This is a genomic window from Methylocystis heyeri, from assembly GCF_004802635.2.
In the GTDB taxonomy this organism is placed as follows: Bacteria; Pseudomonadota; Alphaproteobacteria; order Rhizobiales; family Beijerinckiaceae; genus Methylocystis; species Methylocystis heyeri.
The window spans coordinates 4215001-4440139 of sequence record NZ_CP046052.1 but is presented as its reverse complement, the minus strand read 5'-3'; the positions used below and the strand labels follow the sequence as shown (position 1 = coordinate 4440139).

At 63.3% G+C, this 225139-nt stretch carries 209 protein-coding genes, 2 tRNA genes, 2 rRNA genes, 1 other RNA gene and 5 pseudogenes (2 of these 219 running past the window's edge); 111 read left to right on the top strand and 108 right to left on the bottom strand.

Annotated elements, in window-relative coordinates; genetic code table 11:
- Window positions 1–167, top strand: the 3' end of a protein-coding gene (locus H2LOC_RS20040) for a class I SAM-dependent methyltransferase (protein ID WP_136494434.1). 694 nt of this gene lie to the left of the window's left edge; the window shows 167 of its 861 coding nt (coding positions 695–861); its start codon lies off the left edge, out of view; its stop codon occupies window positions 165–167.
- Here H2LOC_RS20040 and H2LOC_RS20035 read toward each other — a convergent pair.
- Genes H2LOC_RS20035 through H2LOC_RS20025 form a run of 3 tightly spaced genes read right to left on the bottom strand, consistent with a single transcriptional unit; the run spans window position 162 to window position 4643 of the window.
- Window positions 162–1211, bottom strand: coding sequence for an NAD-dependent epimerase/dehydratase family protein (locus H2LOC_RS20035; protein WP_136494433.1), 1050 nt, complete (start codon window positions 1209–1211; stop codon window positions 162–164). The two genes, H2LOC_RS20040 and H2LOC_RS20035, sit on opposite strands and share 6 nt — an antisense overlap.
- On the bottom strand, window positions 1208–3085 hold the full coding sequence (locus H2LOC_RS20030; RefSeq protein ID WP_136494432.1) for a thiamine pyrophosphate-binding protein: 1878 nt from the start codon (window positions 3083–3085) through the stop codon (window positions 1208–1210). Before H2LOC_RS20030 ends, H2LOC_RS20035 begins: the two co-directional genes overlap by 4 nt.
- Before the next feature lie 28 nt (window positions 3086–3113).
- Window positions 3114–4643, bottom strand: a complete 1530-nt coding sequence (locus tag H2LOC_RS20025) for an N-acetylneuraminate synthase family protein (protein WP_136494431.1) — start codon at window positions 4641–4643, stop codon at window positions 3114–3116.
- A gap of 417 nt (window positions 4644–5060) precedes the next feature.
- Here H2LOC_RS20025 and H2LOC_RS20020 point away from each other — a divergent pair, with 417 nt between their 5' ends.
- On the top strand, window positions 5061–5651 hold the full coding sequence (locus H2LOC_RS20020) for a hypothetical protein (RefSeq protein ID WP_136494430.1): 591 nt from the start codon (window positions 5061–5063) through the stop codon (window positions 5649–5651).
- Window positions 5652–5794: 143 nt separating this feature from the next.
- On the opposite strand, the gene H2LOC_RS20015 is transcribed toward H2LOC_RS20020, so the two are convergent.
- The 3 genes from H2LOC_RS20015 to H2LOC_RS20005 form a co-directional block, all read right to left on the bottom strand.
- Entirely contained in the window at window positions 5795–6592 is a 798-nt protein-coding gene (locus tag H2LOC_RS20015) for a 4Fe4S-binding leucine-rich repeat protein (RefSeq protein WP_136494429.1), read from the bottom strand.
- A 15-nt stretch (window positions 6593–6607) separates the two neighbouring features.
- The gene (gene nifA / locus H2LOC_RS20010; protein ID WP_136494428.1) at window positions 6608–8335 is read right to left on the bottom strand and encodes a nif-specific transcriptional activator NifA; all 1728 of its coding nucleotides are present in this window, start codon (window positions 8333–8335) and stop codon (window positions 6608–6610) included.
- Window positions 8336–8451: 116 nt separating this feature from the next.
- The gene (locus H2LOC_RS20005; RefSeq protein ID WP_136494427.1) at window positions 8452–8937 is read right to left on the bottom strand and encodes a hypothetical protein; all 486 of its coding nucleotides are present in this window, start codon (window positions 8935–8937) and stop codon (window positions 8452–8454) included.
- Window positions 8938–9238: 301 nt separating this feature from the next.
- On the opposite strand from H2LOC_RS20005, the gene nifB reads away from it, so the two are divergent.
- The 15 genes from nifB to H2LOC_RS19930 all read left to right on the top strand — a co-directional run bounded on the left by nifB (window position 9239) and on the right by H2LOC_RS19930 (window position 17472).
- Window positions 9239–10795, top strand: a complete 1557-nt coding sequence (gene nifB, locus H2LOC_RS20000; protein WP_136494426.1) for a nitrogenase cofactor biosynthesis protein NifB — start codon at window positions 9239–9241, stop codon at window positions 10793–10795.
- A gap of 39 nt (window positions 10796–10834) precedes the next feature.
- The gene (locus H2LOC_RS19995) at window positions 10835–11068 is read left to right on the top strand and encodes a 4Fe-4S dicluster domain-containing protein (RefSeq protein WP_136494425.1); all 234 of its coding nucleotides are present in this window, start codon (window positions 10835–10837) and stop codon (window positions 11066–11068) included.
- The gene (locus tag H2LOC_RS19990; protein ID WP_136494424.1) at window positions 11065–11412 is read left to right on the top strand and encodes a HesB/IscA family protein; all 348 of its coding nucleotides are present in this window, start codon (window positions 11065–11067) and stop codon (window positions 11410–11412) included. The genes H2LOC_RS19995 and H2LOC_RS19990 overlap by 4 nt, the downstream gene beginning before the upstream one ends.
- Window positions 11413–11456: 44 nt before the next feature.
- Window positions 11457–11978, top strand: a complete 522-nt coding sequence (locus H2LOC_RS19985) for a tetratricopeptide repeat protein (protein WP_136494423.1) — start codon at window positions 11457–11459, stop codon at window positions 11976–11978.
- Complete coding sequence (locus H2LOC_RS19980) at window positions 11968–12756, top strand: 4Fe4S-binding leucine-rich repeat protein (RefSeq protein ID WP_136494422.1); 789 nt, start codon at window positions 11968–11970, stop codon at window positions 12754–12756. Before H2LOC_RS19985 ends, H2LOC_RS19980 begins: the two co-directional genes overlap by 11 nt.
- Window positions 12757–12759: 3 nt before the next feature.
- Window positions 12760–13050, top strand: coding sequence for a nitrogen fixation protein NifZ (locus H2LOC_RS19975; protein WP_136494421.1), 291 nt, complete (start codon window positions 12760–12762; stop codon window positions 13048–13050).
- 2 nt (window positions 13051–13052) lie between these two features.
- Window positions 13053–13292, top strand: coding sequence for a nitrogen fixation protein NifZ (locus H2LOC_RS19970; RefSeq protein ID WP_136494420.1), 240 nt, complete (start codon window positions 13053–13055; stop codon window positions 13290–13292).
- A 47-nt stretch (window positions 13293–13339) separates the two neighbouring features.
- Complete coding sequence (gene nifT, locus H2LOC_RS19965; RefSeq protein WP_136494419.1) at window positions 13340–13555, top strand: putative nitrogen fixation protein NifT; 216 nt, start codon at window positions 13340–13342, stop codon at window positions 13553–13555.
- A gap of 2 nt (window positions 13556–13557) precedes the next feature.
- Complete coding sequence (locus tag H2LOC_RS19960) at window positions 13558–13830, top strand: hypothetical protein (RefSeq protein ID WP_136494418.1); 273 nt, start codon at window positions 13558–13560, stop codon at window positions 13828–13830.
- Window positions 13827–14978, top strand: a complete 1152-nt coding sequence (locus tag H2LOC_RS19955) for a DegT/DnrJ/EryC1/StrS family aminotransferase (RefSeq protein ID WP_136494417.1) — start codon at window positions 13827–13829, stop codon at window positions 14976–14978. Before H2LOC_RS19960 ends, H2LOC_RS19955 begins: the two co-directional genes overlap by 4 nt.
- Window positions 14979–15126: 148 nt before the next feature.
- The gene (locus H2LOC_RS19950; protein WP_136494416.1) at window positions 15127–15435 is read left to right on the top strand and encodes a hypothetical protein; all 309 of its coding nucleotides are present in this window, start codon (window positions 15127–15129) and stop codon (window positions 15433–15435) included.
- A gap of 193 nt (window positions 15436–15628) precedes the next feature.
- Window positions 15629–15934 carry a 2Fe-2S iron-sulfur cluster-binding protein gene (locus H2LOC_RS19945; protein ID WP_136494415.1) on the top strand — a complete coding sequence of 102 codons (306 nt, stop codon included), beginning with the start codon at window positions 15629–15631 and terminating at the stop codon, window positions 15932–15934.
- Window positions 15935–15975: 41 nt separating this feature from the next.
- Window positions 15976–16191, top strand: a complete 216-nt coding sequence (locus H2LOC_RS19940) for a hypothetical protein (RefSeq protein WP_136494414.1) — start codon at window positions 15976–15978, stop codon at window positions 16189–16191.
- A gap of 29 nt (window positions 16192–16220) precedes the next feature.
- A complete protein-coding gene (locus tag H2LOC_RS19935) occupies window positions 16221–17102 on the top strand; it encodes an SIR2 family protein (protein WP_136494413.1) in 882 nt (293 codons plus the stop codon).
- Between the two features lie 37 nt (window positions 17103–17139).
- A complete protein-coding gene (locus H2LOC_RS19930) occupies window positions 17140–17472 on the top strand; it encodes a (2Fe-2S) ferredoxin domain-containing protein (RefSeq protein ID WP_136494412.1) in 333 nt (110 codons plus the stop codon).
- A 69-nt stretch (window positions 17473–17541) separates the two neighbouring features.
- Here the strand turns inward: H2LOC_RS19930 and H2LOC_RS19925 are convergent, their stop codons facing one another.
- The gene (locus tag H2LOC_RS19925; RefSeq protein ID WP_343040044.1) at window positions 17542–17979 is read right to left on the bottom strand and encodes a response regulator; all 438 of its coding nucleotides are present in this window, start codon (window positions 17977–17979) and stop codon (window positions 17542–17544) included.
- 300 nt (window positions 17980–18279) lie between these two features.
- Here H2LOC_RS19925 and nifH point away from each other — a divergent pair, with 300 nt between their 5' ends.
- The 10 genes from nifH to H2LOC_RS19875 all read left to right on the top strand — a co-directional run bounded on the left by nifH (window position 18280) and on the right by H2LOC_RS19875 (window position 27632).
- Window positions 18280–19173, top strand: coding sequence for a nitrogenase iron protein (gene nifH, locus H2LOC_RS19920; protein ID WP_136494411.1), 894 nt, complete (start codon window positions 18280–18282; stop codon window positions 19171–19173).
- A gap of 69 nt (window positions 19174–19242) precedes the next feature.
- A complete protein-coding gene (nifD, locus tag H2LOC_RS19915; protein WP_136494410.1) occupies window positions 19243–20709 on the top strand; it encodes a nitrogenase molybdenum-iron protein alpha chain in 1467 nt (488 codons plus the stop codon).
- Between the two features lie 72 nt (window positions 20710–20781).
- On the top strand, window positions 20782–22341 hold the full coding sequence (nifK, locus tag H2LOC_RS19910) for a nitrogenase molybdenum-iron protein subunit beta (protein ID WP_136494409.1): 1560 nt from the start codon (window positions 20782–20784) through the stop codon (window positions 22339–22341).
- Window positions 22342–22485: 144 nt separating this feature from the next.
- Window positions 22486–24156, top strand: coding sequence for a nitrogenase iron-molybdenum cofactor biosynthesis protein NifE (gene nifE, locus H2LOC_RS19905; protein ID WP_136494408.1), 1671 nt, complete (start codon window positions 22486–22488; stop codon window positions 24154–24156).
- Window positions 24157–24163: 7 nt separating this feature from the next.
- Window positions 24164–25564 carry a nitrogenase iron-molybdenum cofactor biosynthesis protein NifN gene (gene nifN / locus H2LOC_RS19900; protein WP_136494407.1) on the top strand — a complete coding sequence of 467 codons (1401 nt, stop codon included), beginning with the start codon at window positions 24164–24166 and terminating at the stop codon, window positions 25562–25564.
- Between the two features lie 16 nt (window positions 25565–25580).
- Complete coding sequence (gene nifX / locus H2LOC_RS19895; RefSeq protein ID WP_136494406.1) at window positions 25581–25991, top strand: nitrogen fixation protein NifX; 411 nt, start codon at window positions 25581–25583, stop codon at window positions 25989–25991.
- Window positions 25984–26451 (top strand): NifX-associated nitrogen fixation protein, encoded by a 468-nt coding sequence (locus H2LOC_RS19890; RefSeq protein ID WP_136494405.1) that lies wholly within the window; start codon window positions 25984–25986, stop codon window positions 26449–26451. The genes nifX and H2LOC_RS19890 overlap by 8 nt, the downstream gene beginning before the upstream one ends.
- A 15-nt stretch (window positions 26452–26466) precedes the next feature.
- The gene (locus H2LOC_RS19885; protein WP_136494404.1) at window positions 26467–26667 is read left to right on the top strand and encodes a CCE_0567 family metalloprotein; all 201 of its coding nucleotides are present in this window, start codon (window positions 26467–26469) and stop codon (window positions 26665–26667) included.
- Window positions 26667–26984 (top strand): ferredoxin III, nif-specific, encoded by a 318-nt coding sequence (fdxB, locus tag H2LOC_RS19880; protein WP_136494403.1) that lies wholly within the window; start codon window positions 26667–26669, stop codon window positions 26982–26984. Before H2LOC_RS19885 ends, fdxB begins: the two co-directional genes overlap by 1 nt.
- Before the next feature lie 3 nt (window positions 26985–26987).
- Window positions 26988–27632, top strand: coding sequence for a nitrogen fixation protein NifQ (locus H2LOC_RS19875; protein ID WP_136494402.1), 645 nt, complete (start codon window positions 26988–26990; stop codon window positions 27630–27632).
- A 398-nt stretch (window positions 27633–28030) separates the two neighbouring features.
- On the opposite strand, the gene H2LOC_RS19870 is transcribed toward H2LOC_RS19875, so the two are convergent.
- The 11 genes from H2LOC_RS19870 to H2LOC_RS19820 form a co-directional block, all read right to left on the bottom strand.
- Window positions 28031–28396: a 2Fe-2S iron-sulfur cluster-binding protein gene (locus tag H2LOC_RS19870; RefSeq protein ID WP_136494401.1), complete on the bottom strand. Its 366-nt coding sequence runs from the start codon at window positions 28394–28396 to the stop codon at window positions 28031–28033.
- 76 nt (window positions 28397–28472) lie between these two features.
- Complete coding sequence (locus H2LOC_RS19865) at window positions 28473–28760, bottom strand: ferredoxin family protein (protein WP_136494400.1); 288 nt, start codon at window positions 28758–28760, stop codon at window positions 28473–28475.
- 42 nt (window positions 28761–28802) lie between these two features.
- Window positions 28803–30110 carry an FAD-dependent oxidoreductase gene (locus H2LOC_RS19860; protein ID WP_136494399.1) on the bottom strand — a complete coding sequence of 436 codons (1308 nt, stop codon included), beginning with the start codon at window positions 30108–30110 and terminating at the stop codon, window positions 28803–28805.
- Window positions 30111–30179: 69 nt separating this feature from the next.
- A complete protein-coding gene (locus H2LOC_RS19855; protein ID WP_136494398.1) occupies window positions 30180–31280 on the bottom strand; it encodes an electron transfer flavoprotein subunit alpha/FixB family protein in 1101 nt (366 codons plus the stop codon).
- A gap of 10 nt (window positions 31281–31290) precedes the next feature.
- Window positions 31291–32142, bottom strand: coding sequence for an electron transfer flavoprotein subunit beta/FixA family protein (locus H2LOC_RS19850; RefSeq protein ID WP_136494397.1), 852 nt, complete (start codon window positions 32140–32142; stop codon window positions 31291–31293).
- A gap of 163 nt (window positions 32143–32305) precedes the next feature.
- Window positions 32306–32644 (bottom strand): nitrogenase stabilizing/protective protein NifW, encoded by a 339-nt coding sequence (gene nifW / locus H2LOC_RS19845; protein WP_136494396.1) that lies wholly within the window; start codon window positions 32642–32644, stop codon window positions 32306–32308.
- On the bottom strand, window positions 32631–33401 hold the full coding sequence (cysE, locus tag H2LOC_RS19840; protein WP_136494395.1) for a serine O-acetyltransferase: 771 nt from the start codon (window positions 33399–33401) through the stop codon (window positions 32631–32633). The genes nifW and cysE overlap by 14 nt, the downstream gene beginning before the upstream one ends.
- Entirely contained in the window at window positions 33398–34573 is a 1176-nt protein-coding gene (nifV, locus tag H2LOC_RS19835) for a homocitrate synthase (RefSeq protein WP_136494394.1), read from the bottom strand. The genes cysE and nifV overlap by 4 nt, the downstream gene beginning before the upstream one ends.
- Before the next feature lie 9 nt (window positions 34574–34582).
- Window positions 34583–35785, bottom strand: coding sequence for a cysteine desulfurase NifS (gene nifS / locus H2LOC_RS19830; RefSeq protein WP_136494393.1), 1203 nt, complete (start codon window positions 35783–35785; stop codon window positions 34583–34585).
- Window positions 35786–35796: 11 nt separating this feature from the next.
- Window positions 35797–36801 (bottom strand): Fe-S cluster assembly protein NifU, encoded by a 1005-nt coding sequence (nifU, locus tag H2LOC_RS19825; RefSeq protein WP_136494392.1) that lies wholly within the window; start codon window positions 36799–36801, stop codon window positions 35797–35799.
- A 23-nt stretch (window positions 36802–36824) separates the two neighbouring features.
- A complete protein-coding gene (locus H2LOC_RS19820) occupies window positions 36825–37145 on the bottom strand; it encodes a HesB/IscA family protein (protein WP_136494391.1) in 321 nt (106 codons plus the stop codon).
- 241 nt (window positions 37146–37386) lie between these two features.
- On the opposite strand from H2LOC_RS19820, the gene H2LOC_RS19815 reads away from it, so the two are divergent.
- Entirely contained in the window at window positions 37387–37776 is a 390-nt protein-coding gene (locus tag H2LOC_RS19815; RefSeq protein ID WP_136494390.1) for a hypothetical protein, read from the top strand.
- A gap of 158 nt (window positions 37777–37934) precedes the next feature.
- Here H2LOC_RS19815 and H2LOC_RS19810 read toward each other — a convergent pair whose 3' ends face one another.
- Window positions 37935–38843, bottom strand: a complete 909-nt coding sequence (locus H2LOC_RS19810; RefSeq protein ID WP_136494389.1) for an outer membrane protein — start codon at window positions 38841–38843, stop codon at window positions 37935–37937.
- 518 nt (window positions 38844–39361) lie between these two features.
- Between H2LOC_RS19810 and H2LOC_RS19805 the strand changes: the two genes are divergently transcribed.
- Entirely contained in the window at window positions 39362–41722 is a 2361-nt protein-coding gene (locus tag H2LOC_RS19805) for a TonB-dependent receptor (protein WP_162009806.1), read from the top strand.
- 42 nt (window positions 41723–41764) lie between these two features.
- On the opposite strand, the gene uvrC is transcribed toward H2LOC_RS19805, so the two are convergent.
- Window positions 41765–43747, bottom strand: coding sequence for an excinuclease ABC subunit UvrC (gene uvrC, locus H2LOC_RS19800; protein WP_154331736.1), 1983 nt, complete (start codon window positions 43745–43747; stop codon window positions 41765–41767).
- Window positions 43748–43979: 232 nt separating this feature from the next.
- Here uvrC and H2LOC_RS19795 point away from each other — a divergent pair, with 232 nt between their 5' ends.
- From H2LOC_RS19795 to recR, 11 genes are all read left to right on the top strand, one after another.
- Window positions 43980–44624 carry a glutathione S-transferase family protein gene (locus tag H2LOC_RS19795; RefSeq protein ID WP_136494388.1) on the top strand — a complete coding sequence of 215 codons (645 nt, stop codon included), beginning with the start codon at window positions 43980–43982 and terminating at the stop codon, window positions 44622–44624.
- Between the two features lie 267 nt (window positions 44625–44891).
- Window positions 44892–47483: a DNA translocase FtsK gene (locus H2LOC_RS19790; protein ID WP_425487348.1), complete on the top strand. Its 2592-nt coding sequence runs from the start codon at window positions 44892–44894 to the stop codon at window positions 47481–47483.
- Between the two features lie 118 nt (window positions 47484–47601).
- A complete protein-coding gene (locus tag H2LOC_RS19785; protein ID WP_246206911.1) occupies window positions 47602–48438 on the top strand; it encodes an outer-membrane lipoprotein carrier protein LolA in 837 nt (278 codons plus the stop codon).
- A 72-nt stretch (window positions 48439–48510) separates the two neighbouring features.
- Window positions 48511–50289 (top strand): SulP family inorganic anion transporter, encoded by a 1779-nt coding sequence (locus tag H2LOC_RS19780; protein WP_136494386.1) that lies wholly within the window; start codon window positions 48511–48513, stop codon window positions 50287–50289.
- 49 nt (window positions 50290–50338) lie between these two features.
- Window positions 50339–51304 (top strand): DnaJ C-terminal domain-containing protein, encoded by a 966-nt coding sequence (locus H2LOC_RS19775; RefSeq protein WP_136494385.1) that lies wholly within the window; start codon window positions 50339–50341, stop codon window positions 51302–51304.
- A gap of 249 nt (window positions 51305–51553) precedes the next feature.
- Window positions 51554–52369, top strand: coding sequence for a phosphatidylserine decarboxylase (locus tag H2LOC_RS19770; RefSeq protein ID WP_425487347.1), 816 nt, complete (start codon window positions 51554–51556; stop codon window positions 52367–52369).
- A gap of 62 nt (window positions 52370–52431) precedes the next feature.
- Window positions 52432–53289 (top strand): CDP-diacylglycerol--serine O-phosphatidyltransferase, encoded by an 858-nt coding sequence (gene pssA / locus H2LOC_RS19765; RefSeq protein ID WP_136494383.1) that lies wholly within the window; start codon window positions 52432–52434, stop codon window positions 53287–53289.
- Between the two features lie 58 nt (window positions 53290–53347).
- Window positions 53348–53444, top strand: an RNA gene (ffs, locus tag H2LOC_RS19760) — signal recognition particle sRNA small type.
- A gap of 134 nt (window positions 53445–53578) precedes the next feature.
- Entirely contained in the window at window positions 53579–55402 is a 1824-nt protein-coding gene (locus H2LOC_RS19755) for a DNA polymerase III subunit gamma/tau (protein ID WP_136494382.1), read from the top strand.
- A 12-nt stretch (window positions 55403–55414) separates the two neighbouring features.
- Window positions 55415–55735 carry a YbaB/EbfC family nucleoid-associated protein gene (locus tag H2LOC_RS19750; protein WP_136494381.1) on the top strand — a complete coding sequence of 107 codons (321 nt, stop codon included), beginning with the start codon at window positions 55415–55417 and terminating at the stop codon, window positions 55733–55735.
- Between the two features lies 1 nt (window position 55736).
- A complete protein-coding gene (gene recR, locus H2LOC_RS19745) occupies window positions 55737–56342 on the top strand; it encodes a recombination mediator RecR (protein WP_136494380.1) in 606 nt (201 codons plus the stop codon).
- A 135-nt stretch (window positions 56343–56477) separates the two neighbouring features.
- On the opposite strand, the gene H2LOC_RS19740 is transcribed toward recR, so the two are convergent.
- The 6 genes from H2LOC_RS19740 to H2LOC_RS19715 all read right to left on the bottom strand — a co-directional run bounded on the left by H2LOC_RS19740 (window position 56478) and on the right by H2LOC_RS19715 (window position 62135).
- A complete protein-coding gene (locus H2LOC_RS19740) occupies window positions 56478–57161 on the bottom strand; it encodes a DsbA family protein (protein ID WP_136494379.1) in 684 nt (227 codons plus the stop codon).
- A gap of 114 nt (window positions 57162–57275) precedes the next feature.
- Window positions 57276–57893, bottom strand: coding sequence for a 30S ribosomal protein S4 (gene rpsD, locus H2LOC_RS19735; protein WP_136494378.1), 618 nt, complete (start codon window positions 57891–57893; stop codon window positions 57276–57278).
- Between the two features lie 392 nt (window positions 57894–58285).
- On the bottom strand, window positions 58286–58633 hold the full coding sequence (locus H2LOC_RS19730; RefSeq protein ID WP_136494377.1) for a hypothetical protein: 348 nt from the start codon (window positions 58631–58633) through the stop codon (window positions 58286–58288).
- Window positions 58634–58738: 105 nt separating this feature from the next.
- Complete coding sequence (locus tag H2LOC_RS19725; RefSeq protein ID WP_136494376.1) at window positions 58739–59629, bottom strand: hypothetical protein; 891 nt, start codon at window positions 59627–59629, stop codon at window positions 58739–58741.
- A gap of 197 nt (window positions 59630–59826) precedes the next feature.
- Entirely contained in the window at window positions 59827–61581 is a 1755-nt protein-coding gene (gene rpsA, locus H2LOC_RS19720) for a 30S ribosomal protein S1 (protein ID WP_136494375.1), read from the bottom strand.
- A gap of 287 nt (window positions 61582–61868) precedes the next feature.
- On the bottom strand, window positions 61869–62135 hold the full coding sequence (locus H2LOC_RS19715; RefSeq protein WP_136494374.1) for a hypothetical protein: 267 nt from the start codon (window positions 62133–62135) through the stop codon (window positions 61869–61871).
- A 349-nt stretch (window positions 62136–62484) separates the two neighbouring features.
- Between H2LOC_RS19715 and H2LOC_RS19710 the strand changes: the two genes are divergently transcribed.
- The 4 genes from H2LOC_RS19710 (at window position 62485) to H2LOC_RS19695 (ending at window position 64748) form a co-directional block, all read left to right on the top strand.
- Window positions 62485–62706, top strand: coding sequence for a hypothetical protein (locus H2LOC_RS19710; protein WP_136494373.1), 222 nt, complete (start codon window positions 62485–62487; stop codon window positions 62704–62706).
- 49 nt (window positions 62707–62755) lie between these two features.
- Window positions 62756–63010 carry a BufA2 family periplasmic bufferin-type metallophore gene (gene bufA2 / locus H2LOC_RS19705; protein WP_136494372.1) on the top strand — a complete coding sequence of 85 codons (255 nt, stop codon included), beginning with the start codon at window positions 62756–62758 and terminating at the stop codon, window positions 63008–63010.
- Between the two features lie 101 nt (window positions 63011–63111).
- Window positions 63112–63957, top strand: a complete 846-nt coding sequence (gene bufB / locus H2LOC_RS19700; RefSeq protein ID WP_136494371.1) for an MNIO family bufferin maturase — start codon at window positions 63112–63114, stop codon at window positions 63955–63957.
- Entirely contained in the window at window positions 63954–64748 is a 795-nt protein-coding gene (locus tag H2LOC_RS19695) for an HvfC/BufC N-terminal domain-containing protein (protein WP_136494370.1), read from the top strand. The genes bufB and H2LOC_RS19695 overlap by 4 nt, the downstream gene beginning before the upstream one ends.
- Window positions 64749–64811: 63 nt before the next feature.
- On the opposite strand, the gene H2LOC_RS19690 is transcribed toward H2LOC_RS19695, so the two are convergent.
- From H2LOC_RS19690 to thrC, 3 genes are all read right to left on the bottom strand, one after another.
- Window positions 64812–65351, bottom strand: a complete 540-nt coding sequence (locus H2LOC_RS19690; protein WP_136494369.1) for a formaldehyde-activating enzyme — start codon at window positions 65349–65351, stop codon at window positions 64812–64814.
- A 97-nt stretch (window positions 65352–65448) separates the two neighbouring features.
- Entirely contained in the window at window positions 65449–66054 is a 606-nt protein-coding gene (locus tag H2LOC_RS19685) for a GNAT family N-acetyltransferase (RefSeq protein WP_136496910.1), read from the bottom strand.
- Window positions 66055–66056: 2 nt separating this feature from the next.
- Window positions 66057–67475 carry a threonine synthase gene (gene thrC / locus H2LOC_RS19680; RefSeq protein WP_136496909.1) on the bottom strand — a complete coding sequence of 473 codons (1419 nt, stop codon included), beginning with the start codon at window positions 67473–67475 and terminating at the stop codon, window positions 66057–66059.
- 219 nt (window positions 67476–67694) lie between these two features.
- On the opposite strand from thrC, the gene H2LOC_RS19675 reads away from it, so the two are divergent.
- A protein-coding gene (locus H2LOC_RS19675) for an IS5 family transposase (protein WP_202620455.1) occupies window positions 67695–68446 on the top strand; the annotation gives its coding sequence in 2 pieces (ribosomal slippage) (window positions 67695–68025 and window positions 68025–68446; 753 coding nt in all).
- Window positions 68447–68694: 248 nt separating this feature from the next.
- On the opposite strand, the gene H2LOC_RS19670 is transcribed toward H2LOC_RS19675, so the two are convergent.
- The 8 genes from H2LOC_RS19670 to coxB all read right to left on the bottom strand — a co-directional run bounded on the left by H2LOC_RS19670 (window position 68695) and on the right by coxB (window position 75419).
- The gene (locus H2LOC_RS19670) at window positions 68695–69450 is read right to left on the bottom strand and encodes an SURF1 family protein (protein WP_136494368.1); all 756 of its coding nucleotides are present in this window, start codon (window positions 69448–69450) and stop codon (window positions 68695–68697) included.
- Window positions 69447–69824 (bottom strand): DUF983 domain-containing protein, encoded by a 378-nt coding sequence (locus tag H2LOC_RS19665; RefSeq protein ID WP_136494367.1) that lies wholly within the window; start codon window positions 69822–69824, stop codon window positions 69447–69449. Before H2LOC_RS19665 ends, H2LOC_RS19670 begins: the two co-directional genes overlap by 4 nt.
- Before the next feature lie 97 nt (window positions 69825–69921).
- Window positions 69922–70803 carry a cytochrome c oxidase subunit 3 gene (locus tag H2LOC_RS19660; protein ID WP_136494366.1) on the bottom strand — a complete coding sequence of 294 codons (882 nt, stop codon included), beginning with the start codon at window positions 70801–70803 and terminating at the stop codon, window positions 69922–69924.
- An 87-nt stretch (window positions 70804–70890) separates the two neighbouring features.
- Window positions 70891–71484 (bottom strand): cytochrome c oxidase assembly protein, encoded by a 594-nt coding sequence (locus H2LOC_RS19655; protein ID WP_136494365.1) that lies wholly within the window; start codon window positions 71482–71484, stop codon window positions 70891–70893.
- Window positions 71485–71494: 10 nt separating this feature from the next.
- On the bottom strand, window positions 71495–71680 hold the full coding sequence (locus H2LOC_RS19650) for a hypothetical protein (RefSeq protein ID WP_136494364.1): 186 nt from the start codon (window positions 71678–71680) through the stop codon (window positions 71495–71497).
- A 37-nt stretch (window positions 71681–71717) separates the two neighbouring features.
- Window positions 71718–72656 (bottom strand): heme o synthase, encoded by a 939-nt coding sequence (locus H2LOC_RS19645; protein WP_136494363.1) that lies wholly within the window; start codon window positions 72654–72656, stop codon window positions 71718–71720.
- Window positions 72657–72851: 195 nt separating this feature from the next.
- The gene (gene ctaD / locus H2LOC_RS19640) at window positions 72852–74516 is read right to left on the bottom strand and encodes a cytochrome c oxidase subunit I (protein ID WP_136494362.1); all 1665 of its coding nucleotides are present in this window, start codon (window positions 74514–74516) and stop codon (window positions 72852–72854) included.
- A gap of 39 nt (window positions 74517–74555) precedes the next feature.
- Window positions 74556–75419: a cytochrome c oxidase subunit II gene (gene coxB / locus H2LOC_RS19635; RefSeq protein WP_136494361.1), complete on the bottom strand. Its 864-nt coding sequence runs from the start codon at window positions 75417–75419 to the stop codon at window positions 74556–74558.
- A 383-nt stretch (window positions 75420–75802) separates the two neighbouring features.
- Between coxB and H2LOC_RS19630 the strand changes: the two genes are divergently transcribed.
- Complete coding sequence (locus H2LOC_RS19630; protein ID WP_136496908.1) at window positions 75803–76294, top strand: invasion associated locus B family protein; 492 nt, start codon at window positions 75803–75805, stop codon at window positions 76292–76294.
- Window positions 76291–76977: a hypothetical protein gene (locus H2LOC_RS19625; protein WP_136494360.1), complete on the top strand. Its 687-nt coding sequence runs from the start codon at window positions 76291–76293 to the stop codon at window positions 76975–76977. Before H2LOC_RS19630 ends, H2LOC_RS19625 begins: the two co-directional genes overlap by 4 nt.
- 433 nt (window positions 76978–77410) lie before the next feature.
- Here H2LOC_RS19625 and H2LOC_RS19620 read toward each other — a convergent pair whose 3' ends face one another.
- The 5 genes from H2LOC_RS19620 to H2LOC_RS19600 all read right to left on the bottom strand — a co-directional run bounded on the left by H2LOC_RS19620 (window position 77411) and on the right by H2LOC_RS19600 (window position 80054).
- The gene (locus H2LOC_RS19620) at window positions 77411–77893 is read right to left on the bottom strand and encodes a F0F1 ATP synthase subunit B family protein (protein ID WP_136494359.1); all 483 of its coding nucleotides are present in this window, start codon (window positions 77891–77893) and stop codon (window positions 77411–77413) included.
- Between the two features lie 10 nt (window positions 77894–77903).
- On the bottom strand, window positions 77904–78521 hold the full coding sequence (locus tag H2LOC_RS19615) for a F0F1 ATP synthase subunit B family protein (RefSeq protein WP_136494358.1): 618 nt from the start codon (window positions 78519–78521) through the stop codon (window positions 77904–77906).
- A gap of 101 nt (window positions 78522–78622) precedes the next feature.
- A complete protein-coding gene (locus H2LOC_RS19610; RefSeq protein WP_136494357.1) occupies window positions 78623–78844 on the bottom strand; it encodes a F0F1 ATP synthase subunit C in 222 nt (73 codons plus the stop codon).
- Between the two features lie 49 nt (window positions 78845–78893).
- Entirely contained in the window at window positions 78894–79658 is a 765-nt protein-coding gene (locus H2LOC_RS19605; RefSeq protein ID WP_136494356.1) for a F0F1 ATP synthase subunit A, read from the bottom strand.
- Between the two features lie 51 nt (window positions 79659–79709).
- Window positions 79710–80054 (bottom strand): AtpZ/AtpI family protein, encoded by a 345-nt coding sequence (locus tag H2LOC_RS19600; RefSeq protein WP_136494355.1) that lies wholly within the window; start codon window positions 80052–80054, stop codon window positions 79710–79712.
- A gap of 381 nt (window positions 80055–80435) precedes the next feature.
- Between H2LOC_RS19600 and H2LOC_RS19595 the strand changes: the two genes are divergently transcribed.
- Both H2LOC_RS19595 and H2LOC_RS19590 read left to right on the top strand, forming a co-directional pair.
- Window positions 80436–81677 (top strand): argininosuccinate synthase, encoded by a 1242-nt coding sequence (locus H2LOC_RS19595; RefSeq protein WP_136494354.1) that lies wholly within the window; start codon window positions 80436–80438, stop codon window positions 81675–81677.
- Between the two features lie 78 nt (window positions 81678–81755).
- A complete protein-coding gene (locus H2LOC_RS19590; RefSeq protein ID WP_136494353.1) occupies window positions 81756–83096 on the top strand; it encodes a TAXI family TRAP transporter solute-binding subunit in 1341 nt (446 codons plus the stop codon).
- A 39-nt stretch (window positions 83097–83135) separates the two neighbouring features.
- Here the strand turns inward: H2LOC_RS19590 and H2LOC_RS19585 are convergent, their stop codons facing one another.
- The 6 genes from H2LOC_RS19585 to H2LOC_RS19560 all read right to left on the bottom strand — a co-directional run bounded on the left by H2LOC_RS19585 (window position 83136) and on the right by H2LOC_RS19560 (window position 93392).
- Complete coding sequence (locus tag H2LOC_RS19585; RefSeq protein WP_136494352.1) at window positions 83136–84422, bottom strand: M16 family metallopeptidase; 1287 nt, start codon at window positions 84420–84422, stop codon at window positions 83136–83138.
- 138 nt (window positions 84423–84560) lie between these two features.
- A complete protein-coding gene (locus H2LOC_RS19580) occupies window positions 84561–85898 on the bottom strand; it encodes a M16 family metallopeptidase (protein WP_136494351.1) in 1338 nt (445 codons plus the stop codon).
- A gap of 385 nt (window positions 85899–86283) precedes the next feature.
- On the bottom strand, window positions 86284–86895 hold the full coding sequence (locus H2LOC_RS19575; protein ID WP_136494350.1) for a phosphatase PAP2 family protein: 612 nt from the start codon (window positions 86893–86895) through the stop codon (window positions 86284–86286).
- Window positions 86896–87948: 1053 nt separating this feature from the next.
- Entirely contained in the window at window positions 87949–90156 is a 2208-nt protein-coding gene (locus tag H2LOC_RS19570) for a 3-hydroxyacyl-CoA dehydrogenase NAD-binding domain-containing protein (protein WP_136494349.1), read from the bottom strand.
- Between the two features lie 157 nt (window positions 90157–90313).
- Complete coding sequence (locus H2LOC_RS19565; RefSeq protein WP_136494348.1) at window positions 90314–91522, bottom strand: acetyl-CoA C-acetyltransferase; 1209 nt, start codon at window positions 91520–91522, stop codon at window positions 90314–90316.
- Between the two features lie 76 nt (window positions 91523–91598).
- Window positions 91599–93392: an acyl-CoA dehydrogenase C-terminal domain-containing protein gene (locus H2LOC_RS19560; RefSeq protein ID WP_136494347.1), complete on the bottom strand. Its 1794-nt coding sequence runs from the start codon at window positions 93390–93392 to the stop codon at window positions 91599–91601.
- Window positions 93393–94073: 681 nt separating this feature from the next.
- Here H2LOC_RS19560 and H2LOC_RS19555 point away from each other — a divergent pair.
- Entirely contained in the window at window positions 94074–99134 is a 5061-nt protein-coding gene (locus H2LOC_RS19555; RefSeq protein ID WP_136494346.1) for an SEL1-like repeat protein, read from the top strand.
- A 140-nt stretch (window positions 99135–99274) separates the two neighbouring features.
- Here H2LOC_RS19555 and trpB read toward each other — a convergent pair whose 3' ends face one another.
- The 6 genes from trpB to H2LOC_RS19525 all read right to left on the bottom strand — a co-directional run bounded on the left by trpB (window position 99275) and on the right by H2LOC_RS19525 (window position 107804).
- Window positions 99275–100537 (bottom strand): tryptophan synthase subunit beta, encoded by a 1263-nt coding sequence (trpB, locus tag H2LOC_RS19550; RefSeq protein WP_136494345.1) that lies wholly within the window; start codon window positions 100535–100537, stop codon window positions 99275–99277.
- A gap of 60 nt (window positions 100538–100597) precedes the next feature.
- The gene (locus H2LOC_RS19545) at window positions 100598–101239 is read right to left on the bottom strand and encodes a phosphoribosylanthranilate isomerase (RefSeq protein WP_136494344.1); all 642 of its coding nucleotides are present in this window, start codon (window positions 101237–101239) and stop codon (window positions 100598–100600) included.
- Window positions 101240–101404: 165 nt separating this feature from the next.
- On the bottom strand, window positions 101405–102409 hold the full coding sequence (locus H2LOC_RS19540) for a hypothetical protein (protein ID WP_136494343.1): 1005 nt from the start codon (window positions 102407–102409) through the stop codon (window positions 101405–101407).
- Between the two features lie 218 nt (window positions 102410–102627).
- Window positions 102628–102954, bottom strand: a complete 327-nt coding sequence (locus H2LOC_RS19535) for an antibiotic biosynthesis monooxygenase family protein (RefSeq protein ID WP_136494342.1) — start codon at window positions 102952–102954, stop codon at window positions 102628–102630.
- Between the two features lie 36 nt (window positions 102955–102990).
- Window positions 102991–104403, bottom strand: coding sequence for a mannose-1-phosphate guanylyltransferase/mannose-6-phosphate isomerase (locus H2LOC_RS19530; RefSeq protein WP_136494341.1), 1413 nt, complete (start codon window positions 104401–104403; stop codon window positions 102991–102993).
- A 155-nt stretch (window positions 104404–104558) separates the two neighbouring features.
- Window positions 104559–107804 carry a helicase-related protein gene (locus H2LOC_RS19525; protein WP_154331735.1) on the bottom strand — a complete coding sequence of 1082 codons (3246 nt, stop codon included), beginning with the start codon at window positions 107802–107804 and terminating at the stop codon, window positions 104559–104561.
- A 996-nt stretch (window positions 107805–108800) separates the two neighbouring features.
- Here H2LOC_RS19525 and H2LOC_RS19520 point away from each other — a divergent pair.
- From H2LOC_RS19520 to rfbG, 3 genes are all read left to right on the top strand, one after another.
- Window positions 108801–109118: a YnfA family protein gene (locus H2LOC_RS19520; protein WP_136494340.1), complete on the top strand. Its 318-nt coding sequence runs from the start codon at window positions 108801–108803 to the stop codon at window positions 109116–109118.
- Window positions 109119–109299: 181 nt separating this feature from the next.
- Window positions 109300–110070: a glucose-1-phosphate cytidylyltransferase gene (rfbF, locus tag H2LOC_RS19515; protein WP_136494339.1), complete on the top strand. Its 771-nt coding sequence runs from the start codon at window positions 109300–109302 to the stop codon at window positions 110068–110070.
- Complete coding sequence (gene rfbG / locus H2LOC_RS19510) at window positions 110034–111191, top strand: CDP-glucose 4,6-dehydratase (RefSeq protein ID WP_246206909.1); 1158 nt, start codon at window positions 110034–110036, stop codon at window positions 111189–111191. The genes rfbF and rfbG overlap by 37 nt, the downstream gene beginning before the upstream one ends.
- A 37-nt stretch (window positions 111192–111228) precedes the next feature.
- Here rfbG and H2LOC_RS19505 read toward each other — a convergent pair whose 3' ends face one another.
- Window positions 111229–111579, bottom strand: a complete 351-nt coding sequence (locus H2LOC_RS19505; RefSeq protein ID WP_136494337.1) for a hypothetical protein — start codon at window positions 111577–111579, stop codon at window positions 111229–111231.
- A 167-nt stretch (window positions 111580–111746) separates the two neighbouring features.
- Here H2LOC_RS19505 and H2LOC_RS21435 point away from each other — a divergent pair.
- Together H2LOC_RS21435 and H2LOC_RS19495 are read left to right on the top strand one after the other, a co-directional pair.
- Window positions 111747–111871, top strand: a pseudogene (locus H2LOC_RS21435) (transposase); the annotation flags it as partial.
- Window positions 111872–112029: 158 nt separating this feature from the next.
- Complete coding sequence (locus H2LOC_RS19495) at window positions 112030–114357, top strand: Tex family protein (protein ID WP_136494336.1); 2328 nt, start codon at window positions 112030–112032, stop codon at window positions 114355–114357.
- A 243-nt stretch (window positions 114358–114600) separates the two neighbouring features.
- Here H2LOC_RS19495 and H2LOC_RS21845 read toward each other — a convergent pair whose 3' ends face one another.
- Together H2LOC_RS21845 and H2LOC_RS19485 are read right to left on the bottom strand one after the other, a co-directional pair.
- Entirely contained in the window at window positions 114601–114714 is a 114-nt protein-coding gene (locus H2LOC_RS21845) for an SEC-C metal-binding domain-containing protein (RefSeq protein ID WP_246206908.1), read from the bottom strand.
- Window positions 114715–114821: 107 nt separating this feature from the next.
- Window positions 114822–114895, bottom strand: a tRNA-Gly gene (locus H2LOC_RS19485).
- Between the two features lie 197 nt (window positions 114896–115092).
- On the opposite strand from H2LOC_RS19485, the gene H2LOC_RS19480 reads away from it, so the two are divergent.
- The 3 genes from H2LOC_RS19480 to H2LOC_RS19470 all read left to right on the top strand — a co-directional run bounded on the left by H2LOC_RS19480 (window position 115093) and on the right by H2LOC_RS19470 (window position 117517).
- Window positions 115093–115458: a TIGR02300 family protein gene (locus H2LOC_RS19480; protein WP_136494334.1), complete on the top strand. Its 366-nt coding sequence runs from the start codon at window positions 115093–115095 to the stop codon at window positions 115456–115458.
- An 834-nt stretch (window positions 115459–116292) separates the two neighbouring features.
- On the top strand, window positions 116293–116709 hold the full coding sequence (locus H2LOC_RS19475; RefSeq protein ID WP_136496907.1) for a Ros/MucR family transcriptional regulator: 417 nt from the start codon (window positions 116293–116295) through the stop codon (window positions 116707–116709).
- Window positions 116710–116926: 217 nt separating this feature from the next.
- Entirely contained in the window at window positions 116927–117517 is a 591-nt protein-coding gene (locus tag H2LOC_RS19470; RefSeq protein ID WP_136494333.1) for a L,D-transpeptidase, read from the top strand.
- Window positions 117518–117840: 323 nt separating this feature from the next.
- Here the strand turns inward: H2LOC_RS19470 and H2LOC_RS19465 are convergent, their stop codons facing one another.
- Together H2LOC_RS19465 and H2LOC_RS19460 are read right to left on the bottom strand one after the other, a co-directional pair.
- A complete protein-coding gene (locus H2LOC_RS19465) occupies window positions 117841–118095 on the bottom strand; it encodes a hypothetical protein (RefSeq protein WP_136494332.1) in 255 nt (84 codons plus the stop codon).
- 158 nt (window positions 118096–118253) lie between these two features.
- The gene (locus H2LOC_RS19460; RefSeq protein WP_136494331.1) at window positions 118254–118634 is read right to left on the bottom strand and encodes a gamma-butyrobetaine hydroxylase family protein; all 381 of its coding nucleotides are present in this window, start codon (window positions 118632–118634) and stop codon (window positions 118254–118256) included.
- A gap of 108 nt (window positions 118635–118742) precedes the next feature.
- Between H2LOC_RS19460 and moaA the strand changes: the two genes are divergently transcribed.
- Both moaA and H2LOC_RS19450 read left to right on the top strand, forming a co-directional pair.
- On the top strand, window positions 118743–119780 hold the full coding sequence (gene moaA, locus H2LOC_RS19455) for a GTP 3',8-cyclase MoaA (RefSeq protein ID WP_136494330.1): 1038 nt from the start codon (window positions 118743–118745) through the stop codon (window positions 119778–119780).
- 68 nt (window positions 119781–119848) lie between these two features.
- Window positions 119849–120742 (top strand): NAD(P)-dependent oxidoreductase, encoded by an 894-nt coding sequence (locus tag H2LOC_RS19450; protein ID WP_136494329.1) that lies wholly within the window; start codon window positions 119849–119851, stop codon window positions 120740–120742.
- Here the strand turns inward: H2LOC_RS19450 and H2LOC_RS19445 are convergent.
- A pseudogene (locus H2LOC_RS19445) lies at window positions 120652–120981 on the bottom strand (type II toxin-antitoxin system MqsR family toxin). The gene H2LOC_RS19450 and the pseudogene H2LOC_RS19445 overlap by 91 nt on opposite strands.
- Window positions 120982–121198: 217 nt before the next feature.
- Here H2LOC_RS19445 and H2LOC_RS19440 point away from each other — a divergent pair.
- The 5 genes from H2LOC_RS19440 (at window position 121199) to H2LOC_RS19420 (ending at window position 126195) form a co-directional block, all read left to right on the top strand.
- Window positions 121199–121522, top strand: a complete 324-nt coding sequence (locus tag H2LOC_RS19440) for a hypothetical protein (RefSeq protein WP_136494328.1) — start codon at window positions 121199–121201, stop codon at window positions 121520–121522.
- A gap of 111 nt (window positions 121523–121633) precedes the next feature.
- The gene (locus H2LOC_RS19435; RefSeq protein ID WP_154331734.1) at window positions 121634–123337 is read left to right on the top strand and encodes a lysine--tRNA ligase; all 1704 of its coding nucleotides are present in this window, start codon (window positions 121634–121636) and stop codon (window positions 123335–123337) included.
- Between the two features lie 4 nt (window positions 123338–123341).
- Window positions 123342–123890 carry an RBBP9/YdeN family alpha/beta hydrolase gene (locus H2LOC_RS19430; protein WP_154331733.1) on the top strand — a complete coding sequence of 183 codons (549 nt, stop codon included), beginning with the start codon at window positions 123342–123344 and terminating at the stop codon, window positions 123888–123890.
- On the top strand, window positions 123887–125011 hold the full coding sequence (locus tag H2LOC_RS19425) for an alpha/beta hydrolase domain-containing protein (RefSeq protein WP_136494326.1): 1125 nt from the start codon (window positions 123887–123889) through the stop codon (window positions 125009–125011). Before H2LOC_RS19430 ends, H2LOC_RS19425 begins: the two co-directional genes overlap by 4 nt.
- A 182-nt stretch (window positions 125012–125193) precedes the next feature.
- Window positions 125194–126195, top strand: a complete 1002-nt coding sequence (locus tag H2LOC_RS19420) for a putative FMN-dependent luciferase-like monooxygenase (protein ID WP_136494325.1) — start codon at window positions 125194–125196, stop codon at window positions 126193–126195.
- Here the strand turns inward: H2LOC_RS19420 and H2LOC_RS19415 are convergent.
- From H2LOC_RS19415 to H2LOC_RS19400, 4 genes are all read right to left on the bottom strand, one after another.
- Window positions 126192–127436, bottom strand: a complete 1245-nt coding sequence (locus H2LOC_RS19415) for an alpha/beta hydrolase (protein ID WP_136494324.1) — start codon at window positions 127434–127436, stop codon at window positions 126192–126194. The genes H2LOC_RS19420 and H2LOC_RS19415 overlap by 4 nt on opposite strands.
- A 61-nt stretch (window positions 127437–127497) precedes the next feature.
- Window positions 127498–128802, bottom strand: a complete 1305-nt coding sequence (locus H2LOC_RS19410; RefSeq protein WP_136494323.1) for a UDP-glucose dehydrogenase family protein — start codon at window positions 128800–128802, stop codon at window positions 127498–127500.
- Window positions 128803–128858: 56 nt separating this feature from the next.
- A complete protein-coding gene (locus tag H2LOC_RS19405) occupies window positions 128859–131141 on the bottom strand; it encodes an NADP-dependent malic enzyme (RefSeq protein ID WP_136494322.1) in 2283 nt (760 codons plus the stop codon).
- A gap of 184 nt (window positions 131142–131325) precedes the next feature.
- The gene (locus H2LOC_RS19400) at window positions 131326–132294 is read right to left on the bottom strand and encodes an outer membrane protein (RefSeq protein ID WP_136494321.1); all 969 of its coding nucleotides are present in this window, start codon (window positions 132292–132294) and stop codon (window positions 131326–131328) included.
- An 84-nt stretch (window positions 132295–132378) separates the two neighbouring features.
- On the opposite strand from H2LOC_RS19400, the gene H2LOC_RS19395 reads away from it, so the two are divergent.
- From H2LOC_RS19395 to H2LOC_RS19385, 3 genes are all read left to right on the top strand, one after another.
- Window positions 132379–133254, top strand: a complete 876-nt coding sequence (locus H2LOC_RS19395; RefSeq protein ID WP_246206906.1) for a thermonuclease family protein — start codon at window positions 132379–132381, stop codon at window positions 133252–133254.
- Window positions 133235–134722 carry a M48 family metalloprotease gene (locus H2LOC_RS19390; protein ID WP_136494320.1) on the top strand — a complete coding sequence of 496 codons (1488 nt, stop codon included), beginning with the start codon at window positions 133235–133237 and terminating at the stop codon, window positions 134720–134722. The genes H2LOC_RS19395 and H2LOC_RS19390 overlap by 20 nt, the downstream gene beginning before the upstream one ends.
- A 121-nt stretch (window positions 134723–134843) precedes the next feature.
- Entirely contained in the window at window positions 134844–135725 is an 882-nt protein-coding gene (locus tag H2LOC_RS19385; RefSeq protein ID WP_136494319.1) for an RNA polymerase factor sigma-32, read from the top strand.
- A gap of 187 nt (window positions 135726–135912) precedes the next feature.
- Here the strand turns inward: H2LOC_RS19385 and H2LOC_RS19380 are convergent, their stop codons facing one another.
- The 3 genes from H2LOC_RS19380 to fdxA all read right to left on the bottom strand — a co-directional run bounded on the left by H2LOC_RS19380 (window position 135913) and on the right by fdxA (window position 138609).
- A complete protein-coding gene (locus tag H2LOC_RS19380; RefSeq protein WP_136494318.1) occupies window positions 135913–136455 on the bottom strand; it encodes a hypothetical protein in 543 nt (180 codons plus the stop codon).
- 249 nt (window positions 136456–136704) lie between these two features.
- Window positions 136705–137826, bottom strand: a complete 1122-nt coding sequence (locus H2LOC_RS19375) for a CarD family transcriptional regulator (protein ID WP_246206905.1) — start codon at window positions 137824–137826, stop codon at window positions 136705–136707.
- Between the two features lie 444 nt (window positions 137827–138270).
- Window positions 138271–138609 carry a ferredoxin FdxA gene (gene fdxA / locus H2LOC_RS19370; protein WP_136494317.1) on the bottom strand — a complete coding sequence of 113 codons (339 nt, stop codon included), beginning with the start codon at window positions 138607–138609 and terminating at the stop codon, window positions 138271–138273.
- A 190-nt stretch (window positions 138610–138799) separates the two neighbouring features.
- Here fdxA and H2LOC_RS19365 point away from each other — a divergent pair, with 190 nt between their 5' ends.
- From H2LOC_RS19365 to H2LOC_RS19355, 3 genes are all read left to right on the top strand, one after another.
- Entirely contained in the window at window positions 138800–139588 is a 789-nt protein-coding gene (locus H2LOC_RS19365; protein WP_246206904.1) for an RMD1 family protein, read from the top strand.
- A complete protein-coding gene (locus H2LOC_RS19360) occupies window positions 139510–139959 on the top strand; it encodes an RHS repeat-associated core domain-containing protein (RefSeq protein WP_136494315.1) in 450 nt (149 codons plus the stop codon). The genes H2LOC_RS19365 and H2LOC_RS19360 overlap by 79 nt, the downstream gene beginning before the upstream one ends.
- A gap of 58 nt (window positions 139960–140017) precedes the next feature.
- Window positions 140018–141171, top strand: a protein-coding gene (locus H2LOC_RS19355) for an IS3 family transposase (RefSeq protein WP_136495120.1) whose coding sequence is annotated in 2 segments (ribosomal slippage) — window positions 140018–140267 and window positions 140267–141171 — 1155 coding nt in all. Because the reading frame shifts where the segments join, the coding sequence is not laid out codon by codon here.
- 27 nt (window positions 141172–141198) lie between these two features.
- On the opposite strand, the pseudogene H2LOC_RS19350 reads toward H2LOC_RS19355, so the two are convergent.
- A pseudogene (locus tag H2LOC_RS19350) lies at window positions 141199–141297 on the bottom strand (tRNA (adenosine(37)-N6)-dimethylallyltransferase MiaA); the annotation flags it as partial.
- On the opposite strand from H2LOC_RS19350, the gene H2LOC_RS21975 reads away from it, so the two are divergent.
- A complete protein-coding gene (locus H2LOC_RS21975) occupies window positions 141298–141882 on the top strand; it encodes an RHS repeat-associated core domain-containing protein (protein ID WP_202620597.1) in 585 nt (194 codons plus the stop codon).
- Here the strand turns inward: H2LOC_RS21975 and H2LOC_RS19340 are convergent.
- Window positions 141828–142579, bottom strand: a pseudogene (locus H2LOC_RS19340) (IS5 family transposase). The gene H2LOC_RS21975 and the pseudogene H2LOC_RS19340 overlap by 55 nt on opposite strands.
- 87 nt (window positions 142580–142666) lie before the next feature.
- On the opposite strand from H2LOC_RS19340, the gene H2LOC_RS21430 reads away from it, so the two are divergent.
- Both H2LOC_RS21430 and H2LOC_RS19335 read left to right on the top strand, forming a co-directional pair.
- Window positions 142667–143035 carry a hypothetical protein gene (locus H2LOC_RS21430; protein WP_162009805.1) on the top strand — a complete coding sequence of 123 codons (369 nt, stop codon included), beginning with the start codon at window positions 142667–142669 and terminating at the stop codon, window positions 143033–143035.
- On the top strand, window positions 143004–143513 hold the full coding sequence (locus tag H2LOC_RS19335; protein ID WP_154331732.1) for a DUF7919 family protein: 510 nt from the start codon (window positions 143004–143006) through the stop codon (window positions 143511–143513). Before H2LOC_RS21430 ends, H2LOC_RS19335 begins: the two co-directional genes overlap by 32 nt.
- Before the next feature lie 89 nt (window positions 143514–143602).
- Here the strand turns inward: H2LOC_RS19335 and miaA are convergent, their stop codons facing one another.
- Window positions 143603–144547 carry a tRNA (adenosine(37)-N6)-dimethylallyltransferase MiaA gene (gene miaA, locus H2LOC_RS19330; RefSeq protein ID WP_281350569.1) on the bottom strand — a complete coding sequence of 315 codons (945 nt, stop codon included), beginning with the start codon at window positions 144545–144547 and terminating at the stop codon, window positions 143603–143605.
- 148 nt (window positions 144548–144695) lie between these two features.
- On the opposite strand from miaA, the gene serB reads away from it, so the two are divergent.
- The gene (gene serB / locus H2LOC_RS19325; RefSeq protein WP_136494309.1) at window positions 144696–145607 is read left to right on the top strand and encodes a phosphoserine phosphatase SerB; all 912 of its coding nucleotides are present in this window, start codon (window positions 144696–144698) and stop codon (window positions 145605–145607) included.
- Window positions 145608–145965: 358 nt separating this feature from the next.
- Here the strand turns inward: serB and H2LOC_RS19320 are convergent, their stop codons facing one another.
- From H2LOC_RS19320 to H2LOC_RS19300, 5 genes are all read right to left on the bottom strand, one after another.
- Window positions 145966–147447 (bottom strand): Do family serine endopeptidase, encoded by a 1482-nt coding sequence (locus H2LOC_RS19320; RefSeq protein ID WP_154331731.1) that lies wholly within the window; start codon window positions 147445–147447, stop codon window positions 145966–145968.
- Between the two features lie 82 nt (window positions 147448–147529).
- Window positions 147530–148459, bottom strand: coding sequence for a protease modulator HflC (gene hflC, locus H2LOC_RS19315; protein WP_154331730.1), 930 nt, complete (start codon window positions 148457–148459; stop codon window positions 147530–147532).
- Window positions 148456–149583 (bottom strand): FtsH protease activity modulator HflK, encoded by a 1128-nt coding sequence (gene hflK / locus H2LOC_RS19310; RefSeq protein ID WP_136494307.1) that lies wholly within the window; start codon window positions 149581–149583, stop codon window positions 148456–148458. Before hflK ends, hflC begins: the two co-directional genes overlap by 4 nt.
- 356 nt (window positions 149584–149939) lie before the next feature.
- A complete protein-coding gene (locus H2LOC_RS19305) occupies window positions 149940–150311 on the bottom strand; it encodes a GtrA family protein (RefSeq protein WP_162009804.1) in 372 nt (123 codons plus the stop codon).
- 505 nt (window positions 150312–150816) lie between these two features.
- Window positions 150817–151839 carry a radical SAM protein gene (locus tag H2LOC_RS19300; RefSeq protein ID WP_136494305.1) on the bottom strand — a complete coding sequence of 341 codons (1023 nt, stop codon included), beginning with the start codon at window positions 151837–151839 and terminating at the stop codon, window positions 150817–150819.
- 536 nt (window positions 151840–152375) lie between these two features.
- Between H2LOC_RS19300 and H2LOC_RS19295 the strand changes: the two are divergent.
- Window positions 152376–152727 (top strand): annotated as a pseudogene (locus H2LOC_RS19295) (ISAs1 family transposase); the annotation flags it as partial.
- Here the strand turns inward: H2LOC_RS19295 and H2LOC_RS19290 are convergent.
- Window positions 152704–153506, bottom strand: a protein-coding gene (locus H2LOC_RS19290) for an IS5 family transposase (protein ID WP_425487309.1) whose coding sequence is annotated in 2 segments (ribosomal slippage) — window positions 152704–153177 and window positions 153180–153506 — 801 coding nt in all. Because the reading frame shifts where the segments join, the coding sequence is not laid out codon by codon here. The pseudogene H2LOC_RS19295 and the gene H2LOC_RS19290 overlap by 24 nt on opposite strands.
- Window positions 153507–153848: 342 nt before the next feature.
- Between H2LOC_RS19290 and H2LOC_RS19285 the strand changes: the two genes are divergently transcribed.
- The 4 genes from H2LOC_RS19285 (at window position 153849) to H2LOC_RS19270 (ending at window position 157195) form a co-directional block, all read left to right on the top strand.
- Window positions 153849–155210, top strand: a complete 1362-nt coding sequence (locus tag H2LOC_RS19285) for a VWA domain-containing protein (RefSeq protein ID WP_154331729.1) — start codon at window positions 153849–153851, stop codon at window positions 155208–155210.
- Window positions 155211–155374: 164 nt separating this feature from the next.
- Entirely contained in the window at window positions 155375–155947 is a 573-nt protein-coding gene (locus H2LOC_RS19280) for a phospholipase D family protein (RefSeq protein ID WP_136497123.1), read from the top strand.
- A 26-nt stretch (window positions 155948–155973) separates the two neighbouring features.
- Window positions 155974–156731 (top strand): IS5 family transposase gene (locus H2LOC_RS19275; protein ID WP_425487302.1). Its coding sequence is split into 2 segments (ribosomal slippage): window positions 155974–156319 and window positions 156319–156731, totalling 759 coding nucleotides; the frame shifts between segments, so codons are not numbered across the junction.
- A complete protein-coding gene (locus H2LOC_RS19270) occupies window positions 156728–157195 on the top strand; it encodes a hypothetical protein (RefSeq protein WP_136497124.1) in 468 nt (155 codons plus the stop codon). The genes H2LOC_RS19275 and H2LOC_RS19270 overlap by 4 nt, the downstream gene beginning before the upstream one ends.
- Before the next feature lie 323 nt (window positions 157196–157518).
- On the opposite strand, the gene H2LOC_RS19265 is transcribed toward H2LOC_RS19270, so the two are convergent.
- A tRNA-Ser gene (locus H2LOC_RS19265) sits at window positions 157519–157608 on the bottom strand.
- A 632-nt stretch (window positions 157609–158240) separates the two neighbouring features.
- On the opposite strand from H2LOC_RS19265, the gene H2LOC_RS19260 reads away from it, so the two are divergent.
- The gene (locus H2LOC_RS19260; RefSeq protein ID WP_136497125.1) at window positions 158241–160217 is read left to right on the top strand and encodes a protein meaA; all 1977 of its coding nucleotides are present in this window, start codon (window positions 158241–158243) and stop codon (window positions 160215–160217) included.
- Between the two features lie 137 nt (window positions 160218–160354).
- Window positions 160355–161161: a hypothetical protein gene (locus H2LOC_RS19255; RefSeq protein WP_246206902.1), complete on the top strand. Its 807-nt coding sequence runs from the start codon at window positions 160355–160357 to the stop codon at window positions 161159–161161.
- Here the strand turns inward: H2LOC_RS19255 and H2LOC_RS19250 are convergent.
- Complete coding sequence (locus H2LOC_RS19250; protein WP_136497126.1) at window positions 161155–161538, bottom strand: hypothetical protein; 384 nt, start codon at window positions 161536–161538, stop codon at window positions 161155–161157. The two genes, H2LOC_RS19255 and H2LOC_RS19250, sit on opposite strands and share 7 nt — an antisense overlap.
- 236 nt (window positions 161539–161774) lie before the next feature.
- Between H2LOC_RS19250 and uppP the strand changes: the two genes are divergently transcribed.
- From uppP to ppa, 3 genes are all read left to right on the top strand, one after another.
- Entirely contained in the window at window positions 161775–162647 is an 873-nt protein-coding gene (gene uppP / locus H2LOC_RS19245) for an undecaprenyl-diphosphatase UppP (protein ID WP_136497127.1), read from the top strand.
- A gap of 108 nt (window positions 162648–162755) precedes the next feature.
- Window positions 162756–163277, top strand: a complete 522-nt coding sequence (locus H2LOC_RS19240) for a GNAT family N-acetyltransferase (protein ID WP_136497128.1) — start codon at window positions 162756–162758, stop codon at window positions 163275–163277.
- A 27-nt stretch (window positions 163278–163304) separates the two neighbouring features.
- A complete protein-coding gene (ppa, locus tag H2LOC_RS19235; protein ID WP_136497129.1) occupies window positions 163305–163838 on the top strand; it encodes an inorganic diphosphatase in 534 nt (177 codons plus the stop codon).
- Between the two features lie 228 nt (window positions 163839–164066).
- Here the strand turns inward: ppa and H2LOC_RS19230 are convergent, their stop codons facing one another.
- The 11 genes from H2LOC_RS19230 to H2LOC_RS19180 form a co-directional block, all read right to left on the bottom strand.
- Window positions 164067–164444 (bottom strand): DUF1636 family protein, encoded by a 378-nt coding sequence (locus H2LOC_RS19230; RefSeq protein WP_136497130.1) that lies wholly within the window; start codon window positions 164442–164444, stop codon window positions 164067–164069.
- 54 nt (window positions 164445–164498) lie between these two features.
- Window positions 164499–165233, bottom strand: a complete 735-nt coding sequence (locus H2LOC_RS19225; protein ID WP_136497131.1) for a Crp/Fnr family transcriptional regulator — start codon at window positions 165231–165233, stop codon at window positions 164499–164501.
- Window positions 165234–165471: 238 nt separating this feature from the next.
- Window positions 165472–166122: a methionine biosynthesis protein MetW gene (gene metW / locus H2LOC_RS19220; RefSeq protein ID WP_136497132.1), complete on the bottom strand. Its 651-nt coding sequence runs from the start codon at window positions 166120–166122 to the stop codon at window positions 165472–165474.
- Window positions 166119–167291 carry a homoserine O-acetyltransferase MetX gene (gene metX, locus H2LOC_RS19215; RefSeq protein ID WP_281350568.1) on the bottom strand — a complete coding sequence of 391 codons (1173 nt, stop codon included), beginning with the start codon at window positions 167289–167291 and terminating at the stop codon, window positions 166119–166121. The genes metW and metX overlap by 4 nt, the downstream gene beginning before the upstream one ends.
- A 107-nt stretch (window positions 167292–167398) precedes the next feature.
- On the bottom strand, window positions 167399–168559 hold the full coding sequence (gene bcsN, locus H2LOC_RS19210; protein ID WP_136497134.1) for a cellulose biosynthesis protein BcsN: 1161 nt from the start codon (window positions 168557–168559) through the stop codon (window positions 167399–167401).
- A gap of 16 nt (window positions 168560–168575) precedes the next feature.
- Window positions 168576–170729, bottom strand: a complete 2154-nt coding sequence (locus H2LOC_RS19205) for a hypothetical protein (RefSeq protein ID WP_136497135.1) — start codon at window positions 170727–170729, stop codon at window positions 168576–168578.
- Window positions 170714–171931, bottom strand: a complete 1218-nt coding sequence (locus H2LOC_RS19200) for a family 8 glycosyl hydrolase (RefSeq protein WP_246206901.1) — start codon at window positions 171929–171931, stop codon at window positions 170714–170716. Before H2LOC_RS19200 ends, H2LOC_RS19205 begins: the two co-directional genes overlap by 16 nt.
- Window positions 171928–174723, bottom strand: a complete 2796-nt coding sequence (locus H2LOC_RS19195; protein WP_136497136.1) for a cellulose biosynthesis cyclic di-GMP-binding regulatory protein BcsB — start codon at window positions 174721–174723, stop codon at window positions 171928–171930. The genes H2LOC_RS19200 and H2LOC_RS19195 overlap by 4 nt, the downstream gene beginning before the upstream one ends.
- Window positions 174720–177017 carry a UDP-forming cellulose synthase catalytic subunit gene (bcsA, locus tag H2LOC_RS19190; RefSeq protein WP_136497137.1) on the bottom strand — a complete coding sequence of 766 codons (2298 nt, stop codon included), beginning with the start codon at window positions 177015–177017 and terminating at the stop codon, window positions 174720–174722. Before bcsA ends, H2LOC_RS19195 begins: the two co-directional genes overlap by 4 nt.
- A gap of 117 nt (window positions 177018–177134) precedes the next feature.
- The gene (bcsS, locus tag H2LOC_RS19185) at window positions 177135–177881 is read right to left on the bottom strand and encodes a cellulose biosynthesis protein BcsS (protein WP_136497138.1); all 747 of its coding nucleotides are present in this window, start codon (window positions 177879–177881) and stop codon (window positions 177135–177137) included.
- Between the two features lie 178 nt (window positions 177882–178059).
- The gene (locus H2LOC_RS19180) at window positions 178060–178866 is read right to left on the bottom strand and encodes an alpha/beta hydrolase (protein WP_136497139.1); all 807 of its coding nucleotides are present in this window, start codon (window positions 178864–178866) and stop codon (window positions 178060–178062) included.
- Window positions 178867–179157: 291 nt separating this feature from the next.
- Here H2LOC_RS19180 and H2LOC_RS19175 point away from each other — a divergent pair, with 291 nt between their 5' ends.
- From H2LOC_RS19175 to H2LOC_RS19155, 5 genes are all read left to right on the top strand, one after another.
- On the top strand, window positions 179158–180369 hold the full coding sequence (locus tag H2LOC_RS19175; protein WP_136497140.1) for a glycosyltransferase family 4 protein: 1212 nt from the start codon (window positions 179158–179160) through the stop codon (window positions 180367–180369).
- Between the two features lie 134 nt (window positions 180370–180503).
- Complete coding sequence (locus H2LOC_RS19170; protein ID WP_136497141.1) at window positions 180504–180956, top strand: DUF2147 domain-containing protein; 453 nt, start codon at window positions 180504–180506, stop codon at window positions 180954–180956.
- Between the two features lie 157 nt (window positions 180957–181113).
- Window positions 181114–182961, top strand: coding sequence for a cation:proton antiporter domain-containing protein (locus H2LOC_RS19165; protein ID WP_136497142.1), 1848 nt, complete (start codon window positions 181114–181116; stop codon window positions 182959–182961).
- A 220-nt stretch (window positions 182962–183181) separates the two neighbouring features.
- Entirely contained in the window at window positions 183182–184030 is an 849-nt protein-coding gene (locus H2LOC_RS19160; protein ID WP_136497143.1) for a cell envelope integrity EipB family protein, read from the top strand.
- Between the two features lie 128 nt (window positions 184031–184158).
- Window positions 184159–185010 carry an extensin-like domain-containing protein gene (locus tag H2LOC_RS19155; RefSeq protein WP_136497144.1) on the top strand — a complete coding sequence of 284 codons (852 nt, stop codon included), beginning with the start codon at window positions 184159–184161 and terminating at the stop codon, window positions 185008–185010.
- A 126-nt stretch (window positions 185011–185136) separates the two neighbouring features.
- Here H2LOC_RS19155 and H2LOC_RS19150 read toward each other — a convergent pair whose 3' ends face one another.
- Window positions 185137–185364, bottom strand: a complete 228-nt coding sequence (locus H2LOC_RS19150; protein ID WP_136497145.1) for a GDCCVxC domain-containing (seleno)protein — start codon at window positions 185362–185364, stop codon at window positions 185137–185139.
- 126 nt (window positions 185365–185490) lie between these two features.
- Between H2LOC_RS19150 and H2LOC_RS19145 the strand changes: the two genes are divergently transcribed.
- Window positions 185491–185838 carry a hypothetical protein gene (locus H2LOC_RS19145; protein ID WP_136497146.1) on the top strand — a complete coding sequence of 116 codons (348 nt, stop codon included), beginning with the start codon at window positions 185491–185493 and terminating at the stop codon, window positions 185836–185838.
- A complete protein-coding gene (locus H2LOC_RS19140) occupies window positions 185838–186158 on the top strand; it encodes a hypothetical protein (RefSeq protein ID WP_136497147.1) in 321 nt (106 codons plus the stop codon). Before H2LOC_RS19145 ends, H2LOC_RS19140 begins: the two co-directional genes overlap by 1 nt.
- A gap of 194 nt (window positions 186159–186352) precedes the next feature.
- On the opposite strand, the gene dxs is transcribed toward H2LOC_RS19140, so the two are convergent.
- Window positions 186353–188281, bottom strand: coding sequence for a 1-deoxy-D-xylulose-5-phosphate synthase (gene dxs, locus H2LOC_RS19135; RefSeq protein ID WP_136497148.1), 1929 nt, complete (start codon window positions 188279–188281; stop codon window positions 186353–186355).
- Between the two features lie 257 nt (window positions 188282–188538).
- The gene (locus H2LOC_RS19130; RefSeq protein WP_136497149.1) at window positions 188539–189123 is read right to left on the bottom strand and encodes a L,D-transpeptidase; all 585 of its coding nucleotides are present in this window, start codon (window positions 189121–189123) and stop codon (window positions 188539–188541) included.
- A gap of 192 nt (window positions 189124–189315) precedes the next feature.
- Here H2LOC_RS19130 and H2LOC_RS19125 point away from each other — a divergent pair, with 192 nt between their 5' ends.
- The 5 genes from H2LOC_RS19125 to H2LOC_RS19105 all read left to right on the top strand — a co-directional run bounded on the left by H2LOC_RS19125 (window position 189316) and on the right by H2LOC_RS19105 (window position 194207).
- Complete coding sequence (locus H2LOC_RS19125) at window positions 189316–190608, top strand: GNAT family N-acetyltransferase (RefSeq protein WP_136497150.1); 1293 nt, start codon at window positions 189316–189318, stop codon at window positions 190606–190608.
- A 52-nt stretch (window positions 190609–190660) separates the two neighbouring features.
- Window positions 190661–191290, top strand: coding sequence for a thiamine phosphate synthase (locus H2LOC_RS19120; protein ID WP_136497151.1), 630 nt, complete (start codon window positions 190661–190663; stop codon window positions 191288–191290).
- Complete coding sequence (locus H2LOC_RS19115; RefSeq protein ID WP_154331728.1) at window positions 191287–192222, top strand: tetratricopeptide repeat protein; 936 nt, start codon at window positions 191287–191289, stop codon at window positions 192220–192222. Before H2LOC_RS19120 ends, H2LOC_RS19115 begins: the two co-directional genes overlap by 4 nt.
- Window positions 192219–193115, top strand: coding sequence for an alpha/beta hydrolase (locus H2LOC_RS19110; RefSeq protein ID WP_154331727.1), 897 nt, complete (start codon window positions 192219–192221; stop codon window positions 193113–193115). Before H2LOC_RS19115 ends, H2LOC_RS19110 begins: the two co-directional genes overlap by 4 nt.
- 621 nt (window positions 193116–193736) lie before the next feature.
- A complete protein-coding gene (locus H2LOC_RS19105) occupies window positions 193737–194207 on the top strand; it encodes a TspO/MBR family protein (RefSeq protein WP_246206900.1) in 471 nt (156 codons plus the stop codon).
- Window positions 194208–194267: 60 nt separating this feature from the next.
- On the opposite strand, the gene H2LOC_RS19100 is transcribed toward H2LOC_RS19105, so the two are convergent.
- Both H2LOC_RS19100 and H2LOC_RS19095 read right to left on the bottom strand, forming a co-directional pair.
- Window positions 194268–195362, bottom strand: a complete 1095-nt coding sequence (locus tag H2LOC_RS19100) for a M48 family metallopeptidase (RefSeq protein ID WP_154331726.1) — start codon at window positions 195360–195362, stop codon at window positions 194268–194270.
- A gap of 20 nt (window positions 195363–195382) precedes the next feature.
- Complete coding sequence (locus H2LOC_RS19095) at window positions 195383–195940, bottom strand: LemA family protein (protein ID WP_136497153.1); 558 nt, start codon at window positions 195938–195940, stop codon at window positions 195383–195385.
- A gap of 249 nt (window positions 195941–196189) precedes the next feature.
- On the opposite strand from H2LOC_RS19095, the gene def reads away from it, so the two are divergent.
- The 4 genes from def (at window position 196190) to H2LOC_RS19075 (ending at window position 199405) form a co-directional block, all read left to right on the top strand.
- Window positions 196190–196750: a peptide deformylase gene (gene def, locus H2LOC_RS19090; protein WP_136497154.1), complete on the top strand. Its 561-nt coding sequence runs from the start codon at window positions 196190–196192 to the stop codon at window positions 196748–196750.
- Complete coding sequence (gene fmt, locus H2LOC_RS19085) at window positions 196750–197679, top strand: methionyl-tRNA formyltransferase (protein WP_136497155.1); 930 nt, start codon at window positions 196750–196752, stop codon at window positions 197677–197679. Before def ends, fmt begins: the two co-directional genes overlap by 1 nt.
- A gap of 13 nt (window positions 197680–197692) precedes the next feature.
- Complete coding sequence (truA, locus tag H2LOC_RS19080; RefSeq protein ID WP_136497156.1) at window positions 197693–198430, top strand: tRNA pseudouridine(38-40) synthase TruA; 738 nt, start codon at window positions 197693–197695, stop codon at window positions 198428–198430.
- Window positions 198431–198595: 165 nt separating this feature from the next.
- Window positions 198596–199405 (top strand): alpha/beta hydrolase, encoded by an 810-nt coding sequence (locus H2LOC_RS19075; RefSeq protein ID WP_136497157.1) that lies wholly within the window; start codon window positions 198596–198598, stop codon window positions 199403–199405.
- A gap of 26 nt (window positions 199406–199431) precedes the next feature.
- Here the strand turns inward: H2LOC_RS19075 and H2LOC_RS19070 are convergent, their stop codons facing one another.
- Entirely contained in the window at window positions 199432–200349 is a 918-nt protein-coding gene (locus H2LOC_RS19070; protein WP_136497158.1) for a LysR family transcriptional regulator, read from the bottom strand.
- 275 nt (window positions 200350–200624) lie between these two features.
- On the opposite strand from H2LOC_RS19070, the gene H2LOC_RS19065 reads away from it, so the two are divergent.
- The gene (locus tag H2LOC_RS19065) at window positions 200625–201617 is read left to right on the top strand and encodes a quinone oxidoreductase family protein (protein ID WP_162009803.1); all 993 of its coding nucleotides are present in this window, start codon (window positions 200625–200627) and stop codon (window positions 201615–201617) included.
- Window positions 201618–201905: 288 nt separating this feature from the next.
- Here H2LOC_RS19065 and lysA read toward each other — a convergent pair whose 3' ends face one another.
- From lysA to fabD, 9 genes are all read right to left on the bottom strand, one after another.
- Entirely contained in the window at window positions 201906–203183 is a 1278-nt protein-coding gene (gene lysA, locus H2LOC_RS19060) for a diaminopimelate decarboxylase (protein ID WP_136497160.1), read from the bottom strand.
- A 3-nt stretch (window positions 203184–203186) separates the two neighbouring features.
- Window positions 203187–203477 (bottom strand): LPS translocon maturation chaperone LptM, encoded by a 291-nt coding sequence (gene lptM / locus H2LOC_RS19055; RefSeq protein ID WP_136497161.1) that lies wholly within the window; start codon window positions 203475–203477, stop codon window positions 203187–203189.
- Between the two features lie 87 nt (window positions 203478–203564).
- Window positions 203565–204209 (bottom strand): guanylate kinase, encoded by a 645-nt coding sequence (gmk, locus tag H2LOC_RS19050; RefSeq protein ID WP_136497522.1) that lies wholly within the window; start codon window positions 204207–204209, stop codon window positions 203565–203567.
- A gap of 79 nt (window positions 204210–204288) precedes the next feature.
- Window positions 204289–205176 (bottom strand): YicC/YloC family endoribonuclease, encoded by an 888-nt coding sequence (locus tag H2LOC_RS19045; protein WP_136497162.1) that lies wholly within the window; start codon window positions 205174–205176, stop codon window positions 204289–204291.
- Window positions 205177–205228: 52 nt separating this feature from the next.
- Window positions 205229–207157 (bottom strand): endolytic transglycosylase MltG, encoded by a 1929-nt coding sequence (mltG, locus tag H2LOC_RS19040; RefSeq protein WP_136497163.1) that lies wholly within the window; start codon window positions 207155–207157, stop codon window positions 205229–205231.
- Window positions 207158–207603: 446 nt separating this feature from the next.
- Window positions 207604–208866, bottom strand: a complete 1263-nt coding sequence (gene fabF / locus H2LOC_RS19035; RefSeq protein WP_136497164.1) for a beta-ketoacyl-ACP synthase II — start codon at window positions 208864–208866, stop codon at window positions 207604–207606.
- Window positions 208867–208963: 97 nt separating this feature from the next.
- Window positions 208964–209203 carry an acyl carrier protein gene (locus H2LOC_RS19030; protein WP_136497165.1) on the bottom strand — a complete coding sequence of 80 codons (240 nt, stop codon included), beginning with the start codon at window positions 209201–209203 and terminating at the stop codon, window positions 208964–208966.
- Window positions 209204–209515: 312 nt separating this feature from the next.
- Window positions 209516–210253, bottom strand: coding sequence for a 3-oxoacyl-[acyl-carrier-protein] reductase (gene fabG / locus H2LOC_RS19025; protein WP_136497166.1), 738 nt, complete (start codon window positions 210251–210253; stop codon window positions 209516–209518).
- 82 nt (window positions 210254–210335) lie between these two features.
- Window positions 210336–211283 carry an ACP S-malonyltransferase gene (gene fabD, locus H2LOC_RS19020; RefSeq protein WP_136497167.1) on the bottom strand — a complete coding sequence of 316 codons (948 nt, stop codon included), beginning with the start codon at window positions 211281–211283 and terminating at the stop codon, window positions 210336–210338.
- A 212-nt stretch (window positions 211284–211495) separates the two neighbouring features.
- On the opposite strand from fabD, the gene leuD reads away from it, so the two are divergent.
- The 5 genes from leuD (at window position 211496) to ptsN (ending at window position 216680) form a co-directional block, all read left to right on the top strand.
- Window positions 211496–212101 (top strand): 3-isopropylmalate dehydratase small subunit, encoded by a 606-nt coding sequence (gene leuD, locus H2LOC_RS19015; protein ID WP_154331725.1) that lies wholly within the window; start codon window positions 211496–211498, stop codon window positions 212099–212101.
- A 130-nt stretch (window positions 212102–212231) separates the two neighbouring features.
- Window positions 212232–213203, top strand: a complete 972-nt coding sequence (gene lptB / locus H2LOC_RS19010) for an LPS export ABC transporter ATP-binding protein (protein WP_246206899.1) — start codon at window positions 212232–212234, stop codon at window positions 213201–213203.
- Between the two features lie 203 nt (window positions 213204–213406).
- On the top strand, window positions 213407–214972 hold the full coding sequence (gene rpoN / locus H2LOC_RS19005; RefSeq protein WP_136497168.1) for an RNA polymerase factor sigma-54: 1566 nt from the start codon (window positions 213407–213409) through the stop codon (window positions 214970–214972).
- Between the two features lie 326 nt (window positions 214973–215298).
- Window positions 215299–215865 (top strand): ribosome hibernation-promoting factor, HPF/YfiA family, encoded by a 567-nt coding sequence (gene hpf / locus H2LOC_RS19000; protein WP_136497169.1) that lies wholly within the window; start codon window positions 215299–215301, stop codon window positions 215863–215865.
- Between the two features lie 350 nt (window positions 215866–216215).
- Complete coding sequence (gene ptsN / locus H2LOC_RS18995; RefSeq protein ID WP_136497170.1) at window positions 216216–216680, top strand: PTS IIA-like nitrogen regulatory protein PtsN; 465 nt, start codon at window positions 216216–216218, stop codon at window positions 216678–216680.
- A gap of 103 nt (window positions 216681–216783) precedes the next feature.
- Here ptsN and H2LOC_RS18990 read toward each other — a convergent pair whose 3' ends face one another.
- Entirely contained in the window at window positions 216784–217068 is a 285-nt protein-coding gene (locus H2LOC_RS18990; RefSeq protein ID WP_136497171.1) for a con-10 family general stress protein, read from the bottom strand.
- 356 nt (window positions 217069–217424) lie between these two features.
- Window positions 217425–218243 carry a response regulator gene (locus H2LOC_RS18985; RefSeq protein ID WP_136497172.1) on the bottom strand — a complete coding sequence of 273 codons (819 nt, stop codon included), beginning with the start codon at window positions 218241–218243 and terminating at the stop codon, window positions 217425–217427.
- Window positions 218244–218536: 293 nt separating this feature from the next.
- Between H2LOC_RS18985 and H2LOC_RS18980 the strand changes: the two genes are divergently transcribed.
- The 4 genes from H2LOC_RS18980 to H2LOC_RS18965 all read left to right on the top strand — a co-directional run bounded on the left by H2LOC_RS18980 (window position 218537) and on the right by H2LOC_RS18965 (window position 221894).
- Complete coding sequence (locus H2LOC_RS18980; RefSeq protein WP_136497173.1) at window positions 218537–218884, top strand: NepR family anti-sigma factor; 348 nt, start codon at window positions 218537–218539, stop codon at window positions 218882–218884.
- An 18-nt stretch (window positions 218885–218902) separates the two neighbouring features.
- Complete coding sequence (locus H2LOC_RS18975; RefSeq protein WP_136497174.1) at window positions 218903–219478, top strand: sigma-70 family RNA polymerase sigma factor; 576 nt, start codon at window positions 218903–218905, stop codon at window positions 219476–219478.
- Window positions 219479–219567: 89 nt separating this feature from the next.
- Window positions 219568–220965 carry a class II fumarate hydratase gene (fumC, locus tag H2LOC_RS18970; protein ID WP_136497175.1) on the top strand — a complete coding sequence of 466 codons (1398 nt, stop codon included), beginning with the start codon at window positions 219568–219570 and terminating at the stop codon, window positions 220963–220965.
- Between the two features lie 281 nt (window positions 220966–221246).
- On the top strand, window positions 221247–221894 hold the full coding sequence (locus H2LOC_RS18965; RefSeq protein ID WP_136497176.1) for a HEAT repeat domain-containing protein: 648 nt from the start codon (window positions 221247–221249) through the stop codon (window positions 221892–221894).
- Between the two features lie 180 nt (window positions 221895–222074).
- Here H2LOC_RS18965 and rrf read toward each other — a convergent pair.
- Window positions 222075–222190: ribosomal RNA gene (gene rrf / locus H2LOC_RS18960) — 5S ribosomal RNA — on the bottom strand.
- Between the two features lie 59 nt (window positions 222191–222249).
- Window positions 222250–225139 (bottom strand): 23S ribosomal RNA (locus H2LOC_RS18955) (it continues 80 nt past the right edge of the window).

Here is a 225139-nt window from a genome sequence, read left to right as displayed (position 1 = left end):
AGCACAAGCGCCATTGGCACGAACATATCAACTTTTTCTCGTCAAAGGCGCTGGATGCTCTTTTTAGCGACGTCGGTCTGCGCACCCTGCAGCGCAAATCGCATCTGATTACGGCTGGCGGCAAGGACAGCCATGTATTCTCGATCGCAGCAAAGCGAGAGTCATAACAACGGCTGACGGCCGTCTTGTGCGTGCCGCATGGTTCGCCTGATGGCTTCGTCCAGCGGCGTCCACACATCGAGCCCGAGGCCGCGGGCCTTTTCGATCGAGGGAATATAGCGCGACCGCGGTCCGCTAGCGCCCTGCCCCTTTATGACGACCCCATTTTTGCGGGGAGACAATCGCGCCACGACATGCGCGAGCTCAGCGATCGAAACCGCTCTGTCCGACCCTACATTATAGGCCGCCCCGGCTTCGCCTTCGAGGAGCAGGACGAACAGCCATGCGGCGAGATCGCCCGCATAGAGATAGGAGCGCGTCGGCGAACCGTCTCCCGAAACCGTGATATTCCGCCCCGCCGCAGCGTCCCTGATGAAATTCCCGATTGCAAAATGCCCATCGAGCGGCAACCCCGGTCCGACAAAGGCAAAGGCGCGCGCGACGATCGGCGCCGGCCCGCCTGCGGCGTAGGAGCAGACGCATAATTGCTCGGCCATGCGCTTGGCTTCGCCATAGGCGGAACGAGGGTCGAGAGGGTCGCAAGCGCCACTGTAGCTTTCGGGCAGCCGAGCCGTATCTGCGGGCTGCGGCCCGTATATCGCGCCCGAGCTCACATAAAGAAGACGTTCCGCCCGCGATGCAGCCGCAAATTCGAGCACGCGCCTCGTGCCCGTCACGATCGTGTCGATCAAGGTCGCCTTATCGGCGTCCGCCTGCGCGCTGGTGTCGGTGGCGGCGTGGATAATGTGGGAGAAGCGCCCTGCGGGATATTCGAAGGAGCGGATGTCGCCCTGAACCAGCTCTATGAAAGCCTGCCCCGCGAGATCGGGCCGCTTGCGCCTGAAGCCGTCCGGATCACGCGTGAGCATCGTAACTCGTATGTCGAATTCGGCGCGGGCGCGGGCGATCACGGCCAGAAGCCAGCTCCCGAAGAACCCGGTGCCGCCGGTGAGGAACAGACGCCCGCCATGCAATTTTGCGAGCGCCCGCCTGCAATGGGCCGCGGATTCATCGAGATCTGAGGTCTCGATCCCGCCGATCGTCTCGCTCATGCCGTTTCGCGAATTTTCTCGCGGCGGATCACGAGATGTTCCGGAACCGATTCCGAAGCCGGATCGAGCGGCACGATCATATTGGCGCGGAACTCGTCGCGTGGCAGCAGCGGCGACATGTCCTCGAGAGGCATGGAACGCATCGAGCCGTCGGCCTGCGGCAACGCCGCCGATTTGGGGAACAAAGCCTCGTCGTTCATGACCCGCACGTCGACGAGGAGAGGTCCGTCATGCGTGAGAGCGCGCTGAATGCCGTCGCGCAGATCGGCGGCGTCCTCGATGCGGAAGGCGCTCCAGCCGAACACCTTGGCGAGCTCGACGAAATCAGGGATTTCGAGTTTCGAGGTCGGTCCGCTGCCGACATAGCGGCCTTCGAAATAGTTTCTCTGCGTGTTGCGGATGGAGGCGTAGCCGTTGTTGTTGACGACGAACAGGCGCAAGGGCAGGCGCAGGCTGGCGATGGTCTGCATCTCCTGCAGGTTCATCATCAGCGAGCCGTCGCTCTCGATGCCGACGAAGGGCCGGCGGTCGGAAGCCATATAGGCGCCGATCATGGCCGGCAGTCCGTAACCCATCGCTCCGAGGCCTGAGGTGAGAAAGACGCGCTGTCCCTCCTTGTTCTGGAAGCCGGTGTAGAAGAACTCGACCGCAAGCCCGGAGCTGCCGGTTACGAGCAGGGAGTTCGGCGGCAGTTCATCCGAGAGCGTTTGGGTGAGATGAAAATGGCCGATCGGACCTTTCTGCGGGAAAGGCTCGCCGTCATTAATCGGATAGCGCCGTTTCCAATCCGCGCAACGGGCCAGCCACGCCCTTCTGTCGCGCGGCGGCAGCGCCTGAGCGAGAGGAAGCGCCGCCCGGATGAATTCCCTGGCGTCGGCTTCGACCAGCATCGAAAATCCGTCGACGCACTCGAATTTCTTGAGCTCGGCCGGATCGACGTCGATCATGATCTTTTGCGCATGGCGCCCGAATTTTGCGGGGTTATGCGCGGTGACGACATTATCCAGACGCGCCCCGATCGCGATGACGAGATCCGCGTTCTGCACGGCGAAATTGGGCGCGCGCAGAGCGACGACTCCGGGTTTGCCGACGCTCAGGGGATGGTCGGCGGGAATGAGATCTGTCGCATTCCAGGTCGTCGCCACGGGAACGCCGAGCGCTTCGTAAAGCTGCTTGAACTCCTGCGCCGCCTCCGCCAGCCTCACGCCGTGGCCCGCGACGATGATAGGCCGCTCCGCGCCGGCGATCATCTCGACGGCCCGGGCGCAATCGGCGGCGAGTTGCGTCGCGCGGCTCGCCGGTCTCGCAGGCGCCTCGAAACCTCGCAGCGCCTGCGGATCGATCATGCTGTTCTGCACGTCGAGCGGAATGTCGACCCAGCACGGTCCGCGCCGGCCGGTGGTCGCCTCGTGAACCGCGCGCTCCAGATGCAGCCTGATGTCGGCGGGATCGAGCACCGTCGCGGCATATTTGGTGATGGGCTCGACGATGGAGACGATGTCGACTTCCTGCGGGCCCATCTGGCGCACGCCGCTCGTTCCCATGAGGTCGGCGCGCTTGACCTGACCGGAGATGATCAGGAGCGGAACCGACTCGATCCACGCTCCCGCGCATCCGGTGACGGCGTTGGTGCCGCCCGGACCCGTCGTCACCAGAGCGACGCCGAGCCTTCCGTTGATGCGGGAATAGGCTTCCGCGGCGATCGAGGACGCCTGCTCGTGATGATTGGCGACATAGGTCAGATCAGGCCGGGAGCCGAAGGCGTCGACGAGATACATTGAGCCGCCGCCGGGAACCAGGAACACGCATTTCACGCCCTGGCCCGCAACGAAGCTCGCGACGTAATCGGCAAGACGAACGAGATTTGACGACATCGAGGGCGTATTCCTTTTGTAGGAGGCTTCAAGCCAGCCAGTAACGCAACAGCGTCTTGCGATCGGGATTCTTGTTGATGGCTTCGTCGGTGTAGAACGAGTCGTTGGCGAAATGCGTCGAGGAGATCTCCTCGAACACGGCGCCCGTCCGGGTCTCGAAGGCGTGACGCACACCGGGCGCGATCGTCACGACGGAGCCGGGGCCGCAGATGCGCTCCTTGCCGTCGAGATGCAAAATCAATTCGCCATGCAGCACATGGAAGGTTTCTTCCTTGAGCTTGTGGAATTGTTCGGGATGCCTTTGCCCCGGCAGCACGACGATCAGCTTCTTGCAGTAGCCCCGGTTGACCACGGTCACCATCGTGATGCCGTATTCCTCGAAGCGCTCCAATCCGAAATGATGCGATATTTCGAGTTCCGCTTCGCCGGGTACGACGCCCTTGCTCTCCGCGAGGAGCTTCTTCACGCTCGAGACGATCGAGAACACCTTCGCACGCACATGCTCGCGGTTCGTCGCCGCTTCGTTCACCGGCGCTCCGGCGGGAATGTCCTCGGCCGCCGTGAATAAAGTGTATTTCGACCAGTCGTTGGCTGTGATCTGGCCCGGCTGGGTCGGAATGGCGAAGAAAACGTCCTCGGTGCGGATGCGCTCTCCCCTGCCGATCGGCCGCCTGGCGAAGGCGCCCCGCCGCAAATCGCGCAACGCGGCGAGTTCCGCAGCGGAAGGCTCGATGCGCCGCCCCGCGACGCCGCATATCTCATAGGCTCTTCTGGCGGCGTCCAGCCAGGCTCGCGCCTGAGCCGGACTGGCCGAATAGGCGTTGAGCGGATAGGCGTCGGTGGGCACGCCGATATGCTTTTCGAAGAGGACCGCGCCCTTGGCGATCGCCATCGCGACAGGCACGGTCTCGCCGGGGTCCTCATGGGTCGAATAGCCTATCCGAAGATTGGGATAGCGCTCCTTCAGCACGTCGATCTGGTTGAGCTGAAGCGCCTCATGGGGCGTCGGATATCGGGCGACGCAGGCCATCAGCGCAAAGTCCTTGTCGCGATGGCGCATGAAAGCGACCACATTATCCATGTCGGCGCATTCGATGCCCGCCGTGGATCCGATGATGGGCAGATCGACCGAAGCGATTTTTTCCAGCAACGGCCAATCGGTGAAAGAGCAGCTCGCGATCTTGAGGATATCGAAGCCGTCCTCCACGATCCTGTCGACGGAGGCTTCGTCGAAAGGCGTGCACATGGCGAGGAAGCCCTCGGATTTGATCGCCGCGGTCAATCTCCGCGTTGCGTCCCGATCCAGCCGGGTCTCCGAAAACCGCTTGATATATTTGATATCCGTCCGGTTTTGGAAATCGGGATGGATGAAGCTGTCGAGCTCGCGAAACTGCAGCTTGAAGGCGAAGGAAAAATCATAACCGCGCGCAAGCGCCCCGAATTCCGATATGACGCGAAGCCCGTGCTCGACGTCGCCCATATGATTATTGGCGAGCTCGAATATGAACAGCGGCTCGGGAAGAGTCTTTCGAGGCTCGAGCGAAGATTTGTCCAGCATGTCGATGTTCCGCGTTCCGGCTTTGTCCGTCTCGAAATCTCCGGCGCATCAGGCCCGATGCGCTGTTGATATTTCGTTCGCGCGAGGCGAGCAGCGGAGCATTGGGCCGGGATCATCGGCTCACATGGTTAATTTTCCTTTGCGAATTGATCCGGCAGCCAGGATCGGGCGCCCATCGGAAAGGGCTTCGCAGGTTTTGATGCAATTTTGCACAATGGCACAGGCGTTGCTTGGCTATTTTTGTGGCAATGACGCCACCTGCGTAATTTTCGCCCGTTTTTCGGCGCGGGAAAATCGACGCATGCGATATCGCCCACCGCGGCGTTCGGCCGGGCGATCGAGGCTAGCTCCTACGCCACAACGCCGGGCAATCAGACGCTTCGGCTGCCTAGTTTTGTAAGGATCCGGACAAACGACATGACAGACATCAAAGATACGGCCTTCGCGACTCTGGACCAACAAGGTCGCCTGCTCAACGCGGTGCTGAAAAGTCCGACCGAACGCCCGGGTCGTTATGGCTTCCGTGGCGAACTCGCGTTGAAATTCGCGCAGCAGTTCGCGGATGAGAAAAGACCGCCGGAAATGACGGCCGATCAGGTTATCGCGATGGCCAATGCCGGCGAGCCGGCGATCGCCTTTATCGCCTGCTATCTTCACTCTTTCGAGTATCTGAAGACGCTGAGGGAAGTTCTCGACGGCCTGCTGAGCCCGACCGGAAAATACTTTCTCTTCTGCAACAACATCGACCTTCTCAGCAAATACACGGTCGAACTCGACGGGATCACGTTCCAAATTTTGCCGATCGACGAGTCTACGGTCTACAACGAGCTGCTCGAACTCCTTTATCTCGAAAAAAGCGAGCTGAAGAAGGCTTCGACCGCCGGCAAAACGGACAAGGTCGCCGATGCGGCGCTGAAGTTCGACGGCAAATTCGACCCGATCACCTATGAGCAAGGCCTCGAGCGCATGGGCCCGGTCCGCAACCGCAACGAAAACCGTCCGGTCTAAGACGTTTCCAGCCGAAGCGGATGCGGGTTCGGCGTGGGAAACGCGTTAAATCAAGAGCTCAGAGTCTCTTCATGTTTCCAAGAAACATGGACAGACTCTGAGAAAATGCCGAGCGAATCCGCAGGATGCGCTCGCCCTCCCGCTCAACGAGACCCGTCTTCTTTTCCGTCTTTGTTTTCTTCGCCCGCCGCTTCGATGCGTTCCGCAGCCGTAGCGCGGATGATTTCCTCTTTGTCCTTCAGCAGATAGCGCAGAAGTTCTTCCGGGGCCCGTTCGGCGACCGCGAAGCGCACCCTGATGTCCGGATCGTCCGCGAGCGCCGACAGGCGCTTTTCGGGAAGACGCTCCGCGACGACCACCCGCACCAGCGGCTCCGGATCGAACAGCAGCAGATCGAGACGCTCCACCGGCAGGCGCCTCGCGACCCAGCGCCTGACTTCCGAATCCGCGTCCTTTACCGCGAGCGGCAGCAGATCAGGGGAAAGCCGGCGCACGACATTGACGCGGACGAGATAGTCCTCGTCGTCGAGCATGCTCATGAGCGCCCGGCCTTCGAGCCGATTGGCGACGGCGATCCTGACGCGCGGCTCGGGATCGCAGCGAAGGCCCTCGATACGGGCGACAGGCAGCCGCATGATCGCCGCCGCCCTGACCTCGGACTCCGGGTCGGATAGAAGGGCGGGCAAGCGCAGCAGGCTCGCGTAGCGCGCCGCGATCGTTCTCACCTCGAAATATTCATGCCTGAGGTAGTCGTTCGCCAGCTCGACGTTTTCCTTGAAAAAACGATCGATGCGACGGGCGCGGCGGTCGCGTACGCAGGTCGCGCCTTTTCGGCAAAGACCTTCGCGGTTCAAGGCCGAATGGGCGCATTCCCTGCAACGTACGGGTTTGCCCAGCCAATCGAGAGGATTTGCGTCCTGCTGCTGTTGTTCGCTGACCATCTAACTGCGCCGCCATCAGAACTTCTTGATAGGGATGGCGTGCTTTTGCAAAGCGTAGCCGATCTGGCGCGGCGTCAAATTCAGCAGGCGAGCCGCTTTGGCTTTGACCCATCCCGCCTGCTCCATGGCGTGGATCAGTCTTTCCCGCTCCGAACGCTGCTCGCCAGCAGAGGAGTCCGCTCTCGAAGAGAAGGCGGCCTCGTCTTCTTCCTCTGCGCCCGAGGATGGGTGGGCGGACGCCGCTCCGGGGGAACGCTGCGCCGGAACGATAGGCAATTGCTGCTTGAACAGCGGCGAGGGCGCCGACTCCGGCGAGCCGCTCCACAACACTGCGGAAAGACAGCCATCGTTGCGGCAGGAAAAATCCCGGTCGACGATGGCGTCGCCTCTCGCCAATGTCGCAGTACGGTAGATGCAGTTCTCCAGCTCGCGAATGTTGCCGGGGAAGCCGCATTCGGAAAGCACGTCGAGCGCAGAGGGCGACATCGTGAGACGGGTCCCCTGCTCCGCGTTGAAGCGGCGCAGAAACTCGCCGGCGAGCGGCTCGAGGTCCCCCTTGCGCTCGCGCAGAGGGGGCAGGAAGATCGGCACCACGCTGATCCTGTAGTAGAGGTCGGCGCGGAACTCGTTCTTCTGCACCGCTTCTTCCAGGTTTTTGTTGGTGGCGCAGACGAAGCGCACATCCACCTTGATGGTGCGGGCCCCGCCTACGCGCTCGAATTCGCCCTCCTGCAGGACGCGGAGCAGCTTTGCCTGAAAAGCAGGCGTGATCTCGCCGATCTCGTCCAGAAACAGGGTGCCCCCGTCGGCGAGCTCGAAACGGCCCTTGCGCATGTTGGCGGCGCCGGTGAATGCGCCGCGCTCATGTCCGAACAGCTCGGATTCGAGCACGCTCTCAGGCAGCGCGGCGCAGTTCAGCTTGACGAAAGGCTTGGCGTGCCGGGGGGAAAGATTGTGGATCGCGGCCGCGAACAATTCCTTGCCGGTGCCGGACTCGCCTCTCAGCAGAACCGTCGACCGGGATTTGGCGACGATACGGATCTTGTCGACCACCGCCCGCACCGCGGGGCTCGAGCCGACGATGCCCTTTATGCCGTCGAATCTCGGCTCCGATATCGCCGGACGCTCGATCTTGCCCAGACGCGCGTTTTCCTGCATCAGCCTTTCGCGGTCCCGCGCGATCAGCTTTTGCAGCCGCAGGGTCTGGCCCACCAGATTCGCGATCATGGTGAGGAAGCGCACGTCATGGTCGAAGCGGACCGACGAGCGGTCGCTGAAAACGCGGTCTATGGTGAGCGTGCCCACCACATTGTCGCCTTCCTTGATCGGAACGCCCACCAGCGAAAAAGGCTCGCCGTCGGTAGGCCCCCACTCCGAAAGGTCGGAGCCCTCGAAAAGAGGGGAAGTGTGCACGTTTTCGACCACCAGCGGCATTTTGGTGGCCACGATCTGACCGATCGCCCGCTGCGGCAGGCGATCGAAATATTTCTTCGCATTGCCTTCGGACCAGCCGGAGCCGACGACGACCTCCGGTTCGCCGCTCTTGTCGAGCAATGCGAAAAGGCCGTGCCGCATATCGAGGAAGCTCGAGAGGAGCGCCAGAACGCCGGCCAGCGTCCGCTCGAGGCGGTTGGGCGAAGCGAGGAGCTTGGAAACTTCGTATATGCCGACCAGAGCCGATTCGCTCAGGTCCATAGGACGGACTGCAGAACTGCTCATGCTGGTTCCGGGATGATAGCCCATGGCCTTCTCCTGGCGCGGCCGTGAGAGTGGCTGATTTGCGCCATTAGACGCAAGGACCATGCCGATTTTCAGACATTGTCCGCGACAGCGCTCTCATTGAGGATCGAGCCTCGTTTTCATCCCCGCTCAATCCCTTGGGCAAGTTCGGAAATTACCGTCCAGCCGACGCTGCCTTTGGGGTCCAGGCGCTTGAGCGTTGCTAGATGGTCGAGAGCGGCCTGCCGGTTATCGCGTTTGAGTTCGATAAAGCTGAGCGCCTTCAAAGTAAAGAGCGCGAAGCGCGCGGGCCCGCCCTCCGCCTCTTTGCCGGGCGGCCAGTCGGTCGGCTCGAGGCTCCAGCCGGCCTGCCGCGCCGCCTCTTTCATCCCGTCCCGCGCCACGACGGCGGCGTAGTCGAGATTGCCCATGTACGTATGAATCTTATAGAGGCAGTAATATGCCGCCAGCTCCTGGGGCGCAGATGCCAGCGCCTCCTTGAACAAGGCGTCCGCCGTGACCCGGTCGGTGCGATAGGCAGCGACGCCGCGCTGCAGCAGATTATCGATCGCCTCCGGCAACTCGCCGAAGTCGACGAGAGGCGCCTCCAACACTGTTTCTTTCATGCCCGCGCATAAGCAAATCAGGCGCCGCAGCAGCGCAAAGAGGCCGCCTCGTCCTGGTAAAGCCAAAATGTCGAATTGACGACAAAATCAAAGCCGAGCTTGTCCTTCTTGTCGCCATGCAAACAAGCGCTGCATAGTGTCGCAAGTTTATGATTCAACGTTGATTAAGCCCAAAGTCGAGATGGCACGCTAGTTGCGAACCATTCCACAGTTCGGGAAGCGCCGCCAAACCAAAGACCTCAAATGATGCGGCGCGGACCGCGAGGTGTCTTGCGAAACTTGAACTCGTTAGGAGCCACCAATGGACGATTCCTCCTCTTTCGACGTCGTAGCGGCCGAGCCGCTCGACGACATCATGCAGAAAATAGCTGAACATAAAGGGTGCGGCACAAGCTCGGATGGCGGCAAAGCCAGCTGCGGCTCCAGCGACGGCCCGGACGACATGGCGCCCGAAATCTGGGAAAAGGTCAAAAACCACCCCTGCTACAGCGAGGAAGCGCATCACCATTATGCGCGCATGCACGTCGCCGTCGCCCCCGCCTGCAATATTCAGTGCAACTATTGCAACCGCAAATATGATTGCGCCAACGAGTCGCGCCCGGGCGTCGTCAGCGAAAAGCTGACTCCCGAGCAGGCGTCGAAAAAAGTGCTCGCCGTCGCCTCGACCATTCCGCAGATGACCGTTCTCGGCATCGCGGGTCCGGGCGACCCGCTCGCGAACCCGGCCAAGACCTTCAAGACCTTCGAGCTGATTTCCCAGACTGCGCCGGACATCAAGCTCTGCCTGTCGACCAATGGCCTCGCTCTTCCCGACCACGTCGACACCATCGCGAAATACAACGTCGATCACGTGACGATCACGATCAACATGGTCGATCCCGAGGTCGGCGCACAGATCTATCCCTGGATCTTCTGGAACCACAAGCGCGTCGAAGGCATCGAGGCGGCCCGCATCCTCACCGAGCGGCAGATGAAGGGCCTCGAGATGCTGACCGAGCGCGGCATCCTCTGCAAGGTCAACTCGGTCATGATCCCCGGGATCAACGACAAGCACCTCGTGGAAGTGAACAAGGCGGTCAAATCCCGCGGCGCGTTCCTGCACAACATCATGCCGCTGATCTCGGCGCCCGAGCACGGGACGGTGTTCGGCCTCAACGGCCAGCGCGGTCCTTCGGCTCAGGAGCTGAAGGCGCTTCAGGACGCCTGCGAAGGCGAAATGAACATGATGCGCCACTGCCGCCAGTGCCGCGCCGACGCGGTGGGCCTGCTGGGCGAAGACCGCAGCGCGGAATTCACCACCGACAAGATCATGGAGATGGAAGTCTCTTACGATCTCGAGTCGCGCCAGGCCTACCAGAACGCGGTCGAGCAGGAGCGCCTCGCCAAGGTCGCGGCCAAGAAGGCCGAGATGGAGACGCTCGCCCAGGAAGACGCCAGCGACCTCAAGATCCTCGTCGCCGTCGCGACCAAGGGCAGCGGACGCATCAACGAGCACTTCGGTCACGCCAACGAGTTCCAGGTCTATGAACTCAGCTCTTCCGAAGGAGCGAAATTCGTCGGCCACCGCCGCGTCGACCTCTACTGCCAGGGCGGTTACGGCGAAGAAGACGCACTCGAGACCGTGATCCGGGCGATCAACGACTGCACCGCCGTGTTCGTCGCCAAGATCGGACACTGCCCGAAGGACACGCTGTCGGCCGCCGGCATCGAGCCGATCGACCAATATGCCTACGAGTTCATCGAACAGTCGGCCATCGCCTACTTCAAAGATTATCTTGCCCGCGTGAAAAGCGGCGAGATCGTCCACGTCGCGCGCGGCGACGCAGACATCCGGCAGGGCGCGTTCATCGAAGCGTGAACGCGGCCTCTCAACCCTCCCTATCGAGGAGCTCTACTGATGGCGTATAAGATTATCGCATCGCAATGCACGTCGTGCTCGGCGTGCGAAGCCGAATGCCCGAATGTCGCGATCTCTGAAAAGAACGGGACCTTCGTCATCAACCCCAAGAAGTGCACCGAGTGCATCGGCCACTTCGACATCCCGCAGTGCGTCGCGGTTTGCCCGGTCGACAACACCTGCGTGATCGACAACTCCTTCCCCCGTTACCAGGCCCCGGGAGGAGCGGCATGAAGCTCGAATTCACGCCGGCAGCCGAGAAATTCATCCGCAGGCTGCTCAGATTCGATGGCGGACCGGGCTACGGCCTGAGCCTGCTGGTGTCGCCTGGCGGTTGCTCCGGAATGTCGGCTGAATTCAGCGTCAAGCCCGCTCCCGCCGAAGGCGAACAGGTATTCAAGCACGGCGACCTTACGCTGTTTCTGCCAGCGCAGAGCCGCCTGCTGCTCGAAGGAGTGACGATCGATTTCGCTGAGACGCCGACTTCGAGCGGCTTCAAGTTCATCGATCCGAACAAGAAAGCCTGCGCCTGCTCATCATCTGCGGAGGCTTCGCTTCCCGATTTCGCCGGGGCCTGAACAGGCTCCGACGAACGACACGAGGCGCCGCTTCGGAGGCTTCCATGACGCTTGCAGCCGTCGAGGAGATTACTGACATCCTGTCCGCCCCTGTATTCGGGGGCGGACTTCCCCCGGATGCGGAGCGCCAATTATTCGAAGCGGCGCACAGCTACGACCAATCGGATGTGGCTCTCGCCCATCTGCGAGAGGCGAGAAGACTGGCGCCGAACCACGTCGCCGTTCTCATCGGCCTCTATCGCTTTTTCTTCTACAAGGGCCGCTTGAGAGAGGCGCTGGAGATCGCGCAGACCTGTCTGCTGCGTGCTTCGATCGAAAACTCCCTCCCCCTGGACTGGCGCCAGGTTCAAAGAGACCACGCCGCTTTCGCCTCTTTCGATGATCCGCTGGCCCGCTTCTTCATGTTCGTATTGAAGGGCTACGCCTATCTCAATATGCGGCTCGGCGACATAGAAGAGGGCCGCGTCGCCGTCATCAAGCTTCTCGAACTCGATCCCAGCGACAAGGTTGGCGCTCAGGTGCTGCTCACTGTGCTCGATCAAAGAGAGCTGGACGATGTCGACTGACATAGACGAATCCATCGACTGGCTCGGCGCTCCGCTTGATTGCGGAACCTGCATCCATGCCGATCTTCTCGCAAACGACAAATGCCAACCGCTGCGCGCCTGCGTCTTCGACCGCTATGCGCGCAGAATCGATCGATTTTTCGATTGGAATCCAGAGCTGGCGTCGGGATATCTGAACCATCCCTATTTCGAAGTGCGCGCCTGCGCGGCCAAGGCGGCGGATATCTTCCTGCTGCCGGCGCTTCTGAACGATCCCGAGGAGGCGGTGCGGTGGAACGCCGCGCGGCGCCTGCCCAACCGCTACCTCCTCAAATTGCGGAACGATCCCCACCGCGAAGTTCGCATCCGCGTCGCGCAGCGGCTGGATCCTCCCGATCTTCGTCCCATGATTTCGGACAGCGATTACGCCGTGAGACAAATCGTGGCGCGACGCATCGCGCCGGACCTATTGTTGCTCATGGTGAACGATCCCGACATAGAAGTAAGACGCGTCGTCGCCCGGCGCATCCCGATAGCGAGTCTTCGCATGATTATTCACGACCCCGAAGGCGGCGTTCGCGTAGAGGCTGCGCAGCGCCTGGAACCCCAGGGTCTCGTGGAATTGGTCAAGGACGAGGACTGGCGCATCCGCTATGAGGTCGCAAGCCGCGCCCCGCTGGAAATCATCGCACGCCTTTTGCAGGACGAAGATCCGATCGTAAGAGAGACAGCTGAAAAGCGCCTGTCTCCGAACAAAGGAGATGGCGCTGCAACCGGCGCCACTACGCGGGAGCGCTAGAAAATGGGAACGAACATCAGTCGCGACAGCGACGTCTTGGAACTCAACGATCCCCCCATGTACGCCTATGGGGAACGGGTCCGGGCCAAAAGGATGATTCGGAACGACGGGACCTATCCCGGTAAGGAAATTGGCGAAGTCCTCGTCAAAAAAGGGCAGGAAGGCTTTGTCGTCAGCATCGGCACCTTCCTTCAGCAATACTACATCTACGGAGTCGAATTCATCGAGACCGGCTACAAGGTCGGAATGAAACGGAAGGAACTCGAACCCGTGGACGATATGAATGGAGACTGACAATGAGCGATGACGCCCGCCCTAAGTTCGACTGGGGCCGCCGCGTGAAGGCGGCTGTCGACCTCTTCAACGACGGGAGCTATCCTGAATTGGAGCCCGACGCTCTTCTCGTCAAGGCGGGCGACGCCGGTGAAGTCGTCAACATAGGCGCTCACGTCGAAAGCGAAACGACCATATATCTGGTCGAATTCAATGAAAAAATCGTCGTCGGCTGTCTCGAGGACGAAATCGAACCGGTGTAAAGTCGTGTCCCACGCTGGAAACAGCGCCAAGCCAAAAGAGGCGTGTTTTGAAAGTAATGATCCGCAGAAGCGCCGAAGGCGTTCTTTCCGCCTATGTGCCGAAGAAAGACCTCGAAGAACCTATCGTCGAGCAGGAGAAAGAAGATTTGTGGGGCGGCACGGTGACTTTGGCCAATGGGTGGAAGCTTCAGCTTCCGGAGATGGCGGCCGGAACCAGTTTGCCCATTACCGTGGAAGCCCGCCGATTGAGTGGTGAGGACTAGCCATGCCGTTCACGCCCGAGCAGATCCAGTCGATCGACGCGCTCCTCGAAGGAGCGCAAGCGGACTACGACACCGTAGTCGCAATGCGCAAGCTGATCGCAGGAGCTACAGCCACGCGCTGCGATGCTAGAGACATGGCCGAGGAAACTCCCTTCCGGAGCTATTCTCGTTGCAATCTCTATCTGCTCGACGGGCGCGACCATTGTGTGCGGGTCACGAACGACCCCTCCGCCGCTACGGGGTTCATAATCGCCGCAAAAGGAGAAAGCGCATGAAAACCACATTCCTGCCGCTCAGCGATCCCGACCTTTTGCAGACCGACCTCGACGCCGTAGCGGAAACGCTTTCGTCTCAATGTCTATCGGCAGGCCCGGTCGTCGAGCAGTTCGAGGTGGAGTTCGCCGCCTATCTCTCGCGCAAGCATGCGATAGCGGTCGCGAGCGGAACCATTGGCCTGCTGCTCGCGTTGCGCGCGCATGGGATCGGTCCCGGCGCGGAAGTCATCGTCTCCTCCTATTCCTTCCGTGAAATCGCCCATGCCGTCGCATTGTGCGGCGCCCGTCCGGTTTTCGCGGATATCGATTACTGGGCGGGCACGCTGGAGCCGGAAAAGGCGAGAACGAAGATAACCGACAAGACCAAGGCGATCATCGCCGCCAACACGAACGGCCACCCCGCCGCATGGGATCCGTTGCGCCAACTCGCGCAGGAGGCGGGAGTCGCGCTCATCGAGGACTCCACGGAAGCGATCGGCTCGATTTATAAGGGCAAGCTCGTCGGAACTTTCGGCGATTGCTCCATTTTCGATTTTTCCCAACCCGGCGCCCTGGTCTGCGGCGAAGGCGGCATGGTCGTGACCGACGACGACGAACTCGCCAGCCAGCTTCGACGCTTTCGGAGCCACAAGACGGAAGAACGCTCGTCGGTGGTATTGGGCGCATATCCGCCCCTGCAGGCTTCGATCAGCGATATTTCCGCAGCGCTGGCGCTGGGGCAATTGAGGCGGATGGAACTTCTTCTCGCCCGGCGCAAACGCGTCGAAAAATGGTATTATGAATATGTGAAATCCTTCGAGGGCATCAAGGACCCCTACATCGCTCCCGAAGTGGATCAGGTCAACTGGTTCGTCTACGTCGTCCATCTCGGAACCAGATTCTCGCGCTCCCTCCGGGACGCGATCATCGACGATTTGCATACGGAAAAGATCGGCGCCTGCGCCTATTCCCATCCTCTTCATCTGCAGCGCTATTACTTCGATCTCGGATACAGGAAGGGAGATCTCTTCGTGACCGAGAAAGTCGCCGAACGCGCCGTAGCCCTGCCCCTGCACGCGCATCTCGCCGAGGCTCAGGTGGCGTTCATTGTCGGGACGATGAAGGACGCATCGGTCAACTCCGGCGCCGGCGCCGCGATCTATTTATAACAGTCGCCGCACGAACAATTTTTTGTTCAACCAATAGCGGTTACCATGATCATTGCGCGAAAGCCGACAGGCTTTCGCGAACAAGCGGCGGCGAGAGAAACAATCCTGCATCTGCCCGCAGACAGCGACGCCTTATAGAACGTTGTGCTTGCGTGCGATCAGCTGGACCAGACTCGCTCGCGTCGAATATAATTTGCAGCAATTCATTCTCACCGCAGAACGACAGACAATTTGCGCCGAAGGCGCTCTATTCTCCAGCGGCGCCGTTCTGCGCGATGAACAATCAGACGAACCGCAAGCGTCTCAACATATTCACGTCGATTCCATTCTATCGACGATTCACGACATCCGCTTGATCAAAATGTTTCGTTTCTGCGTTTTGCATTGCGACTTCTTCCTGCAGTTTCCGTCGCCCCGCGACCCCGTTCGTAATGTCTCTGCTCGCTTTGTCGCTTGATTTGCGTCCTGGAGCGCGCATCGTTCTGCATTGTGCTGCACGCGACAACGAGACCTTACGGCCGAACAATAGTCCGCTCCATCAGCGCGACGTTTAATCCATATCGAACCGAATTAGCTGCTGCACTGAAAAGTTGGATCAAAAATTGCTGACGACTCGCCGCGGCGGTCACAGACAATCAAGGAACGACATAATGCCTACACTCACCATTCTACCCTCCGGAAAGACGATCGAGGCCGAACAGGGTAGCCGCCTGCTCGACGCCATTATCGCAGCGGGAGAGAAAATCGTCAGCAAATGCGGCGGCGAGGCGAAATGTGGGGCATGCCACATCTTCGTTCAGGAAGGCCGTAAGAGCGTGTCGAAAATGCAACGCGAGGAAAACGAGAAGCTCGACACGATCGTCGGGGTCGGATCGAAATCCCGGCTTGCATGTCAGACTCTGTTCGGCGCGGACAACGTCACCGTAGAACTGCTCGGCTTCGATTCAGGGTTCTAGCAAGGCGTAATTCTCACAATAACAAAGAAGGAGAGCGAACCATGTCGTCTAATGCAGTAGTCATTCATGTGCGCTTTGCGCCCGACGGCACAGTCACTGAGATCGGCGAACGTCCCACAAGCTTTTCCGCTCAGCAGTGGTACGACAAGCTCTGCAACGCTTTCGCTGCCTCATTCATGGCCCTGTCGGGCGGGCGCGGCGTCTTCCGCCTCACGGCGGAAGAGGTTTCTGCTTTGAAGACGACGGCTCTGCAATAACGCAAGCGCGAAGAACGAAGGAGGGGCTCATGCTCAGTGAAATAGGCGCCGCATTCAAAAACGGCGTCGCCATTCCCTATCTTGGCCCCGGCGTTCTGGAACTGCCGCCGAGGCCGGAAATTCCGGTCTCGCCGGAAGAACTGGTCGTGCGACTCACGGCCAAGGCCACGGTGCCTCACAAGATCCGCAACAATCTGACGGCGGCGGCGCAATACATCGAGAACTTCAAGCACCGCAAGAGTCTTGTCGCCGGGATGAACGAAGCGTTCTCAGGCAAAGCTACGCCGAACGATCTGCACGAATGGCTTGCGTCCCTACCCGATCTCAAGCTGCTCGTAAACGCCTGGTACGACGATCTGCCGCAACAGGCGTTCAAGAACCGCGAGTCCTGGGGCCTGGTTCAAGGCGTAAGCCAATCAGAACATTTCGGCGAATGGGTGCACTACTTCCGACCCGACGGACTGCACGTTCCGGGAAGGCAGAGAATCCTCGACGGGTCCGGCGCCAAGGCTCCCGCGGAAGCTCCGCCTGAAACCCTGGCCTGGAAGACACTGGTCTATCAGCCCCTCGGCTCGATTGCGCCCAAGGCGAACTACATCGTGTCGGATTCCGATTACGTCGAGGTATTGACGGAAATCGACATCCAGACCCCGATCCCGGAAGCAGTCCAGATCATCCGTAAAGGACGCAACTTCCTCTTCCTCGGTTGCCGCTTCGCCACGCAGATCGAGCGCAGCTTCGCCCGTCAGATCATGAAGCGGTCGTCGGATCGGCACTGGGCCGTCATCGAGGGAGCCCTGACCAAGAACGAGATCAAGTTCATGCAGGAGCAGAACATCGCGAGGATCGACGCGCCGCTCGCGGAATTTGTCGCGCAGCTTACGGCATCCACCGCGGCGGAACTGGTCTGATCGCGGCTCGGAACAATCTCCAATAGATGGACAAGATATGCTCGAAGATCTGCCGGTAGTGTTCAAATACCATGTGTTCGCTTGCTTTCAGCAGCGTCCGCCGGGACATCCGCGCGGCAGTTGCATGGGATCGGGCGGGAAGCCGTTGTGGGACCGCCTCCAGGCCTTGCTCGGAGCCAAGCCCATGCCCGACGTCTCCTTCACCGCGACGGGATGCCTCGGCTTCTGCAGGGCGGGCCCGCTCATGGTGGTTTACCCTCAGGGTATATGGTACACGCCGCGCAGCGAGGCCGATATCGACGAAATCGTGCAATCCCACTTTGTCGAAGGCAAGCCGGTTGAAAGACTGATCATCGTGCCAAGTCTTTAGCCAACAAAGCGAGAATACGAAAAAAACTCCAGCCGCATCGCGGCTGGAGTTTTTGTTTGGGCCGGTCTTTCAGCGACGCCCGAGCAGGACGTCGACCTTCCGCCGCATGAATTCGATCGTCAGCGGCTTGATGAGCACCCCATCGGCGCCGTCCTCGAGACACTGCTTGGCGAAGCCGTCGGCCGAAGATTCGGCGATCACGAGAATTTTGCATCCCGAAAGGCGATCGCGCAGCTCTCCGAACAATTCCTTGCCCCTTACGCGGACCAGGGCTTCCGATACGATCGCGAGATCCGGCGGCCAATCTTTCGCCTTGGCGTAAGCCCAATCGAGGCTCGGAGCCTCGTGGGTTTCGTTTTCGTCATGCAGCATGAACTGCATCGCCGCACGCATGATCTCGTCTTCGTCGATGACGAAGATCCTTTTATTCTCGACCGCTTTCGCTGTCTCGACTCCAATCTGCATCTCACCCTCGCGCTCGAACTTCACCACTCGGCGGCGAAGCAAGCGCCGTGCCTTGGAAGCCGCGCGTGCATCCGATCGCTTCGTTAGATTCCACGCATCGATGTCGGCTTTTAAACAGCTTCCGACAATAGACTAATACACTTATATATCAATATCTTATAGCGCATTTTAAGCGTGGCACGGCGCTTGCGACAAGGACGGCGCAAGGCGGACGGCCACGGATAGTTTCCTCTCGCGAGAGAGGTGAGGCCCCGACGCCGGGCTTGGTCGTAAAGGGCTATCGACTTCGGCCTGCTGTCGCGGCGCCGAACGCTTGAAATGGTATCTCAAGGAGACAAGAAAATGGCAGCACTTCGTCAGATCGCATTTTACGGGAAGGGTGGTATCGGCAAATCCACCACTTCTCAGAACACCCTCGCGGCGCTCGCCGAGATGGGCCAGAAAATTCTCATCGTCGGATGCGACCCCAAGGCCGACTCGACCCGCCTAATCCTTCACGCCAAGGCCCAGGACACCATTCTGAGCCTCGCGGCGGAAGCCGGCAGCGTCGAGGACCTCGAACTCGAAGACGTGATGAAGGTCGGCTACAACGACATCCGTTGCGTCGAGTCCGGCGGTCCGGAGCCGGGAGTTGGCTGCGCGGGCCGCGGCGTCATCACCTCGATCAACTTCCTCGAGGAAAACGGCGCGTATGACGGCGTCGATTACGTCTCCTACGACGTGCTCGGCGACGTGGTTTGCGGCGGCTTCGCTATGCCGATCCGTGAGAACAAGGCGCAGGAAATCTACATCGTCATGTCGGGCGAGATGATGGCGATGTATGCCGCCAACAACATCTCCAAGGGCATTCTGAAATACGCCAATTCCGGCGGCGTGCGCCTGGGCGGGCTGGTCTGCAACGAGCGTCAGACCGACAAGGAATACGAGCTGGCGGAGAGCCTCGCCCACAAGCTCGGCACCAAGCTGATCTACTTCGTGCCGCGCGACAATATCGTGCAGCATGCCGAGCTGCGCCGCATGACCTGCATCGAGTTCGCACCGGAATCCGCTCAGGCCGGCCATTACCGCAACCTGGCGACCAAGGTGCACGAGAATGTCGGCAACGGCACGATCCCGACGCCGATCACCATGGACGAGCTCGAAGACCTGCTCATGGAGCACGGCATCATGAAGGCCGTCGACGAATCCGAAGTCGGCAAGAGCGCTTCCGAACTCGGCCTCGCCGCCAGCGCCTGATTACACGCATAACACGCGCCCGGCCGTCTCGGCGGCCGGGCGTCCCGCAACCACAAGAGGGGTTTCGCCATGAGCGTGGCAACTGCAGAAACCGTCGAAGAGCTGAAAGCTCGAAATAAGGCGCTTATCAAGGAAGTTCTCGAAGTCTATCCCGAGAAGACCGCGAAACGCCGCGCCAAGCATCTCGGCACGTTCGAAGACGGCAAGCCGGACTGCGGCGTCAAGTCCAACATCAAGTCGATCCCGGGCGTGATGACCATTCGCGGCTGCGCCTACGCCGGCTCCAAGGGCGTGGTCTGGGGCCCGATCAAGGACATGATCCACATCAGCCACGGCCCGGTCGGCTGCGGCCAGTATTCCTGGGCCTCCCGCCGCAACTACTACATCGGCACGACCGGCATCGACACCTTCGGCACGATGCAGTTCACCTCCGACTTCCAGGAGAAGGACATCGTGTTCGGCGGCGACAAGAAGCTCGCCAAGATCATCGACGAAATCCAGGAACTGTTCCCCCTCAACAAGGGAATTTCGGTTCAGTCCGAATGCCCCATCGGTCTGATCGGCGACGACATCGAGGCCGTCTCCAAGGCGAAATCGAAGGAATACGAAGGCAAGACCATCGTTCCGGTTCGCTGCGAAGGCTTCCGCGGCGTTTCGCAGTCGCTCGGCCACCATATCGCCAACGACGCGATTCGTGACTGGGTGTTCGACAAGCAGGAAGGCAAGCCTGCGCGTTTTGAGCCGGGCCCCTACGACGTTGCGATCATCGGCGACTACAACATCGGCGGCGACGCCTGGTCCTCCCGCATCCTCCTCGAGGAGATGGGCCTGCGCGTGATTTCGCAGTGGTCCGGCGACGGCACCATCGCTGAACTGGAGGCGACGCCGAAGGCGAAGCTCAACGTTCTGCACTGCTACCGCTCGATGAACTACATCTCCCGCCACATGGAAGAAAAGTACGGCGTTCCGTGGGTGGAGTACAACTTCTTTGGACCGTCCAAGATCGCCGAATCGCTGCGCAAGATCGCCAGCCACTTCGACGACAAGATCAAGGAAGGCGCGGAACAGGTTATCGCCAAATATCAGCTGATGATCGACGCCGTGATCGCGAAGTACCGCCCGCGTCTCGAGGGCAAGAAGGTCATGCTTTATGTCGGCGGCCTGCGTCCGCGCCACGTCATCGGCGCCTACGAAGACCTCGGCATGGAGATCGTCGGCACCGGCTATGAATTCGGCCACAACGACGACTATCAGCGCACCACTCACTACGTGAAAGACGGCACGCTGATCTATGACGACGTGACCGGCTACGAGTTCGAGAAGTTCGTCGAGAAGATCCAGCCCGACCTGGTCGGCTCCGGCATCAAGGAAAAATACGTCTTCCAGAAGATGGGCGTGCCTTTCCGCCAGATGCACAGCTGGGACTACTCCGGCCCGTACCACGGCTATGACGGCTTCGCGATCTTCGCTCGCGACATGGACATGGCGATCAACGCGCCGGTCTGGAAGATGGCCAAGGCGCCCTGGGCCGCCTGATCACGCTGAAGCTAGGCCTCCCGCTCTCCGCAAGAGAGCGGGTCGGCTCGCGGATCGACAAGGGGAATCAAAATGCCACAGAATGCAGATAACGTACTCGACCATTTCAACCTGTTCCGCCAGCCGGAATACAAGGAGATGTTCGAGAACAAGAAGAAGAATTTCGAGAATCCCGTCCCGGACGCGGAACTCGAGCGGGTTCGTGAATGGACCAAGACCGAAGAATATCGTGAGAAGAACTTCGCTCGCGAAGCTCTGACCGTCAATCCCGCGAAGGCCTGCCAGCCGCTCGGCGCCGTCTTCGCAGCCGTCGGCTTCGAAAGCACGGTCCCGTTCGTGCACGGTTCCCAGGGCTGCGTGGCCTATTACCGTTCGCATTTCTCGCGTCACTTCAAGGAGCCGACCTCCTGCGTCTCCTCCTCGATGACCGAAGACGCGGCGGTGTTCGGCGGCCTCAACAACATGATCGACGGCCTGGCGAATACATACAACATGTATAAGCCGAAGATGATCGCCGTCTCGACCACCTGCATGGCCGAAGTCATCGGCGACGATCTGAACGCCTTCATCAAGACCTCGAAGGAAAAGGGTTCGGTTCCGCAGGAATACGACGTACCCTTCGCCCACACCCCGGCCTTCGTCGGCAGCCACATCACCGGCTACGACAATGTGATGAAGGGCATTGTGGAGCATTTCTGGGACGGCAAGGCCGGCACGGCGCCGAAGCTGGAACGCGTTCCCAACGAGAAGATCAACTTCTTCGGCGGCTTCGACGGCTATACGGTCGGCAATCTGCGCGAGGTCAAGCGCATCTTCAACCAGATGGGCGTCGAATACACCATCATGGGCGACAACAGCGACGTGTGGGACACTCCGACCGACGGCGAGTTCCGCATGTATGACGGCGGCACCACCCTGGAAGAAGCGGCCAACGCCATTCACGCCAAGGCGACCATCTCGATGCAGGAATTCTGCACGGAGAAGACGCTGCCGGTGATCAAGGCCCACGGACAGGAAGTCGTCGCCTTCAACCATCCGATCGGCGTCAAGGGAACCGACGAGTTCCTCATGGCCATCTCCCGCATCACCGGCAAGCCCATCCCGCCGGAGCTGACCAAGGAGCGCGGCCGCCTCGTCGACGCGATCGCCGACTCCTCCGCGCATATCCACGGCAAGAAGTTCGCGATCTACGGCGATCCGGATCTGTGCCTCGGTCTGACCGCCTTCCTGCTGGAGCTCGGAGCCGAACCGGTTCACGTTCTCTCGACCAACGGCGGCAAGGCGTGGCTCGAGAAGATCGAGGCGCTGCTCGCCAGCTCGCCTTTCGGCAAGGGCTGCCACGCCTATGCCGGCAAGGACCTCTGGCACATGCGGTCGCTGCTGTTCACCGAGCCGGTCGACTTCCTGATCGGCAACACCTACGGCAAGTATCTCGACCGTGACACCGGCACGCCGCTGATCCGCATCGGCTTCCCGATCTTCGACCGCCACCACTACCACCGCTATCCGGTGTGGGGCTACCAGGGCTCGATGAACGTTCTGGTCTGGATCCTCGACAAGATCTTCGACGAGATCGACCGCAACACCAATGTTGTGGCGAAGTCCGACTACAGCTTCGACATCATCCGTTAATCGGAGCGTCGCCGCCGGACGTAGCCCACGCCCGGCGGCTGCCCAAACGCCGACCCGAAAAGAGTCGTCTCGTCCCGGTCGACCGCTGCGCAAGGCCCTCAACGAGGCCGCTGTGGGAAGCGGTGGCTACATCGGAGGTCGCAAATGACCACTTTGGCGAATAAAATTCAGGACGTTTTCAACGAGCCGGGCTGCGGCAAAAATCAGGGCAAATCCGAAAAGGAAAGAAAGAAGGGCTGCACCAAGCAGCTCGCGCCGGGCGCGGCCGCCGGCGGCTGCGCCTTCGACGGGGCCAAGATCGCCCTTCAACCGATCACGGACGTCGCGCATCTGGTTCATGGGCCTATCGCCTGCGAAGGCAACAGCTGGGACAATCGCGGCGCAAAGACCTCCGGCTCCAGCCTGTACCGCACGGGATTTACGACGGACATCGCCGAAAACGACGTCGTCTTCGGAGGCGAGAAACGCCTTTACAGGTCGATCAAGGAAATCATCGATAAATACGATCCGCCGGCGGTCTTCGTTTATCAGACCTGCGTGCCGGCGATGACGGGCGACGACATCGCGGCCGTTTGCAAGGCCGCCGCCGCGAAATTCGAAAAGCCTGTGATTCCGGTCATTTCCCCCGGCTTTGTCGGTCCGAAGAACCTCGGCAACAAGCTCGCCGGAGAAGCGATACTCGACCACGTCATCGGCACGATGGAGCCGGAATACACCACGCCATACGATATCAACATCATCGGCGAGTATAATCTCGCCGGCGAATTATGGCAGGTCAAGCCGCTGCTCGACGAGCTCGGCATCCGCATCCTCGCCTGCATTTCGGGCGACGCCAAATATCACGAGGTCGCCTCCTCCCATCGCGCCCGCGCCTCGATGATGGTCTGCTCCAAGGCCATGATCAACGTCGCCCGGAAGATGGAGGAGCGCTATGAGATTCCTTTCTTTGAAGGATCTTTCTACGGCATCGGGGACATGTCGGACAGCCTGCGCGAGATCGCCCGGCTGTTGATCGAGCGCGGCGCTCCCGCGGAGCTGATGGAGCGCACCGAAGCGGTCATCGCCCGCGAGGAAACCCGCGCCTGGGAGCGCATCGCCCCCTACAAGGAACGCCTCACAGGAAAGAGGGTCCTCCTCATCACCGGCGGCGTGAAGTCCTGGTCGGTGGTCGCCGCCCTTCAGGAAGCAGGGATGGAGCTGGTCGGCACCAGCGTCAAGAAATCCACCAAGGAAGACAAGGAACGCATCAAGGAGCTCATGGGGCAGGACGCCCATATGATCGACGACATGACGCCGCGCGAAATGTACAAAATGCTCAGAGAGGCGCGCGCCGACATCATGCTCTCCGGAGGACGGTCGCAATTCATAGCGCTGAAGGCCAAGATGCCCTGGCTCGACATCAACCAGGAAAGGCACCACGCCTACGCTGGTTACGAAGGCATGGTCGAGCTTGTGCATGAGATCGACAAGGCGCTGCACAATCCGGTCTGGGCGCAGGTGAGATTGCCGGCTCCTTGGGAGGAGACGACCTGGGAAGAAAGGGCCGACAAGGCGATCGCGGCCGAAGCGGCTGCGCTTGCGGCGGATCCGGCGAAAGCGGAAGAAGCGCGACGCGGCAAAAACATTTGCCAATGCCGCAGCGTTAGCGTCGGCGCCATTGAAGACGCCATATCTGCGCACGCACTCGGCAGCGTGGAGGCCGTCACCGGTGAAACCGGCGCCGGCGGGGGCTGCGGAGGCTGCCAGGAGAAAATCGCCGCCATCCTGGCGGAGAGAGCAGAAGCTGGCGCCCTTCCTGCTTCTAAAGCGGCGTGAGGTTGTCATGGCGCTCGTAAAACATTCCAAGAAGGCCTGTACGGTCAATCCGCTCAAGATGAGCCAGCCGATCGGCGGCTCTCTCGCCTTCATGGGCGTCTCAGGATGCATGCCCGTTTTGCATGGTTCTCAAGGCTGCACGTCCTTCGGGCTCGTGCTGTTCGTGCGTCACTTCCGGGAAGCCATTCCGCTACAGACCACGGCCATGAACGAGGTCGCTACGATTCTAGGCGGATTGGACAATATAGAGCAGTCGATCCTCAATATCGTGAAGCGCGCCAAGCCCGACGTCATCGGGATATGCTCCACGGGAGTGACGGAAACCAAGGGCGACGACGTCGACGGCTATTTGAAATCCTTTCGCCAGCGTCATCCTGAACTGGACGATCTCGGCATCGTCTATGTCTCGACGCCGGATTTCAAAGACGCCTTCCAGGACGGTTTCGCCAAGACGGTGAAGAAACTCGTCGAGGAATTCGTTCCCCAATATGACAGCCCGCCGCAAAGAGCCCCGCAAAAGATCAATGTCCTTGCCGGCTGCCATCTGACCCCCGGCGACATCGACGAACTGCGCGACATCATCGAAAGCTTTGGGCTCGAACCCACCTTCCTGCCGGACCTCTCGGGTTCGCTCGATGGGCATATTCCCGACGACTTCACCCCGACGACGCTCGGCGGCGTAACGAAAGCCGATATCTCGGAAATGGGCAAGGCCGGCTGGACCATCGCGATCGGCGAGCAAATGCGCGAGGCGGCGCTCGCTCTCGAAGCAAGGGCGAGCGTTCCCTTCCAGCTGTTCGATCGTCTTACCGGCCTTGGAGCCAACGACGCGTTCATCGCCTTTCTTTCCCGGATCAGTGGCCGTCCCGCGCCGATCAAATTCAGACGTCAGAGAGGGCAACTCGTAGACGCGATGCTCGACGGGCACTTCCATTTCGGCGGCAAACGCATAGCGATCGGCGCCGAGCCGGACCTGCTCTGGAGCGTCGGCTCCTTCCTCACGGAAATGGGCGCCGAAATCGTCGGCGCCGTAACGACGACATCCTCTCCCTTGCTGGAGAAATTTCCTGCCGAAGAAGTGCTGATCGGAGATCTGGAGGATCTGGAGCAACGCGCTCATGGCGTGGACCTTTTGATGACGCATTCGCACGGCCGTCAGTCCGCCGAGCGCCTCGCCGTGCCGCTTTATCGGCTCGGCCTGCCGATGTTCGATCGCCTCGGCGCGGCTCATGAGGTGACGGTCGGCTATCGCGGAACGCGGAATCTCATCTTCTCGATCGGCAATATTTTCATCGCGCAGACGCACGAACCCGATCCCGACACGTGGAGACAGGACTTTGGCGACGCCGACCAGCACGGCCCCATCGTAACGGAATCCCCGCTCGTTCAGATCGAACCAGTCGCGTGAAGACGCAGGAGGCAGCATGAAAATCGCATTCGCCACCCAGGATCTCGAACGCGTTGACGCGCACTTCGGCTGGGCGAAGAGTATAGCCATCTATGAGCTCACTCCCGAAGAGTACCACCTCATCGAATCGATCCAGTTCTCCGGCGATCTTCAGGAGGACGGCAACGAAGATAAGCTTCTGCCTAAAATAGAGGCCATCAAGGATTGCGCCATTCTATATGTCGCCGCAATCGGCGGCTCTGGAGCGGCGCGTGTCGTGGCGCAGAACATATTCCCGATCAAGGTGCAGCAACCCGAGCGGATCATCGACCTCCTGGAAAAGCTGAAAGCCGTGCTCAATGGCGTTCCCCCGCCGTGGCTGCGCAAGATCCTTTCCAAAGGTCAGGAGCGCTCATTCGATTTCGAAGAGGAGACAGCCAATGGCTGAGGCGGACGTTATCATTGAAGGCGAGGTCACTGACAACCTCTTCATCAAGGAACTGATCAAGCAGTGGCGGGCTCAGGACACTCACGGGACCTGGGACAAGAAAAGCGACCTCGACCTGCTGGCGCCTTATATCGTCGATAAGGAAGCGCGCCGGAACATTCCGATCATAGGCGATCCGGACCCGGAAATCCTTTGGCGCGTGGAGCTGTTCTTCAACGCGGTCGGTCTCTCGATCGAACGCTCCACAGGCAACATGGTACAGCCGATGATGAAAATGAGTCATGAAGGCTTCGGCCGGATGATTCTGATCGCCGGCCGCTTGATCGTCGTCAACAAGCAGTTGCGCGACGTACATCGCTTCGGTTTCGAAAATCTCGAAAAGCTCGCTGCGGAAGGCACCAAATATGTGAGCGCGGGCGTCGAAATGATCCAGAAATTTCCGGAAGTCGCCAACTTCTAGTCGAGGAACAGGGGAATGAGTTCGATTGAGGAGACTAAGGCGGAAATCAAGAAGCTGTCCGCCAAGGCTATGAACATGAAAATGAATCTTCATGACCTCTCGGAAGAGCTTCCGGTCAACTGGAACAGTATTCTGACCGTGGCGCAGGAAACCCACGACGCCTATGCCGCACTGGAAGCAGCGCGCAAGAAGCTCAAGGAATTGGAGGCGGTCTAATGAGTTCCTTCAAGACGCGGGACGGCACCGATTACACGCCGCTTTACTTGACCGACATCAATGGCGCAACCTGCATCGGATGCGGGCGATGCTTCAAAGTCTGTCCGCAAAGCGTGATGACTCTTTACGGGGTCGACGAGGCGGGAGAGGTTCTCGGGATCGTAACCGAAGACGACGACGATGATTTCGACGGCGAACTGAACCGCAAAATCATGAAGGTCGAGCATCCCGGGGCCTGCATCGGCTGCAACGCCTGCGCGCGCGTGTGCCCGAAGAATTGCCAGACCCATGTCCCTGCCGGCGAACTGGCGGCCTAGATCATGAACCTTACCGGCGCTCGAATTACCTCGCTCGAAGCGCCTCAAGCTACGGCCGGCGTCGGCGCTTCTTCTGAAGATCCGGCGCCTGCGTTTGCGGAGGATGATTTCACCAGACATATATTTTCCTGCCTGCTTCAGATCGCCCTCAGCGACGCCAGCGTCAAAGGCGGAACCATCGAGGACGCTGTCGGTCTCGGCGCCGATGATCTCGAGGCGCTCGCGATAACTTTTAAGCCCGACATCCTTCCTCTGCTGAATTCGCGCCGGCGGCAGCCGGAGGTGGCGTTCGACGAAGAGGAAGAACAGCTGCTGGACTTGTTTATGCGCTTCCGCAGCGATACGAGCCGTCAATCGAACTGGCTTGCCGCCATTCTGACCCGCCGCTGCATGTCTCCCAACCATCTGTGGCAGGATCTCGGGCTCAATTCCCGTGTCGAACTCGGCAGATTGATGCGGGAGTTCTTTCCGACGCTCGCCGCGCGCAACGTATTGAACATGAAATGGAAAAAGTTTTTCTACCGTTGTCTTTGCGAGATGGAGGGTTTTTCCCTTTGCGCCTCGCCGACCTGCCAGCAATGCAATGACTACAACGATTGTTTTGGCGAAGAAACCGGCTTGAGTCGATTGCCTCAGAAGAACAACTGACCAGTTTTAGAATCCTTGTCCGCCGCTCGGCGCCGCAGCCGAACGAGATTCGCGGCGGTCCCTCTCCTTCTCACCGCATTGTGGACCGTAGCGGCCGCGCGAGGTCCGCGCTGGGTTCGCCTGGATGAAAGTTCCGGCGGGCCTCCCGCGAGATCGCTTCGCGATCTGCACCGCGAACGCAAGGAACGCGAAATCTGCTCCAATCGAGCGGATTTCGAATAAATTGATTCCGGTTGATCCGCTCGCGATTGAGCCTGACCGCGCGCGTGGCGGCTGGCGCCTTCCCGCGATGCAACGTTTTAGGCCAAACACCCAATTATTGCGGCCATAAAAAAAGCGGCCCACTTCCGTGCGCCGCTTTTACCTCTCAACCCATCCCAAACCGGTGACGATATCGTTCAGGCGCCGCCCGGTTCGCCGCTGAATTTAACCAGTATGTCCTGGTCTCGGACCACATATTGGCAGGCAAGGCGATATTTCGGCGCAAGGTCTTCAACCTCGGCCTTGGCGATCTCGTCGGCCGTGATCTTGCCGAGCGATTTCAACAGGGTCTTTTCCTTCTCCGTGAGCAGGGATCCCATCGTTTTGCCCGACAAGGTGACGACCTCGATCAGGCACGATCCGCATTCTCCGTCTTTGCAGTCATGCGGGATCTTGATCTTGTTCGCTTCGGCCACCGAAAGAACGGTGGAGGTGTCGCCGGCGACGGCGTACACCGTCACGTTCTTATGGAGAAGCGGAGAAGAGAAAGTTACATTAGGCATGCAAACCTCGAACGAGTGGACCGCGAGTGTGAGCTCCGGCATTCACCAGACAGGAACACCGTGCGGTTGGCCGCGGTCAGCCGAATTTGAACAGAACCCCGTAACCCCCGCGCGGATAATTCCATACTATATCGCCTGAGGATTCACAGAGAATGCGACATGTTCCGCATTCGAGGCAGCCGTCCGCGGTAATTTCGACCTGGCCGGCGCTGTTTTCGGCGTAGCAGCCGGCGGGACACAGCTTCGTCATCGCCAGAAGATTATCCGACGGCTTGGTGTGGGCGTTGATCTTGATGTGAGGCCTGCCAGCATCGACGAGGTAGCGATTCTGGTAGAGCTTTTCCTCTACGCGAGTTGCAGCCATGACTGTCCCCTTCTCTCTCAAAGAGTTCGATCTGTCCTGTCGTCATCGCCAGGCGCGGGCCAGACGCACCGCGTCGCCAAACAGGCCGGTCCATTTTCTTTCTTTCACGAAGGCGCGCACCGACGCCTTTTCCTTTTCGATTTTCGGCGTGCCGTCGACGCGCAGATAGTTCTCCATCGCATTTGAGAGGAGCGCTGGATAGGCGAGAAAGTAGTTCTTCGCCTGGGTATGCAGAAGTTCCGGCATGTCTTTGTATTTTTTCAGATCCTTCATGACGAAGCTCTCTTCGAGGTACTTTTTGTACAAAGAGAGATTTTGCTTCGTCATAGGCTCGCGGCGCGATTTAACCTGGAAGATCGCTTCAGCCGCCAGCCGCCCCGAGGTCATGGCGAGATTAGAGCCTTCGCGATGAATGGCGTTGTTCAACTGCGCGGCGTCGCCCACGACCACCCAGCCATCGCCCACCAGTTCGGGAATCGCCTTGTAGCCGCCTTCTGGAATAAGATGAGCGGCATATTCCTTGACTTCCGACCCCTCCAGAAGGGGCTTGATCGAAGGGTGGGACTTGAAGGCCTCGAGCAGCCCGTAGGGCGTCTCGGAAGCGCCGGCGAAATCCGAAACCAGACAGCCGAGACCGACCGAGACGCTCTCCTTGTTGGTGTAGACGAAGCCCATGCCCGTCATACCCTTGGAAATCGTTCCGGCTGCCTCGATCACCACGCCTTCGTCGCCGACGAGGTTGAAGCGCGATTCGATGGTCTCGCGCGGAAGGAAATGCATTTCCTTCACGGCCAGCGCGACATGTTCGGCCTTCGGAGCCTCCCGCAGGCCGGCTCGGGTCCCGAGCAGGCCGTTGACGCCCTCTGCGATGACGACGACATCCGCGAAGATGGTGCCGCCACGCCGATCCGTCAGCACGCCGATGACCTTGCCGTAAGCGTCGCTGACGAGTTCGGTCACCGTCGTCTCGCTGATCACTATCGCGCCCTTCGACTGCGCCTCTCTCGAGAACCAGCGGTCGAACTGGGAACGGATGATGGTGTAGCGATTGGGCTTTTCCTCGTTGAAGTCGTCGGACCGGTACTGAAGCGCGGTATGAGACCGATCGGTCATCATCCAGAAGCGCTGCTCGACCAGATGGCGTTCGAGCGGCGCTTCCTCCCGAAAGTTGGGGATGATCTTCTCCAGCATGTCGGCATAGAGAATGCCGCCCTGCACGTTCTTGGAACCGGGATATTCGCCCCGCTCCAGCTGCAGCACCTTGAGGCCCCGCGACGCCATGGTGTAGGCGGCGGCATTGCCCGCCATGCCGGCCCCAATGACGATGGCGTCGAATTTCTCGTCGATCATGGAACCCTCCTGTTGCTCGCTCTCACTGCTCGCCCCCGCGGGACGGAAAACACTCGGCGTTTCGACAAATCAGCTTGCAAGACGATCTCTCTGGTGGGGAGACAGTCTCCTGCGGAACGCCTCGGTCAGGGCGGGCAGCAGACGGATGGCGTCGGTGACGATGCCGAGATGGGCGAAATCGAAGATGGGCGCGTTTTTGTCGGTATTGATCGCCACGATCATATCGGCGCCCTCGACGCCCACACGATGCTGAATCGCGCCCGAGATCCCGGCAGCGATATAGAGCTTCGGCCGGATCGTCTTTCCGGTTTGTCCGATCTGTCGATCCGCCCCGATCCAGCCCTTCTGGACCAGAGGCCGCGATCCGCCGAACTCGGCGCCCAGCGTCGTGGCGAGATTGCGCACGAGCTGAAAATTTTCGGCGCTCTGCAATCCAAGTCCGCCGGCCACGACCACATCCGCGAAGGCGAGGTTGGTCTTCGAAGATTCGCGGTCGGGAATGAACTTCAGGATCTTGGTGATGATCGACTCTTCGTCGAGATCCGCCTTGAACTCGACGATGCGACCCTCTTTCGCTTCGTCGCGCGCCGGCATCGGCATCTGGCGCGGACGAACCGTCGCCATCTGCGGCCGATAATTGAGAGTGTAGATCGTGCACAGCAGCGACCCGCCGAAAGTCGGCCGCGTCGCCGCCAGGGAACCGTCAGCGTCGACCGCGAGTTCCGTGCAATCGGCGGTGAGGCCGGTCAGCAGCGTGGTGGCGACCGATCCGGCGAGATCTCTCCCCAGCGTCGTCGCGCCGAGCAGGAGAATTTCCGGCTTATGCGTATTGACGAGCTGCGTCAGGGCCTTGGAATAGGGCTCGTTGCGGTAGTCGGTGAGAATCGGGTCTTCGACCAGATAGGCGACGTCGGCGCCGTAATGGAAAGCTTCCTTCACCGCCTTGCGGGTTCCCTCGCCGGGCGCGCCGAGAACGACGCCGGCGAGATCGACTCCGAGCTTGTCGGCGAGCTTTCTGCCTGCGCCGAGCAGTTCCCAGGAAACCGGATGGACCTCGCCGCGTTCCTGCTCGATAAACACCCAGACGTGCTTATAGTCGCGGAAATGTTCCGGGAGTTCCTTTTTCTGGTTGGCCCGGCTTTGTGCGGGCGCAGCCGTAGCTTCGGACATCTTGCTCTCCTTAGGAACCGCTCGCCAATTTGGCCATATCGCTTTCGAGCGACGCTTTCTTAGCGAAAATCGCGCCAATCAACGCCTCGGCCGATTCTGCGGCCGTTTTAGCCGGTTCGATCAAGGCTGCGCGATCAGAGCGCGGGGTCGGCGCAAACACTTTCTTGACGATCGTGGGCGAGCCTTTCAGGCCGCATTTCGTGAGGTCCGCGATGCCGGCGTCCTTCGCGCTCCAGGTCACGATCTCGGCCCGGGCGGCGCGCAGGGAATCGTCGATCGTTCCGCGGCGGATTTCATTGGTGCCTTCGAGCATCGTGATCAGGCAGGGGAGCTTGGTCTGCAGGATCTGCACGCCGCCTTCCGCACGCCTCTCTACGATGATCTCGCGCTTTTCCGGCTCGCAGTTCTCGATTTTCGAGACATAGGTGAGCTGCAGCAGTTCGAGGCGCTTGGCGACGCCGGGACCGACCTGCGCGGTATCGCCGTCGATTGTCTGCTTTCCTGCAAAGACGATGTCCTGCTCGCCGAACACCTCCTGGATCTTGCGGATCGCCTGGGCCAGAGCATAGGTCGTCGCGAGAGTGTCGGAGCCGGCGAAGAAACGGTCCGTGAGCAACACGGCGCGATCGGCTCCAATAGCCAGGGCCTTGCGTAGCGAATCCGCCGCCATCGGAGGGCCCATTGTCAGGACTGTCACTTCTCCGCCAAATTTGTCCCGCAGGCGCAACGCCTCCTCAAGCGAGAACAGATCATAGGGATTGATGATCGTCGGCACGCCCTGGCGCATGATCGTATTGGTGACGGGATGCACGCGTATCTGAGCGCTGTCCGGCACCTGCTTGATGCACACCAGTATCTTCACGGCGCATCTCCTTGTTTCGGTTGTTTGTCTGGTTCTACAGCGGGGCGATCCCCGCATATTTGGCTTCGCCGGGACCTGCGCCGCAAAAAGCCGGACGCGGCAATTTCGCGAAGCAGGTTCGCCCCGCGCGCCGCCTCTTTGTTTCGGCCGAGCAAGCGCGATCCTAAGCGGCCGATCCGCCGCCGCCGAGGTTCAAGGCGACGAACTGCTTTTTGGGCGGCTCGGTCGGCTTCACCGCATCCTTGTGCACCTTGAACACCCGTTCCTGGATCGGAGAGGAGGCGACGAAATCGGCGTAGGCTTTCGCGAGGAAATCCTGGCAGGCCGCACGCGCCTCGGCGTCGCTGGTTTCGTCGACGCCGCCCTTGTGCAGATATTCGCCCATGCGACGCAGAATATGCAGCCGCGCCACGCGCACGACGGCGGGGTCATATTCCACGCCGAGGGCCTCGAAGAACTCTTCGGCCGTGGAGAGTTTGCGCAGCTCGTCAAGGATGCTCATGACCTTGTGTCCCTTCCTTCGCTACATCCGCCTGAACCGCGGGCGATGCTTCGTTCATCTTGAGTTGCACATGCGCCAGTCGCGCCTCGAGAAAGGCGATCCGGTCGATCAGCGTCGAGATAGCGTCGCCCACCGGGTCCGGGATCAGGTGATGCGCGAGATCGATGCGACCGTTTATGTTGCGTCGACGAGGCTCGTCCCTGACGATGCGACCCGGTATGCCGACCACCGTCATCTCCGGCGGCACGTCCTCGATCACCACCGAGTTGGCGCCGATCCGGGCGCCCGCGCCGACGACCACAGGCCCCAGGATCTTCGCCCCGGCTCCGATCAGCACGCCGTTTTCCAGGGTCGGATGGCGCTTGCCGCCCGACCATGAGGTGCCGCCCAGCGTCACCCCATGGTAGATCGTCACATCGTCGCCGATCACCGCGGTCTCGCCGATGACGACCCCTGCGCCGTGATCGATGAAGAGGCGCGAGCCGATGGCGGCTCCGGGATGTATGTCGATATTGGTGACCAGTCTCGAAAACCACGAGACGAAACGGGCCGGGAATTTATAGTCGGCCCGCCACAGCCGGTTGGCCAGCCTGTGCCACAGAACGGCGTGCACGCCGGGATAGAGCAGAAGCGTCTCGAGCTTTCCGCGCGCCGCCGGGTCCCTTTGCGAGACGCATCCGATGTCTTCGCGCAGCGTTTGCACGAAATCCGGAGGCGCCAGCTTCACCGCGGGAAAAAGCGCTGCGATCGCGTTCATGACAGGCCTCTGGTTCCGGCGTGCGTCGCCTGATGCGCACTCTCATGACGGGCGCGTTCGATCACGCGGCTGAATTCAGCCCTGCTGAACGGAGGCTTCTTGGCCCGGGCGCGTCTTTTCACCTGATCGAGCACGCGAGCGGCGGCGGCAGGATCCAGCACGACGCCGAGCTCCTCGCATCGGCTGGCGATCGCCGCGAGGCCCGAATGCTTCGCGATCAGGATCTTGTTGCGCCGGCCCAGCGCCGCCGGGTCGAGTCCCTGATAGGTGCGTGCGTCCTTGAGCAGCGCCGCGACATGAATACCCGATTCATGGGTGAAGATGTCGGAACCGACGATCGCCTTGGCGCGTCCGATCTTTCTTTGCGAGGCTGCGGCGACGATCCTGGCGAGACCCTGAAGCTTCTTGAGGTCTATATTGGTGCGTCCCTCGCAGACATGGCCGAGAGCCGCGGCGACTTCTTCGAGAGCCGCGTTTCCGGCCCGCTCTCCGAGACCGAGCACGGTGACCGAGGCGTTGCTGGCGCCGCCCCGGATCGCCGCCAGTGTGTTGGCAGTGGCGAGGCCTACGTCGTCGTGACCGTGAAACTCGATCGGGAGATCGGTTTCCTGAGTCACATGCCTGATCGATTCATAGGCCGCGAAGGGATCGAGCAGGCCGAGCGTATCGGCGAAGCGGAAGCGCGTCGCGCCTTCCTGCGCCGCAGCGCGGAGAATCTCGCCGATGTCGCGAGGATCGGCGCGAGAGGAATCTTCGCCGCCGAGAGCGACCGACAGGCCTCTGGAAACGGCGTAAGCCACCACCTGCCGCGCGCGCTCGGCGGCGCCCCTGACGTCGGTGTTGAGCTTGACGCCGATCTGCAGCCTCGACATCGGGGTCGAAATGTTGACATGGCTCACGCCGGCGCTCAACGCGGCGTCGACATCCGATTTGACCGCCCGGCACCAGGCGCTCACCCGGCAGGGCAGACCCTCCGACGCTATGGCGCCGATGGCTTCGATCTCGTCGGCGCCCATGGCGGGGGTGCCGGCCTCGATCTCGTCGACGCCGGCGTCCGCCAGGGCCCGCGCGATCGCGAGCTTTTCATCGGCGGTGAAGGCGACGCCGGGAGCCTGTTCGCCGTCCCTCAGCGTCGTATCGTTGATGTAGATTCGGGTCCGATCCTTGTTCACGGGCGCGCCTCAGGCGTAAACCGGCTTGAATTCTTTTCCGCCCTTGTCGTCCCCGGTCCAGAAGGGCGACAGCGCACGCAGCTTCTCCAGAATGCCCGGCATGGTCTCCAGCACGCGATCGACGTCCTCGTCGACATTGTCGCGCGACAGCGAGAAGCGAATGGATCCATGCGCCGCGGTGAAGGGGATGTTCATGGCGCGCAGGACATGCGACGGCTCCAGCGAACCCGAAGTGCATGCGGAGCCCGATGACGCCGCAATTCCGGCTCGTGTCAGATGCAGCAATATGCCCTCGCCCTCCACATATTCGAAAGCGATGTTGCAGGTGTTGGGCAGGCGGTCGTGGAGGTCGCCGTTGACGAAGCAATTGGGGATGCGCTGGAGCAGCCCGCCCTCGAGACGGTCGCGCAGCGCCTTCACCCTGGTTTGTTCCTCGGACATATGCGCGAGCGCGAGTTCCGCGGCCTTGCCGAGTCCGATGATGGCCGGAGTGTTCTCGGTGCCGGCGCGGCGTCCGCGCTCCTGATGCCCGCCCCGCAGAAGCGGTTTGAAGCGCGCGCCGCGCTTGACGTAGAGGGCGCCTATGCCCTTGGGCGCATGCAGCTTGTGGCCGGAAAGAGATAGCATGTCGATCGAGCTGTCCTTCAGCGAGATCGGCACTTTGCCGACCGCCTGCACGGCGTCGGTGTGGAATAGGGCGCCATGCTCCTTGGCGAGATCGGCCAAGCCTTCGATCGGGAAGATCGTGCCGGTCTCGTTGTTGGCCCACATGAGCGTCACCAGCGCCACCTTGTCCGAAAGGGCGGCGCGATAGGCTTCGATGTCGATGCGGCCGAGCGAGTCGACGCCGATATAGTGAACCTTGGCGCGCCCGGTCTTTTCGAGGTGCTGACAAAGAGACAGGACCGCCGGATGCTCCACCTTGCTGGTCACGATCTCGTTGCGGTCCGGCAGGGATTCCAGAGCCGACAGTATGGCGGTGTTGTCCGCCTCGGTGCCGCCGGAGGTATAGATGATCTCGTGATCGTGAGCCGTTCCCAGCAGAGCCTGCAACTGGCCGCGCGCCGTCTTCACCGCGGCGCCGACGCTGGCGCCGAAGGAATGTATCGACGACGGATTTCCGAACTGTTCGGAAAAGAACGGCAGCATCGCCGAGACGACCTCCGGATCGACCCGCGTCGTCGCATTATTGTCGAGGTAAACCGGCTTCATGGCCTGCTCCGTTAATGCGCGTTGCGGCCGACCGGCACGACGCGGACCGGGAAACCGAGCTTGGCCATCAGCCGCTCCTGAATTCCCGAGAGTGTGACGCTGGACAGCTGACATCCGACGCAGGCGCCGGAGAGTTTGACGAGAACATTGGAGCCGTCGACATCGACCAGCTCGCAATCGCCGCCGTCTTTTTTCAGATGGGGACGCAGCTCCTCGATGATCTCTTCGATCATGCGGATCTTCTGCAGATTGGTCATTCCGGCCGAAGGCGGCGGCAGCGGAGACATCGGCGCCAGAGGAGATATCTGGGTAAGCGTCTGCTGCGGCTGGGGCTGCGGGGCCTGAGCCGCCTGCGCCTTGGCGGCCTGCGCTTTTTCCTTCAACTTCTTGGGATCGGCCGCGCCGACGCGATAGGCCTCGTGCTCTGCCAGCAGGCCTTCCGCGACCATCTCCGCATTGGCGTTGGAGAGAATCTCCTCGAGCTTGTCGAAGCAGGTGAGGCAGCCGCCGCCGGCCTTGGTGTAATCGGTGATCTGTTCGACCGTGGTCAGCTTATTCATCTTGATCGCGCGTTCGATCAGACCCGCGTCGACGCCGAAGCACTTGCAGACCAGCTCGCCTTCTTCGTGGTCGTCCTTCCAGACTTCACCGCGATAATTTGCGACCGCCGACTGAAGCGCCTCGTAACCCATCACGGAGCAATGCATTTTCTCGGGCGGCAAGCCGCCCAGAAAATCGGCGATGTCCTGATTGGTGATCTTCAGCGCTTCATCGAGGGTCTTGCCGATGATGATCTCGGTCAACGCCGATGAGGACGCGATGGCCGAACCGCAACCGAAAGTCTGGAATTTGGCTTCGAGGATGACCTCGCTTTCCGGATCGACGCTGAGCATCAGCTTCAGCGCGTCTCCACAGGCGATGGCGCCCACTTCGCCCACGGCGTTGGCTTCATTGAGAACGCCGGCGTTCTTCGGGTTGAAGAAGTAATCTTTGACTTTATCGGTATAGTCCCACATCGCGACCTCTCCTCAGGATCCGGTCAGCCGAAGGATTTGCCGCAGGAGCAGCTCGACTTGGCTTGCGGATTGTCGAAGGTGAAGCCCGATCCCTCGAGGCTGATCACGAAATCGACCTTGGCGCCCTCGAGGTAAGGGAGACTGCCTTCCTCGATGAACACCTTGACGCCGTCGCGCTCGATCAGGAGATCGCTCGGGTTGGTCTCGTTGACGAGACCCATCATATATTTGAACCCCGCGCAGCCGCCGGCCTCCACCATGATGCGAAGGCCCTCGACGTCGGGCCCAGCGCCCGCAATCGCCGACCTTACTGCACTCATAGCGCTATCCGTGAGTTGGATCATTGTGACGCTCCGTCCGATGATTTTTGCTGCCGGACGAGAAGCAACCGTCATGCCAACCCGGGAGACGGGCCGAAAACAAGGGAAAACAGGGCTTCCCCCTGTCGGCTAACCCACATTGTAGGGACTCTGACAATCCAGCCCGGGACGCGCTTCAACAGCAGCGCATCGGGAGCGCCGTTGCGGTCCGTCGCCGCGCATTGTGATATGGGATAATGAGCTTACGCCTTTCGAAGGGGCCGAAATGACGCATAGCCGCCTGATCTGGATTATCCTCGCCTTGATCGCAAACCCCGCCTGCGCCGAAAACGGCGGCGCCTTGCCGACCCGCGTCGGCGCATGCGTGGTGACCATCGTCGACGCCGTTGAGACGCGGCTCGTCGACGGCTCTGCGCCGATTCCGAATTCGGGCAGCGCCGTGCGCTTTTCCAACGGCGGCTACCAGGTTTCCTATGAAACCGTGCCGGCGATCGAAGAATCGCGCAAGGGGGACCGCGTACGCATGTGTTTCATCAGTACGCCGTTGAACTGCCCGCCGGGCGACACGCGCGGCAAGGTCTATTACACGACCAACCTGCGCACCAAGAAGAGTTGGAAGCTGCCCGATTCCGAACATGTCTGCGGCGGCGCGTAGAACATTCTCGAGCGAAGCGGGCGGTTACGAGCGTCGTCGAATCGAGACGCAGAACGTCAGGTCGTTCTTTATCGCCCTCGACGGGAACTCCGCCATGCCCCGAATTTTAACGTGGAGATGATGATAGGCGGAGCGGCTCTCGCCGCCCCGACGGTCGTTCAGTATTTGGCGACTGTCGGCGCCGGAATTCCCCAATCGATGTGATAATTGAGGCCGACGCGGACGATATGGCCGTCGAATCGCGTCGTCGCGCTCACGCCGTTGATGAACAGCGCCGAGCCGTCGAACGTGTGGGTCGCTCCGAGCCAGGAGCCGGGATAAGTGAAGGAGCCGAGGTCGTAATAGAGATATTCGAGCTTTGCGCTCCATTTCGGCAGGAACATCCATTCCAGGCCGCCGCCGGCGCTCCAGCCGACGCGCGTGGTGGAATAGCCGCCTGTGGAGCCGAAGCCGGGATTGACCGGCATGCCTGTCGTCACGGCCTGGAAAATGCCCAAATTCGAGCCGACGCCGCCATAGGCGAGACCTCCGGAGCCGAAGACCAGCAGGGTCGGCGTGACGAGATAGCCGATGCGGCCTCGCGCCGTGCCGAGATAGTCGAGGCTCCTCGTCGCCGTCACCGTCGTGGCGATCATCTGGAATTGCTGCGGAGCGGGCTGGAACGCGTTGCTGCTCGTCGTCTTCTGGCTGGCGCCCGCGACGCCTTGGATGTCCGCCTCGAATCCCACCACCCAATTGCCGGAAAACTGCCAATTATAGCCGATCTGGCCGCCGCCGATGAAACCGTCGGCGTTCGCCGAATATTGACCGCCGGCGCCGATCGCCGAGGCGACGGAAAGACCGGTCGGCGGCGCCATAGCGAGCGATGTGATGCGGTATATCCCCACATCGACGTCAGAGCTTCCACTGAAGGCGTAGCCGGCGTTGACGCCGAGGTAGAGGCCCGTCCAAAGCGGCGGAGCCGTCACGGGAACGATCGGCGGGGCCTTGCGCGAGGGCAGATCCGCAGCGGCTGCGGAAGCGCCCGACACGGCGACGGCCAATATTGACAGAACGGATTTTTTCATGGGGACACCTCGGGGCGCCAGCCTTGTTCGGGCGCGGCTTTCGAACGTAATATAATTTTGCTATATAGATAATTGAGGCGCGGACGGACAAGGCTATAGAAGCGGCGCCTAGACAAATGTTTGTGCAAGATCAGCCGAAGACACGGCCGAGGCTTTCGATGTTTCGGCTAATACTCTGACAAGCCCCAGCGCCGCCCCAGGGCGCGGACGCGCCCCTCCCCGGGGCGCGCGCCCAGATCGCCGGTCTCGGCGGCCGAGCGCGGGCCGCCCCCGACCGTGATGTATCTAATTTATCACGCCCGCCGACAAAGCGATCATCTGCCTGACGTTCGCTCAGATTATTTCGGTTTATGCGCAAATATCGCGCATTGTGGCGACTCAATGTCCTTGTAAAGCTCCGCCTGAGCAAATTAAGTAAAAGAACTATATTGCGAATCGACGGGTCGAAGCCTGCTCCGGGAAGCCCACCGGACCGAGCAGCCGCGCCCGAGATCGCCGGGCAGAGAGGCAGAAACGTCATGAAGCGCACCGCGTCGGCCAGACAGTCCCTTCCGAGCTGCGGCTTCCGGGCTCGCCTACTCGCCAGCGGCTCACTCGCCGCGCTGCTCGCTTTTTCGAACTGCGCCGACGCGCAACAGGCTCTGCCGGCGATCGACATCGGCGGCGCGGGGGCTTCAGGGCGGACGCCGAGCGCGACAACTTCCGCCGAAACGTCCAAAAACACGATCATGGACACGCCGCGCGATGCGGCCGCCACCGAATACGCCGTCGGCGCGCAGGGGATCGACCTCGCCTCCGGCGGGGGCGGAACCAATCCGATCCGCGGCATCTCCCGTCTGCCCTCGGTGGACGCCCCGGAGATCGACCCTTACGGCCTCGCCAATATTCCCGGCGGCAACAAGGGCCTGCGCATCCGCGGCGAGGTCAGCCAGCACGGCAACAGCACCGGAACGGTGGAGGGCCTGCCCCTGTCCGGGATCGATCCTGGCCCAGGATCCACCTTTCTGATCGACAACGAAAACCTGAGCAAGATCGTCCTTCACGAGGGCCCCATGCCCTCGAACGTGAACGCTTATTTCACCGTCGGCGGCGCGTTCGACAGCCAGATTCGCTGGCCAGAAGAAAAAATGGGCGGTGAAATCTCGCAGAGCGTCGGCTCCTTCAGCTTCCTGCGCACATTCGCCCGCGTCGACACCGGGACGATCCTCAACGGAACGACCAAGGCCTTTCTCTCCGGCTCCTTCGTCGACGCCGACAAATGGCGAGGGTCCGGAAAATCGCCGCAAGGCAAGGGCGATTTCAACTTCGGCCTCGACACGAGGCCGACGGAGGCCTTCGAGGCCAAGATCTTCGCGGCAAAGACCAGCTTCGACGGCAACACCTATCGCGGCCTGACCTATGATCAGGCCAGCAATCTCGGCGTGTACCGCTGGTTCGACTTCGCCGCCATTCCCGGCTCGCTGCCGAGCCAGATGAACAATTACTACGGCTACAATCTCCAGCATTTCGACATTTGGACCGCGTTCTCGGAGTTCAGCCTGCGACTGAACGAGGCGACGCGCGTCGTCGTCAAGCCCTATTATTATCGCGAGGACGGCTACTACCTCGACGGCATGGCCAATGGCATGGTCCGCAAATGGCTGATCGACCACGACATGTACGGGGTGGTCAGCGAGATCCAGTCGCGAGTCGCCGATACGGACGTGACCGTCGGCCATTGGTACGGCGTCCAGAACCTGCCGGGCCCGCCCACCGAATGGCAGATGTTCCAGCCCAACGCCGCCGGCGGCCTCACCGGCGGCTCATGGTCGGTCCTCGCGCAGCAGAAGAGCTCTCACAACTTCAACGCCGCCTATGGCGTCGCCGCCCGCGATTTCGGCCCCCTGCATCTCGAAGCCGGCGCCCGCTACGTGTGGGAGCATATGGCTGGCATCGACGAGTATAACGCGAACGGCGTCACGGGCCTGCCCTACGACACCGCGCTCGCGCTCTCTTCCGGCGTCATCCCCAACCGCAGCGTGACCGGCTTCACCGTCGGGACATTCCTCCCCTACGGCGCGCTCTCCTATGACCTCGCCAAGGACCTGAAGCTGAAATTCAGCGGCGGCGGCGGCTATGGCGGGGGGAGCTACGACGGTTGGCCGGCCTATCAGCAAAACGCAAACGCGTTCATGAAGCAGGGCATTACCGCCGAGCAATATTGGCATACGATTCGGCCCGAGACCTCGACACAGCTCGATCTCGGCTTGCACTGGTCCTTCTCCGACTGGTTCGGCTCCGGCTTCATCGAGCCCACCGCCTATTACTCGCGCAACCACAATAAGAACGTCTCCTACGATCCGGGCGTCGGCGTGCCCTTCAGCCAGAATGTCGGCGAAGCGCAAGGCTATGGCGGACAGCTCATGGCGCATTACTCCCCCATCGAGACGGTCGATCTCTTCGCCTCGCTCGGCTATCAGCGCCTCGAATTCCTCCAGAACCTGCCGGTGCTCCCCGGCGCGTCGGCGGCGACGGTCTATTCGGCCCAGGTGGTCGGCCGACAATTGCCCGATGTGCCCTATTGGATCTCGACCCTCGGCGCCAATTGGCGCGTCGATGAATTCACCTTCACGCCGATCCTGCACATCGTGGGCTCGCGTTCGGGCGACACCTCAGGATTCCAGCCGCTCGCCGGCTACGCCACTCTGGACCTCACCGGCAAATATACCCATAAGCTCGACTGGGGGACGCTCGAAGCCAGCCTGTCGATCATGAACATCACCGATACGCACTACATCGGCTTCATCAACAACGGCTATTATCAGCAGAGCTCGAGCTCCGGCATCTATTTCCCCGGCCCGCCGCGCAGCGTGCTGGCGAAGATCGGATACAAGTTCTAAAAGCGTTTCCAGCCGCAGTGGATGCCGGTTCGGCGCGCGGGATCAATCGCCGCGCTGAAAATGGTCGAACACCAGCCGCGCCGTCGCCTTGTTCACGCCCGGCACTTTCTCGAGGTCCGAGAGCGCCGCGCCGGCCACGGCCTTGGCCGAGCCGAAAGCGAGCAGCAGGGCTCGTTTGCGCGAAGGCCCCACGCCGGCGATTTCGTCGAGCGGATTTTTCGTGAAAGCCTTTTTGCGGCGTGCGCGATGAGTTCCGATCGCGAAGCGATGCGCTTCGTCCCGTAGCCTCTGGATGAAATAAAGCGCAGGATCGTGGGGCGGCAGGCGGAAAGGCTCGCGGCCTTCCGCAAAAAACGTCTCTCGCCCAGCATTGCGGTCGACGCCTTTCGCCACGCCGACGATGGTGACGCCCTCGACGCCCGAAGCCTTCATCGATTCCCAGGCCGCGTCGAACTGCCCGCGCCCGCCGTCGATCAGAATGAGATCGGGTTTCGAGGGAAAAGCCTCGGGGTCTTCCTCGCGCTCCCCGGTCTTGGCCAGCCGGGCGAAGCGCCGCGACAGAACCTCGCGCATCATCCCGTAGTCGTCTCCGGGCGTGATCGCTTCGCCCGCTATGTTGAATGTGCGGTAATGCGCCTTCATGAAGCCGGCGGGACCGGCGACGATCATCGCCCCGATCGCCTGCGCGCCGCCGGTGTGGGAGTTGTCGTAGACCTCGACTCGCCGCGGGGGAGCTTCGAGCCCGAACAGCAACCCGACTGCGGCGAGGAGCTTTTCCTGGCTGGCGTCTTCCGCCAGCTTGCGCCCGATGGTCTGGCGCGCATTGGTGAGAGCGTGCTCCACCAGTTCGCGCTTCTCGCCTCGCTGCGGCGTTGCGACCTCGACGCGGCGCTTTGCCCGCACATAGAGAGCGTCCTCCAGGACGTCCTTATCTTCGATATTATGCGACAGCAGCACCAGCGGCGCCGGAGGATGCTCGCCGTAGAACTGGGTCAGAAATGCGTCCAGCACTTCTTCTTCGGAAAGGCTCTGGTCGGCGCGCGGAAAATAGGCGCGATTGCCCCAGTTCTGATAGGCGCGAAAGAAGAAGGCCTCGATACAGAAACGCCCCGCTTCCTTGGCGATGGCGAAGACGTCGGCCTCCTCGACGCTGCGCGGATTGACCCCCTGCGCGCCCTGAATGGCGGAGAGCGCCGAAATGCGGTCGCGCAGCCGCGCCGCGCGCTCGAACTCCAGCCGCTCCGCGGCGGCGGTCATTTCGGCGGCGAGATGCTCGCGCACGCTGCGGCTTTTGCCGGTCAGGAAGTCCTGCGCTTCCTGCACCAGCTCGGCATAGTCCGCGATGCTGATCTCTCCGGTGCAGGGGCCGGCGCAGCGCTTGATCTGGTAGAGCAGGCAGGGGCGGGTGCGGTTCTCGTAAAATGAGTCGGCGCAGGAGCGCAGCAGAAAAGCGCGCTCCAAAGCGTTCAGCGCCCGATTGACCGCCCATGCGCTGGCGAAGGGACCGAAATAATCGCCTTTTCGCGCGCGGGCGCCACGATGCTTGGTGATTTGCGGGGCCTCATGGTCGCGCGCGATCAAAATATAGGGAAACGACTTGTCGTCGCGCATCAGTACGTTGAAGCGCGGCTTGAGCTGCTTGATCAGATTGGCTTCGAGCAGCAGCGCATCGGTTTCCGTCTCCACGGAAATGAACACCATGCTCGCGGTCGCGGCGATCATGCGGGCGATGCGGTTCACATGGCCGGCGAGGCGGGTGTAGCTCGCCACCCGCTTTTTGACGTTTTTCGCCTTGCCGACATAAAGCACGTCGCCGTTTTCGGCGATCATGCGATAGACCCCGGGTCCGTTGGGCGCGTTCTTCCAGTAGCTCCTGATCACGGCGATGCCGCGCTTCACGCTCTCCGGCGTCTCGGCCTCGTCAGAGAGGTCGACCCCGGAGCTTTCCTCGAGAGCGAAATCCTCCTCGTCTTCGGGGAATTTATCCTCCGGGGGAGCGTCGGCGGACCGGGCGGGGGAAGTCATGGCGATGATTTAGCGCGTTTTCCGATCGGACCGAAAGTCCGATCGATCAGAATTCTCCCGTCGGAAAGATGCGCTTTCCGATCGGACGGAAACGTCCAATCGACAGGAAACCTCGCCAAATGACAGCCTCGAAGAAGGTCCGCCCGCAAAAAATGAAGGCGGCGCTGCGGGCGCCATTATTTTGATCCCGCCGCCGCGCTATCTGGACCCCATTGCCTGCGAGGAACCAGATATGTCCGATACGCCCGAATTGACCCTGTATCACGCGCCGCGCACACGCTCCTCGGGCGTTCGCATCCTGCTCGAAGAGCTGGGGGCGCCCTATCGCCTGCATATTCTGAACCTCAAGCTCGGCGATCAGCTCAAGCCCGAATATCTCGCCGTCAATCCGCTCGGCAAGGTCCCGGCGATAAAGCACGGAGACGCCGTGGTGACGGAGCAGGTCGCCATCTACATCTATCTCGCCGACGCTTTTCCGGATGCGGGACTGGCCCCGGCCATCGGCGATCCCTTGCGCGGCCCCTATTTGCTCTGGCTCGCCTTTTACGGTTCGGCTTTCGAGCCGGCGATCGTGGACCGCTCGCAGCAGCGCGCTCCCGATTCGCGCGCCATGAGCCCCTATGGCGATTACGACGCCGTGATTTCGGCCGTCCGGTCGCAGCTCGCGGGCGGACCTTATCTTTTCGGCGACAGGCTGACGGCCGCCGACCTGCTCTGGGGAACGGCCCTGCGCTGGACCACCATTTTCGGGCTTGTTCCCACAACGCCCGAAATTTCCGCCTATTTCGAGCGCATCGCGTCGCGCCCCTCCGCCCGCAAGGTCGGTCGGGAGGATCATGAACTCGCGGCGGCGCAGGAGATCGCGGCCAAGGGCTGAAACCGGCGCGCTTGCCGCCCGCCCGGACCGTCCTGCCGACATGAAATCCCGCCACATCAACGAGTTGAAGCGCATTTTCCGGCAGATCGCCGTCAAATTCTGCGACAACGCGCTCCAGATTCCGGTTAACTCCTCTTAACGGTAAATTTCCTCGGCGCGTTCATTATCGCGGCAAACGGCGCCTCGCCGCCCAGCGCGCCCTCGCCTCGCGAAAGCCGGCGGGCTTTTGCGGCGGCGCGGGCGAGACCAGCAGCGAACACGGGCTTGATGGAAATCATGACGCGCAGCCAAAGTCTTGGGTCCGCATCCGACACCTTTCGCGAATTCGCGCGGCGGCGCGCGGCGGAAGCCGTCGGGCTCGCCACGCTCGGGGCCTGCGGAGCCCTGACGGCGGCGCTCGTCACCTGGTCGGCGCGGGACCCATCGCTCAACCACGCCACCGATGGGCGGGTCCATAATCTTCTCGGCGCGCCGGGCGCGATCGTCGCCGATCTGTTCATGCAGCTCTTCGGGGTGGCGACCATAGCCGCCATTCTCCCGGTCGCGGCGATCGGAATGCGCCTCCTCACCCATCGCGGCGTCGAGCGTTCGGGGCTGCGGTTCATGCTGTGGATCGTGGGCGTGCTTTCCGCCGCCGTCACGGCTTCGCTTCTGCCGGTGACCGACCGTTGGCCGCTGCCGACCGGCCTCGGCGGCGTCGTCGGCGACGCCGTCCTCGCTCTCCCGCGCCATCTCGCCGGCGGCGCCAGGATCGCCGTCGCGATCACGGGCCTTCTCTCGATCGTGGGAGCCATTCTGGCGCTGACCGGCGCGGCCGGTTACGGTTTCGAGAGCGAGAGCGATCTGAGGCTCGACTCCGAGGAGGAACAGTCTCGACCGCTGCAACGCCCGGCCAAGGAGGACGACGACGAGGACGCCGCCGGCGAGCCGGGCGTCGCGATCGTATCGGTCGGAGCCGCCCTCCACGCCGTTCTCACCGTAAAAGCCTTTCTGCGGCGCAGTTTCGAAAAGCTGCGCTCGGCCCGCAGGATCGCCGCCGGCCCGACCCCGGACCAGCAGGACCACCTCTCTCCTTCAAACGCCGGTCTCCATGAGCGCCGGGAGCCGATATTCGGCGATCTGAACGATTTCGACGCCGATGAACCGCCGGCGCGGCCCCGGACCGCCGCCCGCGCCGACGCTTCCGTTCCGCCTTCCCGGCTCGTCGTCAGCCCCCCCGGCCAGGTGGTTCCCGCCGCGGCCGCGACGGGGGGAAAGCAAGTGATTCGCGAGCGCGCCGCAGCGCCGGCGGGCAAGGGCGCTCCGTCCCGCCCCTACCGGCTGCCGGAACTCGAACTTCTCGCCGAACCGAAAAAGCCCTCTGCCGGCGCCAAGATCTCCCAGGACGCGCTGGAGCAGAACGCCCGCAACCTCGAGGGCGTGCTGGACGATTTCTCTGTGCGGGGCGAAATCATCAATGTGCGTCCGGGTCCGGTGGTGACGCTTTATGAGCTCGAACCCGCACCGGGCATAAAATCCTCCCGTGTCATCGGCCTCGCCGACGACATTGCGCGCTCCATGTCGGCGGTCTCGGCCCGCGTCGCAGTGGTGCCCGGCCGCAACGCCATCGGCATCGAACTGCCGAACCAGCGCCGCGAAACCGTCTATCTGCGCGAACTGCTGGCCTGCGAGGATTTCGCGACCTCCAAGCACAAGCTCGCCATCGCGCTCGGCAAGACCATCGGCGGCGAGCCCGTCATCGTCGATCTCGCCCGCATGCCGCATCTTCTGGTCGCTGGCACCACGGGCTCGGGCAAATCGGTCGCGATCAACACCATGATCCTGTCGCTGCTCTACCGGCTGAAGCCCGAGGAATGCCGGCTGATCATGGTCGATCCCAAGATGCTGGAGCTTTCGGTCTACGACAACATTCCTCATCTGCTGACGCCGGTCGTCACCGATCCCAAGAAGGCGGTCGTGGCGCTGAAATGGGCGGTTCGCGAGATGGAGGACCGCTACAAGAAGATGTCCAAGGTGGGCGTGCGCAACATCGACGGCTTCAACGCCCGCGTCGGGGAGGCCCGCGCCAAGGGAGAGGTCATCACCCGCACGGTCCAGACCGGCTTCGACCACGAAACCGGCGAAGCCATCTTCGAGCGCGAGGAAATGGATCTCGCGCCTTTGCCCTATATCGTCGTCATCGTCGACGAAATGGCCGACCTCATGCTGGTCGCCGGCAAGGATATCGAAGGCGCGATCCAGCGCCTCGCGCAGATGGCCCGCGCCGCCGGCATCCACCTCATCATGGCGACGCAACGTCCTTCGGTCGACGTCATCACCGGCACGATCAAGGCCAATTTCCCCACCCGCATCTCCTTCCAGGTGACGAGCAAGATCGACAGCCGCACCATTCTCGGGGAGATGGGCGCCGAGCAGCTGCTTGGACAGGGCGACATGCTCTACATGGCGGGCGGCGGGCGCATTTCGCGCGTGCACGGGCCCTTCGTCTCGGACGGCGAGGTCGAGCATATCGTGAGCTATCTCAAGACCCAGGGTCAGCCCCAGTATCTCGACGCCATCACCACCGAGGACGAGCCCGCCGAGGCCGGCGAGGCGCCGGCGGCGAGCCCGGGCTCGATGGACGCCGAAGAATCCGGCGATCTCTACGACCGCGCCGTCGCCATCGTCCTGCGCGACAAGAAATGCTCGACCAGCTACATCCAGCGCCGCCTGTCGGTCGGCTACAACAAGGCCGCCTCTCTGGTCGAACAGATGGAGCGCGAGGGCGTGGTCAGCCCGCCGAGCCACTCCGGCAAGCGCGAAATCCTCGTCGGCGGCGGGATCGACCGCGGCGCCTTCGATATCGAGGCGGCGGAGTGAGGGAAGCCATCGGCTTCCCTCAAAAACCACGGAACCGGCGTATTTCCTTGATAGCTTTTCGCTAGCCCATAAATGGGCGGATAATCGATTCTGATTCGACCCCTCGGAAAACGCCCCCGTGAAAAACCTCTCCTGCGCCGTGCTGGCCCTCGCTTTGACCCTTTCCATGAGCGGCGCCGCCCCGGCGGAAGATTCCTCCAAAACGACCCCGCCCAAGCCGGCCGCCGCCCCCGCCAAGCCCAAACCGGCCAAGCCTCACGCCGCCGCCGAAAAGACGAAGCCCGCCGCTCCGGCTCAGGCCGCGGCGCCCGCCGCCGGCGACAAGACGGCCCCCGCGGCCGCAGCGGAGCAGGAACTCCCGCCTTTGCCGCCCGGCAAGGTCGAAAGGGCCGAAGCGGTCAAGCGCGCCAACGCCTTTTTCAACGCCTCTCCCGTGATGACCGCGGATTTCGTGCAGATGGGCGCCGACGGCAGGCGCTCGGAAGGCAAGCTCTATGTCCAGAGGGCGGGACGCGTCCGCTTCGAATATGCGGAACCCGCGACTCTGGAGGTCGTCTCCGACGGCGTGCAGGTCATGGTGCGCGACCGCAAGATGAAGACCCAGGACCTTTATTTCATCAACCAGACGCCTCTGAAATTCCTGATGAAGGAGAAGATCGACCTCGAGACCGACGTCAAGGTCCTGGATGTTTCGTCGGACGATTCGGGCGTCATCGTCTCGGTGGAGGACAAGGCCACCTTCGGCGGCACCTCTTATCTGAAGCTGATCTTCGACCCGAAGACCTTCAAGCTGAAGCAGTGGCAGATCACCGATCCTCAGGGCAACCAGACGCTTCTGTCGCTGTTCAACATCGACCAGAAACGCACGCCCGATCCCGCCCTCTTCAAGATCGAGCAGGCCGCCAAGGCCGAAAAGGCGGACAAGCCCGAGGAAAAGACCGAGAAGACCGAATAGCGAAGGACTCAGGGCTTTCGCGCCGCGCGTCCGGGTCCCCGGGCGAAGGGCGCCACTGAAGGCGTTTCCAGCATGCAAGCCGAGCCCGCATTCGACTGGCCGATCTTCCGTTCCTTCCGGGGCCTTCGGCTCTCCGGGCTGCACTACGATCTTCTCGCCGGGCTGACGCTCGCCGCCATCGCCATTCCCGAGCAGATGGCGACGGCGCGGCTCGGCGGGTTTCCGCCTTATGTCGGCTTTCTCGCCTTCATCGCCGGCTCCGTGGCCTTCGCCGTCTTCGGCTCCAACCGGCTCCTGTCATCCGGCGCGGACTCGACCATCACCCCCATTTTTGCGGGTGCGCTGGCGCTGGTGGTTTCGACCGATTCGCCCGAATACGGCTTTCTCGCCGCCGTGCTGGCGCTGCTGATCGGCGCTTTTCTCCTCCTCGCCGGATTGCTGCGGGCCGGCTGGATCGCGGATCTGCTCTCGATCCCGGTCATGACCGGGTTTCTTGCCGGAATCGCCGTGCATATCGTGGTCTCGCAGGCGCCGGCCCTGCTCGGCCTTCCCGCGGGCCATGGCGAAATCTACGACCGCCTGGTCGCCCTCTCCCACGAAATCCGGCAAACCAATTTCCTCACGCTGGCGATCGGCCTGTTCTGCCTCGCCGTCATCGAGATTTCCGAGCGGATCAGTCCGCGCATCCCCGGCGCCCTCATCGCCCTCGCCGCGGCGACCGTCGCGGTCGACCATTTCGGGCTCGAGGCCAAAGGCGTCGCGGTCGTCGGCGGCGTCGCCTTCGAGGCCCCGCATTTTTCCTTTCCCGCGCCCACGCTGGACCAGCTCTCGCATGTGATCGGCCTTGCGGTGGTGGTCTCCATGGTGGTGATGGTCCAGACTGCGGCGACGTCGCGGTCTTTTCCGGGCGACGCGGGCGAGCGGCCCGACATCGACCGCGACTTCATCGGCCTTGGGACGGGCAGCGCCCTCGCCGGATTCCTGGGCGCGTTCCCGGTCAATGCGAGCCCGCCGCGCACGGCGGTCGTCGCGGAGACCGGCGGGCGGAGCCAGATTTCCGGCCTGATCGCCTGCGGCGTGGTCGTGATGACGGGCCTTTACGGCGCCGATGCGCTCGGCAAGGTCCCGGCCGCGGCCCTGGCCGGGGTGCTGCTGTTCGTTGCAGGGCGGATCTCGCGGCTGCGCGAGTTTCGCGACATCGCCGGCAAGACCAGGGCCGAATTCGGCCTCGCCGTCGCCACCGTGCTCGGCGTCGCCATGCTGCCGGTGCAGACCGGCGTCGGGCTTGCGATCACGCTGTCCTTGCTCCACGGCGTCTTCACCACGACGCGCAGCCGCCTCATCGAATATGAACGGCTGCCGGACTCCTCCGTGTGGTGGCCGCAAAGCCCCGCCATAACCGGGGAAAAGCTCTCGAGCGTCATCGTCGTCGCCTATCAGGGCCCGTTGTCGTTCCTCAACGCCTATGATTTTCAGAAGGACCTGGAGAAGAAAATAGCCGACGCCGGCCCAAGCCTCGCGCTGGTGGTGCTGGAGGCGAGCGGCATCGTCGAAATCGACTTCACCGCCGCGCGAATCCTGAACGCGGCCATCGCGCAGTGCCGCAAGGACAAGATCGACTTCGCCATCGCCCGGCTCGAATCGTTACGCGCCCAGGATGCGCTCGGAAGATTCGGCGTGATGGCGACCCTTGGCGAGGGACGCATTTTTCACAGCGTCGACGAAGCGACCCGCAAGCTCGCTCCAGGGGCTGCGACCCTGCGGCGGGCGAGAGAAGACGAAGCTGACCGTGAGCTCCCGCCTGCGCTTGCGCCAGAACGGGATCAAGCCCAAATAGCACAAGAGACGTGAGCGGCCGCAGCGATTTTGACGGCCGCACAAATTGGGCCTGCGGGAAAACATGAGAGATCCATATGAAGTATTGGGCGTCGCCCGCTCGGCGACCGCCAGCGAGATAAAGAAAGCCTATCGGCAGCTCGCCAAAAAATACCATCCCGACCACAACAAGAGCGATCCCAAGGCCAAGGAGCGTTTCGCCGAGGTCAATTCGGCCTATGAGATCGTCGGGGACGAGGAAAAGAAGGCCAAGTTCGATCGGGGCGAAATCGGCCCCGACGGCAAGCCGCGCTTTGCCGGTTTCGAGGGATTCGGCGCCGGCCCCGGCGGCTTCGGCGGACGGGCGGGCGCGGGGCCGGGATCGCATTATGAATTCAATTTCGGCGGCGGCGGAGGCCGGGCCGGCTTCGACCCCTCGGACCTTTTCGCCGATCTTTTCGGCGCCGGAGCGAAGCGCGGCCGCGGAGGCGCGGGCGCGCCGCCGCCCCGCCGCGGAGAGGACGTCGCCGCCACCGCGACCATACCGCTGGAAACGGCGGCCCTCGGCGGCTCGACGCGCGTCGTGCTGCCGAGCGGCCGCACGATGGACGTCAAGATTCCCGCAGGCATAGAAGACGGCAAGCAGATCAGGCTGCGCGGCCAGGGGCAGCCGGGGCCGATCGGCGGCGAAGCCGGCGACGCCCTCATCGCCGTGAAGATCGCGCCGCATCCCTTTTTCCGGGTGGAGGGCCGCGATCTGCGTCTCGATCTGCCGGTCACGCTCTATGAAGCCGCTTTGGGCGGGAAGATCGCCGCGCCGACCCTGTCGGGCAAGGTCGAGCTCACGATCCCGGCCGGCTCCAACGGCGGCCGCACGCTGCGGCTGCGCGGCAAGGGCCTTCCGGCGTCCGACGGCAAGCCTGCAGGCGATCTCTATGTTTCGCTGAAACTCATGTCCCCTGAGGCCTCCGACCCGGAATACGAGGCCCTGATGACGAAATGGCGCGACGAGAAACCCTACGAGCCGCGCAAATTCTTCGACAAGGCGTGAAGTTCTGGCTCGCTTTGCGGGCTCCCGGTCTATTGGCAAACCTCTGAGGCGGCCTCGTTTTTCGAGACGCGAGCACATCTCGCTCCTCGAGATGAGGGCTATGAAGGAACTGGCAGGCGAAGAAGCCCCTCATGCTGAGGAACCTGCGAAGCAGGCGTCTCGAAGCACGGGGGGCGATATCGTGACGTGGTCGGCAGTCTGCGCGCCCCGTGACTTTGGCGACGCAAAATGGCAATACAGCGCGGTTAAATCGAACGGGCCGCCGGCGACCTCTCGCCGGGGTCCGCGGGTCGGCGCCCTGGTCCGGCTTTCCGCTCGGGCGCGACTGCGCGCGCGCAAGGCGCCAAAGCACGGGAGAGAGATTTCATGTCGGTGATTGATTCCGTTCGCAAATCGCTCGTCCCGGTTCATCCGGAAGGCTATATTTTCATCGCCGGCTTCGCCATCGTCGCTTTCGTCCTCCACTGGCTTTCCCCGACGCTGGGCTGGATCGGCTTCATCGCTACGGCCTGGTGCGTGTACTTCTTCCGCGATCCCCCGCGGGTGACGCCGCTGCGCGAAGGCCTCGTGGTTTCCCCCGCGGACGGCGTGATCTGCTCGATCGGCTTCTTTCTGCCGCCGGCCGAACTCGGACTCGGCGCCGAGCCGATGCAGCGCGTCTCCGTGTTCATGAGCGTCTTCGACTGCCATGTGAATCGCGCCCCCATCACCGGACGCATTGCCCGAATCGCCTACCGCCCCGGCCTCTTCGTCAACGCCGACCTCGACAAGGCCAGCGAAGACAATGAGCGCAACGGGCTCGTCATCGACGCGCCGCAGGGCCGATTCGGCGTCGTGCAGATCGCCGGGCTCGTCGCCCGCCGCATCGTCTGTTTCGCGCAGGAAGGCGAAACCCTCGGCGTCGGAGACCGCTTCGGCCTCATTCGCTTCGGCTCGCGCGTCGACGTCTATATGCCGACCCACGCCAAGCCCACCGTAGCGATAGGTTCGCGCGCCATAGCCGGCGAAACCGTGCTCGCGGACCTCACCACCAGCACGCCCGCGCTCTCCTTCAAGGCGGGCTGACCCCCGGGCTCTTTCCGCTTCGATCTGAGCGGAAAGAGCCCGCCAAAGATGCGAGCCAGAAAATGAGCGAAGAAAAATCTTTCGACTTCTCCTTCGGCTCGTTGAGCCCGCTGGAGCGGCGCCGCCTGCGCTTTCGCAATATTCCGATCCGCGTGGTGCTGCCCAATCTCGTCACGCTGCTGGCGCTGTGCATGGGTCTGACCGCGATCCGCTTCGCGGTCGACGGCCGCTTTGAAACCGCCGTGCTCGCGGTCATGGCCGCTGCGGTGCTGGACGGGCTCGACGGCAGGCTCGCGCGCGCCCTTAAAGGAACCTCGCGTTTTGGAGCCGAGCTCGATTCGCTCGCCGATTTCGTGGATTTCGGCGTGGCGCCGGCCCTGCTGCTCTATTTCTGGGCCCTGCATGAGATCAAGGATTTCGGCTGGTTCGCCGCTCTCGCCTTCGCCATCGCCTGCGCCCTGAGGCTCGCGCGCTTCAATGTGATGGCGGAGAACCCGGCCCGTCCCGCCTGGCACGCCGACTTCTTCGTGGGCATGCCCTCCCCGGCCGGCGCTGTGACCGCGCTGCTGCCGCTCTATCTGCATCTTTCCGCCATGGAGCTTCCGACCTCCAAGGGCTTCGTGGTCATCTACATTCTTTACGTGCTGCTGATCGCCTTTCTGATGGCCAGCCCGATCCCGCATCTGTCCGGGAAGCGCGTCGGCAAGATTTCTCGCGACCTCATCATTCCGCTGCTGTTCGGCGCCGGCGTGACCCTGCTGCTGCTGGCGATCTATCCGATGGAGGTCCTCACCGTCCTCAGCGTCGCCTATCTCGCGGCGATTCCCTTCGGCCTGCGGCGCTATAACGCCCTTGCGCGGGCGGAGGCCGAGAAACCCAAGGCGGAAGACGCCGGCCTTGCGCCTCCCGGGGCGGCCTGACGGGGTCGCGATCACTCTGGCGCTTGCAATCGCAGCCGTCATTTGCCAAATAGAGGCCGGGAGGTTGGCGGTGGACGTTCCACTCGCCAACCGGGTCAGGTCCGGAAGGAAGCAGCCCTAACGAGATCGGGCGGGTCTTCGTCCAACCTCCCACTTTCGCGCTCACGGCGGCGCAAGACGCGCCTTGCGCGCGATGGCGCTGCAGCCTCGGCCAGAGCGAATTTTCAAAAACGTCGATACGCTTTCGCTCGAACGACGCCGTTCGAGTTCAAAGAGCCGCGAGCGGAAGATGAACCAAGAGCCCCCTGAATCGGAGGCGCCATCCTCGAGCGCCGCGCCGCCGCCTTCCGGCGTTGCGCCCGCCTATCGCGTGCTGGCCCGAAAATACCGCCCGAGCAGTTTCGCCGATCTCATCGGCCAGGAACCCATGGTGCGGACCCTTCAGAACGCTTTTGATCTGGACCGCATCCATCAGGCCTATCTGCTGACGGGCGTGCGCGGCGTCGGCAAGACCACCACCGCGCGCATTCTGGCGCGCGCCTTCAATTACGAACTGCCCGAGAAGGACGGCCGCCCGGCCGTGACGCGGCCTACGATCCACATGGACGAGCTCGGCGTCCACTGCCAGGCGATCATCGAATCGCGGCATGTGGACGTGCTGGAAATGGACGCTGCGTCCCATACCGGCATCGACGACGTGCGCGAGATCATCGACAACGCCCGCTACCGGCCGGTGATGGCGCGCACCAAGGTCTACATCATCGACGAAGTGCACATGCTCTCCAAGGCCGCCTTCAACGGCCTCTTGAAAACCCTGGAGGAGCCGCCGGAGCACGTCAAATTCATCTTCGCCACCACCGAAATCGACAAGGTGCCGGTGACGGTGCGCTCGCGCTGCCAGCGTTTCGACCTGCGGCGCATCGACGCCGCCCTGCTGAGCGAGCATCTGCGCAGGATCTGCGATCTCGAAGGCGTCTCCATCGAAGCCGAAGCGCTGGCGATGATCGCCCGCGCCGCCGAAGGTTCGGTGCGCGACTCCCTTTCGCTGCTGGATCAGGCCATCGCCCATGGCGGGGCGAGCATCCGCGCGGAGGATCTGCGGGCGATGCTGGGAGTCGCGGACAAGGCGAAAGTCATCGATCTGTTCGAGGCGGTGATGGCGGGCGACATCGCCGCCGCGCTGCGCTTGCTCGAGGACCAGTACGACGGCGGCGCCGATCCTGCGCAAGTGGTGCAGGAACTGGCGGAGTTCACCCATCTCGCGACGCGCATGAAGGTCGCGCCCGACACGGCCGAATCGGCCGCGCTGACGCCGGAGGAGAGCCGCCGGGGCCAGGCCGCCGCCGATCGCCTCTCGATCCCGGTCCTGTCCCGCGCCTGGCAGATTTTGTCCAAAGGGGTCGAAGAGCTGCGCAGCTCGCAAACGCCTCTGGCCGCCGCCGACATGGTTCTGGTGCGGCTCGCCCACGCCGCCGAACTGCCCCCGCTCGACGAGGCCCTCCGCCGCCTCGGCCTGGGGGCGGGACAGGCCGCCGCGCGCGGGGCCGTCGCCCCGCAGAGCGTTCGCGCCTCTCCGGCGCCCGCACCGCGCGCCGCCGCTCCGGCGCAGGCGACACGCCTCGCCGAACCCTCTCCCCGCGCCCTGCAGGCCACGGCCGCTCCCGTCCCCCGCGGCGCGCTCCCGGCGACTTTCGAAGCGCTCGTCGCTCTCGCGGCGGAAAAGCGCGACGCGCTGCTTAAAATCGCCCTCGAATCGCAGGTTCGGCTGGTGCGCTACGAGCCCGGCAGGCTCGAATTCGAGCTTGCGCCGAACGGCGATCCCCAGCTTGCGCAAACGCTGATGCAGCGGTTGCAGCTTTGGACCGGCGAACGCTGGATGGTTTCGGTCGTTAAATCTGGCGGCCAGCCGACGCTGAGCGAGCGCCGCGAGGCCAAAGAGCGCGAGCGCCGCAGCGGCCTCGAGGCGGACCCGGTGATCGCCAGCGTGCTGGCGCATTTTCCGGGCGCGCAGATCATAGCCATACGGGGCAAGGACAATGGCGACGCCGCCGGCGCGCCGCTGGCCGACGCCGAAGCGGATTACAGCGATCCCGTCGATGACAACGACGATTAAAAGGAGAGACTTATGGATTTCATGGGCATGATGAAACAGGCTCAAGCCCTGCAGGCGAAAATGGCCGAGGCGCAGGCGGAGCTGGAAGCCCTGGAGGTGGAAGGCGAAGCCGGGGCCGGCGTCGTGAGGATCACGCTCACCGCCAAGGGAGACCTCAAAGGCCTGTCGATCGACCCGAGCCTGCTGAAGCCCGAGGAAAAAGAAATTCTCGAAGACCTGATCGTCTCCGCCCATGCCCAGGCCCGCGCCAAGGCCGAGGCTGCGACCGCCGAGAAGATGAAATCGGTCACCGGCGGATTGCAGCTGCCGCCCGGCCTCAAACTGCCTTTCTGACATGGCGGCGCCTGTCGCAGGACCGGAAATCGAGCGGCTGGTGCAGCTCCTCGCGCGCCTGCCCGGCCTTGGGCCGCGGTCGGCGCGCCGGGCGGCGCTGCATCTCATCAAGAAACGCGAGGAACTGCTCGGTCCGCTGAGCGAAGCCATGCGGGTCGCGCATGAACGCATCGTGACTTGCTCGACCTGCGGCAATATCGACACCAGCGATCCCTGCACCATCTGCCGCGACGTCCGGCGGGACAGGAGCCTGCTCGTCGTGGTCGAGACCGTTTCGGATCTGTGGGCCCTGGAGCGCGCCGGGCTGCTCCGCGCGCGCTACCATGTGCTGGGCGGCGTGCTTTCGCCGCTCGACGGGGTCGGGCCGGACGATCTCAATATCGCGGGGCTGGTCGAAAGATTGCGCGGCGGCGAAGTCCGCGAAACGATCATCGCGGTCAACGCGACCGTCGACGGCCAGACGACCGCCCATTATATCGCCGATCTGATCGCGCCTCTCAGCGTGAAGACCACCCGACTGGCCCATGGCGTGCCGGTCGGCGGCGAACTCGATTATCTCGACGAAGGGACCCTCGCCGCGGCGCTGGAGCGGCGCACGGTTTTCTGACGCCGCTCCATTGGGGTTTCCCGGTCTTACTGCATTCCCCTCGACGTCATCAGGAGGAACGCAGCGACGACGCAATCCAGGCGGACTGGGCGACTCTGGAAGGCGTCGCCTTCGGCTCGCGAGCCGGAATTCGCATTACTTGCCCGCTTCCGCCGGCGCCTTGGCCGCCTCGGAAATGACCTTGTCGAGTTCCGAAACCTTCATCTCGCCGGAAAATTTCACGCCGTTGATGAAGAAAGTGGGCGTGGCGTTGACCCCGAACTTCTCGGCGGCGCGATCGCGTATCGACACGATCTTCTTTTGCAGGTCGGTGTCCTTGAGCGTCGACTCGAACTGGGCCTGGCCGATTCCAGCCTGCTTTACGACGCCCTCGAGTCCTTCGACCGGCGTTTCGGTGAAGGCCCAGTTCTTCTGCTGCGCGAAAAGCAGATCGACCGCCGCGTCACGCTTGTCGTCGCCGAGCGAGCGAGCGAGCATGAAGGCCGCGGTGGCGATCGGGTCGAGCGGAAATTCCCGCAGGATGAACTTGATCTTGCCGGTCTCGATGTAATCCTTCTTGAGCGCAGGATAGACCTCGCGATGGAAGGCGGCGCAATGACCGCAGGTCATCGACGCATATTCCACGATGGTGACCGGCGCGTCGGCCTTGCCCTGGACGATATCCGGCAGGGCGTTGGGAGCCATCAATTCCGCAAGGGACACTTTGGTCGCGCCATTGGCGGCCTTCTGCGCAAAGGCGGCTGTCGACGCGATCGCCGCGGCGGAAATGGACCCGGCGAGAACGGCGCGGCGAGTGAGCGAAAATTTGGTCTTCGTCATGGTGGTTCCGTCATTGGAGGCGGCACGACCATAACCACTCGGGGAAATCAGGCAATCGGAATTGTATAAAAAAGCGGGGCCGAAACCCGGCCCCGCTCCAGGAAACGCGAAAGATCAGCGCGAATAATATTCGATGACCAGATTGGGCTCCATATGCACCGGATAAGGCACCTCGGTGGCGTGGGGCACGCGGGTCAGCTTGGCGGTCATCTTGCTGTGGTCGACCTCGTAATACTCCGGCACGTCGCGCTCGGTAAGAGCGACCGCCTCGAGAACCACCACCGACTGCTTGGAGCTTTCCTTGACCTCGATCACGTCGCCCGGCTTGACGAGATAGGACGGAATGTTCACGCGGCGGCCGTTGACCCGGATATGGCCGTGGTTGACGAACTGGCGCGCGGCGAAGACGGTGGAGACGAATTTGGCGCGATAGACCACCGCGTCGAGACGGCGCTCGAGCAGGCCGATCAGATTGTCCGAGGAGTCGCCCTTGAGACGGATGGCCTCGGCGTAATATTTGCGGAACTGCTTCTCGGAGATATTGCCGTAATAACCCTTGAGCTTCTGCTTGGCCTTGAGCTGGGTGCCGAAGTCGGAGGGCTTGCCCTTGCGGCGCTGACCGTGCTGGCCGGGGCCGTATTCGCGGCGGTTCACGGGGCTCTTCGGGCGGCCCCAGATGTTCTGGCCCATACGGCGGTCGATTTTATACTTGGCTTCCGAGCGCTTTGTCACAGCGTGTCCTCTCAACGATCCTGGTTTCGACGCAAGCGCCGAGAGGCGACAAAACGCACGCGCGCTCTCCCGAAGGAAAGCTTAAAAGCGCCGTCCGACCGCGTTTCTCTGGCGGCTTGCGAAAATCCGCAAGGCTGGAAACGCGCCCTCCTCTGCCGAGCCGTAAGGCTCGGCCGACAGGCCGCTCACCGATCACTGAGGATTATGGGAGCCGCCACGGGTGCGAGCCGGGCCGGGAATGCCCGGACCGGAAGGCGCTTGGTTACAAAAGCGCCCCTGCGATGTCAAGGGCGACACCCGCCCGCGATCGCCTCAACGACAAAAAGCGCGCCGAACTCGGTGAGCTGGCGCGCTTCATTATGCTGAAATCCGCCCTGCCGGCGAAAAAGCCCTCACGGCCAGAACTGCGGCGGCCACACCAGCGGCGCCTGCGGCTGCGGGTCGAAGGCCTGATGCAGGTTCTCGTCCATATACCAGCTGCGCTGATAGGTGGACGGAGGATCGCCCCACTGATAGGCCGGCGTATAGACGTAGCGGGTGTAGGTCCCGACCGGAACCACCGGCCCGGGATCGAGGAAGCTGCGCCGCTCGACGACGAGCGGGCGGCGGCCTTCGGCGACATAGGCGGCGCCGTGATGATAGTGGCGATGGCGGTAGGTCTTGGCGCTGGCCGCGCCGCCGCAAAGCGCGGTCGCGAGGAGGCAGCCCAAAGACGCCGAAATTATCGAGATTTTGCGCATTTGCGGCAGCTCCCTTCAGATGTCGATTTCTGAATCGAATAATAGCGGATCGCCGCCCAAAAGCGATACCTCGGCGCGGCGATACTTAATGATTTCGCTCAAGCTTCAGCGCGTCTTCTTGGCGCGCTTGGCCGGCGTCGGCTCATTCTTCAAGGCCGGCATGGTCGAATGGGCGTCGAGCCAGCTGGACTTCGTCGCGCCGGGCGACAGCGCCGCGCCGCCGCAGCCTTTGCCGCGCTCCTGCTCCGCCGCCAGGAAGAAAGCGTCCAGGGCCTTGTTTTCTCCGCTCGCGGAATAGTCGAGTCGATCCAAGATGCAGCTGAGCGCGCGCCGATCGAGCGGCTTGGCCGGAACGCCGCAGGACAGGCCCGCGATTTCGACCGGCTGCTTCCCGCCGGCGAGCCGCAGGGCGAGACAGGCGCGCTCGGTGGCCGCGCCCTCGCTGGAGGGTTGAGACAGACGAATATCTGCGACTTCGAAGGAGCCGAAGCGCGTCGAAAGCGGCGTGGGCTGACTGATTTTCGTCACCGAAAGGCCGGCCTGCGCGGCGTGCCGGGTCAGATCCAGGAAGAAATCGGGAACCGTCCGCTTTTCGCCGCTCGGCTGGCGAATATCGAGGCGCATGTAAGCTTCGCCGGAAGCAAAACGACCGAAGGTGAGGTTGTCCTCCCGGACGCCCCCTTCGAGCTGTTTTACGGTGAAGCTCTTTTTGTCCTTCGCGAACTCCGGCGAAGAAAGATCGAATGCGGAATATTGTTTGGCCGCACTCGCCGTCTCGGCCGCGGGAGCCGCCGCGGCCAAAGCCCGCAGGGCGTCCTCGTCGTTGTGCGACTCCACCGCGGGAGGATGATCGCCGGTAAGGACGAGTGCCGCCCCCAGAACAACGAAGGCGACGACGCCGATCATCGCGGCGGCGAGATTGCCCAGCGGGCGCGCATAGAGCGGCTCTGCGCCGGGGTGGGTGACATATTCCTGGTCGAAACCGCTCACGCTCATGACGAAACTCCAACACGCCGCCCTCGTCAGCGGGCCTTAACTACGCAGCATTTTATCCACATTCTCCAAATTAACATTACCGTGCGGAAACCATTTAACCTCATGGTGAACAAAGAGTTTATCATCCGCGATAAGGATAAGAAAAAGCCCGCGCGGAGTGGTTCCGCGCGGGCCTTTGCAGGACTCGGAGAGGAAGATTATTCCTCGCCTTTCCCCTTTTTCTTGGCGGCCTCGCCTTCGCGCGCCTTAAGGGCGGCGCCGAGGATGTCGCCGAGCGAAGCGCCCGAGTCGGCGGAGCCATATTGAGCGATGGCTTCCTTCTCCTCGGCCATTTCAAGCGCCTTGATCGACACGGCGATCTTGCGCGCCTTGCGGTCGAACAGGGTGACGCGGACATCGACCTTCTCGCCGACGGCGAAACGCTCGGGGCGCTGGTCGGCCCGGTCACGCGCCAGCTCGGCGCGCTTGACGAAGGTCGTGAGGTCGGTGCCGACGATCTTGACGTCGATGCCGGACTCCTTGACCTCGATCACCTCGGAGGTGACCACGGCGCCCTTCTTGATCTCGACCGTGCCGCCGTCCTCGACGCTGGCGGTGGCGAAGGGATCGCCCGCAAGCTGCTTGACGCCGAGCGAGATGCGCTCCTTCTCGATGTCGACGTCGAGAACCTGCGCCTTGATGACGTCGCCCTTCTTGTATTCCTCGATCACCTGCTCGCCCGGACGGTTCCAGTCGAGATCGGAGAGATGGACCATGCCGTCCACGTCGCCGTCGAGGCCGATGAAGAGGCCGAACTCGGTCTTGTTCTTGACCTCGCCTTCGACGATCGAGCCCACCGGATGCTTCTCGGCGAAGGCTTCCCAGGGATTCTGCAGGCACTGCTTGAGGCCGAGGGAGATGCGGCGCTTGACCGGATCGACCTCGAGCACCTGAACGTCGACTTCCTGGCTGGTCGAAACGATCTTGCCGGGATGGACGTTCTTCTTGGTCCAGGACATTTCGGAGACGTGAACCAGTCCCTCGATGCCCGGCTCCAGCTCCACGAAGGCGCCGTAATCGGTGATGTTGGTCACGCGGCCGTGGAACTTGGCGCCGATCGGATATTTGGCCTCGATGCCCTGCCAGGGATCTTCCAGCAACTGCTTCATGCCGAGCGAAATGCGGTGGGTCTCGTGATTGATCTTGATGATCTTCACGCGAACGGTCTGGCCGATCGTGAGCACTTCGGACGGATGGTTGACGCGGCGCCAGGCGATGTCGGTCACATGCAGCAGACCGTCGATGCCGCCGAGATCCACGAAGGCGCCGTAATCGGTGATGTTCTTGACGACGCCCTCGATCACCTGCCCCTCTTCGAGGTTGGCGACGATCTCGTGACGCTGCTCGGCGCGGCTCTCCTCGAGAACCGTGCGGCGCGACACGACGATATTGCCGCGGCGGCGGTCCATCTTGAGGATGTGGAACGGCTGCGGCACGTTCATCAGCGGCGCGGCGTCGCGGATCGGGCGGATGTCGACCTGGCTGCGCGGCAGGAAGGCGACGGCGCTGTCGAGATCGACCGTGAAGCCGCCCTTGACCTGGTTGAAGATGACGCCTTCGACCTTCTCGTTGCTCTCGAAGGCCTTCTCGAGCTTGACCCAGCTCTCTTCGCGGCGCGCCTTCTCGCGCGAGATGACGGCCTCGCCGAGCGCGTTTTCGATGCGCTCCAGATAGACCTCAACCTCCTCGCCCACCTGCGGAGCGGGATCGCGGCCAAAGCCGGTGAATTCTTTCAGGGGGACGCGGCCTTCGGTCTTCAGTCCGATGTCGATGACGGCGACGTCTTTTTCTATCCCGACCACGCGGCCCTTGATGACGGAACCTTCCAAGGCGTCGGAGCCGCCGTAGCTTTCATCGAGCAGGGCGGCGAAATCGTCGCGCGACGGGGCGCGCTGGGCAGTTGCGGATGACATTGTTTCTCCTGGAGAGCTCCATCCCGGAGCGGGCGCCGGCTGGGTTGGCGTTGGAAGGGAGCTTTCGGCTTTTCGGACGTTTCCGCGGCGCCGCCCGAGGCGGATAACGCTGCATGGAAACGAAAGTTCAAACGAACTGGCCGGCGCGGCCCGAAGGTCGAAAGTCGTGGTTATGCCCCGCAGGACCAAAAAGCCCAGCGAGGCATAACGTCCTTATCAGGCGACGCGGCTCGACGCAAGGATTTACCCGCGCCGGGCGGAGGCGAAAGCCCCGAGACGCCGGAGTTTTACTTGGAGTAGGGGAGTTGCTCCACCAGCGCCTCGCGCATGTCGCTGAAAGCCTGAAGCGCCGTCCCGGCGTCGCGGCCGTGATCGCGCCGATGAGCCTTGTCCATCACGATGAAAGCCTGGGTCGCCCGCCACGAAACGCCATAGATGCGCTCCAGCCTTATTTCCCGGGCGAGATCCAGCGCGGCTGCGCAGTCGAAGTCTTTTTGCCGGACGATCGAATCGGCGCGATCCAACCAGCTTTTCAGTCTTGCATTGTCGACCATTTCGAAAACCTTGGAAATTTCGAGAGTGAATTGCACAGCACTATGAACTGCAACCTACACGACGCCCGGAAAAGCGCAACCGGTCAGACCGCCAAGTACAAGCTATAAGCAATCAAATGGTTAAAGGCGGGTAGCCCGCCGGTCGGCGCAGGCGACGCAAACGGCGGAAAGCGCCGCCCACAAGATATAAAAACGCTCTTCGCGGAGATCGCCGCTCCGCTCCGGGGCGGCCCGAGACGGCGGGAGAAGGTCGCGCAAGCTTTCCGCGACCGAGCATCTTGACAGCGGCGAGCGGCCGGACTTCAGTCTGACGCCTCGATTTGGCGAGGGCGCGAGAAAGGAAGATCGCGTGAAAGCAAAAATCTTTTGCGGAGCGACCGTCGCCGCTGCGGCGGTCGGGCTGGTTCTGGCCGGCGCGGCTCCGGCCGCGGCGAAACCCCACAAGACCCAGGGACATCACAAGAAAGTCGACAAGCACGGCTGCGGCGGCAAGAACGGTTGCTCCGCCAAGTCGAACGGCAAGGGCGCGGCGGCCCCGGCCCCCGCGGAGTCCGCAAGCGAAACAAAATGACGCTTGCCGCGAATAGGCGTATGTCAACCCCAACCTCTGGAACAACCGCATGAAGAACAAATCGCGCTCAGGAGCCGCGCTCGCCATCGCCGCGGTCTCGCTCGCCATCGCCGGCGGGGTCGCTCCCGCCGCCGCCGAAACCGGCAAGGTTCATTGCTTCGGGGTGAACGGCTGCAAGGGCAAGAGCGATTGCATGACGCCCAAAAACAGCTGCAAAGGCGCCAACGCCTGCAAGGGCCAGGGCTGGATCTACAAGGATTCCGCCAAAGCCTGCGAAAGCGAAGGCGGCAAGGTCATCGACTGACAGGCGACGAGAGGCGACGAACGCTCTGGCGTGACGGTCGCCTTTTGCTATTTTCTACTTCACGCGACGGCGGCGCGCCGCCGTCGCGGGAGGGCATCAAAATGGACCCGCTTCCTCGCCTGGGCTACGGCCTGGGTCTAAGACCAGTCTATTACGAAGAAATTCTGTCGGAGAAGCCGGCGGTCGACTGGTTCGAGATCATTTCCGAGAATTACATGATCCCCGGCGGCAGGCCGCTGGCGATGCTGGAACGCGTGCGCGCCGATTACCCGATCGTCATGCACGGCGTTTCGATGTCGCTCGCCTCGACCGATCCGCTCGATTTCGACTATCTCGCGGCGCTGAAAGCGCTCGCCGAGCGCATCGAGCCGGCCTGGGTGTCGGACCATCTCGCCTGGACCGGGGTGCGGGGCGTCAATCTGCACGACCTTCTGCCGATCCCCTATACGGCGGAAGCGCTCGACCATGTCGTGGAGCGAATCCTCCGGGTGCAGGATTTTCTCGGGCGCCCGCTCGTCGTCGAGAACCCCTCCACCTATGTTTCTTTCGCAGAATCGGAAATGGAGGAATGGGAGTTCGTCTCGGCAATGACGGAACGGGCCGACTGCATGCTGCTGCTGGACGTCAACAACGTAGCCGTGTCCGCCTTCAACCACGGCTTCGACGCCAGCCGTTATATCGACGCGATTGCTCCCTCCCGCGTCGCTCAAATGCATATGGCGGGCTTCACCGACAACGAAACCCATCGCATCGACACCCACGACCAGCCCGTGAGCGAAGAGGTGTGGTCGCTCTACGCCCTGGCCCGGCGGCGCTTCGGCGACGTCTCGGCCATGATCGAGCGCGACGACAATTTCCCGCCTTTCGCCGAACTGCTCGCGGAACTGCAGCGCATGCGCGACATAGACGCGGCTCTTCCCGCGCCGGAGCAGCGGAGCCGCGCGTGAACCTCAAGGAGCTCCAAAGCCTTTTTCAGGCTGCAGTCCTCGCCGGCGACGAGGAAGACGCCGCTGTTCTCGGCGCGGTCTCGGCGCAAGGCGGCGCCGACAAGCCCACCAAATTCGGCGTTTACGTCAGCGCCTACCGCATCCGGCTCGCCGAATATCTCGACGAGGACTACCCGACGCTGCGCGCGCTGGTCGGGGATGACGTCTTCGAGGCGCTGGTCGAAGAATATATCGCCGCCAATCCCTCCCGGGATCGAAACGCCCGCTGGTACGCCTCGCGACTGCCCGAATTCATGCGCCAGCATGAAGAATGGCGCTTCGACCTGCCCGCCATCGGCATGGCCATGTTCGAACGGGCGTTGACCGACGCATTCGACGCCGCCGACGCTCCCGTTCTCTCGATCGAGACCCTGGCCGATTTTTCGCCCGAGGACTGGCCGAGGCTCAGTTTCAGCTTCCATCCCAGCTTTCGCTTGCTGGAAGTCGCCGCCGGCACGCTCGACGCATATATCGCGCTGAACTCGGACGAGGGCGAAGAAATCCCGCCGCCGGAGGAAGGATTGGAGGCTGTCGCGGTGTGGCGCTCCAATCACGATCCTCTCTACCGAGGTCTCGAGGCCGATGAGTTTCTGGCGCTCAACGAGGCGCGCGCCGGCCAGTCCTTCGGCGAAATCTGCCAGATGGTCGCGTTCCAGAACGAAGAACAGCCCGCCGCCGAGCGCCTCGCACAGTTTCTCGTAAGCTGGTTTTCGGAAGGGTTGGTGACGGGAGCGGAGCTGGCTGTGGCGTGAAAGACCCAGTCCGGCAGGCGGCGCCCTTCCTCCCCATGGCGGCGGAAAGGCGCTCTCTTCGCCTTAAACGTCGAACACGCCTTCCAGCGCGTAATGCGAGATCGTCTTGCGGTTCTTGATCAGCTCGTCGATGGTCGGCTCGCCCTTGACGGCGCGCGAAATCGCGAGCTTGGTCGCCTCGTAATTGGTGCGGTAGAGATCCTTGCGGTCCAGGTTCTCGTCGGTCGCGCAGCGGGGATCGAGCCAGACCATGATGACCATGCAGAGCTCGCCGGCTTCCGCCTTGGGCAGAATGCCCTCCGCCACGCAATCGATGATCGCGTCGCCGGTCGCGGCCTGAACCACGCCGCCGAGCAGCTCCACATAAGCCTCCGACCTCACCGTCATCTTGGTGGTCATCATGGTGGCGGGACGCACCTGCTGGTTGAGGTCCCTGATCACGAACATGCGCGGATGCCCGGCCACCTGCCCCGCCATCGAGGCGAAGGCGTGTCCCACCGGCCCCTTGACGTTGCCGATCATCACCTCGGGCATGGCGTCGGTATATTGCCCGTCCGCCGCCAATACCGTCGCCTCGCCCGTCGCCAGCCAGATCCCGCTCATCATCCAATCCTTTTTCGAGTGTGGAGGCCGCGAGATAGCAAGAACCGGGCGGGCGCGAAAGGGCGCGCGCTCGCCCGCCGCGCAAAACACGCCGGGGTTATCTCTGCCCCGGCGTGCGCAGGGGCGGCGGATCGCTTTCGAGCAGCGCAAAGAGCAGATGGTCGCGCCACTGGCCGTTTATATTGAGATAGGCTCTTGCGTAGCCCTCCTGCTGGAACCCCACGCGCTCGAGCAGTCGCTTCGAAGGCTCGTTGGAGGGCAGGCAGGCGGCCTCGATGCGATGCAGGCCCTGGATCTTGAAAGCGTAACCGATGACCGCGCGCACGGCGCGGCTCATATAGCCTCTGCCGGCATAGGGCTCGCCCATCCAATAGCCGAGCGTCGCCGCCTGCGAAACGCCGCGCCGCACATGGCCGAGCGACAGGCCGCCCAGCAGCGCGTCGTCTTCTTCCCGAAAAACGAAGAAGGAATAGGCTTCGTCGCGGGCCATTTCGTCGGCATGGCGCCGCACGCGGTTGCGGAAGCTCGCCCGCGTGAGGTCGTCGGCCGGCCACAAGGGCTCCCAAGGGGTCAGAAAGGCGCGGCTTTTTTCTCTCAGTTCCGCCCATTCCTGATAGTCGCCGGTTTCCGAAAGGCGGAGATAAACGCCCTCGCCCCGAACCGGAAGATAGCGCCGACTGAGGGAGACGCCGAAAAGCGCCATGATCACGCCCCTGCTCCAACCGGCTTGGCCCGCGCATTTTCCGCGATGAAGCTTCGGATGCGGGCTTCGTCGTTGTCCAGCAGCGTGTAACGCTCCGCCGCGGTGAGGATGCGCTCCATTTTCGCGGGCAGCGGCGCAGCGCGCCCGATCGCCTTTTCTATCGCCGCCGGGAACTTGGCCGGATGAGCGGTTGCGAGGGCGATGACGGGGGTGGAGGGGTCCTTCGCCAAACTCTCCCGGGCCGCGCGAACCCCGGTGGCCGTGTGCGGATCGAGCACATAGCCCGATTCGCGCCAAGTCCGGGCGATCTCCGCGGTGGTCTCTTCCTCGCTGACCGACCGGGCGTCGAATTCCTCGCGGATCGCGCGGAGCGCCGATTCGGGGATGTCGAAGCCGCCCGACTGGTCCAGTCCGGCGAAAGCCGCGCGCAGGGCCGCGGGATCGCGCCCCATGGCGTCGAACAGCAGCCGTTCGAAGTTGGAGGAAAGCTGGATGTCCATCGAAGGCGATTGGGTCGGCGTGACGCCGCGAGGCTCATAGCGGCCGGTGGCGAGAGCCCGCGCCAGAATGTCGTTGGCGTTGGTCGCCACGATCAGCCGGGAAATCGGGAGCCCCATGCGTTTGGCGACATAGCCCGCGAGAACGTCGCCGAAATTCCCGGTCGGCACAGCGAAGGAAAGCTTGCGAAGCGGCGCCCCCAGCGACACTGCGCCGGTGAAATAATAGACCGTCTGGGCGACGACCCTCGCCCAATTGATCGAATTCACCCCTGCGAGCCCGACGCCGGTGCGAAATTCCTTGTCGCGGAACAGGCTTTTGAGAATCGATTGGGCGTCGTCGAAGGTTCCCTTCAGAGCGATCGCATGGATATTGGAATCGGCGACGGTGGTCATCTGCCGGCGCTGCACATCCGAGACGCGTCCGTCCGGATAGAGGATGAATACATCGACGCGGTCCTGGCCTCGGAACGCCTCTATCGCCGCGGCCCCCGTGTCGCCCGAGGTTGCGCCCACGATCGTCGCGCCCCGTCCTCTCTGCTCGAGGGCGTGGTTCATCAGCCGCGCGAGCAGCTGCATTGCGAGATCCTTGAAGGCCAGCGTGGGGCCCTGGAAAAGCTCGAGCACGAAGAGGTTGTCGGCGATCTGGACCAAGGGCGCGACAGAAGCATGAGAAAATCCGGAATAGGCGCTACGCGTCGCCTGGGCGAGCACATTCCCGGGGAATGTCCCGGCCGCGAAAGGAGCGATCAGCCTCGCCGCCGCATCGGCATAGGGAATTCCCGCGAGAGCGGCGATCGCGTCTCGATCCAGAGCCGGATAGGTTTTTGGAACATAAAGCCCGCCGTCCGCGGCCAAACCCGCGAGAAGCACATCGTCGAAGGCGAGTTCGGGCGCATCGCCGCGAGTGGAAATATATTGCAAGTCTGACACCTGTTGCATGGCGGAGCGGCGGTCTTCCAGAGCGTTTTCGGACCGGACGGCTGCGCCAGGTCGATATGAAATCGCTCCAGATCATATGGTGGGGCGCATTCTTATCGCAAAAGCTTGTCCGCTTTGCGCGCAAATGCGCTCTAGGGCCTGTTGAGAATCAGGATTCCCATTTTGGTGGAAGGATGATTCAAGCTCCGAAAGGAGTTTGCAATGCCCCGATTCTGTCTGACGGACGGCCAATGGTCGAAGCTGGAGCCCTTTTGTCTTGGCAAGCCCTCCGATCCCGGCCGGACCGGGAGCGATGGGCGATTGTTTTTAGAGGCGATCTTGTGGATTGCGCGCACGGGCAGCCCCTGGCGCGATCTGCCTCCCGCCTTCGGCAAGTGGAACACCGTGTTCAAACGCTTTCGCGATTGGGTGAAGGCCGATGTGTTCAAGCGGATGTTTGACGCCGTGTCGGACGATCCAGACATGGAATACGCCATGATCGACGCCACCATCGTCAAGGTCCACCGCCATGGACAGGGCGCAAAAGGGGGACTCAGGGCCAGGCCATAGGCAAATCCAAAGGCGGCTGGACCACCAAAATCCTCGCGCTCACCGACGCGCTCGGCAATTTGGTCCGCTTCGTTCTGCTGCCGGGGCAACGCTTCGACACGGTCGGCGTCGCGCCTTTGATCGAGGGCGTCGAATTTGGCGCGCTGCTCGCCGACAAGGCCTTCGACAGCGACTGGATCGTCGCCGAACTGAACGAGCGCGGCGCGCAAATCGTCATCTCCCAACATCCAAGACGAAACGCGCCTCTCGCCATCGACATCGAGCTTTACAAAGCCCGTCACCTCATCGAAAACTTCTTCGGCAAACTCAAGGAGTTCAAGCGGATCGCCCTGCGCGCCGACAAAACCGATCAAAGCTTCACAGCCATGATCCGCCTCGCCGCCGCGCTCATCAATTCGCGATGAATCTCAACAAGCCCTAGAGCATGCACCCAAAACGCACTGCGCGGCCTTTGGAAAAGAACATGCTCGATCAATGAGATTTGCAGCGCGTCCGGTTCTGTTCGAACCGCACGCACACTAGCAGAGCCGCGCCCCTTTTTCGTCAAAAAAGCGCATGGAGGGCGGCCCGGCGGCGACGTCCCTATAGCACGACGCCGCACTTTTCGCAGGCTGCGGCCTGCGCTGGCCAGCCGGCCTCCGGGCTTTCCGATTCAAGCTCGAGCCCGCGGCTCCTCGAGGCGCGCACGCGCATATAAGGCGAAGACGACCGCAAGCGCCGCCGCCAGACTGAACCAGGTGACGGCGTAGGAAAAATGGTTGTTGGGTATGTCGACCGCCTCGATCGGCGTGCGAAGCAGGCCCTCCGCGCTCGCCTGAGCTCGATCGGCGCCGGGGTCCTGTTGGAGGATGAACGGCGCCGCGCCCTCGATTCCGAGGGCTGCCGCGATTCTGATCGCGTCGCTGGTGTACCACAAGCCGCGCCGGGGATCGTCCTCGGGAGTGAACATGTTGCGTCCCTGCGGCGCCCGTAGCAGCCCGCTGATGCTGACGCGACCTGCCGGCTCGCCTTTCCAGGCGCCCTGATCGATCTTCGATTTCGGGGAGAAGCCGCGGTTGACGACAACCACTCCTCCATCGTCGAGCTTCAAGGGAGTGAGAACCACAAATCCCGGTTCGAGCCCGCCTCCTGGCGGGGCCTGCGCGTAAACCAGCGCGTTGAGCGCGTGCTGGAATTCGCCGCTGATTTCGACGTGGCGATATTCGTATTCTTCCGGCGCGAGCAGCGCCCACTGGTCGCGCGGCGGCGGCGCGACCGGCGCCGCCCGCATACGGGTCTCAGCCCGGGCGATGAGAGCCTCTTTCCACGCAAGCCTCCTCGTCTGCCAGAAGCCGAGAGACAACAGCAACGCCAGTGCGAGGCCTGCGCTCAGAGCCTGCCAACCCAGCGAACGGGGCAGAGGCCTCACTTGATCCGCCGTCCTTCTTCCGCTCGATTGTAATATTGGAGGGCCACCAGCAATCCCTTTGTCGGGCGCAGCATCCCGATGCAGACCGCGGCGGAGAAAGGCAGGAAGATCGCGGCATGCACCCAATATGGGGGCTGGTATACGATTTCGACCCAGGCGGCGACTCCGACGATCAGAAATCCCGCGATCATCATCACGAAAATCGCGGGCCCGTCGCCGGTATCGGCGAAGGAATAGTCAAGTCCACAGGCATCGCATTTGTCGGCGATGCGCAAAAGGCCGTTGAACATTTTACCTTTGCCGCAGCGAGGGCATGAACCGGTGAACCCGGCCCAATAGGGATTGACGTGCGGAGGATGGTCGAGGTTGGACATCAGACGCCTTTCGCCAAACGGGAACGGTCACGGAGCAATCCGTGACCGTCGGAAGTGGTTACATGGTTTGTCGTCGCTTGAAGCGTCCGCCGGACTCTTATTCGACGGCGCCGCCCCAGTTGCCCCAAACATATATCGCGGCGAACAGGAACAGCCAGACCACGTCGACGAAATGCCAGTACCAGGCGGCGAATTCGAGTCCGAGGTGCTGTTCCGGCTTGAACTGCCCCTTCACCGTGCGCAGAAGGCAAACGATCAGGAACAGCGTGCCCACGATGACGTGGAAGCCATGGAAACCGGTCGCCATGAAGAAGGTCGAGCCGTAATTCGTCGCGGCGGGATGCGCCGGATCGAACCTGAAGGCGAAAGGCGCGTGGGCGTATTCCCAGCCCTGGATCGTCGTGAACAACAGGCCGAGGGCGATCGTGGCGATCAGGCCCTTCTTGAGCTGTTCACGGTCGCCATGCAGCAGGCCATGGTGGCCCCAGGTGAGGGTCGCGCCGGAGCTGAGAAGAATGAGCGTGTTGAGGAGCGGCAGCTTCCAGGGGCTCAGCACTTCGATGCCCTTCGGCGGCCACACGCCGTCGAACAGCGCGGAGCGGATGGTCTGCGCTGCGTCGGCCGGGAAAAGGCTCGAATTGAAGAAGGCCCAGAACCATGCGACGAAGAACATCACCTCCGAGACGATGAAGAGGATCATCCCGTAGCGGTGATGAAGCTGCACCACCGGGGTGTGATCGCCCCTGACTTCGGCTTCGTCGATGATGTCGCTCCACCACGAATACATGGTGAAGAGGACGCCGGCCAATCCGGCGAAGAAAACCATCGGACCGATTTTCTGGCCGAGGATGGGCATGCCCTTCATCCAGCTGATGGCCCCGATCGCCAGCACCAGAGCCGAGAGGGCGCCGACGAGCGGCCACGGGCTCGGATCGACGAGATGGTAGTCGTGTTGCGGTTTGGCGTGTCCATCGGCCATGTCATCACTTCCTTCGACTGCGCCGGACAGGCCGGCTTGTTTGAAACCTCTTCGAGCCCGCGCGCTTCCGTCTCGCGCCGGACAAGATCAACTCCTGGGCTTTACCGGCGCTGCTTCGCTGCTCCGGGCGGCGGCGGGACCGGCGCCTTTTACCGCGAAAAACGAGTAGGAAAGCGTGACTTCTTCGACGCCGCGCATGGTTTCGTCCGTCTCCAGCGCGGGATCGAGGAAGAAGACCACCGGCCATTCGGCCGTCTCATGGGCCGCCAGCCGCTGTTCGGAGAAACAGAAACAGGCCAGCTTCTTGAAGAACGAGCCCGCCTGATCCGGGGCGACGTTATAGGCCGCCACTCCACGCGTTTCGTGGTCCGCGAGATTCGCCACCTTGTAATAGACGGTGGCCGTCTGCCCGGTCCTGAGCGATATCTTCGCGACTTCCGGTTCGAAACGCCAGGGAAGGTCGCGCGCGACATTGGCGTCGAACCGCACGTTGAGCACGCGATCACCCAGTTTTTCGGCGCTCTGGCCGGCGACCTGCGTCGTGCCGCCAAATCCGGTGGCGGCGCAGAACATCCGGTAAAGCGGAACGGAAGCAAAGCTCAGCGCCAGCATCGCGAAGGAGCCTGCGATGAGCGGCAGCGCGACGCGTCCCGATTTTTTGCCTTTTTCCCGAACGTCCATCCCGGCCGCCTCAACCCGCCGACGGAGCGACTGCGCCGCTCAGCTTGACGATGGTTACGACATAAAACAGCAGGACCAGGAAAGCGATGCCGAGTCCGATCGCGATATTGCGCGCGCGCCGACTCTGCTTCTGCTCCTTTGTCAGGATCACGCCTTCCTGCTCTGCATTCTGCCCTTCGGGGCGCTGCTTCGACATCCTTGACCCGCTAGTTCGGCGCCTTCGATTTGACGTCCTATTGAATCACCGCCGCGAGGTGGAGAACGCGTTCGACGACGAGAACGAGAAACAGCGCGAAGAGGTAGAAGATCGAAAAGAAAAAGAGCCGCCGCGCCGCTTTTTTCGCCGCTTCGCCCTCTCGTCGCCGATAGGTGGTTATGGCCAAAGCCGCGAAGACGGCGCCGAACGCGACGGAGATGGCTCCATAGGCCGGCGAAGCGTAGCCGAGCGCATAGGGGGCGACGCCGACCGGCGCGAGAATCAGGGAGTAGATGAGGATTTCCAGCCGCGTACGGTCCGGTCCCGCCACATTGGGCAGCATGGGCACGCCCGCGCGCCCGTAATCCTCGCTCTTGAGCAGGGCCAGGGCCCAGAAATGAGGAGGAGTCCAGATGAAGATGATCGAGAACAGGATGAAGCTCGACAGGCTGGCTTCTCCCGCCGCGGCGGCGAAGCCGACCATCGGCGGCAGCGCGCCCGCAGCGCCGCCGATAACGATGTTCATCGGCGTCGAGCGCTTGAGCCACATCGTATAGATCACGACGTAAAAGAAGATCGTGAAGGCGAGCAGGCCCGCGGCGAGCCAGTTGGCGACCAAGCCAAGCGTCGTGATCGCCATGCTGGCGAGGACGAGCCCGAAAGCCAGGGCTTCCTCCCGCGTCAGCCGCCCCGCCGGAATCGGTCGGGTTCTGGTCCGCGTCATCACGGCGTCGATGTCGGCGTCGTACCACATGTTCAACGCGCCCGACGCTCCCGCCCCCACGGCGATCGCGAGCAGCGAGGCGAAAGCGATTACCGGATGCGGCGGGACCGGAGCCATCAGCAGACCGGCGAGCGCGGTGAAGATCACCAGCGACATCACACGCGGCTTCAGCAGCGCGAAATAATCGGATGGGGCCGCGACGGGTATATGCGGAACCCGGCTGTCATTGACCGTGAAAGAGGCGTCGCTCACTTATCGCTCCGCTTGATTTCCAGCTTGGGAATTCGGCCGCAGCCCCTTTAGCCGAACCTTTTTGGGGCGCCGTCCGCCGGCCCTGAGGCCGGCGGGAGCTTTTTTGGAAGGAGCGGAGGCGCCTGGCCGATCCGCTCTTGTTTTCAAGTCCGGTTCCTTATCGCCCGAACATATTCGTCCGGGCGACAGGTCGCCTTAGTGCTCGGAGCCCGAGATGCGCGGCAGAACCTCAAACTGATGGAACGGCGGCGGCGAAGGCAGAGTCCACTCAAGCGTGGTGGCGCCGACGCCCCACGGATTGGCGCCGGCGGGACGCTTCTTCATCCAAGCCTCGATGACGACGGCGAAGAAGGCGATCAGGCTGATCGCGCCGATGAACGCGCCGATCGACGACCAGTAGTTCCACAGTGCGAACGCGTCCGGGTAGTCGATATAGCGACGCGGCATGCCGGCGAGACCCAGGAAGTGCTGCGGGAAGAAGGTCAGATTGACGCCGATGAAGAGCAGCGCAAAGTGAATCTTCGACAGCGACTCGTTATACAGATAGCCGGTCATCTTCGGGAACCAGTAATAGAAGCCCGCGAAGACGCCGAACACCGCTCCGAGCGACATCGTGTAGTGGAAGTGCGCCACGACATAATAGGTTTCATGGAGCTGACGGTCGGCGCTGGCGTTCGCGAGCACGACGCCGGTGACGCCGCCCATGGTGAACACGAAGATGAAGCCGATCGCCCAGATCATCGGGGCCCGGAACGAGATCGAACCGCCCCACATCGTCGCAATCCAGGAGAAGATCTTGATGCCGGTGGGCACCGCGATCACCATGGTCGCAAACACGAAGTAGCGTTGCGCGTTCAGCGAGAGGCCGACCGTATACATGTGGTGGGCCCACACGATGCAGCCGAGGAAGCCGATCGCCACCATCGCGTAGGCCATGCCGAGATAACCGAACACCGGCTTCTTGGAGAAGGTCGAGACGATATGGCTGATCAGACCGAAGGCGGGCAGGATCAGGATATAGACCTCGGGGTGGCCGAAGAACCAGAACAGATGCTGGAACAGCAGCGGGTCGCCGCCGCCGGCCGGATCGTAGAACATCGTGCCGAAGTTGCGGTCCGTCAGCAGCATCGTGATCGCGCCGGCGAGCACCGGAAGCGTCAGCACGAGCAGGAAGGCGGTGACCAGCATGGCCCAGGCGAACAGGGGCATGCGATGAAGGGTCATCCCCGGGGCGCGCATGTTGAAGATGGTGGTGATGAAGTTGATCGAACCGAGGATCGACGAAGCGCCGGCGAGGTGGAGCGCCAGAATCACGAAGTCCATGGCCGGGCCGGGATGCCCGATGTTGGAAGACAGTGGCGGATAGAACACCCAGCCGCCCCCGAAGCCCAGCATGCCCGGGGCGCCGTCGACGAACATCGAGAGCACGAGCAGCACGAGCGAAACGGCGAGCAGCCAGAACGAAATATTGTTCAGCCGCGGAAAGGCCATGTCCGGCGCGCCGATCATGATCGGAATGAACCAGTTGGCGTAGCCGCCGATCAGCGCGGGCATGACCATATAGAAGATCATGAGCACGCCGTGGGCCGTGATGAAGACGTTATAGAGGTTCTTGCCGCCGTCCAGCGCCATCGAAGCGTCGACGCCCTGAAGCAGCTGCGCCAGACCGGGGAAAATCGTGATGCCGGGATGCATCAGCTCGGCGCGGATAGCGACGGACATCAAAGTGCCGACCACGCCGCCGATCACCGCGAGGATGATGTAAAGCGTGCCGATGTCCTTGTGGTTGGTCGAGAATAGAAAGCGGCGCAGCCCCGTGGGATGGCCATGGGCCCCGTCATGGGTCGTCGAACTTGCCATCGTCGTGTTCCTCGAATGCTTCTATGTACTATTGGCGGATCAGCGAGCGCTGACGGCGGCGAATTGCTGACGCGGCCCCGCGCCGGCGAATTTCTTCTTCGCCTCGGCGAGCCACTCCTGATACTTCTCCCAGCTCACGACGCGGATCGCGATCGGCATGAAGGCGTGGTCTTTGCCGCAGATCTTCGAGCACTGCCCGTAGTAGATTCCTTCCTTTTCCGCCTTGAACCAGGTCTCGTTCAGGCGACCCGGCACCGCGTCCATACGGACGGTGAAGGCGGGAATGGTGAAGGAGTGGATCACGTCGGAGGCGGTGACCTGAAGCTTCACCACTTCGTTGACCGGAACGACCGCTTCATTGTCGACCGACAGCAGCCGGACGTCCCCGGGCTGGAGATCGGCGTCCTGCTTCATGACCTGGTCGAAGCCGAAGCCGCCCTGATCTTCAGGATATTTGTAGGACCAGTACCACTGGTTGCCGGTGACCTTGATGGTGACTTTGGCCGCCGGAATTTCGACCTGATGCGCAAGAAGGCGGAAGGACGGAATCGCGATGAAGACCAGAATCAGGACCGGGACGAGCGTCCAGACGATCTCCAGGCCGGTGTGATGCGTGAGCTTGGAAGGAACCGGATTGGCGTTCTCGTTGAAACGCCAGGCCACATACATCAGCAAGCCGAGCACCGACAAAGCGATGAAGGTGATGATCGGAAGCAGCACGACGTTGTAGAATTGCTGCGTCTCCCGACCCACTTCGGTGACCGTCGGAGGAAGCCCCACGCCACCGGGAGTTGGTTGTCCTTCTACTTGTGCCGCGGCCAATCCCGCAAAGAGAAGAACCGGAATAAATGCTGCGCCTGCAAGAGCAGCGCGGCGAATTAGTTGTCGTTTGCCGGTGAGCATGAAGGTCGCCTTTCGCACCTTTCGTCTGTCGGTTTGGATCGCTTGCGCGCGTGCTTTATGCAAGAATCGAACACGCTGGGCAATCGAGCCCGGACCGTTCGACGATCCGCCCGTATCAATCACAAACAATCGCCGCGCGCAATTGCTGCGCCGCGGCGACCATACAGGCAAAACGCCGCACCCGGAAGGCTCGGGTCGCCGGATTTCCCGCCAAAAATCCGCCTTGACAGCCTTAGTCCTTTTGCTACGCATTTTGTCGCTGCAGGGCTGTGGGGACCGATGCCGACTGCAACACCGCTGGAGACCTCATGACGCCATTGAGCGCCGAAATTTCAAACGCCTGGTCGCGACAACTGGTCGCGGGCGCTGGCCTGTTTACAAAAATGTCATCGGGCGTGGCGGCGCTGTTCTTCGGCGCTCTCGTCGGCCCCTGTCCGACATACGCCCAAGGCGTAGCCAAAGCGAAATACGGCGACTGGGAGATTCGGTGCGAAAAGCCCGCCGGGGCGACCGCCGATCAATGCGCGCTGATCCAGAGCGTCACCGCCGAGGACAAAGCCAACGTCAATCTGGTGGTCATCGTGTTGAAGACCAGCGACGGCAAATCCCGATTGCTCCGGGTCATCGCCCCTTTGGGAGTTCTCCTGCCCAGCGGTCTCGGGCTCAATATCGACGAGGCCAAAATCGGCAGCGCAGGCTTCGTCAAATGCCTGCCCACCGGCTGCGTGGCCGAAGTCATCATGGAAGACAAGCTGATCGATCAGCTGAAAAGCGGCAAGATCGCAACCTTCGTCATTCATCAGACGCCCGACGAGGGCATTGGCCTGCCTCTTTCGCTCAACGGCTTCAAAGAGGGCTATGCAAAGCTGCCATGATCGACAAAACCGACAATGTTGAGTTGAAGACAAAATGGCGCGTTTTCAACGATCGCCCTATCGCCCAGCGCTGCCTCGCCGGGCTTCTGCTCCTCTGTTCCTCCGCGAACGCAGCCTTGGCCGAATCGGACGACGCCGCTAAGCCGCCCTTCGTTGTTCAGATGCTTCAGAAACTCGGGCCGCACGAAGAGGGCGGCGGCGAGCCGAAGGAGGCGGGCTCCAAGGACAACGCGCTTCAGGGATGTCCCGAAGTGATCGTCGATGGAGGCGCCGCCGATTTACGGTCGCCGGCGGGAGCCGAAGCCTCCAGCCTGCGATATGAAATTGCGCTTGGGCGCACGGCGCGCGAATGCGCCCGGGCCGGGGATCAATTCTCTGTGAAGCTCGGCGTAAACGGCTCGGTGATGCTCGGGCCGGCCGGTCAAGCGGGCGCTTATTACGGCAATCTGCGCATCGCTCTCCGGCGCAAGAAGGACGAGCAGCTGTTCAGTTCCAAGACGCTGAAGGTCGGCGCCGCCGTGGGCGCGGGGAGTGCGAGGGGCGAATATTCGATCCTTGTCGACGATCTCACGGCGCCTCTGGTCAGCGCCAACCCCAATGACGATTACGAGATCATAATCGGTTTTGCGCCCGAGGGCGGCGCGCAGGCCTCGCCAGGAAAAAAACGCCGCAAGAGCGAATAGTCTCTTAGCCCGGCGGGTCGTCGGTCGGCGTTCATGCGCCGGGCGGCCGTGCCGGGAAATGCCCGAGGGGGTGAGAAGCGCTGTTTAGGCGCGGCGGATCGGCGCCCTGCGGGAATCCTTTCTAGACGGGCGGTTTTTTCCTGCAGGCGACCGTCGTCGAATTGGCTCGAACACATAATATCGGAACGCGCTCCGCAAAGGCGGGGATGTTCCGATAGGAACGCGCTCCAACCATTTGATCTGGCGCGTGGTCTTATCGACCGACGACTCGTGCCCTTCGAACGGTCCCTCAAAGACGAAAAGCGCCCGCCGGCTTTATGGGCCGCGGGCGCCTTTTCTATTTGGGATTTCTGGAGCGGAATGTCTTCCAACTCCGCTGGGCAGAACAATGTCTCGCCTCCGGAACCCAAGGGTTCCAGGGCGGAACACCCCCTCAGTGCGCCGTAAGGGAACGCAATTCGCGAATGCCGTCGGCGACGAAATCCTTGCCGCCGTTCACGCCGCCGCGCAGCACAGCCTCGGCGACCCGGCTGGCGGTGTCGGCTGCAGCGGAGCGCACCTCGGCGATGGCGGAGGCTTCCGCCTGGGCGATCTTGTCCCTGATCTGCTTTTCGCCGCGAGCGACGAATTCTTCGAGACGCTTGCGGGATTCAGCAGCCATCATATCCGCTTCCGCCCGGGCGCTGGCGACGATGGCGGCCGCCTCGGCTTCGGCTTCGGCGCGCTTCTTCTCGAAGGAAGCCAGCAGGGCCTCGGCTTCGGAGCGAAGCTTTTCGGCTTCAGCGAGTTCGTTGCTGATCCGGTTGCTGCGCGCGTCCAGCGCGCCGATCAGCTTGCCCGGGGCGCCGACCTTGAACAGAACCGCGAGAAAGAGGCCAAAGCCGGCCAAGACGAAGAGTTCGGCGTCCAACATAATCCTCTTCTCCTCAATGGCCCTTGGGCAGATCGCGATAGGCCGCCGCTATGACATTGGCGTCCACATGCGCGCCGGTCAGCTTGGCGATGATGGCCGCGGCCGCGTCCTTGGCCAGGCTCTCGACATGGCTCAGCGCCTCCGCCTTTTCGGCGGCGATGCGCGATTCTGCGGCGGCGAGCTCCTCGGCGAATTTCTTTTCCGCGTTCGCCCGCAGCGCGCCGACTTCAGCGCCGATTTTTTCCTGGCCTTCCCGGCCGATAGCCTGGGCTTCTTCCTTTTTGGCGCGCAGCGTCGCGTTGTTCTGGGCGTCGGCGGCATGGGCTTTCGCCTGCAATTCGCGCGCGGCGTCGAGGTTGGAGCCGATCGTGTTCTCGCGATGGGCGAGAATGCCGGCGATACGCGGCAGCGCGATGCGCGACATCAGCACGTAAAGCAGACCGAAAACCAGCACGAGCCAAACAAGCTGGTGCTCGAAATTCGCGGTCTCGAAGGGTGGAAAGGCGCCGCCTTCGTGAGCCCCGCCATGGGCCAGCGTTCCGGCTGCGCCCGCGTGCTCTTCATCGCCGGCGACGGCGTGGTTTTCGTGAGTCGCTTCTTCGGCTGCGACGGCGGAAGAGATGATCGCCATGACGGCTCCGATAACTTATGCGGGCGCTGCTCGCGCGTGAGCGCGCCTCGTTGCGCGTGATCAAGAGCTCCGGCCCGGCGAGAACCGGGCCGGATGAAAACTCACTTGAGATAGAGCAGGATCGCGATGAGGAACGCGAAGATGCCGAGACCTTCGGCGAGAGCCGCGCCGATGATGGCGTTGGTGAACTGGCTCGCGGCGGCCGACGGATTGCGGAGCGCGCCATTGACGAAGTTACCGAAAATGATGCCGACGCCGATAGCGGCTGCGCCGGTGCCGATGGCGGCGAGACCCGCGCCGACGAGTTGAAGTTCAGTAGCCATTGTCATCTCCTGGCAGGAATGTGGGCGACTATTTATTGTTGGGTGTTTATCAGTGGCCCGGGTGAATTGCGTCGTTGAGGTAGACGCAAGTGAGAACCGAAAAGACGAACGCCTGCAGGCAGGCGACCAGCAGTTCGAGAGCGTAGAGCGCGGTGATCGCGATTAGCGGAACCGGCGAAAGCGCGGCCCAGGCTCCGGCGCCCAGCAGCATCGCGACGAAGCCGCCGAACACCGCGAGCGTGATGTGCCCTGCGAGAATGTTCGCGAAGAGACGAACAGAGAGCGAGATCGGCCGCGAGAGGAAGGAGATGATTTCGATCGGAACCAGCACGACCAGAACGGGGGCCGGAACGCCGTGGGGCACGAACAGCTTGAGGAAACCCAGCCCGTTGCGCCAAAAGCCATAGGCGACGACGATCGCGAGCACCAGGAGCGCGAGCGAGAAGGTCACAATGATCTGGCTGGTGACCGAGAAGGTATAGGGCACCAGGCCGATCAGATTGGAGATCAGGATGAAGGCGAACAGACTGAAGACGAAGGGGAAAAATTTCATGCCCTCTTCGCCGGCCACCTGGCGCACCATATTGGCGACGAATTCGTAAAGCGACTCGGCGGCGGCCTGACCGCGCCCCGGCACCAGCGACTTTTTGCCGGTGGCGAATATCATCAGCAGCACGACGCCGAAAGCGGCGGCCAGCATATAGGCCGAGGCGTTGGTGAAAGAGACGTCGACGCCGTAGACGTCATGCTTCCAGTAACGCAGAAGCTCGAACTGCTCAATCGGATTTGGCTTCGCCGCAGTCTCAGGATTCATCGCCACCCGGCCCTTCGCATCGCTAAGGCCCCGGAACGCGCCGGCGCCTGTTCATGAGTTCTCTTCCCGCGACGACCCTTTGCGGGCCGCCATGCGATAGATGTTCCAGAACCCGGCCGCCGTCCCCAGCCCCAGAAAGAGGACCAGAAGCCACGGCCTCGTTCCCAACCACGCGTCGCCCTGCCAGCCGATCAAGGCGCCGACGACCACCGCCGAAACAAATTCGGCGAAAACATTGAGCCCGGCGCTGATCGCGCGCCCGAAGCCTGCGCCGCGCGGGGATTCCGCGTCTTTTTCTGCGGCTTCGCGCTCGTCGCGGGCTCGAAGCGCCCTGTCGAGCCTTTCGAGTCGCGCTCTCAGAGCCGCCTCGTCTTCGTTTTGCTTGCGCTCGCTCATCGGTAAAATCCCTGCCCGCATTTGGTGCGGAGCTCCGTCTGACGAGCGGATTTATAGGGCGTGAAGCGGGAAAACGACAGACTTGGCCGAACCCTCGTGCGAGGGCCTCTCCGAGCCGGGGCGCAACATATTGTTGCGCTACAGCGAAGTCAAGGCGTGCAACGCCCCGGAATTGCGTGTTTTCGCCATCCGGCCTTCGTCCTCCGCGGCGAGCGCGACATGCTGCGGCTGCGCAGAAAGGGGCGGGCCGGACCGTCGGCGAAGCTCGGCGGCCGCGAGTAGAAGGCCCGGCGACTTTTCCCCCGGCGCAGCGGCTTGCGCAAGCGCGCCTTGTCGCTATAGTCGCGCAGCTTTCGACGCCGCTTCGAGACAGAGCCCGAAATGACCTCCAGGAAAAAAGAAATCAATCGCGTCGTCCTCGCCTATTCGGGAGGACTCGACACCTCGATCATTCTGAAGTGGCTGCAGACGACCTATGGCGCGGAAGTGATAACCTTCACCGCAGATCTCGGCCAGGGCGAGGAGCTCGGGCCGGCGCGCGCAAAAGCGGAGCTTCTGGGCGTCAAGCCGGAAAACATCTTCATCGAGGATCTGCGCGAAGAGTTCGTGCGCGATTACGTCTTTCCGATGTTCCGCGCCAACGCCCAATATGAAGGGCTGTATCTGCTCGGCACCTCGATCGCGCGCCCCCTGATCGCCAAGAAGCAGATCGAGATCGCCCGCAAGACCGGCGCGGACGCCGTCTGCCACGGCGCCACCGGCAAGGGCAACGATCAGGTGCGCTTCGAACTCGGCTATTACGCGCTGGAGCCCGACATCGCCGTGATCGCTCCCTGGCGCGAGTGGGATCTGACCTCCCGCACCGCCCTGATCGAATTCGCCGAGAAGAATCAGATCCCGATCCAGAAGGACAAGCGCGGCGAAGCGCCCTTCTCCACCGACGCCAACCTTCTTCACGTCTCCTCGGAAGGCAAGGTGCTGGAGGACCCGGCCCAGGAGGTCCCGGATTACGTTTATTCCCGCACCAACGACCCCGAGAAGGCGCCCGATACCCCGCAATATGTCACGATCGATTTCGAGCGCGGCGACGCGGTGGCCATCGACGACGAGAAGCTCTCCCCGGCCGCTTTGCTGACCAGGCTGAACGAACTCGGGCGGCTGCACGGAATCGGCCGGCTCGATCTCGTGGAAAACCGCTTCGTCGGCATGAAGTCGCGCGGCATGTACGAGACCCCCGGCGGCGCGATCCTCCTGGTCGCCCATCGGGGCATCGAGAGCCTGACTCTCGACCGCGGCGCCGCCCATCTCAAGGACGAGCTGATGCCGCGCTACGCCGAGCTGATCTACAACGGCTTCTGGTTCGCGCCGGAGCGCGAGATGCTCCAGGCCGCCATAGACAAGAGCCAGGAATTCGTCACTGGCCGGGTGCGGCTGAAGCTCTACAAGGGCAGCGCCACGCTGGTCGGCCGCGAAAGCCCCTACTCCCTGTATGATCAGGAGCTGGTCACTTTCGAGGAAGGCGCCGTCGCCTACGACCACCGCGACGCCGAAGGCTTCATCAAGCTGAACGCGCTGCGCCTGCGCACGCTGGCCAAGCGCGCCGCCAGGGGCGGCAAAAAGTAGCGCCTCCGGGTCTGGCCATTAGTCCGCCGCGATTCCCGCCCAATATTAGTCGAGGGCGAGGGAGTTCGGGTCGGCGCGATGGGAAAGACCGTTCTGGCGGTGGTGGCGGTGGCGATGGTCGCGCTGGGAGGCGCGGCTGCCGCCCTCTATCTCCTCAACCGGCCGGAGGTCCTTCACGTCGCCGTGCCTTCGATGGTCGAGGACGTCCATCTGATGGCCTCCGCCGAGCATGTCTTCAATCATCAGCATGAGCAGATCCGCCTGCGCATCGTGCCCGTCGAGGACTCGGCCTCGGCGGCGACGGCGCTGGAATCGGGCGCGGCCGATCTCGCGGTCATGCGCAGCGACATCGCGCTCACCTCGAGCGCCCAGACTCTGGCCATACTCCACCGCAACGCCATTCTGCTGATCGCGCCCGGCGGCACGAAACTGCGCCATGTGGGCGATTTGCGCGGAAAGCGCATCGGCGTCGTCCATGAGGTCCGCTCCATGGACCCGAATGCGCGCCTGCTCGACGCCATCCTCTCACAATATGAGATATCGCCGAAGGCGGTCACAATGGTTTCGCTGTCGCCCGGCGAGGTGCGGGCGGCGGTGGAGACAGGCCGGGTCGACGCCATATTCGCGGCGATCGCGCCCCAGAACGGCCTCGTCAACGAAATCCTGGGCGCCATCGCCTCGGTGTCGCGCAAGCCGCCGGTCTTCATCCCGATTTCCGAGGCCAAGGCCATCGCCAAGCGTTTTCCCGCCCTGGAGCCCTATGAGATCATACAGGGCGCCTTCGGCGGCGACCCGCCCCGCCCGCAGGCTGCCATAGACAGTCTCAGCGTGAGCGCCCTTCTGGTGGCGCGCGGCTCGCTGCATGATTCGCTGGCGGCCGAAGTCACCCGCCTGTTTTTCTCCCATCGCGGCGCCATCGCATTGACGGCGCCGCTCGCAAATTCGATCGAGGCCCCCTCGACCGACAAGGGCAGCGCCATTCCCGTGCATCAGGGCGCGGCCGACTATCTCGACGGCAACGAGCGCGGCTTTTTCGAGCGTTACAGCGATCTGTTCTATATCGGGGCGATGCTGCTTTCGCTGATCGGCTCGGGAGCTGCGGCGCTGGCGAGCCGCTTCAACACGCATGCGCACGAGCGCAGCGAGCAACTGACGGAAAAACTCCTGGAAGTGCTGCAGACTGCGCGGGCGGCGGCGACTCCGACGGAACTCGACGATCTCGAGCGGCAGGTCGACGAGGTGCTGACCAATACGCTCGGAGACCGCAGGCTGCGGGGCGTGGAGGCGCCGGGCCTGCATCTGATCACGCTCGCGCTCGATCAGGCCCGGCGGGCGATAGAGGAGCGGCGCCTGGCCCTCACGCGAGGCCGCGAGGTCGTGAATTTTCCCTCGGCGCGAAATCTTCCAGTGGTGAAATAGTCCGCCCGCCAAGTTCCCAACAAGCGGGCGGCTGGAGAATTAAGCGATCCCCACCGGCCGGCCGGCCATCGCCACCAGCAGCTTGCCGTCGCCGAGCAGGCGACGGGCGGCGCGGCGGGCGTCGTCCAGCGTCACCGCCTCGATTCGCCGGTTGCGCTCGTCGAGGAAGCTCGGCTCGCGCCCGTCGAGCTGAAGGCTGACGAGCTGACTCGCGATCTTGGTCGAAGTGTCGAAACGCAAGGCGTAGCTGCCGGTCAGATATTTCCTGGCCTTGTCGAGTTCGTCCTCGGTCGGGCCTTCGCTCGCCAGCAGGCGGCACTGCTCCTCGATCACCTCGAGCGTTTCCTTGGCCCTGTCGTTCTTGGTGCCGGCGCCGCCGAGCAGCGTGGGACAATGATCGAACTCGTGGAGCTGCGAAAACACCGAATAGGCGAGACCGCGCTTCTCGCGCACCTCGTTGAACAGGCGCGCGGTGAAGACGCCGCCGCCGAGAATGTGATTGGCGACCACGGCCGCGAAATAATCGGGGTCGGCCTTGGCCATTCCGGGCCGTCCGAAGCGCATCGTGGTTTGCGGCACGTCGAGATCGATGATGCGGCGCTCGCCGACGTTCTGGGCCACGATGTCGGGTATCGCGATGAGATCGGGGCTTTCGCGCCAACCGCCGAAAATAGCGTCGAGCCGCGCCGCCAGCGTCGCGGCGTCGATCGCGCCGACGACGGCTATCTTGAGGTTTTTCTTTGCGAAAACCCGGGCCCGCATGGCCTCGAGGTCGTCGCGCGCCACTCTTTCCAGCGTTTCGATTTCCCCGCGGGTGGCGCGGCTGTAGGGATGGCCCGGAAAGGCCGCCTCGCGGAACGCCTTGGCCACCATGGAGTCGGGGTCGTTGGCGTCGCGCCTGATGCCGGCGGAAAGCTGGCTACGCACGCGGTCGACCGACTCCTGGTCGAAACGCGGTTCGTTCACGGCGAGCTTCAGCAGTTCGAAGGCCTTGTCGGCGTTGCGGGTCAGGGTCTGGAAATGGCCCGAGATCGCATCGCGGTCGGCTCCGAAGCCGATATGCACTGCAAGGTCCTCGACGGCCCGATGGAAGGCGCGCGAATCATGGGGACCGGCGCCCTCGTCGAGCAGGCCGGCGAGCATGGTCGCCAATCCGTCTTTGCCGGCCGGGTCCTGGGCGCCGCCGCCGCGCACCGAAAACTCCAGCGCCACCAGAGGCACGGCGTAGCTTTCCACCAGCCAGGCCTCGACGCCCGAAGGCGTGACGACGCGTTGAACGTTTTCGGCCCTGGATTTGGGGGATTCGAGCGTGTTGTAAGCATTCATCGGAATGTTCCGGTCGGCCGTCGGCCGCGTTGCTGGAGGGTTTTCGAGCGAAGTGGATAGCGCTTCGCGAAAAGAAAACCCGTCAATCAGGGAATTCGGAGAAGTTGCAGTTCAGCCAAAGCCGCAACTTCTCCGGGATCAGGCTGCGGCGGTCTCTTTGGGCAGAAGAAAGCCGGTGACGGAGCGTTTCTTGTCGAGCCATTTTTGCGCCGCGGCGACGATCGCATCGGCGGTCACGGCGTCGATCCGGTCGGTCCAGCTCGCCACGTCGCCGACTCCGAGGCCAGTGGCGAGAGCTTCGCCATACCAGCGCGCGAGCGACACCTGGCTGTCCTGGGCGTATACCGCGTCGGCGATCATGCGGGTCTTGGCGCGCTGCAGGTCTTCCGCCTTCAGCTCCGAGGACACGAAGCGCTCCAGCGCGCGATCCAGCGCGGCGTCCAGATCCTCCAGCGTAACGCCTTCGGCGGGGGTCACGAAAATATAGAGCCGCGTGTCGTCCAGCGCCGTTCCCATATAATAGGCGCCGGCGGATACGGCGAGCTTCTCCTCGCGAACCAGAGCCTCGTAAAGCACGCTGGCGGGGCCGCCGCCGAGGATATGGGCGAGAAGATCGAGCGCTTCGGCCTCGCCGGGCGCGGCCGTGCTGTAGGAAGGCACGACGAAAACCCGCTCATGGCCCGGCTGCTCGACTTTTTCGTCGGCCAGCATGACCCGCCGCTCCGCCCTCGCCGGAGGCTCCTGCGGACGGGCGCGCAAGGGGGCTTCGGCGCGCGCCGGAATCCTGCCATAGGTCTCCCTGGCAAGCCGTTCGACGGTCTCGGCGTCGACGTCGCCGGCGACGACCAGAATGGCGTTTTCCGGCGTGTAGAAGCGGTTGTAATAGTTCAGCGCGTCTTCCCGCGACAGGCTCTCGATCTCATGGCGCCAGCCGATGATCGGCGTGCCATAGGGATGATGGCCGAACAGGGTCGACTGCACGGTTTCGTCGAGCTCGGCGCTGGGATCGTTGTCGACCCTCATATGGCGCTCCTCCAGCACGACCTCGCGCTCCGGGCCCACCACCTCGTCGGTGAGGACCAGATTGGTCATGCGGTCCGCCTCGAAACCCATCAGCGTGGCGAGGTGCTCCTTGCCGATCCGCTGGAAATAGGCGGTATAATCATAGCTGGTGAAAGCGTTCTCCTGGCCGCCGAGTTCGGCGACGAGATTGGAGAAGGCGCCCTGCGGATGCTGCTTGGTTCCCTTGAACATCAGATGCTCGAGGAAATGCGCAATGCCGGATTTGCCCACCGGATCGTCGGCCGAGCCGTTCTTGTACCACACCATATGCGTGACGACCGGGGTGCGATGGTCGGGGATCACCACGACATCCATGCCGTTGTCGAGCTTTGCATGGGCCACGGCGGACGCCCCATGGGCCGAAGCCGCCGCCCCTGGAGTCAAAGCTGTATTCGCCGTCGAGGAATTCGACATGGTCGCCTTTCTTCGGCCGCCGGCCGAGACAAATGCTTTGGCGCTTTCCGCCCGCTCCGCGGGCCTGCCGAGGCAGGACAGGCACGAAGCGTGCCTCGCGCCCCCATCCCGAAGGACGCAATGGGGATCATCGCGAGCGAGCGCGTTCGCGCCGAATCAGCAAATCAAAGCGCTTCCCGCCCAAAGCCGCAAAGGCTCGCGCGCGAATGCGCCTAGTCCAAGCATCTCTATATAGGGAGTGTAACGGCTCTTGTCAGGGGCCGTCTTCGGCCGCGCGGACAAACGCCCGATGGCGCGGCTGTGGCTGGAAAGGGCCGATGCGGGGCGGTTTCCCCTGCCCCTTTCGGCGCAAATCGCGCCGACGGCTGAGAACTATTCCAAAGCTTCAGAAATAGGCGATCAGGGTATTGGAGAGCGGGACGCCGAGGCACACGCCGAACAGGACGCCGGCGGCGACGTCGCTCGGATAATGATGGCCGGTGGCGATCCGCGACCAGGCCATGCAGCAGGCCATGACCACGGCCGAGAACAGCATGGCGGGCCAGAGCAGAACGATGGGCGCAAGCACCCCGGTCAGGGTCATGGCGTGGCCGCTCGGAAAGGAATGTTCGTCGAGCGTAGGCAGCAGCGAAGGCAGGCGCGGATCGACCTTGAAAGGCCGCAGCCGTTTGAAGCGCTTTTTGACCAGCGGATAAATGATATGCATCAGCGCAGCGTTGAGCGCCGCCAGGGCGATGATGCGCCGGGCGTCCTGCCACTCCCACTGGGCGAAGATCAACGCCGCGAGAAGCGGGTAGATCCAGCCGTTGCCGAGCTTGCTCACTGCGATGGCGAAGTTTTTCGCGAGCGGACGGGCGGCGGCCGACGCGCTGATCGTTCTCACGGCGCGAAGGTCGAGATCGGCGAATTTCGCGGCCCAGATCGAAAGGCGTACGCCGAGCGGCGAAAGCCCCGAACGATAAGAGAGGCGCGCTGTCGAAGAGAGGGGATTGGGCATGAACGTCATGTCTGGAACAGTAGGCGTCTCACGCAACGCTTTTGTGCCGCTTATACGTCGTTCAGATGACGCAGATCATAACAATTCCATGACGTTGCTTGCGTTTTTGAGTCAGGAGGAAGCAACCGGAGCCGGCGCAAAAACCGTTTTTCGGTCGGCAAGGCTTCCTTAACGGAGGGCTCCGCCCGAATCGGGCGCTCCCGATTCGGACCGGCTTCGTTCATGTTTGGGGCCGGGATTCTTATTTTGAGACCGAGCGCGCGAAGGGGCGGTTAAGCGGGGGTTAGGGTTGGAGGAGGGCGGCAGCCGATACCGAGATATAGTTCCTTCCGCGGAGGAGGACGGCATGCCAGCCACGCTCAGATATCCCTGCAACGCGGTTATCCGGGTTCGACGAACAACGTCCTCAACCGCTTCGCCGACCGACCCTCTCGCCCCGCCTTTATCACTTCGACTGTCTCAGGCCTTGAGTCGGCTTCGGATCAAAAGCGGCATCGGGGCCTCATGCTTCTTAAAGTGATCCCCTTGGCGAGGCTCTTTGGTTCGTGCCTATTCTATTTGCTCCTCAGGCAATATCTCGGGATGATTTTCGAGCTCTTCCTCGCGCCAGCGGCTCGCTTTGTAATCAGGATAAGCGGGAAGCCAGACCATAGTCCGTTTACCGCTGGGAGGACCATCAACACGGTATTCCAAATGCGACGTACGATTTGGCTTTCTGATCGAGGCAGCCACAACCTCCGCAAGAGTCAGATTCCGGCAGACCAGTCTCTGTAAAATTATCACAACCTCAGAATTACTCAGATTCCCTGCCAAGCGCTTTCGGAAAACGGTATCGAAGCCGCTTGTGATTTCTATAATCCAGTACTTTTTGCCACGGCAAGGCATTATATTAACTGATACCCCTCTGCAGCTATATCTGGAACATGAATTTCCTCGAAGTGATCCGCATGCAGCGAAAACTCGCGTCGTGCAGGAACCTGAACCGTTCCCGATTTACCAAAAATAGATACGAGCTTGCGGCGCTCGAGAAAACTCCCAAGCGCCGCGCGCAGATTACGCCGCCGCCGCCTTTTCGCCCTTGCGGCCGTAAAAACTCTGGCCCTTCGCGGCCATGTCGCGCAGCAGTTGCGGCGGCGAGAACCGCGGCCCGTATTTGGCCGCCAACCTATCGCACAGCTCGACGAAAGCCTGCGCGCCCATGCCGTCGATGTAGGACAAAGTTCCGCCGGTGAAGGGCGCAAAGCCGAAGCCGAGGATCGAGCCCACATCGGCCTCGCGCGGATCGGTCACAACATTTTCGGCGATGGTGCGCGCCGCTTCCACAGCCTGCACGGCGAGGAAGCGATGCTTCAATTCCTCGACGTCGATCGTATCGGGATCGAGCTTGTGTTCGGCGAGTTGCGACAGGCCCGGCCAAAGCGTTTTCTTTCCGCCCGCGGGATAATCGTAAAAGCCTTTGCCGTTCTTGCGCCCGAAGCGCCCCTGTTCTTCCACCATGAATCCGAGCGCGCGCTCCTGCGCCGGATCGGAAGCCGCTTCGCCGAGGTCTTTCTTTGCGGCGACGAGAATCTTCCAGGCGAGATCGAGCGCGATTTCGTCGTTGAGAGACAGTGGCCCCACCGGCATACCCGCCATGCGGGCGGTGTTCTCGATCATGGCCGGAGGCACGCCCTCCAGCAGCATGATGTGCCCCTCGCGCACATAGTTCAACACACAGCGGTTGGCGAAGAAACCGCGCGTGTCGTTGACGACGATGGGCGTCTTTTTGAGCAGCCGCACATAATCGAAAGCTGCGGCGAGCGCGGCGTCGCCGGTCTCCTTGCCGAGGATGATTTCGACGAGCAGCATTTTCTCCACCGGCGAGAAGAAATGAATGCCGATGAAATTTTCCGGGCGAAGCGAGGTCTGCGCCAGCGAAGTGATCGGCAGCGTGGAAGTGTTGGAGGCGAAGATCACGTCCGGCCCCACCACTTCCTGCGCGCGCCTGGTCGCTTCCGCTTTAACGGCGCGATCCTCGAACACCGCCTCGATGATCATGTCGCAGCCCTTGAGCCTGCCGTAATCGGGCGTCGCCTCGATGCGGGCGAGCAGGGCTTCCTTGTCGGCGGCCGTTGCGCGGCCGCGCGAAACCTGACCGGATATGAGCTGGTCGCAATGGGCCTTGCCCTTGTCGGCGCTTTCCTGGTCGCGATCGATCAGCACGACCTCGAGGCCGTTGACGGCGCTGACATAGGCGACGCCCGCGCCCATGAAACCGGCGCCGAGCACGCCGATTTTCTTGAATTTTGTCGGCGGGACTTCTTTCGGCCGATGCGCGCCCTTTTCCAATTCGCTCTTGGAGAGGAACAGCGAGCGGATCATGGCCGCGGCTTCCTTCGAGCGCAGAATATGGGCGAACCAGCGCGCCTCCACCGTCAGCGCCTGGTCCATCGGCAGCTGCAGGCCCTCATAGACACTGTGCAGGATCGCCTTGGCCGCCGGGTAATTATCCATGGTCTCGCGGCGATAGATGGCGTTCGCCGGCATCCAGACCATCATGCCGCCGGGAGAGAACACCTTGCCCGAGGGGTTCTTGAATTCCTTCTGGTCCCAGGGCGCGACGCCCTTGCCGCCTGCGGCGATCCAGGCGCGGGCGCGGGCGACGATCTCGGACTGCGGCGCAATCTCATGGGCGAGGCCGGCGGCCTTGGCCGCCTTGGCCTTGATCTGCTCGCCCTTGAACAGAAACTGCAGCGCGTCTCCCGTATGCAGCATGCGCGCGATTCGCTGCGTGCCGCCGGCGCCGGGGAACAGACCGACCTTGATCTCCGGCAGGCCGACCTTGGTCTTGTCGTTGTCGGCGAGGACGCGGTAGTGACAGGCGAGCGCCAGCTCGAAGGCGCCGCCGAGGCAGACGCCGTCGATGGCGATGGCGAAAGGCTTGCCGCAGGTCTCGAGCCGGCGGTAGAGCTGCGAAAGCCGGCGCGCGCCCTCGAAAAACATTTCGGCCGCCGCCTCTTCGCCTTGCTCCTGCCTCGCCTTTTCATAGGCGGCCGAGCTGCGCTGGAGCATGGAGAGATCGGCGCCGCCGGAAAAAGAGCTTTTGCCGGAGGCGATGACGCAGCCCTTTATCGAGGGCTCGTTCGCGACTCTTTCCACCGCCTGCGCCAGTTCATCGATCACCTCCTCGGTGATGACGTTCATGGAGCGGTCCGGCATGTCCCAGACCAGCAGCGCGATGTCGTCGGCGCCGGTTTCGAACTTGAAATTACGGAGATTCATGGGGTTCTCCCGTTGAATTGAATCGAGGGCATCTTGCTCATCCTTCAAGACGCCCGCTCCGCGGGCTCGTCAGGATGAGGAGCTGGGCCCCGTTTATTCCCACTGTCCCTCGCCCTGAGGAGCCCGCGGAGCGGGCGTCTCGAAGGGCGCGTCGGCGCTAAACCCGCTCGATGATCGTGGCGGTGCCCATGCCGGCCCCGATGCACAGCGTCACCAGGGCGGTCCGCTTGCCGCTCCGCTCCAATTCGTCGAGCGCGGTTCCCGCCAGCATGGCCCCGGTGGCGCCGAGCGGATGGCCGAGCGCGATGGCGCCGCCATTGACGTTGATCTTGGCGGGATCGAGATCGAAGGCCTGCAGATAGCGCAGCACAACGGCCGCGAAGGCCTCGTTGACCTCGAAGAGGTCGATGTCGGAAAGCGACATCTTCGCCCGCGCCAGCAGTTTTTTCGTCACATCCACCGGGCCGGTGAGCATCATGGCCGGCTCGGAGCCGATATTGGCGAAAGCGCGTATGCGCGCGCGCGGCTTGGCGCCGATTCGCTCGCCGGCTTCCCTGGAGCCGATCAGCACCGCGGCCGCGCCGTCCACGATCCCCGAGGAATTGCCGGCGTGGTGCACGTGATTGACGTTTTCGATCTCGGGATGAGCCTGAACCGCCACGGCGTCGAAGCCGCCCATCTCGCCCATCATCACGAAGGAGGCTTTCAGGGAAGCGAGCGACTGCATGTCCGTGCCGGGCCGCATGTGCTCGTCGCGATCGAGGATGGTCAGGCCGTTGACGTCCTTCACCGGCACGATGGATTTTTTGAATCTTCCCTCGTCCCAGGCCTGCGCCGCGCGCTTCTGCGATTCGACCGCATAGGCGTCGACGTCGTCGCGGCTGAAGCCGTATTTGGTCGCGATGAGATCGGCCGAAACGCCCTGAGGCATGAAATAGGACGGAATGGCGACGGCGGGATCGACCGGCCAGGCCCCGCCCGACGCCCCGATGCCGATGCGGCTCATGCTCTCGACGCCGCCGCCGATGGCGAGATCGTGTTGGCCCGACATGATCTGCGCCGCCGCGAAATTCACCGAATCGAGGCCGGAAGCGCAGAAGCGGTTGATCTGCACGCCGGGAACGGTGTTCCCAAACCCGGCCGCGATCGCGCTGGCGCGGGCGATGTCGCCGCCCGCCTCCCCGACCGGATCGACGCAGCCCAGAATGACGTCGTCGACCTCCGGTCCTTCGAGGCCGTTGCGGGTCTTGATCGCCTGGAGCGCCGTGACGGCGAGGCCGAGCGTCGACACTTCGTGCAGCGATCCGTCCGGCTTGCCGCGTCCCCGCGGCGTGCGCACTGCGTCATAGATGTAAGCTTCGGACATGAAACTCCCCGTGGATCGTCGTTATGGCGAAGAACGCCTTGAGGCCGCGCAGGCGCGCTGAAGAAGCAAAGCGCGATCAAAACATTTCGGCGTCCAGCGACATCATCGTGTCCGCTCCCGAAACGATGCGCGCGAGACGAAACGCCGTTTCGGGAAGCATGCGCTCGACGAAGAACCTGCCGGCGATCAGCTTCGCCTCCATGGCCCTGGCGGACGCAGGATCGCGCTGCGCCCCGGCGAGGGCGGCTTTGGCGATCCGCGCCCACATGTATCCCAGCGCGACCCGCCCGAAGAGATGCATATAGTCATAAGAGGCCGCGCCGGCATTGTCGGGCTTGGCCAGAGCGTTCTGCATCAGCCACGCCGTCGCCTTCTGCAGATCGCCCAGCGCGGACTGAAGTCCCTGAACAAACGGCTTCAACGGCTCGTTCTCGCCATTGGCGGCGATGAAGGCGGAAATTTCCTTGAACCAGGCCATCGCGGCCCGGCCGCCGTCCTTGGGCAGCTTGCGCCCCACGAGGTCGAGCGCCTGGATGCCGTTGGCGCCTTCGTAAATCATGGCGATGCGGGCGTCGCGCACGAATTGCTCCATGCCCCATTCGCCGATGTAGCCGTGGCCGCCGAAGACCTGCATCGCCTTGACCGCGTTCTCGAAACCGACGTCGGTCAGCATGCCTTTCAGCACAGGGGTCAGCAGGCCGAGCCGATCCTCCGCCGCCTGGCGCGCTGTCGGGTCGGACGATCGATGCGCCACGTCGCTGTCGAGGGCGGCGCTGAGCGCGAGGCCGCGCGCAGCTTCGTTGAAGGAGCGGATTTCGAGCAGCATCCTGCGGATGTCGGGATGCACGATGATGGGATCCGCGCTCTGCGCCGGATATTTGGGACCGGAAAGGGACCTGCCCTGCAAGCGCTCGCGCGCATATTGCGCGGCGTTCTGATAGGCGATCTCCGATATTGAAAGTCCCTGCACCGCGACGCCGAGCCGGGCCTCGTTCATCATCACGAACATGGCGTTGAGCCCGCGATTGGCTTCGCCCACGAGAAAGCCCGTCGCGTCGTCGTAGTTCATCACGCAGGTGGAATTGGCGTGAATGCCCATCTTGTGCTCGATCGAGCCGCAGGACACGTTGTTTCGGGAGCCCAGCGAACCATCGCCGTTCAGGTTGAACTTGGGCACGATGAACAGCGAAATGCCCTTCACGCCCGCAGGCGCTCCCTCGATCCGCGCAAGCACGAGATGAATGATGTTTTCGGCGAGGTCGTGCTCGCCCGAAGAAATAAAGATCTTCTGCCCGGTGATGGCGTAGCTCCCATCGGGACGGGGCGCAGCCCTGGTGGTGAGGAGCCCGAGATCGGTTCCGCATTGCGGCTCGGTGAGGTTCATGGTGCCGGCCCAGACTCCGGACGCCATCCTGGGGATGAATATGCGCTTCTGCCGCTCGTCGCCATGTCGCAGCAGGGCGGCCATCGCCCCCTGGGTCAATCCGGAATACATCGCGAGCGACATATTGGCCGAGGTCGCGAATTCGTTGATGAGCACTGTCAGCGTATAGGGAAGGCCCTGCCCCCCGTATTCGGTCGGAATCGAAAGCCCGATCCAGCCGCCGTCGGCGAGGGATTTGTAGGCCGCCTTGAAACCCGGCGGAGTGGTCACGCTCGCGTCGTCGAGACGCACGCAACCTGCCCGGTCGCCGATCTGGTTCAAGGGCAGCGTCACTTCCTCGAAAAGCTTCGCCGCCTCGCCGAGAATCTGGGAAAGCATGTCGACGGTAAGGTCGCCGAAGCCCGGCAACTGGCCGTAACCGTTGAAATCAAGAACGTCGTCCAACAGAAAAACCGCGTCGTCCACCGGGGCCTTGTAGATCGGCATTGCGCCCTCCAGTAGCGTGGCGGCCGCCGCTGCGAGGCAGGGCGCTGCTGTCGCACGACGGCCGATGCCGCTATTATCTAGTATCGTGCCTTGCCCTAGCTAGAGAGGCCCGCGCTTCGACGCAATAGGCGAGTTCGCGGCCCGCCCGCGCCTCCTTGGAAATCGCGGAACATCTCCGGCAAGCCCGATTCGAAGACGCCGAATCCGCGCCGGGACCCCCGGCTGCGACGAAACGGTGCTGCGCTTTTTCGCAGAAACGTCTTGTCGGTAATCCTAGAGCCTGCTTTGTATTTTGATGTCGCGATTCGCTGTTCGAGTTCACTCCGACGTCGCGCGATTCTCTGCTCCGGCCCGGCCCGTTCGGCCAGCCCGCCAGACGGCGGCATATTGTCCCGCGTCAAGCGTCCAGCCCTGTCCTTATCGAACGTCGTTCGTGCGTAAACGAATGCGCGGGCGGTCGCCTGCGCCGAAGCTGCGGCGATAGCGCCGGCGAGAAGGTAAATATGAACACAGGCTTCATAAATCCCCGTTCGGTTAACTTCCTGTTTACCCTGATTGACGGAAAGTCGCGTTCAAAGGCCGTCACAGGCCGCTAGTGCCGCGCGATGTTCCCCGCGCCCGCGTCAGTCTCGAGCTTAATCATCCAACTCCCCATCAGGGCCTGACCCGGCGGATGCCCACATGATCAAGGCGCTTTCCCGCAAATTCAAAAATTCCGGCGAGGACTCGCGTCAGGTTCGGCGCGCCGAAGCGCGACGCTTCGAGAACGAGCGCGATGGACGGCGTGACGATTGGCGCGACGAACGCCAAGAGGCCGACCTCGAAACCGCCTCCGAAGATCGTCTCGTAGAAGACGAATTCGAGGAACGCCGCCACGCTTCGGCGTCGAGGCGCCGCGACCGTCGGCGCGAGCGCGAGCCCGAATTCGATTCGCAGCCCCCCCGCTGGCGCGACCAGCCGAGACGGCCCGAGCCGAAGATCGATCCGGACGAGATCGCGGAAAGCGCCGCCGCCCTGGTGACCCGCCGCGTCGCGGCCAGCGAGCGCCATACCGCCAGGGCCCTGGAAAACATCGCAGAGATGATCGAGACCACCCAGCGGCGGTTCGATCCCGGCGCCATCGACGACGCCGTCGCCTCATTCGAGCGCCGCGCCGCGCAGAACGAGCGCCGGACCGCCGAAGCGCTGGAGAACATCGCCGATCTCATCGAAAACAGCGCGCAAAAGCGCCCGAAGGAAACGGAAACGCTCGACGTGCTCGTCGAGCGGCTGGGCCGGATCGAATCGAAGATCGCCGCTCAACCGGAGCAGGGCAATTCCCGCCCGATTCGCAGCGCGTTGGCGCGGCTCGAATCACGGATAGACCGCCTTTCCAACGACGGCCGCGGCACCGATTTCGAGGAGGCTATCTCCGGCCTCGACAAGCGGCTCGCAGCCATAGCCTCCAGGCTCGACGCCGACGCGCGGGAAAGGGAGGCCAAACCGGCGAGCGCCGGTTCCGAACCGGCGGAGCGCGGACCAACGCCGCAGGAGCCCCCCAGGGCCGCCGTCGATCCCGCCCCGCTCGGCGCCGCCGCGCGCCATAAGCGGCCGCTCGCCGACGCGATCGCCGAGATCGCCAGCCGCCAATCCGAGCTCGATGCAGCGGATGCGCCCGCCGCGCCGCCGAAGAAAGACGTCGAAGAAGCCCCCTCGCCCGACCCCCGGCTCGCCATCGAGCGTCTCGAGAACCTGCACGCGGCGGTCGACGCCGTGGCCCGAAGGCTCGAAGCTCTCCAAAGCGGCGAAGGCGATCGCGCCGATCAGCAGCTGGTGCTGATGCGGCAGGTGGACAGCCTGCGCCGCCAGATCGAGGAAAGCGCCCGCGGCGAGACGCCTGCGATCGCACACCGCTTCGATCAGCTGGGCAAAACGGTCGCGCTGGTTTCCGATCAGATCGAAGGCCTCTCCCGGAAGGAGCATCCCGCGATCGTGCGCCGCTTCGACCGGCTGGGCGAGACGATCGATTCGCTGTCGCGTCACCTGCAGGACTTTTCGACGCGGGAGGACTCGTCCGCCGAGCGCCGCTTCAGGGAACTCGGCGAACAGGTCGAGACGCTTTCGCGCCAGGTCGAATCCGCCCTGCAATCGGATCAACCGGCCAACGCCCGGCGTTTCTCGCAGCTCGCCGGGCTCATTGAAAGCCTCGGCGACCAGATTTCCGCGACGGCGCAATACGATCACCCGGCGCACACGCGCCGCTTCGCCGGGCTCAGCGAGCAAGTCGACGAGCTTTCGCGTCGGGTCGAAGACGCCTTGCGCGTGGAACATCCGGCCACGGCCGAACGCTTTGGACGGCTCGGCGAGCAGTTCGAAAGGCTTTCACGCCAGATCGATCAAAACGCGCATAAGGAAAATCCCGAGGCGGCGCGCCGATTCGATCAGCTCGGCGATTCGGTGCATTCCCTTTCGCGCGAGATCGCGGGGGTTCATCAGGAGATAAGTCAGAACGCCGATCGCCAGGAGCGCATCTCGAAGGACGTCGAGCGCCTGCGCGAGGAGATCGAGTCTCTCTCCGGCGCGCTGCGCGATCTCGCCCCGCGCGCCTCCACCACCGCCATCGAGTCCGCAGTTCACGAACTTCTTCACCGGATCGACGCCCAGCGCGACCGCGGAGTAGGAGAAGCCGCTCTCGCTCCGGTCGAGAGGCTCGCCGGCGAATTGCGCGCCGTGATGAAAGATCTCGATCCGTCTCCGCTCGTCGGCAATCTCTCCGCCGACGTGCGCGCGATCGCGCAGCGCCTCGAGAACATGCCGTCGGCGAGCCCGGCGGACGCGGCGACGCTCGGCCAGCTCAGCCGCCAGACTCTGGAGATCAAGGAGCTTTTGGGAGCCCTCGCTTCGAGGCCCCTGCCGCTCGAAAAACTGGAAACCCGGCTGTTCGACCTCACGCAGCGCGTCGACGGCCTGTCGATCGCCGCCGGCAGGGGTTCCGGCAAGGAAATCGACGAGGTGGTCAAGGCGATCCGCTCGATCGTCGCGGCGGAAACAGGGAACAGCCTCAACGCCTTCAACCACCGGCTCGAGAAGCTTTCCGGCAAGCTCGAGGAAGTCGCGGCGAAAAGCGGCGCCAAGCGCTTCGACCAGATCGACGCGCGCATCGAGACCATGCACAAATCGCTGGCCCAGCGCATCGATCGCGGCATGGCCCAGCAGCAGACGGCGAACGCCGCCTCGCTCGAGAGCCTCGTGGCGTCGCTCGCGAAAAAGATCGACTCCGCTCTCGATAACAAGAACCACAACCCCGCCTTCGAGGAGCTCGGGCGCAAGATCGAGAAGCTCGAGGCCAGAATTCAGGACCCGGCGGCGGCGCAGTCCATCGCCCGCATCGAACGCCTTCTGTCCGGCCCGGATCACGAAGGGCACTTCAAGGAGCTGGCGCACCGGATAGACAATATCGGCAAGACGCTGACGACGCGCTACGAGCAGGACGGCTTCGCCCACAGCGCCGTGGACCTCAGCCACATAGAGGATCTCGTCCGCCGGCTCGGAGACCGCATCGACGCCGCTTTGGAGCCCGAGGCCGGGCGCCGCGACATCGAGCAGCTCGAACATCAGGTCGAACAGCTCTCGCAAAAGCTGGACAAGATCGGCGATATTTCCTCGGCGCGCGGCGAAGGATCTGTCTACGACGCCTTGCCTCTTTCGCAGTTCGAAGAGATATCGGACCGAATCGACTTCATGCACAACGCCCTGGCGGCGCGCATCGAAGCCGGCGCCCGCTCGCGCGAGGATATCAACCGCGCCCAGATGGCCGATCTCGTCGAGCAGGTGACGCGCAAGGTGAACAGCGCGCTCGAGCCCAACGCCGACGCCGCCGTTCTCCTGTCGCTCGAAGGCCAGATCAAGGAATTGTCGCAGCGGCTCGACCGCAAGGACGGCAATGGAGCGGCGCTGGCCTCGATAGAGGGCAAGATCGCGGAACTGTTCTCCCGCATCGAGGAAACCCGCATCGGCGCGACCGACGCCGCCGAGGCGGCGGTGCGGAGGGCGACGCTCGAAGTATTGCGCGAGGCTTCGAATATGGCCGGCGCCCTCAATCCGGCCGCCCGCAAGGAAATCGAAGACATCCGCCGGGTGCAGGACGAAGCCGGCGCGAGGACGCACGAAACCCTGTCCGCGGTGCATGAAACCCTGGAGCGCGTCGTGGATCGCCTCGCGATCTTCGAAGACGAACTCACCGAAATCCGAAGCGCGCCGCAATTGCGCAGTCCTGCGCCCGAAGCCGCCCGCCCGCGGGAGGCCGCGCGAGGATCAGGCGCCGGGGAAGCTCGTTCCTCCTATCAGAAGCGCATAACGGAGCCTTCTTTCGACGCGCTCGAGCGGCCGATCGAACAGCCGAGCATGCGCCGGGGCCGGGATGTCGAGGACGTCGACTTCGATTCGCTGCGGCAGGACTCCGCTCCTTTCGCGCCGCGGGGCGAAAGCACCCAGTCGGCCTTCATCGCCGCAGCCCGCCGGGCCGCGCAGCAGGTCGCATCGGAGGCGAGCGCCGAAGAAGCGGCGCGCAGGAAAGCGCCCAGGCAGTCGAAGCCGGTCGAGGCCGAAAACGAAAAGAGCGCGGTCCTCGCCGGCGTCGGAGCGACGCTCGCGGCGCGCAAGCGTCCGATTCTCCTCGGCCTGACGGCTCTCGTCATGCTGGTGGGCGCCTATCAGATGGCCCATCATGTCAAACTCGCGACCAAGCATGGGGAGACCGGCGACGCGCGTTCCATCGGCGAAACCGGCGGAACCGCCGAGCTCGCCGCCCCGCAGCCCCAGATCGCGCCTTCCGAGCCGGCGCCGGCCGCGGAACCGCAAAAGGCCAATCCCGCCGCCGCGGCCGGATCTTCGATCCCCCAGCTCGCGAGCCCAAATTCCACCCCCGCGGGAACGGCCGCGTCCTCCCCGCTCGGCCTTGCGCCGATCGGCCCCTTCCCGTCCGGCCCCGCCATGGCGCCGCATCCGGCTGCAAAGCCGGCCGCCGGCGTCGACACCGCGCCGGTCGGCGCGATCAGCCATTCCCCGCAGGAGACCGCGGCCGCCATCAAGGCGCTCGCCGCCACCGGCGACGCCGCCGCGCAATATGAGCTCGGCTCCCGCTATGCGGATGGCCGCGGCCTGCCGCGCGACAACAAGGCCGCGGCTGAATGGTTCCAGAAGGCGGCCGAACAAGGCCTTGCCCCGGCGCAATACCGGCTGGGCTCATATTACGAGAAGGGCATAGGCGTCGAGCGCGACTACACCCGCGCCCGCAAGCTCTATGAGCAGGCGGCGGAGGCGGGAAATGCGAGGGCGATGCATAATCTCGCCGTCCTCGCCGCCGAAGGCAATGACGGGAAGCCCGACTACGGCGTCGCCTCGGACTGGTTCCGGCGCGCGGCCGAACTCGGCGTCCGCGACAGCCAGTATAATCTCGCCATCCTCTACGCCCGCGGCCTCGGCGTCGGCCAGAGCATGACCCAATCCTATCTATGGTTCTCGGCTGCGGCGCAGCAGGGCGACGCCGACGCCGCCAAGAAGCGCGACGAGGTGGCTTCGCGGCTGGATTCCAAGGAGCTTGCGGCGGCCAAGGCGCTGGTGGACGGTTTCAAGCCGCGCCAACCCAAGCGCGAGGCCAATGACGTGGCCCCGCCCAGGGCGGGTTGGGAAAGCCTGAAGGCTCCCGATCTGCCTCCGGTCCCGAAGTCTTCGAGCATAAAGCCGAAGATGTCGCAGCTCTGATACGGCTTCCGCGAGACCGTTTCGCGATCCGCGGAAACGAGACCGCCTCAAAAAAGCGCCTCCGCCTCGTATTTCGAAGCGGAGGCGCTGGCGTAATCGCCGCGGAGAGCGAGGCGGGAGTTTCCTTCCCGGCTTCGGCCTCACATTCCGCCGAGGACCTCGGCGACGGTGAAGATGTCCTTGTCGCCGCGGCCGCTCAGGTTCATCACCATCAGATGGTCGCGCGGCTTTTTGGGGGCGAGTTCCAGCACCTTGGCCAGAGCATGGGAAGGCTCCAGCGCGGGAATGATTCCTTCGAGGCGCGAGCAGAGCTGAAACGCGTCCAGCGCTTCCTTGTCGGTGGCGTTGAGATATTTCACCCGCCCCGTCTCGTGCAGCCAGCTGTGCTCCGGTCCGATGCCGGGATAATCGAGGCCGGCCGAGACCGAATGGCCTTCGAGAATCTGGCCATCGTCGTTCATCAGCAGATAAGTGCGGTTGCCATGCAGAACGCCGGGCCGGCCGCCGGCGAGCGAGGCGGCATGGCCGTTCGGAACCTCCAGGCCATGGCCCGCCGCCTCGACGCCGTAAATTTCTATGTCGGGTTCGTCCAGAAAGGGGTGAAACAGGCCGATGGCGTTGGAGCCCCCGCCGATGCAGGCCACCAGCGAATCCGGCAGACGGCCCTCCATCTCCTGCATCTGGTCGCGGGTCTCCTTGCCGATGATCGACTGGAGATCGCGCACCATCATCGGATAGGGATGCGGCCCCGCCGCCGTGCCGATGCAATAAAAAGTGTCGGCGACATTGGTCACCCAATCGCGCAGCGCCTCATTCATCGCGTCCTTGAGGGTGCGGGCGCCCGACTGCACCGGCACGACCTCCGCCCCCAGCATCTTCATGCGGAACACATTGGGCTTCTGCCGTTCGACGTCGACCGCGCCCATATAGACCACGCATTGCAGTCCGAAACGCGCGCAGGCGGTCGCCGTCGCGACGCCGTGCTGGCCGGCGCCGGTTTCGGCGATGATGCGCTTCTTGCCCATGCGCCGGGCGAGGACGATCTGGCCGAGGACGTTGTTGATCTTATGCGCGCCGGTGTGGTTGAGCTCCTCGCGCTTGAAAAAGACCTTGGCCCCCATGCCCTCGCCGGCCTTCTCCCGCAAATGCTCGGTGATGCGCTCGGCGAAATAAAGCGCGCTGGGACGGCCGACATAATGCTTGTGGAGATCCTGCAGTTCGGCGTGGAAAGCCGGGTCGGCCTTGGCTTCGCCGTAGGCGCGCTCGAGAGCGAGCACCAGAGGCATCAGCGTTTCGGCGACGAAGCGGCCGCCGAAAATGCCGAAGCGGCCGTTTTCGTCTGGACCATTGCGGAAGGAATTAGGCGCGAATTGGTTCACCGGGCGTTTCCTCGGGAAGGGCATGTGTCGCGTTTATGTAGCCTTTCAGCGCCCGCGAAGAAAGCGGCGCAGGCATCCTGAAGGCTATAGGCTCGTCCTTGCCCGCGCGGCGGCGACGAAGGCCGCGATCAGGCCCGGGGCCTTGACCCCGCGCGATTTTTCGACGCCCGAGGAAACGTCGACGCCGGGGGCTTTCGATATCATGAGAGCCTGCGCGACATTTTCGGGATCGAGGCCGCCGGAGAGCAGCCAGGGCTTTCCCGGGGAGGCTCCCGCAAGGAGCGACCAATCGAAAGCCACGCCATTGCCTCCCGGCAGCGTGGCGTCAGGAGAAGGCTTGGCGTCGAACAGGAGAATATCCGCGCTGGCGTAACCTTCCGCCCTGAGCAGATCCTCTGCGCTCGCGACGCCGATGGCCTTGATGATGGGGAGACCGAAACGGGCCTTGATCGCCTCGACCCGGGCCGGCGACTCCCCGCCATGGAGCTGCAGAAAATCGGGGCTTAGCGCGGCGACGATCGCATCGAGCGCCTCGTCGCTTGCGTCCACCGTCAGCGCGACTTTGGCAATCCGGCCTGCGGCCTGAGCGCCGAGGCTTTGCGCCGTTTCGAGGTCGATATTGCGTGGACTCGTCTCGAAAAAGACGAACCCGGCCATGTCGGCGTCGGCGGCGATGGCCGCCTCCAGCGTTTCCGAGGTCTGGAGCCCGCAGATTTTGACGATCACGCCTGTGCTTCTCCGTTACGAGCGTTCCTAGTCGCGCTCGCACTTCGCGATACGCAAACGCTATTTCTGGCACCAGTTGTAGCTTTGGTCGATCAATATAGGGGTTTTTTGATCGGCATCGACGCTAAGGAATAAGGCGATAGCGGAAGGTTTTGGAAACCCCTTTTACCATAACAGACCATCCTCGTCGTCGTGCATCAGCACGGCTTCAGCCTCGCAGTATTGTCTGTTCATAGACTGGGTCTCCAAAAAGGTCATAAGCAGTTTTTCGACCGGGAATGTCCTCATGAAAAGATACGAATGCGCTGTCCCCGAATCCGGGTCAAAACAGCAAAAGCTTTCAGCGACCGCTTTGGAAAAGGTCCACGAAGAGAAAAATTTCGGCGCGCCCACGCGCCAAGGGCCTTCAACCGACGCTCCCCGAAACAACCGGACGTGCGATTTGCCTAGCAGTTGGAAAAGCGCGCGAACAAATGCAAGGCGCTCCAGAAGATAAGCTCGACGGTGACGCTTATCGCCCAATCCAAGGAAAAGGTTCCTGTCACGTACAATCGAACCGGAAAATTTCTTCAGACCCATCTCTGCAAGCACGATCTTCATGCCCTTAATCCATTCCCCGGAATGGGGATTCAGGACATAGATTTCCGACGTCAACCGCTCCTGCTCTGTAAGCCCTCGCAATTTCATGTAGTCCTGCAACGCAGCTAAAGCGTGAATCGATATTTCTTGAACATCGGTTTCGAATGAAAGCTCAGAAAATCTTTGTCTCGTACAAAGCCAGTCCTGAATTTCAACCGTCCGCTCAGCTAAGCATTTGTCTATTGCGTCGGATTCAGCCCCAGATGTGTCGATGACCAACTGGAGCTGGAATTTTTTGATCAACCTCTCATAATCGGTTACGATTGCCGGAGACTCTTTGCGACTGCCAATCTCGAACTGAAATTTACGCACATCTTCTATTTGCACATCCCAAAATTTCCCGCTGTCTTCAAAATCGAGAATCCTCCAGCGAAAATAGCCTGATTCAGCAGAAACGCTCTCTATTCGCCCTGGAGTCCGCCTGCGATCCCGCAGGCGGCAAGCATTGCCTTCCACCAGCAATTCAAGCGTTCCGGGCAAGAACTCGTGATCTGGACGCGTATTTGGATTGAATTGATGGAATGGCTTCATACGACCGCGGCTCCGTGCCGTGAACATTGAAGACAGGTGACGCGGATTTTGAGAGCTGTTTGGCGCGAATGCGCTGAACGGTCGGGCGGAGATGGAGAAAACCTTCGCCAAATCGCTGATTGAGTAGTCGTCGGGGTCCCGCGCCCGGCGCAGCTCGACCTCCCGGCAAAGGGGTAGAAGCGCCGCGCATCAAACGGTTACGCACTCACCCAATTACCCTACGGCCCCTCGTATTCGCGCTCGACCCTCGCGATGCGCACATGATATTTTTCATACCAGCGCGTCTTGCCCAGCCGCTGCGCCTCCCGATGCAGCGCATCCGCCTTCCAGGCCGCGATCGACGCCTCGTCGGCGAAATAGGCGACGGTTATCCCGAAGCCGTCGGCGCCCCGCGCGCTTTCATATCCGAGGCATCCCGGGGCGCTGCGGACCTTTTCCGCAAGAACGGCGGCCATTTGTTCATAGGCGCCGTCCAGATCCGCCCGCTTGGAGGTGAAAATCACCGCATAATAGGGCGGAGGCGGCGTTTGAGCGAAATCCGGCATAGGCGCCCCCATCGACGGGCGCGCCTATCCGCGCCGTCATCCACGATTATAGACGTCCTGAAAGCGGACGATGTCGTCCTCGCCGAGATAGGAGCCGGTCTGCACCTCGATCAGCTCGAGGTCGATTCGGCCGGGATTGGTGAGGCGGTGCTTGCAGCCGATCGGCAGATAGATCGACTCGTTCTCATGGACGAGATGCACTTCCTCGTCGCGGCCGACCTCGGCGGTGCCCTTCACCACGATCCAATGCTCGGCGCGATGAAAGTGCTTTTGCAGCGACAGCCTCTCGCCCGGCTTCACCACGATGCGCTTGACCTGATAGCGCGAGCCTTCGTCGACCGACTGGTAATAGCCCCAGGGACGGAAGATGCGCTTGTGCTCTCCGGCCTCGCGGCGATTGTCGCGCTTGAGCTGCTCGACCAGCTGCTTGACCTTGTCGCCATGCTCGTGATGCAGCACCAGAACGGCGTCCTGCGTGGTCACGACGATGACGTCATCGACGCCAACGACGGTGGTGAGGGTCTCGTCCGAGCGCACATGGACATTGGAGGCGTCCATCACCACGGCGTTGCCGCGGATCGAATTGCCCTTGGCGTCGCGGTCTGAAAGCTCCCACACCGCGCGCCAGTTGCCGACGTCGGACCAGCCGATGTCGGCGGGTATCAGCGCCGCCTGCTCGGTCCGCTCCATTACAGCGTAATCGATCGAATTTTTGGGGGCCTGCTCGAAAGATGCGGCGTCGAGGACCAGAAAGTCGAGATCGGTCTTGGCGGCCTCGATCGCGGCTTCCGCGGCTGCGAAGATCGCGGGCTCGAATTTGGCGATTTCGCGCTGCATGACGTCGGCGCGGAAAATGAAATTGCCGCTATTCCAGAAATAGCCCGCCTCGACATAACGCTGGGCGGTGTCGCGGTCGGGCTTTTCCACGAAGGCTTCGAGCTTGAGAACGTCGCCCTCGGCGGACAAGGGCTTGCCGGGCCGCAAATAGCCGTAACCCGTCGCGGGCGAGTCGGGCTTGATCCCGAGCGTGACGATATAGCCTTCCCTGGCGGCGACGGCGGCCTTTTTGCACAGGTCGACGAGACCGGCCTGGTTGCGCACCACATGGTCGGCCGCAAGCACGACGACAATGGTGTCTGGCGAGCGACGCGCCGCAAGGCCGGCGGCGACCGCCACGGCCGCAGCCGAATCACGCCGCGAAGGCTCGAGCACGATATCCGCCTGGGCGTTGATCTCGCGCAGCTGATCCGTCACCATGAAACGGTAATCGACATTGGAGATGACGACCGGCCGCTCGAAGGCCGGATCGGACAGCATCTGCATGGTGGATTGGAAAGTCGACCGCTCGCCCACCAGCGTGATGAACTGCTTGGGAAGTGTGTCGCGGGACTCGGGCCAGACGCGGGTTCCGGCGCCGCCGCACATGATCACGGGTAGAATTTTGGTCATAAGTCGCCTTTCGATGATCTTGGGCGAAACACAAGGGCCAGGCCCGGCAGGCGGGCGTCGGGCCGTCGCCGCTCTCTATTACAGAGGCAGTATCTCTCTGGCCGCGCCGCGGGAGCGGCGGGCCCAAACCCATATAAATCGCCGGGACAGGCGGGTCAGTTCTTGCCTTTTTTCTCCAGTTCGGCCTTCAGCGCAAGCAACTTGGCGAAAGGCGAATCCGGATCGGGCTGGCGCTCCCGCTTCTCCGGCGCGGAAAAAGAACCGCCCGGACGGCCGCGCCGCCCCTCGTCCCTGTTGTCCCTGTTGCCTCGATATTCGCCTCGCGCTCCCGAACGCGGCCCCTGGGCGGCCTGGCCGCCGCCCCGGGACCCGCCCTTCTGGCCTTCCGGCCTCGGACGGCTTTCCTGGCTCCGCGCTGCTGCGGTTTCTTCCTTGCGCTCCCCTTGCGCATGATCCCGCCGCGGCGGACGAGCGGCGCCTGCGTTTTCCGGGCGCGGACGACGATGACCGCCCTCTTGCCTGCGCGGGGCGACGGCCGGATGACGCTGCATGGTCCAGACCTCGATCGTCTGGGGGGCGGCGTCGGCCGCAGCCGTTTCGCCGGAGGACGCCTCGGAAACGGCGGCCTCGTCAGCGGGGGCGGCCGCCTCCTCGGCGGCGGGCTGCGACGCTTCCACGGCGGGCGCTTCCACGATCTCCAGCGGCGCGACGGCAGGCTCCACGATCTCGGCAGGCGGCGCTGCTTCCGCAGCGACGGGTTCGGCCGGCGCAAGCTCGGCAGGGGATTCTGCGCTCGCCGTTTCTGCGGATTCGGGTGCAGGCGCGGCGGCCTCGGGCTCTTCCCCCGTCGGGGTCTGGCTGACGGGTTCGGTCGCGGCGGCGGGAATGATCGGAACCGTTATCGCGGGCCCGGGCCTTTGCGTCGAGACATAGCCCAGGGAGCGCAGGATAGAGGCGAAAGCCTCGCCCGCACATCCGGTCAGGGAGGTCATGGCTACCGTGACGACGAAGCCGTCGGCGTCCGCCGACCCCGCCGGAGGTTCGCCGACGCTCGTTCCCGGCCTGTAGGAGACGGCGGGTCGAATCAGATCGGCCAGACGCTCCAGAATATCGACCCGGACCACCCGCTCGCCGCAGACGCGGTAGCCGGCGGCGCGATAGAAGCCTTTGGAGATGGAGGGGTCGGCGGCGAAAGAGGTTCTGCCCGAGGCGGCGAGATGAGGCGCTTCCTCCAGCCCCTTGGCGCTGTCGAGACCACCGTGGCGAAGCGCCCAGAGCAGCGCGGCGAGCGAACGCGGCGCCGGCTTCAGCAGCAACGGCAGATAGAGATGATAGGCGCCGAAACGCACGCCGAGCTTGCGCAGGGCGGCGCGCTCCTCCTGGGTGAAGTTCTTTACTTCCTTCGCCACGCGGCTGCGTTCCAGCACGCCCAGCTCTTCCGCGATCTGGAAGGCGACGCCGCGCGGGGCGCCGGTCAGGCCTTCGCCGGCTTCGAGCTGCTCTAGCGGCCCGAGGAGCTTCTTGACCCTCTGCGCCAGCCACAGCTCCAGGCGCTGCTTGACCTTGTCGAGGACCGCGCCGGTGAGCTGCTCGTCGGCGAGCACATGAACCGTGGGCTTCAAAACCCCGGGTCCTTCGGCGATCTTGCCCACTGGCTCCCCGAGCCAGCGGATCGTTCCGTCGTTGCCGAGCACGAAAGCGTCGTCCACCGCGTCGAAGACGCGGGTGGCGCGAGCGTCGAATTCCCCGGCCAGGGCCTTTTGCGCGGCGGCGTTCAGCGCCTTGGCCGCTTCGCCGGCGGCCGCCGGATCGGCTGTAAAGCGGAAGCCCTGCAAGGAGCCCACATGCTGACCTTCGACAACGACGTCGCCAGAGGCGGTTATTTCGGCTTCGAGCATTGCATTCTCTCTGAGGCGGCGCATCAGCACGCTGGTGCGGCGATCGACAAAGCGCTGGGTGAGACGTTCATGCAGCGCGTCAGATATCCTGTCCTCTACCTGACGAGCGACGCTCTGCCAATGGCTGGAATTTTCGAGCCAGCCGGATCGATTGGCGACGAAGCTCCATGTTCGCACCTGCGCGAGCCGATTGGCAAGGGTAGAGATGTCGCCGTCGACGCGGTCCATCACGGCGAGCTGGCGCGCCATCCAGTCCTCCGGAATCCTGCCGCGCCTGACGATAAAGCCGAAGATCGAGCCCGCGAGCTCGGCGTGCGCGGCCGGGGAAGACTTGCGGTAATCGGGAATCTGGCAGGCTTCCCACAGGCGGGCTACGTCGGCGGGCGCCCTGGCGTTGCGGCGGACGTCCTCGTCCCGCATCAGGGCTTCGAGCGCGAGCTGATCCTCCTGAACCGGGGCGCGGACGAGGCAGGGATCGTCGGGCGAGACGTCAAGAGAGGCGGCGAGATCCCGGGGAGTGGAAAAATCGAGGTCTGGATTGCGCCACTGCAGGGTCGTGACCGGATCGAAGCGGTGATCCTCGAGAGCCTCGATCAGGTCTTCGTCGAAAGGCGGACAGCGCCCGGCGCCGCCGAAGGTGCCGTCGTTCATGTGCCGGCCGGCGCGCCCGGCGATCTGGCCTAACTCGGCGCTGGTGAGGCGACGGAAGCGCCAGCCGTCGAATTTGCGGTCCGAGGCGAAGGCGATATGGTCGACGTCGAGATTGAGCCCCATGCCGATGGCGTCGGTGGCGACGAGATAATCGACGTCCCCGTTCTGGTAGAGATCGACCTGGGCGTTGCGCGTCCTCGGGCTCAGGGCGCCGATGACCACCGCGGCGCCGCCTTTCTGGCGCTTGATCCATTCGGCGATCGCATAGACCTCTTCGGCCGAAAAGGCGACGATGGCGCTTCTGGGCGGCAGCCGCGAAATCTTGCGGTGACCGGCGTAGGAGAGGCGCGAAAGCCGCGGCCGCGAGAAAATCGGCGCGCCGGGCATGAAGGCCTCGATCAGCGGCGCCATCGTGCTGGCGCCGATGAGCAGGGTTTCCTGGCGCCCGCGCCATCGCAACAGCCGGTCTGTGAAGACATGGCCGCGGTCGAGATCGGCCGCGAGCTGCACCTCGTCTATGGCGATGAAATCCACGTCGACGTCGCGGGGCATCGCCTCCACGGTCGCGATCCAGTAGCGGGGAGCCCGCGGCTTGATCTTCTCCTCGCCAGTCACGAGCGCCACATTGTCGGCCCCGATGCGCTGAACCACGCGATTATAAACCTCGCGCGCCAGCAGCCTGAGCGGAAGGCCGATCATTCCGCTGGGGAAAGACAGCATGCGCTCGATGGCGTGGTGGGTCTTGCCGGTGTTGGTCGGCCCGAGCAACGCGCAGACTCCGGCGAGCCGCGCATCGGCCCGCCCCGGATAAGGCCGGATTCGAGCCGCCTGCTCGCCGAGCAGCTCACCCATCGTCTCAGGCTGCGTCCGCCGCCTCTCCGCCTGTTCTGTCACCCGCTACCCCGGCGCCGAACTCTTCAAACCCGCGCGGAGCCCGAACGAAACCCGGGCAGTCGCGGCCAACTTGCGTAGTTTTGTTTCATAAAGGAACTTTTGCAGCAGTGCGATTTTACTTTTCGAACAAGCTGGGAACGAATCGCGCCCGAATCGCCGACCTCTCCCGAGTCCTCTTTCCGTTCCCGCCATATGATGACGACAGCCATAGCGAAACACCACATATAGGCGTTGCAGCGCTCTGCGCAAAAAAAGCGGATCGAGCGAAGCTTTCGAGGCGGCTCGTTAATGTCAAGCACGCCTTTTTTAAGGTCTGGATTAACCCTATGGCGGAAGCATGAACGAAGCCGGCACGAATCGCTGCTCGGCGACTGTTGGCCGTGCGTTCCGACTAAAACTTGCGGAGCGAGGCGTTCGCGCCGCAAGATCTGGATGCGGCCGGGCGCCGGAAAGATGCGAGAGGGTTAATGCGGCGTTCGAAATCGGGACGCCGGTTTCAAAGCCGGGTTTCGCCGAGGGCTTAACCCGGCCGCGCAGGATTCCGGCCTCGCGGTTAATCTTCGGGGCCAAAGGAGAACATAACCCGCCCGAATCACGGAATTCGTCCCGTTGGCCGGTTGTTCTCTCGATATCTTGCGCCCGAGCGGGACCAATCCCCCAAAGCTGGAGGCTGGCCGACCTTGCGCCTGCCGTCGCTCCCGACGTTCGCCGCCGGCGCTTTTTACCGCTGCGTTTCGAACTGGGCCAGATAGGGATCGCGCCGCCGTGCGCGGCGGTCTCGCGCAGCCACAGGATTAACCGTTACGGAGCCGATTACGCGCGAGAATGCGCCCCGTCTCCGGACGCCTGGGCCGCCGGCGTGAAAGATCTGGCGCAGGATTTGGTTCGACGGCGGGCGCGCTGCGGCGCTGGCGCGGATCACAAAGGTTAACGGGCGTCACGGGAGGCGTCGAAATGAGCTTTTTCTATTTTCTGGTCGCGGGCTGCTGCGAGATAGCCGGCTGCTGGTGCTTCTGGGTCTGGCTGCGGCTCGGCCGCTCCGCGCTCTGGATGGAGCCCGGCCTCGTCAGTCTCGCCATATTCGCCATGGCCCTTGCGCGGGTCGACTCCGCTCTGGCCGGCCGGGCCTTCGCCGCCTATGGCGGCGTCTATATAGCGCTCTCCCTGTTCTGGCTCTGGGCCGTGGAAGGCGCTCGCCCCGACGCCTATGATCTCGCGGGGGCCTGTCTTTGCTTGCTCGGCGCCGGATTGATCGCGCTCGCTCCGAGATGAGCGGATTTAATGACCGGGATTGTTAATGATCTGTGCGGTCTGCGCCGGAGCGTTAAGCGAAGCATTAACCGGTTTCCGCTCATTATCGAATGAAAGAATCCAGTCGTCGGTCCGGGCGCGCGGCGCTCAGCGGAGCCCCGCTCCGCACGGCCCTTGCGAGAGCTTTTGAAGAACACGGGCGATGAAGGTAGTCATTCTGACAGGCGGACTGGGAACGAGGCTCGCCGAGGAAACCTCGGTGCGTCCGAAGCCTATGGTCGAGATCGGCGGCAGGCCGATTCTGTGGCACATCATGAAGACCTATTCGGCTCACGGCTTCAATGAATTCGTGCTCTGCCTCGGCTATAAGGGCTATTATATAAAGGAGTTCTTCTCCAACTATTTCCTGCATATGTCGGATGTGACCTTCGACATGCGCACGCGCGCTATGGAGGTTCATCGCGAAAATGCGGAGCCCTGGCGCGTCACGCTCGTCGACACCGGCGACAATACCCAGACCGGCGGACGCCTGAAGCGCGTCATCGAGCATGTCGCAAACGAGGAAGTCTTCGCGCTGACCTATGGCGACGGCGTCTCCGACATCGATCTGACCGCAGAACTCGCCTTTCACAAGTCGCATGGGAAGCTCGCGACCGTCGCCGCGGTCCGGCCGGCGATGCGTTTCGGCTCCATGACCCTCGACTACGACAGCGTCACCGCCTTTGCAGAAAAACCCATCGCGGAGAGCGGATGGGTCAATGGCGGCTTCTTTTTGCTGTCGCCCAAGGTCGCCGAACTGATCGAAGGCGACTCGGTCGTGTGGGAGCGCGGTCCGCTCAACGAACTCGCCAGAATGGGCGAGCTGCGGGCCTTCGTGCACGACGGCTTCTGGTATCCGATGGATACGCTGCGCGACAAAATCTTTCTCGAAGAAGAATGGTCCTCGGGCCGAGCGAAGTGGAAAATCTGGTGATCTCGTCATCGTTCTGGCGCAATAAACGCGTCTTCGTCACCGGCCACACGGGGTTCAAGGGGTCATGGCTCGCCCTGATGCTGGCGCGGCTCAACGCGCAGGCGACCGGCTATGCGCTGGAGCCGCCGACTGCGCCCAATCTGTTCGATCTCGCGCGCGTCGGCGACGTCATCGACGACATTCGCGGCGACATTCGCGATCTTGCGTCCTTGCGCGCCGCCATGTCCGCCTCCGCGCCGGAAATCGTCATTCACATGGCGGCGCAGCCGCTGGTTCGCGCCTCCTATGAAGACCCTGTCGCGACCTACGCCACCAATGTGATGGGCACGGTGAATGTGCTGGAAGCGGCGCGTGCGACCCCGGGCGTGCGCGCCGTGCTCGTGGTCACGACCGACAAATGCTACGAGAACAAGGACTGGGTCTGGGGATACCGCGAGACCGACGCCCTCGGCGGACATGATCCCTATTCCAACAGCAAGGCCTGCGCGGAACTCGTCGCCAGCGCTTTTCGCAGCAGCTTCTTCGCCGGGGCCGGAGCGGCCCGGATCGTCACCGCGAGGGCGGGAAACGTGGTCGGCGGCGGCGATTTCGCCGTGGATAGAATCATCCCCGACGCTTTCCGCGCCTTTGTCTCGGATCATGCGCTACATTTGCGAAATCCCCGGGCTGTACGCCCCTGGCAACATGTTCTCGAGCCGCTGACCGGCTATCTCATGCTGGTCGAAGCCGCGCTCGACGATTCGAAGCGGATCGACGGCGGCTGGAACTTCGGCCCGGGCCCGGCGAGCGAACAGAGCGTCGAGGCGCTCGTGACCCGCTTCATCGAGGCTTTCGATTCCAGCGCCCGCTGGACTCAGGACAAGGGCGAGCATCCCCACGAGGCCAATCTTCTCAGGCTCGACACCGCCAGGGCGCGCGAGCTTCTGGGCTGGTCGCCCCTGCTCGATTTCGGAGAGACGGTGGAATGGACGGCGCGATGGTACCGCGCCCTCGCCGACCGCCGGGACATCAGAGAGACGACCTTCAATCAGGTCGACGCCTATCTCGGCCAGCGCGTGCGGCTGGTTTCGCCTTTTTCCGGCGAGGAGGGGGCTCAAGCTCCGCTGCAACGGCAGGCCTAGGTTGTGAACCCATGAAGGAGAAGGCCGCGAGGGCGGGTCATGCGACGGGGGGCCCGCGCTCAAACCGCCATTCAGCAGCGAAGCATTCGAACGTGCTATCACGAAGGTAGAAGAGGAAGTGCCGCTTTTCCGGCATCAACGTCGTGAGTTCGCGCCAGTCCGTAGGCTTGAGCCGCTGGTCGTCTTCGCCAAGCAGCTCATAAAACTCACCCCAAGCCGGGGCGGCTTTGCTGTAGCGGCACTGGCCAGCATGCCAGCCTTCGTCGTTGGTCGACCCCAGCCGCCATATGGAGCACTCCTCGAAGGTCAGGCATCCCTTCTCGTCCTCCTCGGCGTCGTAAGCCCATGCGTTCAGGAAGAACGTCAGTCGCACCGTGGAGCCGCTCACTGCCACCTCTTCGCAAGGTGCATTGGGCTCCGCATTCCAATCGTCGTTTAGGCGCTTGAAAGTTGGGTTCGACATCGCCGCATCATGCCGACAAACATTATCGAAGCCAATCCTGTCGCGATCCGATGCTCCTTTCGAGGAGCCGGAGAACGTTATTCAGCGTCGGCATGAGCCGATATGACCTGACCGACTTCGAGTGGCGCGTGGTCGGCCGCCGCTGCCCAATAAGCCGAGAGGCGTGCCGCGCGTCGATGACCGGCGTGTAATAAATGGCGTCTTCCAGGCGCTGCGACCCTGAGTTTTGCACAGAAAACTATTATCCCGGCTCGCCGCGCCGGCATTTCTCCCCGATTCGGGCGCAGGCTCAGGTCTCGGGCGCCTGCGTCTTTTGACGGGACGCGGACCCAGGCGCTAAAAGCCGCCCCTCTCCTTCCTAGTCAGGGATAACGAATGACCACGATCGTCGAACGCATCAGCACGGAACTGGCGGCCAAACCATGGCAGGTGGAGGCGGCGGTCGGCTTGCTCGATGGAGGCTCGACCGTGCCCTTTATCGCCCGCTACCGCAAGGAAGCGACCGGCGCGCTCGACGACACCCAATTGCGCCGCCTCGAAGAACGCCTGCGCTATTTGCGGGAGCTCGAAGACAGGCGCAAAACCATCCTCGAATCGATCGAAGCGCAGGGCAAAATGACCGACGCCTTGCGCGCCGTGCTTCAGGAGGCCGACAACAAGGCCCGGCTCGAGGATATTTATCTTCCCTACAAGCCCAAGCGTCGCACCAAGGCGCAGATCGCAATCGAAGCGGGTCTCGCCCCGCTCGCCGAAGCGCTTCTCTCCGCTCCGCAGAACGAACCCAAATCCCAGGCCGAAGCCTTCGTCGACGCCGAGAAGAACGTTGCGACCCCCGAGGCCGCGCTGGAAGGCGCACGCGCCATTCTCGTCGAACGCTTCGCCGAACACGCAGACCTCATCGGCCAGCTGCGCGAGATTTTCTGGACCCATGGCGCGCTGAAATCGAAAGTGCGCGAAGGCAAGGAAACCGCCGGAGCGAAATTCTCGGATTATTTCGAATTCTCCGAGCCGCTGGCCAAATTGCCGTCGCACCGCATATTGGCGTTGTTCCGGGGCGAGAAGGAAGAATTCCTCGATCTCGAACTATCGCCCGAGGCGGAACCGGGGATTGCCGGCTACGAAAGCCGGATCGCGCGCCGATTCGGCGTCGAGGATCGCGGCCGTCCGGGCGACCGCTGGCTGACTGAGACCGTGCGCTGGGCCTGGCGCACCAAGATCGAGCTGCATCTCGCTGTGGACGCGCGCGCAAAGCTGTTCAAAGCGGCGGAGGACGAGGCGATCAACGTCTTCGCCGGCAATCTGCGCGATCTTCTTCTTGCGGCCCCCGCCGGCGCCCGGCCGACGATCGGGCTCGATCCCGGCTTTCGAACCGGCGTCAAGGTCGCGGTGGTGGACAAGACCGGGAAAATCGTCGCGACCACCGCGATCTATCCCCATGAGCCCCAGCGCAAATGGGACGAGGCGCTCGCAATTTTGGCGAGACTCGCCCGCGAGCACAAGACCGAGCTCGTCGCGATCGGCAACGGCACGGCCTCACGCGAGACCGACAAGCTCGCGTCCGAGCTGATCGCGAAAAACCCGGAGCTGAAGCTGACCAAGGTGATGGTCTCGGAAGCGGGCGCTTCGGTCTATTCCGCCTCTGAATACGCCTCGCGCGAATTGCCCGATCTCGACGTCACCCTGCGCGGCGCGGCCTCCATCGCCCGCCGCCTGCAGGACCCGCTCGCCGAGCTGGTCAAGATCGAGCCGAAATCCATCGGCGTCGGCCAATATCAGCACGACATCTCCGAGACCAGGCTGTCGCGCTCGCTCGACGCCGTGGTCGAGGATTGCGTGAACGCGGTCGGCGTCGACGTCAACACCGCTTCGGCGCCCCTGCTCGCCCGCGTCTCCGGCGTCGGCGAGCTGCTCGCCTCCAACATCGTCGCGCATCGCGACGCGCGGGGGCCGTTCCGCAGCCGCGCCGCGCTCAAGGAAGTGCCCCGTCTCGGACCCAAGGCCTTCGAGCAGAGCGCGGGCTTTTTGAGGGTCATCGACGGCGACGATCCGCTCGACCGCTCGGGCGTCCACCCCGAAGCCTATCCGCTGGTGCGACGAATTCTCGCAGCGGCGCAGAAAGACATCCGTTCGCTGATCGGGGATTCGACCACCCTGCGCAGCCTCGATCCCAAGCGATTCGTCGATGAGTCCTTCGGCCTCCCGACCGTGACCGACGTGATCGCCGAGCTGGAAAAACCCGGCCGCGACCCGCGTCCGGCGTTCAAGACCGCCACTTTCCAGGAGGGCGTCGAGAAAATCACCGACCTGAAGCCGGGAATGATCCTGGAGGGCGTCGTCACCAATGTCGCGGCCTTCGGGGCCTTCGTCGATATCGGCGTGCATCAGGACGGCCTCGTCCATATCTCGGCGATGTCCAAGACATTCGTGAAGGACCCTCGCGCCGTCGCGAAGCCCGGCGACGTCGTGCGCATCAAGGTGTTGGAGGTCGACGCCCCGCGCAAGCGCATTTCCCTTTCCATGCGCCTCGACGACGCCCCCGGGCAGCAGACGTCGCAGGGAGGCGGGGCGGGCCGCGAGAACAATCGCGCGCGCGGTCCGCAGCAGACCGGAGCGCCGCGCGGCGACAAGCCGGCCGGAAACAGCGGTCCCGGCGGCCTCGGCGAGGCTTTGCTCGCCGCCATGAAGCAGAAGGGCGGACGTTGATCGCACCGGGCGCCGGCGCGCGAAACATCGCGCCGGCCCGCTTCACGACCCGAACCGCTCATACAGCTTCCGACTGATCGGTTCACGAGCGAAGCGCAGCGATCCAGAGCCGCGCCAGTCCTGCTGGATCGCCGCGGGGCTTACGCTCCTCGCGACGATGGCGCGAAGCCGCTTCATTCAGCCGGAAACCGTATCACTCTCTGAAAGTAATGGTCCCGCCGGACGCCGTCGTAGCGGCCGGTCTTAAGGCAGCAGCGCCTGAAAGCTCCCGCCCGAGCCGCAGGGGCAAGGGTCGGCGCGCCCCAGCTTCTCGACCAGCTCCTTGTCGCCATGGACAAGACGCAGGCCGCGCTTCACATGGGTTTCGGAGTTGAAGCCCTTACGGCGTTTGGATATTGGCTCGAAAGCAGGGAAGCCGGTCGAAATCCGTTTTCATGATCGCCTCCATAAATGCAGTTGAAAAATGGAGCGGGTGAAGGGAATCGAACCCTCGTATTCAGCTTGGAAGGCTGCTGCTCTACCATTGAGCTACACCCGCGCTGACACCGATATGCCAAGCCGCGCGACAATTGGCAATGGGTTAGTTGATCTCGACGCGTTCCGGGGCGACATTTAACTGCAACAAGGCGCATTTCCTATTTGACAGCGACGGGCGCGCAAACTAACCGGAGCGCCCGACGGCTTTTCACCACAGCGGGCGTTTCCACGCTGCTTCATCTCGAGGACCCAAGGACCGTGGCCAAACCCGAACTCGGCGCCAAGCGCCAATGTCAGTCCTGCGCGACAAAATTCTACGATTTCAACAAAAACCCGATCCTCTGCCCGAAATGCGGCGCCGCGTTCCAGCTCGCCCCCCTGGCGCGGGTGGCGGCGCGAGCCCACGATGAAGAGGCGGAAACGGAGAAGGACGAAGCCGAGGTCATTTCCCTCACCGAAGTCGAGGAAAGCGAAAACAAGATCGAATCGATCGAGATCGACGAGGATGTCGACATCGACGACGAAGGCGAAGCCGACGACACCTTCCTTGAGGAGGAAGAGGGCGAGGACGACGACGTCTCCGGCCTGATCGACGGCGACATCGACACCGACGAAGAAGGCTGATCCGCAGCCGATGGGGCGCCGGAGCCGGATCGCATTTTCGCGAAAGTAGACATCCGTCGCGAAGAAAATGCGCTCCAGCCCCACGACCTGGAGCATTTTCTCATTTTGCCGGACGCTTCCGTCCGGCCGGAAAACGCTCTAGAAATCGCAGCCCATCAATACTTTGCAGCGCAGTTCCATCGCATTACGATGCAGCCGAAGGCTTGAAGAGGTCTCCTGACGATCGACGGCAGGAGACCTTGCTTATATCCAGAGCCGGAACCTGCGGCGCCGAGACCTCCCGGCCTCGTCTTCAGATCGACTGCAAATATTTGATAAAACATGATTTTTAGGGCTCTCGAATGATCGCTGCGCAAGCTGCGGACGCCGAAGTCCTCGGCGCCAGGTCGCGCCCGCCCCTGGTTCAAAAACCCGACTGGCGCGAGACCCTGGAGCGCCCGCCGAGCCTGCTAAAAAAACGAACTCGCCGACTTGACAAATAATCAGCCTGTTTTGCACGCTCGCGTGAAACGCGCGGAGCCGTTTGGAGGAAGCGCGGGCCCAGTTGCAGCTTGACGGCGGGCCGCCGCACTTTTTGCAATCTTCAGTATGGAAGACAGCCCGCCCATGGGCGCAGACATAGTCGTTACAATAATATTTTCATCAACGAAGCAATGTTACCGTTTTATTAGTTGTTAAATTCTGTTTCCGGAGGTAAATTTTTGATTGTTCCGCCCCGAATCGACGGAGGGCGCCGCCGCCCCCATGTGTAGTTTTCGCCGCGGCAGGTTGGAACAGACCGACGAAGGACCTGTTCGGTCCCTGCGAAAGCAAGAGAAGGCGATGAGTGACGCAATGACGACCAACAACAATATCGAACTCGCGGCAGAGATAGTGTCCGCCTATGTGAGCAACAATTCTGTGCCCGCAGCCGATCTGCCCGGTTTGATCAATGAAGTTTACGGCGCCCTGGTCCGTGTTGGCGCGGGCGGCGCCGTCGCGCCGGCCCCAGTAGAGGCTCCAAAGCCTGCTGTCGCCGTGAAGAAATCGGTCACGAACGACTACATCGTCTGTCTCGAAGACGGCAAGAAATTCAAGTCCCTCAAGCGCCACCTGCGCACCCAGTACGGCCTGTCGCCCGAGGAATACCGCGAGAAATGGGGTCTTCCGGCCGATTATCCGATGGTGGCCCCAAATTACGCCAAAGCCCGCTCGACTCTGGCCAAGCAAATGGGTCTCGGGCAGCAGCGTCGCCGTCGCGGCTCGAAATAACCCGAGCCGGCTCGGATCGTCCGTCACACAGTCGCTTTTTCCCCCCGGCGCTGTTGCATGACGGCAACAGCGCAGAAACAAAAAACCGATTCAATCCGCCCGCTCGGATAGAGGCTTGCGCAGCCCGCTGGTCTGCGAGACATAGCCTCCGTCTCCGCAGCGCTTTTGCGCATTGGCGCGGGCGACCTTCATTGTCATCAATTGAACGGGGAAATGTATGCGGCGGCTTACTATGGCCTTGGTTGGAGCGTTCGGCGCTACGGTTTGCCTGCTTTCCGACAGCGCGGCGGCGAACGAAAACCCCTTTGCGAGCTTGTTCGAGCCGACCGTGGCGGCGCGACCCGCCGAGGGGCGTCCGCAGGCCAGCGCCATTCCGCGCGAAATCGTCCCTTACAGCGGGGGCTATGGTCCGGGGACAGTGGTCATCTCGACCGCGGAACGCCGACTCTATTATGTTCTGCCCAACGGGCAGGCCATTCGCTACGGCGTCGGCGTCGGACGCCCCGGCTTCGAGTGGTCGGGCTCCCGTTACATCACCCACAAACGCGAGTGGCCGGATTGGACCCCGCCGGCCCAGATGCTGAAGCGTCGACCCGACCTGCCTCGGCATATGGAAGGCGGCATCAACAATCCTCTCGGCGCCCGGGCGATGTATATCTCCGGCACGCTCTATCGCATCCACGGCTCCAACGAGCCGGAGTCGATCGGGCAGGCCGTGTCCTCGGGCTGCATCCGCATGACCAATGACGACGTCACCGATCTCTATGACCGCGTGAAAATCGGAACCCGCGTCGTCGTCCTGCGCTGAACCGGCCGACTCGAAGTGGCATGGCGGAGAGGCGCGACAGACGCGCCTGCGCTTTCCGTTCGTAACGTCGGAGCGACGCCGCTCCGGCCAGAACCGCGATCTTTCATACCGCTTCCGCGCGATCGCCTTGCGATCCGCAGAAGCGGCCGCCGCAAAAATCGCCGAACGGCATCGATTTTTGCGGCGAGCGAATACGAAATGCAGCTCTGGAGCATGTTCCCAAAAAGTGCGAAGCGGATTTTGGGAACATGCTTCGCCAATAAGTTTTGGAGCGCGTTCGACTGCGTTTAAACCGAACGCGCTCCAATCGAGCAGGTTTCGTATCAGTCTATCGACGAAATCCGGATCGGCGCGGCGACGTCGGCATAGGCTATTTTGATCCCGGCCTTCTGAACCGCGGCTTCATCGGGATACCAGGTCGACTCATGGTCGAGTCCGCCATATTTATTGAAGACCATCACATATTTGGCCTTGAAGTCCACTTCGCAGCGCAAGCCTTTGCCGGGCTGGTCTATCGGCCGCAGCTTGCCGTCCCAATCTACGAAAAATCCTTTTGAGGAACTGTCCGTCCCCGACATTGTCCGCTCCCGTCGCTAGAATGCCAAACCCTTGCGCGGGAAAGCATTATTGGCGCCAGCGCCTGAAACCGAGCCGGGGCGTCTCCATAACTCCTTGTTCCATTGCACTTTTTTCATGCGGACGGGCATCCGCTCCGCTCGAAAACGCTTGAACCGGCTCACAATTCTCCCGGCCTGTCGCGATCCAGCCCCTTGGCGGCGAGTTCATCGAGATAGGCCTGAAAATCGGCCTCCCGCCCTTCCCCCAGCTGGCGAAGGTAACGCCAGGTATAGATGCCGGTGTTGTGGAGGTCGTCGAAATCGAGCCGGACAGCGTAGTTGCCGACCTGCGCCACGTCGAGGATCGCGACATTGCGCTTACCGCCGACGGTCTTGCGCTCGTCCCGGGAATGGCCCTGAACCTCCGCGCTGGGGCTGCGCACCCGCAGATATTCGGCGCTCAATGTGAAGCTGGCGCCGTCGTCGAAACTCACGCGAAGCGCCTTGCCGTGATCGAGCAGGCGTATCTCGCTCGGCCAGGGTTCTCCTCCGACAGACATCCGACGCCTCCGCAGCTCTGCTCGCGCTGTTTTTCCCGTGTGACAGAAATATATGAATTGCTGAAACCCGGATAGCGCCCCTCTCCGAAAACATGGTATTCGCCCAGCATGAACGCTTCTCTGCACGCTCCGTTCTCAGCCGCCGCGCCCGCGCTCGTCGATCCATTCGGCCGGGCTGTGTCCTATGTGCGCGTTTCGGTCACGGACCGCTGCGACTTTCGCTGCGTCTATTGCATGTCGGAGCACATGCAGTTCCTGCCCCGCCAGGACCTTCTGACGCTGGAGGAACTCGACCGCCTTTGCAGCGCCTTCATCGCCAGGGGAACCCGAAAGCTGCGCATCACCGGCGGCGAGCCGCTGGTGCGGCATGGGGTGATGAGCCTGTTCGAGGGTTTGTCGCGCCATCTCGACTCGGGCGCTCTCGAGGAGCTGACCCTGACCACCAACGGGTCGCAGCTCGCGCGTTTCGCCGCGCAACTGGCCGATTGCGGGGTGCGGCGGATCAATCTCTCGCTCGACACGCTGGACCCGGAAAAATTCCGCGCCGTGACCCGCACGGGCGACCTTTCCCGCGTCCTCGCCGGAATGGACGCGGCGCTCAAAGCGGGGATCGCGGTCAAGCTCAACGCCGTCGCGCTGCGCGGCGTGAACGACGAGGAATATGTCCGCCTCGTGCGCTTCGCGCATGAGCGGGGCATGGACATGACCTTCATCGAGGTGATGCCGCTCGGCGAGCTCGAGGGGCTCGCGCGCATAGATCAGTTCATGCCGCTGTCCGAAGTTCGCGCGCGCCTTTCCGAGGCGTTCACGCTCGAGGAAATCGACTACCGCACCGGCGGCCCCGCCCGCTACATGCGCGCGAAGGAAACCGGCGGACGCATCGGATTCATCACGCCCCTGACGCACAATTTCTGCGAAAGCTGCAACAGGGTGCGCGTGACCTGCACCGGGACGTTGTACATGTGCCTCGGCCAGGAGGACTCGGCCGACCTGCGCGCCCCCTTGCGCGAAGGCCCTTCCGACGAAGCGCTCTACGCCGCCATCGACGCCGCCATCGCGAGAAAGCCGAAGGGGCATGATTTCATCATAGACCGCGCAGCGCAGGCGCCCGCCGTTCCCCGCCATATGAGCACGACCGGGGGCTGACGCCCGCATTTGCGGCCGGCTCACGCCAATGGCGAATTTTTCTCGACATCATCCTTCAGGACGCCAGCATGACCGATCGCCGCCACGTCGCATTCCTTGGGCTCGGCGTCATGGGCTATCCCATGGCGCGCCACCTCACGACTCGGGGCCATTCGGTCTCGGTCTACAACCGCACGGCGTCCAGGGCGGAGCGGTTCTGCGCCGATTTCCCGGCAAGGCTCGCCGCGACCCCGCGCCTCGCGGCCGAAGGCGCCGATTTCGTGTTCTCCTGCGTCGGCAACGACGACGATCTGCGTTCGGTCACGCTCGGCGAGACCGGCGCCTTCGCCGGAATGAAAGGGGGCGCGGTCTTCGTCGACCACACCACCACCTCGGCCAAGGTCGCCCGCGAATTATTCGCGGTCGCGAAGAAGAGCGGGTTGGGATTCGTCGACGCTCCCGTCTCGGGCGGCCAGTCCGGCGCCGAGAAAGGCGCGCTCACCGTCATGTGTGGCGGCGCGGCCGAGGATTACGCCAGAGCGGAGCCGGTGATCGCCAGCTACGCCCGCGCCTGCAGGCACATGGGGCCGAGCGGAGCCGGCCAGCTCACCAAAATGGTGAACCAGATCGCCATCGCCGGCCTGGTCCAGAGCCTTTCCGAAGCCCTGCATTTCGCCGAACATGCCGGCCTCGACGCCGCCGCCGCGATCGATCTCATCAAGAACGGCGCGGCGCAATCCTGGCAGATGGAGAACCGGACCGCGACGATGCTGAAAGGCGAGTTCGACCATGGTTTTGCGGTCGAATGGATGCGCAAGGATCTCGCCATCTGCATGGAGGAAGCCCGCAGGAACGGATCGAGGCTTCCGGTGGCGGCGCTGGTCGATCAGTTTTACGCGGAAGTGGAAAATATCGGCGGCAAGCGCTGGGACACTTCCAGCCTGTTTGCGCTTTTGAAGAGGTCCGCCTGGAATTTGACGTAGAGCGTCAGCCTCTCCGACGGGACATGGTAGACGTCCTGCCAAACTCGGTGGTCCGCGAAAGTCGTCATCGACTAGAACATCGTGCGCTCGATGCCGTTGATGGTTTGGACTATGCGACCGCGGTCGAAGCCGAGCGCGATGGCGTCCCGCAAGGCCGAGGTTGTGATCGCGAGGGTTTCGACCGAGCCGATCGACAGCTTTACGGCGTCGAGATCATAGGTCGGTCGGCGCTTTTCCATGACGCGACTTTACCACCATAAAGGTGGCGCAGCAATGCGCCGGAGCCTGCTCCCCTCACCCGCCTACGAATCGCTTCGGCATGAAAATTTGTAAAAATTTTGTTCCCGCGCGCAACCAACAGCGGGGCCGTTGCGTTGTCACAGCGATAAAGAGGCGCACGGAGTAAAATTATCCGGCAAGCGCCCTGTCACCCATCCAAAAAGCGGGGGCTTCAAGATGATTTCGTCCAAGAACGGTTCAGTCGCCAATCGCGTTTCGCAGACAATCCTTTTCATCGCCGCCACGGCGGGATTTCTTGCCGCTGTCGCGGCGGCGCCGGCGGCCCCCACGGACGCCAAATCCCCAGCGCAGGCCAGCGCGGGCCAAATGAGCGTCTTGCGGGACGACGCATCCGGAATGCGCCCACTGGCGCGGGGACCGGCGATAAGGGTCGGCCGCGCTTTCGACGCCGAGGACGAAGACTGCACGGTCACGATCACGCGCGTGACGGACGAAAACGGCCATGTCCACGCCAGGCGCGGCCTGACCTGCGCCAATTAGCGGTCCGAAAACGGCAACCATTTTTCGGAAATCCTGCTGCAACGCAATCGTTGACGCGCCGGCGCGGCCTCCATACTGTGCCGGCCTCCCGCCATCGATGCAGAACAGGCCATGTCCGCTTCACTTTCTTCTTCGCATGTCTTTCCCGCCGACCTCGTCGAAGCCGCGCGCGTTTCGCCCGCCTGGCCTTTCGAGGAAGCGCGGAAACTGGTGAAGCGCATCGAAGCCAGCGGGCAGAAACAGGTTCTGTTCGAGACCGGCTACGGGCCGTCGGGGCTTCCCCATATCGGCACCTTCGGCGAGGTCGCGCGGACCAGCATGGTGCGCCGCGCCTTCGAGGTCATCACCGAAGGCGAGATCGCCACCCGGCTGCTCGCTTTTTCCGACGACATGGACGGCTTGCGGAAGATTCCCGACAACATACCCAACAAGGAGTTGATCGCGCCCCATCTCGGCAAGCCGCTGACGCGCGTGCCCGATCCTTTCGGCACCCATGACAGTTTCGGCGCCCACAATAATGCGCGGCTGCGCGCCTTTCTGGACGCCTTCGGCTTCGAATATGAATTCGCCTCCTCGACCGAATATTACAAATCCGGCCGGTTTGACGACGCTCTCCGGCTCATGCTGGCGCGCTACGACGCCATTATGGAGATCATGCTGCCGAGCTTCCGCGAGGAGCGCGCGGCGAGCTATTCGCCCTTCCTTCCCGTCCATCCCCGCACCGGCGTCGTCATGCAGGTTCCGCTGACCGGGCGCGACGCGCAAGCCGGCACGATCGACTGGAGTGACCCCGAGACCGGCGAAAGTTTCACCACGCCCGTCACCGGGGGCCATTGCAAGCTGCAATGGAAGCCGGATTGGGCGATGCGCTGGTATGCGCTGAGCGTCGATTACGAAATGGCCGGCAAGGACCTCATCGATTCGGTCAAGCTTTCGGGGGCCATCGTGCGGGCGCTCGGCGGAAAGGCGCCGGAAGGCTTCAATTACGAACTCTTCCTGGACGCCAACGGCCAGAAAATCTCCAAGTCCAAGGGCAATGGCCTCACCATCGAGGAATGGCTGACCTACGCCAGCCCGGAGAGCCTCGCGCAGTTCATGTATCAGAAGCCGAGCGCGGCGAAGCGCCTGCATTTCGATGTCATTCCACGCAATGTCGACGACTATCTGACCTTCATCGACGCCTATCCCCGTCAGGCCTGGAAGGAGCGCCTCGGCAATCCGGCATGGCACATTCACGCCGGAAATCCGCCGGCGCCCGAAACGCTGCACCATGCCGGAGAGAGCGACGCCAAGGGAACCACGGTCTCCTTCGCCATGCTGCTTAATCTGGCCACAGTCGCCAACGCCGAGGACCCCGCCGTCCTGTGGGGCTTTCTGCGCCGCTATGCGCCGCAGGCTTCGCCCGAGAATCACCCGCGGCTCGACAAGCTCGTCGGCTATGCCGTGGCCTATTTCCGCGATTTCGTGCGGCCTGCGAAAAGCTACCGCGCCGCCGACGAGGTGGAGCGCGGCGTGCTCGAAACCCTGTCGACCACGCTGGCGGCGCTGCCCGCAGAGGCGAGCGCAGAGGCCATCCAGACTTCGCTTTACGACGTCGCCCGGGTGACGCCGCGCTATCAGGATCTGAACGCCAAGGGCGCGACCCCGGAACGCCCTGGCGTCTCCAATGATTTCTTCAACATGCTCTATGAGGTGCTTCTCGGGGAAAAGCGCGGACCGCGTTTCGGCTCCTTCGTCGCGCTTTACGGCATAGAGGAAACCCGCAAGCTGATCGCGAAAGCCCTGGCCGGAGAGTTCCTGCCGAAGGCGGGTTGACCTCATGCGCTCCGCCGAAGCCGACATATTGATCCTCCCGGGCCTCGAGAATTCGGGCCCCGGGCATTGGCAGAGCCGGTGGCAGGAGAAGCTTTCCAGCGCCCGGCGCGTCGAGCAGCAGGACTGGGACGCGCCGAAGCGCGACGCCTGGGTCCCGGTCATCGAGCGCGCCATTGCGGAAAGCCGGCGCCCCGCGGTGGTCGTCGCGCATTCGCTCGGCGTCATCGCTTTCCTGCACGCCGCCCACAATGTTTCGGACAAGATCACAGGCGCCTTTCTCGTCGCCCCGCCATCGGAGCGCGCGCTGCGCGAACTCCCTGCGATCGACAGGGAATTTCTCCCCATCCCGAGAGCGCGGCTCGCCTTCCCCGCCACGCTCGTCGCGGGAAACAACGACCCTTACGCGGAGGCGGGCTTCGCCGAAGCGCTCGCCGCGGACCTCGGCGCGACTTTCCTCGACGCCGGCGCCGCCGGCCATATCAATCTCGCGAGCGGACATGGGCCCTGGCCGGAGGGCTCCATGAGCTTCGCTCACTTCATCTCAAAGCTATGAAGCGGGTGGCGCTGGCGTCGGCGGCCATTGTGGCGCTGTTCGCCGGCGCGGCGGCGGCGCAAGCTCAGCCGGCCTATGGCCCGCCTCCCCCGCCCGCCCTGCCGGACGGCTATCAGCGTGAACTCGTCGGCGGAGCCGGCGTTGCCGGACCGCGGTTCCTGATCTGGAAGCCCCCCGCCCCGAGCGGAGTTCTGCTCGTCGTCGCCGGGGAGGAGCCTTCGCTCGCAAAGCCCGGCGAGGCTGATATCCTGCAGGCCGCCCGCGAGCGCAGCATGGCCATCCTGTTTGCGGGAGATCGCCCTGAGGGCGCCGGACTGCCCGAAACAATCGCTGATTTGCGCCGCTCGCCGCTGGCCCGGAAGGTCGTCGGCGCGGGCGCCGGGGAAGATTACCTTCGCCTCGAAAGCAAATCCTTCGATGCGTTGCTGCTCGCGGGCGGCCAAGCGCCGGCAGCCGCTAAAGGCCCGCCATTTATCGTCTATCTCTATGGCTCGGAGGGCTTCTGGAAAAGCCCGCCCCAGCCGCAGGAACCCGATTCGAAAGCCCCGAACCGGCGCAGCTTTTTTATCGCCGGGGCGACGCTATCGGCCGGCGCGCATGCAGAAAATTGCGCCGCGCCGATCAACGATCGCTCGATTGATCCCGCCCGCCGCGCCCTGCTCGCCGCTCTGGATGAATATTTGCGCAAAGGCGTGGCGGTTCCAGCCTCCCGCCCGGCTGTTCTGGTTCCGGTGAAAGAGCTGCATTGGCCGAAGATCCCGGGCCTGCCGCCGCCGCAGGACGCCGGACTCGCGCCTCCGATCGACGCCGACGGCAATGAGACCAGCGGCTTGCTGCTGCCGGATCAGGCCCTTCCTATCGCGACTTTCACCGGGTGGAACGCGCCGCGGGATCCCGCAAAGGGCAAATGCGCGGCCGGGACGAAGCTCCCCTTTCCCGAAAACGAGGCCGCGCGGCGGGCGAGCGGCGATCCGCGCCAGTCCCTGCCGGAGCGCTATGGCTCCCGCGCCTATTTCGTCGCGGCGCTGCGCTCGGTCGCCGACCGGCTGGTGAAGGAACGGCTGCTGCTGCCTCAGGACGCCGACGCCTATGTCGCAGCCGGAAAGAAAGCGCCGTTTTAGCGTAATCAAACAGAGAATCGCACAAAGGGCGTCATTGCGAGCGAAGCGAAGCAACCCAGGATATACTTAAAATATAAAATTCCATTGTCATTAAATAATAGCTGGGTATAGGCACTGTAGCGACCATGGATTGCTTCGCTTCGCTCGCAATGACGGTAACTGAAATCCCGCGAGGAAATATTATGGTGGGACTTGCTGGCCCCAAGCGGCTCGGTTTCTTCACCCGGCTGCTCGACCAGGCGCCGGCTGCGGAACGCTACCTTCTGGCGACAGAGCAGATCATCCACGCCGAGCGGTTCGGCTTTGATTCGGCATGGGTGGCCCAGCATCACTTCGACGGCGAAGAAGGCGGCCTGCCATCGCCTTTCGTATTTCTTGCGCAAGTAGCCGTGCGCACCTCCCGCATTCGTCTCGGCACCGGGATCGTCACCCTGCCGCTCGAAAATCCGGTTCGGGTGGCGGAAGACGCCGCGGTTCTGGATTCCTTGTCGGGCGGCCGGCTGGAACTCGGGATTGGAACCGGCGGCGCACCTTCGGCTTTCGCCGGCTTTGGCTGCGACAGCGCCGAGCGCGCCGCATTGTTCGACCGGCATTCGGCAATTTTGAGGGATGCTCTCGCCGGCAGGCCGCTCGGCGGCGGAAACAGGCTCTACCCGGAGGCGCCGGGCCTTTCCGATCACATCTGGCAGGCGACTTTTACCGCCGCGGGCGGAACCCGCGCCGGCAAGGCGGGCGATGGGCTGATGCTTTCGCGCACCCAGCCGCGCACCAAAGAAGCGCCGGGCGCCTCGCTCGCGGAAATCCAGAATCCGATCATCGACGCCTATCTCGCGGCGCTGCCGCAAGGGCGAGAGCCGCGCATTTTGGCCTCCCGGACGGTCTTCGTCGCGGAGAACAGAAAAGAAGCCTTGCGGTTCGCGGAGATCGGCTTGAGGCGCAGCCTCGCGCGCTTCATCGCTGCGGGGCATTCGGCGCCCGATAAATCGCTCGAAGGGCTTATCGCCGCGTCCGACGCCCATGTCGGCGCGCCGGAGGACGTCATCGCTTCGCTGACCGCCGACAGTACGCTGAAACGCGCCACCGATCTCGTGTTTCAGGTCCATTCGGTCGATCCGCCACACCCGCAAATACTGCGGTCGATCGAGCTGATCGCGGAAAAAGTCGTCCCGGCGCTTGGACTTTAACGCCCGCCGACCGCCCCGAAGGTGGAGCCGATATTCGAGCCCAACTGCTCGATGTCGCCGCTGAAATTCTCCCGCGTGCGCGGATCGACCACGGCGAAGGGCGCCGCGACCGCCACGCCTGCCGCTGAACCCACGGTCGAGGCGGCGCCGACCACGACCTGCCCGAGCCGGTCGCCGACGCCCGCTCCGCCGGTGGCCAGCGTCTGACCGCTGGCGAGGCTGCGGCCGATCGAACGCACGACCTCCGGCGACGCGGCGAATTTGCCGTGATTGAGCGGATCGTCCGAGTGAACGTCGGTCAGATCCACGACGGTTATGTTGGCGTTCTTCAAGTCCTGCTGGTAGGGCGAAGAATTGGGGTCGATGGCGCCGACGCGGGGCTTGTCGCCCCACACGCGCCTCGAAGCGGCGAGCGCTTCGTCGTCGCGAGAGACAAAGATGGTGAAGCGGGAAGTGGCGGAGCCGATCTGGGCGATCTGACGCTGGAACACGTCGAAATCCACATCCGGCGCGGCCAGCATGACATCCTTGAATTTGGCGGGCAGGCCGTGATTGCGGATCGCCATCTGTCGCAGGGCCTCGATCGTCACCCAATTGCCCATGGAATGGGCCAGTATCGAGACTTCCCCGACCGATTTGTCGGCGGCGAGAGACTGCAACAGCTCTTCCAGAGCGTCCCGGGAATAGCTGGCGCTTTCGTGGTCATAGCCATAGGCCAGCAATTTGCCGCGCGACGGCCAGGTGAAGAGGACCGGCAGCGCGGTGGCGTCGGAGTCGTGCACGATCTGCGCGAAACGATAGACCGCGTCCTCGAAATGGGTGTTGTAGCCATGGACGAAAACAAGCGCCTGGCGGCGGGGGGTCTTGGCTATTCTCGCGTTGAAACGGGCGAGCGCCTCCGGACGCTGCAGAATGTCGGCGCGAAGAGTCGCGAACTCCCGCGTCGGATCGGGAGGGCTCGACTCCGGCCATTGAACGTCGCCGACCTTGCGGGCGGCGTCCGGCGGAATGGAGACCGCGATATCGGCGTAGTAAAGCTGATCGCCGCGCTCGCCGGTGAAGAGTTCGCCCGGCTGCGCTCCGATCGGGCTTCGGGTCGTGGCGACCAGGATATCGACCCGGCTCGCGCCCGGGGCCTGCGCTTCGATGGGGGTGAGCACGTTATGCGGCCCGCCGGCGCAACCGGCCAAAGCGAGAACGGCTGCGAGGACGACAAGTCGCCTTTTCGGCAAATGCTTCATGCCAACCCTTACATTGGGCGCGGCGGGGCGCGGGTCTCGAGTCCCGCCGCGATCAAGAAGCTTATTTACGTCCGACGCTCACATAAGTGAACCCGCGCTTGCGCACGTCCGCCGGCCGATAAATGTTGCGCAGGTCGACGATGACCGGAGTCTTCAGCAGTTGCTTGACGCGGTCGAGATCCAGCGCGCGGAAAGCGTCCCATTCGGTCACGATCACGAGCGCGTCGGCGCCCTCGATCGGCGAATAGGCGTTGTCGTGGAAGGTCACTTCCGGCATCAGCGGGCGCGCCTGGTCCATGCTCTCGGGATCATAGGCGTGGACGCTGGCGCCGTCTCCGGCGAGCGAAGCCACGATCGCGAGCGAGGGGGCGTCGCGCATGTCGTCGGTATTGGGCTTGAAGGCGAGGCCGAGAAGCGCGATGCGCTTTCCGCGCACAGAACCGCCCAGCGCGGCGATCACCTTGCGCGCCATGGCGCGCTTGCGCGACTCGTTGACGGCGACGACCGTCTCCACGATGCGCAGGGGCGCGCCCTCGTCCTGGCCGGTCTTCAGCAAGGCGAGAGTATCCTTGGGGAAGCACGAGCCGCCATAGCCCGGCCCGGCGTGCAGGAACTTGCCGCCGATGCGGTTGTCGAGGCCGATGCCGCGCGCCACGTCCTGGACGTCCGCGCCGGTTTTCTCGCACAGATCCGCGATCTCGTTGATGAAGGTGATCTTGGTGGCGAGGAAGGCGTTGGCCGCGTATTTGGTCAGCTCCGACGTGCGGCGTCCGACGAAATGCAGCGGCGGCTGGTTGAGGCTCAGCGGCCGGTAGATCTCGGCCATGACCTCGCGCGCGCGGGGATCCTCGGTGCCGATGACGACGCGATCGGGGCGCTTGAAATCCTCGATCGCCGCGCCTTCACGCAGGAATTCCGGATTGGAGACGACGGAGAAATCGGCGTCGGGCCGGATCTCGCGGATGATGCGCTCCACCTCGTCGCCGGTGCCCACCGGGACGGTGGATTTGTTGACGATGACGGTGAAGCCGTCGAGCGCTTCCGCGATGGTCCTGGCCGCCGCGTAGACATAGGAAAGATCGGCGTGGCCGTCGCCGCGCCGGGAGGGTGTGCCGACGCCGATGAACACGGCCTGGGCGCCGCGAACCGCCGAGGCGAGGTCGGTGGTGAAGGACAGGCGCTTCTGACGGACATTGGTCGCGACGAGTTCGTCGAGGCCGGGCTCGTAGATCGGAATCTCGCCCTTGTTCAGGCGATCAATCTTGCTCGCGTCATTGTCGACACAGGTAACGACATGACCGAAGTCCGCAAAGCAGGCTCCGGAAACCAGGCCGACATAGCCCGACCCGATCATTGTAATGTTCATAAGCTTTTATCTTTCAGCGCTTAAGGGGGTCCAGACCGCCGCAAATTCGGCCTGCTTCAGCCGCCGACGCCAAATGCGGCGAGCGCCGCCATATTGACGAGTTCAGCGTCCGTAGCTCCCAGTTGAACGATCTGGATCGGTTTGTCGAGCCCCACGATCAGTGGCCCGAGCACCGTCGCTCCACCCAGTTCCTGAAGCATCTTAGTCGAGATAGCGGCGGAATGAAACGCTGGCATGACAAGCACGTTGGCCGTGTCCTTCAGGCGACAGAAGGGATAGGCGGCCATGAGCTGCCGGTTGAGCGCTATATCCGCGCCCATTTCGCCCTCATAGGCGAAGTCCACCCGGCGCTGGTCCAATATGCGAACCGCCTCGTGCACGCGGGCGGTGCGCTCGCCGGGCGGATAGCCGAAAGTGGAAAAGGCGAGCATGGCCACCCGCGGCTCCAGCCCGATGCGCCTCGCGACGCCGGCCGCCTCGATCGCGATTTCGGCGAGGTCGGACGCTTCCGGCATTTCGGTGATGGCGGTGTCCGCGACCACGACGACGCGCCCGCTGGCGAGAACCAGCGAGGCGCCGATCAGGCGATGCCCCGGCTTCTGATCCACCACATGGCTAACGTCCTGCAGCGCGTTGGAAAAATTGCGGGTGACGCCCGTGACCATCGCATCCGCGTCGCCTTGCGCGACCATGGCGGCGGCGAAGTGGTTGCGGTCGGTGTTGATGAGGCGCTGGCAGTCGCGGAACAGGAAGCCCTTGCGTTGCAGGCGCTCGAACAGAAATTCCGCATAGACGGCGTTCCGCGAAGACAGTTTGGCGTTGTGGATCTCGATTCGGTCGCCGAGATCGAGCCCCGCCTCCTTGGCCGTGCTCAGGACTCGGTCCTCGCGCCCGACCAGAATCGCGCGGCCAAGGCCCTGGTTCACGAATGCCAGCGCCGCCCGGATCACCTGCTCTTCTTCGCCCTCGGCGAAAACGACGCGCTTCGGGCTGAGGCGCACCCGCTCGTAAACCGTCTGCATGACGGCGGCCACCGGATCGCGACGCGCCCAAAGCTCCGCCCGATAGTGCTTCATGTCCACGATGGGCCGCCGCGCGACCCCCGACTCCATCGCCGCCTCGGCGACCGCCGGCGGCACCACTGAAATCAACCGCGGATCGAAAGGCGCGGGGATCAGATAATCGCGGCCGAAACGCGGACGCGCGCCGCGATAGGCGTTGGCTACTTCGTCGGGCACGTCCTCCCGCGCCAGCTGCGCCAGCGCCTTGGCCGCCGCGATCTTCATCTCCATGTTGATGGTTCTGGCGCGCACGTCGAGCGCGCCGCGGAAAATATAGGGGAAGCCGAGGACGTTGTTGATCTGGTTGGGGTAATCCGAGCGCCCGGTCGCGACGATGGCGTCGGGGCGGACCGCCAGCGCCTCTTCGGGCAGGATCTCGGGATCGGGATTGGCCATGGCGAAAACGATCGGGTCCTTCGCCATTCCCTTCAGCATGTCGGGGGTCAGGGCGCCTTTGACCGAGAGCCCGAAGAAAATATCGGCGCCTTCGAGGGCCTCGGCCAGCGTGCGGGCGCTCGTCTCGACCGCATGGGCGCTCTTCCATTGGTTCATGCCCTCGCTGCGGCCCCGGTAGATCACACCTTTGGTGTCGCAGAGAGTGACATTGGCGGGATCGAAGCCGAGCGCCTTGGCGAGTTCGAGGCAGGCTATGCCGGCGGCTCCGGCGCCGTTGCAGACCAGTCTGGTCTTCCTGATGTCGCGTCCCGTCAGCAGCAGCGCATTGATGAGGCCGGCCGAGGAGATGATCGCGGTTCCATGCTGGTCGTCATGGAACACGGGAATGTCCATGAGTTCGCGAAGACGCTCCTCGATGATGAAACATTCGGGAGCTTTGATGTCCTCGAGATTCACCCCGCCGAACGAGGGTCCGAGGTAGCGCACGGCGTTGACGAATTCGTCGACGTCCCTCGTGTCTACTTCGAGGTCGATCGAATCGATGTCGGCGAAGCGCTTGAACAGCGCGGCTTTTCCTTCCATTACCGGCTTTGCGGCGAGGGCGCCGAGATCGCCGAGCCCCAGGATCGCCGTGCCATTGGTGATGACGGCGACCATATTGCCCCTGACGGTGTAGTCGAAGGCGAGCGAAGCGTCCTGCGCGATGGCGTGCACCGGCGCCGCGACGCCGGGAGAATAAGCGAGCGAAAGATCGCGCTGCGTCGCCATCGGCTTGGTCGCGACGACGGCGAGTTTGCCCGGGCGACCGCGAGAATGAAACAGCAAGGCTTCCTTGTCGGTGACGACCGGACGCTCCGGCGCCGAGCCTTTTTTCTCGACCATCGCAACCTCTTTCGCGCGCACCGCCTATTGCGCTGCAGCAACAATATTCCGGCCGGCCCTCGCGACACAAGCCTTTGGCTGCGAAAGAATTGTCGAATTCACGCTTTCCCCGGCCCGCTCGGACGCACGAACAAAAACGGCGGGGCCGCGCGCCCCGCCGCTCCGCCCGACTGAAGAAAAAGGGCTAGAACTGCGCCGATATCGGGCCGATGGGCGCCAGTGTCGGCATCGGCATGTTGAAATGGTAGTTGAGGCCGAAGCGGGCGATGCTCCCGCTGTAACGCGCATTGGCCACCGAGACCACCGAGGTTCCGAAGGCGCTGGGGAAATTTCCCACTGTGTTGCTGATGAAGGGAGCCTTGGTGTAGACCCAGCCGAGGTCATAATAGAGATATTCGATCTTGGCGGTCAGGTTGGTCCAGATCGGAAACTCCACGCCGCCGCCCAGCGTCCAGCCGGTTCTCATGCCGGAGAATGTGGTCGGGCTGCTCACCGCGGTCGCGAGCGGAACCTGCAGAGGGTTGAGCCAGATCGCCGAGCTGCTCGCGTTGAAGGTGGTCTGGCCATAGGCGAGGCCGCCGGTCATATAGGCGAGGATATTGGGCGCGACCTCATAACCCATGCGCGCGCGCACTGTGCCGAGGTAATTGAGCCCTTTCGAGAAGGTCGCCGCTCCCACGTCGGTCGTCTGCTGGACGAATTTATCGGCGGTGACGCCCGACATCCAGCCCGATTGCTTGCCGGTCAGCCCCTGGAAGTCAGCCTCTGCGCCGAGGACCATCCCGTTGGCGAGGCGCTGCGTGTAGCCGATCTGCGCGCCGCCGATGAAGCCGCCGAACGTCGACGTGACATTCGAGGTGAGCACCCTGCCGAAGGCGGGGTCTGCGCCCGGAAGGGTCGGCAGGACGCTCATCTGGGCGCCGTCGGCGCCGGCCCAGGCTCCGCCGAGATTTATGCCGACCGAAAACCCGCTCCACGGCGAAAGCGGCGCCGGCGGCTCCACCGCGGAAAGGGTGGGCCGAAGCGCCACCGGCGATTCGACGGGGGCGGCCCTATACGTTTCGGACGGGACGTTATAAAGGGGCGAGGAATTGGCCAGTGGGACGTTCGCTACTACGGCGGCGGCGGTAGCGAACCAAACGAAGGCGCGCATGGAATTTCTCCAGTCGGGAATGAGAAACTTTTAGAAAATCATGGTTAAAATTCAGTATCGGGACGCCGCGCCGGAGCAAAGAAAGTGACACGAACGCAGAACGACTCCGCTTTTTTGGCGGAATCGACGCTGGCGCGGGCTTTGTTTCTCGCCGCGATTTCGGTCCCGGCGCAGGCGCAGGGCGTCGACGCCGCCCGTGAAAGCGGCCCCTGTTCGCTCGCCGGGGTCAGCCCCGCCGTCGTCGCGCTCGTCGACGACGACTTCGACCTGCTGCTCGACGACGGACGCCGGGTCGTTCTCGCCGGCCTCGAATTTCCCGCGCAGGGCGGCAAAGACCCCGGGCTGCGCGCCCGGGCGCTGTCCCGCCTTTCGGCGCTGCTGGAGGGCGACCAGGTCTTTCTTTCCGAGCTTTCGCCCGCGCCCGATCGCTGGGGCCGTCATCCGGCCTATGCAGCGGCGCCCGACCGCGCTTTGGCCGGGGCTCCGCTCGCCCTGGTCGGCGCAGCCATGCTGCAGGAGGGCCTGGCGCGTTTCCGGCCCGATCCCGCCGCGGCGGATTGCGCGAAACTCTACCAGGCCGCCGAAGCCCCCGCCCGGGAGAAAAATCTCGGGATATGGACGAGCGAACCCGTCGTCGACTTCGGCGCCGCCGGCAACAGCCCGTCGATGGCCGGCCTCGCCGAAAGGAAAGGCATGGTCGTCGTCTCGGGCGTCGTTCAATCCGTGGGGGAATCGCGGCGCGCGGCCTATCTCAACCTCGGTCGCCGCGGCGTCTCCAAATTCGCCGTTATGATTTCCAGACGAAATTTCGCTATATTTGAGGCGGGCGGCGTCGGTCCCTTGGCCCTGAAAGGGCGCCGCCTGCGTGCGAGAGGGTTGATTGAAACGCATAACGGACTGCTCATGGAGATCGCCTCGCCTGCAGAACTGGAACTGCTCGATGGCGACGCCGCTCCGTAAGCCGTTCCGGCGCGCAGGAATTCTTGCGGTCTGGTTGAGCGTCGCCGCGCTCGCCGGCTGCGCCCAGCTCGAGCAGCAGGGCCAGATTTTTTCTCCGCAGCCGGCGCGTCCGCCGCGCCACGCCGCGACGGGACCCCGAACCGACAACCGCAACAGCGTCCAGCACAAGGAGCTGGTGGCCCAGTTCGGGGGCGAATATTCCGCTCCCGCGGCCGAGGCTTACCTCAACGGCATATTGGCCCAGCTCGCGCGCGCGAGCGACACTCCAGGCCAGCCCGCATACAGGGTCACCATACTCAACACGCCCGTCGTCAACGCTTTCGCCCTGCCCTCGGGCAATCTCTACATAACCCGAGGCCTGCTGGCCCTCGCCAGCGACGCTTCCGAAGTCGCGGCGGTGATGGCGCATGAAATCGCCCATGTCACCGCGCGGCACAGCGCTCTGCGCGCGGAACGGGAGCGCGAGGCCGCGGTCATCACCAAGGCCGCCGAGGTCATTCAAAACCGCGAGAGAGGCGAGGAAATCCGCTCCTCCCAGCGCCTTTCGGTGGCGAGTTTCTCCCGGCAGCAGGAACTGGAGGCCGACGCCATCGGGGTGCGCGTGATCGCGCGCGCCGGCTACGACCCCTATGGAGCTCCGCGCTTCCTGACCTCGCTCGGCAAATCGGCGGAATTGCGCGCCTCTCTCTACTCGAAGAAGAAATCCTCGGCCGACTTCGACATTCTCTCGACCCATCCGTCGACGCCCGACCGCGTGGCGCGCGCCGTCGCCGCCGCCCGCCAGATCAGCGCGCCCGAAACCGGCCAGCGCGACCGCGACGGCTACCTCGCCTCGATCAACGGCCTCGCTTTCGGCGACGACCCCAACGAAGGCTTCGTGCGCGGCCGCAATTTCTCCCATCCCAGGCTCCGCTTCGCCTTCACGGCCCCGGAAGGTTTCCTGCTGGAAAACTCCAACGAAGCCGTTTTCGGCGTTCGGGACGCCGACAACGAAGCGCTGCGCCTCGACAGCGTGCGGACGCCGGCCGGGCAATCGCTCGAGAGCTATGTCGGCTCGGGATGGGTCGACGGCCTTCTGCAATCCTCCATCAAAAAGACCGAAATCAACGGATTGCCGGCGGTTACGGCTTCGGCGCGGGCCGGGGAATGGAACTTCCGGCTCGCCGTCGTTCAGCTCGGCGACGAATTATACAGGCTCATCTTCGCCGTCCGCTCCCTGAACGAGGACGCCGAGCGGCGCTTCGACGCCTCGATCGCGACCTTCCATCGACTGACCCCCGAGGAAGCCCGCGATGTCCGCGGGCTCAGGATCGGCGTCGTCGCCGCCGCGCCGGCGGACACGATTTCGGCAATGTCCACGCGTATGGTGACTCCCAACCGGCCGGCGGAATACTTTACTCTTCTCAATGAACTCGACCCGGATTCGGCGCTGGTCCCGGGAGAACATTACAAGATTGTAATTGAATGAATCGCCCGCGGGCCGGAACCATTCAGGCTGTCGCGGGATTATCGGTCTAGAACAACTAAAACTAGCGTCGACGATGGCGCGTGTTTTCGAACCCACGTCTGCATCGGCGAGGGAGTTTGCGATGGCTTATTTGCCCGGAGTAAGTCGCGAGCTGGTCCGAGCCGCGATGGCTGCCCCTTTCCTCGAGCGCGAAGAAGAAAGAGAGCTGGCGGTCGCCTGGCGCGAGCACGGCGATCGTCGGGCGCTCGACCGGCTCACCGGGGCGCATATGCGTCTCGTGATCGCCCTCGCCGGGCGCTTCCGCCATTACGGCCTCGCGGCGGCCGATCTCGTCCAGGAAGGCCATATCGGCCTGCTCGAAGCCGCCGCCCGTTTCGAACCCGAGCGCGACGTCCGTTTCTCCACTTACGCCACCTGGTGGATCAGGGCCTCCATCCAGGACTATGTGCTGCGCAATTGGTCGATCGTCCGGGGCGGAACCAGCTCCACCCAAAAAGCCCTGTTTTTCAACCTGAGGCGGCTGCGGGCGCGGCTCGCACAGGGAGGAGAGGAGCGGGAGCCGGGCGCGGCCTTCCAGGCGATAGCCAAAGCGCTCGGCGTGGCGCAGGCCGACGTCGAGCTGATGAACTCCCGCCTCGGCGGCGGCGACACCTCGCTCAACGCCCTGGTCCTCGACGCCGACTCCAGCAGCACAGCCGAGAAGATGGATTTTCTGGTGGACGAGCAACCGCTTCCCGACGAAGTGGTCGAGGAAAACGTCGACTCGGATCGGCGCGCGCGCTGGCTGAAAGACGCCCTGGCGGTGCTGACCGAACGCGAGCTCAGAATCGTGCGGGAACGCCGCCTCAGCGAGAGCCTGGTTACGCTCGAGACGCTGGGCGACGAGCTCGGGATTTCGAAAGAGCGCGTGCGCCAGATCGAAAACCGGGCTCTCGGCAAGCTGCGCCGCGCGCTCTCGCATATCCAGGGCATAGAGGAGCCGGCGCAGAGCCCCCATCGCTGACGCGTCGCTATGTGCGCGCCCGGCTCGCCTCGGGCGCGGCGACCGCTATAGCGCTTCCAGCCGCGGTGGGCGCCGGTTCGGCGTGGGAAACGCGCGTTCGGTTTAAACGCAGTCGAACGCGCTCCAAATCTCATTGACGGGGCATGTTCTGTTCCAAAAACCGCTTCGCGCTTTTTGGGAACATGCTCTAACCCCGGGCGGCCGAAAGACGGCTTCTGACCGAAATCGCCATCGCGGCCAGGGCTGCGACGCCGACGCCCCCGAGCGCGAAAAGCAGCGTGCGCTCCTCGAGCCAGGCGAATATCGGCACGCCCATCGCGAGCACGCCGCCTACGATGACGATCGGCCAGGCCCGCAGATGCAGGCCCGCGGTGGCTGCGCCCAGCGCCAGAATCACGAGAAGCACCAATGCGCTCGCCTCCGCGCTCATGGCCCTTTCCACATCGGCCATCAGGGCGAGATTCATGGCGAGCATCACTGCGCCCCAATGCAGGGCCTGGAGCAGCGCCGCCCGCCACTTCGCGCCTTCGGCGTTTTCGCGCCACGCGGTCGCCACACAAACGAGACCGAACGCCGGAACCAGAATCATCCAGTAGAAGGTCATCCCGTGCCGCGACACGCTGGTGTAGGCGACGCCGAAGAAAGCGCAGGCCAGCATGGCGAGAAACGGGGCTTGCGCCAGCAGCAGTCTGGTTGCGTTCGGCGAATTCCTGGCAATCGAATCTTTCATCGTTTCTTTCCTGCAAAGCGGCCCAGCGACCGGGCTCATTCTTGGCTTTTCGAATATTAGAATCCGGCGGACGAATATGAATTAAATTGTAGTTTAGAAAACGCCGGAGCGTGGAGATGCGAAGCCGCTCCGCGTCGCATGAGATATGGACCCGACGCAAAAAAGCCTCCCGAGCCGCTCCCGGGAGGCTTTTTTCTCTGATGAATTCTGAGCGCTTTCAGTTTTGACGCGCTCAAAACCGAATGCGCCTTAGGCGGCGCGATCCACGTCGGCGTCGGATTCGTCCTCCGCGACGACGTCTGCGTCGTTCTTCGAGTTGCGCCGGGGACCCTTGAGCAGGAAAGCCTCGATCAGCTTCAAGGCCTCCGCGTCGAGCAGCTTGCGCACCACAGCGACCTCGCGCGCCATGCGATCGAGCGCGGCCTCGTAGAGCTGGCGCTCGGAGTAGGATTGCTCGGGCTGGGTCTCGGAACGATAGAGGTCGCGCACGACTTCGGCGATGGTGACGAGATCGCCCGAATTGATCTTGGCTTCATATTCCTGGGCGCGGCGGGACCACATGGTCCGCTTGACGCGGGCGCGGCCGCTCAAGGTCGACAGCGCCTTCTCGACCACTTCCTGATCGGCGAGCTTGCGCATTCCCACGCTGACGACCTTGCTGGTCGGCACCTTGAGAATCATCTTGTCCTTGATGAAGCTGACGACGAACAGCTCCAGGCTGAAGCCGGCGACTTCCTGCACCTCGATGCCGATGATCTGCCCCACGCCATGGGCGGGGTAGACGATGAACTCGCTTTGCTTGAACCCATGCTTTTGACCGGCGGGGCGCGCCTTCGCGGCGGTCGCCGGAGTCTTGCTCGCAGGCGAGGTCGCCTTGGCGCCGGCGCCGGCCGAGGCGGGAGCAGCGGTCGCGGTGGACTGAATGGACTTGGGTGCGGCGGCCTTGGCCGCGATCTCGGAGTTATTCTTTGCCACTTGGATGGGTTCGCTCGCAGCTGGGGTTATCGGCGCCGCCGAGGGTTTCGCGTGGGCTTGCGCCCGCACGCCGGCGGCAGGGTTCAAGGCGACAGTGTCGTTTTGTCTGGCTGGATGGCTGTCCTTCTCCTCGGTATTTTTCGCGGCCCGCCCTTTTTCCGCGGCTTCGGCCTGCGGATGTTTCGGCGCTGCGGCTAAAATCGAAACCTCGTCTCCGGCGGCTTTCCTGGAGACGATCTTGGGAGCGTTTCTCGCGTTCTCGCCGTCCTCTTTCGGACCGGCGCCGGATTTGCTAATCGAGGCTGAGGGCTCAGCCGCGATCCGATCCCCTGTCTTGGCCGGCGTCGCGGAAGCGGCGGTCTTGGCGGAATTCGCAGCTTTTTCGGTCGACGGCATACTCAGCACACTCCCAAAAGCCCCGGGGTGGAAACGGGGCGGATTACGCGTCTTGCACGCTGTTCCGGCCCTTAGAGCGGGCGGAGCGCGTCGCGAGGGCGTCGGATCAGAAAAAGCTCGATATGCAGACTCGAATGGGCGCCTGTAGGAACCCCGGGCGCCCGACAGCGACGACAGCTTCCGATTTGCAAGTTTTCCAGCGCAACCGGCCTTATATGGTGAGAGATCGCTCCGAAGACGGTCGCGCCAAATCGGGCGAGCCTTATGCTCGCCTCCTTCATATCATGTTATTTGGCGAAAATCAAAGCCAAACGCGCCCACGGGGATGGAACCCGCCGGCGGTTGCGTAGCTTATCCTTGGAATATAAGGGGAATTTTCGCTATTAACCAGCCATAAAATATGTGTCCCGGCGCCAGGGAGGCAACCCTGGCGCTCGCCCGCCGTCAGTCGCCTTCGCCCGGCTCCGGGGAGAAGCAGGACTCCAGCTTGCCCGGCTTGCCGTCCCATTCCTTGGCGTCCGGGGGCGGGTCGCGCTTGATGGTGATATTGGGCCAGTTCTGGGCGTATTCGGCGTTGAGCTGCAACCATGATTCGAGCCCCGGCTCGGTGTCGGGCTTGATCGCCTCCGCCGGGCACTCGGGTTCGCAAACGCCGCAATCGATGCATTCGTCGGGATGAATCACCAGCATGTTGGCGCCTTCGTAGAAGCAGTCCACGGGACAAACTTCCACGCAATCCATATACTTGCACTTGATGCAATTTTCCGTGACGACGTAGGTCATGCTGGAGTTCCTTCGCTTTGGCGGGTTTGCTAGCCGCTTTGCATTTGCGATGCAAGCTCAGATGGACCTCTGATGAGAGCGCGACCGCGAGCCGCAATTGCGCAGAGCGTCAAAGTCGCGACATTGTCGCAAAAGTTGGCCAGGAATCGATTGGATCATGCAAAATCAACCGGCTGTTTCGACCGTCTCAATGCAAAGATTGACTGCCCGCGCGCTGCTGCTCGGCGAGCGAATCGACACGAGCGGGCTTGAGCGCGCCGATCTCGTCTCGACCGCTCCCCTCGCCTTCCACACCGGCCAGGCCGGCTTCGTGGTGCTTTATCGATTCGGCGTCGCCGTGCTGTTCGGGCTTTCGCCGCTCGAGGAAGACGAGGTGCTCGGCAAGGTGGGCGCGAGGGTCTCCGGCGCGGTGTCGCGCCGCGACGATGAAACCCTGGTCCTCGAAGTCGCCGCCGAGGGCGACGAAAAAACCCTCGCCAACGGCCATCTCTCGATCAAGGACGCCACAGGCCCGCGCCTCCTCGTCGTGGCCGACGCGCTGGCCAAGAGCGTGGCGCTCGCCCGCGACGAACGCCGCGTCAATGCGGTGTTCGACACGGTCGAGCCCTTCGCCGCGACGCTGGCCAGCACCGGACGCCCGCCCTGGAGGCGGCGATCCATGCTGGAGCTGATCGGCCAGACCCTTCTCGTGCAGCACCGGGTTTCGGGGCGCGTCGCGGTCGAGGACAAGCCCGACGTGCTTTGGGACCGGCCTGATCTCGAGCGCCTCTACGCCCGTCTCGAGGACGAATATGAGCTGGCCGAGCGCGGACGCACGCTGAAGGCGAAGCTGGAGGTCATCAGCGAAACCGCCCGCGCCTTCACCGAAATCATCGACGCCGACCGCTCGGTGCGGCTCGAATGGACCGTGGTGGTGCTGATCCTGGTCGAAATCGTCCTGTCCCTCGCCCAGATGTTTCTGTCCCGCGGCGGGCATTAGGGGTATCTGACGCGTTCGGCAATGGAACGCCGAGGAACCCGACCGGCGCAGTTGGGTTCAACCTCCGCTTTCCCGGTCAATTCGCCGACGGCGAAACCGGTCTGAACTACAACTACTTCCGCGACTACGACCCCACCACCGGGGGCCATATCGAAAGCGATCCGATCAGCCTCGCGGGAGGGATAAACACTTATGCCTATGTCGGCGGTAATCCGGTCTCGGCGATAGATCCTTTCGGACTTGAATCCTGGGACGACTACGTATCTAACAGCCTAAGCGCCCTTAGAAATGCGCCGCGCCAGTTCATGGACGATCCGCTACGCTCGATCGAGGCGGGGTTGGAGGGCGTGGCGCCGATCTCGCCTGCGTGAGCTGCTGCCGGTTTGGTGGACACCGAGATAAGGTGTTTTACGGAACCGGAGGTGGAGCATGGAACGGCGTCAGTTCAGCCGGGAGTTCAAGGTCGAAGCGGTCCGTTTGGTGCGCGAGCGCGGCGTAAGCGTTGCGCAGGCGGCGCGGGATCTGGAACTGCACGAGAACATGCTGCGGCGTTGGGTGAAGGAATTGGCGGCTGATCCGGCCGCCGCCTTTCCTGGTCAGGGGCAGATGAAGCCCGAGCAGCTTGAAATCGAGCGCCTGCGGCGCGAAGTCACCAAGCTGCGGGCGGAGCGCGACATCCTAAAAAAGGCCGCGGCCTTCTTTGCGAGGGAAGCGAAATGAGGTTCGCTTTTATCGCAAAGCACCGTTCGATCTGGCCGGTGGCGTGGCTCTGCAAAGCGCTGGATGTCTCCCGGTCGGGTTTTCACGCCTGGCTCAAGCGCGGACCGAGCGCTCGCGACAAGCTTGATGAGGAGATGACGGCCTCCATCCGGGCGAGCTTTGTCGCCAGCGCCAGAACCTATGGCGCACGCCGGGTCTGGCGGGATGTTCTGGCTGACGGCTTTTGCTGCGGACTGCATAAGATCGAGCGCTTGATGCAGGAAAACGCCTTGCGGGCGCGGCCTCGCCGGCGTGGCTTGCCCAAAGACGGCGGTCAGCGGCTCGCCGACGCCGTGGCGCCGAATGTTCTGGACCGCCAGTTCGTCGCCGAGCGGCCGAACCAGAGGTGGATCGCCGACTTCACCTACATCTGGACGGCAGAGGGCTGGCTGTATGTCGCCGCTGTCATCGACTTGTTCTCGCGGCGTGTTGTCGGCTGGTCCATGAAGGCCGAGATGACCGCGCAATTGGTGGCGGACGCCCTGATCATGGCGATCTGGCGACGCGGCAGGCCAGACGCCTTGCTGCACCACTCCGACCAGGGCAGCCAATACACCAGCGACCACTTCCAGCGCCTGATGGCCGACAACGGCGTCACCTGTTCGATGAGCCGATCCGGCAACGTCTGGGACAATGCGGCGATGGAGTCGTTCTTCTCGTCGATGAAAACCGAGCGCGTCGCCAGGAAAATCTACCGGACGCGCGACGAGGCCAGGGCAGATGTGTTTGATTATATCGAGCGCTTCTACAACACCGTCCGCCGTCACTCGACCATCGGCTATCTCAGCCCGGTTGAGTTCGAGCGGAAGGTCGCTTTAGCTTAACCAGCTGTCCACCAAACCGGCAGCAGCTCACGGCAACTGGTGGCGCGCGAAGGTCGCCTGACGCTTGGCGTAATGGCGGGTGTCGGCTTTGCCGCGCTCGATCGCCTCTTCCAGCGACATCCGGCCTTGAACGCACCGATGGCGCTGATCGGCCCCACGCCTCAGTCGCCGGACACGCCCACGATCCTGTGGTCGTTCGATCCCGATCCTTTCGGCAACGGAACGCCGAGAAACCCAACCAGCGCAGTCGGATTCAACCTGCGCTTTCCGGGTCAATTCGCCGACGCCGAGACCGGTCTGAACTACAACTACTTCCGCGACTACGACCCCACCACTGGGCGCTATATCGAAAGCGATCCGATCGGCCTCGGGGGAGGGATAAACACTTATGCTTATGTCGGCGGGAATCCGGTTCTCCGAAGCGATCCACGCGGGGAATTTTGGCCGGGCCTGTTGGCTTTCGGCTTTGCGTTGCTCGCAGCGGAATCCGCCAACGCTCCAGGCCCCTGCGACGCGATTGCGCCCCCAAAACCGTACACGCCCCTGTTGGCCGGTTTGCTGGGCGGCAGCGTCGGCTGGGGCCTGGAATCTCTTCTCTCTCGGCTTGCGGCGGAAGAAGCAGCGGCGGGAGGAAGAGGACTAGGGCTTGTTGAGATTCATCGCGAATTGATGAGCGCGGCGGCGAGGCGGATCATGGCTGTGAAGCTTTGATCGGTTTTGTCGGCGCGCAGGGCGATCCGCTTGAACTCCTTGAGTTTGCCGAAGAAGTTTTCGATGAGGTGACGGGCTTTGTAAAGCTCGATGTCGATGGCGAGAGGCGCGTTTCGTCTTGGATGTTGGGAGATGACGATTTGCGCGCCGCGCTCGTTCAGTTCGGCGACGATCCAGTCGCTGTCGAAGGCCTTGTCGGCGAGCAGCGCGCCAAATTCGACGCCCTCGATCAAAGGCGCGACGCCGACCGTGTCGAAGCGTTGCCCCGGCAGCAGAACGAAGCGGACCAAATTGCCGAGCGCGTCGGTGAGCGCGAGGATTTTGGTGGTCCAGCCGCCTTTGGATTTGCCTATGGCCTGGCCCTGAGTCCCCCTTTTGCGCCCTGTCCATGGCGGTGGACCTTGACGATGGTGGCGTCGATCATGGCGTATTCCATGTCTGGATCGTCCGACACGGCGTCAAACATCCGCTTGAACACATCGGCCTTCACCCAATCGCGAAAGCGTTTGAACACGGTGTTCCACTTGCCGAAGGCGGGAGGCAGATCGCGCCAGGGGCTGCCCGTGCGCGCAATCCACAAGATCGCCTCTAAAAACAATCGCCCATCGCTCCCGGTCCGGCCGGGATCGGAGGGCTTGCCAAGACAAAAGGGCTCCAGCTTCGACCATTGGCCGTCCGTCAGACAGAATCGGGGCATTGCAAACTCCTTTCGGAGCTTGAATCATCCTTCCACCAAAATGGGAATCCTGATTCTCAACAGGCCCTAGGCCAGTACGGCGGGATTTTGTCGTCATCGACGAACTCGGCCGGCGGTGAGGTTTGGACATCAGTCGGGGAAATTTCTCAAAATGACTTTGCCGGTATCGTCAACGGTGGCCTAATGAAAGGTGGAGACGTAAATATTCTGAGTGGTGTCCATGGGCTCGCGAGCGGCGAAATGGTTGCTGATCTGAGTCTTTATAACGCTGACATTGCGACGTTCGGGAGAATGCCCGGCGTGAACATATATAACATTCCCGAGATGACGGCGGGCGAAATCAGCAAAGTTCTTAAGCCCAGTAACAACAATTGGTGGTTTCTGCAACAGTGGCGCCTGCCTCGCTCCATTCCGGTGAAAAAAGATGACATATTACGAGGATTTATCAGAATATAGCTACCACGGCGGAGCATTCCATCGTCCCGGAACGTGGAATGTTGGTTGGCTTGGGCTGGGACATGAATTTCAAAAAGCGGAGCCTACAAAAGAGGTTTTAGACAAACTATGGAGATTTTGCAGAATTTCCGTTGCACAAATGCGTGGGATACATGATTGCGAATTCTGCGGGGATGATTCCTATTATGCCGAGAGAGACGGTGAAGCGCTTCTTTTGGGAACTTCAGAAATACGTGTATTCTCTCCAACTGGTAAGATATATGCCGCGCCAACGCTTATTTACCACTATATCGAGCATCACAACTACCGCCCCCCCGATGAGTTTATCCAAGCGTTAAAAGACGGTCTGGAGCCAGGAAGTCAGGAGTATTTTAATAAGCTCAAAGAGTTGGGCCTTGAGTGGAACATAACCTCTGCCCCCGCCAGCAAGCCTAAACGGTTTCGGTTGACGCCGAACCCGATCAAGAACGGATCTTAGAGGGTCGCGTCGCGCTCCCAGAAGTGGGCGGCATAAGAGAGCAAAGCCGTAGCTGCGCGCGGGACAGCTCAGCTCCTACGCGCCGTCATTCAACCCGTCCCCTCCCCCAACACCCCGCGCAACGCCGCGAGCGCCTCTTCGGTCGCATGGCGTGGATCGAGCCAGGCGAAGCCCGGCAACTGGTGGCGCGCGAAGGTCGCCTGACGCTTGGCGTAATGGCGGGTGTCGGCTTTGCCGCGCTCGATCGCCTCTTCCAGCGACATCCGACCTTCGAGGAAGGCGAGAAGATGCGGCACGCCATGGGCCCGCATTGCCGGCAGAGCGGGATCGAGCCCGCGTGCGCCAAGCGCCCGCACCTCCTCCAGCGCGCCGGCGGCCATCATCTTATCGAAGCGCGCATTGATCCTTGCGTAAAGCTCTGCCCTCGGCGGGGCCAGAAAAAAGGCCGTGCAATTTGCGGCGTCCAGCAGCGGCGCGGTGCGCGCCCCCTGGAAATGCGCCAGCGGCTTGCCTGTGGCCTCGAAAACCTCCAGCGCCCGCAGCAGGCGCTGCGGATCGGTGTCGCGCAGCCGGGCCGCGGTTTCGGGATCGAGCCGCGACAGCTCGGCGTGAAGCTGCTGCGGCGGCAAGCCTTGCGCCCTCGCCCGGACCCTGGCGCGGACTTCTTCGGGCACTTGGGGAATTTCGGAAAGCCCCTGCAGCGCGGCCTTGAAATAAAGCCCGGTCCCGCCCGTGACCACGGCGAGCCGTCCCTCACGGCCGAGCTTCTCCAGCGCCGCTCCAAAATCCGCCAGCCAGCGACCCACCGAATAATTTTGCGCGGCGTCGACATGCCCGAAAAGGAGATGCGGGACGGTTTGCTCCTCCTCCTCGGTCGGACGGGCGGTAATTATACGCAGGTCACGATAGACCTGCATCGAGTCGGCGTTGACGACGGCGCCTCCGAAGGCCCGGGCGACATCGAGCGCCAAGGCGGACTTGCCGGAGGCGGTCGGGCCTGCAATGAGAACAACGCGAGAGTCGCTCCGGTTCAGATCGAACCGGAGCGACTCTAGAGCGCTTTGTTTGATCGTGTTTTCTTCACGCGAACCGGTATCCACTTCGCTCGAAAACACTCTGGGGCGCGCGGGGCGGTTTGGGCTGGGCTCGGACATAGGGGCTATTCGCAGGGAAAGCGGCGAGATGTCAAAATCAGCGGGCTCCCAGGCGGCGCATTTCGTGGCGACATTCGTGGCTGCGCCCGGCGCCGCGCTCGAAGAACCTTTGGCGGTGGGCGCCGTCGAAGCCGCCGGCGTCAGGCTGCTCGACGCCTCCTGGCTCGAACGCGGCGTAGCGCTCGATATTTTCATCGAAACCCCGTCCCACGCCGCGCTCAAAGCCATGGAAGCCGCGCTTTGCGGGGCGCCGGTCGACATTATAGCGCAACCCGCCGCAACCCGCCGCAAATCCCTGCTCGTCGCGGACATGGACGCGACCATGATCGCAGAGGAATGCCTCGACGAGCTCGCCTGCGTCATCGGGAAGCAGGAAGCGGTTTCGGCGCTGACGGCGCAGGCGATGCGCGGCGAAATCGATTTCGAGCAGGCCCTCGTCACCCGCGTCGCCATGTTCGAGGGCGTGACGGTGGAAGCGATAGAGGAGCTGATCGGGCGGCTTTCGCCGAGCCCCGGCGCGAAAACCCTGGTCGCGACGATGAGCGCCGCCGGCGGCCACACTGCGCTGGTGTCCGGCGGATTTACGCTTTTCGCCGAAGCGGTGGCGCGCCGCCTAGGCTTCGACGAATTCTTCGCCAACAGCCTGGAGATCGAACACGGCAGATTGACAGGGCGCATTACGCCGCCGATACGCGGCAAACAGGCCAAGGGGGAGATATTGACCCGCCTGCGGGATGCGCGCGGCCTCGCGCCGACTACGACGCTGGCGGTCGGCGACGGGGCCAATGATCTCGACATGCTGGCGAGGGCGGGACTGGGCGCAGCGTGGCGGGCCAAGCCGCAGGTCGCCGCGATGGCGAAGGCGCGGATCGATCACGCCGATTTGACCGCGCTGCTCTATGCGCAAGGGTTCAGAAGAGAGGAATTTGTCGAAAATTGAAAATTGCAGGCGCAGTTCCCGGTAGCCTGAAAGGAAAGCCCTTAACACCTGAAGATGGGCCGCCCTACCCCCCTTGCGGGGAGGTCGGCCGCAAAGCGCATTCCGCAAAGGTTGACAGACTTTTGCGATAAAGAATGCGCTTCGCATGTTTTCTGGCGCGATTTCCTATCGCTCGAACGACTTCGTTCGAGCGGAAAGCGCGCAAGGCGGGCGGTGGGGGGATGAAAGGCGCAACATGGCCCGTAAATCACCCCACCCCGCCGCTACGCGGCGACCCTCCCCGTCAAGGGGAGGGAAAGCGCCCTTCGCCTGAACGATTCGGGATACGCTTGGAACCCGGATCATATCGCTCAGATGGTCACTCGATCGGCAACGCCACGAAATGGGTGTCGCCGCGGCCGTTGGCCACCACCAGCAGAGCGGTTTTCTTGCCGCCGTCCTTTAGCGATTTGATCTTCTTGATCGCGTCGCCGGGGTCGGAAACCGCTTCCTGATTGATCTCCACCAGCACTTCGCCGGGCTGGAGACGCTTTTCGGCGGCGTCGGAGCGCGGGTCGACCGAGGTGATCACGACGCCGGCCTTGACCGTGTCCTTGATCTGGAAGCGGGCGCGCAGCTCGTCCGAAAGCTTGGAGAGCTCGAGGCCCAGCGCCGACTGCGGCGCGGTTTTGTCGACGCCGTCATGGAGGTCGCCGCCGTCGCGAGAGGCGACTTTCTCGCCGTCCTCCAGCCGCCCGAGCTTGATCGTTCTCGTCTGCTCCTTGCCGCCGCGCACGATCACGAGCTCGACATCCTTGCCGACCGGAGTGGCCGCGACCAGCTTGGGCAGATCGCGCGATTCCTTGATCGGCTTGCCGTCGAATTTGACGATAACGTCGCCGGCCTTGATGTCGGAACGCTTGGCGGGCCCGTGGTCGTCGACGCCCGCAACCAGCGCGCCGCGCACCGCGCCGAGGCCGAGGTTCTCGGCGATGGCGTCATCGACGTTCTGGATGCGCACGCCGAGCCAGCCGCGCCGGGTCTCGCCGTATTTCTGGAGCTGGTCGATCACCGGCTGGACGGTGTTCGATGGCGTCGCGAAGCCGATGCCCACCGAGCCGCCCGAGGGCGACAGGATCGCGGTGTTGATGCCGATGACCTCGCCGTCGAGATTGAACAGCGGCCCGCCGGAATTGCCCTTGTTGATGGAGGCGTCGGTCTGGATGTAATTGTCGTAGGGGCCGCTGTCGATGTTGCGGTTGCGGGCGGAGACGATGCCCGCCGTCACCGAGCCGCCGAGACCGAAGGGGTTGCCGACGGCGAGAACCCAATCGCCCACCCGCGCCTTGTCGCTGTCGCCGAACTTCACCGCCTTGAGCGGCTTCTCCGGCTTGACGCGCAGCACCGCGACGTCGACCTTCTGATCCTTGCCGATCAGCTCGGCCTTGAGCTTCTGCCCGTCGGTGAAGATCACCGTCACTTCATTGGCGTCGGCGATGACGTGATTGTTGGTGATCACGATTCCCGAGGGGTCGATAACGAAACCGGACCCAAGCGAGCTCGACTTGTGGCGCGGGGCCTCGGGCATCCCCTGCCCCTGCTGCCGGCGGCGGAAAAACTCCTCGAACAGATCATCGAACGGGGCGCCTCCCGGGGGCATTCCAGGCTGCGCTTCGCCGCCTTTGGAATGCTTGGTTTCGCCGGTCTGTGTCGCGGAGATGTTCACGACCGCATCGGAAACCTGAGCCGAAAGATCGGCCAAGGAGTCGGGGCCTTTCGCGCTCGCAGGCGCGAGGGTCAGAAAAACCGCGGTCAATCCAGTGATCACGGCCGCGGAGGCGGCGCGAACAACGCAAGGCATATGTTTCTCCCAGAGTGCTCCCCACTCGCAGCGGTACATCACCTGCTACGCCGATATCAATGTTTTTGGCGAGGCTGGCGGGTTAATGTTTCTTTTCCGGCTCGTCCGGCGCTGAGGCTGCCGCGCCCGCCGGGGCTTTCTGCCCCCCGGGCGCGCCAAAAAAACGGAAGAAATCCGAGCGCGGACCTATGAGAAAGCGGGTGTCGCCGGATTTGAAGGCGGTCTCATAAGCCTGCATGGACCGATAAAAGGCGAAGAAATCCGGGTCCTTTCCGAAGCTCTCCGCGAATATGCGGTTGCGCTCGGCGTCGCCCTCACCCTTGGTCTGGTCCGCCTGCCGCTGCGCCTCGGCCTTCAGCACGATGACCTCGCGGTCGGCCTTGGCCCTGATCTTCTGGGCCTGTTCGGAGCCCTGCGCCCGATATTCCGCGGCCTCGCGGGCGCGTTCGGTCTGCATGCGGCCATAGACCTTTTCCGAGATCTGCTGCGGCAGATCGACCCGCCTGATGCGCGCGTCGATCACTTCGACGCCGAATTTGTGCGCCTCGATATTGGCCTGATCCCTGATCTTGAGCATGAGGTCGGCGCGCTCGTCGCGCACGATCTGGCGCTGGTTGGCTTCGCTCAGCACCCGGCGAACGGCCGAATTCAGCACCGACGCGAGCTGGTTGTTGGCGCCGATCACGCTTCCGACGGTCTGGTAGAAGCGCAGCGGATCGGCGATTTTATAGCGCACGAAACTGTCGACCTCGAGCCGCTGGTTGTCCGACGCGAGCACCTCGAGATTGGGGCTTTCGGCGGAGAGAATGCGGCTGTCGAGATAGACCACGTTTTCGATGAAGGGGATCTTGAAGTGCAGCCCCGGCTCGGTGATCAGGCCGCGCCCGGCGACCGGCTCGCCGAGCCGCAGGACGATCGCCTGCTCGGTCTGCGAGACGGTGAAGACGGCGCCGCCCGCGACCACGACGCCGGCGAGAAGCGCCAGCAGGACAAAGAAAGGCAAGGACTTCATTTGCGGGCTCCGCCCTGGAACGGCGAGAAGGCGGGAAGCGGCACGAAAGGCGCGACGCCGTTTTGCTGTTCGTCCAAGATGACCTTTTCGGCGCCGCCGAGCACGCGCTCCATGGTCTCGAGGTAGAGGCGCTGGCGGGTCAGCGCCGGCGCGCGCTTATACTGCTCGTAGATCTGGTCGAAGCGCGCCGCCTGGCCGCGCGCCTCGGCCACGGTCTGCTCGCGATAGGCTTCGGCCTCCTGGAGAATGCGGGCCGCCGCGCCGCGCGCTTCCGGCACCACGCTGTTGGCGTAGGCGTCGGCTTCGTTGCCGAGGCGCTGGAGGTCCTGCTGCGCCGCGGTCACGTCGCGGAAGGCGGTGATGACCTGGGCCGGGGGATCGACCGAAAGCAGAAGCACCTGAACCACCTGGACGCCGCTGTGGTAGCTGTCCAGCACCTTTTGCATGAGCTGCTGGCAGGCGGGCTCGATCAGCTTGCGGTCGGCGGTCAGGATTTTTTGAATCTGGGACTGGCCCACGATCTCGCGCATGGCGCTCTCGGCCACCGCCTTCACCGTCAGCGCCGGCTCGAAAATATTGAAGGCGAAGTCTTCCGGATGGGCGGGGTCTATCTGCCAGATGACGCGGAATTTCACGTCGGCGATGTTTTCGTCGCCCGTCAGCATCAGGCTTTCCTCGATCGCTTCCGGCGCCTGCGCCGGATTGCGCCTGCGCCCGGACGCGCCCTCCTCGCGAAAGCCGATCTCGATGGCGTTGCGGTCCGTCACCGCGAGCTTGATCACCGAACCGATCGGGCCCGGAAGATTGTAGTTCAGGCCGGCCTGGGTCTTGCCCCTGTATTTGCCGAAGATGAGATTGAGGCCGATCTCATTGGGGCCGACGGTGTAGAAGCCCGAAAGCAGCCAGGCGAGCAGGGTCAAAAGCCCGAGGATGGCTGCGCCGCGCCCGCCGAAGCCGGAGGGCAGAAGCTGCTTCAGGCCCTCCTGGCTGCGGCGCAGGAGTTCCTCCAGATCCGGCGGAGGTCCGCCGCCGCCGGGGCCGGAGCCCCACGGCCCGCCGCCGCCTTTTTGGCCCCAGGGATCGTTGTTTGGGTTGCGCGGTCCGCCTTGATCGCTCCAGGGCATTTTTTCTCTTTACGTTTGGCGCGCCGGGTTCCGAAGTTCAACGCCGCCCGCGCATTTGGCCATGGCGCGAGCGCGACCTTCGCGCGTTCGCGGGGGAATATAGGCCTTCGCCGCCGCAGCGACAATGGAGTCGCCTCTCACCGCGCCACCCGCCGAACATTTGCGGCGCGACCGCCGGGCTCGAATTGTAGCAGGGAGATTTCACCAAAGGTTTTGGATAGCCGCAATCAACCCATCGGCCAGCGCCCAAGAAGCATGAGGTTAAGCTTTTCGCACTTGTGGGACGCGCGTGGAAGAGATGTGATCCACACGCCCCTCGCCGGCCAGCAAAAATAGCAAGCCCACAACCGGACGGCTCACGCGCCGCTTCTAAAGACAAATCTGCTGTTGAGCGTATAGGCGATTACGACGCCGCCGGGCAGCAATATGAGTCCGGCCAGCCAAGGACGGAAGCCGGCCGCCTGCAAAATGTCGACGCCCAGCCAGTTATAGAGGAAGACGACCCCATAAACTCCAACGAAGCGCGCCAGCAATCGCGTGTCGCGCACGCCAAAAACCATCCTGCCGGTAGTCTTGAAGTTGAAAAGCACCGACAGAACGGTCGATACGACCATGGCTGAAAAGGTCGTCGGCATGATTGCGAGCGCGGTCAAGAAGAGGCAATAACCGACGGCGGTGTTCAGCGCCCCCACGGCGAGGAAGCGTAAGAATGGATGCGTCTGGAGCAAGCGCAAAACATAGCCCGGCGACGAAGCCTCTAAGACGCGTTCCCGAACACTGACGGCTCGCGCGAGGGCCGTAGCCTTCGTCAAGCGACGACTTTCGGCGGGCTAGGGCGCAGAATGCTCGGCGTCTCTTTCATAAAGTCGATCTCCGCCTGGCGGAGCCCAGGATAGGCGTGATCCGGTCGATTTCGGCATCGACTTCGGCCGAACGTCGTCTCTCCGACATGCTGCGAGCCAGCCTTGCAGCGGGGTTCCCCCTCGATAGGACGCCGGATAGAACCCTTAACGACGCGGCCTTTAAGATTAAGTAAAGGCCCCCCAAAGCCTGAGTGCAATGCTTGCGCGGCCGAGGGCCCGCCTTATTGCGGCGAACGACAGAGCTTCATGAAGACCTCGCGACCAAGCCCCCGCATCGCCCCAAAATTGCGGCGAATGGCGAGTTGGGGGCCTTTCGGCGTTCAACCGAACGGCTTGTCGCTCAGCCCCAAAACGCTGACTGGCCTTGGCGCTACCAGCCCGGGTCGCTCAGGAGGTTGCAGGTCTTGCACATCTCCGGCGGCTCCGCATTCGGGTCAAGGAGCTGCTCGCGCATCTGCACCAGGATGGGGTGGTTGTAGACCACGTCGGGATCGCTCTCGAAGATATTTCCTTCGGGGCCCGGCAGCAGCATGTCGGTGCCGCAGCACACCGCCATCCGGCCGGACATGTCGCAGCCGACGCGCTGCCAGAGCTGGGGGCAGAGTTTCTTGAGCGGCCCCTGCTTGGTGACCGCCGGCCAGAAGCAGAAGCCGGGCACCGCTTCATCCATGCGCGCCTTGAACGACAGATAGCAGGGGTCGTCCTCGAACAGGAGCTCATCCTCGCTCGCCGTCTCTCCGATAGGCCGGTACATCCAGAAGCGCACGTCCAGGCAGCCCGAGTCGCGCAGGTATCGCACACGCTCGATAAGCGCGTCCGGCGCGTTCTCGACGTCCTTGCGGAAGAGGATCAGGCATGTGTGGACCGGAAAAATCGCGTTGATCTGCGCCAGGTCGCGCTCGATGACGGCGCGGTTCTCCTCGTAGATCGACACACAGATGCGGGAGATGCCGGCGTCGCGCAACTCGGCGACGTGCCGGAGCAGGCGTGTTCCATTGGTGGTGATGTTGGTCAGGTGCCCCCGCTTCGTGAGGAAGGAGACGATCGGCGCCAGCTCCTTCACCAGCAAAGGCTCGCCTCCCAGAAGGTCGACCAGCAGGCAGTTGTCGAAGAGCGGGTTCTCGAAGATCTTCTTCACCGTCTCGAGGTTGGCTTCGAGATTCTTCCACTTGGTGTTCTCGTCGTGCAGGAACGAGCCGACGTTACAGAAGTCGCAGGTCAGATTGCAGCGCTTGGTCAACAAGAGCGAGGCGATCTGCGGAGCGCTGCGCGACACCCTTGTCACCGCGTGCCGCTTCCGGGTGCGATACTTGAGATAGTTCCACACCTTAGGCATCGCCTGGAGGGGGCGGATCCTCTGCATCATGCTCGCGTACGAAGCCAATTTCGACATGCTCTTCGCGACTCCCAGGGCTGTGCAATCTCAGGCGGCTTGGTGATGAAAGATCGCAACGGGCGGGCGCCGTGAAATGCCCCGCCGTTGTTCGGTAGATCTTCCGCCAAGCCCTATTACGACAAATTTTGTATCGAAAGCGTCAACGTCTCGACCGCGCTCGCCGGTCGAAGACCGGGAATTCAAGCGCCAGCCCTCCGGTCGTCGCGCTCGGACCGAGGGCGCAAGAGGCAGCGGAAACGACAGCCGCCCGCCGGATCGACATGGATTTCATTGGGATGTCCAGGGAACGCGGCCTAGCCAAGCCCCGCCCTCGACAAAACACGAGATAACGCCGACGCATCCTTGCGAGGCTCAGCTTTACCTTTGGGACCTACGCGACGCCAGCTTAGCTGGCCAATTTCACTGATTGTACAATCGCAGACATGAAAGGTTGCGCCCTGCGCGAATCACTCGTCCACGGGACTTACGACGTAGCCACGCCCATAGCAAGAGCGCAACCGTTGCAGTTTGCTCGTCGAAAGCGCTTTCGCTGGCGCTTCCCCGGCGAGCTGCGCCTGCCGCATGCCGCGACGATCATCCGCGTGCAGTCGCGCGCCGAGCTCTCCGACCGCCGCCGTTTCGAGACCCGGTACTACATCTCCTCGGCTTTGCTTTCGTCCAAGGCGGCGTAGGAGGCCGTTCGCGACCATTGGTCCATCGAGGTTACATTGGGTGCTCGACGTGGTCTTCGCCGACGACCAGTCCCTCCTGCGCAAAGGCCACGGCGCTAAAAACATGGCCGTCGTCAGACATTTCGCGATCGATCCGGTCAGGAGCGCCGAGCCTGATAGACCGCCGCCGATGAAGCCGCGACGCGCTAGGTCACCGACTCATAAATCTTATCCAGATTTTGACTGCGGCGAGTTTGGCGAGAGCGAGGTAGTTAGCGTCGTGCTTTTCGAAGCGCGTCGCTACAGCCCTGAAGTGTTTGAGCTTGTTGAAGAAGCGCTCGACGAGATTGCGGTATCGATAAAGGAAGGGGCTGAAGGCTGGGACATTAACCCGCCCCGGCATGGGCTTGATGTTGGCCCAAGCGCCTCTTTCCTCGAGAGAGCTTCGTAGGGCATCGCTGTCATAAGCGCGGTCAGCGAGCAGAATTTGGCCATCGCCAAGGCCTCCCAGCATGTCTGCGGCGCTCTTGCCATCGTGAGCCTGGCCTTCCGTGAGCTTCAGGGCGATCGGTAGGCCATTGGCGTCGACAAGCGCATGAATCTTCGTTGTCAGTCCGCCGCGCGAGCGCCCCATGCATCGGCTTGCAGAGAGGTTCCCAACGGCGGCCGGCGTTTCGCCTTCGCCCCCTTTTTACCGTTGGCGCCATGCTGATGCACCCGGATGGAGGAAGAATCGATCATTTGCAAATCGCCGTCATAGGCCTTGGAGACCGCCTCGAAGATGCGGTCCCAGACGCCAAGCCTGCGCCAGCGCACGAAGCGGTTGTAGCAGGTCGTCGCTGGTCCGTAGCGTTCGGGAATATCGGCCCAGGGCGATCCCGTTCGCAGCCGCCAATAGATGCCGTTCAGCACTTTGCGGTCGTCCGCGCGAGCAACCCCGCGCGGCTTGTTCGGCAATAGCGGCGCAATGATCGACCACTCGAAATCCGAAAGTTCATACCGGCGCTGGCTCATTCTCGCTCCTCCAAGGAGCTTGAATCACTATTCGCTTGAAAACGGAATCCCCTTTATGAGTTTGTGGCCTAACCTGGATCCGGAGCCCTGGCTTTGGACCGTCGCTTTGGAGCCGCCCCCCTTTGCGCCGGCGCCCTGAAACGGGCTCCGTCGCTCGAATTCTAGCCCGACAATTCACCAAATATTTCAGAAGCGCTCGAATAAATCTCCTCGAAAGCTCAAAAGGCCTGCGATCGATCTTTCCGCGTGACCCGACAGCTAAGAAAATCAACCGGCCGAGCCGCGCCGTCCCCGGCAGTCGGAACCCCTCCCACGCGCCGGCTCCAGCGAGCGCCACGCAAGATGAAAAAGGCCTCACCCGTGACGTCGACCATCGCCTACGCAATCCGCCGCGCCCTCTCCGGGGAGAGGGCTTTCGCGCTGAAGCCCTCTCTCCTGCCGGGCCAATTTCTGGAAAACAGACAAGGCGGCGTCGCCATTCTCTTCGCCCTGGCCTTCCTTCCTCTGCTGCTCATGACGGCGGGAGCGATCGACTACGCCCAGGCGACCAAGCGGCGCTCGGTTCTCCAGGCGGCGGCGGACAGCGCCGTCCTCGCGGGCGTGCAAAGGGCGCGCACCGACATAAACGGGGGGGTCTCCCAGTGGAACAGCGACGGCGTCGTCGCCGCCCAGAACATTTTTTTCGCGGACGCCAGAAGCGTTCCCGGCGCGTCGGCCTCGCCCCCTACCATCGGCATTACGCTGAACGGCGGGCTGATCACCGGCGCCCTGAGCTTTTCGGTCAAAGCCCCGACCTCCATGCTGGGGATGATCGGACTGCCGACGATTACTCTGGGGGGCGCCGCCAGCGCCACCCTCAGCGTCAAGCAATACACCGACGTCCATATCGTGATCGACGTGTCGGATTCGATGGGCATCGGCGCCACCGTCGCGGATCAGCAGACCCTCTTCAATGCAATCGGATGTCAGCTGGCTTGCCATTACCTCAACAGCACCCTGCCGGCGGCGCGCGCCTCGGGCGCAACGCTGCGAATCGATGTCGTGAAAACGGCCCTCGCGGCGTCGCTGGCGAGCATTCCGCAGGATGGAACGACGCGCGTCGCCATCTATACGTTCAGCAACAGCCTCAAGAACATATTTCCGCTGTCGAGCGTGCTTTCGGGCGCGATCGCGGCGGTGAACCAGCTCGACATCACCGGCGACCCTTTCGGGGGAGGAACCGACAGCACCTATGCGCTGGGCCAGCTCAACGCGCAGCTCTCGCAGACCGGGAACGGCCTGACGTCCTCGGCCCCGCGCGGCGTGGTCATGCTGGCGACCGACGGCGTGCAGGACGACGAATGGCTCGACGGCAGTTTCAACTGGGGCAACGACAGCAATTTCGTCCTGGACCCGGTGCATCTGACCGACGGCTACGGCGTCACCTTCGAGGCCTTCAACGCGTCCGCCTGCTCGGCAATAAAATCAAAGGGCTACACATTGATGACCCTTCAGACGACCTATGTCATCCCGAACAATGTCGACCCGAGCTACAACACACGGCTGAATTACATCAAAAATACGCTTTCGCCTCTCGTCGCGACCAACCTCTCGAACTGCGCCTCGACGCCCGGCAATTATTTCCAGGCCAATCTGCCGAACGAGATTTCGGCGGCGGTCAGCAATATGTTCGGCTCGATGATCAGTCTGAGGCTGACGAAGTGAATGGGGGCTTCGTTGCGGCGGTATCTTGATTATCATCGGCGGCACATCATGGGCGCCGATTAAAAAGGGTTTTCTGCAGGAGACGGCAACTTTAACCTACTAAAAGTGGTCCTCTGTCTGCCTGCGCCCTGAAGAAGCTCATTACACAAACGGGAGGACTGACGTTGGCCGAGTTCATTACAGAGAAGGACCTCAGTGCACGAATTAGACTTGTCCTGTCAGGCACCGAAATACAATGTGCCGTGGCCTTTTTAGGAGACGGCTCGGCTGAACTTCTGAGAGATAAAGTGCAGGCCGAGATTATTTGTGATCTGTCCATGGGCGGGACATTTCCTCCCGAACTAAAACGATTGGGAGCGCCCGGCAATGAAAAACTACGCTATATCAACGGGCTTCACGCCAAGGTATATATTTCGAGCGCTGGAGCTATAGTGTCCTCAGCCAATGCGACTGCAAACGGCATCGGTAATGATCGGCATCAAGCCCGTCTGATTGAGGCAGGCACGTTTTACTCCCCCGACGATGCTAACTGGCGCAGCACAAAAAAGTGGTTCTGTCAGCTTTATGAATCAGCACCTCGGGTTGATAAGGGCGCGTTAGCAGATGCTTATCAGCGGTGGGAGCCTCCAAGAGGAGCCGCAATTCCTGCAGTTGCCGTTCGCTCCGGCTCTTTGCTCGACCTTGTTCGTTCTAGGGTCCAGACCCATAAAGTGCTTGGCGTAAAGAGCGGGTTGTGATTCAGGGCTTCCGAAAGGAAGCGCCGATGATTCGCGATCAATTCTGGCTGACAGATGCGCAGTTTTCGAAGATTGCGCCACATCTTCCCACTGACACGCGCGGCAAGGCGCGGGTCGACGACCGCAGGGTCATCAGCGGCATCGTCCAAGTGCTCAAATCCGGCGGGCGCTGGGTCGACGCACCGCCGGAATACGGGCCCAAAAAGACACTTTATAATCGCTATGTCCGTTGGGCCGCCAAGGGCGTCTGGGTCGACTTGTTCCATGCACTCGCTCAAGCCGGCGGGCCGCCGACGGAAGTTCTCATCGACTCCTCGGCGGTGAAAGCGCATCGCTCGGCCAGCGGCGGCAAAGGGGGGAGAAAAATCAGGCCATCGGCCGCTCGCGCGGTGGACGCACAACGAAAATCCACGCGCTGACCGACGCGCAATGTCGACCCATAGCTTTCATGCTCACAGCCGGAAACGTCGCCGATTGCACAGCGGGCGCGGAACTTCTTGCCCATCTTCCGCCTTGCGAAGTCCTCCACGGCGACAAGGGATACGACAGCAACGCCATCCGCCGTAGGATCGAGGACGGCGGCGCACTGCCGAATATTCCGCCCAAGGCCAACCGCAAATGGAAGAACTGCTTTTCGCCGCTCCTCTATCGAAACCGCAACGCCATCGAGCGCATGTTCTGCCGTTTAAAGGATTTTAGACGCGTGGCGACGCGCTACGACAGAAACGCCGTCAATTTCCTCGCCGCCGTTTGCCTCGCTGCCACTGTCAGCTATTGGTTATGAGTCTGGGCCCTAATCCCGAAGCGTTCGATGGAGTCGGGTTCACATTCTCTAGTAAGTTGGTCCCCGAGCAAGACGCCGAGGAAGTCCGCAAAACTGTTGCAGTCAAGCATGAGCAGCAGAGAACTGAGATAGAGCAATGGCCTCGGGAGAATATTTATAACGGGTGGCCCGAGGCTGATGTACGCCAATGGCCCTCCACTTTCATTGACTTCTATATGCCGAATAGCAAGCTTTACATAAACGGAATGGAAACGGCTTTTCTAATTCCAGAAAAGGGGGTGGTTTTGTGCAAACGAACGCTTGCCGCGCTCAAGCGCGATCTGAGAATTTCGTTGCCAACCTGCACGCAAATCAATACGGCAGACGCCGATATAGTTGCAAGATTGCTTAAAAAACACGGCGGAGGCAAACTTTTCCCAACAGCTAACCATCTGTGGAAGGAACTTTCTACTCTTGAAGCCTAACGCCATAGCAGGAGCTTTTTATTCCCCCGGTTGAGATCGTCGGTCAATCCGGGGAAGCACTCCAGGGGAATGTTTATGCCTCCCTGAAAAAGCATGTTTTAAACCGATTGCGCGGCCCAGATGCCGCCGCGGGGCACCTTAATGCCCATATCACTGTTTGGCCGCTGGCGCGCAAGGACAGGCCCAGCACCTCATGTCAATCCCGCACAATGGCGAGACCTTGGCGGCGACCGCATCATTGGCGTCGACGGCCGCCTAGAGCACATCCACCCGCTTGGGATTACCGAGCACCTGCCCACGGAGACAACGGAAAAACTAGGGGATGGCGGAGACGGTGGGATTCGAACCCACGATAGGGTTTCCCCTATAACGATTTAGCAAACCGTCGCCTTCAGCCTCTCGGCCACGTCTCCAAATCGCGAACGGCGAGGTCGCGATGGGGCACATATGCCAGCGCCAAGACGTCTTTGCAAGCGGATGTTGGGGTCAGCGGCGCAATTGGGCGAAGGGCGCTATCCCTCCCCTTGACGGGCTGAGGGAGTCACAGATTTCCAGGAGGCCGTCTTGGCCGGGCTTGTCCCGGCCATCCGCGCCAAACGACGGCGACATCTTCGGAATTTGCCTCGCGATCTGCCGGCTTTCTGATGTTTTGCGCGGGATGCTTCCATGTCCGAGCCAGCGACCAAAGTGGGGCCAAGACGTTCGCTCTACCCGGCGAAATCGCGCGTATCCTCGGACAAAACCTCAACGTCCCGGCGTGGATGGCCGGGACAAGCCCGGCCATGACGGTCTCCTGGAGATGTGTGACTCCCTTAGCCCCTTGCGGGGAGGGGTGGGGAGCCCCGCGTTCACAGGCTTCTTCCCATCATCCGATTCCCCCGAAGCCTGGCCCTGACGGGGCTGACGAATATTCGATAGCCGCGAAGGAGAGACACAGCGCCCTCGCAGGGTTTTTCTACACCCGATTCGCGGCGCGAGAGGCTCGGCCACAGCTTTTGCGCCGCGGCTTTCCTGTGCTATCGCAAAATCGGGAGGATCGAACCATATGACCGACGCTGCTACGCCCCGCCGCGATAAACCCTGGATGTTCCGCACCTACGCCGGCCATTCCACCGCCGAGGCGTCCAACCGGCTTTACCGCTCCAATCTCGCCAAGGGGCAGACCGGGCTTTCGATCGCCTTCGACCTGCCGACCCAGACCGGCTACGACAGCGACCACCTGCTTTCCCGCGGCGAAGTCGGCAAGGTCGGCGTTCCGGTCTCGCATCTCGGCGACATGCGCACTTTGTTCGACGGCATTCCGCTGGCCGAGATGAACACCTCGATGACCATCAACGCCACCGCGGTGTGGCTGATGGCGCTCTATATCGCCGCCGCCGAGGAGCAGGGCGCGCCGCGCGCCAAGCTCCAGGGCACGACCCAGAACGACATCATCAAGGAATATCTCTCGCGCGGGTCTTATGTTTTCCCGCCGAAGCAGTCGCTGCGCCTGACGCAGGACCTCATTCTCTTCGCCACGAAGGAATGCCCCAAGTTCAACCCGATGAACGTCTGCTCCTACCATCTGCAGGAGGCGGGCGCGACGCCGGCGCAGGAGCTCGCCTATGCTCTGGCGACCGCCGTGGCGATCCTCGACGGCGTGAAGGCCTCGGGCCTCTCGGATGAGGACTTCGGCCAGGTGGTCGGGCGCATCTCCTTCTTCGTCAACGCCGGCATGCGCTTCGTCACCGAACTCTCGAAGATGCGCGCCTTTGTCGAGCTCTGGAACGAGATCACTGAGCAACGCTATGGCGTGAAGGACGAAAAGCTGCGCCGCTTCCGCTATGGCGTGCAGGTCAATTCGCTCGGCCTCACCGAACAGCAGCCGGAAAACAACGTCTATCGCATCCTGATCGAGATGCTGGCGGTGGTGCTCTCAAAGAACGCCCGCGCCCGCGCGGTGCAGCTGCCGGCCTGGAACGAGGCGCTCGGCCTGCCCCGCCCCTTCGACCAGCAATGGTCGCTGCGCATGCAGCAGATCATGGCCTATGAGACCGACCTTCTGGAATATGGCGACATCTTCGACGGCAATCCCGAGATCGCCCGCAAGGTCGCCGAGCTGAAGGAAGAGGCTCTGGCCGAATTGAAGAAGATCGACGAGCTCGGCGGCGCCGCGGCGGCGGTCGAGATCGGCTACATGAAATCGAAGCTGGTCGAGTCCAACACCGCGCGTCTCGAATCGATCGAGGCCGGCGAGCAGATCGTCGTCGGCGTCAATAAATTCACCTCCACCGAACCGTCGCCGCTCGCCTCCAGCGGCGACGCCATCATGGTGGTGCCGGAGCATGTGGAAGCCGAGCAGATCGCCCGGCTGCAGGCCTGGCGCGCCCAGCGCGACGCCAAGGCGGCGCAGGCGGCGCTGGAAGAACTCTCCCGCGCGGCCAAGGAAGGCCGCAACATGGTGGAGCCCTCCATCGCGGCGGCCAGGGCCGGCGTCACGACCGGCGAATGGGGCGGCGTGCTGCGCGGCGTGTTCGGCGAATACCGCGCGCCCACCGGCGTTTCCTCGACCGCCCGTCAGGTCGGCGGCCAGCTCGATACGGTGCGCGGCGAAGTGGAGCGCGTCTCGCAGAAGATCGGCAAGCGCGCCAAGTTCCTGGTCGGCAAGCCCGGCCTCGACGGCCACTCCAACGGGGCCGAGCAGATCGCGGTCCGCGCGCGCGACGCCGGCTTCGACGTCATCTACGCCGGCATCCGCTCGACGCCCAAGGAGCTGGTGGACACCGCCAAGAAAGAGGGCGCGCATTGCGTCGGCCTCTCGATCCTTTCCGGCTCTCATGTGACGCTCGCCCATGAGGTGATGCGGCTGATGAAAGAGGAAGGGCTCGACGGGGTTCCGCTCGTGGTCGGCGGCATCATTCCGCCCGCGGATGAAAAGCTGCTGCGCGACAGCGGCGTCGCAGCGGTCTACACGCCCAAAAATTTCGACCTCAACGCCATCATGACGGATCTCGCCCATATAATCGAGCGAAGCGTCCAGTAAGATCGCGGCCGGCGGCGCCAGCGAAAGTGTTTTCAAGCGAAGCGGATGCCGCTTCGCTTGAAGAAAACACGATCAAACAAGGACCCGAGCGCCGCCGCCGACCCTTTTCAAGGCGCAGGGTTCGGGGAGAGACGCCGATGCACCGCGTCAAATACCGCATGACCGATCCGCGGCTGCGGCCGCGCCGCACCAAAATGCAGATTCCGGGCTGGTCCGGCGAAGCCGAGCCGCGCGCCGACGGCTCGCGCGAACATCCCTGGCATTGCACGCCCTTCAGCGAGGCCGCGCAATATGGGATCGAGATATTCTATCCTTACGACAATGAACTGCGCGTCGGCGTCAAGGAAGGGCGCCTGCATTTCGAAGGCGATTTCGGGCCGCCGCCGGATGGCGATCGCCAGTGGCCGCCCTTCAGGCCGTTCGGCGGCGACGCCTATTACACCTACCAGTTGCTGCTCGATCTGAAGGTCGAGCCCGGCCTCGCCCTCAAGATCGAACCCCATCCACGTTTCTTCACCGACCCCACCGATACGACGCCGCTCGCCGTTCCGGCCCTGCTGCGCAACTGGTGGCCGATGATGTTCTTCATGGTCTTCAAGGCGCCGCCGGAGGGGCGCTTCCATATTTTCCGGCCGGGAGAACCAATGGCCCAGATCGTGGCGATTCCCGAGGAATCGGAATTCGAGCTGGTTCCGATGAGCGAAGAGGAAGCCGCCGAAAGAGAGCTGCAATCGCGCCGCATTTACGAAAGCCGCGCCACGCTCGGCGCGGACAGCACATGGCTGTCCGCTTCGAATACGGTGTTCGACGCCACCTATCGCCGTCTCTACGGCGCGGCGCGCAAGCTGCCGTCGCGCTGTCCGATGCACGAGGCGCCGAGCGCATCGGAAGCGAGGCCTTCCGATGCTCCTGACGACATTTCCGGGAGCGAGGGCTCTCAGTAGGGGTAAGGGTTATAATAATAATTGTGGTGGTGGTGATGATGGTGATGATGGTGATGATGGTAATAGGGATCTGAATACTCGTCCCTGTCCCGATAGCGATAGTGATGGTGGTGGTGATGATGATGGTGGTGGTATTGCGGCTCGGCGCCCCACCATTGCGCGACCTCGGGGCGCGGGCCCTCTGACGCCCGGTTGCCCGCGGCCAGCTCGTCGGCCGCTTTGAGCACGGCTGCCGCGTTGGGGATGGGCGCCAACAACTCGGCGTAAGAATTTGCACGCATGAGCTGCGCCACGTCTCGAACCGTGGCGGCCTGCGCCGCTGCAGCGGGCGCGAGAGCGGCGACCGCTCCCATCAAGCCGATGATCTTTTTATCCATTTCGTTTCCCAGGGTCGTAGTTTCTCGCCGAATCCGCGATTCGGGCGCGTCTTCCCGGCAAATAGAAAGAAGCACTGCGGCGTCTCCAAGGCGATGAATATCAGGCCGGCCAGAAAAAAACGCGCTCCCGGCAAGGTCGATTGCGGTAGGGGCCGGGGTCTGAGACAAGGCTTTGTTAAGCATCCTCGGCGATTCGTTGCGCCTGAAGGACGTCCAACCGCGGCAGGAAAATCAATATGGCGAGCGCTTGCACTCAGGGTCTCGACACCGGCTTCGTCGACCTCGGCTACATGAAGGTTGCGGTTCTCGGCGTCGTGCAGGGAATCTCCGAACTGCTTCCGATTTCCTCGACGGCGCATATGCGGATCGTGCCTGCGCTGTTCGGCTGGAACGACCCCGGCTCGGCCTTTTCGGCGGCCATGCAGCTCGCCGCCCTCGCCGCCGTCGTGACCTATTTCTGGAGCGACGTGCGCGGACTGGTCTTTGGAACCATCGACGCGGTCAAGCGCCGCGACTTCAATGACTGGACCTTTCGTTTCGCGGTCTGGATCGCCCTGGCGTCCTTGCCCGTGGTGCTCGGCGGCCTCGCACTGTCGCACACGCTGAACGCCTGCGGTTCGCCCTTGCGCACCCTCCCGGTGATCGGCATCGCCTGCATCGTCATGGCCGCGCTCCTCGCCCTGGCCGAGCTCTATTGCAATCACACCCGCTCGTTGGAGCACATCTCTCTCAAGGACGCGCTGATCGTGGGCCTGGCGCAGACCGGCGCCCTGATCCCCGGCGTCTCGCGGTCGGGCTCGACTTTGACCGCGGCGCTGTTTCTCGATCTCAAGCGCGAGGAAGCCGCCCGGTTTTCTTTCCTCCTCGGGCTGCCGGCCATCGCCGGCGGCGGCGTATATGAACTGTTCAAGCTGGCGAAGGCGCACCTCGACGCCCACGGCTGGTCGGTGCTTGCGGTGGGGCTGGTCATCGCTTCGATCTCGGCCTTCGCCGCGATCTGGAGCCTGATGCACATTCTGGAGCGCTTTTCGGCCTGGCCCTTCGTGGCCTACCGGGCCTTCATCGGCGTCGTCCTGCTCGTCGGCGCTTCGATGCACTGGCTGAGCTGAGGCGCCGAATGGGGCGTTCCCGGGTCAAGCGCGCGGCAAAATTATTTTTGCGGTCTTAAACCATATGAGGCCTTGCAGAAACCTCGCTCCAAGACCTAACATCCAACAATGGTCAAGACAGTCTTCTCCATCCGGCACGCGCGCCCCGGGGACGCCGAGGCGATCGCCAAGGTGCATGACGCATCTTGGCGCGACGCCTATCGCGGCGTGATCCCTGCGGTCGAACTCGAACGCATGATCGCGCGGCGCGGGCCCCGCTGGTGGCATTCGGCCATCATCAAAGGCACGGGGCTTTTGGTGCTGGATTTCGACAAGACGATCGTCGGCTATGCGACCTATGGACGCAATCGCGTGCCGTCCATGCCTTACTCCGGTGAGATATTTGAAATATATCTCATGCCAGAACATCAGGGTCTCGGTTTCGGCCGGGATCTGTTCAAGGCGGCGCGCCGCGAACTCGCGGAACACGGTTATCTGTCCACAATAGTCTGGGCGCTCGGCGACAACGAGAAGGCGCTCGCCTTCTACCGGCGCCTCGGCGGTCTGTCGATCAGACGGGCTGAGGAGCGTTTCGGCTCGGATATGTTGACGCGTGTCGCGTTCGGGTTCGTTTCGGCGCCCGCCGAATAGTAATTCTTCTACATTCCGGAGCCATAAATGCGTCTCGACGCTATCCCGATCGGCGCAAACCCGCCGCATGAGGTCAATGTTGTCGTGGAAGTGCCGCTAGGCGGCGAGCCCATCAAATACGAGCTTGATAAAGCCTCCGGCGCGATGTTCGTCGACCGTTTCCTCTATACGGCGATGCGTTATCCAGGGAACTACGGCTTTATCCCTCATACCCTGTCGGACGACGGCGATCCTTGCGACGTGCTCGTAGCCAACACGCGCCCCATCGCACCCGGCGCGGTCATCGCGGTGCGCCCGATCGGCGTTCTGCGCATGAGAGACGAGCACGGCGGGGACGAAAAGATAGTCGCCGTGCCCGTATCGCGACTCACGCATCGATATGAGAGCGTACAGAACTACACCGACCTGCAGGAAATGACCTGGCGCCGGATCGAGCATTTCTTCGTCCACTACAAGGACCTCGAACCCGGCAAATGGGCTGAGGTCGCAGGCTGGGGAGACGCCGACGAAGCCCGCAGCATGATCTCGGCGGCGATCGAGCGCTACAAGCAGAAAAAATGACCTGAAGGCGCATTCCGCGGAAATTCGATAAGTCGCCCGCCGGAATGCGCCTCGCCCTTCAGTGCATGCTCCCAAAAAGTGCGAAACGGTTTTTGGAAGAGAACATGCTCCGTCAATGAGAATTGGAGCGCGTTCGACTGCGTCTAAACCGAGCGCGCTGGAGTCTTTTTGAGTTTCCCGGAAACAGGAAAAAGCTCCAAGCCTTTGTTTTGACGCGTTTCCAACGCCCTAGTCCTTCACCGCCAGCGGAGGGATGCGCGACACCACGCCTTTCTTGAAAAACGGCGGCCGATCCTTCCAGGCCACTATGCCGTTTTCCGTTGCGGAATGGTTTTCCGCCACTGCGATCAGATCCGCGACATTGGCCGCAGGATCGATATCGCCGATGACATAGGTCCATTTTCCCGCGCCCGCCACAGCCACGGTTCCCGGCCGCTTGCATACCGCAAGACATTCGACGGCTTCGATCCGGATGGCGCCCCCTTGCGCTTTCGCAGCCAGGGCGTCCTGAAGCGCTCCCAGCAGAGCCTCGCCGGGCCGATCGTTTATGTCTTCCCTGCCCCTGCAGGCCGTACATACGTAAATCGTCGTTTCTGCGCTCGGCACTTCTACCCCTTGATGATCTGCAGGCGTCCTACCGGACCGCCCTCCGTTTTGCGCTCACGCGCAATCGCAGCCGTCTTCGGCGCGCCGGAACCCCGGGGCCGGGAACTGGCCGGAACGGCCGAGTTCGTCATATTGCAGGCAGAGACGCGTGACGCTCTCCACCGAGACGTCGCGCGTTTCGGTCCGCACGCCGAACTCCCGCAGACGCGCAAATGCGCGCGACAGCGTTTCCTGCGTCACCCCGAGTTGCGCGGCCACCAGTCGCTTGTCATAGGGCAAGCGGAACCGGCATTGCTCCTCGTTCGGCGGGCAATGCGACAGAATGAATCGCGCCAGTCGTTGATCCGCGCTCTGGGCCTTGAGCGACTCGATTTCGCCGACCAGCGCCGCGATTCTCTGTTTGGCGTCGCTGAGCGCCGCGGCGGCCAGCGCCGGAGATTCCGACAATATCCTCATGAAGCGCCCGGCCGGCACCTTGAGGACGGAAGTCGCGCCGACCGCTTCGGCGGACACCTGAAAGGTTTCGTTGGGACCAGTGGGCGGATCGCTGATGCTCGCCCCGCCCGAACAGATGCAGACCAGGGTCTCGTCGCCGCAGGAGGCCGTTCTGAGCAGCTTGACGAACCCCTGCATGATCACCATCACCGCAGAAACCGCATCTCCCTGGCGGAATATCACGGCGCCGTCGACGTAGTTTTCGATTTTTGCGTCGAGGCCCAACCGGTATAGCGTTGCGTCGTCGAGCGAAGCGAAGAGCGGCAGGCTCCGTAACGACGGCACATCAGACATCGGCTCGAGCCCTCCCAACGCCTGTCCGCCAGCAAAGCGATTCAGGACATGTCGTTAGCCTCCCACGCCCCGGGCGAAAATCGGATCGTGACGCGTGGCGGACCGCAAATCGCGGAAAACAGAGATTAACGCCGTTATTATCGTCGCGAAAGCAGGCGCCGTCCACGGAGGCGCCTCGCCTTTTCGATCCCGCATCGCAGCGTAGTCGGCCCGTCGGTGTGGAACGTCGCACCGGCGATCAACCCGTCCGGGGGCGTCCCCTCCGGCTGCGCTCGAGCAAAAAAATCGCCTGAGCCCCAAAGAAATTCATGACCGGCCAGGGCGCCGTCATCTTTATCGGCACGCCGGTTCGATCGAGTGCGACGCCGCGCTCGATCCGCGCCCCGATCTCGTCCGCGAGCTCCACGAAATCGCGAATGGTGCACAGGTGGATGTTGGGGGTGTCGTACCAGGCGTAATTGAGGTTCGGCGTCCTCGGCATGCGCCCGCGCAAGGCCAGTTCCGCGCGCACGCGCCAATGCCCGAAATTGGGAAAGGACACGATGGCGCGCCGGCCGATGCGGAGCATGTGATCCAGCACCACGCGCGGACTGCGGGTGGCCTGCAATGTCTGCGAAAGGATCACATAGTCGAACGCGTCTTCAGGATAATCGCGCAGGTCCGTGTCGGCGTCGCCCTGAATGACGGAAAGGCCTTTGGCCACACAATCATTCACCCCTCGCTGCGACAATTCGACGCCCCGCCCGTCGACTTGTTTCCGGCTGGTTAGCATCTGCAGCAAAAGCCCGTCGCCGCAGCCGACGTCCAGCACCCGGCTCCCGGGCGCGACGATATCGGCGACCACGGCGAGGTCGAAACGAAGCTGCGCCTGGCCCGGGTTCGCGTTCATTCGCGGGCTCCCGCCGGCGGAAGCCCGCGCGCCGCCGCCGCGGCGTCCAGAAAACCGCGCGTCGTCGCAAAGAAATCGGGCTCGAACAGAAGAAAGGCGTCGTGGCCCTTGTCGCTTTCGATCTCGACGAAGGACACCGAAGCGCCGCCGGCGTTGAGCGCGTGCACGATCGCGCGCGACGCGGAGGTCGGGTAAAGCCAGTCCGAGGTGAAGGAGATCACGCAGAATCTGGTCTTGGACCCGTGAAAGGCCGCGGCCAGCGAGCCCCCGTAATCCGCCGCGAGATCGAAATAGTCGCAGGCGCGGGTGACGAAGAGATAGGAATTGGCGTCGAAGCGTTCGACGAAGGCCAACCCCTGGTGACGCAGATAGCTCTCGATCTGGAAATCGGCGTCGAAGGAGAAGGTGGGCGCGCTGCGATCCTGGAGCTTGCGGCCGAATTTGCGTTGCAGCGCCGGTTCGGAAAGATAAGTGATGTGCGCCGCCATCCGGGCGACCGCAAGGCCTTTTTCGGGGCGCACGCCCTCGTCCAGATAACGGCCGCCGCGCCAATCGGGATCGGCCATGACGGCCTGCCGGCCGACCTCGTGGAACGCGATGTTCTGGGAGGAATGGCGCGGCGCCGAGGCGATGGGCATGGCGGCGAAGACACGATCGGGATAGCTCGCCGCCCATTGCAGCACCTGCATCCCGCCCATGGACCCGCCCGCCACGCAGAACAGCGTATCGATGCCCAGATGGTCGATCAGCATCGCCTGGGCCCGCACCATGTCGCGGATGGTGACGACAGGGAAATCCAGGCCATAGGCCCGCCCGGTGGCCGGATTGTAGCAGGCCGGGCCGGTCGAACCCATGCAGCCGCCCACGACATTGGAGCAGATGATGAAATATCTGTCCGTGTCGAAGGGCAAGCCGGGGCCGACGAGGACGTCCCACCATCCCGGCTTGCCCGTGACGGGATGCGCGCCGGCCGCATATTGATCGCCCGTCAGGGCGTGACAAAGGAGGATCGCATTGCTGCGCTCGGCGTTGAGAACGCCATAGGTCTCATAGCCGATGGTCAGCGGCGCGATGACGCCGCCGCCGTCGGTCACGAGCGGCCGATCCTCCGGGAAAACGACCGAATGACCGTTTGAAAGCGCGCGGGCGTTGACGAGCGGCGAAGGCACGGTAGACAAAATTTCTCCTCTCGTTCGATATGTCGAACGAATTGTTCGCCACCATCAGGGGCGAAACGGAGAGTGTCAAGATATATCGTGACCCCCGCCCGGCCGGATTACTGCCGCGTCCCGTCCAGCGGAACCAGATAGCGCTGCCCGGAGGTCGCTGGCGCTGCGGACTGAAGCTGGGCCGCCGTGGGCCCGCGGAGAGCCTGCGGGGGGAGGCTGGAGTCGAAGCGGGTCTGGCGCGAGCCCCCGCCTCCGGGCTGCGGAGCGCCGTTTTGCGCCGCCCCGTCAACGGGGGCGAGGTAGCGTCCCCCTTGAGGCTGCGAGGAATAGCTCGGCGGGACCGCAGTCGCGGCGGGATAGGCGTCCTCCTGCTTGCGCTCGGCCGCACGCCGTCGCCGGGAAACCGCCGCATAATGGCGACGAGGCCGCCCGGCATGGGCCACATGGGTCGGAGCGTAAGCCGGAGCGCTCACGAGGGAGGCTTCCAGACTGGACCCGCCCACGATCTCGGCGGCGGCAGTCTGGCCGGGGCTCGGGCTCGGGCCAAAGATCGTGACTGGAGCCTCGGCCACGGAGACGGCCACGGTCTGTTTCCATTCCGCCTCGATGCGGTCGAGCACGCTGGGGTCCGCGAGGTTCAGCAGCTCGAACCAGCTCGCGAGCTGATCGACGGTCACGCCGGTCCGGCAGATTCTCATGCGGATGGAAGCGGGGGTGGCTCTCGATGTGAGAAGGCCGCCGACCTCGGCCGCGCGGGCGCTGCGCAGATCATCCACCCACTGCCAGGCGAAGGCGCAGCGAAGCCGCCCAGCGGCGCCGATGGCGAGGCCGAATGGTCCCATGGCGTTGGTCATCCGCCGCCCCACCACGCGCATCGGCAAGCCCGGAAAACGCCCGAGTATCTCCCTCTTTATGCCGTCCTGCGTGGGCGGCCCCATGGGAATCCTGGGGCCCGAGCGCGTCATGACGTTCTCGAAGCGGATGTCGATCGAAAGATCGTTCCAGTCGCCGGCGATCTTCTTCGTGTCGAGCGAAACGCTCTGGCGCCAGCCGTCGACATAGGGCTTCTCGCTCAGGGACAGGGGGCGGCCCATTTCCGCCGGCATGACCAGTTCGAAATTCGACGCGACGCCGGGAACTCTCTCCGCGCCCGCGCGCCCGCCGATCACCTCTCCGGTCAGCGGCCCCTCGCCCTGGCCGACATAGGCGCGTTCGTCACGCGCCGTCGAGCAGGCGGAGAGCGCGGCAACCAGCATGAGTGGAATCATCGGCGGGAATTTCATGTCACCGGCTCACAGGTTGAGGATATTGGCCGTAGGCCGCCGGCCGCGGGGCGGTCGGCCGGGTGGCGGCGGCCCGGGCGGGAGCGCCCGGGAACTGCGGCGAGGCGAGCGGGGCCCCGACCGAGCCGTAATAGTTCGGCGTCGCATCGAGCGAGGCGGCTCCGGAATGGGCGGGATCGGCCTCCTGATTGGCCCATTGCGTGCCCGCAGGCGCGATCTGCATGGAAGCGGGCGGCCAGCTCGCGGCTTCCTGCCCGTTCCAGGCGGGAAGCAGGCTGAAGCCGTATCGTTCGTAAGGCATGGCCCCGACGCCGGGCACGCGGCGCGCGACCAGAGGCATCGACGCGCGGCCCGGGTCCGGCCTCAAGCTGGGGTCGAGTCCCGGCAATGTCTGGCGACCGGCTCCGTTCTGCAAAGGCAGCGGAAGGAACCTCAGCGGGTTGTCAGAAATGACCGCGACAGGGAATTTGCCCTTCAGGTTTCGCAGGATGCGCGCTGCCTCGAGCTCGTCCACGGCCGCCTGCGACGCGGGGTCGGAACTGTTTTTCTGGTCGCGCGTCGGCGAAGAATAGGCGCTGGGATCGTAATTGGGCGCGGCGCCCGGAATCATCGCCGGGCCGGGAGAGACATAACCCAGCGCCCGGACGGCGGGGCCATGAAGCTGGGCCGCGTTCTTGCCGTCGCAGGGAGACGGCGGATGATAGTAATTGTCCGGGAACAGCAGCTCGATCACCTTGGCGTCGAGGCCGTCATAGCGGTTGGCGATTTCGTAGAACGGCTTTTCCTGCTTCAGGCGACGCAACGCCAGCGCATAGCCGTAGACGGTCGCGTCCTTGGGCAGCCAGGCCGCCGCGCGCTCGAACCAGAACAGCGCGATATCGAACTGGCAGCTGTTGAAAGCGTACCAGCCGAGGGCCTGCGCCCCTTCGCCCGAGGCCATCTCCATCGTCGCCCGGGCGTAGCGGGCGAGGCGATCCGACTCGATGAACGGCGGCGTCTCTCTGGTGAGATCGCGCTCGAGAAGATCGACGAACAGGATGCCGTTGTTCACCAGGGGCGTGCGCCAGGCGTAGGCGACTTCCTCGGCCTCGCGCATTTTACCGAGCGCGCGCAGAGTGTGCGCCAGCCCATGCGCGATCATGGCGTCGCCGCCGTTCTCGATCGCGGCTTTGAACCACTCCAGGGCGTTGCGGAAGTCGCGGCGCTTGTAATCGTACCACGCGACGAGACCGAGCTGATCGGACTCCCTGCTCTCCCTGGCGTAGTTTTCGAAAGAGGCGACATCGGCGGCAGGAGGCTCTTCGGCGCGCTCGTCGTGCAGATAGGCGGCGATGCGTCCCCGGGTGATGTCGGTCATGAGGGACTGATACTGCGATGAGCCGTCGGCTCCGGGCGGCAGCGTCGCCAGCAGCGTCTCGACATCCGCCATGCGCAGGACGCCCATCGCCTTCTGCAAGGTGGCGATGAGGATCTGCTGGTCCTTGCTGGACATCAGAATGGCCTTGAACAAAGCCACCGCTTCGTTCGTCTGCTTGGTCCGCGCCAGGGCTTCGGCGATCATCCACTCGATGTCGACGTCCTGATCGGTCGCGTTCAAGCCGTCGGTCTTGACGAATTCGACGAGATCCTGCCACCGGCCTTCCTGCGTCAAGGAGGCGATGCGCCCGCGCATCTCCTTGCGCCGCACCTTCAGCATCAGATCGCTGGACGGCTTCCATCCCGCGTTTTCGCTTTCGAGAGACGCGATCGTCTTGCGCAGCTCGTCGAGCTTGTTCGCAGTGTACAATGTCCACAAGGGCGTCTCGTCGACATCGCCTTCGGTCTGTTTCGAGTAGAGATCCGCGGGCGGCTCATAGCCCGGATAAAGCCGCTGCAAACGGGAAATCTCGGCGTTCACGCGGTTCGTCTGGTTCAAGGACGCGTAATAGCGCAACGCGTAATCGTCGGGTCCCGGCGCCTCTTCGCCGATCACCGGCTTGTGGGCGGGCTCGCTCGCCGCCGGCTCGCCGCGATGTTGCTGCGCCGGATTTTTGCCGAGCTGGCCCGGAAGGCCGGATTCGGCGGCCGCCGCAGCCAGACCCACTCCCGGGGTCAAAGCCGCCGCAACGAGGAGGGCGATAAATGCGCCGTCGCGCGGTTTTATTTTCGCAGGCACGACGGGTACCTCATCTGCATTGCGACCAGAGCGAGCATATGCAAAGTCGCAGGGTAATAGTTTTCGTCGGAGTGGCTGGCGAGCAGCTGCGGCGGCGCCTTCGAGCCCTCGAAGGCGCAGGCGGTGAGGGCTCCGATGGCGCCGATCCCCGTCTCGCCGAAGGAGCCGATGTCTTTTCCGGTAGCGACGTCGACGATCGACAGAGCCCCGCGCGTGCGCACGACCAGCGCCATGAAAGGAGCGTATTGCTCGCGCTCGCCGATGCCCGCCCAGGCCAGGTAAAGCGGCACGCGCACCGCATTGTACGAGAACTGCGGAGGGAAACCCTGCGCCGGCGCATATTTCCAGTCCTTGAGGGACATCCAGTCCGGCGGCAGCGCCTGCGGCGTGGTCCGCGTCATGTCGAGCAGGTCGAGCCCTGTCTGGGTGAGACCGACCCAATCGACCTCGGGCGCGACGAGGGGAAGCCGCGCGAAAGCGGGAAACACGTAATAGGACAGATTGACGATCGGCCCGTCGGCCCGATCGTCGGCGTGAAAGCCCGAGACGGCCGGCAACAGGATCGCGCCGATCTTGGTCTTGAACAGCACGACCTTGCGCGCGACTTCCACCGCGATGCGGCGGGCCGCCGTCCGATAGGAGAGATCGCCCCACAATTCCGCGGCTTCGGCCAACGCCCAGGCGACGAGTATATCCCCGTCGGACGCATTGTTGAGGTCGGCGACGCCGGGTCTCTTGCGCGGCTCCCAGCGCCAGGCGATCAGTTCGTCGTCGCGGACCATCAGATTGGCGCGGGTCCAACCCCACAGACGCTCGAACATCGTGCGGTCGTTGGCGGCGACCGCGAGCAGCATGGCGTAGCCCTGCCCTTCGCTGTGGCTGATGTCGTTGTTGCCGGTGTCGACGACGCGGCCCTCATTGGTGATGAAATGCGACTTGTAGGCCTGCCACAAGGCCGGGGCGCGCAAAGTTCCACCGAGCGGAAGCGCACGAGAATCGAGCGCAAGCTTCGGCTCGGGCTTGGGCTCCGCCGGGGCCTGAGGCGCCGCCCCCTGCTGCGGGGCGGCCGGCGTCTGCGCCGGCTGCGGCGCAGCCTTGGTCTGCGGATCTTGCTGAGCCCGCGGAGGCGTCTGCGCGCGCGCCTGCATCGCCGCCAATGACAGAGCCGCGCCGAGCATGAGGATGGAGAGCGCGAGCCTCAATCCGTTTTCCTCCCCACATTGCGGACGAAGATGCGGGTCGACAGCGCCAGAACGGCCGAGATGGAGAGCGCGCTGAGCACATAGACGAGAGCGTGCAGGGACAGCCAGCCGGCCGCGATCAGCCTTATATTGCCGATCGACGGAGGCTGGGTCGCCACGAAGCGGGGCGTTTCCGTGTAAGCCACATTCATGCGCGCCTGCAGAATATCGAGCGTGGACAGGCGCCCTGCGATCTGCCGCGATACGCGCGGATCGACCAGGCAACTCACCGCTTCGGAAAGATAGTCGGCGTTGGGGCCGGTCACCACGGTCCACACATCCTCGCTGCTGTCGCCGAGGATATTTTGCGCAAGGGCCAGCAGAACGTCGGCCGTGACGAGTCTTTCCTCGGTTTCGCTCTGCTCCAGACCCTTGCGCATCCAGCTCCCGGCGTCGGTGAATTTGGAAACGCCCCACTCTCTCGCGCGCATGAACCAAGCGCGCACGACGTTTGAAACCGATTTGTCGGCGTGCATCTTGGCGTCCCATTCCTCGAACAGGTCGCGGGATTGGGGGGCGGCGCCGGGGTCGTCCTTGGACTCCAGAGTGGCGGCCGAGGCCAGATCCAGCACGCTCGCCACCGAGTTGAAATCGATGTCGGCGAAACGCACGCGCCCGCCGATGGCGCGTTTTGCTTCGCGGCTGGAGGGAACGTGGCACGCCATCGGGAAATTGGCCTGCAGAAGCTCGCGGTTGCGAGCCGCCGCTTCGCGCGGCGTGAGGATTTCATTGTCCCGATGGACCTGCGCGGGCGCGTTGATCTTGGTTTTCCACACCTCCCGCAGATCGCTGATCGGCATCAAGAGCTGGCGCATGATGGAAGGATCGAGCGACTCGAACGGGCCCACTGCGAGCGTCGGCCCCTGACCCTTGCCCGGCGGCGTGGTCGTGACTTCGAAATTGAGCGGCGATCCCGCCACCACGCCGAGATGGGCGGCCACCGTCAGCGCCGCGCCTATCGATTTCTCGTCGAAGCTCGGAAGGTAGAGCTTCGGCTTCCGCGCCGCTCCGGCGTAAGGGAAGCCGCCGGTCGCCGTCACCGCGAGATCGGGCATGCGGCCGACCCGCGCGATGGCGGGAATCCGGATTTCGGTCTGGTCGAGGAACAGGAAGCGGTTGCTCGCGTTGATCGTCGCCAGGGGATCGCAGCTCTCGTCGCTTTTCGTCGGCACCTGCGCTTCGATTTCGATCCGGTTCAACCCGGGCCGCAGGAATCCGAGCGGCAGCGGCAAAGGGTTGTCCCTGAAGACGTCGCCCGAGGATTTGAGCAGACCAAGGCTGACCGCGGTCCTGTCGTTGATCTTCATCATCAGCTGCGCGCGCGACGTAAGTCCCGGCGCATAGCCGCCCGCGACGCTCACCGACGCCCGGCCGTAATCGGCGGGATAGAAGTCCGAGGGCATGACGATGTTGAACGCCACACGGAACAGCCGGCCGGAGAACTCCTCGCTCACGAGGCCGAGATCCCGCAGCTTCACCCGCTGGCCGCCCTCGACGCGATAGCCGGGGAACGCGGCGGCGGCGCGAATTCCCGCGGGCGCGCCTTTGAGCGTCTTGCCGACGATGAAGAGCTTGAGCGCGTCGTCGACCTGGGCGGGAGTGGCGCCCGTGATGACGATGGTCGTGCGCCGATCCGCCGTCGCCGGCAGCACGACGGCGCGCGGCCGATCGATATAGCTGAGAACATTCGGCCCCAGCACGTCCACCACCTCACGGCCGACGCCGACCACGAGATTGACGCCATAACGGCCGCCCGCCGGAGCGCCGGCGTCGATCACAGGCTGCTCGAACCTTCCGATGATCGAGATGAGCTGCGCCGCACGCGAGACGCGCGCCACATTGGCGGGTTGCGGGTTGCGAGGAAGCACGGCGCGGATGGGCAGAGCCCCCTGCTCGTCCGGCAACAGGGCGCCGAGATCGGCGAGGTTGTCGATGCTCGCGTCGGCCTCGCTCAGAATCAGTCCGGTCTGCGTCGGATCGATCTGGGTCCAGAGCTCGTAAGTGGCTTCGATGGAGCAATCGACGCGATGTCTCTGGTCCGTCGAAATCCGGATCGAGTTGAATCCGGGCCGCAACAAATTCTGCGGAATGTCGAACACCACGGTCTTGACCGCGGCGACCGCGCGGATGGGGGTTTCGCCGACGATCTCGTCGTTGATCATCAGCGTCATCGTCGACGCTTCGGGCATCACGGACACCGCCGCGATGTAGCCGATCTGGAACTGGAGCTTTCTTCTCGCCTGGGCGTCGGTCACATACATCGGCCATTCCGAGGCGCCGATTTCCCCCGCGAGACGAAATCCCTGCACATTGTTGGTCAAATGCCGCAGCACCGTGCCGGCGCCCAGCGCAGAAGACACGGAGGCGGCGCGAGACGCGCTCGAATCCGCCAGCGGAGCGGCGGGCGCCGCCGGGGAGCGCTGCGCCGGCGCAGACGACGCCGGAGGGCCCGGGATTTGCGACGGCGAGGCCCTGGTCGGCGCTGGCGCGGCGGCGGACGGCTTTGCAGCGGGCTGAAGCTGGGTGACGCGCTCGGGCTGATATTGAGGCTCTGGCCTGGCCGTCCCTGGATAGACGAAAGGCGCGAACGTCGGCGCCCTCGCCGCAGGCGCGCTTTCCTTGATCCGCACTTTTGCGACATCGGAAGGCGCGGTCAGGAAGACCTGGGCCTCGGCAGAAGGTCCGCCCGCGCATAGAGCGCAAAGCAGCGCAGCCGAGACGACGAGAACCGGGATGGAGGGAAACAGCTTCATGCGGATTTCGAGCTCGCTCCCGCCTTTTGCGGTTGGGCCTTGTGCTCGGCGGAAGGCGGTCCGTCGTTCGCTTTGGCCGCGAGTCTGTGCAGCCAGATCGTCGAGGGCTCCGGCGTCGGCGCCGGCTCCTCGATCGAAGGCGACGCAGAGAAGCGCTTGAAGAGATAGGCGACCGCGCGGAACGGCTCGACGATCCCCCACCAGATGAATTGCCCCGTGCCCGCCCAGATGCTCTTGTGCTTGCGCCGGCTTTCCAGAAATTTCGGCAGGGCGTCGGAATCGCCGTACATGAGATCGGCGAGAACGAAATATTCATGCGGGTGCATGGTGTCGAACTCGCAGGCGTAAAGCTTGCGGTCGCCCTCGTCGCTGCGCAGCAGAATCAGCGGCAGAGAACCGTCTCCGGTCATGTCGCCGATAGCATCGACGATGAGCCGCGCATTGGTCGCGTCTCCCTCCAGCAACGCCGACGGAAGATCGCCTTCGACATGGAATGCGCAGCCGCCCGCGGATACGTTGACTATCTTGCAACGCGCGAGTTCGCCGTTGACCGCGAGAAGGCCGGTGCGGTTGATCGTGAGGCGCGGATGGCGGTCGGGCTGCTTGCGCTCCGACACCGCGCCGAGACCCACGCCCGCCATGAGCATGCTGAAAGTGTTCCACAGTCCGACGATCAGCATCAGATTGCCGGTGCCGGGCTCGAAAATATAGCGATAGGCCGCCACCACGGTCCCGGTCAGCAGCAAGCCGTACATCGCGAAAAACGGCCAGGCGAGTTCGGAGAGATGGTCGTTCTCCAGCGTGAGGCCCTTCGCAGTGACGTTGAAGGTCGGCTTGCGAGGATTGAGCACCACGGAAACGATCGCTTTGGAAAGGAACACGCCCTGGCAATATTCATAGAGCTCCGACACCCAGGGCCAGCGCACCACGCCGAAGAGATAGTTCTGCAGCATCACGTTGACGATCATGTAGGTCAACGTATAGGCGATCGCCTCGTCCACGTTCGACACGAAGATCTTCACGTCGAAGAGGATGTAGCTGAGCGGAGCCAGCATGAAGACGAGGCGGGGAAACGGAAACCACCAGAACGTCATGCTGGAGAGATAGCCGAGTTTCTGGATCGGCCTGAGACCCTTCTTGAACAAAGGGTTCTTGAGAATCATGATCTGCAGCATGCCCTGGCACCAGCGCACGCGCTGCCCGATGAAGGACGAGAATGTTTCCGGCTGCAGGCCTGCGATCAGCGGCTTGTCGACGAAGACGCTATGGTAGCCGCGGGCATGGAGCTCGAACGCGGTCTCGCAATCCTCCGTGATCGTCACGCCGGAAAATCCGCCGGTTTCGGCCAGGGCCGAACGCCTCAGCAGCGCGGCGGAGCCGCAGAAGAAAGAGGCGTCCCATTTGTCGAGGCCGCGTTGCGTCAGCGAATAGAACATCTCGTTCTCTGACGGCATTCGATTGAAGGTGCGGAGATTTTTTTCGATCGGATCGGGATTGAGAAAGACGTGAGGCGTCTGCACGAGAAAGAGTTTGGGGTCCTCGAGAAAATACCCGACCGTCTCCTGCAGAAAAGCCCGGAACGGCGCATGGTCGGCGTCGAAAACGAGAACGATGTCGCCCTTGGCGTGGGCGAGCGCGGCGTTCATATTGCCTGCCTTGGCGTGCTCGTTGCGCGCTCGGGTCTGGTAGATCACCCCCATCTGCTTGCACAGGGCCTGCAGCGAGGCGCGCCGTTGCCGCGCGGCTTCGGCCTTGATCGGATCCTTATCGTTGCATTTCTGATCCGTGCCGCCGTCGTCGAGGAGCCATACGTTCAACTTGTCTTTGGGATAATCCATCGAACGCGCGGCCGCGACGGTGGTCGCAAGGATATATTCGTCCTCGTTGTAGGTGGGCACGAATACGTCGACCACCGGCAGCACATCGTCGGGCAGCCGCTTTTGAGGCTTGCGCTTGACTGGATCGGCGTTGACGATGAGGCTGACGACGAGAATGACGACGCAGTACAGCTCGGCGGCCAGCAGCATCGATCCGAGCGTGAGGCCGACGGGATCGGAGGCCGGAGGCAGCGTATAGCTGACGCGCCAGTAGACGTAGCGGATTATGCTGAAGCTTGCGAGCGCGAGAAAGAGCTGGCGGGCGAGCTTGCCGCGGCCGATCATCCACACCACGATCAGCGCTGCGATTACGGTGACGCTCAGGGACAGCTGCGCCTGTACGCTGACGGGCTGGGTCAGCAGCAGGATGGCCGCTGCGCCCGACGCTATCCACAAGAACGCACGCAACCCGAACATACACTACCTCATACGAGACTACGCAAATGTACGCAGGAGTTTTAAAGGGTGCGTTAACAATGGAAAGTCGCGACTTCCGTATTAAGCGAACGCGCTCCTGACCCCGCGTCGCGAGCTTCAGAAAGCGACACGGGACTCGAGGATTCCATATGCGCCGGGGCCGCGGACGTAATCGAAGAGATAGCCGCCCGAGACGCCGAGCTGCACCATCCCGAATTTGAAGCCGGACAGATGCCCGCCGACGCGCCACTGATGGAAGAAGTTGTCGCCGAGGGCCAGGAACTCGGGACCGGCGTAGACCTGATTGACGATGGCGAGACCGAGCTTGAGGCGGCCGTAATATGCGTTGTGGACCGTCTCGAAGGCGCCTACGCCGGAGACCATCGTCGCCTCGGTCGGAGTCGCGTAGAAGTCGAGGCCGACTTTCACGCCGACCCAGGTTCCCTTGACCGTGTTGTTGGGATCGTTGGGATTGATGCCGTTATAGGATATCTCGGGACCGACATAGCCGCCGATGGTCAGCTGCCGGCTCACGAATTCATAGCCCACCGCGAAGGAGCCCTGCGCCAGCGCACCGTTGATCAGGCCGTAGTCGGTGGAAGTGTAATTATATTTGCCGCCCAGAGCGGCGATGCGCAGGCGAAAGCCGGATTCGTCCATCGGCGTAAATGGCGCGATGGTGCCGATCATCGCGACGGCGAGACCGTTCTGGGAGGTGATGTCGACGGCCGTGTCTATGGCGACGGTCGGCGCGGTGCGCTGGGTCACGGCGTCGCCGGGCGCTCCGGTATACCAATCCACGGCGGGCGCGGGCGCCGTGGTCGCCAGGACAATCGCGGATGAAATCGCGAGACAAACGCGCATCTGTCGGTTCCGTCGCTTCTTTCGCCCGCCCGGGACGAGGGGGCGTCATCGAGCGGGAGCGCGACGAAGGCGCTTCCGCTCGATAGCAAACATGGCGAACGGCTGTTAACGACATCCTGCGGGAAATGGTTAGCAATTTGGTGTGCCTAACAAAGGCTAAATCATTTCAATTTGTAATTTAAAACGAGAACAGGATCGCGGCCAGCTGATCGAGATCCTGCGGCCGCGACAGCCTGTGGTCGCCCCCCGGGACGAGGGACACGGTCACGGGATCCGCCACAAGGCGCTCCGCGAGACCCAGCGCATGTCGCCAGGGAACGTCCTCGTCGCACATGCCCTGAAGGATGTGAACCGGAGCATGGGACCGCACCGGTCCGCCGAGCAGCAGATGCGCGCGACCGTCCTCGATCAGGCGCCGCGTAATGGGAATGGGACAAGGCGAATAGGGAGACGGCCGCGGATAAACCCCCTCCTCCATGATCTGGCGGCGTGCGGCCTCCGGCAGCGACGGCCACAGCAACGCCTCGGTAAAATCCACTGCGGGGGCCAGAAGCGCCAGCGCGCGCAGACGCCCCGCCTGCCCCAGCGCCTCGAGACGCTTCGCCAGCAACAGGGCGATCCAGGCGCCCATCGAAGTCCCGACCACGATCTGCGGCCCCTCCGTGGAGGCGCAAAACAAAGCGAGACTCTGCTCCAGCCAATCCCCGATCGCCCCATCCTCGAAACGGGCGCCCTCGCTGTCGAAGGCGGATTCCCCGTGTCCGGAATAATCGAAACGCAGAAAGGAGCGGCCTTGCGCCGCAGCCTGCGCGTCTACGAAGCTGGCCTTGGAGCCGTTCATGTCGGAAGCGAACCCGCCGAGCCATACGACGCCCGGCGCATTTTTGCCTTCCTTGCGCGCCATACGCAGTCGCCTTGCGATGCGCCAGGGCGGCCCCTCCTTACGCGGCACTTCAATGTAGTCCGGGCGATCGCCGGGGGCCATGCGCGCCTGTCTCCTGCCGACTCGAGCCAAAACCCGCTTATATCAGAAGGGGAAAGAAACGCGCGAACCGGTTTGCGCTCCTGTTCGCTTCGCCGAGGAAACCGGCGGCGGCCGCTCGGGGTGAAAATTCGAATTGATCATAATTAGTTAAAGACCGCGTAAGAGAATGCGACTGCGGCAGGAGTTCAGGCGCCTTTGCGGAAACCGCGCGAGAGAGCGCATTCTCATCGCGAGAACAGGTCTGCTTTTGGGAAAAAACGCTCCAGAGTTCATCGCCAGCGAAAAGGCGTGATGTTGAAGTTTCGCGACAGCCCCGCACGCAATTCTCCCGACCGGCTCCTCGCCGGGCGCACGGTCATGCAGATTATCCCGGATCTGAATTCGGGAGGCGCGGAGCGGAGCGCCATCGAGATAGCCGAGGCGCTCGCGCAGGCGGGCGCGCGCAGCCTGGTCGCCTCGCGAGGCGGTCGGATGGTGAGCGAATTGCAGAGCAAGGGCGGCCTGTGGCTGCCCTTTCCCGCCGCGACCAAGAATCCCTTATCCATGTTCCTGAATTCGGTCCGTCTCGCGCGGCTGCTCAGCGAGGAGGGCGTCGCCATCCTCCATGCGCGCTCGCGGGCGCCGGCATGGACCGCCTATTACGCAGCGCGCCGGGCGGGGGCGCGGTTCGTCACCACCTATCACAGCGCCTATTCGGGCTCCTCGCCGATCAAGCTGCGCTACAACTCCATCATGGCCTCGGGCGACATCGTCATCGCCAATTCCGAATTCATCGCGCGCCGCATAGCCGAGCTGCACCCGGAGGCCAAACACCGCATCGCGGTCGTGCCGCGGGGGGTCGACCTGCGCCAATTCTCCCCGGACGCGGTCGAGCCCGAGCGGGTCGAGAAGCTTCGCATCGAATGGGGCGTGGAGCCGCACCACCGCGTGTTGTTGCTGCCGGCCCGGCTGACCGCGCGCAAGGGACATTTTCTCCTCATCGAGGCGGCGAGGAAGCTGGTGGCCAAGGGGCTGGCGGATATCCGCTTCGTTTTCGCCGGCGACGCCCGCAGCGAAGCCTTCAAACGGGATATCCTCCAGCGCATAGAACGCCTGGGCCTTTCCAATTACGTGCGCGCGCCCGGCCATTGCGCCGACATGCCCGCCGCCTATCTCGCCGCAGCCGTGGTCGTCGCCCCCTCGATCGAGCCGGAGGCCTTCGGCCGGGTGGCGGTCGAGGCCCAGGCCATGGGCGTTCCGGTGATCGTTTCGGACATCGGCGCCGCAGCCGAGGTCGTGCTCGCGCCGCCCGAGGCCTCCTTGCCGAACGCGACCGGGCGGCGCGTTCCCGCCAATGACGCGGAAGCTCTGGCGGAGGCGATCGAGGAAACTCTCGGTCTCAAGGCTTCGGAGCGCGAGGCGCTGTCGTTCCGGGCGCGCGCCTTCGTCACCGAGCGATATTCGATCGAGCGGATGCGCCAGGCGACCATGGGCCTGTACGAAAGGCTGCTCGAGGGCGATTAGCGCTTTTTGCGAACGCAATCAGGCGCGCGCCGCGATGCGCTCGAGGCGCCGCTTTATGATCCCCGCGCCGTCGAAGAATCGACACGATGCGGGCGGAGCATCCCGGCGATGGTCAATGGCCGGGAGTTCTCGCCATGAAACATTCGCAACGTCTGATGTTCTCTTTCGCCGTGCTCGCCGGCGCTCTGGCCCTTGGCGGTCAGGTTCGGGCGGCCGAAAACCTGGACCCGCATGGAATCTGGCTGCGCCCCGAGGGAGGCGTGCGCTTCAGCTTTTACGATTGCGGGAATTTGCTTTGCGCCAAGGTGGTGGGCGCGGACAGGGTCGAAGACCGCTCCGGCATCGGCGCCGTGATCCTTCAAGGCGCGAAGAAAGTCGCCGCCAACGAATGGAAGGGCAAGCTCTACAACGCCGACGACGGCAAGACCTACGACGGAACAATCACGGTGAAATCGGGCGGCGAGCTCACGGTCAAGGGCTGCCTGATGGGCATTCTGTGCGGCGGCGAAACCTGGAAGCGCGTCGGACCGCCGGCTGTCGCCGCAGCCTCGCCGAAGCCGCATGCCGTCGCCGAATCCGCCCAGTGAGCGCTCGCCGGGCGCCGGGGCGCCTCTCCTCGCCGGGCCGCCGGGCGGCGCCGGAGGGGAGAGGTTTTTGTTTTTTACCTGCTTTGATTTGAAAAAATAAGGCTCGCCGCGTTTATCCTGCTGATCGAATCAACTCGTCCTCTCAGGGAAATGCGGAATGGCCGGATCGTTTCAGTGGTGGGCCTATCGCGAGGCGCTTATCTTTCTGGCCACCGCCAGCGTCATCGTCCCGCTCTTTCATCGCCTGCGCATCAGCCCGGTGATCGGCTTTCTTCTCGCCGGAGCCGTGCTCGGCCCGGTCGGCCTCGGCCGTTTCGCCAAGGACTATGAATTTATCGGCTATGTGACGATCTTCGACATCGAACAGGTCTCACGGCTCGCCGAATTCGGCCTCGTGTTCCTGCTCTTCATGATCGGCCTCGAATTGTCGTGGGAGCGCCTCGTGCGCATGCGCCGGCTGGTGTTCGGCCTCGGCCTCGCCCAGATGCTGACGTCCACCGCCATTCTGGCCGCGATCGGCTCGTTCTGGTTCAAGCTGGCGCTTGCGCCGGCGATCCTGATGGGCGCGGCGCTGGCGATGTCGTCGACGGCGATCGTGGTGCCGGTGCTGGCCGAGAACCGCCAGCTCGGCAAGGCCTCGGGACGCGCGGCCTTCTCGGTCTTGCTGCTGCAGGATCTCTGCGTCGCGCCGCTGCTCTTTTTCGTGTCGGTCCTTTCCGACGCCAAGGCCGGGCTTTCCGGCCTCGGCATCGCCGAAACCTTCCTGCCGGCTCTCGCCGGCCTCGTCGCCCTCATCCTCGGCGGCCGGCTGCTGCTGAGGCCGCTGTTCAGGCTGGTCGCCGCCGCGCAATCGACCGAACTGTTCATGGCCGCCTGCCTGCTCGTGATCGTGGGCTCGGGGGTCGTGAGCGCCGCCTCGGGCTTTTCGATGGGGCTCGGGGCCTTCATCGCCGGCCTGCTGCTGGCGGAAACGGAATTCCGCCGCGAGATAGAAGTCACGATCGAGCCCTTCAAAGGGCTGCTGCTTGGGCTCTTTTTCGTCTCCATAGGCGCCGGGCTGGATCTCAGCGCCGTGCTCGAAGATCCCGCAGCGATCCTGCTGCACGCCGGCGGGCTCGTTCTCGTCAAGGGCGCGGCGATATTCGCGCTGGCGCGCCTGTTCAAGCTGACCGCCCCGGTATCGGCGCAGGTCTCGGCGCTGCTGGCGCCGGGCGGCGAGTTCGCCTTCGTGCTCCTCACCTCGGCGATCGACGCCGGAGTCCTTCCCGGCAAACATGGCGCAGACGCCATGATCGTCGTCACCCTCACCATGTTCGCCATTCCGTGGTTGGGAAAGCTGGCCCAGCGCTATTGCGCCCAGAAATCGGAGGCGGCGCAGCAGGCGGAATATGCGCATCTCGCTCCCGAAGGCGAGATCGCCAGCGGCCGGGTCGTGGTGGTCGGCTATGGCCGGGTCGGCGCTCTGGTCGGCGATCTGCTGCGACGCCATGAGGTGCCCTATGTCGCCATCGACGATACGGTCGACAATGTGGCCGCCCGCCGCGCTGAAGGCGTCGATATCTACTGGGGCAGCGCGGCGCGGCGCGAGCTCCTCGAGGCCTGCGGCGTCGGCCAGGCGCGGGCGGTCGTGGTCACCGTCCAGAAACCGGACGCCGCCGAGGAAATCGTGCGCATGGCGCATGAGGCCCGCTCCGACATGGTCATCGTCGCGAGGGCTCGGGACGAGCATCACGCCACCCGCCTTTATGAGGCGGGAGCCAGCGACGCCATCCCCGAGACGATCGAAGCCAGCATGCAGCTCGCCGAGACCGTGCTGGTCGACATCGGCGTTCCGATGGGCTTCGTCATCGCCTCTATCCACGAAAAGCGCGACGAATACCGCAAGCTCCTCAAGCCGAAGGAAGAGGCCGCTCTCAAAAGGCACGTCGCGCGCGCCGCCGTGCGCAGCCGCCTCATGGCGCGCCGCCGGCTGGGCGCAAGGGATTCCGGCGCCGAGACCGAATGAATCCGGCGTCGGCCGGGGCCGGGATGCCGGGCTCGACCGTTTCCCGGCTGATGAACCTAATTTCGTCCAGTTTGCGGGCCATTGAAGCCGACGTGCGCTTTCCGCACGCATATCCGCCGGTCCTGCCTCACGCGTCGCAGATCCGGCGTCCGCGGCGAGCGAGAAATTCAAGCCAGGTCGATCGGCTGGAGCGCATCGCGCTCCGACAGGGAATCCGCACATGCTTCGCAAAGGCGTAATCTGCGCTCTTCTTCTCGGCCCGGCGGCTCTCCTCGCCGGATCTGCGCATTCCGCCGGCTCGGACAGGGCCGGTTCGCCGCCGCCCCTGACGGCCTATCGCGCGGTTTACAATCTCTCGCTGGCGCGCTCCGGCGAGGGCGGAACGCTGGCCTCGGTGCGCGGGCGCATAGCCTTCGATTTTTCCGGCACCGCCTGCGACGGCTATGTGGAAAACTTCCAGCAGGTCACGGAGCTGCAGCCCGCCGAAGGGCCTTTGAGGCTGTCCGATCTGCGCTCCCGGACCTTCGAAGGCGGCGACGGCAAGGATTTCCGCTTCGAGATCGAATCCCGACTGGACAACGAGCCGATGGAGAAGCTGGGCGGCAAGGCCAATAAATCAGCCGGCGTCGCGCTCGCGATCGACCTTGCGAAGCCCGCGCCCAGGCGCGCCGAGCTTCCGGGAGAAGCGCTGTTTCCCGCCGAGCACCTGCGCAAGATCCTGAGAGCCGCCCTGGCGCAGGAAAAGATCGTCGAAGCCCGGGTCTATGACGGCTCCGACGACGGCTTCAGGCTGCTCGACACCACGACGATCATCGGCAAGCCTGTGATCGGCGCCGTGGCCGAAAAGGCGGCGCAGATCGAATCCCTGAGCAAGATGCGCCGGTGGCCGGTGTCGATTTCCTATTTCGACGTCAAAGGCAAGGACGCGCCGCCTCTCTATGTGATGTCCTTCGATCTCTATGAGAACGGCGTTTCCCGGGCGCTGAACCTCGACTATGGCGATTTCTCCCTGGCCGGAGAAATGACCGAATTGTCTCTGCTGCCGACGCCCGCAGGCTGCGACCGGTAGCTCCGCCGGCTTGGCGCGATTTTCCCTGCGCTCGGACGACTTCCGCTCGAGAGGAAAGCGCGCGGATTTCTCGCCATTAACTAAAATTTTCGACTTTGCATTAACCGGCGCAAAGCATTCTCGCCTTCATGGCAAGTCGCGTATCGCCCTCGCTCCATCTTCTGGCTCCAGCTCTGCTGGCGACGGCGCTGGCGAGCTGCTCCCTGCCGACGAGGCCCCAGCGGCCGGCGTGGCGAACCCAGGCCGAAAACGCCTGCATCGCCCAGCAGCGGGTCCAGCCCTCCGCCTATGTCCAGATCGCCCAGGAAGTCGACGGTCCCGGCATCTGCGGCCTGACCAAGCCGTTCAGGGTGACAGCCCTGCAGGACGGCGCCGTGACCTTCAACGCCAGAGCCACGCTAGATTGCTCCATGGTCGCAGAACTCGAGCAATGGCTGGCCGACGTCGTGCAGCCGGCGGCCCAGGCCCGCTTCGGCATGAATGTGGTTCAGATCAATTCGATGGGCTCCTACGCCTGCCGCGGCATGAACAACCAGCGCGGCGCGCCGCTCTCCGAACATTCCTTCGGCAATGCGCTGGATATCGGCGGCTTCGTGCTCGCGGACGGGCGCCAGATTTCGATCGTGCGGGACTGGACCCATGGCGACGATCTCACCCGCGCCTTTCTGATGGATGTCCACGGCGGGTCCTGCGACCGTTTCTCCACCGTGCTGTCGCCCGGCTCGAATCCGTTCCACTACAATCATATTCACGTCGACCTCGCGATGCACGGCCGCAGCGGAAAGCATATCTGCAAGCCGGTCCCGCATGAGATCGTGGTCCAGCCGCCGCCTCTGATCACCAAGGGCCCCGCCCCGGGCGAGGAGGAAGACAGCGACACCGGCGAAGGCCCGCCGCGCGCGGCCTTTGAAGGCGGCAGGGAAACCGGCCTCGGCGCATTGGCGGAGCCGCCGCTTCCCCCGCGACGCGACGGGGGATAGGGCGAATTTTATCACCCCTTTCGGAAGGCGATTTTTTTTGGCGGCGACAATCCCGTGGCGGGCGCGCAGCAATGGCCTGAAAGCCTCCAATAACTCTGCGGCCAAGCCGGCGGGCTGGTTCGAGAGCTATTCCCCGCAGCAGGATGCGGGACGAAATTCGCGATCGCGCGCTTCCTGAACCGGCGGGCAAGGCGCATCGCCGTAGGAGCAGAAGACGCAGCAGTCCCCCGCGAGAGGCTTCAGAAGCGCGCCGCAATTTTTGCATTCGTAAACGACCCGGCATGCGTCGGTCGGCATGGCCTCGATCGATTGACGAGCGTAGCTTGGGCAGGTGATCGTGGAAACAAGTTGCATCGGGCGCCTCCGGACGGCTTATCATATCCGCTGCGGCGAGGATCGCCCGTTGTTTTCGTGAATTGTTTCCGCCCTGCCCCGGCTTATGCGCCAAACGCTCGCCGGACGGAGGGCGCAAAAAAATGGATGACCGCATTGCCCAGCCCGTCGCTCGCTCCCGAAACTGATCTGGTTTCCATAAGGCGGGTTTACGCGCGCCAGCTGCTGGCTCGCGCGGGAATTGCCGGCGATGAAGCGCTGACGAAAGCCTTCGCGGCGGTTGCGCGAGAGGCTTTTCTCGGGCCGCCGCCATGGGAGCTGGTTCCAGCCTATTTCATCCGCCACGGCCTCATAACCGACGATCCAGCGCTTCTCTACTTCACGACGACGGCTCGAAATGGCCGCAGCAGCAGGCGGACGTGGTTCACGTCAATTTCGGCGCAGGCCGCCCGGCGAGCGCCTGGATCGAAAATCTGCCGCAGGGCGGGCGGCTGATGTTCCCATTATCCGCCGTCCCATCCGCGACCGCCCTGGAAAACAAAAAAAGCACGGGCGAGATCGGACAAGGTCCGGCCCTGTTGATCACGCGCGGCGGGAACGGCTTCGCCGTGAAATCGATAGGCCCGGTGTCTTTTGTTCAGGCGGAAGGCGACCTCGCCGTAACGGACGAAGAAAACGAGCGCCTGCTGGCGCAGATCAGGAAGCGCACCGCGAGGCTTATTCGCCGCCTCGACTGGCGGGAGCCTGTCGTCGCGCCCGAGCGCTATTGGCATGTCGGCTCGGGCTGGGCGCTGGGATATGACGAGCCATCATAACTCAATAGCATCGTAATCCAAAAAAGAGCCGGGGAAGCGTCGTTGCGAGCGCAGCGAAGCAATAAGGACAAAAACTCGGCATTCTCTCTTGAACGCCGGAGCGCATTGCTTTTACTGCGGCGCTCCAAAAGCCAAGCAGGCGACCGTCGGCTCGCCGACGACCGCCCGCTCCAAATCCCGTCCGCCCGGCCTGATCAGGCGATCAGAACCCGTGCGGCGTTTTTCTCGTCGCCCAGCGCTTCGAGCGCCTTGGCCGCGATCGAGGCGGCGTCGAGCCTCGCTTTGGCGATCATGACCTCGTATTTGTCCTGGTCGATATAAAAGTCGGGCAAGGTCATGCAGCGGAGGGCGAAGGCCCCCCGCTTGCCGTCGAGGAGCCCGTCTTCCGAAAGCGCCTGGAACACCTGGACGCCGAAGCCGCCGATGGAGCCCTCTTCCACCGTGATGAGGACTTCGTGATTGGCCGCGAGGCGGCGCACGAGGTCGCGGTCGATCGGCTTGGCGAAGCGCGCGTCGGCCACAGTGGCGGAGACGCCGTAAGCCTCGAGCTGCTCGGCGGCTTTCAGCGCCTCGGCGAGGCGCGTGCCGAGGCTGAGCAGCGCGACCTTGGTTCCCTCGCGCAGGATGCGGCCCTTGCCGATCTCCAGGATCTGGCCCTGCTCGGGCAGCTCGACGCCGACGCCCTCGCCGCGGGGATAGCGGAAGGCGATCGGGCCTTCGTCATACGCGACCGCGGTCGCGACCATATGGGTCAGTTCAGCCTCGTCGGCGGCGGCCATGATGGTCATGCCCGGCAGGCAGCCGAGATAGGCGACGTCGAAGGCGCCGGCGTGGGTCGGGCCGTCGGCCCCGACCAGCCCGGCGCGGTCGATGGCGAAGCGCACCGGCAGATGCTGGATGGCGACGTCATGGACGATCTGGTCGTAGCCGCGCTGCAGGAAGGTCGAGTAGAGCGCGCAGAAAGGCTTATAGCCCTCCGCCGCGAGACCCGCCGCGAAAGTGACGGCGTGCTGCTCGGCGATGGCGACGTCGAAGGTGCGTTCCGGGAAGGCCTTGCCGAAAATATCGAGACCGGTTCCGCCGGGCATGGCCGCGGTGATGGCGACGATCTTCTCGTCGCGCTCCGCCTCGGCCACCAGAGAGCGCGCGAACACGCTGGTGTAGCTGGGCGCATTGGCCTTGGGCTTGTATTGCACGCCGGTCAGGACGTCGAATTTGTTGACGCCGTGATATTTGTCGTCCGAAGCTTCAGCCGGGCCGTAGCCCTTGCCCTTCTTGGTGATGACATGGACCAGCACGGGGCCGTCGTCCTTGTCGCGCACGTTTTTCAGCACCGGCAGCAGATGGTCCAGATTATGGCCGTCGATGGGCCCCACATAGTAGAAGCCGAGCTCCTCGAACATGGTGCCGCCGGTGATGAAGCTGCGCGAGAACTCCTCCGCCTTGCGCGCCTTGTCGTAGATGAAGCGCGGCAGATGGCTCGCGAGCTGCTTGGCGGCGTCGCGCATGGTGCGATAGGCGCCCCCGGAGACCAGCCGCGCGAGATAGGCCGACATGGCGCCCGTCGGCGGGGCGATCGACATGTCGTTGTCGTTGAGGATGACGATCAGGCGCGAATCCAGCGCCCCGGCGTTGTTGAGCGCCTCATAGGCCATGCCCGCGGACATCGAACTGTCGCCGATCACCGCAACGACGTGATTGTCGCCCCCGGCGAGGTCGCGCGCTATGGCCATGCCGAGGCCGGCCGAAATGGAGGTGGAGGAATGGCCGGCGCCGAAGGCGTCGTATTCGCTCTCCGCGCGCTTGGTGAAGCCCGATAGCCCCCCGCCCGCTCTCAGGGTGCGGATGCGGTCGCGGCGCCCTGTGAGGATCTTGTGGGGATAGGTCTGATGGCCGACGTCCCAGACGATCCTGTCGCGCGGCGTGTCGAACACATAGTGCAGTGCGACGGTCAGCTCGACGACCCCGAGCCCGGCTCCAAGGTGCCCTCCCGTGACCGAAACCGCTTCGACGGTCTCGCGGCGAAGTTCGTCGGCGAGCTGCGGCAGTTGCGACGGCTGCAGCTTGCGCAGTTCGGCGGGGGTTTGGATCCGGTCGAGGAGGGGGGTCTTCGATGTGGTCAAAGCAGATTCTCTACTCTGTATTGCCGGGGGTGAAAACTCTGTCTCCGCCATACACCCTTTAAGGCAGGAGGGGCAAATCCTGGCTCAAGCGCCACAATTTCGTCATGTGACGTCGAAGCGAAGGTTGCTTCGCATTTCCGCCCCTTTTTAACGAATATGCCGGAGTTGCGGGATTTTTCCAGCGCGTCGCATGTTTTGGGCTGCGTCTGGAAAAGACGCCGCCGCCTTTCCCTGAAGGAGCGCGTTTTCGTAGAGCTTCAGCGTTCGCGCATGATTCTCTCGTATTCGAGCAGATAATCGTCGTCGCTCTCCGGCGTCGCCCGGCGCCTGGCCCGGCTTCTCTTGACGCGCGCGGCGCCGGGCTCGTCTTCCTCCGCCCGGCTGGCGTATCCCGAATAGCCGGCGAAGCCCGAAATTTCTATCGAAGCGCCATATTGCTCCACCCAGGAGAACAATTCGCGCGCATGATCGACGGAAAGCCTCACGCAGCCGTGCGAGGCGGGCCGACCGAGGCCGCGCTCGTAGGTTCCGTGAATGGCGAGCCCCCGCGAAAAGAAGATCGCATAGGGCATGGGCGCGCCGTCATATTCGTCGGAGAGATGGTCGGCGTCGAGCCGCTGCACGGCGAAGGAGCCGGTCGGCGTCTCATAGCCTCCCCGCCCGCTGGATATTTTCCAGATCACGGGCCTTTCGTGATTCTTGACCACCGTCATGCGCTGGCGGGAAAGATCGATCGCGATCTCGACCCTGGCGGCGGCCGGCGTCGCCATGGCCGCGGCGGTGAGGGAAAGGAGGGCCCATAGCCCCGCGCGCCTGCGCGCAAAAAAAGCGAAAGCGGACATGCCGTCATATATCAGCCTCCGCCCGGAAAGGTCCAGCCGCACCGGCAGGCGCGCGGCCGGCTGGCGGCGGAGCGCGGTTCCCTTGCTCTGGCCCGCGGATTGTAGCTTCCCCGCCGGAAGGCGGCGCCGTCCGATTTCTTCGGTTCATACCGGAGCGCAGCGCCCCAAAATGGCACAAAGGGAGACAGGCTCATGGTTGCGCCGTTCCGCAATGGTCAGCCTCAGGCTTTGCGAGGCGGGACTTCGGGCGCCGCCGCGGGTCGAACGGGCGCAGGCGCGCGACGCGCGCTGCCGCTGCTGCGGCCTTTGCGCCAGTCTCCCGCCGACGGCGGATTCGCCCTGCGGCTGCTCACCACCGAACAGATCGGCGAAGCGCTCGCCGACGGACCTTTTGCGAGCGCATGGCGGGAGCTTTGCGACCAAGCTCTGGAGCCCAACGGATTCATCGAAGCGGGCTTCGCCCTTGCGGCGGCGCGGCATTTTCCGGTCCGGGCGCGGCCGGTCTTTCTAGCGATGTGGAGCGCGGGTGAAGACGGAAGGCAAAGCCTCGCCGCGCTGTTTCCTCTGGCGCCCGCGGGGCCCGGGGGGGCGCTGACGCGGCTCTGGCTCGACAAGCAGGCGGCGCTGGGCGCGCCCCTGCTCCGCCGCGATTGCGCCGTGGCGGCGGCGGAGCGCTTTCTCGAGTGGCTCGCCGAAGACGGACGCGCCTGCGGGGCCGTTTTTCCGCGGATCGTCCGCGACGGCGCGACCCACAAAGCCATCGTCGAGGCGGCGCGGCGCGGCGGACGCAGCATCCGGACGCTGGAGAGCTTCGAGCGGGCGGCGCTCCTGCCCGGCTCCGATCCCGACGAATTATGGCTGCGCGGCGCCTCCAGGAAGGCGCTGAAGGAATTGAAGCGGCGGCAGCGCAGGCTGGCCGAATTCGGCGAGGTCGGCTTTTCGTTCAGCTCCACCCGGCCGCAGGTGCGCGCTGCGACCGAACAATTTCTCGCGCTGGAAGCCTCGGGATGGAAAAAGGCCCGCGGCGCCTTCCTGTCGGACGCCTCGCTTTTGACCTTCGTGCGCAGCGCCACGAGGCTGCTGGCCGAGGAAGGCAAGTGCCGGATCGCGAGCCTGACGCTGGACGGCGCCCCCATCGCCATGGCCATACTCATAGAGAGCGGGCGGCGGGCCTATTTCTGGAAGATAGCCTTCGACGAGCGCTTCAGGGCCCAGGCGCCGGGCATCCATCTCGTGAGCGAACTCACGCGGGAAATGGCCGCGCGCACGGACATCGAGCTGACCGACTCCTGCGCCATAGCCAACCATCCCATGATCGACCGTTTCTGGCCCGACCGCCTCCCGATCGTCGACATCGCCGTGCAGGCGGGACCGGCGAGCGCCAAAGCCTTTCACGGCGCCTGCGACCGCGAAGTCCAGCGCCGGGACCTGCGGGCCAGAGTGAAGCGCATCGTCAAGAGGCTGCTGGGACGAAAGGAAAGCTGACGGAAGCTCGCTTGGCTCTTTCATGGGGATCGGCGGCCGATTAAATAGGCCCATGTCCGAGACTCAGACTTTTCCGGGAATTTATCTCGTCACCCCGCTTCTCGAGGAAGCGGCCCCCTTTCTGCCGGCTTTGCGCGAGGCGCTGGCCGCCGGCGGCATAGCGAGCGTGCTGTTGCGTCACGCGGAGATGGACGCGGGCGCGCTGCGCCGGCTCATCGGCGAGATTGCGCCCCCCGTCCAGGAGGCGGGCGCGGCTTTGATGGTCGCCTGCGACCCCAAAACAGCGCGAGAGGCGGACGCCGACGGCGTTCACGTCAGCGGGGCGGGAGCGCCCCTGGCGGCCGCGATAAAACTGCTGGCGCCGGAGCGCATGGTCGGCGCCGGCGGATTGGCGACGCGGCACGACGCCATGTCGGCGGGCGAGGCCGGAGCCGAATATGTGCTGTTCGGCGACTGGGATGCGCCGCTGGAAGGCGACGCCCTGATCGAGCGCGTGCAATGGTGGGCCGAACTCTTCAACATTCCCTGCGTGGCGATGGCGGAAAGCCTCGCCGGGGCGAAGCCGCTGGCGGACGCCGGAGCCGATTTCATCATGCTGGGCGATTGCGTCTGGAGCGACGCCCGAGGCCCGGCCGAAGCCGTTCACGAGGCGAGACGCGCCGTGGGGGAGACGCTCGCATGAAGAAGGCGCCCGTTTTTCTCGCGCTGTGGCTCGCCGCCGCCCCGGCGCATTCGGCTGAAACCAAATCCGCTCCAGCCCCGGCTCCGGCGCCGCCCTCGGCTCCCGCCGGCGATGCGGCCTACAGCGCCTATCAGCTCGGTAATTACAAAGCCGCCATGACCGAGGCGCAGAAGCGCGTCGCGACCAACCCCGGCGACACCGCGGCGATGCTGCTCATCGGCAGGCTTTACGCCGAGGGCGCGGGGGTCACGGCCGATCGCAAGAAGGCCGCGGAATGGTTCCGGCGCGCCGCGGATGCGGGAGACGCCCAGGGAGCCTATCTCTACGGCGCCTCTCTGCTGGCCAATTCTCCCGCAGAAAAAGAGCTCGAGAGCGCGCGCGCCTATCTCCAGAAAGCCGCCGACAAGAAAAACGGCGCCGCCTTGAATCTGCTGGGCGAACTGTCCCTGCGCAACAATGGCGTGTTCTCCGATTTCGAGAAGGCGGCCGAGCTCTTCCGCCGCGGCGCCGAACTCGGCGACGCCGACGCCAAATATGCGCTGGCCGAGCTTTACAAGCACGGCAAGGGCGTCGCCAAGGACAATGGCGAGGCGGCGGTCTGGTTCAAATCGGCGGCGGACGACGGCCACAGCGCCGCGATGGTGGAGCTCGCGATCCTCCAGTTCAACGGTTCGGGCGTGCCCCGCGATCCCGCGAGCGCGACCGCGCTGCTGCGTCAGGCGGCGAAGCTCGGCAATGCGGTCGCCCAGAATCGGCTGGCCTATGTGCTGGCCGAGGGCCGCGGCGCCGAAAAAGACCTCGCCGAGGCGGCGCGCTGGCGCGACGAGGCCCGCAAGGCGGGCTTGAACGACTCCAATCTGGACGCTCTGCTCGAGCGGGAGGGCGCCGCAAAAACGGCCCCGGCCGCTGCTCCCGCCAAAAAATCCAAGTGAAGCCCGACCGGCCCCTAACCTTGCGCCTCGCCGACGCCTTTCTGCGCAAGCGGGTCGGGCCGCGCCTCGCCAAAGCCGCGTCTCTGAAGGAAGCCGCCCGGGCTCTGGAGCTGAACCTGCCCTGCTCCGTCCCACCGGGAGGCTTTCGCGCCGAGCGCATCGCCGGCGTCGCCGGCGAATGGGCGGGCGAAGCCGGCGCGCCGATACTGCTTTATCTTCACGGCGGCGCATATTTCGCCGGCTCGCCAAAGATCTGCCGGCCCGTCACGGCTGCCTTCGCGGCGCGGGGCTTTTGCGTTTTCGCGCCCGCCTACCGGCTGGCGCCACGCCATCCCTTTCCGGCGGCGCTGGAGGACGCCAAAGCGGTCCTCTCCGCTTTGACCGAGCGCAGCGACAGGATTTTTCTGGCCGGAGATTCCGCCGGCGGCGGATTGGCTCTTTCCCTGCTGGTCGCAAGACGCGACGCCGGCGAAAGCCTCCCGCTCGCGGCGGCGCTGTTCTCGCCCTGGACCGATCTCGCCGTCGCCGGCGCCTCGATCAAGGAAAACGAGGGCGCGGACCCGCTGTTCACCCGCCGCATGCTCAAAATCGCGGCCCGGGCCTATCTGGGCCAGGAAAAAGCCGACTCTCCCCTCGCCTCCCCGCTTCACGCCGATCTCGCCGGGCTTCCGCCTCTCCTGCTCCATGTCGGCTCGAAGGAGCTGCTGCTGGGCGATTCGGTCGAGCTCTACGCACGCGCCAAAACCGCAGGGGTGGATGCGGAGCTTTCGGTCTGGGAAAATGCGCCGCACTGCTGGCAACTCGCGGCGGAAATCCTGCCCGAGGCGCGGGATTCGATAGATCAGGCGGCGGATTTTCTGCGCGGCGCTCTCCGAAGATCGAGCGCGGGCTAGGTTGTAATGCAATGAAAGGCAACAAGGATTACATCGAGAGAAATACCCGCCATGCTTATTAAAACTTCGACAGAAAACACGATACTATTCAATATGTTTTGCGCCATGAGCGCCATCTATGTTACATATGTATACATGACCAGGTTTATCTTGGATAATTTAAGAATTAATACTTTAATAAATTTTGAGATTGCCATTTATGCGTTCCATACTGCGTCAGTTGTCTGGTTTGCGTATTATGTCAAAACAAACTTCAAGCGCTTATGGATATCCGCATACCGTATGCGCATTAGGTCTATTGGAGACGGCGCCTTGAGCATAACGTATTCAGTTACAGGAGTTTTGTTTTTCGGATTTGGATATGTATTTTTAAATTTTGTAGCTCTGCCTTTGGATTATGTAGCATTCTCTGCTCACAGCGGACAAATCGGTTTGAGAGATGTGCTGTTTCCATATTTGTTTCTTTTATTGACCTGCTTTTTGATGATGCGGCTAATGTTGAGGTTGTTCAGGGCCCGAAATCTCACGCTTAAACGTGAAATGAAATCTCGACTCAACTGAAGGAAAGGCTAACAAGCGAATAGTGGTTCAACGGACTTTTAGCGATCGAGGCGCAAACGAATGACCTCACGGATGAAACGGCTTGGTGCGCTGATCCTGTTCCTGCTTCTCGTTGTCGGCGGCGGCCTCGCCATCGGCATTCTGACGGCGCCGGGCGAATGGTACGCCGGCCTCGCCAAGCCGCCCTTCAACCCGCCAGGCTTTGTGTTCGCCCCGGTCTGGACCGTCCTTTATGTCCTCATCGCCATAGCCGGTTGGCGCAGCTTCGAGCAAGACCGCAGCAGCGCACCGATGAAACTGTGGTGGGCGCAGCTCGCGCTCAATTTCCTGTGGTCGCCTGTTTTCTTCGCCGCTCACCGGATCGGGCTCGCGTTTCTCGTCATAGTAGCGCTGCTCGCCGCCATACTGGCCTTTGTGGCCACATGCTGGCGGAAGGATCGCCCGGCGGCGTTGCTGTTTGCGCCTTACGCGGCCTGGGTGGGTTTCGCCGCCGCGCTGAACGGCGCCATTTGGCAGTTGAACAGACAGTAAGACCGACGCGGCAATAGATTGGAACTGTAGTTCAGCCCGTCATTGCACAAAAATACGGCTCTACCCCCACGGCCCCGGCTGGGGCGGATCGAGCGGGCTGCGCATGTCGGGCGGCAGGAAAGACGCCGGCTCGGGGGGCGAAGGCAAAACCTCGGGCGGCGCCGGCGGCGCGGGCAGGTCGCGGCCGCCGCCGAATTTCACCAGCGCCTCGATCCGATTCTCGACCGAAGGATGGGTCGACAGCCAGCCGCTTTCCGGCAGGAGCGCGGGGCTTTCGATGAAGAAGGCCTGCATGCGCGACGGGATGTCCGGCATCACGCTATAGGCCGATATCTTGCGCAGCGCGGAAATCATGGCGTCGGGATTCTTGGTCAGCTCGACCGAGCCGGCGTCGGCGAGATATTCGCGCGAGCGCGAGATGGCGAAGCGGATCAGAACCGAGACGCCGAAACTCAGGGCGATGATCGCGAGCGCGATGATGATGGCCAAAGCAGCCCCGCCGCCGCCGTCGCGATCCTCGCGCGATCTGTCCCGCCGCGGCGCGAAGCCGAAGGGAAAATTCCAATTGCGCAGGGTGAGGTCGGCGGCGAAAGCGAAAATGCCGGCGAAGATGGTCGCGATCACCATGAGCTGCGTATCGCGGTTGCGGATATGGGTCAGCTCATGCGCCAGCACCGCCTCCACCTCGGCGTCGTCGAGATGGTCCAGCAGGCCGCGCGTCACGCTGACGCTGTAATGGCCCTCGCGGATTCCGGCGGCGAAGGCGTTGAGCGCGCCGTCCTCGATGATCTTGAGCTGCGGGATCGGGATGCCGCGAGAAATGCAGAGGTTCTCGAGGAGATTGTAAAGCCGCGGCGCTTCGGAGCGCGAAATCCCGGCCGAGCGCGTCGCATAGTCGATCATGTTCTGGTGGAACAGGAAGGCGATGCAGAACCACAGACCCGCCGCCGCAAAGGCCAAGGGCCAGCCCTGCTCGACGTCGCGAACCGCGCGCGCCACGATCACGTCGAGCCGCGCGTCTTCCGAAAGCGCCTCATACAGCAGCGAAAAGGAAAACATCAGGGCGACCAGAAGCGCGACGAAGCCGGCGAGCAGAAAAGCCGAGCGCATCCGGTTCGCCTGGATATGCGTGTAAAGTCCATAGGCCTTGAACATCGCCGCCGCCCCGTTCGAGTCTAGAACTGGACCTTGGGCGCTTCCTGGACCGCTTTGCGCTCGCCTTCTTCGAGATTGAAGAATTCGACCGGCTTGAAGTCGAAACGCTGGGCGATCAGCACCCCCGGGAAGCCCTGGCAGGCGGCGTTATATTCGGCCGCGGCGTTGTTGAAGAAGCGCCGCGAGGCGGCGATCTTGTTCTCGAGGTCGGAAAGCTCGCTCTGCAATTGCTGGAAATTGGCGTTGGCCTTGAGGTCGGGATAGGCTTCCGCCACCGCGATCAGGCGGGACAAGGCTCCGCCGAGCGCGGCCTCCGCGGCAGATTGCGCGGCGGGCCCCTGGGCCGAGACCGCGAGATTGCGCGCTTTTGTCACTTCCTCCAGCACGGTTTTTTCGTGGGCGGCGTAGCCCTTGACCGTTTCGACCAGATTGGGAACGAGGTCGTGGCGCTGCTTGAGCTGGACGTCGATGTCGGAATAGGCCTGGCCGTAGCGCTGGCGCAAGGACACGAGGCCGTTGTAGGCGGAAACCAGCCAAAGCCCGATAGCGGCGACGACAACGAGAAAAATCAAAAACATGTCTTCCTCCACTACGCCGCCGCCAAGGCGTCTTTCAAGGCCCGGCCGAACCGGCTGACGTACGATACGCCGCTTCATATTCCCACGAAAGTCGAACTGGCAGGTAAACGATCAAATGGCGATGTCGATCGCCGCGCCGGCAGGGCGGGCGCCCGGCCGCCGCTCGCCGTCCCGACTGTCCTTGATTTGACGGGGGGCGCGGTCACGCCTATCTCATAGCAAAGCCCGATCAACACTGGCGCAGATCCCATGGCCCTACTTCCGATTCTCACGCTTCCCGACCCGCGCCTGCGGCAGATCTCCAAGGCCGTAGAGACGCTCGACGCCGAGATCCAGCGGTTGCTCGACGATATGCTGGAGACCATGTACGACGCTCCCGGCGTCGGTCTCGCAGCCATACAGATCGGCGCGCCGAAGCGGATCGTCGTCATCGACACCGCCAAGCAGGAAGAAGACCGCTCCCCGCTTTTCCTCATCAACCCGGAAATCGTCTGGGCGAGCGAAGAGCTGAGCACCTACAACGAAGGCTGCCTATCGGTTCCCGAATATTTCGAGGACGTCCAGCGGCCGGCGCGGGTGCGCGTGCGCCATCTCGACCGCAGCGGCGACCTTCTGGAATTCGACGCCGAGGGGCTGCTGGCGACGGTGGTTCAGCATGAGCTCGACCATCTCGAAGGCGGTCTTTTCATTGACCATCTCTCGCGCCTCAAACGCGAGCGCGTGGTGAAGAAATTCACCAAGGCCGCAAGGCTCGAAGCCGCCCATCAGGCGCGGGCGGCCGGCGAGGCCGCGGAAAACGTCGACGCCTGATGCGCGTCGTTTTCATGGGCACGCCGGATTTCTCGACCGGCCTCCTCAGCGAGATCGCCCGGCGCGGCCATGAGATCATAGCGGTCTACACCCAGCCTCCCCGCCCCGCGGGGCGGGGCATGGAGCCGCGCAAATCGCCCGTGCATGTGCTGGCCGACAGCCTCGGCGTTCCCGTCTTCACCCCGCGAAGCCTGCGCGGCGCCGAGGAGACCGCTCAATTTGCGGCGCTCGAGGCCGATGTGGCGGTAGTGGCGGCCTATGGCCTCATTCTGCCCCGCGCCATACTCGACGCCCCGCGATACGGCTGCCTCAACCTTCATGGCTCGCTGCTGCCGCGCTGGCGCGGCGCGGCGCCGATCCAGCGCGCGATCATGGCCGGCGACGAGGCGAGCGGCGTCGGGATCATGAAGATGGAGGAAGGGCTCGACACCGGCCCGGTCGCCCTGGAAACCCGCGTCCCCATCGGCCCCGACATGACTGCGGGGGAGTTGCACGACGCCCTCGCCGCCGCCGGCGCGGAGTTGATGGCCGAAGCGCTGGACAAGCTCGGCCATGGCGGACTGATCTTCGTCCCCCAGAGCGACGAAGGCGTCACCTACGCCCAGAAGATCGACAAGGCCGAAGCCCGCATAGACTGGAGCAAAGCCGCTGGAGAGTTGCACGACCACATTCGCGGCCTCGCCCCTTTCCCCGGGGCTTTTTTCGAAGCCGACCTCGGTTCCGGCGCAGAGCGGGTGAAGGTTCTGCAAACCCGCGTGGAACGGGGAGCCGGCCCGGCGGGAACGGCCCTCGACGACGAAGGGCTGATCGCCTGCGGCGACGGCGCCCTGCGGCTCCTGCGGGTGCAGCGCGCCGGCAAGAGCCCGATGGCTTTCGCCGAATTCGCCCGCGGCCGCAAGGTCGCGCGCGGCGCGCGGCTTTTCGTTTAATCCCCAGGCCGCGATGCCCCGCTACGCCCTGACCATCGAATATGACGGCGGCCCTTTCGTCGGCTGGCAGCGCCAGGCCAATGGCGTTTCGATCCAGCAACGGCTCGAAGAAGCGGTCTTCGCCATCAATGGCGAATTCGTCGTCGTCCATGGCGCCGGCCGAACCGACGCCGGCGTGCATGCGCTGGGTCAGGTCGCGCATATCGACCTTAAGCGAATCTGGCGCGAGGACAGGCTCCGCGACGCCATCAACGCCCATCTGCGGCCCAGCCCCATCGCCGTGATTTCCGCGCAAGCGGTCGGCGACGATTTCGAAGCGCGGTTTTCCGCCCGGGCGCGCCACTACCGCTATGTCATCGACAACCGCCGCGCGCCTCTCGCGCTGCAATTTGGGCGCGCCTGGCACGTCAAGCGCGCGCTCGACGCCGAGGCGATGCACGCGGCGGCGCAGACGCTGATCGGCAAATTCGATTTCACCACTTTCCGCGCCTCGGAATGTCAGGCCAAATCGCCGGTGCGCACGCTGGACCGGCTCGATGTGCGGCGCAGCGGCGAAGTCATCGAAATTCTGGCCAGCGCCCAATCCTTCCTGCACAATCAGGTCCGCTCGCTCGCGGGCTCGCTGGAGCATGTCGGCAGCGGCAAATGGCGCGTGGAAGATCTGCGCCACGCCCTCGACGCGCGCGACCGCGCGCGCTGCGGGCAGGTCGCCCCGCCTCACGGGCTTTATCTGGTAAAGGTCGATTACTGATACGGGTTCCGATTGAACGCCAGATTTCGTGGATGTCATCGCGAGGAGCATAAGCTCCGCGGCGATCCAGAAGGATTGGCGCGGCCCTGGATTGCTTCCCTTCGCTCGCAATGACGCGAACCGGTTGGTCGCAGTTCGTACGAGGCATTTTTTGGAGCGCTTGTCATGAAGCTGATCAAGGGCGCGGCGACGACGGCTCTGTTGCTCTATCTCTCGGCCCTGCTCGGGCTCGCGCTGTTCCAGCGCAGCCTGATCTATAATCCCGGCTCGGCGATCGTCTCGCCTGCGCAGGCGGGACTCGCCCTAACCCAAACCCTGCGTCTTTCCAGCAAGGACGGCCAGGAGTTGATCGCCTGGTTCGAGCCGCCCAGAGATGGGCGTCCGCTGATCCTTTATTTCCATGGCAAGGGCGGCATATTGGCCGATCGGCAGGAGCGTTTCCGTCTGCTGACGGGGAGCGGCTACGGACTTCTCGCTTTGTCCTACCGCGGCTATGGCGGCTCCACCGGGGCGCCCACCGAAGAAGGCCTTCTGCTCGACGCCGAAGCGGCCTATGCCGAGGCGGTCCGGCGCGGCTTCGCCGGGCCGCGGCTCGTCATCATGGGCGAGTCGCTCGGGACCGGCGTCGCCACCATCATGGCCTCGCGCCATGAGGCGGCGGCGCTGGTGCTGGACGCGCCCTTTCTCTCGGCGCTGGATGTCGCGGAAGGCCGCTATCCGATTTTCCCGGTGAACATCGTCATGAAAGACCAGTTCCGCTCCGATCTCGCCATTGGGTCGGTCCATATGCCGGTCCTGATGATGCATGGCGAGGCCGACACGGTCATCCCGATCGACTCGGCGCGTCGGCTGTTCGCGCTGGCGCGTGAACCCAAAGAATTCATCGACGCGCCGGAGGGCAAGCATCTGGTGCTGCTTCAGCCGGGCGTTTACCCGCGCTTCGCAGCTTTTATCGACGCCGCGACGAAACGGTGAGGTCGCGTCGCAGCCGTCGATTCCGCTTATTCAGTCGGCTTATGCGTTTCCGATGACAAAGCCGCCAACGCCTGACGCAGCCAACGATGCGCCGCATCGTTGTGGGAGCGCGCATGCCAGACCGCGATCACGTCGAACGATGGAATGTTGAGCGGAATTTCAAACACAACCAGTTCCGCGCCGAAAGTTCGTGATAGCCGTTCGGGGCAAACGGCGATGAGATCGGTGCAGGCCAACAGATAGGGTAAAGCGAGGAAGCTCGGCACGCTTGCACGGATTGCGCGCTTCGTTCCAAGACGCGCCAGGGCATCATCGACCGGACCCGATACGCGACCTCCGGCCGGCGCAACGAGCGTGTGCGGATGCCCGCACAGATCCGCGATACTCAGCTCCCGGATCCTCGCAAGAGGGTGATGGCGTCGCATCGCTCCGACATAGCGATCGGTGTAAAGCCACCTTGATTGGAGATGGGGCGCCGAAAACTCTGGAATCGAAATCGCGAGATCCAACTCGCCTCGCGCAAGGCGATCTGGAATATCCGGAGATTCGAGCGAACGGACAGTCACCGCAATTCCGGGTCCATCGGACTGCAGCCGTTCGATCAACGGAACGAGCAAGGTCACAAACATATAGTCCGTCGTGGCGATCTTGAACTCGGTGGTCGTTGCTGCCGGATGGAAGGTTTGTGGCTGCAGGAGTTCGTCCGCCCCGCGCAGGAGTCCTTTGATCGGCAGCGCGAGTTCGAGCGCGCGCGCAGTCGGAATCAGTCCCCGCTGGCCACGCGTAAAGAGCGGATCGGCGAACAATCCCCTGAGCCGGTGCAACGCATTGCTCAAGGCCGGCTGGGACATGGCGAGCCGTTCGGCGGCGCGTGTGACGCTACGCTCGTCCAGCAAAGCATCGAGAGCGACGAGCAGGTTGAGGTCGACCTTCCTGAAATCCATGCAGCAATATCCTCGATTATTCTAATCGTCTCCGTTGATATCAACCATGTCCCGGCGCCCTGTAACTCACTCGGCCCGGAACAGCGCCTCGCGACAAATTTGAGTCCATAATATTCAGAAAACAAATATCAGATCAAAAGAGTCTCGATTGGAGTGATTATCGCGCCTTGCCCATAGTCCATCCAGAACGCGCCAGCCGTTGTCGGCGTCGCGCAACGGAGGGATCGAATAGCATGAAAGCACTCGTCATCCGCAGCTTCGGCGGCCCCGAGGTCTTGAGCTTCGAGGATATGGATGCGCCCCGGGCCACGCCCGATCACGTCGTCGTCAGGGTCGCGGCCGCAGGCGTCAACTACTACGACATCCTGATCCGCTCTGGAATCATAAGCCGCGACATTGCTCTGCCTCATATCGGCGGCAGCGATGTCGTCGGAGAGATCGCAGAGGTCGGCGATGGAGTCTCCGATTGGCGCGAGGGCGACAAGGTCATCGTATCTCCTGGCTATCCGACGAAGCCTGAGGAGCGGGGTCATGTCCCCGAAAACGAAGCGTCGAGCTATTTTCCAACGGGCACCTTCGAGCGCGGCGGCTTTGCTCAATTCATGCTCGTGGATCAACGCTGGCTTCTGCGCGACAATACAGGACTGCCTCCTGAAGAACTCGCGACAATGCCGCTGGCGCTCGTCACCGCGGTCCACGCGGTGAAAACGCTGGGACAGGTCACTCCGGGCAGCCGCATCCTCGTCCAGGCTGGCGCCTCCGGCAGTGGAACCATGGCGATTCAAGTGGCCAAGGCCATGGGAGCTCAAGTCATCACAACGGTCAGCACCGCGGCCAAGGCGGAGGTCGCTCGCCGTATGGGAGCAGACGAGATCGTCTTCTACAAAGATTTAGACGTCGCCAATGCTGTCCTTGAATGGACGGGAGGCGCGGGCGTCGACGCGGTCATAGATCCCGTCGGCGGCATCACGCTGGCGGATAGTCTGAACAGCCTCAAGCCACGCGGCATTGTTGTGAATTTTGGGCTGACGGGAGGCGCCGAAGCTACGATTCCTCACCTTTATCCTTTTTTTCGCAGCGAGCGCCGCTTGGTTGGCTCGTGGATGGGCAGCATGGAAGAGTTACGCTTTGGTCTCGATCTGGTTCGTCAGGGCCGAATCAACGCCGCTCTCGACAAAACACTGCCTCTGAGCCGAGGCGCTGAGGCGCAACGCCAGCTTTCTGCGGCCCAAGTCGCCGGAAAAATCGCACTCCTACCCTGGGCCTGACGGAAGACAGCGCGTCGAGAGCGGAGATATGCCGGTCATCATCGGAGATGGCATCCACGATCGGTTGGCGCGCCTCATCCGAGCTGTTTTTGGATATCCTCGGAGAGAAAGGCGCTCATGCACGCAGCGTGGCGGGCGTCGCAAGCCTGCCAGGGGCGGCGGCCGTCGAGCGCGCAATCACGTTCGCCGGAGCGCTGAGCGAATTCGGCGGGTTGTGATCGACCCCGCCTCCGAATCGGCAATCGCAGCTCAATCGCCGCGCCGGGCGGCAAGCCGTGTGGCCCCGCTTCAGCCCTGCTTCAGCCAGTCCGGCACGCGGTCGAGCGCGATCAGCGCCTCTATGCTTTCGCGGGGACGAATGACCGCAAAGCGGTCGCCGTCGACCAGGACCTCGGGAACCAGCGGCCGGGAATTATAGGTTCCCGCCTGCACCGCGCCATAGGCTCCGGCGGTGAGGACGGCCAGAAGATCGCCCGGAGCCGGCTCGGCCATCTTGCGCCCATGCGCCAGATAGTCGCCGGTCTCGCACACCGGGCCCACGATGTCCGCGACGATTTTCCTGACGCCGGCCGCCGGCTCGGCGACGGGAACAATCTCATGGAAGGCGTCGTAGAGCGTCGGCCGGATCAGATCGTTCATCCCCGCGTCGACGATGACGAAATTCTTGGCTTCGCCGTGCTTCACATAGACGACGCTGGTGACCAATATTCCGGCGTTGCCGACGATCAGCCTGCCGGGCTCGAACACCAGCTTGCAGCCGAGCCCTTCGAAGTGCCGGCGCACGATTTCGGCGTAGCGCTCGGGGTGGTAGGAATCGGGGTCCTGGCCGGCATGATAAGGAACGCCGAGCCCGCCGCCGAGGTCGACATGTTCGATTTCATGGCCGACGGCGCGCAGGTCCCGCACCAGCTCCGCCAGAAGCGTGAAGGCTTCGTCGAAGGGCGCGAGATCGGTGAGCTGGGAGCCGATATGCATGTCGACGCCGACAATCCGCAAGCCCGGCAAACTCGCGGCATGGGCGTAGATCTCGCGGGCGTGAGACAGGGGCACGCCGAATTTGTTTTCCTTTTTCCCGGTCGAAATCTTGGCGTGGGTCCTCGCGTCGACGTCCGGGTTCACCCGCAGGGAAATCGGGGCCCTGCAGCCCATCGAGACCGCAATGGCGGAAATCGCCCGCAGCTCCGGCTCGGACTCGACATTGAAACAGAGAATCCCCGCTTCGAGCGCGGATCGGATTTCCGGTCCGGTTTTGCCGACCCCGGAAAAGGTTATCTTCTGCGGCGATATGCCGGCCGCCAGCGCGCGCGCGAGTTCGCCGCCAGAGACGACATCCGCCCCCGCCCCCAGCGACCCCAGCAGAGTGAGAACCGCCTGATTGGAGTTGGCTTTCATGGCGTAGCAGACCAGCGCGTCCAACCCGTCGAACGCCGACGCGAAAACGGTGAAATGCCTGCGGATGGTGGCGGCCGAATAGCAGTAGAAGGGCGTGCCCACGCTTTCAGCCAGAGCGGGCGCAGAGACGTCCTCGGCGTGGAGGACGCCGTTCCTGTAATCGAAATGATGCATGGTTCAGAGCAGGGGATCGAGGAAGAAGGGATAGGCTTCCGGCGGACGATGGCCGACATCGCCCTCCATGGGTCCGGCCGTGGGTTTTGCGCCCTCTTCGCTGAGCTTCGGCTTTTGGCCGGCCGGAGCTTTGGGAGCGGCGGCCTCCTGCTCGGCGCGGCTCGCCTCCCGCGCCGCCTGCACGTCCGGCGGCAATTCGAGCGGGCCTTTCCGCCCGCAGCCGCCGAGGGCCACGGCGAGCAGCGTCGCGGCGGCTGAAGCGGCGATCAGGCGTCTGTTGCGACGAGAGGGCATTCCCTTGCGTTCCATGGATCCGAAACCAGCGAGACCGGCACTATATAGCCTAAAGCCGCGCGAATACGAGCGCGCCCTCACGCTTTCTTATCGCTCGCCGAGAAGCCCCTGCACAAATGCTTCGATATTTTTGGCCCGCCGCGGACGCTTCTGGCGCTCCGCCCGCAAAATCGCCAGCAGGTCGTCGAAAGTGGCCTGGATGTCGTCGTTCACGAGCACGTAGTCGTACTGGGTCCAGCGTATGATTTCCTTGCGCGCGTTCTCGAGCCGGCGCTCGATCACTTCGCGCGAGTCCTCGGCCCGTCGCTCCAGCCGGGCCCGCAGCTCCTTCATCGACGGCGGCAGGATGAACACGGTCACGGCGTCGTTGGACATTTTCTCGCGGACCTGCTGGGTGCCCTGATAGTCGATGTCGAAGAGGGCGTCGCGACCCTGGGACAGAATCTGCTCGACCGGCTCGCGCGGGGTGCCGTAGAAATTGCCGTGCACCTCGGCCCATTCGAGCAGTTCATTGTTGTCGCGCATGGCCTCGAACTGGCGCTGGGCGATGAAGCGGTAATGAATGCCGTCGACCTCGCTGGATCGTCGCGGCCGGGTCGTCACCGAGATCGAAAGGGTGAGATCGAGGCTGCGATCCTGCAGCAGCATGCGCGTCAGCGTGGTCTTGCCCGCGCCCGAGGGCGAGGAAAGAATGAGCACTATTCCGCGATGTTCGGTCTGTAGCGAAGGCATGGAGCGCTTGGGTTCGGGTGAATACAAGATTTAGGCCTTCGAGGCTCCTAGCACCAGCGCCTCCCGCTCCGCCACCCGCCTATTCGATATTTTGCACTTGTTCACGCAATTGCTCGACCTCGATCTTGAGTTCGAGCCCGATCTCCGTGAGCGACGGATCGTTGGATTTGGCGCAGAGAGTGTTGGTCTCGCGGGAAAACTCCTGAGCCAGGAAGTCCAGCCGCCGCCCGATCGGGCCGCCGCTCGCGAGCAGCGCGCGGGCGCTCGCGACATGGGCGGCGAGCCGGTCCAGCTCTTCCCGAATATCGGTCTTCACCGCGATCAGCACCGCTTCCTGATGCAGCCGCTGGGGATCGAAGGCGTTGGCGTTCTCGAGCAGCATGGCGATCTGCTGCCGCAACCGCGCCTCTATGGCCTCGGGTCGCCGGGCCGGCAGTTGGTTGGCCTCTTCCGTCAGAAAGGCGATTCGGTCGAGCCGCCGATGGAGAACCGCTTTCAGGGCTTCGCCCTCGGCGTGGCGGGAGTCGATCAGCCGCGCCAGGGCTTCGTCGAGACAGGCGAGCGCTTGGGCGTCGAGGGCGGCGCGCTCTTCTTCGCTGTCTTCCGGCTCCACGAATTCGACGACTCCCCGGATCGCGAGCAGGCCGTCGAGGGAGGCGGGCTGCAGATTGGCCCGCAAGGGAACGTCGTCCAGCGCAGCGAGCAGGCGGCCCAGCGCCGCCTTATCGATTCGAACGAGGCCGGCCGAATCCTCTCGTTTGGCCGTGAGGCCGGCGGAACAGGCGCCGCGGGCGAGCCTGGCCCCGATGGCGCCGCGCGCCTTGATCTCCACGGCGTCGAAGCCGGGCGGAACGCGAAGCCGCAGATCGAGCCCCTTCGAATTGACCGTCTTCAGCTCCCAGGCGAAACGCCACGGCCCCCTGTCGCCGTGGGCGCGGGCGAAGCCGGTCATGCTGGCGAGTTTCATGCGGCGGGTCCTTTTGTCGGGCTCGTCCAGACGAGACCGGACGCAGCGTGGTCTAGCGCAAAGACGCGCTCGCCGGAACCACCTTCGCCGAGCTGAGATCCCAGGATCTGTCGCGCAGCGGGTCCAGCGCGGTGCCCTCGGAAGCGTCTATCGCGCGATAACGGCGCGGCTGTTGCCCTCCAGGGCCTTCGACCGCGGAGGCGGCGGCGAGCATCTGCGCCGGGGCCTCGGCGGCGGCGTCGCGCGCGCCGACCACGCCGTCGGGCAGATCGTCGGAGCCCGCAGTGAGGCCGAGCCGGGCCGCCCGCGCCTTCTGCTCGGCGCGGGCGCGCGCCGAGACGGGATAGCTCGTCACCTCGGGCCCCGCGTCGGCCACGGGCTTGCCGTCCGGCCCCTCGGGCGCGACGTCGATGTCCCCGCCGTCGCCCGGGCGAGCCGACGCCGCCGCCGCGGCGGCCACGGCGACCGGATCGAAGGTGGAGAGGCTCCTCGGCTGCGCTTCGGCCAGGCTGAAGAACGGGCGCGCAGGACGAACCGCCCGGCTCGAAGGCGCGGCGCCGAAGCTCGGATCGTCGAAGGATTCGATGGCCATCAGGCCCGCCTCCGGGCCGAATTTGCCAAGCCGATGGGTGGGGCCGTCATCCTCGGCCATGCGCCCGGCCGGAGGATAGTCTTCATGTCTCTCGCCCAGCTGGATCAGCCGGCCGCTCGGCCCGGCCCGCCCATGCTGATCGCGAGGCGCGGGCGGAGCGGCGCCGGGCGTGAGACGGTCGACGTCTGGCGCCGGCTTTTCTTTGGTGTCGCGCTCGATCTGGCGCCATCTCACCACATTGCGATTGTGCTGGTCGAGCGTTTCCGCGAACACATGCCCGCCGGTCCCGTCCGCCACGAAATAGAGATCGGCCGAATGGGCCGGGTTCGCCGCCGCCTCGAGCGCGGCGCGCCCCGGATTGGCGATCGGCCCGGGGGGCAGCCCGTCGACGGCGTAAGTGTTGTAGGGCGTGTATTTGTCGATCTCGGACCGCGTGATGCCCCGACCGAGCGTCGCCTTGCCGCCCACCAACCCATAGACGATGGTGGGATCTGATTGCAGCCGCATGCCCTTCCGGAGACGGTTGACGAAGACCGCGGCGACGTGGGGCCGCTCCTCGGCCTTGCCGGTTTCCTTCTCGACGATGGAAGCCAGCGTCACCAGTTCATAGGGGGTGCGGAAAGGCAGGTCGCGGCTGCGGCGCGCCCATATCTGATCGACCAGCTTGCGCTGGTCTTCCTGCATTTTGGCGATCAGCTTGGAGCGCGGATAACCCCGCGCGACCTTGTAGGTCTCCGGCAGGAGGGCGCCTTCCTTCGGCGTGTCCATCACGTCGCCGGCGAGAACCTCGCTGTCGCGCAGGCGCTGCAGGATCTGTTCGCTGGTCAGCCCCTCGGGAATGGTGATCGCGTGCAGAAGCTGGCGTCCCGCGATCAGCTCGTCGATCACTTCCTGCATGCTGACGCTCTGCTTGAAGAGATATTCGCCGGGCTTGAGAGCGCCGATCCTTCCGGAGACCAGCAGAGAGATGTTCATCAGCGTCGGATTGTCGATCACGCCCTCGCGTTCGAGCTGCGCGATCATTTCGGGAGCGTCGCTGCGCGGCGGCAGATAGACCACCTTGTCCGCATGCAACGGCCCCGGCTCGTTGAGGACGTGACGGGCGGAGATCAGGCCGAAAACGCCGGCGACCAGCGCCACCAATATGAAGCTGAGGAAGCCGCTCATCGCGGACAGCGTGCCGTCCCGGCGCTTTTTTTTGCGCGGCGGGGGCGGAGGCGGGGCCGAGGGCTTGGCGGCCCTGGGCTTGAATAACGCCGCGCGGCCACGCTCAAACAGGCTGGGCCTGCCGCCGGGAGAAGTCGCTGCAGCCTCTTCGCCGTCGGGTTGCCGAGTCGTCGGCTCCTGTTCCGAAGCTGCGGGCTTTCCGCCGATTTCGCTATCGTTCATGGGTCACGCCATTTCTCGCCGGCAAACTGGATTCGCCCACAGCCTTAAGGAAGTGGGAAAAACCGAAAGCGAGCGCCCGCAGAACCCGATCCGCCAACGAGCCGTGAGCGCCCGACCAAACCACTATCGTAACGAGCCCTTCCGGCGCTCATTCTATCCAAGGACCGGCTCGCTTGCGCCAAAAATGGGCGGCCCCATGGTCGCAGCCCGGCCCCTGGCGACGCGCCGCCCGGGCGGCCTACGCCGTAGCGGCCAGACTATCGTCGATTGTGGCGAAAACACGAATCTTTCCTGGATTGGGCGACGATCCGCGGCAACCGCTGTGGATAAGGTCTCGTCCCGGGACGCCTCGCGCCCTTTATCCGGGATGAATCGCCCAAGCGAGAAGATAACCCGTCGGAGCGACGGGCGGGACGCTCTCGGCGAACCCGCCCGCAGGTCTCTCGTCAGTCCGCCCGGCGCAACACCAGCGACGCGTTGGTTCCGCCGAAGCCGAAGGAATTGGAAAGCGCCACGTCGATCTTGCGTTTGCGCGCCACATGGGGGACGAGGTCGATTTCCGTCTCCACCGAAGGATTGTCCAGATTGCGCGTCGGCGGCGCCACCTGGTCGCGCAAGGCCAGAATCGAATAGATCGCCTCGACCGCCCCGGCCGCGCCGAGAAGATGCCCGATGGCCGATTTGGTCGACGACATCGAGAGCCTGGGTTCCTCGTTTCCGAGCAGCCGCTGCACGGCGTTCAGCTCGATTTCGTCGCCGAGCGGCGTCGACGTGCCATGGGCGTTGACATAGTCGATGTCGGAGACGGACAGGCCGGCGCGCTTCAAAGCGATCTTCATGCACCGATAGGCGCCGTCGCCGTCGGGAGCGGGCGCGGTGATGTGGTAGGCGTCCCCCGACATTCCATAGCCGATGATCTCGGCGTAGATCCGGGCGCCGCGGGCCTTGGCGTGCTCGTAGGACTCCAGCACGACGCAGCCGGCGCCCTCGCCCATGACGAAACCGTCCCTGTCGCGGTCGTAAGGACGGGAGCCCGCCTCCGGACGGTCGTTGAAGCCTGTCGAGAGGGCCCGGCACGCGGCGAAGCCCGCAACGCCGATCCGGTTCACCGGCGACTCGGCGCCGCCGGCGACCATGACCTCCGCTTCGCCCAGCGCGACGAGACGCGCCGCGTCCCCGATCGCATGGGCGCCCGTCGAACACGCCGTGACGACCGCGTGATTTGGGCCCTTCAAGCCGTGCATGATCGAAACATATCCCGACGCCAGATTGATGATGCGTCCGGATATGAAGAAGGGCGAAACGCGCCGGGGGCCTTTTTCCTTCAGCGTTATCGAGGTCTCGTAGATGCCGCCGAGGCCGCCGATGCCGGAGCCGATCAGAACGCCGGTGGTTTCCTGCTTTTCCGGAGTGTCGGCTTTCCAGCCGGCGTCGGACAGGGCCTGGGTCGCGGCGGCGGCGCCGTAGATGATGAAGTCGTCGACCTTCCGCTGTTCTTTGGGATCGAACCAGTCGTCGGGATTGAACGCGCCCTCAACGCCGGAGGCGCGGGGCACCATCGCCGCGATCTGACAGGCGAGGTCGGAAACCTCGAAAGTATCGATGCGCTTGAAGCCGCATTCCCCGGCTATCAACCGCTTCCAATTCACGTCAACGCCACAGCCCAACGGCGATACAATGCCGAGACCGGTGACCACCACCCTGCGCATGGCTCACTCTCGGAAAGGATGTTCTTTCGACAAGAAACTTGCGCTCCAAGCGCACGACGGGCAAAAGCTCGCGTCGGGCGCTTGTGCGGAAGACGGCTCAGGCGGCTTTGGCCTGCTCCAGGAATTTCACGGCGTCGCCGACCGTGAGGATCGTCTCGGCGGCGTCGTCGGGAATCTCGATTCCGAATTCTTCCTCGAAGGCCATCACCAGCTCGACGATATCGAGGGAGTCGGCTCCCAGATCGTCGATGAAATTCGCTTTGTCGACGACCTTCTCCGGCTCGACGCCGAGGTGTTCGACAACGATCTTCTTCACGCGCTCGGCGACATCGCTCATTTGCTCTGATCCTCGTTCGAATTTGCGCCCGCGACAACACATCGCAGGCCGCTCCCTAAACTTTGGCGGCCGGCGGCTCCTGACGAGCCGAGGTCGATCGCACTTTCCTTAATCTTGGGTCGCAATATCGCCTTATCAGGCGATAGCGGACCGACGCAAGAGCGCCTGGCCGGCTCGAAGCCGGCGATCGAAAAGCCGAAGCCCCCTTCGCGGCGAGGCGTCTGGTAGCACACTTCAACTTTGAAGGCGAGAGGCTGCGATCAAGGCCCCGCAGGGAATCTCCGGCGGCGGCGCGGGCCGCGCTTCTCTATGTCAAATCATCGCCATGCCGCCGTTCACGTGCAACGTCTGCCCCGTGATGTATCCGGCTTCGGAGCTTGCGAGAAACACCGCAGCCGCGGCGATTTCCGTCCCCGTGCCGAGCCGGCCGGCCGGAACCGCCTCGAGAATGCGCGTCCTCTGCGCCTCGTTGAGCGCATCGGTCATGGGGCTCTGGATGAAGCCCGGCGCAATGCAGTTGACGGTGACGTTCCTGCTCGCGACCTCGGCGGCGAGCGCTTTGCTCATGCCGATCATGCCGGCTTTGGCCGCCGCATAATTGCCCTGTCCGGGGTTTCCCGTGACGCCGACCACCGAGGTGATGTTTATGATGCGGCCATGGCGCTTGCGCATCATGCCGCGCAACACCGCGCGAGAAAGGCGAAAGGCCGACGTCAGATTGACGTTCAGAACCTCGTCCCAATCCGCGTCTTTCAGGCGCATGAACAAATTGTCGCGGGTGATTCCGGCGTTGTTCACGAGAATATCTAGCCCGCCCATCGCGGCCTCGGCGGCGGGAACCAGGCCTTCCGTCTGTTCCTTATCGGAAAGATTGCAGGGAAGCACATGGACCCGCTCGCAAAGCTCCGCCGCCAGCACGTCGAGCGCCTCCCGCCTCGTGCCTGACAACGCCACGGTCGCGCCGGCCTGGTGCAGCCCCCGTGCGATATCCTTGCCGATGCCTCCGCTCGCGCCCGTCACCAATGCGGTCCTGCCAGTCAGATCGAACATGTTTTTTCCTCCCCCATATATTTTGTGCTTTTTTTCAGCTTTTGTTCAATTGCGGCGCTTTGCGCCCGGACTATCCGGCCTCTCATAAAAACGCCCGAAAAGCCTCCAGATCCGCCGGTCCGCCGACGCTTATCCCCGAAACGCCGGGAGCGATGCGCTTCAAGAGGCCCGCCAAAACCTTGCCTGCGCCGCATTCGACGAATTTCGTGACGCCCGCTTCGGCCATGAAGACGACGCTCTCGCGCCAGCGCACCGCGCCCGTCACCTGCTCGACCAGAAGACGGCGGATGATTTCCGGATCGGTTACGGGCGCCGCCGTCACATTGGCGACGACGGGCGTGCAGGGCGCCGCAATGGCGGCGTGGGCCAGCGCCTCTTGCATCGCATCGGCCGCGCCCTGCATGAGCGCGCAATGGAAAGGGGCGGACACCGGCAACAGAACGGCGCGCTTTATGCCGCGCTCCTTTGCGAGCTCGATGGCGGCTTCCACGGCGGCCTTCGCTCCCGAAACGACCACCTGGCCTCCGCCATTGTCGTTCGCGACCTGACAGACGCCGCCGGCCGCGGCCGCAGCGGCCGCCGCTATCTCGGCGGCGGCGGCGAGCTCGGCTCCGAGCAGCGCGGCCATCGCGCCCTGCCCCACCGGCACGGCGGCCTGCATCGCCGATCCGCGAAGCCGCAGCAGCCGCGCCGTATCCGAAAGACTCAGCGCCCCGGCGGCGCAAAGGGCGGAATATTCTCCGAGCGAATGGCCGGCGACGAATTCGGCCTGCCGCGCCAGATCCAGCCCCGCCTCCACCTGCAGGACCCGGACGACCGCGATCGACACCGCCATAAGCGCGGGCTGGGCGTTGGCGGTGAGCGTGAGCTCCTGCTCCGGCCCCTCGAACATGGTCTTGCTCAGGGACTGGCCCAGAGCCGCGTCGACTTCGTCGAACACATCGCGCGCCGGCGCAAATGTCTCGGCGAGCGATTTGCCCATTCCGACCGTCTGGGACCCCTGCCCCGGAAAAATAAACGCTGCCGACATTTTGCTCCCCTTGCGCCCGGTTTTTTCCGGTGGCGAGTCGCATTGCCCGGCATGAGTGTCAAGCTGGGCCTCTTCCGGCCGAGCCGGGCTTTTGCGCGAGGGAGGAGGATTTGCTACACGGCGGGTAACCGAACCGGGCGCCGGGGAGAGGGATCGCGGGACGCCGCGAAGCCCTCGGCGTCGAGATGAAAACAGACGAGGCGAAAGCAGAAATGGACAAATTCACCACGCTGACCGGCGTCGCCGCGCCGCTGGAGATCATGAACGTCGACACCGACATGATCATCCCGAAGCAGTATCTGAAGACGATCGCCCGGACCGGCCTCGGCAAGGGCCTGTTCTCGGAGCTCCGCTATCGCGAGGACGGTTCGGAAAACCCCGATTTCATCCTCAACAAGCCGGCCTATCGCAATGCGTCCATCATCATTGCGGGAGACAATTTCGGCTGCGGCTCCTCGCGCGAGCATGCGCCCTGGGCGCTTCTGGATTTCGGCGTGCGCTGCGTGATCTCCACGAGCTTCGCCGATATTTTTTACAACAACTGCTTCAAGAACGGCATCCTGCCGATCAAGGTCTCGCAGGGCCAGCTCGATAAATTGATGGACGACGCCGGGCGCGGGGCCAACGCGACCCTGACCATCGATCTCGAGCGCCAGGAAATCCGCGGCCCGGACGGCGGCGTGATCGGCTTCGAGATCGACGCCTTCAGGAAGCACTGCCTGCTCAACGGGCTGGACGACATCGGCCTCACGCTGCAGAAGGCCGACAAGATCGCGGATTTCGAAAAACAGACCGCGGCGGCGCGGCCCTGGGCCTGACGCCCCGATCTCAGCGCCAGACGTCGCAGAATATAGTATCACGCTAGAGCCCGCCGCCCGCCTCGGCGTCGGGCGGCCGAACCGAACCCGTCGCCTCCTTTCCGCATCCGTCCCTGGAATCCTGGTCTCCGTGCGCTTCTTTTTCAATCTTTCCACCGGCCTCGGCAACGCGCGCGACGCTCTGTCCCGCGCGGTCGGCGGGGCGTTCAAAAGCCGCGAGGGAAACCGGAAGCAGGACGAACTCAAGGAAGAGGAATGGAGCCGGGAAGCGGAGGCCGCTTCGGATGCTCAAATTTCAGGCGCCCCCGAAACTTCGCTCCAGCCCATCCCCGGCGGCTTCGGCAAACCCGCCGCGGGAACGGATGGCCACAATGATTCGGAAGGCGTGCTGGCCATCCATAATGTGGCCAAATCCTATAAAGCGCGCCGGGTCGTCGAGGATGTGAGCCTCCATGTGCGGCGGGGCGAGGCGGTGGGCCTGCTGGGGCCGAACGGCGCGGGCAAGACCACGGTCTTCTACATGATCACCGGCCTGGTAAAGCCCGACAAAGGCCTCGTCACCCTCAACGGCTACGACGTCACGCCCCTGCCGATGTACCGGCGCGCTCGCCTCGGGGTCGGCTATCTGCCGCAAGAAATGTCTGTCTTTCGAGGACTGTCGGTAGAAGACAACATCCGCGCGGTGCTGGAGATCACGCAGCCCGACAGGCGCAAGCGCGAGGATGAACTCGAAGGGCTTCTCGACGAATTCCGGCTCACCCGCCTTCGCAAGACGCCGGCCATAGCGCTTTCCGGCGGCGAACGGCGCCGCTGCGAGATCGCCCGCGCTTTGGCGGGCCATCCGTCGTTCATGCTGCTGGACGAACCTTTCGCGGGCATCGACCCCATCGCCATCGGCGGCATCCAGGAGCTGGTTCGGCACCTGAAGTCGCGAGGCATCGGCGTTCTGATCACCGACCACAGCGTGCGTGAGACCCTGGGTCTGACCGACCGCGCCTATATCATCTACAACGGCCATGTTCTGACCGAGGGCACGGCGGAGGAGATCGTCGCCAATTCCGATGTCCGCCGGATTTATCTCGGCGAAGATTTCCGGATGTGATTTTTGCGGCGCCCGCATGTCGGAAAAATTGCGACATACGCGGGCCGGGGCGCCTTCCAGCTCCGGGGAAGTGATTAACCGTTAGACATTTAGGCAGGAGGCGCCGCAGATTTGAGCCTCCCTTTAGCTTCGCCGCATGTTATAAGCAAAAAACAGGCCGATACCGCGAAAGTATCGATTTTTGTTTCGCGCGAGTGTGCAGCATGGCGATATCCAACAAGCTGATGATGCGACAGGGCCAGGCCCTGGTGATGACGCCGCAACTGCTGCAGGCGATCAAGCTGCTGCAATTTTCCAATCTGGAGCTGTCGAACTTCCTTCACGACGAGCTCGAGCGCAATCCGCTTCTCGACGCGGAGGGGGCCGACTTCGCTCCGACCGAGCAGACGGCCTCGGCGGAGGGGGATGCAGGGGACGCCCCCGCGCGTGAGTTCGAGGAGCCGCGGGATGGCGACTGGGCTCAGGACTCCCTTTCCGTCGACGCCGCGAGCCTTTCCGCAGATCTCGGCACCGAGGTCGGCAACGCCTTCGAGGCCGACGGGCCCGCAGTGGCCCCGGCGGCGGCCACCGCCGCCATGGAGGGGACCGGGCTTTCCGCCACCTCCTGGACCGGAGCGTCCGGGGCCGGAGGCGACGGCGAAACGCCCAATCTCGAAGCCTACATCGCCTCGGCGGCGACGCTCCATGAATCCCTCGAGGAGCAGCTCGCGCTCGCCTGCCCCGACGCCCGTCGACGCTTCATCGGGCGGGCGATCATCGACGCGATCGACGAAAACGGCTATCTGCGCGAGCAGATCGGGGACATCGCCGCCCGGCTCGGCGCCTCGCCCGAAGAAACCGAGGCGGTTCTGACCATCATCCAGGGATTCGACCCCTGCGGCGTCGGCGCTCGCGATCTCGCCGAATGTCTGGCCATCCAGTTGCGGGAGCGCGATCGATTCGATCCCGCCATGCAGATATTCGTCGCCAATCTCGCCCTGGTCGCAAAGCGGGATTTCGCCCAGCTCTCGCGCCTTTGCGGCGTCGACGAGGAGGATGTCGCGGATATGGCGATGGAGGTGCGGCGGCTCGATCCCAAGCCCGGCCGCGTCTTCGGCGACGCCCCGGTCCAAACCGTCGTCGCCGATGTGATCGTAAGGGCCGCCGGCGACGGATCATGGCATGTGGAGCTGAATTCCGACGCTCTTCCGCGCGTGCTCCTCAACCACAGCTACGCAGCGACAGTGAGCGCCACGGCGAAGAGCGACACCGACAAGAGCTTCATCTCCACCTGCATGCTCAACGCCAACTGGCTGTTGAAAAGCCTGGAGCAGCGCCAGCGCACCATCCTGAAGGTCGCCTCGGAAATCGTGCGCCTGCAGGACGCCTTCCTGGCGAAGGGGGTGGAGCATCTGCGCCCCCTGAATCTGAGAACGATCGCGGACGCCATCGGGATGCACGAATCGACCGTCTCACGCGTCACCTCCAACAAATATATGATGACCCCGCGGGGAATCTTCGAACTCAAATATTTCTTCTCCGCCTCCATCGCCACGACGAGCGGGGCCGCGGCGCATTCCGCGGAGGCGGTGCGCTTCAAGATCAAGCAGATGATCGAAAAGGAGAGCCCCGACGACATTCTGTCCGACGACGCTATCGTGGCGCGGCTGAAGGCCGCCGACATCGACATCGCTCGCCGCACGGTTGCGAAATATCGCGACAGTCTTCGTATCCCTTCTTCAGTCGATCGCCGCCGGCAAAAGACTTCCGCGCTGCGGCAGCAGGCATAGCCGTGCTTACGCCGGAGTGACTTTAGAATAATTCTAGAACCACTTCGGCGAGGTTCGGCTCAACAATTCAATTCTGCGCCGTTTCCTGCCGACCGGACTATTCCATCCGGTCTGTATAGCATGCCCCCTGAGAGTCCCATTGACTTCGGTTGCGGAGGATCATAACGCTGCGTCGAGTGTCGGCCGACCCAGCGCAGGGTCGCGCGCGCCGTGCGGCGATCGCGGCTCCCCGGCGCTCGAACGATTCGGTTCGAGCCGAAAGCGCGCCAGAGGCGCAACAACCGACCGGCGCAGGGGCCGCTCGTCGAAGAGGGTGGAAGTCGAGCATGTCATTGCGGGTATCGGGTAAGAACATGAATATCGGCGAGGCTCTTCGCAGCCACGCCGCCGAGCGCGTGGGCGCTGTCGCCGGAAAATTCTTCGATGGCGGCGTTTCCGGCCATATGACGCTTACGCCGGATGGAACCGGATACCGCGCCGATTGCAACCTCCATCTCACCTCCGGAATGATCCTCCAGGCCGATGGTCGCGCCCAGGACCCTTACGCCGCCGTAGACCAATCGATCGACCGCATCGAAAAGCGCCTGCGCCGCTACAAGAGCCGCCTGAAGAGCCATCACGATCACGACGCGGGCAAAGTCGAAATCGTGCCGAGCTACGTTCTGGAGGCTCCCGATCAGGAACTCGAAGCTCCCGCCGAGTTCAGCGCCGCCGTCATCGCCGAATCGACCACCCAGCTCATGCGCCGTTCGGTGTCGCAGGCCGTGCTCGATCTGGATTTGACCGGAGCCCCCGTCATCGTGTTCCGCCACGCTTCCACTGGGCGTCTCAACATCGTATATAGGCGCAACGATCAGAACGTGGGCTGGATCGATACGCCGGACGGCGCATGAGGCGGGCTCTACGGCGTCGCGAAGAACGAGGCGGCCAGGTGAACTGAAGCGACCAGGGGAGGTTGCAGGCCCGAGGCCTTTCTTCCGGCTTTTTCGGCATATATTTTGCGTGACAGCTCGGCGCGCCAACTCTGGCGCGCAAGCGACGAAAGCGAAGGACATACCGGCGCCGATCAAAAAGGGCGTCGTGCGCGGTCAGCTTAAATCACGCCAGAAAATGCAGCCGTCCGCAAGAGACGGCCCGGAATGCGCGCCCTCGGCGCGCGGAAGGTCATGCCGATAAAAGAGGCGCCGCCAGGAGCGGCCCGGAACAAACTATAACGTCGCAGTCTCGATAGGATGCTCTGCACATGCGGCTCACCGATTTGCTCACGCCCAAGGCGGTCGTCACTTCGCTCAAGGCTACGTCGAAAAAGCAACTGCTGCTGGAGTTGAGCGAAAAGGCCGCCGAGATTTCCGGCCTTCAGGCGCGCGAAATATTCGACGCCCTGCTACAGCGCGAGCGCCTCGGTTCGACCGGCATCGGCGAAGGCGTGGCCATCCCTCACGGGAAGCTCGGCAAACTCAAGAACATATTCGGGATTTTTGCGCGCCTCGAGCGGCCCGTCGATTTCGACGCGCTCGACAACGCTCCGGTCGATCTGGTTTTCGCCCTGATCACGCCCGAATCCGCCGGCGCCGATCATCTGAAGGCGCTGGCCTGCGCCGCCCGCATGCTGCGCGATCCGGCGATGGTCGCCACCATCCGCGCCACCCGCGACCCCGGCGCCCTCTACTCCCTCATCGCGCACCGCTCGCAGCCGCACGCCGCCTAAAAAGAGAGCAACCTTCCCGTTTCACCGAAACAGGAAGGTTCCCGGTTCTCACTCTGGCGCTCTTCGCCGGGGCTCAGCCCCGTCGGGAAAACATGGGAGTTGCTTAGTTGGGCGCGGCCCGTTTGCTCGAGCCGACGTGAGAAGCATGTCCTCCCTTGCGTCCCGCTTCGGAAGCAAGAGCATGATCTCGCGAGAAACTGCGCTTATCGGGATTGACGCTCTGTCCTCCCTTGCGCCCGGCCTTGGCGGCCAATTCCGGATTCTGCGAGAAGCTTCGCTTCGAATCGGGGACGCTCTGCCCGCCTTTCCGCGCAATCAGCCTTTGCTTCTCGGGGTCCATGGAAGCGAAGCCACGGTTGGATTTGCGTGGTTGCTGGATCGTCGTCATTTTTCACCTCGCCTTCGCTCGAGCCCCGCTTTTTCGGCGAGGTTCGACGCGTTGATTTTGCGGCTGGCGCTCATCACACCGACGCCTTCGGCAGGCGCCGCCGCTCTCACAGCGGGATAACGCGTGGCGTTAAGACAAAGTTGCTCCCCCTGGGGCGAATAAAAAATTTTTAAGGTTTACACATAAAGGCTTCTGAATACGAAATCCGCTCGGCTGGAGCGGCATTTCGTATTCATCCGCCGCAAAATCGATGCCGATCAGTGATTTTTGCGGCGGTCGCTTCTGCGGATCGCGAAGCGGTATCGCGGAGGCCGCATGAATTGGAACGAGGTTTCTTTAAGCGGGGTCGGCCGGGCCTAGCTCCGGGACGACGGCTTTGATTTTTTGTCGAAGAATAAAGCCTGGCTGATGACCGCTTTCAGGGCGTCGACCGCGAAAGGCTTGGCGATGAGGAATGCCGGCTCCGGCGCCTCCCCGAGCAGGAAACGTTCGGGATATGCGGTTATGAAAATGACCGGAGTCGAGAACTCCCCCAGAATCTCGTTCACGGCTTCGAGCCCGGAACTGCCGTCGGCGAGCTGTATGTCCGCGAGGATGAGGCCCGGCCTCGACTGCCGGATGACGGAAACGGCTTCCCTGTGCGTGCGCGCGATCGAGACGACCTTGTGACCCAGTTCCTCGACCACCTCGCGCAGATCGAGGGCGATCAACGGCTCGTCCTCGATGATGAGGACGTCGGTCGCGATCTGGTCGGAAATCTCCTTGTTGGCGGCCTCGATCAGCGCGCTCGCCTCCTTTGTCGAAACATCCAGCGTCCGGGCCACTTCGTCGACGGCGAAACCCTCGAGCGCATTGAGCAGGAACGCTATCCTCGGCCGCAGCGAAATTGCATCGAGCTTGCGGCGCGCGCCCGATTCTATATCGGAGGAGCCGCCGGGCTCCGGCTGCGCATTGATCGGAGCGGCGGCCCAGATATCGAGCAGCAGCCGATACAGGGCGATCTTGGGATCCTCTATGATGCGAGCCCCATTGCCGCCGCCGTTCTTCTGATCGGCGACGAGCGTCTCGAGCGTGGCGAGCGCATAGGCGTCGCCTCCTTCCCGACTTCCGGTCAGGGCGCGGGAAAAGCGTCGCAAATAAGGAATATACCGCCCGACTTCGCGTGATATCGTCATTATCGGCCGCTCCAACGCGCGTCGGGCGCATTCCGCAAAAGCTGGCGGACTTTTGGGATCGGAATGCGCTCCAATCGATCAATCGGCGCGATTTCCCGCCGCCCGCACGACTTGCGAAAGCGCGCAACGCGCCCCGCCCAGCGACAGCTCCGCTCCCTGTGCGACAAAAACGCGCTTCATGGAACGGAACTATTCGCTAAAAGTGGCGTTCACCAGTTATCGCCCCCCGTGCAGTATAACGCGGCGCCGGACGGCGGCCAGAAAAATTCATGCGTCCCACCAACGAGGAGCCCATGGCCGAAGAAACGCGCAGCAGACCTTCCAAACATATAGGCGCCGACTCGCAGGATCGAGCATCCGACGACGATAATTCTGGAAAGGTCGATCTGCGCAGGGAAAGCAGCCGAAGGGAACCGCTGGCGCTTCTGGACCGAGGGCTGGGCAACGGGGAGGCAGGCCCACGCAAGGATTTCGGCGTTCCGCGTTGCGCCGTCGGATTCGGGGCCACGGTCTCGGAGCATATCGGCAAGGAACTTCGCAGCTTCTATGACGACATAGTAGCCCAACCCGTACCCGACAGGTTTCTCGACCTCTTGAACGAACTGGAGGCGGACGCGATATATCGCAAGGACGGCTCCTGAAGCGTAAAGAGGCATTGATTGGCGACATCGGGCTCGGCGGAAGCTTCGGGAGGGATCAAGACGGATCTTGTGTCCGCCATCCCCAGTCTGCGCGCATTCGCAGTTTCGCTATGCGGAAACCCGGACCGCGCCGACGATCTGGTGCAGGAGACGCTGGTCAAGGCCTGGGTCAGCCTCGCCTCTTTCACCGAGGGCACCAACCTCACCGCCTGGCTGTTCACCATCCTCAGGAACATCTACTATAGCGACTACCGCAAGCGCCGCAGGGAGACCTCCGATCCCGACGGCCTGATGGCCGCCAAAATGGTGGCGCCCGCGACCCAGCCCGGGCATATGGACTTCCTCGATTTCCGCGCTGCGCTCCAAAAGCTTCCGCTCGATCAGCGCGAAGCCCTGATCCTCGTGGGGGCCTCGGGCCTTTCCTACGACGAAGCCGCAGCGATCTGCGGCTGCGCCTCGGGCACGATGAAAAGCCGGGTCAACCGGGCGCGCAACCGGTTGGCCGAACTGCTGTCGCTCGCGGGCGGCAGGGACGGCGCCGCGCCCTTCGAATTCGGCGAGATCGTCGGGGCGGAGAACGCCGAGGCCGATTGAACCCAGGCGGGAAATGCCGCATAGGGGATGTCGCGAATGCCGGCGCCTCCGACGCTTTGCATCCAAATCCCTGTCCTGCGAGCATTCCGATGACAACCGACCAACGTATAGAGCGCGATTCCTTTGGCGACATCGCGGTGCCGGCCGCCGCCTATTGGGGCGCCCAGACCCAGCGCTCGCTCGAGAATTTTCCCATCGGCGGCCAGCGCATGCCGATCCAGGTGACCCACGCCCTGGCCCGGATCAAACGCGCCGCCGCAGAGGTCAATGCCGCCAAAGGATTGATCAAGCCCGAGATCGCCAAGGCGATCGTCGCCGCCGCAGAAGAAGTCATCGAGGGCAGGTTCGACGATCAGTTCCCCCTGGTCGTGTGGCAGACCGGGTCCGGCACGCAGTCGAACATGAACGTGAACGAGGTGATCGCCAACCGGGCCAATGAAACGCTCGGCGCCGGCCTCGGGGCGAAGGCTCCCGTCCACCCCAATGACCATGTCAATTACGGCCAGTCCTCCAACGACTGCTTCCCCACTGCGATTCACATCGCCTGCGCTCTTGCGGTTTCAAAGAAACTCATTCCCGCGGTGCAGCGCCTGCATCAGGCGCTCGCGGCAAAATCCAAAGAGTTCGACTCGATCGTCAAGATCGGGCGCACCCATCTGCAGGACGCGACTCCCGTGACTCTGGGCCAGGAATTTTCCGGCTACGCCGCCCAGGCGGAATACGCCGTCGTCAGGCTCGAAAAAGTCCTGCCCGATCTTCTTGCGCTGGCTCAGGGCGGCACGGCCGTCGGCACCGGGCTCAACACCGCGGTGGGCTTCGCGGAGGCAGTCGCCGCCAATATCGCAACCCAGACCGCCCTGCCCTTCGTGACTGCGCCCAACAAATTCGAGGCGCTCGCGGCGCATGACGCCGTCGTCTTCGCCCATGGCGCGATCAACGCCCTCGCAACCGGGCTTTACAAGATCGCCTGCGACATCCGTCTGATGGGCTGCGGGCCCCGCGCCGGCTTCGCCGAGCTCAAGCTACCTGAAAACGAGCCGGGCTCCTCGATCATGCCGGGCAAGGTCAACCCGACCCAGGTCGAAGCCATAACCATGGTTTGCGCAAGGGTGTTCGGCAATCACGCCACCATCAGCTTTTCGGCGACCCAGGGCCATCTCGAGCTCAATGTGATGAAGCCGGTGATCGCTTTCGCCATGCTCGAATCGGTCGATCTGCTGGCGGAGGGAATCGACAGCTTCATCCTGCGCTGCCTCGACGGGATCGAGCCCGATCTTCCCAACATCACGCGCTTTCTCGAGCGTTCCCTGATGCTGGTCACGGCGCTGGCGCCCCGAATCGGCTATGACGCCGCGAGCAAGATCGCCCGCGCGGCGCATAAGAACGGCACCAGCCTGAAGGAGGAAGCCCTTGCCTCCGGCAAGGTCACGGAGGCCGAATTCGACGCCATCGTCCGGCCGGAACAGATGCTCAGCCCGGGCGCTTAAAAACGGACATGCTTATCGATCGGACGGAAACGTCCGATCGATACAAACAAGCTGCACCGATTTCCAGGGCAGACCATTTTCGGCGACGGAGTAGCCCGGTCCCCGAGTTCACCTCGAACCGAAGGACAGAGGTCTTGCAAACATCTGGGCGGCTCGGAGAGGAAAAGCAAGACAGACGCTCGACCGCGGAGCTGGTAGCGGCCGCCTTGGCGGAGATGGAAGATGATGAGAGTACGAACCCTTCCATGGTGGCGTTGCAATCTCGGGGCACAAGAGACGTCTTGGACGCCTCGATTGCACTGACGAGGTCGCAGGATCCAAATGCACGGTGGCTCGGGGTTATGATTCTAGGCCAGTTGGGCCCTCCCGAGCGCACATTTCCGGAGGAGTGCTGTGACGCCCTCCTTGAGATCATTGACCGCGAGCAGGACATGGATGTCTTCACAGCGGCTGTGTTCGCCTTTGGCCATCTCGGAAACCGCCGCTGCGACAGCGCTCTGATCAAGTTGCGCAACCACGCCGAGGACCGCGTCCGCCACGGCGTGGCGTTTGCCCTTTGCGGCGCCACTTCGGAAGCGGCCGTAAGCGCTTTGCTGGAATTGATGAATGATCCCTATGAAATGGCGCGGGATTGGGCCACCACGAGTATCGGCCAGATCGTTTCGATTGACGGCCCTGAGATTCGGGATGCGCTGCTGCAACGCGCCAATGACGCCGACATCCTCGTAAGAGCCGAGGCGCTCCATGGTTTGGCGCGAAGGCGCGACGACCGCGTCGCGCCTTACTTGGTCGCCGAAATCTCGGCCGCAGGCGAGCATAAACGCCTCTTCGTGGATGCCGCCAAATCATATCTCGGGCTTGACGACGACCATGACGTGGATTCCGAGCGGCTCTCGAGATTGCTGCAATTACAGAACAGGCAGCCATAGAGCAGTGGCATCACAACGGACGCTCTCGCTGATCGGGACCGTGCACATCTTTGGCGCTGCGCGACGCGAAAACGCTCCGGAAATGCGCCTTTTAGAGGGCGCATATCCGGAGCGTTTGGGGTTTGGCGTGCGGAACGCCGTCGATTTGAGGCCGCTTGAAGGAGCAATTGCGCTTAGCAGGCCTGGCGACGACCTACTCTCCCAGGTCTTGAGACATAGTACCATTGGCGCTGAAGCGTTTGACGGCCGAGTTCGGGATGGGATCGGGTCTGATCGCTTTGCCGAAGGCCACCAGGCCGGCTAAGAGCAATTTACAAGGGGAAGCAAATGGTTTTGGAGGGCATTGATAATGGGAGCGATCAAGCCTGACGAGCTATTAGTACCGGTAAGCTGCGCGCGTCGCCGCACTTCCACACCCGGCCTATCGACGTGGTCGTCTTCCACGGCTCTTAAGGGAGAACTGGTTTTGAGGTGGGTTTCCCGCTTAGATGCATTCAGCGGTTATCCCGTCCATACATAGCTACCCTGCACTGCGACTGGCGTCACAACAGGTCCACCAGAGGTATGTTCATCCCGGTCCTCTCGTACTAGGGACAAATCCTCTCAATTCTCCGACACCCACGGCAGATAGGGACCGAACTGTCTCACGACGTTCTGAACCCAGCTCACGTACCACTTTAATCGGCGAACAGCCGAACCCTTGGGACCTTCTCCAGCCCCAGGATGTGATGAGCCGACATCGAGGTGCCAAACAACCCCGTCGATATGGACTCTTGGGGGTTATCAGCCTGTTATCCCCGGCGTACCTTTTATCCGTTGAGCGATGGCCCTTCCACGAGGAACCACCGGATCACTATGACCGACTTTCGTCTCTGCTCGACTTGTCTGTCTCGCAGTCAGGCAGGCTTATGCCATTGCACTCGACGAGCGATTTCCGACCGCTCTGAGCCCACCATCGCGCGCCTCCGTTACTCTTTGGGAGGCGACCGCCCCAGTCAAACTGCCTACCATGCACTGTCCCGGACCCGGATGACGGACCGCGGTTAGACATCCATGACGATAAGGGTGGTATTTCAAGGATGGCTCCACACGAGCTGGCGCCCATGCTTCAAAGCCTACCACCTATCCTACACATGCCGACACGAATGCCAGTGCAAAGTTACAGTAAAGGTGCACGGGGTCTTTCCGTCTGACCGCAGGAACCCCGCATCTTCACGGGGAATTCAATTTCACTGAGCTGACGCTGGAGACAGCGGGGAAGTCATTACGCCATTCGTGCAGGTCGGAACTTACCCGACAAGGAATTTCGCTACCTTAGGACCGTTATATTTACGGCCGCCGTTTACCGGGGCTTCAATTCAAGGCTTGCACCTCTCCTCTTAACCTTCCGGCACCGGGCAGGCGTCAGACCCTATACGTCATCTTGCGATTTCGCAGAGCCCTGTGTTTTTGTTAAACAGTTGCCACCCCCTGGTCTGTGCCCCTCGCTGCCGCTTGCGCGACAACGAGGCCTCCTTATCCCGAAGTTACGGAGGTAAATTGCCGAGTTCCTTCAGCGTCATTCTCTCAAGCGCCTTGGTATACTCTACCTGTCCACCTGTGTCGGTTTCGGGTACGGTCTGATGTGGAGGCTATTTCCTGGCGCGGCTTCACTGCCCGGGCAATCCAGTAAGCCCAGACAATTTACGCCACGCGTCACCTTCCACTGGCCCACGAATATTAACGTGGTTCCCATCGACTACGCCTTTCGGCCTCGCCTTAGGGGCCGGCTAACCCTGCGAAGATTAACTTTACGCAGGAACCCTTGGACTTTCGGCGACACTGTCTTTCACAGTGTTTCTCGTTACTCATGTCAGCATTCGCACTTCCGATACCTCCAGAGCGCCTCACGGCTGCTCCTTCGACGGATTACGGAACGCTCCGCTACCACCCTTGCGGGTCCAAAGCTTCGGCTCACGGCTTGAGCCCCGGTACATCTTCGGCGCGGAAATCCTTATCTAGACCAGTGAGCTGTTACGCTTTCTTTAAAGGATGGCTGCTTCTAAGCCAACCTCCTGGTTGTTTTGGGATTTCTACATCCTTTCCCACTTAGCCGTGAATTGGGGGCCTTAGCTGTTGGTCTGGGTTGTTTCCCTCTCCACGATGGACGTTAGCACCCACCGTGTGTCTCCCGCATATTGCTTCCAGGTATTCGGAGTTTGGTTAGGTTTGGTAAGTCTGTGGGACCCCCTAGCCCATCCAGTGCTCTACCCCCTGGAGCATTCATGCGAGGCGCTACCTAAATAGCTTTCGCGGAGAACCAGCTATTTCCGAGTTTGGTTGGCCTTTCACCCCTAACCACAAGTCATCCGAGTCTATTTCAACAGACACCGGTTCGGTCCTCCAGCAAGTGTTACCTTGCCTTCAACCTGCTCATGGCTAGATCACTCGGTTTCGGGTCTATTGCTACGAACTCGACGCCCTATTCAGACTCGCTTTCGCTGCGCCTACGCCTACCGGCTTAAGCTTGCTCGCAACAATAAGTCGCTGACCCATTATACAAAAGGTACGCAGTCACCCAGGACGAACCTTGGGCTCCTACTGTTTGTAGGTATCCGGTTTCAGGAACTGTTTCACTCCCCTCGTCGGGGTGCTTTTCACCTTTCCCTCACGGTACTTGTTCGCTATCGGTCGCTGAGGAGTACTTAGGCTTGGAGAGTGGTCTCCCCATATTCAGACAGGATTGCACGTGTCCCGCCCTACTCATATCTTGCAGTCTTCGAAATCCGTACGGGGCTATCACCCACTATGGCCCGGCTTTCCAGCCGGTTCCAGTTGGAATACTGCAAGCATTGGCCTGGTCCGCGTTCGCTCGCCACTACTAACGGAGTCTCGTTGATGTCCTTTCCTCCGGGTACTTAGATGTTTCAGTTCCCCGGGTTCGCTTTTGCATCCTATCTTTTCAGATGCAAATACCTTCTCATGATCTCTGTTAGTCCGAAGACATGTTGCTTGCGCTGCAAGCAGCGCATCCCTCGCATGAGCTCGGCGTCGCTTCGCTCCCAGCAAAACCTCAAGGTTTTGCCGGGAAACAGGTCCTAACGCCGCTCGCGCGTCGCAAGAACCACAGCCCGCCGTTCCTGAAAGGAACATCATGAAAAACCGTTTCCGTTTGTGCACGGCTCGGTTTTCTTCGGAATAACAGAGATCGAAGGTGGGTTTCCCCATTCGGAAATCCGCGGATCAAAGCTTGTTCGCAGCTCCCC

What these genes read in the sequence shown, in the direction of transcription:
- fdxB (WP_136494403.1), top strand. Translation starts at nt 26,667, where the DNA reads ATGAGTTCCTTCAAGACGCGGGACGGCACCGATTACACGCCGCTTTAC.
- H2LOC_RS19475 (WP_136496907.1), top strand. Translation starts at nt 116,293, where the DNA reads ATGACGACCAACAACAATATCGAACTCGCGGCAGAGATAGTGTCCGCC.
- uppP (WP_136497127.1), top strand. Translation starts at nt 161,775, where the DNA reads ATGGCGAGCGCTTGCACTCAGGGTCTCGACACCGGCTTCGTCGACCTC.
- H2LOC_RS20025 (WP_136494431.1), bottom strand. Translation starts at nt 4,643, where the DNA reads ATGCTGGACAAATCTTCGCTCGAGCCTCGAAAGACTCTTCCCGAGCCG.
- H2LOC_RS19790 (WP_425487348.1), top strand. Translation starts at nt 44,892, where the DNA reads ATGGAAATCATGACGCGCAGCCAAAGTCTTGGGTCCGCATCCGACACC.
- H2LOC_RS19565 (WP_136494348.1), bottom strand. Translation starts at nt 91,522, where the DNA reads ATGTCCGAAGCTTACATCTATGACGCAGTGCGCACGCCGCGGGGACGC.
- H2LOC_RS19665 (WP_136494367.1), bottom strand. Translation starts at nt 69,824, where the DNA reads ATGTCCAACCTCGACCATCCTCCGCACGTCAATCCCTATTGGGCCGGG.
- H2LOC_RS19405 (WP_136494322.1), bottom strand. Translation starts at nt 131,141, where the DNA reads ATGGTCGAGAAAAAAGGCTCGGCGCCGGAGCGTCCGGTCGTCACCGAC.
- nifW (WP_136494396.1), bottom strand. Translation starts at nt 32,644, where the DNA reads ATGAGCATCCTTGACGAGCTGCGCAAACTCTCCACGGCCGAAGAGTTC.
- H2LOC_RS19820 (WP_136494391.1), bottom strand. Translation starts at nt 37,145, where the DNA reads ATGATCCAACTCACGGATAGCGCTATGAGTGCAGTAAGGTCGGCGATT.
- bufA2 (WP_136494372.1), top strand. Translation starts at nt 62,756, where the DNA reads ATGAAGAACAAATCGCGCTCAGGAGCCGCGCTCGCCATCGCCGCGGTC.
- H2LOC_RS19180 (WP_136497139.1), bottom strand. Translation starts at nt 178,866, where the DNA reads ATGGCCCCCGGCGATCGCCCGGACTACATTGAAGTGCCGCGTAAGGAG.
- H2LOC_RS19270 (WP_136497124.1), top strand. Translation starts at nt 156,728, where the DNA reads ATGAGTCTGGGCCCTAATCCCGAAGCGTTCGATGGAGTCGGGTTCACA.
- H2LOC_RS19420 (WP_136494325.1), top strand. Translation starts at nt 125,194, where the DNA reads ATGGTGGGACTTGCTGGCCCCAAGCGGCTCGGTTTCTTCACCCGGCTG.
- ptsN (WP_136497170.1), top strand. Translation starts at nt 216,216, where the DNA reads ATGCGGCTCACCGATTTGCTCACGCCCAAGGCGGTCGTCACTTCGCTC.
- H2LOC_RS19590 (WP_136494353.1), top strand. Translation starts at nt 81,756, where the DNA reads ATGGGAAAGACCGTTCTGGCGGTGGTGGCGGTGGCGATGGTCGCGCTG.
- H2LOC_RS19985 (WP_136494423.1), top strand. Translation starts at nt 11,457, where the DNA reads ATGACGCTTGCAGCCGTCGAGGAGATTACTGACATCCTGTCCGCCCCT.
- H2LOC_RS19980 (WP_136494422.1), top strand. Translation starts at nt 11,968, where the DNA reads ATGTCGACTGACATAGACGAATCCATCGACTGGCTCGGCGCTCCGCTT.
- H2LOC_RS19990 (WP_136494424.1), top strand. Translation starts at nt 11,065, where the DNA reads ATGAAGCTCGAATTCACGCCGGCAGCCGAGAAATTCATCCGCAGGCTG.
- H2LOC_RS19410 (WP_136494323.1), bottom strand. Translation starts at nt 128,802, where the DNA reads ATGAACATTACAATGATCGGGTCGGGCTATGTCGGCCTGGTTTCCGGA.
- H2LOC_RS19775 (WP_136494385.1), top strand. Translation starts at nt 50,339, where the DNA reads ATGAGAGATCCATATGAAGTATTGGGCGTCGCCCGCTCGGCGACCGCC.
- H2LOC_RS19440 (WP_136494328.1), top strand. Translation starts at nt 121,199, where the DNA reads ATGATTTCGTCCAAGAACGGTTCAGTCGCCAATCGCGTTTCGCAGACA.
- rpsA (WP_136494375.1), bottom strand. Translation starts at nt 61,581, where the DNA reads ATGTCATCCGCAACTGCCCAGCGCGCCCCGTCGCGCGACGATTTCGCC.
- fdxA (WP_136494317.1), bottom strand. Translation starts at nt 138,609, where the DNA reads ATGACCTACGTCGTCACGGAAAATTGCATCAAGTGCAAGTATATGGAT.
- H2LOC_RS19595 (WP_136494354.1), top strand. Translation starts at nt 80,436, where the DNA reads ATGACCTCCAGGAAAAAAGAAATCAATCGCGTCGTCCTCGCCTATTCG.
- fabG (WP_136497166.1), bottom strand. Translation starts at nt 210,253, where the DNA reads ATGTTCGATCTGACTGGCAGGACCGCATTGGTGACGGGCGCGAGCGGA.
- metW (WP_136497132.1), bottom strand. Translation starts at nt 166,122, where the DNA reads ATGAACGCGAACCCGGGCCAGGCGCAGCTTCGTTTCGACCTCGCCGTG.
- mltG (WP_136497163.1), bottom strand. Translation starts at nt 207,157, where the DNA reads ATGAACGATAGCGAAATCGGCGGAAAGCCCGCAGCTTCGGAACAGGAG.
- H2LOC_RS19375 (WP_246206905.1), bottom strand. Translation starts at nt 137,826, where the DNA reads ATGCCGTCGACCGAAAAAGCTGCGAATTCCGCCAAGACCGCCGCTTCC.
- H2LOC_RS19115 (WP_154331728.1), top strand. Translation starts at nt 191,287, where the DNA reads ATGAAGAAGGCGCCCGTTTTTCTCGCGCTGTGGCTCGCCGCCGCCCCG.
- H2LOC_RS19300 (WP_136494305.1), bottom strand. Translation starts at nt 151,839, where the DNA reads ATGTCGAAATTGGCTTCGTACGCGAGCATGATGCAGAGGATCCGCCCC.
- H2LOC_RS19145 (WP_136497146.1), top strand. Translation starts at nt 185,491, where the DNA reads ATGACCGCATTGCCCAGCCCGTCGCTCGCTCCCGAAACTGATCTGGTT.
- H2LOC_RS19030 (WP_136497165.1), bottom strand. Translation starts at nt 209,203, where the DNA reads ATGAGCGATGTCGCCGAGCGCGTGAAGAAGATCGTTGTCGAACACCTC.
- H2LOC_RS19940 (WP_136494414.1), top strand. Translation starts at nt 15,976, where the DNA reads ATGTCGTCTAATGCAGTAGTCATTCATGTGCGCTTTGCGCCCGACGGC.
- H2LOC_RS19095 (WP_136497153.1), bottom strand. Translation starts at nt 195,940, where the DNA reads ATGTTTTTGATTTTTCTCGTTGTCGTCGCCGCTATCGGGCTTTGGCTG.
- lysA (WP_136497160.1), bottom strand. Translation starts at nt 203,183, where the DNA reads ATGCATCATTTCGATTACAGGAACGGCGTCCTCCACGCCGAGGACGTC.
- H2LOC_RS19975 (WP_136494421.1), top strand. Translation starts at nt 12,760, where the DNA reads ATGGGAACGAACATCAGTCGCGACAGCGACGTCTTGGAACTCAACGAT.
- serB (WP_136494309.1), top strand. Translation starts at nt 144,696, where the DNA reads ATGTCAAAATCAGCGGGCTCCCAGGCGGCGCATTTCGTGGCGACATTC.
- nifS (WP_136494393.1), bottom strand. Translation starts at nt 35,785, where the DNA reads ATGAAGCCGGTTTACCTCGACAATAATGCGACGACGCGGGTCGATCCG.
- H2LOC_RS19255 (WP_246206902.1), top strand. Translation starts at nt 160,355, where the DNA reads ATGCACCGCGTCAAATACCGCATGACCGATCCGCGGCTGCGGCCGCGC.
- rfbG (WP_246206909.1), top strand. Translation starts at nt 110,034, where the DNA reads ATGGTCCTCGGGCCGAGCGAAGTGGAAAATCTGGTGATCTCGTCATCG.
- fabF (WP_136497164.1), bottom strand. Translation starts at nt 208,866, where the DNA reads ATGCGCAGGGTGGTGGTCACCGGTCTCGGCATTGTATCGCCGTTGGGC.
- hpf (WP_136497169.1), top strand. Translation starts at nt 215,299, where the DNA reads ATGTCATTGCGGGTATCGGGTAAGAACATGAATATCGGCGAGGCTCTT.
- H2LOC_RS20005 (WP_136494427.1), bottom strand. Translation starts at nt 8,937, where the DNA reads ATGAAAGAAACAGTGTTGGAGGCGCCTCTCGTCGACTTCGGCGAGTTG.
- H2LOC_RS19470 (WP_136494333.1), top strand. Translation starts at nt 116,927, where the DNA reads ATGCGGCGGCTTACTATGGCCTTGGTTGGAGCGTTCGGCGCTACGGTT.
- H2LOC_RS19650 (WP_136494364.1), bottom strand. Translation starts at nt 71,680, where the DNA reads ATGTCGAAGCAGCGCCCCGAAGGGCAGAATGCAGAGCAGGAAGGCGTG.
- H2LOC_RS19075 (WP_136497157.1), top strand. Translation starts at nt 198,596, where the DNA reads ATGAAGCTGATCAAGGGCGCGGCGACGACGGCTCTGTTGCTCTATCTC.
- H2LOC_RS19930 (WP_136494412.1), top strand. Translation starts at nt 17,140, where the DNA reads ATGCTCGAAGATCTGCCGGTAGTGTTCAAATACCATGTGTTCGCTTGC.
- nifN (WP_136494407.1), top strand. Translation starts at nt 24,164, where the DNA reads ATGGCGCTCGTAAAACATTCCAAGAAGGCCTGTACGGTCAATCCGCTC.
- H2LOC_RS20030 (WP_136494432.1), bottom strand. Translation starts at nt 3,085, where the DNA reads ATGTCGTCAAATCTCGTTCGTCTTGCCGATTACGTCGCGAGCTTCGTT.
- coxB (WP_136494361.1), bottom strand. Translation starts at nt 75,419, where the DNA reads ATGCTCACCGGCAAACGACAACTAATTCGCCGCGCTGCTCTTGCAGGC.
- leuD (WP_154331725.1), top strand. Translation starts at nt 211,496, where the DNA reads ATGGACAAATTCACCACGCTGACCGGCGTCGCCGCGCCGCTGGAGATC.
- H2LOC_RS19660 (WP_136494366.1), bottom strand. Translation starts at nt 70,803, where the DNA reads ATGGCCGATGGACACGCCAAACCGCAACACGACTACCATCTCGTCGAT.
- H2LOC_RS19805 (WP_162009806.1), top strand. Translation starts at nt 39,362, where the DNA reads ATGAAGCGCACCGCGTCGGCCAGACAGTCCCTTCCGAGCTGCGGCTTC.
- H2LOC_RS19615 (WP_136494358.1), bottom strand. Translation starts at nt 78,521, where the DNA reads ATGGCGATCATCTCTTCCGCCGTCGCAGCCGAAGAAGCGACTCACGAA.
- H2LOC_RS19810 (WP_136494389.1), bottom strand. Translation starts at nt 38,843, where the DNA reads ATGAAAAAATCCGTTCTGTCAATATTGGCCGTCGCCGTGTCGGGCGCT.
- H2LOC_RS20015 (WP_136494429.1), bottom strand. Translation starts at nt 6,592, where the DNA reads ATGGTCAGCGAACAACAGCAGCAGGACGCAAATCCTCTCGATTGGCTG.
- recR (WP_136494380.1), top strand. Translation starts at nt 55,737, where the DNA reads ATGGCGGCGCCTGTCGCAGGACCGGAAATCGAGCGGCTGGTGCAGCTC.
- H2LOC_RS18990 (WP_136497171.1), bottom strand. Translation starts at nt 217,068, where the DNA reads ATGACGACGATCCAGCAACCACGCAAATCCAACCGTGGCTTCGCTTCC.
- H2LOC_RS19240 (WP_136497128.1), top strand. Translation starts at nt 162,756, where the DNA reads ATGGTCAAGACAGTCTTCTCCATCCGGCACGCGCGCCCCGGGGACGCC.
- H2LOC_RS19385 (WP_136494319.1), top strand. Translation starts at nt 134,844, where the DNA reads ATGGCTTATTTGCCCGGAGTAAGTCGCGAGCTGGTCCGAGCCGCGATG.
- H2LOC_RS19870 (WP_136494401.1), bottom strand. Translation starts at nt 28,396, where the DNA reads ATGCCTAATGTAACTTTCTCTTCTCCGCTTCTCCATAAGAACGTGACG.
- H2LOC_RS19335 (WP_154331732.1), top strand. Translation starts at nt 143,004, where the DNA reads ATGACATATTACGAGGATTTATCAGAATATAGCTACCACGGCGGAGCA.
- H2LOC_RS19860 (WP_136494399.1), bottom strand. Translation starts at nt 30,110, where the DNA reads ATGATCGACGAGAAATTCGACGCCATCGTCATTGGGGCCGGCATGGCG.
- H2LOC_RS19960 (WP_136494418.1), top strand. Translation starts at nt 13,558, where the DNA reads ATGCCGTTCACGCCCGAGCAGATCCAGTCGATCGACGCGCTCCTCGAA.
- H2LOC_RS19740 (WP_136494379.1), bottom strand. Translation starts at nt 57,161, where the DNA reads ATGACGAAGACCAAATTTTCGCTCACTCGCCGCGCCGTTCTCGCCGGG.
- H2LOC_RS19530 (WP_136494341.1), bottom strand. Translation starts at nt 104,403, where the DNA reads ATGACCAAAATTCTACCCGTGATCATGTGCGGCGGCGCCGGAACCCGC.
- H2LOC_RS19600 (WP_136494355.1), bottom strand. Translation starts at nt 80,054, where the DNA reads ATGAGCGAGCGCAAGCAAAACGAAGACGAGGCGGCTCTGAGAGCGCGA.
- H2LOC_RS19380 (WP_136494318.1), bottom strand. Translation starts at nt 136,455, where the DNA reads ATGAAAGATTCGATTGCCAGGAATTCGCCGAACGCAACCAGACTGCTG.
- H2LOC_RS19105 (WP_246206900.1), top strand. Translation starts at nt 193,737, where the DNA reads ATGACCTCACGGATGAAACGGCTTGGTGCGCTGATCCTGTTCCTGCTT.
- H2LOC_RS19970 (WP_136494420.1), top strand. Translation starts at nt 13,053, where the DNA reads ATGAGCGATGACGCCCGCCCTAAGTTCGACTGGGGCCGCCGCGTGAAG.
- H2LOC_RS19610 (WP_136494357.1), bottom strand. Translation starts at nt 78,844, where the DNA reads ATGGCTACTGAACTTCAACTCGTCGGCGCGGGTCTCGCCGCCATCGGC.
- H2LOC_RS19070 (WP_136497158.1), bottom strand. Translation starts at nt 200,349, where the DNA reads ATGGATTTCAGGAAGGTCGACCTCAACCTGCTCGTCGCTCTCGATGCT.
- H2LOC_RS19130 (WP_136497149.1), bottom strand. Translation starts at nt 189,123, where the DNA reads ATGTCCGCTTTCGCTTTTTTTGCGCGCAGGCGCGCGGGGCTATGGGCC.
- lptM (WP_136497161.1), bottom strand. Translation starts at nt 203,477, where the DNA reads ATGCCCTCTCGTCGCAACAGACGCCTGATCGCCGCTTCAGCCGCCGCG.
- pssA (WP_136494383.1), top strand. Translation starts at nt 52,432, where the DNA reads ATGAGCGAAGAAAAATCTTTCGACTTCTCCTTCGGCTCGTTGAGCCCG.
- H2LOC_RS19795 (WP_136494388.1), top strand. Translation starts at nt 43,980, where the DNA reads ATGTCCGATACGCCCGAATTGACCCTGTATCACGCGCCGCGCACACGC.
- nifX (WP_136494406.1), top strand. Translation starts at nt 25,581, where the DNA reads ATGAAAATCGCATTCGCCACCCAGGATCTCGAACGCGTTGACGCGCAC.
- H2LOC_RS19570 (WP_136494349.1), bottom strand. Translation starts at nt 90,156, where the DNA reads ATGAATCTCCGTAATTTCAAGTTCGAAACCGGCGCCGACGACATCGCG.
- fmt (WP_136497155.1), top strand. Translation starts at nt 196,750, where the DNA reads ATGCGCGTCGTTTTCATGGGCACGCCGGATTTCTCGACCGGCCTCCTC.
- ctaD (WP_136494362.1), bottom strand. Translation starts at nt 74,516, where the DNA reads ATGGCAAGTTCGACGACCCATGACGGGGCCCATGGCCATCCCACGGGG.
- H2LOC_RS19360 (WP_136494315.1), top strand. Translation starts at nt 139,510, where the DNA reads ATGGACCGTGGTGGTGCTGATCCTGGTCGAAATCGTCCTGTCCCTCGC.
- H2LOC_RS19560 (WP_136494347.1), bottom strand. Translation starts at nt 93,392, where the DNA reads ATGCCGATCTACAAGGCCCCGGTGGACGACGCGGTTTTTCTGTTGGAC.
- H2LOC_RS19225 (WP_136497131.1), bottom strand. Translation starts at nt 165,233, where the DNA reads ATGTCTGATGTGCCGTCGTTACGGAGCCTGCCGCTCTTCGCTTCGCTC.
- H2LOC_RS19885 (WP_136494404.1), top strand. Translation starts at nt 26,467, where the DNA reads ATGAGTTCGATTGAGGAGACTAAGGCGGAAATCAAGAAGCTGTCCGCC.
- H2LOC_RS19465 (WP_136494332.1), bottom strand. Translation starts at nt 118,095, where the DNA reads ATGTCGGGGACGGACAGTTCCTCAAAAGGATTTTTCGTAGATTGGGAC.
- H2LOC_RS19625 (WP_136494360.1), top strand. Translation starts at nt 76,291, where the DNA reads ATGATCGACAAAACCGACAATGTTGAGTTGAAGACAAAATGGCGCGTT.
- H2LOC_RS19150 (WP_136497145.1), bottom strand. Translation starts at nt 185,364, where the DNA reads ATGCAACTTGTTTCCACGATCACCTGCCCAAGCTACGCTCGTCAATCG.
- H2LOC_RS19715 (WP_136494374.1), bottom strand. Translation starts at nt 62,135, where the DNA reads ATGGTCGACAATGCAAGACTGAAAAGCTGGTTGGATCGCGCCGATTCG.
- fabD (WP_136497167.1), bottom strand. Translation starts at nt 211,283, where the DNA reads ATGTCGGCAGCGTTTATTTTTCCGGGGCAGGGGTCCCAGACGGTCGGA.
- H2LOC_RS19690 (WP_136494369.1), bottom strand. Translation starts at nt 65,351, where the DNA reads ATGAGCGGGATCTGGCTGGCGACGGGCGAGGCGACGGTATTGGCGGCG.
- H2LOC_RS20035 (WP_136494433.1), bottom strand. Translation starts at nt 1,211, where the DNA reads ATGAGCGAGACGATCGGCGGGATCGAGACCTCAGATCTCGATGAATCC.
- H2LOC_RS19195 (WP_136497136.1), bottom strand. Translation starts at nt 174,723, where the DNA reads ATGAAGCTGTTTCCCTCCATCCCGGTTCTCGTCGTCTCGGCTGCGCTG.
- rfbF (WP_136494339.1), top strand. Translation starts at nt 109,300, where the DNA reads ATGAAGGTAGTCATTCTGACAGGCGGACTGGGAACGAGGCTCGCCGAG.
- cysE (WP_136494395.1), bottom strand. Translation starts at nt 33,401, where the DNA reads ATGAACGCGATCGCAGCGCTTTTTCCCGCGGTGAAGCTGGCGCCTCCG.
- H2LOC_RS19555 (WP_136494346.1), top strand. Translation starts at nt 94,074, where the DNA reads ATGATCAAGGCGCTTTCCCGCAAATTCAAAAATTCCGGCGAGGACTCG.
- H2LOC_RS19125 (WP_136497150.1), top strand. Translation starts at nt 189,316, where the DNA reads ATGGTTGCGCCGTTCCGCAATGGTCAGCCTCAGGCTTTGCGAGGCGGG.
- H2LOC_RS19750 (WP_136494381.1), top strand. Translation starts at nt 55,415, where the DNA reads ATGGATTTCATGGGCATGATGAAACAGGCTCAAGCCCTGCAGGCGAAA.
- H2LOC_RS19175 (WP_136497140.1), top strand. Translation starts at nt 179,158, where the DNA reads ATGTTGAAGTTTCGCGACAGCCCCGCACGCAATTCTCCCGACCGGCTC.
- H2LOC_RS19430 (WP_154331733.1), top strand. Translation starts at nt 123,342, where the DNA reads ATGCGCTCCGCCGAAGCCGACATATTGATCCTCCCGGGCCTCGAGAAT.
- H2LOC_RS19815 (WP_136494390.1), top strand. Translation starts at nt 37,387, where the DNA reads ATGACGCATAGCCGCCTGATCTGGATTATCCTCGCCTTGATCGCAAAC.
- H2LOC_RS18985 (WP_136497172.1), bottom strand. Translation starts at nt 218,243, where the DNA reads ATGACGATATCACGCGAAGTCGGGCGGTATATTCCTTATTTGCGACGC.
- H2LOC_RS19120 (WP_136497151.1), top strand. Translation starts at nt 190,661, where the DNA reads ATGTCCGAGACTCAGACTTTTCCGGGAATTTATCTCGTCACCCCGCTT.
- H2LOC_RS19995 (WP_136494425.1), top strand. Translation starts at nt 10,835, where the DNA reads ATGGCGTATAAGATTATCGCATCGCAATGCACGTCGTGCTCGGCGTGC.
- H2LOC_RS19630 (WP_136496908.1), top strand. Translation starts at nt 75,803, where the DNA reads ATGTCATCGGGCGTGGCGGCGCTGTTCTTCGGCGCTCTCGTCGGCCCC.
- H2LOC_RS19260 (WP_136497125.1), top strand. Translation starts at nt 158,241, where the DNA reads ATGACCGACGCTGCTACGCCCCGCCGCGATAAACCCTGGATGTTCCGC.
- H2LOC_RS19875 (WP_136494402.1), top strand. Translation starts at nt 26,988, where the DNA reads ATGAACCTTACCGGCGCTCGAATTACCTCGCTCGAAGCGCCTCAAGCT.
- H2LOC_RS19365 (WP_246206904.1), top strand. Translation starts at nt 138,800, where the DNA reads ATGCAAAGATTGACTGCCCGCGCGCTGCTGCTCGGCGAGCGAATCGAC.
- H2LOC_RS19165 (WP_136497142.1), top strand. Translation starts at nt 181,114, where the DNA reads ATGGCCGGATCGTTTCAGTGGTGGGCCTATCGCGAGGCGCTTATCTTT.
- H2LOC_RS19425 (WP_136494326.1), top strand. Translation starts at nt 123,887, where the DNA reads ATGAAGCGGGTGGCGCTGGCGTCGGCGGCCATTGTGGCGCTGTTCGCC.
- H2LOC_RS19390 (WP_136494320.1), top strand. Translation starts at nt 133,235, where the DNA reads ATGGCGACGCCGCTCCGTAAGCCGTTCCGGCGCGCAGGAATTCTTGCG.
- H2LOC_RS19100 (WP_154331726.1), bottom strand. Translation starts at nt 195,362, where the DNA reads ATGTTCAAGGCCTATGGACTTTACACGCATATCCAGGCGAACCGGATG.
- H2LOC_RS19435 (WP_154331734.1), top strand. Translation starts at nt 121,634, where the DNA reads ATGTCCGCTTCACTTTCTTCTTCGCATGTCTTTCCCGCCGACCTCGTC.
- H2LOC_RS19495 (WP_136494336.1), top strand. Translation starts at nt 112,030, where the DNA reads ATGACCACGATCGTCGAACGCATCAGCACGGAACTGGCGGCCAAACCA.
- hflK (WP_136494307.1), bottom strand. Translation starts at nt 149,583, where the DNA reads ATGCCCTGGAGCGATCAAGGCGGACCGCGCAACCCAAACAACGATCCC.
- rpoN (WP_136497168.1), top strand. Translation starts at nt 213,407, where the DNA reads ATGGCGATATCCAACAAGCTGATGATGCGACAGGGCCAGGCCCTGGTG.
- H2LOC_RS19605 (WP_136494356.1), bottom strand. Translation starts at nt 79,658, where the DNA reads ATGAATCCTGAGACTGCGGCGAAGCCAAATCCGATTGAGCAGTTCGAG.
- H2LOC_RS19285 (WP_154331729.1), top strand. Translation starts at nt 153,849, where the DNA reads ATGAAAAAGGCCTCACCCGTGACGTCGACCATCGCCTACGCAATCCGC.
- H2LOC_RS18980 (WP_136497173.1), top strand. Translation starts at nt 218,537, where the DNA reads ATGGCCGAAGAAACGCGCAGCAGACCTTCCAAACATATAGGCGCCGAC.
- nifE (WP_136494408.1), top strand. Translation starts at nt 22,486, where the DNA reads ATGACCACTTTGGCGAATAAAATTCAGGACGTTTTCAACGAGCCGGGC.
- H2LOC_RS19855 (WP_136494398.1), bottom strand. Translation starts at nt 31,280, where the DNA reads ATGTCCGAAGCTACGGCTGCGCCCGCACAAAGCCGGGCCAACCAGAAA.
- H2LOC_RS20020 (WP_136494430.1), top strand. Translation starts at nt 5,061, where the DNA reads ATGACAGACATCAAAGATACGGCCTTCGCGACTCTGGACCAACAAGGT.
- H2LOC_RS19890 (WP_136494405.1), top strand. Translation starts at nt 25,984, where the DNA reads ATGGCTGAGGCGGACGTTATCATTGAAGGCGAGGTCACTGACAACCTC.
- H2LOC_RS19540 (WP_136494343.1), bottom strand. Translation starts at nt 102,409, where the DNA reads ATGAAGCCATTCCATCAATTCAATCCAAATACGCGTCCAGATCACGAG.
- H2LOC_RS19160 (WP_136497143.1), top strand. Translation starts at nt 183,182, where the DNA reads ATGCTTCGCAAAGGCGTAATCTGCGCTCTTCTTCTCGGCCCGGCGGCT.
- nifD (WP_136494410.1), top strand. Translation starts at nt 19,243, where the DNA reads ATGAGCGTGGCAACTGCAGAAACCGTCGAAGAGCTGAAAGCTCGAAAT.
- H2LOC_RS19400 (WP_136494321.1), bottom strand. Translation starts at nt 132,294, where the DNA reads ATGCGCGCCTTCGTTTGGTTCGCTACCGCCGCCGCCGTAGTAGCGAAC.
- H2LOC_RS19170 (WP_136497141.1), top strand. Translation starts at nt 180,504, where the DNA reads ATGAAACATTCGCAACGTCTGATGTTCTCTTTCGCCGTGCTCGCCGGC.
- H2LOC_RS19655 (WP_136494365.1), bottom strand. Translation starts at nt 71,484, where the DNA reads ATGGACGTTCGGGAAAAAGGCAAAAAATCGGGACGCGTCGCGCTGCCG.
- H2LOC_RS19755 (WP_136494382.1), top strand. Translation starts at nt 53,579, where the DNA reads ATGAACCAAGAGCCCCCTGAATCGGAGGCGCCATCCTCGAGCGCCGCG.
- fumC (WP_136497175.1), top strand. Translation starts at nt 219,568, where the DNA reads ATGACAACCGACCAACGTATAGAGCGCGATTCCTTTGGCGACATCGCG.
- gmk (WP_136497522.1), bottom strand. Translation starts at nt 204,209, where the DNA reads ATGCCTTCGCTACAGACCGAACATCGCGGAATAGTGCTCATTCTTTCC.
- H2LOC_RS19865 (WP_136494400.1), bottom strand. Translation starts at nt 28,760, where the DNA reads ATGGCTGCAACTCGCGTAGAGGAAAAGCTCTACCAGAATCGCTACCTC.
- H2LOC_RS19955 (WP_136494417.1), top strand. Translation starts at nt 13,827, where the DNA reads ATGAAAACCACATTCCTGCCGCTCAGCGATCCCGACCTTTTGCAGACC.
- nifK (WP_136494409.1), top strand. Translation starts at nt 20,782, where the DNA reads ATGCCACAGAATGCAGATAACGTACTCGACCATTTCAACCTGTTCCGC.
- H2LOC_RS19415 (WP_136494324.1), bottom strand. Translation starts at nt 127,436, where the DNA reads ATGAAGCATTTGCCGAAAAGGCGACTTGTCGTCCTCGCAGCCGTTCTC.
- H2LOC_RS19045 (WP_136497162.1), bottom strand. Translation starts at nt 205,176, where the DNA reads ATGAAACTCGCCAGCATGACCGGCTTCGCCCGCGCCCACGGCGACAGG.
- H2LOC_RS19460 (WP_136494331.1), bottom strand. Translation starts at nt 118,634, where the DNA reads ATGTCTGTCGGAGGAGAACCCTGGCCGAGCGAGATACGCCTGCTCGAT.
- H2LOC_RS19520 (WP_136494340.1), top strand. Translation starts at nt 108,801, where the DNA reads ATGAGCTTTTTCTATTTTCTGGTCGCGGGCTGCTGCGAGATAGCCGGC.
- H2LOC_RS19155 (WP_136497144.1), top strand. Translation starts at nt 184,159, where the DNA reads ATGGCAAGTCGCGTATCGCCCTCGCTCCATCTTCTGGCTCCAGCTCTG.
- H2LOC_RS19450 (WP_136494329.1), top strand. Translation starts at nt 119,849, where the DNA reads ATGACCGATCGCCGCCACGTCGCATTCCTTGGGCTCGGCGTCATGGGC.
- nifH (WP_136494411.1), top strand. Translation starts at nt 18,280, where the DNA reads ATGGCAGCACTTCGTCAGATCGCATTTTACGGGAAGGGTGGTATCGGC.
- ppa (WP_136497129.1), top strand. Translation starts at nt 163,305, where the DNA reads ATGCGTCTCGACGCTATCCCGATCGGCGCAAACCCGCCGCATGAGGTC.
- H2LOC_RS19935 (WP_136494413.1), top strand. Translation starts at nt 16,221, where the DNA reads ATGCTCAGTGAAATAGGCGCCGCATTCAAAAACGGCGTCGCCATTCCC.
- H2LOC_RS19250 (WP_136497126.1), bottom strand. Translation starts at nt 161,538, where the DNA reads ATGGATAAAAAGATCATCGGCTTGATGGGAGCGGTCGCCGCTCTCGCG.
- H2LOC_RS19685 (WP_136496910.1), bottom strand. Translation starts at nt 66,054, where the DNA reads ATGGCGCTTTTCGGCGTCTCCCTCAGTCGGCGCTATCTTCCGGTTCGG.
- moaA (WP_136494330.1), top strand. Translation starts at nt 118,743, where the DNA reads ATGAACGCTTCTCTGCACGCTCCGTTCTCAGCCGCCGCGCCCGCGCTC.
- H2LOC_RS19525 (WP_154331735.1), bottom strand. Translation starts at nt 107,804, where the DNA reads ATGGGTGAGCTGCTCGGCGAGCAGGCGGCTCGAATCCGGCCTTATCCG.
- H2LOC_RS19575 (WP_136494350.1), bottom strand. Translation starts at nt 86,895, where the DNA reads ATGCCCAATCCCCTCTCTTCGACAGCGCGCCTCTCTTATCGTTCGGGG.
- truA (WP_136497156.1), top strand. Translation starts at nt 197,693, where the DNA reads ATGCCCCGCTACGCCCTGACCATCGAATATGACGGCGGCCCTTTCGTC.
- H2LOC_RS19140 (WP_136497147.1), top strand. Translation starts at nt 185,838, where the DNA reads ATGTTCCCATTATCCGCCGTCCCATCCGCGACCGCCCTGGAAAACAAA.
- def (WP_136497154.1), top strand. Translation starts at nt 196,190, where the DNA reads ATGGCCCTACTTCCGATTCTCACGCTTCCCGACCCGCGCCTGCGGCAG.
- H2LOC_RS19730 (WP_136494377.1), bottom strand. Translation starts at nt 58,633, where the DNA reads ATGCGCAAAATCTCGATAATTTCGGCGTCTTTGGGCTGCCTCCTCGCG.
- bcsS (WP_136497138.1), bottom strand. Translation starts at nt 177,881, where the DNA reads ATGCGCGTTTGTCTCGCGATTTCATCCGCGATTGTCCTGGCGACCACG.
- hflC (WP_154331730.1), bottom strand. Translation starts at nt 148,459, where the DNA reads ATGAAGTCCTTGCCTTTCTTTGTCCTGCTGGCGCTTCTCGCCGGCGTC.
- bufB (WP_136494371.1), top strand. Translation starts at nt 63,112, where the DNA reads ATGGACCCGCTTCCTCGCCTGGGCTACGGCCTGGGTCTAAGACCAGTC.
- nifB (WP_136494426.1), top strand. Translation starts at nt 9,239, where the DNA reads ATGGACGATTCCTCCTCTTTCGACGTCGTAGCGGCCGAGCCGCTCGAC.
- H2LOC_RS19580 (WP_136494351.1), bottom strand. Translation starts at nt 85,898, where the DNA reads ATGTCGAATTCCTCGACGGCGAATACAGCTTTGACTCCAGGGGCGGCG.
- H2LOC_RS19535 (WP_136494342.1), bottom strand. Translation starts at nt 102,954, where the DNA reads ATGCCGGATTTCGCTCAAACGCCGCCTCCGCCCTATTATGCGGTGATT.
- H2LOC_RS19780 (WP_136494386.1), top strand. Translation starts at nt 48,511, where the DNA reads ATGCAAGCCGAGCCCGCATTCGACTGGCCGATCTTCCGTTCCTTCCGG.
- nifA (WP_136494428.1), bottom strand. Translation starts at nt 8,335, where the DNA reads ATGGGCTATCATCCCGGAACCAGCATGAGCAGTTCTGCAGTCCGTCCT.
- bcsN (WP_136497134.1), bottom strand. Translation starts at nt 168,559, where the DNA reads ATGATTCCACTCATGCTGGTTGCCGCGCTCTCCGCCTGCTCGACGGCG.
- trpB (WP_136494345.1), bottom strand. Translation starts at nt 100,537, where the DNA reads ATGCCCTTCCCGAGGAAACGCCCGGTGAACCAATTCGCGCCTAATTCC.
- H2LOC_RS19320 (WP_154331731.1), bottom strand. Translation starts at nt 147,447, where the DNA reads ATGCCTTGCGTTGTTCGCGCCGCCTCCGCGGCCGTGATCACTGGATTG.
- H2LOC_RS19945 (WP_136494415.1), top strand. Translation starts at nt 15,629, where the DNA reads ATGCCTACACTCACCATTCTACCCTCCGGAAAGACGATCGAGGCCGAA.
- H2LOC_RS19585 (WP_136494352.1), bottom strand. Translation starts at nt 84,422, where the DNA reads ATGAATGCTTACAACACGCTCGAATCCCCCAAATCCAGGGCCGAAAAC.
- bcsA (WP_136497137.1), bottom strand. Translation starts at nt 177,017, where the DNA reads ATGTTCGGGTTGCGTGCGTTCTTGTGGATAGCGTCGGGCGCAGCGGCC.
- nifU (WP_136494392.1), bottom strand. Translation starts at nt 36,801, where the DNA reads ATGTGGGACTATACCGATAAAGTCAAAGATTACTTCTTCAACCCGAAG.
- H2LOC_RS19725 (WP_136494376.1), bottom strand. Translation starts at nt 59,629, where the DNA reads ATGAGCGTGAGCGGTTTCGACCAGGAATATGTCACCCACCCCGGCGCA.
- uvrC (WP_154331736.1), bottom strand. Translation starts at nt 43,747, where the DNA reads ATGACTTCCCCCGCCCGGTCCGCCGACGCTCCCCCGGAGGATAAATTC.